At 59.5% G+C, this 227765-nt stretch carries 218 protein-coding genes, 1 tRNA gene and 1 riboswitch (1 of these 220 running past the window's edge); of the genes, 113 read left to right on the forward strand and 106 right to left on the reverse strand.

Features of this window, described 5'->3' with window-relative positions; genetic code table 11:
• Window positions 1–98 precede the first annotated feature (98 nt).
• From ACR0K9_RS00005 to ACR0K9_RS00020, 4 genes are all read left to right on the forward strand, one after another.
• On the forward strand, window positions 99–716 hold the full coding sequence (locus ACR0K9_RS00005; RefSeq protein ID WP_480819772.1) for a ParA family protein: 618 nt from the start codon (window positions 99–101) through the stop codon (window positions 714–716).
• A 13-nt stretch (window positions 717–729) separates the two neighbouring features.
• The gene (locus tag ACR0K9_RS00010) at window positions 730–1029 is read left to right on the forward strand and encodes a hypothetical protein (protein ID WP_480819774.1); all 300 of its coding nucleotides are present in this window, start codon (window positions 730–732) and stop codon (window positions 1027–1029) included.
• An 825-nt stretch (window positions 1030–1854) separates the two neighbouring features.
• A complete protein-coding gene (locus ACR0K9_RS00015) occupies window positions 1855–2298 on the forward strand; it encodes a hypothetical protein (protein WP_480773711.1) in 444 nt (147 codons plus the stop codon).
• A 17-nt stretch (window positions 2299–2315) separates the two neighbouring features.
• Window positions 2316–2654 (forward strand): hypothetical protein, encoded by a 339-nt coding sequence (locus tag ACR0K9_RS00020; protein WP_480773710.1) that lies wholly within the window; start codon window positions 2316–2318, stop codon window positions 2652–2654.
• Here the strand turns inward: ACR0K9_RS00020 and ACR0K9_RS00025 are convergent, their stop codons facing one another.
• From ACR0K9_RS00025 to ACR0K9_RS00075, 11 genes are all read right to left on the reverse strand, one after another.
• Entirely contained in the window at window positions 2655–3581 is a 927-nt protein-coding gene (locus tag ACR0K9_RS00025) for a TAXI family TRAP transporter solute-binding subunit (RefSeq protein ID WP_480773709.1), read from the reverse strand.
• A gap of 16 nt (window positions 3582–3597) precedes the next feature.
• On the reverse strand, window positions 3598–4446 hold the full coding sequence (locus ACR0K9_RS00030; RefSeq protein WP_480819776.1) for a hypothetical protein: 849 nt from the start codon (window positions 4444–4446) through the stop codon (window positions 3598–3600).
• 1 nt (window position 4447) lies between these two features.
• Entirely contained in the window at window positions 4448–5653 is a 1206-nt protein-coding gene (locus ACR0K9_RS00035; RefSeq protein WP_480773707.1) for a hypothetical protein, read from the reverse strand.
• A gap of 116 nt (window positions 5654–5769) precedes the next feature.
• The gene (locus ACR0K9_RS00040; protein WP_480819778.1) at window positions 5770–6873 is read right to left on the reverse strand and encodes a hypothetical protein; all 1104 of its coding nucleotides are present in this window, start codon (window positions 6871–6873) and stop codon (window positions 5770–5772) included.
• 719 nt (window positions 6874–7592) lie between these two features.
• Entirely contained in the window at window positions 7593–8387 is a 795-nt protein-coding gene (locus ACR0K9_RS00045) for a DUF2272 domain-containing protein (RefSeq protein ID WP_480819780.1), read from the reverse strand.
• An 870-nt stretch (window positions 8388–9257) separates the two neighbouring features.
• Entirely contained in the window at window positions 9258–9434 is a 177-nt protein-coding gene (locus ACR0K9_RS00050) for a hypothetical protein (protein ID WP_480773704.1), read from the reverse strand.
• Between the two features lie 286 nt (window positions 9435–9720).
• A complete protein-coding gene (locus tag ACR0K9_RS00055; protein WP_480773702.1) occupies window positions 9721–10155 on the reverse strand; it encodes a hypothetical protein in 435 nt (144 codons plus the stop codon).
• 246 nt (window positions 10156–10401) lie between these two features.
• Window positions 10402–11528, reverse strand: a protein-coding gene (locus tag ACR0K9_RS00060; RefSeq protein WP_480819781.1) for an IS3 family transposase whose coding sequence is annotated in 2 segments (ribosomal slippage) — window positions 10402–11264 and window positions 11264–11528 — 1128 coding nt in all. Because the reading frame shifts where the segments join, the coding sequence is not laid out codon by codon here.
• Window positions 11529–11567: 39 nt separating this feature from the next.
• The gene (locus ACR0K9_RS00065; RefSeq protein WP_480819783.1) at window positions 11568–12080 is read right to left on the reverse strand and encodes a sulfatase-like hydrolase/transferase; all 513 of its coding nucleotides are present in this window, start codon (window positions 12078–12080) and stop codon (window positions 11568–11570) included.
• 314 nt (window positions 12081–12394) lie between these two features.
• Window positions 12395–13516 (reverse strand): linear amide C-N hydrolase, encoded by a 1122-nt coding sequence (locus ACR0K9_RS00070; RefSeq protein WP_170382460.1) that lies wholly within the window; start codon window positions 13514–13516, stop codon window positions 12395–12397.
• 274 nt (window positions 13517–13790) lie between these two features.
• On the reverse strand, window positions 13791–14249 hold the full coding sequence (locus ACR0K9_RS00075; protein ID WP_170337121.1) for a hypothetical protein: 459 nt from the start codon (window positions 14247–14249) through the stop codon (window positions 13791–13793).
• A 179-nt stretch (window positions 14250–14428) separates the two neighbouring features.
• Between ACR0K9_RS00075 and ACR0K9_RS00080 the strand changes: the two genes are divergently transcribed.
• Together ACR0K9_RS00080 and thpR are read left to right on the forward strand one after the other, a co-directional pair.
• A complete protein-coding gene (locus ACR0K9_RS00080; RefSeq protein ID WP_480819785.1) occupies window positions 14429–15121 on the forward strand; it encodes an SOS response-associated peptidase in 693 nt (230 codons plus the stop codon).
• 403 nt (window positions 15122–15524) lie between these two features.
• Window positions 15525–16043: an RNA 2',3'-cyclic phosphodiesterase gene (gene thpR / locus ACR0K9_RS00085; protein WP_480819788.1), complete on the forward strand. Its 519-nt coding sequence runs from the start codon at window positions 15525–15527 to the stop codon at window positions 16041–16043.
• Window positions 16044–16258: 215 nt separating this feature from the next.
• On the opposite strand, the gene ACR0K9_RS00090 is transcribed toward thpR, so the two are convergent.
• The 7 genes from ACR0K9_RS00090 to ACR0K9_RS00120 all read right to left on the reverse strand — a co-directional run bounded on the left by ACR0K9_RS00090 (window position 16259) and on the right by ACR0K9_RS00120 (window position 23301).
• Window positions 16259–16335 (reverse strand) — tRNA-Met (locus ACR0K9_RS00090).
• Window positions 16336–16417: 82 nt separating this feature from the next.
• Window positions 16418–17389 carry an alpha/beta fold hydrolase gene (locus tag ACR0K9_RS00095; protein ID WP_480819790.1) on the reverse strand — a complete coding sequence of 324 codons (972 nt, stop codon included), beginning with the start codon at window positions 17387–17389 and terminating at the stop codon, window positions 16418–16420.
• A 71-nt stretch (window positions 17390–17460) separates the two neighbouring features.
• Window positions 17461–18264 carry a PaaX family transcriptional regulator C-terminal domain-containing protein gene (locus ACR0K9_RS00100; RefSeq protein WP_480819792.1) on the reverse strand — a complete coding sequence of 268 codons (804 nt, stop codon included), beginning with the start codon at window positions 18262–18264 and terminating at the stop codon, window positions 17461–17463.
• Window positions 18265–18317: 53 nt separating this feature from the next.
• Window positions 18318–20342 (reverse strand): phenylacetic acid degradation bifunctional protein PaaZ, encoded by a 2025-nt coding sequence (gene paaZ / locus ACR0K9_RS00105; RefSeq protein WP_480819794.1) that lies wholly within the window; start codon window positions 20340–20342, stop codon window positions 18318–18320.
• A gap of 28 nt (window positions 20343–20370) precedes the next feature.
• Window positions 20371–21723, reverse strand: a complete 1353-nt coding sequence (locus tag ACR0K9_RS00110) for a TRAP transporter large permease (RefSeq protein ID WP_480819796.1) — start codon at window positions 21721–21723, stop codon at window positions 20371–20373.
• Window positions 21720–22226: a TRAP transporter small permease gene (locus ACR0K9_RS00115; protein ID WP_480819798.1), complete on the reverse strand. Its 507-nt coding sequence runs from the start codon at window positions 22224–22226 to the stop codon at window positions 21720–21722. Before ACR0K9_RS00115 ends, ACR0K9_RS00110 begins: the two co-directional genes overlap by 4 nt.
• A gap of 55 nt (window positions 22227–22281) precedes the next feature.
• Window positions 22282–23301, reverse strand: a complete 1020-nt coding sequence (locus ACR0K9_RS00120) for a TRAP transporter substrate-binding protein (protein ID WP_480819800.1) — start codon at window positions 23299–23301, stop codon at window positions 22282–22284.
• A 179-nt stretch (window positions 23302–23480) separates the two neighbouring features.
• Here ACR0K9_RS00120 and paaG point away from each other — a divergent pair, with 179 nt between their 5' ends.
• The 5 genes from paaG (at window position 23481) to ACR0K9_RS00145 (ending at window position 26923) form a co-directional block, all read left to right on the forward strand.
• Window positions 23481–24266: a 2-(1,2-epoxy-1,2-dihydrophenyl)acetyl-CoA isomerase PaaG gene (gene paaG, locus ACR0K9_RS00125; protein WP_480819802.1), complete on the forward strand. Its 786-nt coding sequence runs from the start codon at window positions 23481–23483 to the stop codon at window positions 24264–24266.
• Window position 24267: 1 nt separating this feature from the next.
• Window positions 24268–24696, forward strand: coding sequence for a hydroxyphenylacetyl-CoA thioesterase PaaI (gene paaI / locus ACR0K9_RS00130; RefSeq protein ID WP_480534043.1), 429 nt, complete (start codon window positions 24268–24270; stop codon window positions 24694–24696).
• Window positions 24697–24711: 15 nt separating this feature from the next.
• Entirely contained in the window at window positions 24712–26019 is a 1308-nt protein-coding gene (gene paaK / locus ACR0K9_RS00135; protein ID WP_480534041.1) for a phenylacetate--CoA ligase PaaK, read from the forward strand.
• A 22-nt stretch (window positions 26020–26041) separates the two neighbouring features.
• A complete protein-coding gene (locus ACR0K9_RS00140; protein ID WP_480534039.1) occupies window positions 26042–26638 on the forward strand; it encodes a TetR/AcrR family transcriptional regulator in 597 nt (198 codons plus the stop codon).
• 69 nt (window positions 26639–26707) lie between these two features.
• Window positions 26708–26923 carry a hypothetical protein gene (locus ACR0K9_RS00145; protein ID WP_480819804.1) on the forward strand — a complete coding sequence of 72 codons (216 nt, stop codon included), beginning with the start codon at window positions 26708–26710 and terminating at the stop codon, window positions 26921–26923.
• Window positions 26924–26926: 3 nt separating this feature from the next.
• Here the strand turns inward: ACR0K9_RS00145 and ACR0K9_RS00150 are convergent, their stop codons facing one another.
• The 9 genes from ACR0K9_RS00150 to ACR0K9_RS00190 all read right to left on the reverse strand — a co-directional run bounded on the left by ACR0K9_RS00150 (window position 26927) and on the right by ACR0K9_RS00190 (window position 33960).
• Window positions 26927–27685, reverse strand: a complete 759-nt coding sequence (locus ACR0K9_RS00150) for a Phenylacetic acid catabolic protein (protein ID WP_480819806.1) — start codon at window positions 27683–27685, stop codon at window positions 26927–26929.
• Between the two features lie 12 nt (window positions 27686–27697).
• Window positions 27698–28771, reverse strand: coding sequence for a 1,2-phenylacetyl-CoA epoxidase subunit PaaE (paaE, locus tag ACR0K9_RS00155; protein ID WP_480819808.1), 1074 nt, complete (start codon window positions 28769–28771; stop codon window positions 27698–27700).
• Window positions 28772–28785: 14 nt separating this feature from the next.
• Entirely contained in the window at window positions 28786–29244 is a 459-nt protein-coding gene (gene paaD / locus ACR0K9_RS00160; protein ID WP_480534031.1) for a 1,2-phenylacetyl-CoA epoxidase subunit PaaD, read from the reverse strand.
• A gap of 6 nt (window positions 29245–29250) precedes the next feature.
• Complete coding sequence (gene paaC, locus ACR0K9_RS00165; protein ID WP_480819810.1) at window positions 29251–30018, reverse strand: 1,2-phenylacetyl-CoA epoxidase subunit PaaC; 768 nt, start codon at window positions 30016–30018, stop codon at window positions 29251–29253.
• The gene (paaB, locus tag ACR0K9_RS00170) at window positions 30018–30302 is read right to left on the reverse strand and encodes a 1,2-phenylacetyl-CoA epoxidase subunit PaaB (protein ID WP_170404692.1); all 285 of its coding nucleotides are present in this window, start codon (window positions 30300–30302) and stop codon (window positions 30018–30020) included. Before paaB ends, paaC begins: the two co-directional genes overlap by 1 nt.
• 23 nt (window positions 30303–30325) lie before the next feature.
• Window positions 30326–31318, reverse strand: coding sequence for a 1,2-phenylacetyl-CoA epoxidase subunit PaaA (paaA, locus tag ACR0K9_RS00175; RefSeq protein WP_480534027.1), 993 nt, complete (start codon window positions 31316–31318; stop codon window positions 30326–30328).
• Window positions 31319–31333: 15 nt separating this feature from the next.
• Window positions 31334–32536, reverse strand: coding sequence for a 3-oxoadipyl-CoA thiolase (gene pcaF, locus ACR0K9_RS00180; RefSeq protein ID WP_480819812.1), 1203 nt, complete (start codon window positions 32534–32536; stop codon window positions 31334–31336).
• 193 nt (window positions 32537–32729) lie between these two features.
• The gene (locus ACR0K9_RS00185) at window positions 32730–32948 is read right to left on the reverse strand and encodes a DUF1127 domain-containing protein (RefSeq protein ID WP_480819814.1); all 219 of its coding nucleotides are present in this window, start codon (window positions 32946–32948) and stop codon (window positions 32730–32732) included.
• A 193-nt stretch (window positions 32949–33141) separates the two neighbouring features.
• Window positions 33142–33960 carry a cyclase family protein gene (locus ACR0K9_RS00190; RefSeq protein WP_480819816.1) on the reverse strand — a complete coding sequence of 273 codons (819 nt, stop codon included), beginning with the start codon at window positions 33958–33960 and terminating at the stop codon, window positions 33142–33144.
• A gap of 236 nt (window positions 33961–34196) precedes the next feature.
• Between ACR0K9_RS00190 and ACR0K9_RS00195 the strand changes: the two genes are divergently transcribed.
• Window positions 34197–36290 carry a 3-hydroxyacyl-CoA dehydrogenase NAD-binding domain-containing protein gene (locus tag ACR0K9_RS00195; protein WP_480819818.1) on the forward strand — a complete coding sequence of 698 codons (2094 nt, stop codon included), beginning with the start codon at window positions 34197–34199 and terminating at the stop codon, window positions 36288–36290.
• A 154-nt stretch (window positions 36291–36444) separates the two neighbouring features.
• Here the strand turns inward: ACR0K9_RS00195 and rpe are convergent, their stop codons facing one another.
• From rpe to ACR0K9_RS00240, 9 genes are all read right to left on the reverse strand, one after another.
• On the reverse strand, window positions 36445–37134 hold the full coding sequence (rpe, locus tag ACR0K9_RS00200; RefSeq protein ID WP_480819820.1) for a ribulose-phosphate 3-epimerase: 690 nt from the start codon (window positions 37132–37134) through the stop codon (window positions 36445–36447).
• A 168-nt stretch (window positions 37135–37302) separates the two neighbouring features.
• Window positions 37303–37986: a DUF1045 domain-containing protein gene (locus ACR0K9_RS00205; protein ID WP_480819822.1), complete on the reverse strand. Its 684-nt coding sequence runs from the start codon at window positions 37984–37986 to the stop codon at window positions 37303–37305.
• Between the two features lie 30 nt (window positions 37987–38016).
• On the reverse strand, window positions 38017–38493 hold the full coding sequence (locus tag ACR0K9_RS00210) for a class I SAM-dependent methyltransferase (RefSeq protein WP_480534013.1): 477 nt from the start codon (window positions 38491–38493) through the stop codon (window positions 38017–38019).
• Window positions 38494–38498: 5 nt separating this feature from the next.
• Window positions 38499–39266 (reverse strand): polysaccharide deacetylase family protein, encoded by a 768-nt coding sequence (locus ACR0K9_RS00215; RefSeq protein ID WP_480819823.1) that lies wholly within the window; start codon window positions 39264–39266, stop codon window positions 38499–38501.
• The gene (locus ACR0K9_RS00220; RefSeq protein WP_480819825.1) at window positions 39263–40405 is read right to left on the reverse strand and encodes a glycosyltransferase family protein; all 1143 of its coding nucleotides are present in this window, start codon (window positions 40403–40405) and stop codon (window positions 39263–39265) included. The genes ACR0K9_RS00215 and ACR0K9_RS00220 overlap by 4 nt, the downstream gene beginning before the upstream one ends.
• Window positions 40402–40986, reverse strand: coding sequence for a histidine phosphatase family protein (locus tag ACR0K9_RS00225; protein ID WP_480819827.1), 585 nt, complete (start codon window positions 40984–40986; stop codon window positions 40402–40404). Before ACR0K9_RS00225 ends, ACR0K9_RS00220 begins: the two co-directional genes overlap by 4 nt.
• Complete coding sequence (locus tag ACR0K9_RS00230; protein ID WP_480819829.1) at window positions 40983–42059, reverse strand: glycosyltransferase family 4 protein; 1077 nt, start codon at window positions 42057–42059, stop codon at window positions 40983–40985. Before ACR0K9_RS00230 ends, ACR0K9_RS00225 begins: the two co-directional genes overlap by 4 nt.
• Window positions 42059–43306: a glycosyltransferase family 4 protein gene (locus tag ACR0K9_RS00235; RefSeq protein WP_480819831.1), complete on the reverse strand. Its 1248-nt coding sequence runs from the start codon at window positions 43304–43306 to the stop codon at window positions 42059–42061. Before ACR0K9_RS00235 ends, ACR0K9_RS00230 begins: the two co-directional genes overlap by 1 nt.
• Window positions 43303–44517: a glycosyltransferase family protein gene (locus tag ACR0K9_RS00240; RefSeq protein ID WP_480534001.1), complete on the reverse strand. Its 1215-nt coding sequence runs from the start codon at window positions 44515–44517 to the stop codon at window positions 43303–43305. Before ACR0K9_RS00240 ends, ACR0K9_RS00235 begins: the two co-directional genes overlap by 4 nt.
• Window positions 44518–44905: 388 nt before the next feature.
• Between ACR0K9_RS00240 and ACR0K9_RS00245 the strand changes: the two genes are divergently transcribed.
• Window positions 44906–47278, forward strand: coding sequence for a mechanosensitive ion channel domain-containing protein (locus ACR0K9_RS00245; RefSeq protein ID WP_480820601.1), 2373 nt, complete (start codon window positions 44906–44908; stop codon window positions 47276–47278).
• Window positions 47279–47366: 88 nt separating this feature from the next.
• Here ACR0K9_RS00245 and ACR0K9_RS00250 read toward each other — a convergent pair whose 3' ends face one another.
• Genes ACR0K9_RS00250 through ACR0K9_RS00270 form a run of 5 tightly spaced genes read right to left on the reverse strand, consistent with a single transcriptional unit; the run spans window position 47367 to window position 54591 of the window.
• Entirely contained in the window at window positions 47367–48722 is a 1356-nt protein-coding gene (locus ACR0K9_RS00250) for a CoA transferase (RefSeq protein WP_480819833.1), read from the reverse strand.
• Window positions 48719–49873, reverse strand: coding sequence for an ABC transporter permease (locus ACR0K9_RS00255; RefSeq protein ID WP_480819835.1), 1155 nt, complete (start codon window positions 49871–49873; stop codon window positions 48719–48721). The genes ACR0K9_RS00250 and ACR0K9_RS00255 overlap by 4 nt, the downstream gene beginning before the upstream one ends.
• Window positions 49870–50898 (reverse strand): ABC transporter permease, encoded by a 1029-nt coding sequence (locus ACR0K9_RS00260; RefSeq protein ID WP_480533995.1) that lies wholly within the window; start codon window positions 50896–50898, stop codon window positions 49870–49872. Before ACR0K9_RS00260 ends, ACR0K9_RS00255 begins: the two co-directional genes overlap by 4 nt.
• 14 nt (window positions 50899–50912) lie before the next feature.
• Window positions 50913–52826, reverse strand: a complete 1914-nt coding sequence (locus tag ACR0K9_RS00265) for an ABC transporter substrate-binding protein (RefSeq protein WP_480819837.1) — start codon at window positions 52824–52826, stop codon at window positions 50913–50915.
• Window positions 52819–54591, reverse strand: coding sequence for an ABC transporter ATP-binding protein (locus tag ACR0K9_RS00270; protein ID WP_480819839.1), 1773 nt, complete (start codon window positions 54589–54591; stop codon window positions 52819–52821). The genes ACR0K9_RS00265 and ACR0K9_RS00270 overlap by 8 nt, the downstream gene beginning before the upstream one ends.
• A gap of 229 nt (window positions 54592–54820) precedes the next feature.
• On the opposite strand from ACR0K9_RS00270, the gene ACR0K9_RS00275 reads away from it, so the two are divergent.
• The 5 genes from ACR0K9_RS00275 to ACR0K9_RS00295 all read left to right on the forward strand — a co-directional run bounded on the left by ACR0K9_RS00275 (window position 54821) and on the right by ACR0K9_RS00295 (window position 60770).
• Complete coding sequence (locus ACR0K9_RS00275) at window positions 54821–55318, forward strand: class I SAM-dependent methyltransferase (protein WP_480533989.1); 498 nt, start codon at window positions 54821–54823, stop codon at window positions 55316–55318.
• 80 nt (window positions 55319–55398) lie between these two features.
• Window positions 55399–56028 carry a glutathione S-transferase family protein gene (locus tag ACR0K9_RS00280; RefSeq protein ID WP_480819841.1) on the forward strand — a complete coding sequence of 210 codons (630 nt, stop codon included), beginning with the start codon at window positions 55399–55401 and terminating at the stop codon, window positions 56026–56028.
• Window positions 56029–56136: 108 nt separating this feature from the next.
• The gene (locus tag ACR0K9_RS00285) at window positions 56137–58539 is read left to right on the forward strand and encodes a GcvT family protein (protein WP_480819843.1); all 2403 of its coding nucleotides are present in this window, start codon (window positions 56137–56139) and stop codon (window positions 58537–58539) included.
• 2 nt (window positions 58540–58541) lie between these two features.
• Window positions 58542–60086 (forward strand): trimethylamine methyltransferase family protein, encoded by a 1545-nt coding sequence (locus tag ACR0K9_RS00290; protein ID WP_480820603.1) that lies wholly within the window; start codon window positions 58542–58544, stop codon window positions 60084–60086.
• The gene (locus ACR0K9_RS00295) at window positions 60087–60770 is read left to right on the forward strand and encodes a TetR/AcrR family transcriptional regulator (protein WP_480819845.1); all 684 of its coding nucleotides are present in this window, start codon (window positions 60087–60089) and stop codon (window positions 60768–60770) included.
• 191 nt (window positions 60771–60961) lie between these two features.
• Here ACR0K9_RS00295 and ACR0K9_RS00300 read toward each other — a convergent pair whose 3' ends face one another.
• Window positions 60962–64357 (reverse strand): indolepyruvate ferredoxin oxidoreductase family protein, encoded by a 3396-nt coding sequence (locus ACR0K9_RS00300; RefSeq protein WP_480819847.1) that lies wholly within the window; start codon window positions 64355–64357, stop codon window positions 60962–60964.
• Between the two features lie 142 nt (window positions 64358–64499).
• Between ACR0K9_RS00300 and ACR0K9_RS00305 the strand changes: the two genes are divergently transcribed.
• Complete coding sequence (locus tag ACR0K9_RS00305) at window positions 64500–64961, forward strand: Lrp/AsnC family transcriptional regulator (RefSeq protein ID WP_480819849.1); 462 nt, start codon at window positions 64500–64502, stop codon at window positions 64959–64961.
• A 3-nt stretch (window positions 64962–64964) separates the two neighbouring features.
• On the opposite strand, the gene ACR0K9_RS00310 is transcribed toward ACR0K9_RS00305, so the two are convergent.
• The gene (locus ACR0K9_RS00310; RefSeq protein WP_480533977.1) at window positions 64965–65354 is read right to left on the reverse strand and encodes a DUF3307 domain-containing protein; all 390 of its coding nucleotides are present in this window, start codon (window positions 65352–65354) and stop codon (window positions 64965–64967) included.
• A 214-nt stretch (window positions 65355–65568) separates the two neighbouring features.
• On the opposite strand from ACR0K9_RS00310, the gene ACR0K9_RS00315 reads away from it, so the two are divergent.
• Window positions 65569–68565, forward strand: a complete 2997-nt coding sequence (locus ACR0K9_RS00315) for an ABC transporter transmembrane domain-containing protein (RefSeq protein WP_480820605.1) — start codon at window positions 65569–65571, stop codon at window positions 68563–68565.
• A 5-nt stretch (window positions 68566–68570) separates the two neighbouring features.
• On the opposite strand, the gene ACR0K9_RS00320 is transcribed toward ACR0K9_RS00315, so the two are convergent.
• From ACR0K9_RS00320 to ACR0K9_RS00355, 8 genes are all read right to left on the reverse strand, one after another.
• On the reverse strand, window positions 68571–68858 hold the full coding sequence (locus ACR0K9_RS00320) for an ArsR/SmtB family transcription factor (RefSeq protein ID WP_480820607.1): 288 nt from the start codon (window positions 68856–68858) through the stop codon (window positions 68571–68573).
• 114 nt (window positions 68859–68972) lie between these two features.
• Window positions 68973–70205: a mandelate racemase/muconate lactonizing enzyme family protein gene (locus ACR0K9_RS00325; RefSeq protein ID WP_480819851.1), complete on the reverse strand. Its 1233-nt coding sequence runs from the start codon at window positions 70203–70205 to the stop codon at window positions 68973–68975.
• Between the two features lie 21 nt (window positions 70206–70226).
• Entirely contained in the window at window positions 70227–71321 is a 1095-nt protein-coding gene (locus ACR0K9_RS00330) for a Zn-dependent alcohol dehydrogenase (protein ID WP_480819853.1), read from the reverse strand.
• Window positions 71322–71439: 118 nt separating this feature from the next.
• A complete protein-coding gene (locus ACR0K9_RS00335; RefSeq protein ID WP_480819855.1) occupies window positions 71440–72153 on the reverse strand; it encodes an alpha/beta fold hydrolase in 714 nt (237 codons plus the stop codon).
• A gap of 12 nt (window positions 72154–72165) precedes the next feature.
• The gene (gene pcaD / locus ACR0K9_RS00340; RefSeq protein WP_480819857.1) at window positions 72166–72954 is read right to left on the reverse strand and encodes a 3-oxoadipate enol-lactonase; all 789 of its coding nucleotides are present in this window, start codon (window positions 72952–72954) and stop codon (window positions 72166–72168) included.
• 59 nt (window positions 72955–73013) lie between these two features.
• Complete coding sequence (locus tag ACR0K9_RS00345) at window positions 73014–73988, reverse strand: threonine ammonia-lyase (RefSeq protein ID WP_480819859.1); 975 nt, start codon at window positions 73986–73988, stop codon at window positions 73014–73016.
• The gene (locus ACR0K9_RS00350; protein ID WP_480819861.1) at window positions 73985–74812 is read right to left on the reverse strand and encodes an alpha/beta fold hydrolase; all 828 of its coding nucleotides are present in this window, start codon (window positions 74810–74812) and stop codon (window positions 73985–73987) included. The genes ACR0K9_RS00345 and ACR0K9_RS00350 overlap by 4 nt, the downstream gene beginning before the upstream one ends.
• Complete coding sequence (locus tag ACR0K9_RS00355; RefSeq protein WP_480819863.1) at window positions 74812–75498, reverse strand: haloacid dehalogenase type II; 687 nt, start codon at window positions 75496–75498, stop codon at window positions 74812–74814. The genes ACR0K9_RS00350 and ACR0K9_RS00355 overlap by 1 nt, the downstream gene beginning before the upstream one ends.
• Before the next feature lie 124 nt (window positions 75499–75622).
• Between ACR0K9_RS00355 and ACR0K9_RS00360 the strand changes: the two genes are divergently transcribed.
• On the forward strand, window positions 75623–76051 hold the full coding sequence (locus tag ACR0K9_RS00360; protein ID WP_480533961.1) for an FKBP-type peptidyl-prolyl cis-trans isomerase: 429 nt from the start codon (window positions 75623–75625) through the stop codon (window positions 76049–76051).
• Window positions 76052–76307: 256 nt separating this feature from the next.
• Here ACR0K9_RS00360 and ACR0K9_RS00365 read toward each other — a convergent pair whose 3' ends face one another.
• From ACR0K9_RS00365 to fabA, 3 genes are read right to left on the reverse strand one after another with little or no spacing between them, the layout of a single operon-like run.
• A complete protein-coding gene (locus ACR0K9_RS00365) occupies window positions 76308–77099 on the reverse strand; it encodes an enoyl-ACP reductase FabI (RefSeq protein ID WP_480533959.1) in 792 nt (263 codons plus the stop codon).
• A 5-nt stretch (window positions 77100–77104) separates the two neighbouring features.
• Window positions 77105–78334: a beta-ketoacyl-ACP synthase I gene (gene fabB / locus ACR0K9_RS00370; RefSeq protein WP_480819865.1), complete on the reverse strand. Its 1230-nt coding sequence runs from the start codon at window positions 78332–78334 to the stop codon at window positions 77105–77107.
• Window positions 78335–78365: 31 nt separating this feature from the next.
• Complete coding sequence (gene fabA, locus ACR0K9_RS00375; protein WP_058283235.1) at window positions 78366–78875, reverse strand: bifunctional 3-hydroxydecanoyl-ACP dehydratase/trans-2-decenoyl-ACP isomerase; 510 nt, start codon at window positions 78873–78875, stop codon at window positions 78366–78368.
• A gap of 188 nt (window positions 78876–79063) precedes the next feature.
• Between fabA and irrA the strand changes: the two genes are divergently transcribed.
• Window positions 79064–79483, forward strand: coding sequence for an iron response transcriptional regulator IrrA (gene irrA, locus ACR0K9_RS00380; RefSeq protein WP_480533953.1), 420 nt, complete (start codon window positions 79064–79066; stop codon window positions 79481–79483).
• Here the strand turns inward: irrA and ACR0K9_RS00385 are convergent, their stop codons facing one another.
• Window positions 79484–80503 (reverse strand): LysR family transcriptional regulator, encoded by a 1020-nt coding sequence (locus tag ACR0K9_RS00385; protein ID WP_480819867.1) that lies wholly within the window; start codon window positions 80501–80503, stop codon window positions 79484–79486.
• Here ACR0K9_RS00385 and ACR0K9_RS00390 point away from each other — a divergent pair.
• A complete protein-coding gene (locus ACR0K9_RS00390) occupies window positions 80466–81263 on the forward strand; it encodes a phytanoyl-CoA dioxygenase family protein (RefSeq protein WP_480819869.1) in 798 nt (265 codons plus the stop codon). The two genes, ACR0K9_RS00385 and ACR0K9_RS00390, sit on opposite strands and share 38 nt — an antisense overlap.
• A 72-nt stretch (window positions 81264–81335) precedes the next feature.
• On the opposite strand, the gene ACR0K9_RS00395 is transcribed toward ACR0K9_RS00390, so the two are convergent.
• Window positions 81336–82199, reverse strand: a complete 864-nt coding sequence (locus ACR0K9_RS00395) for a hypothetical protein (RefSeq protein WP_480819871.1) — start codon at window positions 82197–82199, stop codon at window positions 81336–81338.
• Window positions 82200–82320: 121 nt separating this feature from the next.
• On the opposite strand from ACR0K9_RS00395, the gene miaB reads away from it, so the two are divergent.
• From miaB to cmk, 10 genes are all read left to right on the forward strand, one after another.
• Window positions 82321–83640: a tRNA (N6-isopentenyl adenosine(37)-C2)-methylthiotransferase MiaB gene (gene miaB, locus ACR0K9_RS00400; RefSeq protein WP_480819873.1), complete on the forward strand. Its 1320-nt coding sequence runs from the start codon at window positions 82321–82323 to the stop codon at window positions 83638–83640.
• Between the two features lie 220 nt (window positions 83641–83860).
• A complete protein-coding gene (locus ACR0K9_RS00405) occupies window positions 83861–84595 on the forward strand; it encodes an outer membrane protein (protein WP_480819874.1) in 735 nt (244 codons plus the stop codon).
• A gap of 146 nt (window positions 84596–84741) precedes the next feature.
• Window positions 84742–85764, forward strand: coding sequence for a PhoH family protein (locus ACR0K9_RS00410; RefSeq protein ID WP_480533941.1), 1023 nt, complete (start codon window positions 84742–84744; stop codon window positions 85762–85764).
• 42 nt (window positions 85765–85806) lie between these two features.
• Window positions 85807–86301: an rRNA maturation RNase YbeY gene (gene ybeY, locus ACR0K9_RS00415; protein ID WP_480819876.1), complete on the forward strand. Its 495-nt coding sequence runs from the start codon at window positions 85807–85809 to the stop codon at window positions 86299–86301.
• Between the two features lie 36 nt (window positions 86302–86337).
• Window positions 86338–87222 carry a hemolysin family protein gene (locus ACR0K9_RS00420; protein ID WP_480533937.1) on the forward strand — a complete coding sequence of 295 codons (885 nt, stop codon included), beginning with the start codon at window positions 86338–86340 and terminating at the stop codon, window positions 87220–87222.
• Window positions 87219–88745, forward strand: coding sequence for an apolipoprotein N-acyltransferase (gene lnt / locus ACR0K9_RS00425; RefSeq protein WP_480819878.1), 1527 nt, complete (start codon window positions 87219–87221; stop codon window positions 88743–88745). Before ACR0K9_RS00420 ends, lnt begins: the two co-directional genes overlap by 4 nt.
• 21 nt (window positions 88746–88766) lie before the next feature.
• A riboswitch (SAM-SAH riboswitch) is annotated at window positions 88767–88815 on the forward strand.
• Window positions 88816–88820: 5 nt separating this feature from the next.
• Window positions 88821–90002 (forward strand): methionine adenosyltransferase, encoded by a 1182-nt coding sequence (gene metK, locus ACR0K9_RS00430; RefSeq protein WP_480819880.1) that lies wholly within the window; start codon window positions 88821–88823, stop codon window positions 90000–90002.
• Window positions 90003–90096: 94 nt separating this feature from the next.
• Complete coding sequence (gene trmB, locus ACR0K9_RS00435) at window positions 90097–90807, forward strand: tRNA (guanine(46)-N(7))-methyltransferase TrmB (RefSeq protein WP_480819882.1); 711 nt, start codon at window positions 90097–90099, stop codon at window positions 90805–90807.
• A gap of 68 nt (window positions 90808–90875) precedes the next feature.
• Window positions 90876–92222, forward strand: a complete 1347-nt coding sequence (gene aroA / locus ACR0K9_RS00440) for a 3-phosphoshikimate 1-carboxyvinyltransferase (protein ID WP_480819884.1) — start codon at window positions 90876–90878, stop codon at window positions 92220–92222.
• Complete coding sequence (gene cmk, locus ACR0K9_RS00445; protein ID WP_480819886.1) at window positions 92219–92833, forward strand: (d)CMP kinase; 615 nt, start codon at window positions 92219–92221, stop codon at window positions 92831–92833. The genes aroA and cmk overlap by 4 nt, the downstream gene beginning before the upstream one ends.
• Before the next feature lie 23 nt (window positions 92834–92856).
• On the opposite strand, the gene ACR0K9_RS00450 is transcribed toward cmk, so the two are convergent.
• On the reverse strand, window positions 92857–93333 hold the full coding sequence (locus ACR0K9_RS00450; RefSeq protein WP_480533925.1) for a YHS domain-containing (seleno)protein: 477 nt from the start codon (window positions 93331–93333) through the stop codon (window positions 92857–92859).
• Between the two features lie 219 nt (window positions 93334–93552).
• On the opposite strand from ACR0K9_RS00450, the gene ACR0K9_RS00455 reads away from it, so the two are divergent.
• The 8 genes from ACR0K9_RS00455 (at window position 93553) to ACR0K9_RS00490 (ending at window position 101542) form a co-directional block, all read left to right on the forward strand.
• Window positions 93553–94089: a hypothetical protein gene (locus ACR0K9_RS00455; RefSeq protein WP_480819888.1), complete on the forward strand. Its 537-nt coding sequence runs from the start codon at window positions 93553–93555 to the stop codon at window positions 94087–94089.
• Between the two features lie 172 nt (window positions 94090–94261).
• A complete protein-coding gene (locus ACR0K9_RS00460) occupies window positions 94262–95944 on the forward strand; it encodes a tryptophan halogenase family protein (RefSeq protein WP_480819890.1) in 1683 nt (560 codons plus the stop codon).
• A gap of 343 nt (window positions 95945–96287) precedes the next feature.
• A complete protein-coding gene (rpsA, locus tag ACR0K9_RS00465; RefSeq protein WP_480533919.1) occupies window positions 96288–97964 on the forward strand; it encodes a 30S ribosomal protein S1 in 1677 nt (558 codons plus the stop codon).
• Window positions 97965–98235: 271 nt separating this feature from the next.
• A complete protein-coding gene (gene ihfB / locus ACR0K9_RS00470; RefSeq protein WP_050603110.1) occupies window positions 98236–98520 on the forward strand; it encodes an integration host factor subunit beta in 285 nt (94 codons plus the stop codon).
• A gap of 6 nt (window positions 98521–98526) precedes the next feature.
• Entirely contained in the window at window positions 98527–98877 is a 351-nt protein-coding gene (locus tag ACR0K9_RS00475) for a LapA family protein (protein WP_480471878.1), read from the forward strand.
• Between the two features lie 9 nt (window positions 98878–98886).
• On the forward strand, window positions 98887–99531 hold the full coding sequence (locus ACR0K9_RS00480; protein WP_480819892.1) for a phosphoribosylanthranilate isomerase: 645 nt from the start codon (window positions 98887–98889) through the stop codon (window positions 99529–99531).
• A gap of 89 nt (window positions 99532–99620) precedes the next feature.
• Window positions 99621–100868 (forward strand): tryptophan synthase subunit beta, encoded by a 1248-nt coding sequence (gene trpB, locus ACR0K9_RS00485; RefSeq protein WP_480819894.1) that lies wholly within the window; start codon window positions 99621–99623, stop codon window positions 100866–100868.
• A 44-nt stretch (window positions 100869–100912) separates the two neighbouring features.
• A complete protein-coding gene (locus ACR0K9_RS00490; protein WP_480819896.1) occupies window positions 100913–101542 on the forward strand; it encodes a class I SAM-dependent methyltransferase in 630 nt (209 codons plus the stop codon).
• Here the strand turns inward: ACR0K9_RS00490 and ACR0K9_RS00495 are convergent.
• The 7 genes from ACR0K9_RS00495 to ACR0K9_RS00525 all read right to left on the reverse strand — a co-directional run bounded on the left by ACR0K9_RS00495 (window position 101539) and on the right by ACR0K9_RS00525 (window position 107573).
• Window positions 101539–101913: a DUF2237 family protein gene (locus ACR0K9_RS00495; RefSeq protein WP_480533911.1), complete on the reverse strand. Its 375-nt coding sequence runs from the start codon at window positions 101911–101913 to the stop codon at window positions 101539–101541. The two genes, ACR0K9_RS00490 and ACR0K9_RS00495, sit on opposite strands and share 4 nt — an antisense overlap.
• Window positions 101914–101922: 9 nt before the next feature.
• A complete protein-coding gene (locus ACR0K9_RS00500; protein WP_480819898.1) occupies window positions 101923–103086 on the reverse strand; it encodes a serine hydrolase domain-containing protein in 1164 nt (387 codons plus the stop codon).
• A gap of 73 nt (window positions 103087–103159) precedes the next feature.
• Entirely contained in the window at window positions 103160–103843 is a 684-nt protein-coding gene (gene pth, locus ACR0K9_RS00505) for an aminoacyl-tRNA hydrolase (protein WP_480819900.1), read from the reverse strand.
• Window positions 103844–103973: 130 nt separating this feature from the next.
• On the reverse strand, window positions 103974–104627 hold the full coding sequence (locus ACR0K9_RS00510) for a 50S ribosomal protein L25/general stress protein Ctc (protein ID WP_480819902.1): 654 nt from the start codon (window positions 104625–104627) through the stop codon (window positions 103974–103976).
• Between the two features lie 256 nt (window positions 104628–104883).
• On the reverse strand, window positions 104884–106050 hold the full coding sequence (locus ACR0K9_RS00515) for an alpha-hydroxy acid oxidase (protein WP_480533903.1): 1167 nt from the start codon (window positions 106048–106050) through the stop codon (window positions 104884–104886).
• Window positions 106051–106226: 176 nt separating this feature from the next.
• On the reverse strand, window positions 106227–107018 hold the full coding sequence (trpA, locus tag ACR0K9_RS00520) for a tryptophan synthase subunit alpha (RefSeq protein ID WP_480819904.1): 792 nt from the start codon (window positions 107016–107018) through the stop codon (window positions 106227–106229).
• 69 nt (window positions 107019–107087) lie between these two features.
• Window positions 107088–107573, reverse strand: a complete 486-nt coding sequence (locus ACR0K9_RS00525; protein ID WP_480819906.1) for an acyloxyacyl hydrolase — start codon at window positions 107571–107573, stop codon at window positions 107088–107090.
• Between the two features lie 202 nt (window positions 107574–107775).
• On the opposite strand from ACR0K9_RS00525, the gene ychF reads away from it, so the two are divergent.
• Window positions 107776–108873 (forward strand): redox-regulated ATPase YchF, encoded by a 1098-nt coding sequence (ychF, locus tag ACR0K9_RS00530; RefSeq protein WP_480819908.1) that lies wholly within the window; start codon window positions 107776–107778, stop codon window positions 108871–108873.
• Window positions 108874–108972: 99 nt separating this feature from the next.
• Here the strand turns inward: ychF and ACR0K9_RS00535 are convergent, their stop codons facing one another.
• Window positions 108973–109410, reverse strand: coding sequence for a DMT family transporter (locus ACR0K9_RS00535; RefSeq protein WP_480456786.1), 438 nt, complete (start codon window positions 109408–109410; stop codon window positions 108973–108975).
• A 156-nt stretch (window positions 109411–109566) separates the two neighbouring features.
• On the opposite strand from ACR0K9_RS00535, the gene ACR0K9_RS00540 reads away from it, so the two are divergent.
• The 4 genes from ACR0K9_RS00540 to ACR0K9_RS00555 all read left to right on the forward strand — a co-directional run bounded on the left by ACR0K9_RS00540 (window position 109567) and on the right by ACR0K9_RS00555 (window position 116229).
• Window positions 109567–110448, forward strand: a complete 882-nt coding sequence (locus tag ACR0K9_RS00540; RefSeq protein WP_480819910.1) for a LysR family transcriptional regulator — start codon at window positions 109567–109569, stop codon at window positions 110446–110448.
• Window positions 110449–110533: 85 nt separating this feature from the next.
• Complete coding sequence (locus tag ACR0K9_RS00545) at window positions 110534–112237, forward strand: NAD(P)H-dependent oxidoreductase subunit E (RefSeq protein ID WP_480819912.1); 1704 nt, start codon at window positions 110534–110536, stop codon at window positions 112235–112237.
• A gap of 13 nt (window positions 112238–112250) precedes the next feature.
• Complete coding sequence (fdhF, locus tag ACR0K9_RS00550; RefSeq protein WP_480819914.1) at window positions 112251–115037, forward strand: formate dehydrogenase subunit alpha; 2787 nt, start codon at window positions 112251–112253, stop codon at window positions 115035–115037.
• 313 nt (window positions 115038–115350) lie between these two features.
• Window positions 115351–116229 (forward strand): LytTR family DNA-binding domain-containing protein, encoded by an 879-nt coding sequence (locus ACR0K9_RS00555; protein ID WP_480819916.1) that lies wholly within the window; start codon window positions 115351–115353, stop codon window positions 116227–116229.
• A 479-nt stretch (window positions 116230–116708) separates the two neighbouring features.
• On the opposite strand, the gene ACR0K9_RS00560 is transcribed toward ACR0K9_RS00555, so the two are convergent.
• The 3 genes from ACR0K9_RS00560 to ACR0K9_RS00570 form a co-directional block, all read right to left on the reverse strand.
• The gene (locus tag ACR0K9_RS00560) at window positions 116709–120791 is read right to left on the reverse strand and encodes a translocation/assembly module TamB domain-containing protein (RefSeq protein WP_480819918.1); all 4083 of its coding nucleotides are present in this window, start codon (window positions 120789–120791) and stop codon (window positions 116709–116711) included.
• Entirely contained in the window at window positions 120791–122596 is a 1806-nt protein-coding gene (locus ACR0K9_RS00565; protein ID WP_480819920.1) for an autotransporter assembly complex protein TamA, read from the reverse strand. The genes ACR0K9_RS00560 and ACR0K9_RS00565 overlap by 1 nt, the downstream gene beginning before the upstream one ends.
• Window positions 122597–122730: 134 nt before the next feature.
• Window positions 122731–123954, reverse strand: a complete 1224-nt coding sequence (locus ACR0K9_RS00570) for a urate hydroxylase PuuD (RefSeq protein WP_480819922.1) — start codon at window positions 123952–123954, stop codon at window positions 122731–122733.
• Between the two features lie 95 nt (window positions 123955–124049).
• Between ACR0K9_RS00570 and ACR0K9_RS00575 the strand changes: the two genes are divergently transcribed.
• Window positions 124050–124970 carry a LysR family transcriptional regulator gene (locus tag ACR0K9_RS00575; protein ID WP_480819924.1) on the forward strand — a complete coding sequence of 307 codons (921 nt, stop codon included), beginning with the start codon at window positions 124050–124052 and terminating at the stop codon, window positions 124968–124970.
• A gap of 204 nt (window positions 124971–125174) precedes the next feature.
• Here the strand turns inward: ACR0K9_RS00575 and uraH are convergent, their stop codons facing one another.
• Window positions 125175–125531 (reverse strand): hydroxyisourate hydrolase, encoded by a 357-nt coding sequence (gene uraH / locus ACR0K9_RS00580; protein WP_480819926.1) that lies wholly within the window; start codon window positions 125529–125531, stop codon window positions 125175–125177.
• Window positions 125532–125697: 166 nt separating this feature from the next.
• On the opposite strand from uraH, the gene puuE reads away from it, so the two are divergent.
• From puuE to ACR0K9_RS00595, 3 genes are all read left to right on the forward strand, one after another.
• On the forward strand, window positions 125698–127116 hold the full coding sequence (puuE, locus tag ACR0K9_RS00585) for an allantoinase PuuE (RefSeq protein WP_480819927.1): 1419 nt from the start codon (window positions 125698–125700) through the stop codon (window positions 127114–127116).
• Entirely contained in the window at window positions 127113–127598 is a 486-nt protein-coding gene (locus ACR0K9_RS00590) for an ureidoglycolate lyase (protein ID WP_480819929.1), read from the forward strand. The genes puuE and ACR0K9_RS00590 overlap by 4 nt, the downstream gene beginning before the upstream one ends.
• Window positions 127599–127665: 67 nt before the next feature.
• A complete protein-coding gene (locus tag ACR0K9_RS00595; RefSeq protein WP_480533872.1) occupies window positions 127666–129093 on the forward strand; it encodes a nucleobase:cation symporter-2 family protein in 1428 nt (475 codons plus the stop codon).
• Window positions 129094–129127: 34 nt separating this feature from the next.
• On the opposite strand, the gene ACR0K9_RS00600 is transcribed toward ACR0K9_RS00595, so the two are convergent.
• The 3 genes from ACR0K9_RS00600 to ACR0K9_RS00610 form a co-directional block, all read right to left on the reverse strand.
• Complete coding sequence (locus tag ACR0K9_RS00600) at window positions 129128–130114, reverse strand: type I glyceraldehyde-3-phosphate dehydrogenase (RefSeq protein ID WP_480819931.1); 987 nt, start codon at window positions 130112–130114, stop codon at window positions 129128–129130.
• 55 nt (window positions 130115–130169) lie between these two features.
• Window positions 130170–130493, reverse strand: coding sequence for a hypothetical protein (locus ACR0K9_RS00605; protein WP_480533868.1), 324 nt, complete (start codon window positions 130491–130493; stop codon window positions 130170–130172).
• A 91-nt stretch (window positions 130494–130584) separates the two neighbouring features.
• Window positions 130585–131418 (reverse strand): bifunctional allantoicase/(S)-ureidoglycine aminohydrolase, encoded by an 834-nt coding sequence (locus ACR0K9_RS00610; protein ID WP_480819933.1) that lies wholly within the window; start codon window positions 131416–131418, stop codon window positions 130585–130587.
• A gap of 175 nt (window positions 131419–131593) precedes the next feature.
• Here ACR0K9_RS00610 and ACR0K9_RS00615 point away from each other — a divergent pair, with 175 nt between their 5' ends.
• A complete protein-coding gene (locus ACR0K9_RS00615; protein WP_480819935.1) occupies window positions 131594–131950 on the forward strand; it encodes a hypothetical protein in 357 nt (118 codons plus the stop codon).
• Window positions 131951–131953: 3 nt separating this feature from the next.
• On the opposite strand, the gene ACR0K9_RS00620 is transcribed toward ACR0K9_RS00615, so the two are convergent.
• Window positions 131954–132889, reverse strand: coding sequence for a 2-hydroxyacid dehydrogenase (locus ACR0K9_RS00620; RefSeq protein WP_480819937.1), 936 nt, complete (start codon window positions 132887–132889; stop codon window positions 131954–131956).
• A 125-nt stretch (window positions 132890–133014) separates the two neighbouring features.
• On the opposite strand from ACR0K9_RS00620, the gene ACR0K9_RS00625 reads away from it, so the two are divergent.
• The 4 genes from ACR0K9_RS00625 (at window position 133015) to ACR0K9_RS00640 (ending at window position 136691) form a co-directional block, all read left to right on the forward strand.
• Complete coding sequence (locus ACR0K9_RS00625) at window positions 133015–134250, forward strand: acyl-CoA dehydrogenase family protein (RefSeq protein WP_480819939.1); 1236 nt, start codon at window positions 133015–133017, stop codon at window positions 134248–134250.
• 15 nt (window positions 134251–134265) lie between these two features.
• A complete protein-coding gene (locus tag ACR0K9_RS00630; protein ID WP_480819941.1) occupies window positions 134266–135066 on the forward strand; it encodes a thioesterase family protein in 801 nt (266 codons plus the stop codon).
• A gap of 69 nt (window positions 135067–135135) precedes the next feature.
• Window positions 135136–135783 carry a DUF1007 family protein gene (locus ACR0K9_RS00635; protein ID WP_480533857.1) on the forward strand — a complete coding sequence of 216 codons (648 nt, stop codon included), beginning with the start codon at window positions 135136–135138 and terminating at the stop codon, window positions 135781–135783.
• Entirely contained in the window at window positions 135768–136691 is a 924-nt protein-coding gene (locus ACR0K9_RS00640; RefSeq protein ID WP_480819943.1) for a nickel/cobalt transporter, read from the forward strand. Before ACR0K9_RS00635 ends, ACR0K9_RS00640 begins: the two co-directional genes overlap by 16 nt.
• Before the next feature lie 2 nt (window positions 136692–136693).
• On the opposite strand, the gene truA is transcribed toward ACR0K9_RS00640, so the two are convergent.
• Window positions 136694–137461 carry a tRNA pseudouridine(38-40) synthase TruA gene (gene truA, locus ACR0K9_RS00645; RefSeq protein WP_480819945.1) on the reverse strand — a complete coding sequence of 256 codons (768 nt, stop codon included), beginning with the start codon at window positions 137459–137461 and terminating at the stop codon, window positions 136694–136696.
• Between the two features lie 109 nt (window positions 137462–137570).
• On the opposite strand from truA, the gene ACR0K9_RS00650 reads away from it, so the two are divergent.
• The 10 genes from ACR0K9_RS00650 (at window position 137571) to ACR0K9_RS00695 (ending at window position 150057) form a co-directional block, all read left to right on the forward strand.
• Window positions 137571–138986, forward strand: coding sequence for a YcjX family GTP-binding protein (locus ACR0K9_RS00650; protein WP_480819947.1), 1416 nt, complete (start codon window positions 137571–137573; stop codon window positions 138984–138986).
• A complete protein-coding gene (locus ACR0K9_RS00655; RefSeq protein ID WP_480819949.1) occupies window positions 138983–139438 on the forward strand; it encodes an N-acetyltransferase family protein in 456 nt (151 codons plus the stop codon). Before ACR0K9_RS00650 ends, ACR0K9_RS00655 begins: the two co-directional genes overlap by 4 nt.
• Window positions 139431–140420: a YcjF family protein gene (locus tag ACR0K9_RS00660; protein ID WP_480819951.1), complete on the forward strand. Its 990-nt coding sequence runs from the start codon at window positions 139431–139433 to the stop codon at window positions 140418–140420. Before ACR0K9_RS00655 ends, ACR0K9_RS00660 begins: the two co-directional genes overlap by 8 nt.
• Before the next feature lie 54 nt (window positions 140421–140474).
• A complete protein-coding gene (locus tag ACR0K9_RS00665; protein WP_480819953.1) occupies window positions 140475–141185 on the forward strand; it encodes a VIT1/CCC1 transporter family protein in 711 nt (236 codons plus the stop codon).
• Between the two features lie 65 nt (window positions 141186–141250).
• Entirely contained in the window at window positions 141251–142585 is a 1335-nt protein-coding gene (locus ACR0K9_RS00670) for an SDR family oxidoreductase (protein WP_480819955.1), read from the forward strand.
• Complete coding sequence (locus tag ACR0K9_RS00675) at window positions 142585–143073, forward strand: DUF2269 family protein (protein WP_480819957.1); 489 nt, start codon at window positions 142585–142587, stop codon at window positions 143071–143073. Before ACR0K9_RS00670 ends, ACR0K9_RS00675 begins: the two co-directional genes overlap by 1 nt.
• Window positions 143074–143161: 88 nt before the next feature.
• A complete protein-coding gene (locus ACR0K9_RS00680; RefSeq protein ID WP_480819959.1) occupies window positions 143162–145852 on the forward strand; it encodes a DUF2339 domain-containing protein in 2691 nt (896 codons plus the stop codon).
• A 165-nt stretch (window positions 145853–146017) separates the two neighbouring features.
• Window positions 146018–148927, forward strand: a complete 2910-nt coding sequence (ileS, locus tag ACR0K9_RS00685) for an isoleucine--tRNA ligase (RefSeq protein WP_480819961.1) — start codon at window positions 146018–146020, stop codon at window positions 148925–148927.
• A gap of 130 nt (window positions 148928–149057) precedes the next feature.
• Entirely contained in the window at window positions 149058–149513 is a 456-nt protein-coding gene (locus ACR0K9_RS00690; RefSeq protein WP_480819963.1) for a methylated-DNA--[protein]-cysteine S-methyltransferase, read from the forward strand.
• A gap of 76 nt (window positions 149514–149589) precedes the next feature.
• Window positions 149590–150057, forward strand: coding sequence for a hypothetical protein (locus ACR0K9_RS00695; RefSeq protein ID WP_480819965.1), 468 nt, complete (start codon window positions 149590–149592; stop codon window positions 150055–150057).
• Between the two features lie 2 nt (window positions 150058–150059).
• Here the strand turns inward: ACR0K9_RS00695 and ACR0K9_RS00700 are convergent, their stop codons facing one another.
• The 4 genes from ACR0K9_RS00700 to fsa all read right to left on the reverse strand — a co-directional run bounded on the left by ACR0K9_RS00700 (window position 150060) and on the right by fsa (window position 153296).
• Entirely contained in the window at window positions 150060–150755 is a 696-nt protein-coding gene (locus tag ACR0K9_RS00700) for a CDP-alcohol phosphatidyltransferase family protein (protein ID WP_480533831.1), read from the reverse strand.
• Between the two features lie 66 nt (window positions 150756–150821).
• A complete protein-coding gene (locus ACR0K9_RS00705; protein WP_480819967.1) occupies window positions 150822–151742 on the reverse strand; it encodes a tyrosine recombinase XerC in 921 nt (306 codons plus the stop codon).
• Window positions 151739–152446 (reverse strand): DUF484 family protein, encoded by a 708-nt coding sequence (locus tag ACR0K9_RS00710; RefSeq protein WP_480819969.1) that lies wholly within the window; start codon window positions 152444–152446, stop codon window positions 151739–151741. Before ACR0K9_RS00710 ends, ACR0K9_RS00705 begins: the two co-directional genes overlap by 4 nt.
• A gap of 196 nt (window positions 152447–152642) precedes the next feature.
• Complete coding sequence (fsa, locus tag ACR0K9_RS00715) at window positions 152643–153296, reverse strand: fructose-6-phosphate aldolase (protein ID WP_480819971.1); 654 nt, start codon at window positions 153294–153296, stop codon at window positions 152643–152645.
• A gap of 88 nt (window positions 153297–153384) precedes the next feature.
• Here fsa and ACR0K9_RS00720 point away from each other — a divergent pair, with 88 nt between their 5' ends.
• The 4 genes from ACR0K9_RS00720 (at window position 153385) to ACR0K9_RS00735 (ending at window position 158281) form a co-directional block, all read left to right on the forward strand.
• Window positions 153385–155580: a primosomal protein N' gene (locus ACR0K9_RS00720; RefSeq protein ID WP_480819973.1), complete on the forward strand. Its 2196-nt coding sequence runs from the start codon at window positions 153385–153387 to the stop codon at window positions 155578–155580.
• A gap of 79 nt (window positions 155581–155659) precedes the next feature.
• Window positions 155660–156892 (forward strand): MFS transporter, encoded by a 1233-nt coding sequence (locus ACR0K9_RS00725; protein WP_480819975.1) that lies wholly within the window; start codon window positions 155660–155662, stop codon window positions 156890–156892.
• A gap of 67 nt (window positions 156893–156959) precedes the next feature.
• The gene (locus ACR0K9_RS00730; RefSeq protein ID WP_480819977.1) at window positions 156960–157832 is read left to right on the forward strand and encodes a 50S ribosomal protein L11 methyltransferase; all 873 of its coding nucleotides are present in this window, start codon (window positions 156960–156962) and stop codon (window positions 157830–157832) included.
• Window positions 157833–157936: 104 nt separating this feature from the next.
• Window positions 157937–158281, forward strand: a complete 345-nt coding sequence (locus tag ACR0K9_RS00735) for a hypothetical protein (RefSeq protein WP_480819979.1) — start codon at window positions 157937–157939, stop codon at window positions 158279–158281.
• A gap of 107 nt (window positions 158282–158388) precedes the next feature.
• On the opposite strand, the gene ACR0K9_RS00740 is transcribed toward ACR0K9_RS00735, so the two are convergent.
• A complete protein-coding gene (locus ACR0K9_RS00740; RefSeq protein ID WP_480819980.1) occupies window positions 158389–158604 on the reverse strand; it encodes a DUF1127 domain-containing protein in 216 nt (71 codons plus the stop codon).
• A 333-nt stretch (window positions 158605–158937) separates the two neighbouring features.
• Between ACR0K9_RS00740 and ruvC the strand changes: the two genes are divergently transcribed.
• The 18 genes from ruvC to ACR0K9_RS00830 all read left to right on the forward strand — a co-directional run bounded on the left by ruvC (window position 158938) and on the right by ACR0K9_RS00830 (window position 175355).
• Window positions 158938–159435, forward strand: a complete 498-nt coding sequence (gene ruvC, locus ACR0K9_RS00745; RefSeq protein WP_480819982.1) for a crossover junction endodeoxyribonuclease RuvC — start codon at window positions 158938–158940, stop codon at window positions 159433–159435.
• Entirely contained in the window at window positions 159432–160109 is a 678-nt protein-coding gene (gene ruvA, locus ACR0K9_RS00750) for a Holliday junction branch migration protein RuvA (protein ID WP_480819984.1), read from the forward strand. Before ruvC ends, ruvA begins: the two co-directional genes overlap by 4 nt.
• A 4-nt stretch (window positions 160110–160113) precedes the next feature.
• Window positions 160114–161133 carry a Holliday junction branch migration DNA helicase RuvB gene (gene ruvB, locus ACR0K9_RS00755; RefSeq protein WP_480819986.1) on the forward strand — a complete coding sequence of 340 codons (1020 nt, stop codon included), beginning with the start codon at window positions 160114–160116 and terminating at the stop codon, window positions 161131–161133.
• A 62-nt stretch (window positions 161134–161195) separates the two neighbouring features.
• Window positions 161196–161819, forward strand: a complete 624-nt coding sequence (locus ACR0K9_RS00760; RefSeq protein ID WP_480819988.1) for a hypothetical protein — start codon at window positions 161196–161198, stop codon at window positions 161817–161819.
• The gene (ybgC, locus tag ACR0K9_RS00765; RefSeq protein WP_480533804.1) at window positions 161816–162199 is read left to right on the forward strand and encodes a tol-pal system-associated acyl-CoA thioesterase; all 384 of its coding nucleotides are present in this window, start codon (window positions 161816–161818) and stop codon (window positions 162197–162199) included. Before ACR0K9_RS00760 ends, ybgC begins: the two co-directional genes overlap by 4 nt.
• A gap of 105 nt (window positions 162200–162304) precedes the next feature.
• Window positions 162305–163000 carry a protein TolQ gene (gene tolQ, locus ACR0K9_RS00770; protein ID WP_480533802.1) on the forward strand — a complete coding sequence of 232 codons (696 nt, stop codon included), beginning with the start codon at window positions 162305–162307 and terminating at the stop codon, window positions 162998–163000.
• A 2-nt stretch (window positions 163001–163002) separates the two neighbouring features.
• Complete coding sequence (gene tolR, locus ACR0K9_RS00775; RefSeq protein ID WP_480819990.1) at window positions 163003–163473, forward strand: protein TolR; 471 nt, start codon at window positions 163003–163005, stop codon at window positions 163471–163473.
• A 14-nt stretch (window positions 163474–163487) separates the two neighbouring features.
• Window positions 163488–164591 carry an energy transducer TonB gene (locus tag ACR0K9_RS00780; protein ID WP_480820609.1) on the forward strand — a complete coding sequence of 368 codons (1104 nt, stop codon included), beginning with the start codon at window positions 163488–163490 and terminating at the stop codon, window positions 164589–164591.
• Complete coding sequence (gene tolB / locus ACR0K9_RS00785) at window positions 164588–165907, forward strand: Tol-Pal system beta propeller repeat protein TolB (protein ID WP_480819992.1); 1320 nt, start codon at window positions 164588–164590, stop codon at window positions 165905–165907. Before ACR0K9_RS00780 ends, tolB begins: the two co-directional genes overlap by 4 nt.
• Before the next feature lie 87 nt (window positions 165908–165994).
• Complete coding sequence (gene pal / locus ACR0K9_RS00790) at window positions 165995–166501, forward strand: peptidoglycan-associated lipoprotein Pal (RefSeq protein ID WP_480819994.1); 507 nt, start codon at window positions 165995–165997, stop codon at window positions 166499–166501.
• A gap of 4 nt (window positions 166502–166505) precedes the next feature.
• On the forward strand, window positions 166506–167330 hold the full coding sequence (gene ybgF, locus ACR0K9_RS00795; protein WP_480820611.1) for a tol-pal system protein YbgF: 825 nt from the start codon (window positions 166506–166508) through the stop codon (window positions 167328–167330).
• Window positions 167327–168580 (forward strand): tRNA lysidine(34) synthetase TilS, encoded by a 1254-nt coding sequence (tilS, locus tag ACR0K9_RS00800; RefSeq protein WP_480819996.1) that lies wholly within the window; start codon window positions 167327–167329, stop codon window positions 168578–168580. The genes ybgF and tilS overlap by 4 nt, the downstream gene beginning before the upstream one ends.
• 77 nt (window positions 168581–168657) lie before the next feature.
• Complete coding sequence (gene ftsH, locus ACR0K9_RS00805) at window positions 168658–170574, forward strand: ATP-dependent zinc metalloprotease FtsH (RefSeq protein ID WP_480533790.1); 1917 nt, start codon at window positions 168658–168660, stop codon at window positions 170572–170574.
• A 94-nt stretch (window positions 170575–170668) separates the two neighbouring features.
• Window positions 170669–171244 carry an MOSC domain-containing protein gene (locus ACR0K9_RS00810; RefSeq protein ID WP_480820613.1) on the forward strand — a complete coding sequence of 192 codons (576 nt, stop codon included), beginning with the start codon at window positions 170669–170671 and terminating at the stop codon, window positions 171242–171244.
• 164 nt (window positions 171245–171408) lie between these two features.
• Window positions 171409–173085 carry a formate--tetrahydrofolate ligase gene (locus ACR0K9_RS00815; RefSeq protein ID WP_480819998.1) on the forward strand — a complete coding sequence of 559 codons (1677 nt, stop codon included), beginning with the start codon at window positions 171409–171411 and terminating at the stop codon, window positions 173083–173085.
• A 59-nt stretch (window positions 173086–173144) separates the two neighbouring features.
• Window positions 173145–173450, forward strand: coding sequence for a chorismate mutase (locus ACR0K9_RS00820; protein ID WP_480536660.1), 306 nt, complete (start codon window positions 173145–173147; stop codon window positions 173448–173450).
• Window positions 173451–173497: 47 nt separating this feature from the next.
• Complete coding sequence (gene folD / locus ACR0K9_RS00825) at window positions 173498–174388, forward strand: bifunctional methylenetetrahydrofolate dehydrogenase/methenyltetrahydrofolate cyclohydrolase FolD (RefSeq protein ID WP_480820000.1); 891 nt, start codon at window positions 173498–173500, stop codon at window positions 174386–174388.
• 229 nt (window positions 174389–174617) lie between these two features.
• Window positions 174618–175355: a LytTR family DNA-binding domain-containing protein gene (locus ACR0K9_RS00830; protein WP_480820002.1), complete on the forward strand. Its 738-nt coding sequence runs from the start codon at window positions 174618–174620 to the stop codon at window positions 175353–175355.
• A gap of 3 nt (window positions 175356–175358) precedes the next feature.
• On the opposite strand, the gene pdeM is transcribed toward ACR0K9_RS00830, so the two are convergent.
• From pdeM to ACR0K9_RS00910, 16 genes are all read right to left on the reverse strand, one after another.
• Window positions 175359–176021 (reverse strand): ligase-associated DNA damage response endonuclease PdeM, encoded by a 663-nt coding sequence (pdeM, locus tag ACR0K9_RS00835; RefSeq protein ID WP_480820004.1) that lies wholly within the window; start codon window positions 176019–176021, stop codon window positions 175359–175361.
• A 41-nt stretch (window positions 176022–176062) separates the two neighbouring features.
• A complete protein-coding gene (locus tag ACR0K9_RS00840) occupies window positions 176063–178474 on the reverse strand; it encodes a ligase-associated DNA damage response DEXH box helicase (protein WP_480820006.1) in 2412 nt (803 codons plus the stop codon).
• 39 nt (window positions 178475–178513) lie between these two features.
• Entirely contained in the window at window positions 178514–179821 is a 1308-nt protein-coding gene (locus tag ACR0K9_RS00845) for an ATPase (RefSeq protein ID WP_480535178.1), read from the reverse strand.
• Between the two features lie 117 nt (window positions 179822–179938).
• Window positions 179939–180484, reverse strand: a complete 546-nt coding sequence (locus ACR0K9_RS00850; protein WP_480535179.1) for a prepilin peptidase — start codon at window positions 180482–180484, stop codon at window positions 179939–179941.
• Between the two features lie 3 nt (window positions 180485–180487).
• The gene (locus ACR0K9_RS00855) at window positions 180488–181339 is read right to left on the reverse strand and encodes a tetratricopeptide repeat protein (RefSeq protein WP_480820008.1); all 852 of its coding nucleotides are present in this window, start codon (window positions 181337–181339) and stop codon (window positions 180488–180490) included.
• Between the two features lie 25 nt (window positions 181340–181364).
• On the reverse strand, window positions 181365–181892 hold the full coding sequence (locus ACR0K9_RS00860) for a tetratricopeptide repeat protein (RefSeq protein ID WP_480820615.1): 528 nt from the start codon (window positions 181890–181892) through the stop codon (window positions 181365–181367).
• Window positions 181893–181962: 70 nt separating this feature from the next.
• The gene (locus ACR0K9_RS00865; RefSeq protein ID WP_480820010.1) at window positions 181963–182940 is read right to left on the reverse strand and encodes a type II secretion system F family protein; all 978 of its coding nucleotides are present in this window, start codon (window positions 182938–182940) and stop codon (window positions 181963–181965) included.
• 10 nt (window positions 182941–182950) lie between these two features.
• On the reverse strand, window positions 182951–183919 hold the full coding sequence (locus ACR0K9_RS00870; protein ID WP_480820012.1) for a type II secretion system F family protein: 969 nt from the start codon (window positions 183917–183919) through the stop codon (window positions 182951–182953).
• Between the two features lie 11 nt (window positions 183920–183930).
• A complete protein-coding gene (locus tag ACR0K9_RS00875; RefSeq protein WP_480820014.1) occupies window positions 183931–185370 on the reverse strand; it encodes a TadA family conjugal transfer-associated ATPase in 1440 nt (479 codons plus the stop codon).
• An 18-nt stretch (window positions 185371–185388) separates the two neighbouring features.
• Window positions 185389–186621 carry a CpaE/TadZ family protein gene (locus ACR0K9_RS00880; RefSeq protein ID WP_480820016.1) on the reverse strand — a complete coding sequence of 411 codons (1233 nt, stop codon included), beginning with the start codon at window positions 186619–186621 and terminating at the stop codon, window positions 185389–185391.
• Window positions 186622–186826: 205 nt separating this feature from the next.
• Window positions 186827–187444, reverse strand: a complete 618-nt coding sequence (locus ACR0K9_RS00885) for an OmpA family protein (protein WP_480820018.1) — start codon at window positions 187442–187444, stop codon at window positions 186827–186829.
• An 18-nt stretch (window positions 187445–187462) separates the two neighbouring features.
• The gene (locus ACR0K9_RS00890) at window positions 187463–188869 is read right to left on the reverse strand and encodes a type II and III secretion system protein family protein (protein ID WP_480820020.1); all 1407 of its coding nucleotides are present in this window, start codon (window positions 188867–188869) and stop codon (window positions 187463–187465) included.
• Window positions 188870–189064: 195 nt separating this feature from the next.
• Complete coding sequence (gene cpaB / locus ACR0K9_RS00895) at window positions 189065–189940, reverse strand: Flp pilus assembly protein CpaB (RefSeq protein ID WP_480820022.1); 876 nt, start codon at window positions 189938–189940, stop codon at window positions 189065–189067.
• Window positions 189941–190091: 151 nt separating this feature from the next.
• Window positions 190092–190304, reverse strand: a complete 213-nt coding sequence (locus ACR0K9_RS00900) for a hypothetical protein (protein WP_480820024.1) — start codon at window positions 190302–190304, stop codon at window positions 190092–190094.
• Window positions 190305–190391: 87 nt separating this feature from the next.
• Complete coding sequence (locus ACR0K9_RS00905; protein ID WP_480820026.1) at window positions 190392–190616, reverse strand: Flp family type IVb pilin; 225 nt, start codon at window positions 190614–190616, stop codon at window positions 190392–190394.
• 154 nt (window positions 190617–190770) lie between these two features.
• On the reverse strand, window positions 190771–191028 hold the full coding sequence (locus tag ACR0K9_RS00910) for a hypothetical protein (protein WP_480820633.1): 258 nt from the start codon (window positions 191026–191028) through the stop codon (window positions 190771–190773).
• Between ACR0K9_RS00910 and ACR0K9_RS00915 the strand changes: the two genes are divergently transcribed.
• Window positions 190968–191840, forward strand: coding sequence for a lytic transglycosylase domain-containing protein (locus ACR0K9_RS00915; RefSeq protein WP_480820028.1), 873 nt, complete (start codon window positions 190968–190970; stop codon window positions 191838–191840). The two genes, ACR0K9_RS00910 and ACR0K9_RS00915, sit on opposite strands and share 61 nt — an antisense overlap.
• Window positions 191841–191884: 44 nt before the next feature.
• Here the strand turns inward: ACR0K9_RS00915 and ACR0K9_RS00920 are convergent, their stop codons facing one another.
• The 5 genes from ACR0K9_RS00920 to tldD all read right to left on the reverse strand — a co-directional run bounded on the left by ACR0K9_RS00920 (window position 191885) and on the right by tldD (window position 198864).
• Window positions 191885–192511, reverse strand: coding sequence for a 3-oxoacid CoA-transferase subunit B (locus ACR0K9_RS00920; RefSeq protein ID WP_480820030.1), 627 nt, complete (start codon window positions 192509–192511; stop codon window positions 191885–191887).
• Window positions 192511–193215 (reverse strand): CoA transferase subunit A, encoded by a 705-nt coding sequence (locus tag ACR0K9_RS00925; RefSeq protein WP_480535192.1) that lies wholly within the window; start codon window positions 193213–193215, stop codon window positions 192511–192513. Before ACR0K9_RS00925 ends, ACR0K9_RS00920 begins: the two co-directional genes overlap by 1 nt.
• 91 nt (window positions 193216–193306) lie before the next feature.
• Window positions 193307–195925: a type I DNA topoisomerase gene (gene topA / locus ACR0K9_RS00930; RefSeq protein ID WP_480820032.1), complete on the reverse strand. Its 2619-nt coding sequence runs from the start codon at window positions 195923–195925 to the stop codon at window positions 193307–193309.
• Between the two features lie 179 nt (window positions 195926–196104).
• On the reverse strand, window positions 196105–197229 hold the full coding sequence (gene dprA, locus ACR0K9_RS00935) for a DNA-processing protein DprA (protein ID WP_480820034.1): 1125 nt from the start codon (window positions 197227–197229) through the stop codon (window positions 196105–196107).
• Between the two features lie 213 nt (window positions 197230–197442).
• A complete protein-coding gene (tldD, locus tag ACR0K9_RS00940; RefSeq protein WP_480820036.1) occupies window positions 197443–198864 on the reverse strand; it encodes a metalloprotease TldD in 1422 nt (473 codons plus the stop codon).
• A 176-nt stretch (window positions 198865–199040) separates the two neighbouring features.
• Here tldD and coxB point away from each other — a divergent pair, with 176 nt between their 5' ends.
• The 11 genes from coxB to ACR0K9_RS00995 all read left to right on the forward strand — a co-directional run bounded on the left by coxB (window position 199041) and on the right by ACR0K9_RS00995 (window position 208995).
• Window positions 199041–199952: a cytochrome c oxidase subunit II gene (gene coxB, locus ACR0K9_RS00945; RefSeq protein WP_480535196.1), complete on the forward strand. Its 912-nt coding sequence runs from the start codon at window positions 199041–199043 to the stop codon at window positions 199950–199952.
• Between the two features lie 84 nt (window positions 199953–200036).
• The gene (gene cyoE / locus ACR0K9_RS00950) at window positions 200037–200987 is read left to right on the forward strand and encodes a heme o synthase (protein ID WP_480535197.1); all 951 of its coding nucleotides are present in this window, start codon (window positions 200037–200039) and stop codon (window positions 200985–200987) included.
• The gene (locus tag ACR0K9_RS00955) at window positions 200984–201145 is read left to right on the forward strand and encodes a hypothetical protein (RefSeq protein WP_480820038.1); all 162 of its coding nucleotides are present in this window, start codon (window positions 200984–200986) and stop codon (window positions 201143–201145) included. The genes cyoE and ACR0K9_RS00955 overlap by 4 nt, the downstream gene beginning before the upstream one ends.
• Window positions 201145–201720, forward strand: coding sequence for a cytochrome c oxidase assembly protein (locus ACR0K9_RS00960; protein WP_480535199.1), 576 nt, complete (start codon window positions 201145–201147; stop codon window positions 201718–201720). The genes ACR0K9_RS00955 and ACR0K9_RS00960 overlap by 1 nt, the downstream gene beginning before the upstream one ends.
• A gap of 22 nt (window positions 201721–201742) precedes the next feature.
• Window positions 201743–202558: a cytochrome c oxidase subunit 3 gene (locus tag ACR0K9_RS00965; RefSeq protein WP_480820040.1), complete on the forward strand. Its 816-nt coding sequence runs from the start codon at window positions 201743–201745 to the stop codon at window positions 202556–202558.
• Window positions 202559–202714: 156 nt separating this feature from the next.
• Window positions 202715–203392 carry an SURF1 family protein gene (locus ACR0K9_RS00970; protein WP_480820042.1) on the forward strand — a complete coding sequence of 226 codons (678 nt, stop codon included), beginning with the start codon at window positions 202715–202717 and terminating at the stop codon, window positions 203390–203392.
• The gene (gene thrC / locus ACR0K9_RS00975; RefSeq protein WP_480820044.1) at window positions 203389–204777 is read left to right on the forward strand and encodes a threonine synthase; all 1389 of its coding nucleotides are present in this window, start codon (window positions 203389–203391) and stop codon (window positions 204775–204777) included. Before ACR0K9_RS00970 ends, thrC begins: the two co-directional genes overlap by 4 nt.
• Window positions 204774–206036, forward strand: coding sequence for a M16 family metallopeptidase (locus ACR0K9_RS00980; RefSeq protein ID WP_480820046.1), 1263 nt, complete (start codon window positions 204774–204776; stop codon window positions 206034–206036). The genes thrC and ACR0K9_RS00980 overlap by 4 nt, the downstream gene beginning before the upstream one ends.
• A complete protein-coding gene (locus ACR0K9_RS00985; protein WP_480535204.1) occupies window positions 206036–206620 on the forward strand; it encodes a GNAT family N-acetyltransferase in 585 nt (194 codons plus the stop codon). Before ACR0K9_RS00980 ends, ACR0K9_RS00985 begins: the two co-directional genes overlap by 1 nt.
• Before the next feature lie 129 nt (window positions 206621–206749).
• On the forward strand, window positions 206750–207541 hold the full coding sequence (locus ACR0K9_RS00990) for an MBL fold metallo-hydrolase (RefSeq protein WP_480820617.1): 792 nt from the start codon (window positions 206750–206752) through the stop codon (window positions 207539–207541).
• A 38-nt stretch (window positions 207542–207579) separates the two neighbouring features.
• Window positions 207580–208995 (forward strand): FAD-binding oxidoreductase, encoded by a 1416-nt coding sequence (locus tag ACR0K9_RS00995; protein WP_480820048.1) that lies wholly within the window; start codon window positions 207580–207582, stop codon window positions 208993–208995.
• Between the two features lie 34 nt (window positions 208996–209029).
• On the opposite strand, the gene ACR0K9_RS01000 is transcribed toward ACR0K9_RS00995, so the two are convergent.
• Window positions 209030–209569 carry an adenine phosphoribosyltransferase gene (locus ACR0K9_RS01000; protein WP_480820049.1) on the reverse strand — a complete coding sequence of 180 codons (540 nt, stop codon included), beginning with the start codon at window positions 209567–209569 and terminating at the stop codon, window positions 209030–209032.
• Window positions 209570–209891: 322 nt separating this feature from the next.
• Between ACR0K9_RS01000 and ACR0K9_RS01005 the strand changes: the two genes are divergently transcribed.
• Window positions 209892–210065 (forward strand): hypothetical protein, encoded by a 174-nt coding sequence (locus tag ACR0K9_RS01005; RefSeq protein WP_480535207.1) that lies wholly within the window; start codon window positions 209892–209894, stop codon window positions 210063–210065.
• Window positions 210066–210067: 2 nt separating this feature from the next.
• On the opposite strand, the gene ACR0K9_RS01010 is transcribed toward ACR0K9_RS01005, so the two are convergent.
• Together ACR0K9_RS01010 and ACR0K9_RS01015 are read right to left on the reverse strand one after the other, a co-directional pair.
• Window positions 210068–210697, reverse strand: a complete 630-nt coding sequence (locus ACR0K9_RS01010; protein ID WP_480535208.1) for a LysE family translocator — start codon at window positions 210695–210697, stop codon at window positions 210068–210070.
• Window positions 210698–210749: 52 nt separating this feature from the next.
• Window positions 210750–211766, reverse strand: a complete 1017-nt coding sequence (locus ACR0K9_RS01015; protein ID WP_480820051.1) for a DUF418 domain-containing protein — start codon at window positions 211764–211766, stop codon at window positions 210750–210752.
• Between the two features lie 221 nt (window positions 211767–211987).
• On the opposite strand from ACR0K9_RS01015, the gene ACR0K9_RS01020 reads away from it, so the two are divergent.
• A complete protein-coding gene (locus ACR0K9_RS01020; RefSeq protein ID WP_480820053.1) occupies window positions 211988–212845 on the forward strand; it encodes an alpha/beta hydrolase in 858 nt (285 codons plus the stop codon).
• Between the two features lie 2 nt (window positions 212846–212847).
• Here ACR0K9_RS01020 and ACR0K9_RS01025 read toward each other — a convergent pair whose 3' ends face one another.
• A complete protein-coding gene (locus ACR0K9_RS01025) occupies window positions 212848–213720 on the reverse strand; it encodes an S-methyl-5'-thioadenosine phosphorylase (protein WP_480820055.1) in 873 nt (290 codons plus the stop codon).
• Between the two features lie 205 nt (window positions 213721–213925).
• Between ACR0K9_RS01025 and ACR0K9_RS01030 the strand changes: the two genes are divergently transcribed.
• Window positions 213926–215560, forward strand: coding sequence for a SulP family inorganic anion transporter (locus ACR0K9_RS01030; protein ID WP_480820057.1), 1635 nt, complete (start codon window positions 213926–213928; stop codon window positions 215558–215560).
• 137 nt (window positions 215561–215697) lie between these two features.
• On the opposite strand, the gene ACR0K9_RS01035 is transcribed toward ACR0K9_RS01030, so the two are convergent.
• The gene (locus ACR0K9_RS01035; RefSeq protein WP_480820059.1) at window positions 215698–216303 is read right to left on the reverse strand and encodes a flavin reductase family protein; all 606 of its coding nucleotides are present in this window, start codon (window positions 216301–216303) and stop codon (window positions 215698–215700) included.
• A gap of 73 nt (window positions 216304–216376) precedes the next feature.
• On the opposite strand from ACR0K9_RS01035, the gene ACR0K9_RS01040 reads away from it, so the two are divergent.
• The 5 genes from ACR0K9_RS01040 to ACR0K9_RS01060 all read left to right on the forward strand — a co-directional run bounded on the left by ACR0K9_RS01040 (window position 216377) and on the right by ACR0K9_RS01060 (window position 219425).
• A complete protein-coding gene (locus ACR0K9_RS01040; protein WP_480820061.1) occupies window positions 216377–216871 on the forward strand; it encodes a GNAT family N-acetyltransferase in 495 nt (164 codons plus the stop codon).
• Window positions 216872–216924: 53 nt separating this feature from the next.
• Window positions 216925–217674 (forward strand): EcsC family protein, encoded by a 750-nt coding sequence (locus tag ACR0K9_RS01045; protein ID WP_480820063.1) that lies wholly within the window; start codon window positions 216925–216927, stop codon window positions 217672–217674.
• 97 nt (window positions 217675–217771) lie between these two features.
• The gene (locus tag ACR0K9_RS01050; RefSeq protein ID WP_480820065.1) at window positions 217772–218257 is read left to right on the forward strand and encodes an NUDIX hydrolase; all 486 of its coding nucleotides are present in this window, start codon (window positions 217772–217774) and stop codon (window positions 218255–218257) included.
• Window positions 218258–218327: 70 nt separating this feature from the next.
• Complete coding sequence (locus tag ACR0K9_RS01055; RefSeq protein ID WP_480820067.1) at window positions 218328–218783, forward strand: DUF1178 family protein; 456 nt, start codon at window positions 218328–218330, stop codon at window positions 218781–218783.
• Between the two features lie 3 nt (window positions 218784–218786).
• On the forward strand, window positions 218787–219425 hold the full coding sequence (locus ACR0K9_RS01060; RefSeq protein WP_480820069.1) for an SDR family NAD(P)-dependent oxidoreductase: 639 nt from the start codon (window positions 218787–218789) through the stop codon (window positions 219423–219425).
• Here the strand turns inward: ACR0K9_RS01060 and ACR0K9_RS01065 are convergent.
• Window positions 219419–219775: a hypothetical protein gene (locus ACR0K9_RS01065; RefSeq protein ID WP_480535219.1), complete on the reverse strand. Its 357-nt coding sequence runs from the start codon at window positions 219773–219775 to the stop codon at window positions 219419–219421. The genes ACR0K9_RS01060 and ACR0K9_RS01065 overlap by 7 nt on opposite strands.
• A 165-nt stretch (window positions 219776–219940) precedes the next feature.
• Between ACR0K9_RS01065 and ACR0K9_RS01070 the strand changes: the two genes are divergently transcribed.
• The 6 genes from ACR0K9_RS01070 to ACR0K9_RS01095 all read left to right on the forward strand — a co-directional run.
• Entirely contained in the window at window positions 219941–221179 is a 1239-nt protein-coding gene (locus ACR0K9_RS01070) for an aspartate kinase (protein WP_480820071.1), read from the forward strand.
• 46 nt (window positions 221180–221225) lie between these two features.
• Window positions 221226–223469 (forward strand): phosphoenolpyruvate--protein phosphotransferase, encoded by a 2244-nt coding sequence (ptsP, locus tag ACR0K9_RS01075; RefSeq protein WP_480820073.1) that lies wholly within the window; start codon window positions 221226–221228, stop codon window positions 223467–223469.
• 224 nt (window positions 223470–223693) lie between these two features.
• Window positions 223694–225139 carry a glucose-6-phosphate dehydrogenase gene (gene zwf, locus ACR0K9_RS01080; RefSeq protein ID WP_480820075.1) on the forward strand — a complete coding sequence of 482 codons (1446 nt, stop codon included), beginning with the start codon at window positions 223694–223696 and terminating at the stop codon, window positions 225137–225139.
• Window positions 225140–225141: 2 nt separating this feature from the next.
• Window positions 225142–226947 (forward strand): phosphogluconate dehydratase, encoded by a 1806-nt coding sequence (edd, locus tag ACR0K9_RS01085; RefSeq protein ID WP_480820077.1) that lies wholly within the window; start codon window positions 225142–225144, stop codon window positions 226945–226947.
• A gap of 4 nt (window positions 226948–226951) precedes the next feature.
• On the forward strand, window positions 226952–227584 hold the full coding sequence (locus ACR0K9_RS01090; protein WP_480820079.1) for a bifunctional 4-hydroxy-2-oxoglutarate aldolase/2-dehydro-3-deoxy-phosphogluconate aldolase: 633 nt from the start codon (window positions 226952–226954) through the stop codon (window positions 227582–227584).
• A gap of 51 nt (window positions 227585–227635) precedes the next feature.
• On the forward strand, window positions 227636–227765 hold the beginning of the coding sequence (locus ACR0K9_RS01095; RefSeq protein WP_480820081.1) for a pyridoxal-phosphate-dependent aminotransferase family protein. Its footprint extends 1061 nt past the window's final position; the window shows 130 of its 1191 coding nt (coding positions 1–130); the start codon lies at window positions 227636–227638; its stop codon lies off the right edge, out of view.

The following is a 227765-nucleotide window of genomic DNA, read 5'->3' on the forward strand; positions in this document are numbered from 1 at the left end:
CATCAAAACGCGGCGTAAATTGAAACTACAGCGAGCCTGAGCCTCCAAAGCCAATCAACCGCTCGTGTTCCAAATCATTTGATGACAGACACATTCTGATGGCTCTTGAGATCGCTCGATCCGGGCTCTCCGTCATGATATTGGACACGGACCCCAAGCTCTGGCTCTCAAGCTGGTCAGGCCTGAAGCCGCTTCCTGAAGGCATTCGGGTCCGGCAGGTCTCACAAAAGGGTCTGACCGATGAAGCCTTCAGCGCGGCTGAGCAAGCGGACTACGTTCTGGTCGATGTAGAAGGTTCGGATGATGCTTCTCTCATTGATGCCGTTCTGGTCAGTGATTTGGTTGTCGTTCCGACCAAGGCTTCCCGATTGGATGCTTTAGCAGCAGTGCAAGTTCTGAAACAAGTACGCCAGAAAAGCTTGGTTTCGCGGAGGAACATTCCAGGTCGAGTTTTGATGACGCAGACCGAGCCAGGTGCTGTTCAGTACCGCATTACTGGTGAAATCAAATCTATCCTGAACCAGGCCAACGCTCCATTAATGCGGACTCAACTGCCGGATCGCCCAATTTTCAAAGCCATGGTTAGTCTGGGAGGCGATTATTTGGAGTTGCCCAAAGAGTTCCAAGGTTCATCCCCTCATTCGGCAAGAGCCAATGTCTCGGCCCTGGCGCGGGAAATTTCGGAAATCCTAACGGCAGAATTGCAAGCAGCGTGAAAGGACAGATCCAATGAAAACACAAAATCCAACTCAAGCCGCCGGTATTGGAGATGTCGAAGAAAGAGCCGAAGGCGACATGCTGTTTCCAAGGACAGAGCGTCGTGCTCGAAACTCGTTGTCGGCAAGCGAACTTAGCCCAAGTAAACGGCGCGCCGCCGCGCGGACAAAAACATTCACAGCGAACGTTAACCCAGAACTATATGCTGTGTGGGACGGCATTCGCGAGGGCAATGAACAGTCTGTTGTCCGGGCTCTCGAACTTTCCCTGATTGCATTTCTGGAAAAACACGGGAAAGAATTTGAACTCTAATAGCTTGTATTCCAAGGTAAGCGTTGGCTTGCCTTGGGCTGCGCATCTACATCAATGATGACCTGATCGCAAAAGGAAACGTAGGCAGTTGAATTAAGCACTTTAAAGACTAGCGAACTCTGTTTAAGTGGGGTTTTCGTTTTGCCGGAGCTTGTTGATGCAGATTAACGTTTCTCAGTTCGTTCCCAGTTGAGTGCAGGTCCGGTGCAAGACGCGCGGCCTCAGCGATGACACGTTGCACTCTACCATCATCTGGATTTTTGACCGTAATAAGCACTGGTAGAGCTGATACAGGAATGCCAGCTGCAAACTCGACAATCTCGAAGAGCGGTTCGGTTTCATGGGAGCTACTGATCCGGCCCGGAATGACCACAATATCAGCATGAATGGCGTGTGTGCTGGGCGGGGCAAAGTCTTTGTCGAGCGACACTGGCGGATGATCAAGTAAGAAAAGTCTACCCGTTCGCCTATGACGGCGTCTCAGCAGCACGTGAACGCGCGAGCCGGTACCGGGTTCTCTACAACACGAGACCGTATTTAACGCTCGACGACCATACGACCGATCACGCATATCTCAACCCGCCGCAACCAATCCCGGTACCGGCATAACCGAGGGGGAAGCCCGTGTACGAAGCCGTTTGAAACTGTACAGGCAAACCGAACACTCTCTCGAATGATCGAAAGAAAACAGTATTAGCCGAGGGTTTTGCAGCAGTGTGACCAGCTGCGGATCCGATCCAGACAGATAACGCAGAAGAGGTGGCAATAGAGTTTTGAGCGTAACAAAGACTGTGCTAATCTATAGAAAAGTTTAAAGGAATTTTCATGCCAGTCATTCTTTTTAGAAAACTTGTCGCACTTTTCTCTCTAGTTGTTGTTCTGGCGGCATGCGAACCGATCATCAGCCCATTCACTGAAAAGGCCTATGAGAACGCGACGACACTGAAGGCGCAAAGTTTGGCGCTCATCGCCAAATCCGGACAGCCATACAGCACTCATCAAGCTGCTGTAGAGGAGCTCTTGGTCGAAGTTGATTCCGCGTATGAGTATGCGAACGGACTACCGAAGAATGATGTGGTTACAGAACAGTGGGATATCTTGCGCGATCCTGATGGGAATTTGTTGGGGGGATTTGCCAATAGATGGCGCAATTCTGGAACGCTAAGCCCGTTTCTAAGAGAGGAAATCGGCATACAAGTTGGAGATGCATTCGACGCCATTATTTGTGTCGAAATCAATAAGCGGGAAGCTTCCGTCTGCGAAAATTAATTTCTGAGGGATAAGCAATGTCATTGTCAGATAACTGGAATGAGTTTGTTAACGCGGTCCAAAAAGGTTTGAAAACACTCGCCAAGAACACGGTTCAAGAAGCGATAGAGCAAGCGGAGGCGGACGCAAGAGCTTTTGTGAATGACAGTGAACAGGCTCTTCGTCGCTGGGGTGATGCGCTGGCTCAAGGAACCATCACAAAAGATGAATTCGAGTACTTGGTTGGCGGGCAGAAAGATTTGGCCAAAATGCATGCTCTAAAAGCGGTCGGCGTAACTCAAGCAAGGCTTGAACGGTTTCGGACAGGACTACTTAGCCTCGTGGTTAGTTCCGCATTTGATGCAATAGGGCTGTGATCAATCAGAAATGGACGAATGCAACGGTATTCCAATAGCGAGTTGATTGTCAGATAACGCCGTACTAAACCCATCGATCTGAGAAAATGTTCTCTCAAAGCTACTCTCAACAACTTCGCTGACGAGTGATACTAGTTTTTCGGATGCATCCCGCCTCGTGACTAGATAAGCACTTAACCCGAATGACTTAACATCTGCTTCTTGCACACTATAAGTACCTCGGGGAATGACAGTCTCTTTAAATACTGGATGATCTCTAGAAATTTCTTCGTAGTCAGAGAGATCTACGCTAAGTAAGTAAGCACCGCATTCCTCTATTACTCGCCGTGCCATTGAATTTGGAAAGCCTGCAACCCAGAAACTTGCATCTATTTCATCGTCACAGATAGCTCGTTGTTGTTCGTCGGGGCTCAGCTCAATGAGTATACTATTCTGGTTCGAAATATCCCACTTCCTGAGAATGCTATTGGCTATAGAGTTTGAACCACTTCCTTGCAGCCCAGTATTTATCCTTTTACCCAACATGTCCGAAATAGCCTTTATTCCGGACTTCCTTGATGCAATGACATGTAAGGATTCACTGTACAATGGACTGATTACTGCCATCTTTGAAAGGAATGCTTCCGGAGCAGAAATAATGACGTCGGATTGCAACACAGCAATGTCGACGGACCCATCAATTAGGAGGTCGAGGTTCTCTTTTGAACCAGCAGTGACCCTAATTTCGCACCAGATACCCTGCAATCTACCAACTGAATTAAAAGCCTCACAAATCTCACTTCCTATACGAAAGTAGATGCCTCCAACGCCTCCGGTCGCTACCGAAACAATTTCGTGTTCGAGCTCCTTGGCGTCCGACGGGCTTATTGCGTTGTATCCGGCAACAAATAGCACTATCGAAAACTTAACGATTTGAAAGTACTGCAAAATCAGCCTCCACCAATTAGGGGTCAGTTCTTGGCGAACTGCCCGTGTCGGGCCTTTTAGGAATGAGAACAGTTGCGATCAAGTCAGACACTTTAGGCTCGGCAAATCCGCAGAGGAGACCTGCAATCAAACCAACCGCTGGTTTACTGTCTTCTAAAGACTCAAAATCAACCATCTCATTTAGTAATACATTTCCGACTCCAACTTGTATTAGACCAGCAAACAGCAGAACCAAAAGAACAATCATGATTACAGATATGATCAGAATCTTCTGGGTGGACGATATGTTCCTTCGTCTAGAAACTCCAATCGATTTCATGTTTTCGGTCTGAGATTCGAAAATTGTGGCAAGTAGTACGCCTAAAAAGAGTCCCACGCAGCAAAACCCAAGTGCTCCAACGAGTCGGATTGCAATCTCAATATCTTGCCGTGTGAGAGTGTTCGCCCAAGAGTCTGAGATCTCTTCTATGCGCCCTTTAAAGCCAAAATATCCCGCCAAAAATACAAAACCAGCGATTAGCACTATCAAGCCAGCAACAGCGATACTACTGACATACTTTCTCCTAACGACGGCACCCTCTTTTAGTATTTCTTCTTGGAGAAGATCGAAGTCCCTATCCACTTGCGTGCTGTCATATTTTCGACCGATCAAGCATGACTCACAAATTTCCTTCAACCGTTTGAACAGATTCACCCGAATTTTCGCCTCGTCACTAAATATATTGGTGATAGCCTGCTGTTCGTCATATATTCTATTCAGAATTTTTGACTGATCCTCGGTTAGGGACGGCCCGTCTTCTCCACTAGTAAAGATCAGCCTAGTGGGTTCGTTTCGATCATCGAGCAAGACTTTCTGATAAGACATCCTACCAATTCTCCTTCAGCTCTTGTTCAATGTACTGTAGTTGCTCCAATTTTTCCGTTGGGAAGCCTTTTGTGTAACTCTGAAAGGCAGCTTCGCCCTCGGCTAGTTTAATAGCAATGCCAAGGTATGCACCTGTTGTAAGGCTGTTGGGGGAGAGTTGGTTGGCTCTGCGTAAAACATCGAGAGCTGCGACAAAATCCCTATTGGTCAAAAGATAATATCCGTATGCACTCAACGCGCCAGGATCATTCGGTCTAATCCCGATCATCTTTTCACAAGGAATTTGTGAATCCTCTATGCCAAGGTGGTAAATCTGTAGTGAACACAATTGATAGTGAGAAGGGAAAAAGTCCTCATCCCTCAAAATGGCGTCATTAAAGCTCTCACTAGCTCTCTCATATTCCTTCAAGTAGCGAAGCATAATCCCTTGCAGATTAAAAATTTCTGGCAAGTTTGGGTAATTCTCTGCTGACGGGTCTGACTTTTGTTCTACAGCCAAGATAGTGTCAATGATATTTAGAGACTTCTGGAATTCAAAAAGCTCATAATATAAGAAGGCCAATAGTTCAAAATAATAGGTGGGTTTCTCATACGTGTATTCTCCACTCTCCACAATTACTTCCAGGTGATCGAAGCCACTCTGGAGGAGTTGTACGGCTGCGTTCTGGCGGCCACGAAGCCTGAGTAGATTAGCGTAGGAGTATTTAACGGACTCAAACAGATCAGCAAAAAACGCAACTTCTTCTGAAGATCTGGCAGCTAAACTTGGAAGAAAGTCATCAACAAGCTTGTTCGCAGTCTCGCAGTCGATTTGTGCTGCTGAATAGAGGGCAAGTTCTGTATAGGACCAGCAACGAACCCAAAGCGACCAAACATCGTTGGGGTTGGTTTGGATTGCTGAAGTTGCGAATCCAATCGCATGTGCATACTCGCTGTTCAAAAATGACAGGTGTGCCTTTCTTCTAAATGCCGTTGCGACAATCTCTGGCGTGAGCTTCGTCGCATGAAGCGCCTCGCTCAAAGCGGTCAAGCCCATGACGTAATCTTTTGAATACGCGTTTAGCTCTTTTGAGAAGCGGTTACGAAATTCTCTTTCAGCTTCCAAATCGATAAGATCGCTTGTGGAATCACTTAAACCTTCCACAGGAGCAAGAATAAAGAATAGACCGACAAAGAACGGGCGTAGAAAAGTCGCAATGCCGTACATTTAGCAATATATTTTTGTCGGCGGGCAAGGTGGTTTCCCTGGGCTAGCAACGGCTTTTCCGGAGTATATTGTGCCAGAGGCAACAACCATTATTAAAAAAAGATAGAAAGTTTTCGCTATCCTGTTATTTCGGTGCATCCCTGTTCTCCTCGAATAAGTTTTGCAAACGAGATTCTATCGTTATACAGGAACTTCGCAAATGCCTGATCTTGATCAAGGTCTTCAACGAATTCCTGTATTATAGGATATTTTTCGACGGTACATATTAACTCAACCCAAGCTGGCTTGATTGTGGAGTTTCCTTGGAGTTTTTCCAGTTCCACAGGGCTTATTTCTTCATTCTTTTTTCGTGTCGCCGTTTTATGAAAGCCGCTAAACTCGTTCAAATTCCAAATGGCCACTTTTAAGTATTCTTCCACATCCCTGTGGTCTGGCGATCCGTTGGTTTCAAACAGGATGCGAAGGTTTTCAACGCAATCCTTTAGCTTGCCGGATTCTGAACAGGTAATTTTCTTCCTTTCACCAAGGGCATCCAACAGGTTAGGCCAGGACTCATCATCAACACGTGCGCTCACGAAATCAAATATCTTATCGTATATGCTTATCGTTATGTCGTATTGGTCTTTATCTGCGACTATGATCGCACTTTGATCGTACTTGGACAATGCATATGCCACATCACGTAGTATTGTATATGTTTGGAGATCGGCCAACCCAGGTATACCTTCCGAAAGCTTAAGGTCATTTAGCATCTGTTCGAAGGTCGAATGCACGACTCCAGATTTCTTGGAGTACATTCCAATGGCCTTTGCAGCATCCCTATAAAAAACCTCTCTAGGGTTATCCGCAATTAGTATTAGCAAGACTTCAAATGCTTCAATAATCTTCGCTCTGCTTGGTTCGCCGATGAGTAAATTATAACTTTTAGTATGATTTATTATAGTCTTAGCTTTTCGTTCTTTGATGCAGACGTCGAAACCTCGATCTTCCCGATCTACTATTTCTTCTCGCAACCCGAAGTACTTTGTGTTGCTGAATTCAACCCTGAGTGCCCAACTTGACTTATCAGTTGGCCGCGCGATTCTAAACTTAATTCTATCGCTATCAATCTCTAGCGGCGGGTGTCCAGAGCTGGTATAGTTTGCTAAGCCCTCAACTATCGGACCTCTTTGATACTTCAGATGAGGCTTTGCCTCATCGGGCCTCAGTGGTTGAGGCATTATTTCCGGGTCTTGAATGCAGTCTTCGTAAGCAAAGTGTAGCCTACCTTCCACCTGCGCAATAGCTTGAGCAGATTGCAGAAAGCAAAATCCAACAGTTAGTAGTATTCTTAGCCTACAGCGCATAACTCTGTGCCGAGATGATAAACGATAAATCAAACAGGGCAATTATAAGGCGAATCCCTTAGGCCGTCAAACACCGCCGGTTGGTTGCGGTTCAAAGCCGGTATTGCAGAGTTTCACAAGACGAAGCCAGTCTTTGAATAATACGGATAGGTCATATTGGGACAGCCGGTATGGTCGCTGACCTTTTATCAAGCTCGGATCAGGATCCTCCTGCGATTGCAACCTCTCCAGTGTGATGGGCTATCCGAGGGTGATAGTTTCAAAAGGTGTAGGTACAACCCCAATGGCACACATATCCACCTCTCTAGTAGAGCATTCTGCTGGAGAGCCGCTCTGTGGGAATACTATTGTAATGTATCCGTCGTGTTCATCACAAAGATACACCGGACTCTGCTTTGGAAGAACCGTTTTTACGTCACCATTGGCTCGTGTGAAAACCGTTGTTACATCCATGGTCAAAACGGCATCACTTTTGCAGAAATTTCTCGCGAAGGCGTCTTGGATGTCAAATTCGTGGGGAGATGAGCTAATAGAGACAAAGTACGAAACGGCACCTAGTGCTGCAATCGTAACTGCAATCAGAGGCCAAACCTTCATTGATCTGTAATATTTCTAAGTATCGCATAAGTGTACTTGGTATCGGCAGCGAAGTCACCATGCGTTAGATCATATTCGGCGATGCTAACCGAATGACTCACATTGCCGCCTATGGCGATAATCTTATTATTCTCTGAGTCGATCTGCATGATTATATCCGTGTGGCTTCGATAACTATCAACATTTTTTGCAACATCAAAATCGACTTCGGGTGCATACTCAGGATTATCACGACAGATAATGTCTCCAACTTCTGGCTGCACTTCGTCGAGGCGATACCCCCAGAACGGAACCTTGTCGTTACCCTCGAAACGTTCTTTTATTGCATGATTGACAAACTTCGAATGTGCCGCTGAAAATTTGAACTTCTCGTAGGCTGAGCCAGCATTTTTTACCATGAAAGAGATAGCTGCCGCCGACCAAGGGGTGTCACGGTCTTTACCGTCTAGATTGATACCAATAGACTGCCACATCTCGCCTACATGTTTATAGTAGGGATCATGATGTTCTTTGCCGGTGCCGCGTGCAAATCTCATCCATTCACGGTGAACAGAGGCGATCAACCGTTCGCGATTCTTTGTTAGCGGCGCTCGTAAATACTTCAGGGAAACGTATCCCTCCTGCGCTTCACCATTAACATCAGCCTTACAGGACACCCAACCTTCAACGTCTGCTTTTTTGACGTCTTTTAGCTTTTGGCACAGATAGACAGTGCCAATTTTAGTTTCAGGATGAACCTTAGGCTCAGTTCTAAAATTCAAAGCGGCCACATCAACATAAAGATCTGTCATAGTAATAACTCCATCTGTATTACTTCAGCGTGCCATCGAACCCTTTTTGAAGCAACAGCCGCGGTTCGCAGATGCAGTAGGATCAATCCTGACATCGGTCCATAGTGAACAGGGTCGATTGTGTGACAAAGCAACTGACTGTCATTGCACCCGTGATCTGTGCACACGTGGGTCTCGGAAAGGCTTGCTAGGAGAACCACATGATCTCTTGAAGATCAAAGACCCATCGACCAACCATCGATTGTGTTTGAACTGGCTTTGTATGCGTCCAGTTAACCCGACCAAGGCTCATTTTTTAAACATTTCATTACGTCAATGGTATCGGCGTATAGGAACAGTTTTTGAAACCTGTCGTAGTGTTTCGCGACTCATCGCAATCGTTGAGGCGAAACAAGCTGTCTCAATCTTGTGGTGTTTGCGATAGTAGCGGACCTCGTCATGGGGCCGGGGTCTTGCGACCTTTTGACAAGGACATACAGGGCTTACCGCTCTTGGTATCTCCGTCTTGGAGGCCTCAGGATAAGCCTGTTGAGAAAGGTAAACTGCACACCCCCCCCCCCGGTTTGAGCAATTAACCCAGGCTTCAATGCAATTCGAATCTGAGTTTTTTCAAAAAGCGCGCTCCATTTAAGCCGGCGTCGGGGCCGGTGATTCTAAAAAATTAGGCATCTTTCTCCAATTTGTTGTCGTTTTCCTAGGGGGCATGATTGCAGACTCTAACGGGTAACACAGGGCAGAAGGTGGTTCAAAAAGCGCAACCTGGATTTAATCTCAGCCTCGCCTCACTAGGCAAGATGTCAAGCTAAGGCCACTTTTGCAAAGGCGATAACCTAGTAACGCGACCATCGCATCTTGGCGCCGCAGATCAAATTAGTCGGTCATTTTCGCGGCCGATGCGGCCAACCCCAATTTCACAAGCTCTCGGATCGCCTTGGTTCGCGCACGAATTTTATGGTCGAACCCCCAATCGTCAATCTCATTGATTTCATCCTGAGGCAAATAGATATGCAGTCTAACGTTTTTCTCTTTTTCAACATCGTCGGTCATTTGAGTCTCCTTGCCCTCAAAATGGGTATAGATGCGCTTTGTGTCAATTGTGCTATTGACACAAAGGTAAATTTTTGGCACAAAAGTCCCACTAGACACAATCATGATTGGAGACGCCATGATCCAGATTGCAAAGGAAATCTATCACCAACTGCACGTTGCAGCAGTCATCATTCATGTCTCGCTGGTACTCAGTGAGATGTATCACCTGATCCCGCACGCTTGATCGAGGTCGTGATTTTTTTGTTTAATTTCATTCTGATACACCGGCCAAATACGGCCTCGTTCATGGGATGCTTGATGCGGAAAACCTGGGTCTGATCAGCCGTTTCCGAATTACACTAGACGGTCGCGGCGACTGTTCCTGCTTTACGTTTTCTAGAAAACCCAACTTCAGAGACTTCGTCTTCAAATTTTCCGCAGACACCCAAAGATTACACAAGAAGTCGCGCTCAGCGATTCTAACAGCACCGACCATGTTTGGATCACCCGAACCATTCTGTTCCACCACTTCCAGTTTTCCCTTGTAGATACAGGCGCCTTGTTCTGTATGAGCATGGAATTGTAGGAAGACCTCCGCCTGGCGGCCTGGGAAAATTTCAATGTCGGCGACTGTGATCAAATGCTGATCATCAAGCTCCAAAACGCCAAGAAATACAGGTGCGCCCGGTCGTCCAAACAAGACCGATTTGTACAGTGTGACGCGAGCAATTTCTTCCATCCAAAATCTCCTAAGTGTTGGAAATCAGATTGTCGACTGCTCGCAAAGAACAAGCGCCTTGTGCCAGACCGGCGCCGTCTTTGTGCCTTGCAAGCGGCCTGACACATTCTTGTGCAACGGGTTTTAGCCAGTCGTGCTGCAAGCCGGATTTGAGCAGAGGAGTTTTACAAATTGAAGAGAACAGCAATAAGGAAGCAGACCGAGATGATAGGTGAGCAGCCTCATCTGACTGGTCCAAGTTGATTGTTAGTGCATCATCGGCCTGTGATCCATCGGGATGATGGTTTCAGGTGCCGGCGGGCGATAGCCCAGTGCACTGTGGGGGCGTTTTGTATTGTAGTGTCTCCTCCATTGTTCGATCAGGATTTGTGCTTCGCGCAGGCTGTAGAAGATTTCGCCGTTGAGTAGTTCGTCCCTGAACCGGCCATTGAAGCTTTCGCAGTATCCGTTCTCCCACGGGCTCCCAGGTTCAATGTAAGCCGTCTGGGCGCCAACTGCGGCGGTCCAGTCTCGGACAGCCTGGGCGACAAATTCTGGCCCATTGTCTGAACGTATGAAACAGGGTGCCCCCCGAAGTATGAACAGATCCGTCAGGGCGTCGATCACGTCGACCGAGTTCAGCTTGCGCTTCACTCTAATCGCCAGGCACTCCCGGCTGTGCTCATCAAGGATGTTCAGCGTCCGGAAGGCTTTGCCATCGTCGGTTCGACAATGGACGAAATCATAGCTCCATACATGATTGCGATACTCCGGCCTCAGCCGAACACACGAGCCATCGTTCAGCCAAAGCCGTCCTTTCTTCGGTTGTTTCACTGGCACTTTCAGCCCCTCTCGTCGCCAAAGCCGTTCAATTCGCCCATCGCTGACAGACCATCCAGCCTCTCTCAGCAATGCAGCGATCCTGCGATAGCCATATCGGCCGTATTGACGGGTCAGCTCGATCATGTCGGCCACCAATCGGTCTTCGTCTGCGCGACCTTGTGGGACACGCCGTTGCGTGGACCGGTGTTGTCCAAGCACGCGGCAGGCGCGTCTCTCGGAAACGTTCAGTTGGTTGCGAACATGGTCAATACAAGCACGACGACGAGCGGGGCTCAGTAGTTTCCCTTTGCGGCTTCCGTCAGGATCAGCTTGTCCAACGTCAGATCGGATACCGCACGTCGCAGTCGCTCATTCTCTTTCTGAAGCCGTTTCAGTTCTTTCAACTGATCTACGCCCATTCCGCCGTACTTCTTGCGCCAGCGGTAATAGGTTTGTTCAACAACGCCGATCTGCCTGATCGCATCAAGACGGGACATGCCTTGCCCCATCAGAACTTCAACCTGCCGTAACTTCGAGACAATCTCTTCGGGCTTCGGTCGCTTGTTTGCCATTCGTGGTCCTCCGTTTCCTAAACATAGCGGTGGACCAGTTCAGTGGGGGAGGCTCAGCCAATCCGGATCAGACGTATATTCCATAGCATTCAGGTGGTAGAGCCAACCCCAATACTCGTCGAAACCTTTTGTAGTCGGTAGGAACTCATTGAGGTCGCCTAGGTGGTTTTTTCCAAACTGTCCCGTCGTATACCCCAACTTTTTCAGGAACATCGGAAGCGTTGGGTCATCTGGGTTTAAACCTATCGGATCACCCGGCAGTCCAACCGTGTGCATACCAGTCCGTATTGGCAATTGTCCGGTCATGAAAGCTGATCGACCGGCAGTACAACTTGGCTCGGCATAATAATCTGTGAGACGAGCACCCTCTGACGAGAGACGATCCAAGTTCGGCGTCTCGATGCTTTTGACACCTCCGTGGTAAACGCCGACGCTCGCCCAACCTACGTCATCTGCCATGATGACAAGAATGTTGGGCGGGGTATGTTCGTCGGCCCAAGCTCCAGTGAAAGCAAAGCAGACGGCACCCGTTACTGAGATAAGCTTGTTCATTAAGACCTCCCGGCTTGGTACTACTTACCAACCATAGGAAAAACATCGGCTTAGAGGAACGGTCTGATTTGTTAACTTTTTGGGCTCAGCACCTTGGTGCAAGAAATTTCTTCGGCCGCAAAGTCCGCATCTCAGAGGGTGTAAAGCTCATAGTGAAGGTCCGCTTCGGGCTGCCTCCAGTCACTAGTGCGAACAGTGGTGAACGCGGCTTCGAGCCTAGCGCCGGTAATTCGCTGGAGCGGTAAACCCTCCATTCCGAAGTTTTATTGGGCCGCAGCCAGCGGTGATGCCGACACGGCCCACGTGGTAAAACGTCAGTTCGTTGGGGTCACATCGACTAACGTTGGTTCGCGATCACCGCTGGTTTCAAAGACGATCATCTCGTCTCCCATAGCTCCGAAGTCAATCTGCTTCATATCGACCATATGCACCGTTCTGTCGTACATCGTGTGATAGTAGTAGACGAGGTTGAGGGAGTCCGCAGCGGTCGTGATCTGAGTTGCGCTGTAAAGCAGGTCGTCCGACTGCACATCGTCTTGAGCGCCCTCCGCTGCATCGGCCGGAATGTTGAAATTATCCAGAATGCGAAACGCCTCGCGCACGGTGTCATAGCCACCTTGCGTCTCCCGCGCCGTCTGAGAAAAGGCGACTGCGCGGACGAACCGGGATGGGGGTGTGAAGTCGCCTGGCAGCCCTATCATTCCACTCCCAGCGCCAAGGGGCGCGAAAGTAACGCCACTTGCCTCAACTTCCGGAAGCCCAAGGGCCGACAGGTTTACGTAGTTGTTAAGGTTCGTCATGTGCCAATCGTAGTTTGGCGAATTGGTGATCACGCCAAGCGGAGCATCGAAAATCGTCAGTTCACCGTCAATGTACTCGACAACGATCCTTCCGCCGAACCGGTCAGCAACCAACATATGAAATGGGAAGGGAAATCCGAGAGTCTCATCTACGACCCCGACAACACGGACATTCGCCAACCCGGTGGCAGCCTCTTCAACTGTCTCAAATTGGGAAAGGACATAGCTGGCTAGCAAATCGCCGGGAATCGTGTTGCCGGAAAGGTCAGGGTCGTACTCCTGATACTCGGTGAAGCCGGGCAGATAAAACAACCCGGCGGTCAACCCAGCTTCGTTGATGCCATCTGCGGGAGCCCCATGATCCAACATGCTGATACCGACCATTCCAAATCGGCCGGTCCAGTTTGCTCCGTCTCGCTCATCTGGCATTTCGCCTGCGGTATAAGTGAAACCTCGCGGAATAATGTTGATCTTTGTCTCAAGATCGAACGGCCCCCATTCGGCGGTCCTTGCGCGAACGATGCTTCCATCCTGCCCTGTCAACATGATGCCAGTGCATCCCCAGGCCATCGATACTGAAGCCACAAAGGCTATGGTCGCTTTTGGTAATATCCGAAATAGCTCGATATGACGCATGGTCGTACTCCAATTGGACTGATCTGATCTCATGAACTCGCTCGACCAAGCTACCACACCGGTTCTCAAGTTGAATGAAGTTTGCATGATCTTCAAATAGGCAAGAAAGTCCGCCTATTCCTTCCGTCGGACTTTGCAAAGTCCGACTCTGAATGTCTGGTTTGGGCTGCCACCGGTCATTAATGTGAAAAGTAACGAAAGGCGACAACAAGCCCAATGCGGGCTTTGCCAACCTTTCAAATCAGCATCATCCCCGACCATTTCAGTTCGAGTTTCAATCCCTAGCGGGCAAGGCAACCTCGCCTTCCCAGTCAGAAATACGGTGCGGTAGCGCCAGGAATTTTGACGCCACACGTGTTTTGGTCGTTCCACTTCCAGTCATCCCCGAATATTTGCCGGTGGAGGAAACAATCCGCCAGTTGTTTACGCCGAAGGCAACAACCTCCCATCTCATGGTGAACGTGTCCTCTTCTTCACCATAAACACAGACGCCACCGCCGCTGACACCGCTGGGTCCGCCGAAACCCGAGCCCACGCACCGGACAAAACCAGGATCGATTGGTCCCTCGTCAACGGTATAAGTCCCATAGTTGTCCTCTTTCCAGAACACGTCCTCGCCCGCGGAAATTTGCTCTTGGTTGACGACATAGAAGTTCGTTGCCGACACTTTCTCTGCAGCAGTCAGACAATGAGGCGCAAAGAGAACTGCGGGGATAAGCATTGAACGCAACATGTTGTTTCCTTCGACAGTGGGGCAAAACCAGCATGATAGAGACTACGAAATTTATTGCTAGGAAAGGAACGCATAGCCGGACCTGAAAAGTCAGCTTCGTCCGCATAACTGCCGTTAGTCTCGTCGCCAACCATCAGAAAGTTCACCAAACGTTCCCCCTGTTTTGCTAAGCTCACCTAATGTGCGGACGACTCGGCAGACCGGAAATGACATGGGCAGAGCTCTATGCTCTGCAGAACTGGATTGTGAACGGCGCTCCTATCCCAGTTGAGCGCGATCCAAATGCCAAAGACCTATCTATGAGTTGGAACGTCAAACCAACCCAGATGTTGGATGTGGCGTATATCCACGATGACCGCCTTGTAAGCTCAACGGCCCGCTGGTGGCTTGTTCCGCACTGGTTCAAGGAAGATGTGAAGGAATGGAAGCCCACCACGTTCAATGCGAAGATAGAAACAGCGCACAAACTGGGTTCGTTCCGGGTCGCTTGGAAGTACAGCAGATGCATCATTCCGGCCAGCTTCTACTATGAATGGACAGGCCCCAAAGGAGCCAAGCAGCCGTGGCTTATCAAGACGGACAGCAACGACCCTTGTATGTACTTTGCGGGCCTCTACAGCCGTCTCTCATCCGGCCTCCACACGTGCACAATCCTAACACGGCCTGCCTTGCATCAAATCGAGCAAATCCACGCCAGGTCGCCGGTTATTCTTACCAATGAGCACCTTGTTCCGTGGATGACGGGCGAAATTGACCACGATGAAGCGCAGGACCTTGGCACCGAATGGGATGGGAGGATGCGTTACTACAAGGTTGCTCCGATTGGCCGTGATGATGATGGGCCGGAACTGATTGACGCAATCGAGGCGTGATGGCCACGCGCAGTAGATCCCCAAAGAAAGCGGCAGACGAAAAGTTTTTTCCCATCAGGGTACGTGTGCAAGTTCCTGAAGAAGGGTTCGGCTATCAATTAGATGAAGTCCACGCTTGGCTAAACACTCATGCTGGTCGTGGACGTTGGGGTTGGAATGCAGATAGTGTACTAACGCGGGGTGCTCGGGATGCGGTGTCGTTCTATCTTTTAGACCCCTCATTGGTTCCTGCATTGATAGAAGAGTTTAGCCTTGAGCTCGCTATTGCGGATAGCGACTTGTGTAGCCAGGGTTCATTTGATGCGAGCAAAGTGCCTGCAAGACAGCAATCTTAGTTGTTGGGGTCTTCTTGGCGGTCTTCGTTTACAACACACTAGGGCCAACGGGAAAGACTAGGGGCTCCATGAGGTCATTCGTTGCCATATCGCTCGACGAAGAAACTAAAGCAGCTTTTTTACAGCTACAGCGCGCGCTGCCTGTTGGCCGACCCGTATCGCCAGACAATATGCATCTCACAACAGTCTTTCTGGGTAATCAGCCCGAGGAGATGTTGGTGGAGTTGCATGAAGAGTTACTGACACTTTCAACCCCACCTTTCGACGTTGCCTTTTCTGGAGTCGAAAGTTTTGGGCATGTGCTGGCCGTCGGGGTGGCGGATTGTCCAGCGCTTATAGATTTCCATCGGAAAGTCCAAACCGCCACGCGGCGAGCAGGAATCATGCTCCCCCGCAGGCGCTTCCGCCCGCATGTAACCATCGCTCGATTGACGCCTAAGCGGCACGAGGCGGTTCAGCACGTCCAGCATCCCCGCACAAATAGAGAGTTGCCGGAAATGCTGGTCACAAACTTTACCCTCTACCAATCTACTTTACGTCCTGAAGGTGCCCGACACGATGCCCTAGCGCATTACACCCTCAGATGAGCACAAGCCCAACGTCCCAAGCATTTTCCAACATTCTGACGGTTGTCGGCGAGAGATAGGCATACACCTTAATCGTTGGCTAGGCCACTTGAAGAACGCGCGGAATTTGAGTGTTTTGTCCCCTATATGTCCCCCAGAATTGGGAATACGAATGACTGCAGGGACATGAATCTCCCAGGTCGCATCATAATCTTTTGATAAAAATAAGAGAATTATGGTAGCGGAGGAGGGACTTGAACCCCCGACACGCGGATTATGATTCCGCTGCTCTAACCAACTGAGCTACTCCGCCACGAGTGAGAGGCGATTTAAGCGAGGGGCCGGGGAGGGTCAAGAGGGAAATGCGCCTTCGACGGGATTCTTTATGTGCTCATTCAATGTGTGTTTTGTTTTGTCGTGGTGGCGCGTGTCGTGTCGGCGATTTGGCGGATGAAGCGTGCGCAGATGTCGGGCTCGGTGATCAGGATCATGTGGCCGCGGTTCTCCAGTTCCTCGCAGGTGAGGCCGAATTTCGTCATTGAAACACCGTGTATTTCAACCGACAGGATTGGGTCTTCGGCGCCGAACAGGATGCCTCCGGGCGTTTGCAGGTTATCATAGCGTCGGGTTAGTGCTCCTATGCTGGCCTCGACGCCGACGACGTCTTGTGATGCGGTGATAAAGGCCGAGGGGCGCAAGCCGAGGGCGCCTCCGGCGCGGTTTAGGAAATCGGCAGGTGCGGGTTCGGGGGCGAAGACGTCTTTCAGGACCAGCGGCGCAGTTTTGCGGGCCATTGGGACCGCGATGGTGTTGCCGATGAGGTTGCGTAGCCATTCGGTGCGAATTTCCAGCGGTTTGAAGACGGCGGGCGGTTCAGGCATCTGCTGAGTGAGTGGGGCCAGAAGCGCCAGCGCCGATGCGGTTTCGGGGTGGTCCAATGCCATCGCCAGCGAGACTGCGCCGCCCAGCGAATGGCCAACCAGTATGGCCTGGTCGACATTCTTGATTGTTAGAAATTCGTGGATCATGCGGGCCTGTTCAGGCAGTGCGGCCAATGCGGCGGTGTCACGAGTGGAATATCCGCATCCCGGCCGATCAACCGCCAGAACGTGATAATCTTGCGCAAGATCATCCACCAGCGCGTAGGTGAAATGCTGCAACTGGCCTGAGAGGCCGTGGATCATGACAATGCTTTGATTGCTGGGGTCGCCTTTTTCGACATAGTGGATGCTGCCGCCCTGAACGGGCACGATCTGTCCCAACTGCGGCACAATTTCGGTCCCTTGCCGGGTCAGGCGGCGGGTCCAGATGTGCATGCCCAGCAAGAACCCCGCCAGCAGCAGGACAATCGTCAGCAGGATCGACATCACGGGTCTCCGGTTGTTTCTGTCAACGGATGATATGGGGTTGCCGCGTGAATTGACAGGACACCTGTTTGTCAACCATTCCCGCTCAGCACGGCGGCTGACGGGCGTGGCAACCGGTCAAGCAGGCGAAACACGCTGTCGCGACAGGCGGGACCTGCCCAGTCAGGTGGATAGAAAGCCGGGGGCAGGTCGGGCTGGCGGAGCACGACGCGCCGCCATCGATGCACCAGCAATGTGCGCAAAGTCGCGCTCTGCAATGGCGCTGGTGTCCAGGTCTCGGGGCGAGACCTGGCGGCGCGCTCCACCGCGTCCAGAAGGGCCCGGCACGACGCGCGCTGCTCGGGTGGGCACAACCGGTTCTGAACCCATCCGGGGGCCGTGCCCGGAGTGATTTCCAGCGCCAGAAGATCATCCGTCTGGGCCGGGGCAGGACCAGTACCCAGCGCAACATTGCGCCCGATGGGGATATAGTCATGGCTGAGCATCACGTCCTCAAGCACCTGTGTGCCGGTTCCGTCCTCTGCGATCAGCAGATGCCAATGCTCGACCGGCGAAGGGCCGCGCGCATAGATGCGGGGTGTCACGGCTGCGGACTGGGTCCGGCCAAATTCCGTCAGCACATGGCGTGAGACGCGGCCGATCCGGTCACTCTCAATCCAGCCATCCTTGCGCAGGCGATGTACAGCGACCCGGATCGCTTCGGGCTTGATGCCCATCGGCTCAATGATCCGGGTCAGAGCCCCACCCGAAATCTGCGCGCCGGGCTCCTGCGCCATATCGCCGAACAGTGAGACAATAATCGACCAGACCCGCTGGTCTTGCGGGTCCGTCAGTTCGGCCACAGCCGTTTCGAACCACGAGTTCTGCTTGGTCATACGACCAGTTTAACCCATTATGCCGAATAAGAAAAACAGGTATGTGCAGCCGGTCAACGAGCGTTCATTGTCAGCAGCTCGTATTCCGCCACCAGCTCATCATCCTGATTGGTCAGGGAGACGTGCCAGCGGACCTCGCCATAATCGTCGTTACGCGGAGTTTTCTGCTTTACTGTCAGACGCACCTTGATGCTGTCTCCGGCACTGACGGGTTTCATGAACCGCAGCCCGTCCAGCCCGGTATTGGCCAGCACCGGCCCCTCGTTCGGTTCGACAAACAGACCCGCAGCGAAGCTGAGCAACAGATAGCCATGCGCCACACGGCCGGGGAAGAACGGATTTCGTGCCGCCGCGTCCTCGTCCATATGAGCGTAGAAGGTATCGCCGGTGAAATTGGCGAAATGCTCGATATCTTCCAGCGTGACGGTGCGCGGGGCGGTGTGCAGGGTCTCTCCGACCTGTAATTCGACAAACCTGCGGGTAAAGGGATGCGCCGGGCCTTTGATTTCGGGCGCTCCGGGGATCCAACGGGTGCCGATGCTGCTGAGCATTCGGGGCGAGCCCTGAATGGCGGTGCGCTGCATATAGTGTTTCACACCGCGCACGCCGCCCATTTCCTCTCCGCCACCCGCGCGGCCCGGCCCGCCATGCACCATATGCGGCAAAGGGGAGCCGTGGCCGGTCGATTCCGCCATCGAGTCGCGGTCGTTGATGTAGATACGTCCGTTATACGCCGCAGACCCCATCACCACGCCGCGTGCGACATCGGTGTCATGGGTGATCAGCGACGTGACCAGAGACCCCTGACCGCGATTGGCCAGCGCCACCGCATGATCCAGATCGCGATAACCCATCAGAGTCGAAACCGGGCCGAACGCCTCGGTGTCATGCACCCGTTGCGCAGTGTCAGGGTCGGCGCAGTGATACAGCATCGGGGGAACGAAGGCGCCAGTTTCGGGGCCGTGCAGGTCGAACGCGTCGGGGTTGCCGAACACCCGTTCAGCCTCTTGCCCGATCAGAGCGGCCTTTTCCAACACATCGGCCTTCTGCCCGTTTGATACCAGCGCGCCCATGCGCGTCGTCTCGGCCCGCGGGTCGCCAATGGTGATCTTGGCCAGCCGTTCCGACAGCGCTCCGATCACGGCATCAACCTGCGCCTGGGGTGCGATGATGCGGCGGATGGCGGTGCATTTCTGCCCCGCCTTGGTGGTCATCTCGCGAGTGACCTCTTTAATAAACAGGTCGAATTCGGGCGTGCCGGGTTCCGCATCCGGGCCGAGAATCGAGGCGTTCAGGCTGTCCTGCTCCGCCACGAACCGCACCGAGTTCTGCAGGATCGCAGGCGTCTGTCGCAACATAAGCGCGGTGCTGGCCGAGCCGGTGAAGCTGACCACATCCTGACAGCCCATGTGATCCAGCATGTCTCCCAACCCGCCCGAGACCAGTTGCAGCGCACCCGCAGGCAGGATGCCACTATCCAGCATGATCCGAACCGCCAGTTCGGTTACATAACAGCTGTTGGTGGCCGGTTTCACGATGGCGGGGACGCCCGCAAGCAGCGTCGGGGCCAGTTTCTCCAGCATCCCCCAGACCGGGAAGTTGAACGCGTTGATATGAACTGCCACGCCCTGCAGTGGCGTACAGATGTGTTGCCCAAGAAAGGTGCCGTTGCGCGACAATTGCTCGATATCACCGTCCAGATAAACCTGCGCGTCCAGCATCTCGCGTCTGCCCTTGGAGGCGAAGACGAACATGGTGCCAATGCCGCCATCGATATCGATCAGGTGGTCTTTCTGGGTCGCTCCGGTCTCGAAACTCAGATCGTAGAGCGCCTGTTTATGCGCCGAAAGTTCTTGCGCCAGTGCCTTGAGCATCCGGGCACGATCATGAAACGTGAGCTTGCGCAGGGCGGGGCCGCCGGTGTTGCGCGCGTAATCCAGCATGGCCTGCACGTCGAGTGCTGCGTTTCCGGCGCTGGCAAACGGAGCGCCGGTGATGGCAGAGGCAATGGTGCGCGCGCCTTCTCCCGGCGCGACCCAGGTGCCAGCGGCAAAGCTGGAAATCTGATGCAGGGACATGGTGTTCTCCTGTTTGATGAGGCGGGGCTTAGTGCCCCAATGCGCCCATTTGCTGCGGCAGGTACAGAACCACGATGGGCACCAGCACGATCAGCGCGAGGCGGAAGATATCGGCGACCCAGAACGGGGTGACGCCGCGAAAGATGGTGCCGGTCGAAACATCGCCCACCACGCCCTTCAGGATGAAGACGTTCAGGCCCACGGGCGGGGTGATCAGTGAGATTTCGGTGACCACCACAACCACGATGCCGAACCAGATCGGATCATAGCCCAGCGACGTGACCAGCGGGAAGAAGATCGGGACGGTCAGCAACAGCATCGAGAGCGACTCAAACACGCAGCCCAGAATGATGTAGATGCCGAGGATCATCAGGATCACAACGAAGGGCGCGACGTCATAGGCCGTGACCAGTGCGATCAGGGCCTCGGGCAAACCGGCCAGATTGATGAAGTTCGAGAATATCTGCGCACCGATGAGTACGGCGAACAGGGCCGAAGCGGTAAAGCAGGTTTCTTTCAACACCTCGAATGTGGACCCAACCGTCAGGCCGCCACGAAACAGGGCAATCAGGAAGGCCCCGGCGGCGCCCATGCCTGCGGCCTCGGTCGGTGAGAAAGTCAGGTTCAGCGGCTCGAAGTCGAAGGCGCCGTAGAGCCCGCCGATCACCAGAAAGAACAGCAGCAGCACGGCCCAGACCGAACCCAGCGCGCGGATACGCTCGGACCAGGTGGCGCGTTCCCCGGCTGGTCCGGCGTCGGGGTTGCGCCAGACGGTCCAGCGCACGGCAAAGAGGTAGAACAAGATGCCAAGGATGCCAGGGATGATCCCCGCCATGAACAGCTTGCCGATCGAGGTTTCGGTCAGCAGTCCGTAGATGACCAGAATGACCGATGGCGGGATCAGAATGCCCAGTGTGCCACCTGCGGCAATTGAAGCGGTCGAGAGTTCGTCGGAATAGCCATAGCGGCGCATTTGCGGCATCGCGACCTTGGACATGGTGGCCGCGGTGGCCAAGGACGAACCGCAGATGGCCGAAAACCCGCCGCAGGCCGCAACCGTCGCCATGGCGATACCGCCACGCATGTGGCCCAGAAAGGCGTTGGATACGGCATAAAGCTCGCGCGCCATGCCGCCCTTGTTTACGAACAGGCCCATCAGGATGAACAGGGGCACCACGGACAGGCCGTAATCCTGTGCGGTATCGGTGATCTGGCGGCCCACCATGGACATGGCCGCCTTCAGCCCGCGCTCGTCAAAGATCGAGCCGCCGCGTTCATAGGCAAAGCCCAAAGTGCCGACCAGGCCCATGGCAAAGACGATAGGCAGGCGCATCAGCACCAAAACCAGAACAATCGCAAATCCGATCAGCGCAGCGGTCATTGCAGGGGCTCCGACAGGGTATGGGGGGCGAAGGCTTTCAGCAATCCGGTGGCGATCATCACCAACGCGGTGATGGCGACGGACAGCGTGATGAACCAGCCGATCAGATAGGTGGGGATCGAGAGATACTCGGTCACATCCCCATAGTCCCGCGCACGTTCAGCCAGAACCCAGACGCGCTGGACCGGCCAGAACAGCATGACGCCACTGACCACGTAAATCACCACGTCGCGCGCCCGTGACAAATGCAGGCGATTGAAGAACCCGTCCGTCAGGTCGACCGCGATATGGCCGTTGGTTGTGGAGACGATGGGCAGGACCGAAAACACCAGAATCGCCATCAGAATACGGGTGAGCTCGGTGGCGGCTTCAATCGGAGCGTTGAAGACCGAGCGCAGGATCACGTCGCAGAAGGTCATCACCATCAGGATGAACAGGGCAGCGCTGGCCACAATCACGGGGAGGGCGCTGGCGCGGCGCACTAGCTGAATTATTGGGATCATCGGGAACTCGCGCAGGAAAGGGCAGGGCGGCGCATATGGCCGCCCCGCGTTCGGATCAGTTCGAGGACATTTCCGATTTGATCATGTCATAGGCGGCCTGCGCGTCGACGCCTGTTGCGTCAACTTCGGCGATGACTTTGCCACGGATGTCTTCGGCGATGGCCGAGAACTTCTCCATGTCAGCGTCGGTGGCGGCGTTGATGGCATTGCCTTCCGCAGCTTCTGTCGCTTCACGACCGGTGGCGTCAATCTCGTCCCAGATCTTGCCGATCTCGCGGCTCAGCGGTTCGCCAAACACGTTTTCCTCAAGCGCTGTCTGCAGGTCTGCGGGCAGATCGGCAAATGTGTCTTCGTTCATGATGAAGGCAAACGAACCACGATAAAGGCCACCCGGCATTTCATAGACGTTCTGCGCCACTTCGGTCAGCTTGAAGCCCTTGCGCGATTCCAGCGGCATGACGACACCATCAGCAGCCTTGGAGGCCAGCGTTTCATAGACCTTGGGGGCGGGCACCTGAATGCCGGTTGCGCCCAGCGCCGCACCGACATCACCGCCAACGCCGCCGGGGATGCGTACCTTCAGGCCGGAAACTTCCTCCAGCGAGGTGACCGGCGTGCTGGAATGCAACTGCGCGGGGCCGTGCGTGTGCAGGGCGATGACCTTGACGCCACGATGCTCATCCGCGGCCTTGAGGTGCTGGTCATAGGCGCGCCAATAAGCGACCGAGGCTTCTTCGGCCGAACCTTCATAACCTGGCAGTTCGATCAGCTTGGTGGTGACGAAACGGCCCGGCTGATAACCGTGGAAGATGATCGAGGCATCGGCGGCACCGTCCATGATCAGGTCCATCTGCGCCGGCGGCGGGGCAATGCCCAGTTTCAGCTCGGCGGTGACCTGCCCGTCGGTGGCCTCTTCCACCATCTCAACGAATTTGGGCCACATCTTTGCGTTGATGCCATGGGTGGGCGGGGCCCAGCTGGAAATCGTCAGCGTGTAATCGGCCGCAAAGGCGATGGTGCCTGACACCGCCAATGTTGCCGAAGCCAGCAGTGTGGTGAGCTTGGTGAATTTCATGACCGGGTCTCCTCCTCAAAAGCGTAAGTCGTGAATCTGGTATTGGTTCGTTTTGTAACTATCAACGGTTCTGAGCAGGTCTTGCGGAACCGCCGAGTCACAAAAGCTTGGAGAATTTATTGACCAACCGTTCGGTTTATGCAAGAAGTTTGTTGTAACTTATGAAAAGCGAACCGGGCATGTCCGACACGATTATTTCGCAGAATATGGGGCAATGGGTTGAAATAACACTCAATCGCCCTGATCGCCTGAACAGTTTCACCGATGAAATGCACCATGCCCTGCGCGCTGCGCTCGAAGGCGCGCGCGATGACGGAGCCCGAGCGGTGCTGCTGACCGGGGCCGGTCGTGGCTTCTGTGCGGGACAGGATTTGGGGGATCGAAACCCCGCAACGATGGAAGGTCCGCCCGATCTGGGTTATACGGTACGCACCTTTTATGCCCCTTTGGTGCGCCTGATCCGGTCGCTGAATCTTCCGGTAGTCTGCGCCGTCAACGGTGTTGCGGCCGGGGCGGGTGCGAATATCGCATTGGCTTGCGATGTGGTTCTGGCCGCGGATTCTGCCAAGTTCATCCAGTCGTTTTCCAAGGTCGGCTTGATCCCTGACACGGGCGGCAGTTGGCATTTGCCGCATCTGCTGGGCGAGGCGCGGGCCAAAGGTCTGGCCCTGACCGGGCAGCCGTTGCCAGCTCAGCAGGCGGCGGATTGGGGGCTGATCTGGAAGGCGATACCCGACGCTGATCTGATGCCCGAGGCGCGCGCGCTGACAGAACAATTCGCAAATGGGCCTACGTTGGGATTGGGTCTGACAAAACAGACGATACAGGCGGCTGCCGTGAACACGCTGACCGATCATCTGGAGATTGAGGCGGACGCGATGAAAACCTGCGGCGAAAGTGCGGATTATGCCGAAGGCGTCACCGCGTTTCTGGAGAAACGCGCGCCGGTGTTTCGGGGGGAATGAGATGACGCCGAAGGAACGCGCCCAAAAGGCTGGCGCCGCCATGTGGGGACGGGACAATGCCTCGCAATGGGCGGGGATGGAACTGGTCGAGATGGATGAGGGCACCGCAACGCTCGCGTTGCAGGTGGCCGACCATCACTGCAACGGGCATGGTATCTGCCATGGTGGCGTGACCTTCATGCTGGCCGACAGCGCCTTTGCCTTTGCCTGCAACAGCCGCAACCAGTCCACCGTCGCACAGCATAATGTGATCAGTTACGTCGCGCCCGCGCAATCCGGCGACCTGCTGACGGCCCGCGCGACGGAACTGAGCCTGACCGGGCGCAGCGGCATCTATGACGTAACCGTAACAAACCAGACCGGCCAGAAGATCGCAGAGTTTCGGGGCTTTTCCCGCGCGGTCAAAGGGCCGGTGTTTGACGAGACCTGAGATAAGGGGGATGGCATGAAGGATCTTACTCCGAACAAGGCGGATCTCGATCCGATCGAAATCGCCTCGATTGATGAAATTCGTGGGCTTCAGCTGGACCGGCTCAAGTGGTCTCTGCGCCATGCCTATGACAACGTGCCAATGTATCGGCAGCGGTTCGACGAGGCCGGGGTGCATCCGGACGACCTGCAATCGCTCAGCGATCTGGCGCGGTTTCCGTTCACTTACAAAAACGATTTGCGTGAGAACTATCCCTTTGGCCTGTTCGCCGTCCCGCGCGAACAGATCATCCGCGTTCATGCCTCGTCAGGGACCACCGGCAAGCCAACCGTGGTGGGCTATACGCAGGGTGATATCGACAATTGGGCGGATCTGGTGGCGCGGTCTTTGCGGGCCAGCGGCTTGCGCCGGGGCGATATGGTGCACAACGCCTATGGCTATGGCCTGTTCACCGGCGGTCTGGGTGCGCATTACGGGATCGAACGTCTGGGGGCCACGGTCGTCCCGATGAGCGGCGGACAGACCGGCAAGCAGGTCGATCTGATCACCGACTTCAAACCGGACGGGATCATGGTGACGCCCTCCTATATGCTGAATATTCTTGAGCAATATCATAAGGTTGGCCTCGACCCGCGCGAATGCTCGCTGGCTGTTGGTGTCTTCGGCGCCGAACCCTGGACGGATTCGATGCGTGCCGAGGTTGAGCAAGCTTTCGACATGCATGCCGTCGACATCTATGGTCTGTCCGAGATCATGGGGCCAGGCGTCGCCAATGAATGCGTCGAGACCAAAGACGGGCCCGTGATCTGGGAGGATCACTTCCTTCCCGAGATCATCGACCCCGTGACAGGCGAGGTTCTTCCCGATGGTGAGATTGGCGAGCTTGTCTTCACCACCCTGACCAAAGAGGGCCTGCCGATGATCCGCTATCGCACCCGTGATCTGACCCGACTGCTGCCCGGCACGGCGCGGTCGATGCGGCGGATGGAAAAGATCACAGGACGTTCGGACGACATGATCATCCTGCGCGGCGTGAACGTGTTCCCCAGCCAGATCGAGGAACAGGTGCTGGCAACGGGGGGTCTTGCGCCCTACTACCAGATCGAACTCTACAAGGCAGGGCGGATGGACGCGATGCGCGTGCATGTCGAGGCGACGCCGGATGCCGCGGATGAGCTGAGCAAAACCGCCGCCGCCCGGATGCTGTCACGCCGGATCAAAGAGGTGGTTGGCATTTCGACCGAGATCGATATAGGCGAGCCGGGCGAGGTCGAGCGTTCGCAGGGCAAGGCCCGGCGCGTTGTCGACAATCGCGACAACTGAGACAGAGACGGAGGGTCAGGATTTGGCGCGCACGATAGCAAAAGACCACGACCACAAGCGGGCTCGCATTCTGAAATCCGCCGCCCGCGTCTTTGCGCAGGAGGGGTTTGACCGCGCGTCGATGTCTCAATTGGCGCGTGAATGCGGGATATCCAAGGCCAATATCTATCACTACTACGATAGCAAGGACGCCATTCTGTTCGACATGCTCGACAGCTATCTGCGGCAGTTGCGTGACCAGATTTGTGGGCTGGACCTTGAGGGGCTGCAGCCGGCGGATCGCCTAAGGCGCGTGATGCGGGAAATCCTGCTGGCCTATCAGGGCGTAGATGACGAGCACCGCGTGCAGACAAGCGGCATGTCCGCCTTGCCCGAGGATCAGCAAAAACTGCTGCGCGGATATCAGCGGGATCTGGTGGTGTTTGTCAGCGACATCATCGCGAACATTGCACCAGCAACGTTCAGGGATGATGCGGCCAAGCTGCGGGCCACCACCATGTCCGTATTCGGGATGCTGAACTGGTTTTACATGTGGAATGCAGGCGCGGATGCCGAGGCGCGCAGCGACTACGCCGCGCTGGTCAGCGATCTGACTTTGTCAGGTGTTGACGGTCTTTGATGCGAGGCTGGCGCAGAGTTGATTTGGATCTGTCGCCCGGATGGGTTTGAATAAGGGCGGAGGCCCTTCATGAATAGCCCTGAGCGTTTCGACAAATTCTACTTTGCCAAAGTTGGTCTGGGCGAAGCCTGCGGCTGCGCCGAACGCGTGATTGATGTGTTCGAGTTCAACCGCAAAAGGGGCGTGCAGGACCAGCAGGTAGTGAAAAAAGACCGTCGCAAGCGTCGGTCCTTTCGCGGATTGGCTGTGAAATATGGGTTGCTTAGCCGAAAACGCCAGCCGTAAAGGTCACGGCGCAGTCAGCCCCAGTTTGCCGACCTGCTCGGTCGCTTTCGCCACCCACTGATCTTTCATCTCGGCCCCGGTCGCTTGCCGTAGCCCCAGCTTGCGCAGGGTCTCGGTTTTCTCTGCGGTTCCGGCTCCGAAACTGGCCGCCACGCGGGGCCACCAATAATCAACCGATTCCTGCATCTTGGCAGCCTTGCCCTGTTCGATCAGCTTCAGCGCGCCCTCAAGGGCCAATTCCCCATGGCGTGCCTCGACCGGAGTAATCTCGCGGAAGGCTTCGGCCAGAGGCTGATAGGAGATTTGCGAGAATTGAGCGAGTTGAACGGCAACGGCCTGACTCATCAGCAGGTTCATCACAACGGCGTCCTCCCACCCCTCAATGGGATAGTTGAACACCGCAAGGCGCATGTCGTGTTCGGATCGCGTGGCCCCGATATCCGCATCGCGATCCAGACGTGTGGTCCATGGATGGTGATTGGCATAGCGGTCGATATTGGCCCCGAACTCGCCCATGATATTCAGGACACGATCCGCGTTGTCGGTTTTTTCCAGCACAATCTTCGCCGCCGCGATACGTTCCTTGATACCGGGACCCTGATTGATGATGTCGGCAAAACCAGCCGCCCCCGCCAGTTCGCTGTCCACAAACGTCGCCATCAACTTCATCAACTCGGCGCGGTAACGAGGCGGCACATTGGTCGGGTTACTCAGTACGCCACCTGCTGCCAGATAGCTCTCGATTGTCATGTCTTCAGCCATCGTTCCCTCCGTCTACTGATCGTAGTCCACGACCACGGTGTCGGTCAGCGGATAGGCCTGACAACTCAGGACATAGCCTTTCTCGACCTCGTAGTCTTCCAGCGCGTGATTGGCGACCATCTCGACATCGCCCTCAAGCACCCGGCAGCGGCAAGTCGAACAGACCCCGGCCTTACAGGCATAAGGTGCGTCCATCGCATTCTCCAACGCGGCGTCAAGGATCGACTGATCCTTGGGCATGGTGATCGTCTGCGTCGCCCCATCCATCGTGATCGAGGCACTGGTCTGGTTCGCCTGAGAGGCCGTGTCCGCAGCACTTACCTTGCGTTTGGCCCGGCCGGGCTGGGCGCTGGCGAAGAGTTCGAACTTGATCTGCCCGTCATTCAGCCCGTGCGCCCGCAGGGCTGAGGCGATACCCAGCATCATTGGCTCGGGTCCGCAGATAAAGGCCGTGTCAACATTCTGGATATCGATCCAGTGTTCGAAAAGTTCCGCGCATTTGTCTTGCGTGACCAGACCGGTGAAAAGCTCGATTTCCTGCGCATCCGTTTCCAGAATGTGGATGACGTTCAGGCGGCCCATGTAGAGGTTCTTGAGATCCTCAAGCTCTTCCCGGAACATGATCGTGTTCACGCCCTTGTTGGCATAGACCAGCGTGAACCGCGAATGCGGTTCCCGTGCGAGCGTGGTTTTGAGGATCGAGAGAACCGGCGTGATGCCTGACCCGCCGGCAAAGCCCAGATACTGCTTTTCGGCGGACGGATCGATCGCGGTGTGAAAACTGCCCATCGGCGGCATCGCCTGCACCGTATCGCCCACCTTCAGATCGGTGTTGGCCCAGGTCGAGAATGCGCCGCCATCCACACGCTTGATCCCTACCTGCAGAATGCCCTCATCCTTGCCCGCGCAGATCGAATAGGACCGGCGCAGTTCTTCCCCGTCGAAATCGCGGCGGAAGGTCAGGTACTGGCCTTGGGTAAAGTCAAAATCCTCGGCCGATCCATTGGCCGGTTTCAACGTCACCACCACCGCATCGCGGATGGTTTTTTGAATGTCGGTGACTTCCAGGTCGTGAAAGCGTGCCATCCGGTGATCCTCCCTCAGATGCACTTGAAATAGTCAAAAGGTTCCAAACAGTCGCTGCAGCGCCAATGGGCTTTGCACGGGGTCGAGCCGAACTGGCTGACCTTCTCGACCGCCTTGCTGCCACAATGGGGGCAGCGTTCGGGTCCACCGGCGGGCTGGGGCGGGGCGATGCCGTATTCCTCAAGTCGGGCGCGACCCTTGTCGCTGAGCCAATCGGTGGTCCATGCGGGGGCGATGCTGGTCTCGATGCGTATCTCGTCGATCCCGTGATCGCGCAGTGCGGTTTCGATATCCATGCTGATGACCGATGTTGCCGGGCAGCCGGAATAGGTCGGTGTGACCGTCACCTTCAGCGTGTCATCATCCCACCGCACATCGCGCACGATGCCCAGATCGACGACCGAAATCACCGGGATTTCGGGGTCGGGAACCGCGTCCAGCCATTCCCACACCTGATCGGTCGAGGCCCGCATCAGCCCTTACCACGTCGCGCCGGGATAGGCGCGTTGCAGCCATTGCATCTGTGTCAGCAGATGGCCCAGATGCTCGGTATGCATCCGCCCGTCGCGCCCGCCTTTGTGGGCAAAGCGGCTTTCGGGAATGGTCAGGGTTGCCTCGGACAGCACGCGCCCGACCAGAGCGTCATATTCTGCGCGCAGATCAGCCGGGCTCGGGGCGATCCCCGCCGCGACCATCTCGGTATCGACATCATCGCTGGCAAACATCTCGCCCACATAGGGCCAGAGATAATCCAGCGCCTCCTGCATCCGGGCATGGCTTTCCTCGGTGCCGTCGCCCAGCCCGACCACCGTGTCGCCCGAGCGTTCGAGGTGATAGGTGACCTCTTTGTTGGCCTTGGCGGCAATCGCCGCGACCCGTTCGTCAGAGGATGTCATCAGACGCCCCAGCATGATCGAATGCCATGCATCAAACAGGAACTGGCGCATCAGGGTGCGGCCGAAATCGCCGTTCGGCATTTCGACCAGCAGCACATTGCGGAAATCCCACGCGTCGCGCAGAAAGGCCAGATCATCGGCGGATTTGCCGCCGTCGATCTCACCCGCGAGGCCCAGCCACATCTGGGTCTGGCCGATCAGGTCCAGGGCGGTATTGGCCAGCGCGATGTCTTCTTCCAGCACCGGCGCATGACCGCACCATTCGCTGACGCGGTGGCCGAGGATCAGGGTATTGTCCCCCATCCGCAGCAGGAACTGCACCAAAGCGTCATTGGAAACCGAGACACTCATTACATCGCCCCCACTTCTTCGGGAATGTCGAAGAAGGTCGGATGGCGGTACACTTTGCTTTCGCTGGGTTCGTATAGCGGACCTTTGTCGCTGGGCGACGAGGCCGAGATATTGTTGGCCTCAACCACCCAGATCGAAACGCCTTCGTTGCGACGGGTATAGACGTCGCGTGCGTTCTTGATCGCCATTTCCGCGTCCGGTGCGTGCAACGATCCGACATGGCGGTGGCTCATACCATGCTGTCCGCGGATGAAGATTTCCCACAGGGGCCATTCGTTGTTCATTTGGTATCCTCCTCAGGGCAGTCTTATTCTGCAGCCAGATTTGCGGCGCGTTTCTTGCGGGCATGGGCCAGCAGCCCGTCGCGCACCCATTTGCCGTCGTCCCAAGCCTTATTGCGCGCGGCCAGACGGTCGACATTGCAGGGGCCGTTGCCCTTGATGACATCGAAGAACTCGGACCAGTCGGGTTCCGAGAAATCGTAGTGCCCGCGTTCCTCGTTCCATTTCAGGTCCGGGTCGGGAATGGTCAGGCCCAGATATTCCGCCTGTGGAACGGTCTGGTCGACGAATTTCTGGCGCAGCTCGTCATTGGTGTTGATCTTGATCTTCCACGCCATCGACTGGGCCGAATGGACCGAGTCCTTGTCGGATGGCCCGAACATCATCAGCGACGGATACCAGAACCGGTTCATGGCATCCTGTGCCATTCGGCGCTGTTCCGGCGTGCCCTCGGCCATCTTGCGGATGGCGTCATAGCCCTGCCGCTGATGGAACGACTCTTCCTTGCAGATGCGGATCATCGCCCGCGAATAGGGCCCGAAAGACGTCCGCTGCAGCGGCACCTGGTTCATGATCGCGGCCCCATCGACAAGCCAGCCTACGGCGCCGATATCGGCCCAGTTCAGCGTCGGATAGTTGAAGATCGACGAGTATTTCATGCGCCCGTCCAGCAACATCTCGGTGATCTCGTCCCGGCTGACGCCCAGCGTCTCGGCGGCGCAATACAGATACAGCCCATGTCCGGCCTCATCCTGCACCTTGGCCAGCAGGATGGCCTTGCGCTCCAGCGTGGGCGCGCGGGTGATCCAGTTGCCTTCGGGCAGCTGGCCGACAATCTCGGAATGCGCGTGCTGGCCAATCTGACGGATCAGTGTGGCGCGGTAATCGTCCGGCATCCAGTCCTTGGGCTCGATCTTGATATCGGCGTCGATCTTGTCCTGAAAGGCGCGTTCCTGCTCGGACATCTCCTCGCGGGTTTTTACGCCTGTTCCGGCAGTCTTGATCATCTGAGCATACATGTCGGGTCTCCTCCCTTACACGCGTTCGAGAATAAGTGCCGCGCCCTGTCCGACGCCCACGCACATGGTGCAAAGCGCATAGCGTCCGCCCGTGCGGCGCAGTTGATAGGCCGCAGTCATCACCAGCCGCGCACCGCTCATCCCAAGAGGGTGGCCAATCGCAATTGCGCCTCCGTTCGGGTTCACATGCGGGGCGTCGTCCGCCACGCCCAACTCGCGCAGCGTCGCAAGACCTTGCGAGGCAAAAGCCTCGTTCAATTCTATCACATCCATCTGATCGATGCTGAGCCCGGCACGGGCCAGCACCTTCTGGCTGGCTGGAACCGGGCCAATGCCCATTACGCGTGGTTCGACCCCGGCCACGGACATTCCAACCACGCGGGCCATCGGGGTCAGATTGTTCTTTGCTGCCGCGGCTTCATTCGCCATCAGAATGGCCGCCGACCCGTCGTTCACCCCGGATGCGTTCCCGGCGGTTACGGTCTTGTCCGACCCGTTGATGCCTTTCAGGCCTGACAGTTTCTCGGCTGTGGTCCCCGGGCGCGGATGCTCGTCGGTGTCGACGACCACCGGATCACCTTTACGCTGCGGGATTGTGACCGGGGTGATCTCCTCCTGAAACACCCCGGTCTGGTGCGCCGCGGCCCAGCGGGCCTGGCTGCGTTCGGCAAAGGCGTCCTGATCGGCGCGGCTGATGCCATAAGCTTCCGCTACGTTATCTGCTGTTTCGGGCATAGAGTCGATGCCATAATTTTGCCGCATTTTCGGGTTCACGAAGCGCCAGCCGATCGTGGTGTCATAAACCGTATTGGCGCGCGAAAAGGCCGAGGTTGCCTTGGGCATCACAAAAGGCGCGCGCGACATGCTTTCGACGCCCCCGGCGATGGCCATGTCATAATCCCCGGCCCGGATCGCACGGGCCGCCATGCCCACCGCGTCCATACCCGAGGCACAGAGCCTGTTGATCGTCGTGCCGGGCACATCGATGGGCAGCCCCGCCAGCAATGCGGCCATCCGCGCCACATTGCGGTTGCTTTCACCCGCCTGATTGGCGTCGCCATAGATCACGTCGTCCACGCTCGCCCAGTCGACCTGCGGGTTGCGCGCCATCAGGGCAGCAATGGGGATCGCCGCCAGATCATCCGTCCGCACCTGGCTGAGGCTTCCGCCATACCGTCCGATTGGGGTGCGCTGAGCGTCGCAGATAAAGGCGTCCATTGGGCGAGGGCTCCGATTTTGATGCCGTGTCATTAAGTGACCGGTAGGTCGGTTAATAAGCTCGACACTGATTCGCGGCAAGTAAAATGTAACGTAATCTCTTCAAAATCTAGAAAACGGTAACGTATTGGTCCGACCCAAAGAAAAAGCCCGCAGGATTGCGGGCTGTTTTATGAAGAGTGATCTGAGTTGGTCAGATCACGTCGGCCATGACCAGTCGCACAATGTCTTCGCGGCGCAGACCGCGAGCGTCCAGCTCTGCGTCGGACAGGGGCCAGAGCGCCTGAATCTTGCGGACTTTTACACGCGCGCTGCCAATTTCTGTGATGGCCTGCAGAATGCCCCTGGCAATATCAGTGGTCGCTTCAAAGGCTGAGTGCAGGGAAAAATTTTGCGTTGCTGATGATCGCATATATCCGGGTCCCGCTGATCGCTGAATTTCGGCTATCTGCCTATCGCAAGCCCGGTAATGTGGCCACATCACACAGGTCATAGCGGCCGTGCAGCGAGTGCAATTCAGGGCATAAGAACCGCGACTTTCCCATAAAATTAAGGGCAGAGCCGACGCTCTGCCCAAATGCTGCGTCAATTTGCCTGCCGTTGCTTCAGACCATCGCAAAAATCCGCGCCGGTCCGCCCGAGCCACCGCGATGGGCAGGGACCCCAACGACCAGAGTGGCTCCGCTGGCGGGGACCTTTTCGAGATTGGCCAGATTCTCGATGCCATAGCGGTTGGTGGGCAGCCACGCGTAATGGGTTGCAAAATCTGCTGACGGCCCGTGATCCAGAGACAGAGAATCCACGGCCAGCGCAACAGCGCCGGTTTCATCCATCAGCATCTGCGCAGCTTCGACGTGGTAACCGGGGAAGTGCATCTTACCCTCATCATCGGCATTGCGGAAACCGGTTGTGGCCGTCTTTGCCCCCCATCCGGAATGCATCGCCACACAAGCGCCATCAGGTATCGGCCCGTTGGCATCAATCCATGCCTTCAGATCATCCGGGGTGACCTGAGCATCCGCATCCTCAGCCGCCCGTGCCGCGATATCGACCACACAAAGCGGGCAGACAAGGTTGGATACCGGGATCTCGTCAACAGACTGGCCGTCCGCTGAAAAGTGCAGTGGTGCATCGATATGCGTGCCGGTATGTTCGTTGACCGCAAGATTGAACAGGTTAAAGCCGTGATCCTTGAAGTTGAAGGCCTGTGTGGCCTCGATTCCGGGTTGTCCGAAATAGGTTGGGAAATCGGCGTCATAGATATGGGTCATGTCCACGACCTCACCAGCGCCTGCCGCCAAAGCAGGGGGGGTACTGGCCACCCCAAGCGCCGCGCCGGCCGCGACCGACGCCCCGGCCTTGAAGAAGGATCGCCGGGACATCATTCGGTCTTTCACGGCATTCATCACGCAAATATCGCACATGTTAGCTCTCCTTTTAATGGCGCTGATCTTTGGATAGTGCCCCGTGCATCGGGCAAAGTACAATTATAGCTGCACAGGCAGACGATAGCGCGCCCCGGTTCTGGTGGCGCTCACATATCAGTTAGAGCGGTGTTGTGTTTTAAAAACCGAACGGTTGGTCGAAAATATACTTGAATACCGGGCCGGACCGGGCCAGTCTTTGTCGCGAATGAAACTCGGGTGGAGAGGTCAGGCGCATGTCCCAAGCGATCGGCTATGTGAAAATCGATGATATCGTGGTGCTGGCCGCGCAAAACCCGCCGGTAAATGCGCTGGGGGTTGAGGTGCGCCGTGGCATTCTGGCCGGGATCGAACGTGCCGAGGCCGAGGGTGCGCGCGCTGTGTTGATCTATGGCGACGGACGAACCTATTTCGCGGGTGCCGACATCCGGGAATTTGGCAAACCCCCGCAGGACCCGTCTCTGCCTGCGTTGTGCAACCGTATCGAGACCTCGCCTTTGCTGGTGGTTTCCGCCCTGCACGGCACCGCGCTGGGTGGCGGGCTCGAGGTGGCGCTGTCCTGCCATTACCGGATCGCGGTACCCTCGGCGAAGGTCGGGCTGCCCGAGGTCAATCTGGGTATCCTGCCGGGTGCCGGTGGAACCCAGCGATTGCCGCGCTTGACCGGAGCAGAAGCCGCGTTGGACATGATCACAACCGGGCGGCACGTACAGGCCCGCGAAGCGTTGGAACTGGGAGTGCTGGATCGTGTGGAAGAGGGCGAGCCGCGCGAAATTGGGCTGACCTATGTGCGCGAACTGCTCGCCGGCAACGCGCCACGCCGTGCGGTCTGTGATATGCCCGCGCCCGTCCCGGTCGATTTTGACGCGATCTATGATGCGGTGCTGAAGAAGGGGCGGGGCCAGCTTTCACCTGCGGTGGCCGTGCGCGCGGTTCAGGCCGCCAGCGAGGCCGAAGATTTTGCGGCAGGTCTGGCGCGTGAACGTGAATTGTTCATGGAACTCATGGCCTCGGATCAGCGCAAAGGGTTGATCCACGCCTTCTTCGCCGAACGTGCAGTATCGAAGCTCCCCGCACTGGAAGGGATCGCACCGCGCGCGCTGCAGCAGGTCGGTGTCGTTGGCGGCGGCACAATGGGTGCAGGCATAGCGACTGCTGCATTGCTTTCAGGTCTGTCGGTGGTCCTGCTCGAAATGTCGTCAGACGCGGCCGATGCAGCCAGAGACAGGATTGCTGCAAATCTGAAAGGTGCTGTGAAACGCGGGAAACTGAGCCCCGAAGGTCATGACGACATCCTGCAAAACAGGCTGACGCTTTCATCAGACTACGCGGTGCTGGGCACTTCTGATCTAGTGATCGAAGCCGTTTTTGAGGACATGGATGTCAAGAAACAGGTCTTCACGCAGCTGGATGCGGTCTGTAAGGCGGGGACGGTTCTGGCGACCAATACCTCATATCTCGATATCAATGAGATCGCGGCATCCACCAGTCGGCCCGAAGATGTGATCGGGTTACACTTTTTCTCGCCCGCTCATGTCATGAAGCTGCTTGAAATCGTCGTGGCGGATCGGACAGCGCCGGATGTGGTGGCAACCGGGTTCGCATTGGGCAAACGTCTGGGCAAAGTCTCGGTCCGGGCTGGTGTGTGTGACGGGTTCATTGGCAACCGGATCCTCAGCGCTTATCGCTCTTGTGCGGATCACATGGTGCTGGACGGAGCGTCCCCGTATCAGATCGACAGGGCGATGACGGGGTTCGGATTCCCGATGGGGCCGTTTGCGGTGTCCGATCTGGCCGGGTTGGATATTGGATGGGCTTCACGCAAGCGCAAACGCGCTGCGGGAATGGACCCGCGCGCGCGCGACAGTTTCTATGCCGACAAGTTGTGCGAGGCAGGGCATTTTGGCCAGAAGACGGGCAAAGGTTTCTACGTCTATGAGCAGGGGCAGCGTGGCGGAGTTCCGAACCCCGAGGTGATGCCGCTGATCGAAGCGGACCGGGCAGCGCAGGGGCTGACGGCGCGCAGCTTTTCGGATGCTGAGATCGTGCGGCGCTATATGACCGCGATGGTGAATGAAGCGGCGCGCGTGGTTGGTGAAGGCATCGCGCTTCGGCCGCTGGATGTGGATGTCACCCTGCTCTATGGTTATGGTTTTCCGCGCTATTGGGGTGGCCCGCTGAAATGGGCAGACCTGCAGGGGCTGCCGACCGTATTGAGCGATATCCGCAAATGGTCCGAAGAGGATGCCTATTTCTGGCAACCCGCGCCGTTGCTTGAGCAACTGGTCGCCGAGGGCCTCAGCTTTGATGATCTGAACAAATCGGGTTGATCGCATCAACCGGAATGCTCCCGCGCCCGCGCAGCATTGGCTACGCCATTACCGCTTGCGGCCTTGGGCCCGGCATCGCGCTTTGCGCGATGCCGGGCCCAACAGGAGGAGGCGTTCCGTCAGGAACGTCGACGACTGGCGGGAGTACCAGTGATCAGCCAAGCGCGCTTTCGGCAGCTGCGCGCACGGCGCGAATGTTGTCGCCATAGACAGATGGGTTGCTCACTGATCCACCCTTGAACACTGCAGACCCGGCAACCAGGACATCGGCGCCAGCTGCCGCGACCAGAGGTGCGGTTGTCGGATCAACGCCGCCGTCAATCTCGATATGTACCGGACGATCGCCGATCATCTCGCGCAGGCGGCGCACTTTGGCTGTCATATCGATGAATTTCTGGCCGCCGAAGCCCGGGTTCACCGTCATGACGCAAACCAAGTCGGTCAGGTCCAGCAGATGTTCGATTGCTTCGGCTGGAGTGCCCGGGTTCAGCGCCACGCCCGCCTTCATGCCTGCACCTCGAATGGCCTGCAGGGTGCGGTGCGTGTGTGGGCCAGCCTCGACATGGGCGGTCAAGATATCGGCGCCTGCATCGGCATAGGCCTGAATATAAGGATCGACCGGCGCGATCATCAGGTGCACATCCATCACCGTCTTCACGTGCGGACGAAATGCCTTGACTGCAGGCGGGCCGAAAGTGAGGTTCGGCACGAAATGCCCGTCCATCACATCGACATGGACCCAATCTGCGCCTTGCGCTTCAATGGCCTGAATTTCCTGCCCGAAATTGGCGAAATCGGCAGAGAGGATGGAGGGCGCGATCTTGATGGAGCGGTCAAAGCGCATGGTGGGCCTCGTGTGGGATCTGGGTTGCGAGCGCGTATAACCGCCTTGGGCTTTGAAGGGTAGTCCTATTGGCCGCGATTTATGGGGCCCGAGGGAGCCGTACGATGGGGGGGTGATTTTGAGTACTTTTGAAAAGATGAAGTGCCGGGATTTGTTTTTGGCCCCGGTTTACTGACCCAAATGATAGCGGTGCAGCAGATGAAACCGGCCATCGGTGGCCTCACCGACCAGGGACAGATCACGGATTTCCAATGATGCTGGAAGCGTAGGTCCGAGCCGCGTCTTCAGCAGGCTGTTGACTGCGCGCAGAGAAGTTTTGTCAAGCTTACCGCTCAGGGTGATGTGAAAGCGGAAGCCGTCCATCACATGCGGATAACCCCATAGGGTGAGGTTGGCCTCTTGCTCGGGCGTCAGTCTGGCGGTGCGGCGGCGGGCCAGTTCAACCTCGGACAGCGGGGCACGGAACCTGTCCAGATCGCGCACGCAGGCAGCGGCCAGCGCGTTGACGGGGCCGGTGTCACCATCTGAAACCAGCGCCAGAAACCGGCCTAGCGGAGTGACCTGTAACCCTGGCAAAATCACCGGCTGCTGTTTTTGCGCAAGTTCTGCACAGGCGGCTTTCAAGGCTGCGAGAGTTTGCCCATCGCGCAGACGAAATGGCGGCTTCAGGGTGGCGTGCAGCCCGTATTTGCGAGGCGTGTCCGTAGCGGCTGCGACATTGATGCCAGGGAGCTCTGGATGCGGAACCGGCTGGCCCGTGCCCACGTCCCAACCCAGCCACGCAGTGCAGAACCGAACCCAATCAGCCTCGGGCGGGGGCAGGAAATAGATTGCGTAACGCGTGAACTCCATCCTGGTGTCTCCGTGCAACACAGCGCCCGATCAGGCCCGGTAGAACAGATACCGGTCCGGAGCGATGGTTTCTGGCCCCCCGATCTGATCGAATCCTACAAGGGGCTGACCCGAGATCAACAACCCTCCGGGGCGCATAACCTGCGCGATCAGAGGGCTGAGGCGCGCCGCCTCGGCCACGTCTTCGGTCTTGATGCCGCGCCCGAAATCGTAATGCGCCAGTGCGATCGTGCGACCTTGTGTGGCCAGTTCCGCCAGCATCGGTTCCGCCTCGCCTTGCAGGAAGTCTGCGGCTGGTGGTGTGCTGTCCGGATGGCATTGCAGAACCCGGTCCATCACCCAGATTCGGCGTTCGGGCAGGATTTCCCGCAGGTGATCATAGGTGCGCCCATTGCCCAGCCCCATGTCGAGCACGTCGCCTTCTGTGCCCTCGATTTGCGCGGCGGCCCAATTCAGCCCGTCACGTTGGGCTGTCAGGCGGCGCAGCATGGAATCAAGTCTGCTCATTCGGGCTATCCTTCTGTCATTGGTTCATGCGCAGCAGTCCAGGGTACGCCCGGCCCATCAAGCAATCGTTGCAGCAGTTCCTGCGTAAAGATCCAGACGTCTTGATCATGGACCAGATGGTGCGTCAACATCCCAAACGGTTCCGTGTTATCCGCACGCCCTTCGCGCCGATCCCGCAAAAGCGCTACCGTTTGCGCGATCAAACGCGCGGGATCGACCAGACCGCGCGTGCCGTGCCAATCTATCGGGTCCAGATGAGTGTTCACTTGTTCCAGATTAGGAGCCGCCAGCACGGTTTTGCGCGCCGTTGCGGTGGACAGGATACGATAGCCCAATGCGGGCAGATGCGTTGCGATTTCAGGGGCGATCCGGTTCCATGGCGGGACGAACATCGGGCATAGCTGTGTGCCGAATATATCGCGCAGCCGGCTCAGACCCGCCTCAGCATCAGCCACAACAGCGTCAATTGGGCGGTGAAGGCGGAACTCGGCTTTCTTTTTAGCCGTTGGCGCATGATTCCGATGCGCCCAGCCGTGCACGACCGGGATCAATTCGGGATGCACGCTGACATATTCCGCAAGTTCGATCTGCGCGCCCTTCGGGATCACTGCCAGATGGACAGGCAATCCAAGCCTCTCTGACAGGGTGCTCAGGGTTTCGAGCTGCGGCGTGATATCAACCGCGTCGTCGTCTCGCCACCAGAGCGGCAAGGACAGACCCGCTGCCAGCCAAAGCTCCAGTTCCGTTTGCAGAGGCTTCCAGTCGGGTGTCATCCTTTGGCTTTCCTCAAGCGGGTTGCGATCTCGACGGTCTGGTGGGCGCCATCGAAACCATCTGTCAGCGCGTTGCGCTTTGGTCCGGATAAGACGCGGGTCAACGCATCGGCAAGGGACTGGCCATTCAGATTGTCGCTTTTCAGGACCGCAATCCCGTCAAGCCGGGCAAGACTGTCTGCGCGCAAGCTCTGTTCCACCTCATTGCCGTCATCGAAGGGGACCAGAACCGAAGGGGTGCCGCTCTGTAACAGATCCATCGCCGTGTTATAGCCGCACATGCTGACCGATGCGGCCGCCAGCGGCAGCATTTGGCGAAAGTCGGGCCGGACGGGTTCGATGGTAATCGGGGCTTCTTTGGCCAATTCCGACAATTCGGCAATGCGCGACGGGGCATCTTGCCCCCCCACCAACAGGCGCCAGCGCCTGTTGGGCATCTTTCGGGCGGCCTCGATGGCCGCTCGAAAGATCGGCTGCCCGACCGAACCGCCACCCGTGCTCACCATAATCTCACCCCGCCCCACACCATCTGGATGAGGGAGCGGAGCTGGTGAGGCAACAAAGCCCGTATAGTGCAATCGTGAAGCCAACTGATCCGAGACCGGCCAGCTGACCTCAAGCTTTGCGATATCTGGATCGGAATGAACAAGCACGCCGTCGTAATACTGCGCGATGACTTCATCCGCACGCTCGGCCTTTGCAGGCTTGGATGGCGGTGCGAGTATGTCGCGGACCGAGCTTAGTATGACCGGTGGGATCGGCAAAGACTGTGCCACCTCCAGCGCCGCGAGGAACTCAGCCGCAAGCGAGCGGCGGCCAAAGGGATAGAGTTCGGTGATGAAGACCTCGGGCCGAAAACTGCGCAGCGCTTCGGTCAGCGCGGTGAGGCGTGCGGCCAGATAGTCCGGGCCTGCCTCCTCTCGGCCTTGGGTCAGCAATCTTGTGAAATTGGTGCCGTCCGACCGCAGCGGAGGCAGTCCCAGAACGGCCATCCCTTCGGTGCTCAGTTGCGGGGCAGGCATACCGCCCGAGACGACAAATACCTCGTGGCCCTGTTGCACGAAGGCGCGGCCCAGTGTCAGCGCGCGGCTGAGATGTCCGGTCCCCAGCAGATGGGTGACCGAGATCATCACCCTCATGGGCCGACCTCGCGCGGGATCAACCGGATTGGCTCGGCCTCGGCCTGCATGGTGTTGAGGTCGACAATATAAAACCTGTTCCGCTTGATCTTGAACGGGGCAGGCCCTGCGAAATCCCAACCCCAGGCTTTGGCAAGGATCACCCGCATGATGCCGATGTGACAGACGGCCAGCGTGTCACCGTTGAGTGTTGCCAGCCAGGGTTCGATCCGCGTCCAAATCTCGGCCGGGCTCTCTCCGCCGGGTGGGCGGAAGCCCCAGCCCCAGTCTTCGATATGCCGGTAGCCACTGTCCGGTATCTGGATCAGGTCCACACCGCGCTTTCCTTCCCAGTCTCCCCAGTTCATCTCGATCAGGGCATCAGAGGTTTGCGGCGCGCGCCCCGAAACCAGCTGCGCAGTTTCCGCTGCGCGCGCCAGGGGGCTGGACCAGACCGAGGCGGAATCCCACGGGGCAGGCAGGCTGTAACCCGACAGCTCGGCACGCGCCTCGTCATCCAGCGGGATGTCGCTGCGCCCTTGAATGCGGCCTGCGCGGTTCCAGTCGGTGTGTCCGTGACGCAATAAGGCCAAACGGGTCATGTGCGATCCTCCAACAGTGGTCTGGCGGCAGACCAGAATGTATCGGTTGCGGCGGGCAGCAGGTGGCGCGCGGCGACATAGTGGCGGGCGCGTTCGCCCTCGGTCCGGCGTAATTCCGGATCTTTCAGATATGTCTGAATGTGGGTCGCCAGACCAGCCGCTCCGACATCAACACTTGGATAGTCAGAGGGCAGCAGAACGTCGACCACGCCAGGGCGGTCCTGGGCCACGACCGGCACACCGCTGGCCTGCGCTTCGAGATAGACCATGCCATAGGCCTCGTTGAAACCGGGCCAGATCAACAGCGAAGCATGCTCATAGATTTGCTGCAACTCAGCGCGGTCAAGCTGTCCGAGAAATCGGACACGACCGGCAAATGGCGTCATGAGCGCCTCGACTTGCGATCTCGCGGGACCGTCACCGACGATATCCAGCGTCCAGTCCCCGGTCAGATGCGCCAGCGTTTCCGCCAGAATGGTGTACGAGGTCAGCTTGTCCCCTTCGCGCATCATTCCCACGGTCAGCATCGGACCATCCAGGGTCGACGCGTCCGGCAACGTACTGACCGGCAGGAAAGGGGGCAGTTCCACCAGCTGCTGCTCGGCGTATCGCTCCCGCTCCAGCGTGATCAGGTCGTTTGCCGTGTGGTAGAATATGACCTGCGCCGCGTCACAGGCCGCATGGGCGCTGCGAGCGAAGCGATCCCAAGGCCCGTTCAGCCGACTTGTCGCGCGGGTGCTTTCAAGCTGGACATAAGGAATACCCCGTGCACGGCTGACGACCGGCCCCAAAAGATCGGGGGCTTTGTAATAGTTGTGATAGGTCACCCACAGGTTCGTTTCAGCGGGCAGTTCACGAATCAAACGGTCAGCCTCAGCCTGTGCATCAGTCTCAAGCGCTTTCTGCACCTGCCGGTCACCGGTTTTGTCATAGACCCGAAGCCGCGAGGCGAGTTCGACCCGATCCCCCTGCGCCCCGATGGCCTTCATCAGGTTCCGCGCCATTTCACGATCGCCCGAAGGCGTGGGGCTGTCGGGGGATTTCATCGGCGCGTAGAAAGCAACCCGAGCCATCAGGCCCGATCCGTGCACAGGGCGTTCAGCCGGTCGGACAGGCGGCGGATGCCGGGGTCCATCTGGAACTCTGCAATCAACCGCTCATATGCGGCCCCTGCCATGCGGGATGCTGTATCGGGGTGTTCGGCCAGATCAGTAATAGCGCGGGCCAGAGCGGCGGGCTCATCGCTGGACAAGGTGCCATGGACGCCACTCTCGATGAACTCCGGTATGGCCGAGATCGGCGTGGATAGAATCGCCAAGTGCTGCGAAGCAGCTTCCATCAACACATTGGGCAACCCGTCCCGGTCGCCGTCTTCGGCGATACGGCTGGGCAGGACAAACAGATCGGCCTGCTGCATTTCGGATATCACCTCGGGCTGATTGCAGGCCCCTTTCCAACTGATCCGATGGGTCAGCCCTGCCGCATCGGCCTGCGCTTCCAACTTCTGGCCAAGCGTGCCGCCGCCGATATGGGTCCAGTGCCAGTCCAGTGTCTCAGGCAAAAGCGCAAACGCGTCGAGCAGCCGGTCAAAGCCCTTCTTTTCGACCAGGCGACCGACCGAGAGCATTCGGAACGGCGCCCCGGCTTTCCGCGGCTCGCGATCTGGCGGGGCGGGAAAGCGCGACAGGTCCAGCCCGTGATAGATCAGGTCGATCCGGGTCGGGTCATCGGCGAATGAACGCAGGTGATCGGCCCCGATGGCAGTGCAGGTCGCGCCGAAAGCCGCGCCATACGTGGCGGCCTGCAGCTTTTCGCGTTTTTCCCACTCCGGCGAGGTCCAGATGTCCTTGGCATGGGCCGAAAAGCTCCAGGGCAGGCCGCGTATGATCGCGGCGTAGCGCGCCACCGATGAAGGCGTATGCATGAAATGCGCATATAGCACCTGGGTCTGCTCAGGAAGCTCGGCAGCCAGAACGCAGGCCTGACCAAAGCGACGGATGCGATTATGCGTGGGGTCGCGGCGCAGGTCCTGCCGCCAGACCTTGTAGGCCCGTTCGTAGCCGGGCAGGTGCTGGGCACGCAGACGGGCGGCTTGCAGCCGTTGCGGCTCGTCATACAAGTATTCCGGCAGGTAATGCACCTGACCCTGAAACCTGTCATGCAACGGGTGGCGCTTGGTGTCGGTGGGGTGACGCAGCGACCAGATGTCGAACTGATGACCGGCCTCCTGCAGCGCCACCAGCTCTTGCGCGATGAACGTCTCGGACAGGCGCGGCCAGCCTTTGACCAGCACCGCAAGCTTGGGTGATTGGGTGGTCATCCGGTGGCGCGCTCTTGTTCCGTTCCCAGCAGGGCGTCCACACGGTGGGTGACGTAGTTCAAACCGTCCAGCAATCCGGCGCGCATGGCTTGCGAGGGCAGCGGTTGGCCCGGCAACTTGCGGATCGCACGGATCATCGCGTCAGCAGTCAGCCCGTCCCGGTTTTCGTCCAGCATCCGCACCAGCCCCAGATCCTCGGCACGCGAGGCACGTATCCATTGCTCAAGCCGGGGGGTCGTGCGGGGCACGATGACAGCGCGTTTGTCGAATGAAAGAACCTCGCAAAACGTATTGTAACCACCCATGCAAACGACACCGGCGGCACCGGCAAACAGGGTTTCGATTTGGGATTCGAAGCCGACAGCCTTAACGCGACCATTCAGTGCTGCGACGCGGGTTTCAAATTCTTCCCGCAGTTCACCGGACAGGAACGGACCATAAACCAAAACCGCGCGTGGCGACAATTCCGGGTCTTTTTCGTAGGCCGACAGGACAAGATTGACCATCGCCTTGCCATCACCACCGCCGCCGGGCGTGATCAGGATATAGGGTTGTTCAGGAGGCTCGCCCACCGGACCCAGATCGCGCCGCAGGTAGCCGGTCCAGTGAATGCGCTGCTGCGCAGAAGCGCTGAGCGGCAGACCCTGTGTCGGATCATAGATCGAGCGCAGGCCATAGACCCAGATCTCGTCATAGAACCGCTCGGTCGCGGCGATGGCATCCTTGCGGTGCCATTCGGCGGCCAGCACTTCGGGCTCGTCCAGAACGTCGCGCAAACCCAGAACCATTTTGGTAGTTCTGGTGCGTTCGAGGTGTTCCAGGGTCGGCAGCAACTCTCCGCGAAAGCCGGTGGGTTCCTTGTCGACGATCAGCACGTCGGGGTTGAATTGCTCAACTGCGGTCTGGATCAGGCTCGAGCGCAGATCGGTGACTTCCTCGATCCCCATTCCGATGGTCCGCGCTGCATAAGAACCATCGGCGCGCTTGGTGACCCCGGGCAGGCGCACATGGTCAACGCGGCGTGGAAAAGTGAAGCGTCCTGCCACGGGCGAGCCGGTCAAAATCAGGGCCGAAGCTGTAGGGTCAGCCTGCGTTATCGCGGCAGCCAGAGCGCGCGACCGGCGCAAATGGCCCAGACCGAACGTGTCGTGGCTGTAAAGCAAGATGCGCGGCGCGCGGCTGTGTGTTTCGTCTGCTGTTCCTAGGCTCATGCCTTCGCCTGTTTCGGGTTCCGGTGCAACTCCGCGCGTTTGCACCTGTTATCGTATATGTTCTGTGCCCGCTTGCCAAAGGGGCAGGCTGCGCCGTGCAAATGTTGCAAACATTGCGAATTGGCAACAGGTTTTTTGTCGGCCGATCCATCGCTGGGTTGCCTTGAGTAGAACCGTTTATGGCCGGGTGGGCAAAACGGGCATACTCCGGATTGTCATATTCAATTTTCATTGAATTGAAAACACCTTATGCCTTGGGTGAGTCTCACGGCAGATGCCGTTGGAACACGGGTACCAAACGAAGTGGCCGCGATATCCCGAGAGGATTTGAACCGGCGTCGTGGGTTCTGTAACCTGCTGTGCAATCGCGAACTGGATAAAGCACATGATGAAGAAGACAATTCTCGCCCGGCTGGCTCTTGTGGTCTGGGCCTTGTCGCTGGCTTTTGTAACCGCGGCGGCCGCGCAGTCGCTCATTCCGGGGTATCCGGGGATCACGGACGAGACAGAGACCGCTACCGCCGCGGATGGCGACGTGGCGGCGGCCATCAAGGCAGCCACCGAAGCCGGCGCCAGCGTCATTGTGATCGACAGCGCTGGACAGGTGGTGACAACGCCCGATTCAGAATCCGCGACGGCACAGGATGCGGCGGACCCGATGGCCGACGGATCGCAACTGATGAAGGCGCAGGAACGCTTTTCCGAGTTCCGGCAGTCCGTGCGGTCGCGGCTTGAGGCGCTGCCCTATTCGGTATTCGAAGTAAAATACGTGCTGCGGCAGACAAGCCCGGATGGCCGTATCCAGACCTATATTGAAGTGCTGGCCTGGAACATCCTGTTCCTGTTGTTGGGGCGGTGGTTGTCCACCGAGATTTATGGCAAACGCATCGCCAAACGCTTTGTGGTGGCCCGGATCAAGGAGCAACCGAGCGGCTATCGCGAGAAGATGCCGTTTCTGGTGTACCGCTTCGTTATGGGGATAGGCGGCACGATTTTTGCGATGATCATGGCGCTGATCGTGGGGTATCTGATCTTTGGCGAGGCCGAGGATATCTCGATCCAGTTTACGGTGACGGCCATTTTCACCGCGTTCTTCCTGTCGCGCACGGTGGCCGATCTGTGGCGTATGATCCTGTCCCCGTTTCTGAGCCAGTACCGATTGCCGCCGTTTTCGGACCGCGATGCCAAGCGCTTGTATCGCTGGGCCTCGGCGCTGGCGACCTATGATATCTCGGTGGTGCTGTTCGCAACCTGGGTTGCGGATTTTGGGCTGAACTACAACGTCTATGCGATGGTCTATGGCGGCCTGACTTTGGTCGGGGCCTTGGGCAATGTGCTGATGATCCTGTTCAATGCGCGGGCCATCTCGAACGCGATCCGGGGCGGGCGGGCACCGGATCAGGTATCGTGGATTTCGCGGTTCATCTCGTTTGCATGGGCGCCGGTTCTGATCCTTTACATGGTGTTCAGCTGGTTCAAACTCGCGGTCGATCTGGTGCTCGAGGTCGAGGACTCGATCCCGATTGTGGCCAGCAGCTATGCGATCTTCATGTCCGTTGTCGTGGCCTATGGCGCGATGAACTATCTGCTTGAGCGTTATTTTGATCGCAATCGCCAGATGGAAGAGCTGAACGCGGAAGCGGAAGACGCAGAGGTCGAGACTGAGACCGCCACGCCCGAGGCCGAAAAGCGCAAATATGCCATCCTCACCTACGAGGACCTTGCCCGCCGGGTGGCTGGAATTCTGGCCTTTGTCGTGGGCGCTTATGCACTGGTGGTGATCTGGAACCCGCAGGCCAGCTGGAGCGAGGATTTGCCGATCGGGCGGGCGCTGGACGTGATGGTGATCCTGTTCATGGGCTATATCCTGTTTCATTTCTTTCGGGTCTGGATCGACAGCAAGATCGCGGAAGAGGCTGTGGACGTTGGCGCAGAAGCGGAACTGGGCGATGAGGGCGGCGAAGGCGGCCAAAGCCGTCTGGCGACCCTGCTGCCCCTGTTCCGCGGGGCGATTCTGGCAGTGGTTGTGGTGACGATCGCCCTGATCGTGTTGATGGAGCTTGGTATCAATGTCAGCCCGCTGTTTGCGGGTGCCGGTGTGGTCGGTCTGGCCGTGGGTTTCGGCTCGCAGACACTGGTACGCGACATCTTCTCGGGCGCGTTTTTCCTGATGGACGATGCGTTCCGGAAGGGGGAGTATATCGATATTGGCGACGTGAAGGGGACGGTCGAAAAGATTTCGGTCCGGTCTTTCCAGTTGCGGCATCATCTTGGGGCGCTGAATACGATCCCGTTTGGTGAGATCAAGGTGCTGACCAACTATTCGCGCGACTGGGTGATCATGAAGCTGCCGCTGCGGGTCACCTATGACACCGATGTTGAAAAGGTGCGCAAGCTGATCAAGAAGCTGGGGCAGGAGCTGCTGAGCGATCCGGTGATCGGTGACAATTTCATTCAGCCGCTGAAGTCGCAGGGCGTGATCGAGATGCAGGATTCCGCGATGATCATCCGGGTCAAGTTCATGACAAAGCCGGGCGATCAGTGGCTGGTGCGCAAGAAGGTCTATCAGGATATCCGCGAGCTGTTTGCCCGTGAAGGCATCCGGTTCGCACATCGTGAGGTCACGGTGCGTTTGGCGGATGATAAGGAGGCCGAAGATCTGACGCCCAAGCAGCGCGAAGCGGTGACGGGTGCGGTTCAGGCGGCGATTGACGAGGATTATCTGGATGATATCGGCCCCGGCGGGGGTGACGACCGCTAGGGGGCTCTCCCGCCTCTTTGGTCTGCATCGCTGACGCGATGCCGCCCAAAGCGTTGGGCCGGGCCGCGCGTTCCGCGCGGCGGGTGTGTCAGACCGAATGCGGCGGCCAGGCGGCGTCCGATGTGCCCAGTTTGGCGGCGGGCAGTGGCCAGTTCATCGCTGCGGGGCCAACAGAAAGCGCCGGTTTCAATCGGTGGCCCGGGCCCCAGCCTGAGGCCTCGGTCACGTCCGCATAATCGGATGGGGACGCAGCTGTGATGTCCTCAGCGTCGCTGCTTTTCGCGAGGGTCGCCAAAAGCTCGGCGGTACGTGCGAGCGACAGGCGGGCATCCATCACGGTTTGGCCCGATGCGGCCTCGGTCAGAGCCGAGAGAACGGCTGCGGCCATCAGATAGCCTGTAGCGTGATCCAGGGCCTGAACGGGGAGCGGCGTAGGCTTGTCGACCGAAGCCCATGCCATCCCGGCATCGGCGATCCCGGCGCTCATCTGCACAAGGCTGTCGAACCCGCGTCTTGCGGCCCATGGGCCTTGCCAGCCGTAAGCGTCCAGGGTGACCTCGACCCGGTTCGGGGCAAGCTGATCGCGGGTGGATTTGTCCAGCCCGAGCGCATCCAGTGCGCCGGGACGATAGCCGTGAACCAGCACATCGGCCTGTGACAGCAATTCTTTCAGATGATTCATGCCCCCGGGCGATTTCAGGTCCAGATAGGCGCAGTGCTTCCCCAGCGAGATATCAGGGATCACTCCGGGCTCGTCCCAGCCGGGCGGGTCGAAGCGCAACACGTCCGCCCCAAATCCCGCAAGGGTTCGGGTTGAAACCGGACCAGCTAGTATCCGGGTCAGATCAAGCACACGAAGCCCGGCCAACAGGCGCTCTGCGGTGGCCTGAGGCCGGTCGCGCAGAGTGACATTGCGCGGCCCGTGCCAGCCGATCAGCGGCTCGCGGGCCACGACGCGCCCTTGCGGATGTTCTTGCCATTCGGAACGGGTGCGCATGGCGGCGGCGACGCCACCCTCGGCGACGATGGAGGTTTCCAGATCGAAGATCGACCAGTCTTTGATCGCGCGGGCCACGGTGTCCCGATCCGCCTTGACCTGCAGCACCTTGAGCGCTGCGGCGCGGTGGTGGGGCAGGTTGGTGTGCAGCCTGATCCACCCATCAGCTGCCTTGTAGTCGCCTGCAATCGCATCCCAAAGGCTGGGCATCTCCCACCCGTCGGGTTTGAAGGAAAAGCCGTACCATAGTGAGGCGAGCCGGTGATCCACGGTAATTTCGGGTGGTTTGGCCGCGAGGTTGGTCGCCACCATCAGGCGGGCCAGTTCCTGCCCCACGGCGGCGAAGCTGGCTGTGGCCAGTTCGGACACCGCGAAGGCGCTGGGGCGGGCTCCGGTCCCTTTGACCAGATAGCTGTCAGTCGCGGGAAGGGAAGACAGCAGGCTCATTGCTGATAGGGATCCAGACTGTCGCGCAACCCGTCGCCAAGGAAGTTGAAGGCCAGCACGATAACGATGATCGGCAGCATCGGAATGGCGGTCCAGGGGTAAATCTCGATCGAGGCAAGGTTCTGCGCGTCATTCAGCATCACGCCCCAACTGACCGCAGGCGCCCGCAGGCCAAGGCCGAGGAAAGATAGCGCGGTTTCCCCAAGGATCATCGCCGGGATCGACAGCGTAGCCGAGGCGATCAGGTGCGACATGAAATTCGGCAGCAGGTGTTTGCGGATCACCCGGCCCGAGCTTGCGCCCATCATTTCGGCGGCGCGGACATATTCTTCTTCCCGCAGCGACAGGAACTTGGCGCGCACGGATCGGGCAAGGCCGGGCCAGTCAAGGATGCCGAGGATGATCGAGATGATAAAGAAAACCGCAACAGGGCTCCAGTTCGATGGCACGGCTGCGGAGAGAGCCAGCCAAAGGGGCAGCTCTGGCAGGGAGCGTAATATCTCGATCACGCGGTTGATGACCCAGTCGATGCGCCCGCCGAAATATCCGGCCATTGATCCGAACAGGATGCCAAGAAAGAATGAAACCGAGATGCCGATCAGACCCACGGTCAGCGACAATTGCGCCCCATAAAGGATGCGGCTGAACACATCCCGGCCCAGACGGTCTGACCCCCAGAGAAACAGTGTCGCCCCTTCCGGTGCGCAGAACAGATGTGTGTCCGTTTTGATCAGACCCGCCAGTTTGTATTGGGAGCCTTCGCAGAAAAACCGGATCGGCCGCGGGTCTTCGGTATCGGGAACGAATTTCCACTGGAAGGTTTCAAGGTCTGCTTCCGCGACGATGGGATAGACATAGGGACCAATGAATTCGCCCTCATGGAACCAGTTGATGGACTGGGGCGGGGCATACAGGTGCTCTCCGTTCCGGTCATTCGGACCATAGGGCGCAATGAAGCCCGCAAAGGGCAGCATCAGGTAACACAGCAGCAGGAAGATGCCCGAGATCAGGCCCAGCTTGTGCGTCTTGAACTTGCGCCAGACCAGTATCCAGTTGGGGGCATCGAGATCGGCACGCTCCAGTTGCTGGATCGAGGCCTGCGGGTCGAATGGGGCGTCGTCGACATAGCGACCATCGGGACGTTGGGTCATGCTTCACGCCCCTCATATCTGATACGCGGGTCAAGCATGACCAGCAGGATATCCGAGATCATGGTGCCGATCAGGGTCAGCAGCGCCACGAACATCAGGATGAAGGCCGACAGGAACTGATCCTGCGTCTTCAACGCCGTCAGCAGGGTGGGGCCGATGGTTTGCAGGCCCAGAACGACCGAGACCAGAACCGAGCCGGACACCATTGACGGCAGCAGGTTGCCAATGTCGGCCACAAAAGGGTTGAAGGCTACGCGCAGCGGGTATTTCGTCAGCATCCGCGACGGCGCCATGCCCTTGGCGATGGCAGTTTCCACGTAAGGCTTGCCCAACTCGTCCAGCATGTTGGCCCGCAAGCGCTGCATCATCGCCGACGCGCCCGAGGTGCCAATCACAAAGGTCGGCACGATCAGGTGAAGCAGGATGGATTTGAGCTTGTCCCAGCTCATCGGTTCGCCTTCGAACCTGGGGTCCATCAGGCCGCCGATGGGCAGGTTGAAATACTGATGACCATAGTAGAACAGTATCAGCGCCAGCAGAAAGTTCGGCGTGGCCAGACCCAGATAACCCACAAAGGCCGAGGTATAGTCGATCCAGGTCCGCGACCGTGCGGCGGCGATGACGCCAAGGGGCAGGGCGACCGCATAAACGAACAGAATGGCGGCCAGATTGACCACCACGGTCAGCCAGAGCGTATCGCCGACAATCTCGGAAACCGGGCGGTCAAACTCGAAAGACCAGCCATAGTTGCCCTGCAACAACCCTTCGAACCCATGGGGACCGGGCCAGAAGCCCATCCAGATCAGGTATTGCTCGGGAAGGGTCCGGTCCAGCGAGTATTCCTTTCGTAGAAACTCGGCCTTGGCGACGCCTGCGGACTGGCCCGAGGCCTGCAACTCGGCGATCTGATTGCTCAGGTAATCGCCGGGCGGCAGGTTGATGATCACGAAGATCAGGACCGACACTACCAACAGTGTCAGCAGCATCGTAAAAAAGCGATACACCGCATAGCGCAGCATGACCATTTAGCTGCTCCTGATCAGTCGGCGAAGAAGAACTCGTCCGGGCGATGGATACCAAAATGCGCGCCGGGTTCCCACGCCCACATGGCTTGTTCGGGCACGTTGCGCAGACGGTTCGACACGACAATGGGCTGCGGTGCACCGTTCAGGATGCCGATCGCGTAAAGCTGCTGGGCGTGGATATCCAGCATTTCACGCCATACAGCCTCGCGTTGTTCATCAGTGGTCGCGACCTCCCAGTTATGGGCCAGTTCCATCAGGCGTTCAGCCTCGGGCATGTCGGGTGGCTCGCCTGAACCGCCGGCGGTTTGATGGTACTGTCCCCATTTCGGCCAGGCCAGAAAGACCTGATCGGTGGGCGCAAGATAGGCCGGAGACGTGTGGTTCTGCGGAATGCCGTCATCCCAACCAAACCAGACCGAAGCCATGGTATTGCCCGAGAAAACCCGGTTGCGCAGAATATCCCTGTCCAGCGGCCGCATCACCAACTTGACCCCAATCTCACGCCATGTATCGGTGACGATCTGCATCGCGTTTTCGACCTCTTGGCGTTCGCCGGCGGTCTCGATCACCAACTCCATCGGGCGCCCATCGGGCAGAAGGCGGATGCCATTTCCATCGCGTTCGGTCAGCCCGGCCTCGTCCAGCAGGGCATTGGCCATGTCGGTGTCATATTGCGCCCAGGCCTGTGCATTTTCTTCATTGTAATAGGGCGAGGCAGGCAAAACCGCCATGGCGCCGGGCTTGGCAAGTTTGAAATACAGCGCCTGATTGATGGTCTGGCGATCAATCGCCAGTGACAGAGCACGGCGCACACGGACATCGCGCAGCACCTCACGCCAGGTGTCATCTTCAAAGTTCAGGTTTGGATAGATCGCGATCTGCGACGCCACCCCGGTTTTCCACAGCAGGGTCTTGTATCCGCCTTGTGCCTCACCCTTTTTCAGGATCGAGGCGTCGCGGAACGCCAGCCCACGTCCCTGCAGATCGCTTTCACCGGCGTTGGTTTTGGCCGCGACCAGACCCGGGGCTACGATCTCCATCTCGACCACATCGATATAGGGCAGTTGCACCCCGTCGGAATCGATGCGGTGATAATAAGGATTGCGGATGAAGCTGTGCCGGATTTTCTTGCCCGAGCTGGCATTCTTCCACGGTTGCAGGGTCGGGAGTTCCTCGTTGTCGAATTTATACAGGTTATCCAGCTTGTTATGCAGCGCTGCCCAGCTTTTGACGCGGGCATCTTCAACCTGAAAGGCGAGCTCCTCCGCATCGGCAAATTTCTCGTGGTATTGCTTAAGGAATTCGGACGGACGGTAGATGAAGGGCGGGCGGGCCTGTGCCAGCGATTGCAGGAAGTTCGGGTTCGGGTTTTCCCATTCGAAAATCACTGTGGTCTCATCGGGGAAACTCACCACCGGCGGTTTGCCTTCGACCAGCAGAAAATCCGGCGGGCCAGAGGGGCTGAGCAACTCGTTGTTTGCCACATCCTCCCACCAATAGCGGAAGTCTTCCGAGGTGAAAGGCGTGCCATCCGACCACTTGTGGCCGGGGCGCAGTTTCAGGGTGAATTTGCGATTATCTTCGTTTTCGAAGGATGCGAGAATATCCGGGACGATGTTGTAATCATGGTCGAAACCAACCAGCCGGGCATAGCCATAGACCACCATCTGCCGAATGTCCTTGGACCGAGTGACCATCGTGCGCAGTGTTCCGCCTTGCGTTCCGGGTTCACGCCCTTTGGCGGCAAGATCAACGATGAGCGGGTCATCAGGGATGCGCTCGGAAACCGGGGGCAGGGTGCCGCCTTCAACTTCGGATTGCCAATAGGTGCTTTCTTGCAGGTGCGACGGATTATCTGCCGCAGCAGGAAGCATCCCAACAAGGACCAGCGAAGTGGCCAGCAGCAATCGATGAGTGGTTTTAAACATGGCAACGTACCTTATGGCCGGGCTCCATCTCTACCAGTGAAGGTATCACGGAGTCGGAAAATCGGAAGGCATCATCCCAACTGTCTGGCGAACCCGCGCCCAGAGCGACCAGTTTCAGGTCGATCGGGCGATTGATGTCAGGCTCTGGCTGGGCAGCGATTAACGCCTTGGTGTAGGGGTGACGAGGATTATAGAACAGGGTTTCAGGCGGGGCCTGTTCGACAACAAGGCCCTGACGCATCACGGCCACTTCATCGGCGATCCGCGCGACAACCGCCAGATCGTGCGAGATGAACAGATAGGACAGGTTCAGGCTGTCCTGCAGGTCCTCCAGCAGGGTCAGGATCTGTTCCTGCACGGATACATCCAGCGCCGAGGTCGGCTCGTCACAGACAATCAGCGCCGGGTCCAGCATCATTGCGCGTGCAATTGACAGGCGCTGGCGCTGACCGCCCGAGAACGCATGGGGATAGCGTTTGAGCATATCGGCATTCAAACCTACCCGCTGCAGCATCTCGGCCGCTTTGTCGCGTTGTTCAGCTGTGGTGCCAAGTTTGTGGATTTCCAGCGGCTCGGTCATGGCATCCTGAATGCGCATCCGCGGGCTGAGCGAGCTGTAAGGGTCCTGAAACACCATCTGAGCCTTGCGCTGGAACGCGGTTCGTTCGGTGCGCGTCATCTGGTGAACGGTGATCGGTTCGGAATCTGCCGAACTGCGAAACAACACCTCTCCTCCGGGATCGGGCAATTCCGCCCCCAGTGCAATTCGGGCCGCGGTGGTCTTGCCCGATCCGCTTTCGCCGACAATGGCCAACGTCTTTCCTCGTGCCAGTTTCATGTCGACGCCCCGGCAGGCGTGGATCAGCTTGTCCGCTTTCCACCCCTTGCTGGAACGCATGGTATAGGTTTTAGAAACCCCGCTCATACTCAGGATCAGGTCTTCGTCGGGCATCGGCAGGCCCACCGCATCCTGATCGGGAATCTCCGGTGCGGCATCGAACAGCTGCCGGGTATAAGGATGCGCGGGATCGGTCAGAATCGGCGCGGCTGGTCCGGATTCCATCACGCGGCCCTTGTGCATGACAACGACCTGCTCGGCCATATTAGCCACGACACCAAGATCGTGGGTGACAAGGATCAGCGCCATGCCGGTCTCGCGCTGCAATTCCTTGATCAGTCCCAGAACCTGCGCCTGTGTCGTCACATCCAGTGCGGTCGTGGGTTCGTCAGCGATCAGCAATTCCGGCTTTGAAACCATGGCCATGGCGATCATCGCCCGTTGCCGCATGCCGCCCGACAATTCGAACGGATAGCTGTCATAGGCACGGGCAGGATCGGGAAAACCCACGCGTTCGAACTGAGTCAGAACCTCTTTGCGCGCCTGCGCCTCGGACGCGCCGCGATGCAGCCACAAGACCTCGCTCACCTGATTGCCGATTTTATGCAGCGGAGACAGCGACCGCATCGGCTCTTGAAAGATCATCGAAATCCGATTGCCGCGAATGCCGCGCATCTGCTTTTCGCTGATGCTGGTCAGGTCGGCCGTGCCTTTGGAATCATTCAGCGTGATGGTACCGCTGCGAATCTGCGCGGTACGCGGCAGAATGCGCAACGCGGCCCTACACGAGATTGTTTTTCCAGACCCTGATTCTCCGACCAGAGCCAGTGTTTGACCCGGCGCGACATCAAAGTTCACATCACGAACAACGGCTTCGCCCGCGCCAAAACCAATGCTTAGATTCCGGACGGACAACAAGGCATTCATGCGGGCATTCCACCCGTCTGGCCGCTTGGTAACATCGGCGTTGCTATCTCCCTGACTTTTTTGTGCAGTTTCGCGCGGTCGGGGCGGGCTAGTCAAACACCTTCTTACGCAGAAACGTCGCGGAAACATGAAATGCGTTCCGGGGTGGCTACACAAAGTCTTGAGATTTTGTCATCAAAGGCGCAATCGACCCCGGTTAAGGTCGCCCGACAAAGAATGAGGTTTGCCCGTGTCCCAGCAACAAAGCCGACTGGATCTGTTTATTGACCGAATGGTTTCGCAACGCGCTTGTCTGGATTTTGCAATCGCCCAAACGGCAGGCCAGACCGGCCCGGTGTTCGAACTGGGTCTGGGCAATGGGCGCACCTATCACCACATGGTGCAGTACATTCAGGACCGCCCGGTCTATGTGTTCGAGCGTGCGGTGGCCTCGCACCCGGATTCGACCCCACCGGACGAGCTGGTGATTCTGGGAGACGTGCGCGAGACTTTGCCCGCCTCGGTCGACCGGTTCGGTGCCTCGGCCAGTCTGATCCACGCCGATCTTGGGGGGCATAACCGGGAAAAGAATGATGCCTTTGCCCGGTTCGTTTCGCCATTGATCGAACCCTTGCTGGCCCCCGGTGGGCTGATGGTGTCGAGCGACCGGATGTACTTCGACACGCTGAAGGAACTTCCGCTGCCGGAAGGTGCGGTTGAGGGACGCTGCTTCATCTACCAACGCTGAAACGCCATGGGGTCACGCTGGGCTTTGCAACGGGTGGGTCGCTAACCCTTGGGTACCATGCTTTTGAGGAGCCTGATTTCATGTTGTTCTACGATTGCTCGACCGCCCCCAACCCGCGCCGTGCCCGGATGTTCATCGCCGAGAAGGGCGTCGAGATCGAAACCCGCGACATATCCATCGCCAAAGGCGAACAACTGAGCGATGCGTTTCGCGCCGTGAACCCGCGCGCCACGCTGCCGGTTCTGGTGACCGATGAAGGAACGGTTCTGACCGAGAATCTCGGAATCGCGGCCTATCTCGAGGCGCGGTTCCCCGAACCTGCGCTGATGGGGCGGACGCCGGATGAAAAGGCGTTGGTTTTGATGTGGAACGCGATGGTCGAGCAGCAAGGAGGCCTGCCGATTGCCGAAACGCTGCGCAATACTCATCCAGCCTTCAAGGACCGGGCGATTCCCGGTCCCGTGAATTATGCCCAGATCCCCGAACTTGCGCAGCGCGGCGCTGCCCGGGTGGTCGCGTTTTTCGAACTGATGGAGGCCCGATTGCAGGACAGCGCGTTCCTTGCCGGTGATCGTTTCTCGCTGGCTGACATCACCGCCTTCGTGTTCATCGATTTTGCTCGCGTCATAAAAACGCGAATCCCTGCCGAAAACGCAGCCACCCAAGCCTGGTTCGCCGCGATTCAAATCCGCTCCAGCGCCACTCTTTAGGTGTATTTCGATATCGAACGCCCGCTTGCATCGAACTGTACAGAAATGTCTAGACAGAAGTGAACAGTGCTACTAGCGTCCACTGCAATCAGTGCAGGAGAGCGCAGGATGAAATCTCAGTATCGTGTTGTTGTGATCGGGGGCGGCGTTGTCGGGGCCTCGGTTCTGTATCATCTGGCCAAGTTTGGTTGGTCTGACGTGGTCATGCTGGAACGGCGGCGTCTGGCGTCGGGGTCTTCCTGGCACGCGGCGGGCGGGGTGCATGCGCTGAATGCCGATCCGAACATGGCGGCGTTGCAATCCTATACCATCGACCTGCTCAGCGAGATCGAAAAGGAATCGGGTCAGAATATCGGTCTGCACATGACCGGCGGACTGACACTGGCCGGGACCCCGGAACGATGGGAGTGGCTGCAGGCCAACTATCGTATTTTCCAGTCCATCGGCATCGATGATTGTGAACTGCTAAGCCCCGAGGAGGCGCAGAGACGCTGCCCGATCATGTCCACCGACGGCGTGCTGGGCGCGATGTGGGCGGATCGCGAGGGGTACATCGACACCACCGGCACAGTGCAGGCCTATGCGACCGCCGCGAAAAAGCGCGGCGCGGAATATTACGAGGAAACCAAGGTCGAGGAACTGATCCAGACCGATGAGGGCTGGCAGGTGGTGACCGACAAGGGCACGATCACCTGTGAACACGTGGTTAACGCCGCTGGTCTCTGGGCCAAGCAGGTGGGCCGCATGGCCGGGGTGGAACTGCCGGTTTCGCCGCTGAAACACCACTATCTGATCACCGACACGGTGCCCGAAGTCGCGCAGGCGGATTTCGAGATGCCGATGACCGTCGACCTCGAAGGCTTCACTTATATGCGGCAGGATCAGAAGGGCGTTCTGGTCGGCATTTACGAGGTCGACCACGAGCATTGGGCCATGGACGGCGCGCCGTGGAACTATGGTGAGGAGCTGTTTCAGGAACAGCTCGACCGCATCGAGAACGAACTGACATTGGGCTTTGAACGCTACCCGTCGATCCAGAACGTGGGCATCAAGACTTGGGTGAACGGCGCATTCACCTTCTCGCCCGATGGAAACCCGCTGGTCGGTCCGGTACCCGGCAAGCGCGGCTATTGGTCGGCCTGCGCGGTGATGGCGGGCTTCCTGCAGGGAGGCGGTGTCGGCAAGACGCTGGCCGAGTGGATGATCCATGGCGAGCCCGAGGCTGACGCATGGCCGATGGACGTGGCCCGCTATGGCGATTTCGCGCAGAACAAACGCTATATCCGCGAGACAACTGGCCAGTTCTACTCCCGCCGCTTCGTGATGACCTATCCGAACGAACAACTGCCCGCAGGCCGTCCGCTGAAGATGGCCCCGGCGCATGATGCGATGACACAAGCCGGATGCAAATGGGGCGTCAGCTGGGATCTGGAGGTGCCGCTGTATTTTGCACCGAAAGGGTTCGAGGAAACGCCGACGCTCAAACGCTCGAACGCGCATGATATCGTGGCTGAGGAATGCAAGACCATCCGCGAAGGCGTCGGCCTGCTGGATATATCAGGCTTCTCGAGGTTTGAGGTCACAGGGCCGAACGCGCAGGCGTGGCTGGACAAGGTCATGGCCTCGAAGCTGCCCGCACCGGGCCGCGCCAAACTGGCACCGATGCTGGGCGAGAACGGGCGGCTTAAGGGCGATCTGACTGTGCTGAACTGGGGCGACGGAACCTGGTGGATCATGGGCAGCTACTACCTGCGCGCCTGGCACATGCGCTGGTTCGATGATCACATGATGGACGGCGTGAATATCCGTGATCTGGGTGAAGAAATCTGCGGTTTCGCCGTGGTCGGCCCCAAATCGCAGGCGGTGGTCGAGAAGCTGGCGGAACAGGATATCTCGGGCCTGAAATTCATGGGCTGCGGTGAGTTCGATATCGGCCTTGTCCGCGCCCGCGTCGCGCGCATGTCGGTAACCGGCGAGAAAGGGTACGAGATCAACTGCCGCTATGGCGATCACATCAAACTGCGCCGGATGCTGCTGGACGCCGGGGCCGATGAGGGCATCCGCGAGTGCGGCTTCAACGCGATGCTGTCCACACGGTTGGAGAAAAGCTTTGGCATCTGGTCGGCGGAATTCACGCAGCTCTACACACCCGGTATGACGGGTATGGATCGCTGGATCGACTGGGACAAGGATTTCGTCGGCAAAGAGGCCGCGCTGGTCGAACGCGACGGCAACGGCCCGGCGCAGGTGCAGGTGACGCTGGAGGTCGACGCGCTGGACGCCGATGCCAGCGGTTATGAGCCGATCTGGGCCGATGGTGAGCGCGTGGGTTTTGTCACCTCGGGCGGCTATGGGCACTACACCGGCAAGTCGCTGGCTATGGCATTGGTCAACCGCGACAAGGCCGCGCCGGGCACCGAATTGTCGGTGCATGTGGTCGGGGTCGAACGGCCTGCGCGGGTGATTGCGCCATCTCCGCATGATCCAGAAGGCAAAGCGATGCGAGGCTGATGATGGTGGCGCAGAACCGGGAACGCAGACGCCGCGGGCGGGGGGCTGAGGCCGCCCCACCGCCCAGCCGCGATGTGAACTATCGCCAACTGAAAAACCCCTTCCCGCTGATGGAGGTGTTCCCGGCGGATCAGATCGCAGACATGCATGAAACCGCCCTGCGCATGTTGGAAGAGCTGGGCGTAAAGGTCCTGCTGCCCGAGGCACGCCGGATCTATGCCAAGGGCGGTGCCCGCGTGGATGAAGACAGCGAAATGGTCTTTATCGGGCGCGATATGGTCGAGGCCGCAGTCGCCTCGGCCCCGAAATCCATTGCCTGTCGCGCCGGGGCGCGGCGCAGGGATTTCACGCTCGAGCTGGGCTCGCTGGTGTTTCAACCCGGGGCAGGCGCCCCGAACGCCACTGATCTGGAACGGGGCCGTCGGCCTGCGACAGGGCAGGACTATCTGGAATTTCTGAAACTGACCCATCATTTCGACGTCTTCCAGATGATCTCGCCCCAGGTTGAACCGCAGGACGTGCCGACCCATCTGCGTCATTACTTCACCACCCAGGCGCAGATGGAGTTGACGGACAAGTTCCCCTTCTTCTTCTCACGCGGAACACCGCAGGTGATGGATTGTTTCGAGATGCTGTCCACCGCGCGTGGCTTGTCGGATGATGAGTTCCGCGCCAACCCGCATAGCTACACGATCATCAACACCAATAGCCCGCGCACGCTGGATATTCCAATGGCACAGGGCCTGATCGACTTTGCGCGGCATGGCCAGATGTCGATCATTACGCCGTTCACCCTGATGGGCGCAATGGCGCCGATCACCGTGGCGGGGGCGATCACGCTGTCCCATGCCGAGGCGCTGGCCGCATTGACCTTGACGCAACTGACCAATCCCGGCGCACCGGTCTGTTATGGCACCTTCACCAGCAATGTGGACATGAAATCAGGGGCACCGGCTTTCGGCACGCCCTCGCATTTTCAGGCATCGTTGGCGGCGGGTCAGTTGGCGCGGCATCTGGGCCTCCCGTGGCGGTCTGCGGCGGGATCGGCTGCGAATATCAACGACGTGCAGGCGGCCAATGAAAACCAGTTCGGGCTGTGGGGCTGTCTGATGGCCGGGGCGACGGTGATCATCCACTCGGCGGGCTGGCTCGAGGGCGGCTTGACCGTGTCCTTCGAAAAGATGATCTGTGACGCCGAAGTGCTGAACATGGTCGCTGAACTCTGCGCCGGGGCGCAGGCGGGCGCTGCCGAGATCGGCTATGACACCGCCCTGCGACAGGTCGACCCCAGCGGCCATTTCTTCGCCACCAGCCAGACCATGGAGCGTTACAACACCGCGTTTTACCAGCCGCATGTGCACGATTACGCGAATTTCGGCACCTGGACCGAGCGCGGCGCAGTGGACACCAACCATCGCGCAACCGGCGTGTGGAAGGACATTCTGGCCAATTTCGAAGCACCCGCTCAGGATAGTGACCGCATTGGCGCGTTGCAAGATTTCATAGCCCGCCGCACGGCCGAGGGCGGCGCTCCGCCGGAGAGTTGAATGAGCAGCAAACCCATCCTCCACCGCGACGACCCAAAGGCCGAACCGCTGGTCGGCAACATCAAGGTCACCCGTGATGACTGGCTGAACGTGGCGATGGATGTGCTGATCTCGGACGGGGTCGAGCAGGTCAAGGTGATGAACCTGGCGGAGCGCATGGCGGTCTCGCGGTCATCGTTCTACTGGTATTTCAAGTCCCGGCAACAGTTGCTGGACGCGCTTCTGGACAAGTGGCAAGCGACCAACACGGCGGCCTTGATTGCGCAGTCCGAGCTGCCCGCCAAGACAATCACCGCGGCAGTCTGCAATGTTCAGCGATGTGTTGTGAACGCTGCTTTGTTCGATACGGCGCTGGATTTTGCCGTACGCGACTGGGCGCGCCGGTCGGGTAAAGTACGCCGAATGCTGGACCAGTCCGATGCGCTGCGACTGTCGGCATTACGCGCGATGTTCGTGTGCCATGGCTATGACGAAACCGAGGCCGAAACACGCGCGCGGGTACTGTATTATATGCAGCTCGGTTATGATTTTGCTCAGTTGAACGAACCGATAGCAGTTCGTCTGTCTATGGTTCCGCACTATCTTTATGTTTTCACCGGGGTCGAGCCGTGCCCCGAGGAAATCGCGGAATTCAGCGCTTATGCGAAACACTTCTGGGAGGGGAAAGATCATGAACGGTCCTGACACGATCATCATCCGCGCCGGTCTGATCCGTCCCGCGTGTGTGTCAACGTGCCGAAGGCCGAATAAATAGCCCTGTCGCTGGATCGCAATCCGCTGAGGTCTGAGCTTCCCCATATTGGTCCGGGCGTTGATGCCGTGTGCTATTTCCGGAAGCGACCGATCAACGCCCAGAACAGTTTCTCGATTACGGGCTAGGCGACCCGTTTGCGTGCCGCCGCAAAGCTGTCTGCGCGCACCGGACCGAAACCCCGGATTTCATCTGCTTCGGCCAGACGTTCCAGCCATTCCGCCTCGGGCAGGGCAGCGGCGTTTGATGCGAGCTGGTCCAGAAGGGTTTCGTACCAAGTCAGTATGGCGCGGTGCAGTCGCGCTTCGGAGTGATATCCGAACGGATTCCAGATTTTGCCGCGCAATGCCCTCGCACGGGCCAATGTGCTCAGGACCGGGCGCAGCCAGGGTCCGAAAGTGTGTTTGATGGGCCTTCCCCTCTCATCCTTGCGCCAGCTCAGCATTGGCGGGGCGAAATGGTATCTGGTTTTGAAATCACCCTCGAACTGCTGCGCCAACTCATCTGCGAAGGCCGAGGAGGTCTGCAGCCGGGCGACTTCGAACTCGTCCTTGTAGGCCATGAAACGGAACAGGTTGCGAGCGATGGATGCCAGGATGCGATCAGAGAATTCCGGCTTTGACGCCCGGATGGTCTCGATCCGTTGCGCATAGCGGTCTGCATAGGCGGCGTTCTGATAATCTGTCAGATACGCGACCCGGCGGGCGATCATCTGGTCCAACGTTTCTTCCGCCTCAGCCGTTTGCACTGATCCCTGAATCCGATCAGGATCAACTGCCAGACAACGTCCAAGGGCGAAGGCCAGTCGGTTTTTTTCAACCGCGACGCCATTCAGCAGGATGGCCTGCGCCAATGCGGTCTGCGTTACGGGAACCAGCGCTTTTTGCCACGCGTAACCCAGAATGATGACATTGGCGAAGACCGCATCCCCCAACAGCGCCTCGGCCAGTGCGTTCGCATCCAGACTGGACAGGTTGTCCACGCCCACCACATCGGCAATCGCCTGTTCCCGCGCATCGACCCGCAATTGCGCATCACGCCGTAGCACGAGGTCTCCGGTCGGCATCTCAGCCCTGTTCAACACCACGCGCGTGCCCCGGGCATAATGGGCCGAGGCCTTGGGGGCAGAACTGACCACAACATCACAACCAATCACCGCGTCAGCGGCACCCTGATCAATACGCACCTGATTGAGCGCCCCGGGCGCGGTGCCAAGGCGGATATAGCTAAGCACGGTTCCGAACTTCTGGGCAAATCCGGTGAAATCCAGAACCGAGGCACCTTTGCCTTCCAGATGCGCCGCCATGGTGATCAGAGCCCCGACCGTGACCACCCCGGTGCCACCGACGCCGGTCACCAGCAGATCAAAGGGATTTTCCAAAGACGGAAGCCTGGGGCTTGGCAGGCCGGTCTCAAGCGCATCAAGGTCAAGCGCGACGGCCCGCTTTCGCCGGGTTGCGCCTTCGATGGTCACGAAACTCGGGCAGAACCCGTTCAGGCACGAGAAATCCTTATTGCACGAGCTCAGATTGATCTTGCGCTTGCGTCCCAACGGGGTTTCGCGCGGCTCGACGCTCAGGCAGTTTGACGCGACCGAGCAATCGCCGCAGCCTTCGCAGACCAGATCGTTGATCCAGACGAATGTCGAGGGGTCCTCCATCGTGCCGCGCTTGCGACGGCGGCGCTTTTCGGTGGCGCAGGTTTGTTCATAGATCAGGATGGTGACGCCGGGGATGTCGCGCAGTTCGCGTTGCAGCCCGTCCATCTCGGCCCGGTCGTGGAACGTTGTGCCCGCCGGGAAGTCTGTACGTTGAAATTTGGTGATGTCGTCCGAAACCAGCGCGATCCGCTCGACCCCCTCAGCGCGACAGGTCTGAGCGATACCCGCTACGCTGACGGGGCCGTCCACCGACTGCCCTCCGGTCATTGCGACGGCATCGTTGTAGAGGATCTTGTAGGTGATGTTCGTCCCCGCCGCGACCGCCTGACGGATCGCGAGAGAACCCGAATGGTACCACGTCCCCTCGCCAAGGTTCTGGAATATGTGCTTGCCGCCATTGAATTGCGAGGCGACAACATGGGGCACGCCTTCACCCCCCATCTGGGCATAGCCGACCGTCTCGCGATCCATCCACGACGCCATGACGTGACAGCCGATCCCGCTTGCCGCGGTAGAGCCTTCGGGAACTTTGGTCGACGTATTGTGCGGGCAGCCCGAGCAGAAATAGGGCGTGCGCACCGCGCCTGACACATTGATCACCGGCGCAGGCGTTTCGGTCAGAGCCCGCGCCTTGGCGGGCAAGCGTTCTTCCGGAAAGAACGTGTCCAGACGGGCGGCCACGATCGGGGCCAGCATCAGGGGGCTGAGTTCGCCGGTCCATGGGATCAGCGGCTCGCCATGGCTGTCATACTTACCAACCATCTTGTGGGGCTTGTCGCCCGGCCAGTCATAGAAATATTCCTTGAACTGGCTTTCGATGATGCCGCGCTTTTCCTCGACAACCAGAACCTCGGCCTTGCCTTTCACAAATCGCAGCGCGTTGCGCCGCGCCAGTGGCCAGACCATGCCGACCTTGTAGATGTCGATCCCCAGACGGCGGCAGGCGTCTTCGTCCAGACCCAGCAGACGCAAGGCCTCCATCAGGTCGAGATGCCCTTTGCCGGTGGTCACGAAACCGAACTTGGCCTTGTCGATGTCATAGATGCGCCGATCAATCGGGTTCTCTTCGGCAAAGGCCCGCACGGCGCGCAGCTTGTGCCGGATACGGGTCTCGATCTCGGGCGAGGGCAGGTCGGCGCTCCGCACATGCAGGCCGCGTTCTGGCATTTCGATCTGCGGCAGCGTGAAATTGCGATCCAGACGCAGATCGACGGAGCGCGCGCTTTCCACCGTTTCCGAGATGGCCTTGAACCCGACCCATGTGCCGGAAAAGCGGGACAGGGCGATGCCGTATTCGCCAAACTCCAGATATTCTTCGACCGAGGCCGGGTTCAATGTCGGCATGAACCACGCCATGAAGGCGACATCCGACTGGTGTGGCATGGATGAACTGACGCAGCCATGATCATCGCCCGCCACCACCAGCACGCCGCCCTTGGGGGCCGATCCATAGGCGTTGCCATGTTTCAGCGCGTCCCCTGACCGGTCGACGCCGGGGCCTTTGCCGTACCACATCGAGAAGATGCCCTCGACCTCGCATTGCGGGTCCAGCGTTGCCTGTTGCGCTCCCAGAACTGCCGTCGCGCCAAGGTCTTCGTTCACGGCGGGCATGAATGTAATGCGGTCGGCATCCAGCCGTTCCTTTGCACGCCAAAGCTCAAGATCCAGCCCGCCCAGCGGCGACCCGCGATAGCCCGAGACAAACCCCGCAGTGTTCAGTCTGGCCTGACGATCACGTCGGGCCTGATCCATCATGATCCGTGCAAGCGCCTGTGTGCCGGTCAGAAAGACCCGGCCCTGGGTCTGTTCATATCGGTCCTCAAGCTGATAGGTGCGGGGGGCAGGCTCGTGATGGCTCATTCCGGGTATCCATGGGTATTACCTTTGGGAGTTGGTATTCTAAGCCGAAATATCTGGATAATTCTGTCAGAGTTTGCATGTAATTAGCAAAAGTTGGATATTTTATTCGATAATCACGTAGTGGTAGGATAAATTTTGCATCATGACAAAACTCGATGACAGAGACCGCCGTATTCTGGCGCTGCTGCAAACGGACTGCCGTTTATCCAACGCCGATTTGGCTAATGCGGTCGGGATGTCGGCTTCGGCCTTGTGGCGCCGGGTGCGGACGCTGGAAGAGGTGGGCGTGATCGAGCGTTACGGGGCGCTGGTGAACCCCCCTGCCATGGGTTTAACGTTTGAGGCGATCGTGCATGTCCACCTGACGCGCCACGACCCCGAGAAAATCGTTGATTTCATTCGCGCGGTCGAGTCGAGCCGGGAAGTGCAGGAGTGTTATGCGACGACAGGCCAGGCCGATTACCACCTGCGCGTATTGTGCCGCGATCTGGCGGCCTACAATATCTTTCTCGAGGATTTTCTGTTCCGCCTGCCGGCGGTCGCCAGCGCGCAGACCAATGTTGTGTTACGCACAATCAAGCAAAACCGCCCGATTGTGCCCTGATTTTCAGGTCGCGAAGGCCACCCAGGCCCAGGCCATGCCGATATAGGTCAGGTTGTGCATAAGCTGATCCAGACCCGCCGCACGCCAGAAAGCGGCCTGATTGGGTTGCAGCTGCCTGCGGTCGGAATAATGCGCTTTGGCAAAGTCGATGTGGAAATGTACGATCCATTCCAGTGCTGCGATGATCAGAATGAATTCGACCGGTGCACGGAACAAAGCAAAGATGAGGACAGATCCGACAACATGCACAGCAGCATGTTGCGCGCGCCCGATATGTAAATACGAGCCTCGCCCGGACAGCATTTTGGGCGTCTGTAAATAATAGTCGGCAAACATGTGTTTGATCTGAAGCAGGCAGAGCAACAGAAACACAGCGCCAAAGCTGGCAGGCAAAATAATCCTCCCGATATCGTCCTGAATCAGAAGATTAGGGGGTAATTGGCCGCCGCGCAAATGAACTTGTTCACACAAGGGCATTTCGGCGCAATTTGTAAATTTAATTGCGTCCACGGACACGATTGCGGTAACTTCGGGCCGTTGTATTCACGCCAAAAACATCGGTTTTCGCGGCGGATCAAAAGCAGGGGCGGGTTCCATAGAACGAACGATTTTTCGGTTCATCTGGAAATACTCCAAACGCGACCAGTTGATCCTGCTGGCCGTAACGGCGACGCTGTTCCCGTTGCTGTATCTGACGCTGGAGCTGCCCAAACGCATCATCAACGACGCGATTGGTGCGACCAGCGATATTGTCAATGTCTGGGGCTATGACCTGCCGCAGACCACCTTCCTGATGATTTTGTGCTTTGCTTTTCTGGCTGCGGTTCTGGCCCACGGCCTGATGAAAATGCGCATCAACACCATGAAAGGCGTGTTGAGCGAGCGGATGCTGCGCCGGTTCCGCTACCAGCTGATCAGCCGCGCGCTGCGGTTTCCCCAACCTTATTTCGAGCGTGTAAGCCAGGGCGAAATGGTGTCGATGATCACCGCCGAAAGCGAGCCGATGGGTGGGTTGATGGGAGATGCGATCAGCCAGCCGGTGCTGCAGGCCGGTCAGATGATCACCATCCTGTCCTTCCTGTTTTTGCAAAGCGTCTGGTTCGGGTTGGCGGCGGTGGCGCTGATCCCGCTGCAGGCCTGGCTGATTCCGCGCCTGCAACGTCAGATCAATCTGCTGAACAAGAAACGCATTCAAGAGGTCCGCGTGCTGGCCGCCCAGATCGGTGAGAACGCCGCCGGGGCCTCGACACTGCGGGCCAATGGCGGCTGGCGCTATCGCCGGGCGATGATCTCGGACCAGTTGGGGCGGCTGTTCGGCATCCGCTTTGAGATCTACCAGAAGAAATTCTTCATGAAGTTCCTCAACAACTTCATCTCGCAGCTGACGCCGTTCATGTTCTATCTGGTGGGCGGCCTGCTGGTGCTGCAGGGCTCGGTCTCGCTGGGGGCGCTTGTGGCTGCGCTGGCGGCGTATAAGGACCTCAGCTCGCCGTGGAAGGAGTTGCTGACCTATTACAACCAGACGCAGGACATGTCACTGCGCTGGGAGGTGGTTGTCGAACGTTTCGCGCCCGACGGGATGATCGATGAAGCCCTCTTCGATGGAGAGCCCGCAGCGCGGCCGCATCTGAACGGCGACATCGTACTGGATCGCGTCTCGGTCCGCGATATTGACGGCAATCAGGTGCTGGATGATCTGGAACTGACCTTTCCGGCTGGCAAGACCATCGGTATCTCGGCCCCCAGCGAAGAGGACCGCCACGCGCTTACCGAATTGCTGACGCGTGAGATCCTGCCCACCTCGGGGCGGCTTGAAGTTGGGGGCGTCGACATGGCCGGGCTGCATCAAGGCGTCGTTGCGGCTCGGATCGGGCTGGCAACCTCACGCCCCGTGATGTTCCAGGGGTCGCTGGGCGATAACGTGATGATGCCGATCCGGTCTCGCCCCATATCCACCGCAACTGACGATCCCGACTTTGTCGAGACTTTGCGCGCAGGCAACAGTACCGACCCCTTCCGTACCGAATGGCTGGACCCCAGCCTGGTGGGGTTCGACGATACTACGCATCTGCGCGAATGGTGGCTTAAACTGATCGACGGAATGGGCTCGGGCGCGACGCTGTTCCAAAGGGGGGCCGAGCAGGTTTTCAACGCGGATGAGCGTCCGGCACTTGCGTCAAAACTGATCGAATTGCGTCCATTGGTGCAAAAGGCCGTGCGCGATGCCGGGCTGGAACAACAGGCGCTGGTATTTGGTCGGGATGCCTATAATCCGGCGCTGCCTGTGGCCGAAAACCTGCTGTTTGCAACGCCCTGCGTTCCGGTCACACAGCAATTGCTGGCGCAGCAGACGGTGTTTCTGGGTCAGCTGCGCGAGTTGCGTCTGGACGAGACCCTGGCCAATCTGACCCGCGATGTGATCGAGATGCTGCGCCAGATCTTCGGGCTGGACGGCACCGATCATCCGCTGTTCCGCAAGCTGGGCCTTGACGTCAAAACTTACGAAGCCGCGGTTGAGCTGGTCGAGCTCACCCGCAAGGAAGGCGTTGGCGGGCTGAACGACGAGCAGCTTGCCAATCTGCTGGCAGTGCCCTTCGTAATCTCGGCGGAACAGATCGGGCCTGCCTTTTCAGACGAGTTGAAGAACCGCATTCTGGAACTCCGGCACAGCCACTCGGAGAAACTTCTAGAACGGCTGCATGATGTCTTTGTGCCGCTGGATGAACATGCCTTCGCCCCCGGATTGACGGTGATGGAGAACGCGCTTTTCGGTAAGGTTAGCCAGATCGGCGGCGCGCGTACGGATGAGGCACGTAAACTGATCGTCGATGTGTTGGCCGAAAACGGCGCGCGCCCGATGGTGGTCGAATTGATCTATGACGTTCCGGTGGCGCTGGGCGGGCAAAATCTGCCTGCGGTATTTGCCGAGCCTCTGGCCTTTACCCGCGCGACCATCAAAAAGCCGGACATCCTGATCCTCGAAAACGCGCTGGCCAGTTATGACATGCAGACGCAGGTTGCGGTTTACAAGAACCTGCGCGAATTGCTGCCGGATGCGACCGTGATCTATTTGAACGATCAGTTCGAAAACCCGGATGTATTCGACATGCATGTTGAAATCCGGCAAGGTCGGGTGGTGACGGATGATGGACCCACCGATATCGAAGGCGATGGCGCGGCCTCGGCTGACCTTGGGCGCAAGCTGCGGGCGCTGGAACAAACGCCGCTGTTTTCTGGCCTCGACCGGCGTCAGCTGCGCCTGCTGGCCTTTGGTGCACGCTGGTTCGATGCCAAGCCGGGGCAGGTGATTTTCCTGAAGGATGATCAGCCGACTGACGGTGCCTATGTCATTCTGGAAGGCGAGGCGGGCTTGTATCTGCCGCAGCCGGGGCAGGCGGACCAGCTGATCACCAAAGTCGGGGCAGGGGCGCTGGTGGGTGAGCTGGGCCTGATCCGCAAGGAACCCCGCGCCCTAAGTATGGTGGCCGAGACCGAGCTGTCCTGTCTGCGTATCGGGGAAGAGGAATTCCTGGCCGTGGTCGAAAACGACGCCGCAACCGCGTTCAAGCTGCTGCAGGTGATCTCGGGCTATGTCTCGAACTAGTCAGATCAGCTTTCAGGTTTGCAAAACATATCATAGAGTAATGCGATGATGCGTTCGGTTTTGCCGTCGTTCAGCGCGTAATAGATCGTCTTTCCATCGCGCCGTGCCTTGACCATCCGTTCTTCGCGAAGACGGGCCAGCATCTGGCTGACGGCGGCTTGCCGCATCCCCAGCAAGTCTTCCAACTCACCAACAGATTTTTCGCCTGCGCCAAGATAGCACAGGATCATCAGGCGGCCCTCATGAGCCAGCGCTTTCAGAAACGCTGTCGCTTGTGTGGCACTTTCCTTCATGTCAGCCGAGGGGTCTGCGGGAAGTGTTCTGGTCTCTGAGGGCTGAGTCGTCACGAAAAAAACCGATATATCGTTAGGGGGTCTGAATAATATGCCCTATCCGGCTGCGGATTGTCACCCCTCGGTCGCCGGAGCACCACCCTGAAAGGCGTTTCCGTGCCTATAATCGCAGGGATCTTCCTGCATCTGCAGGTGCAACCCGTCGCCCGAATAGGGGTGGGCGCGGGCAAGATCCTCGTCCACGTCGATCCCGAGACCGGGCGCGGTGGGTGGGGTGACGAAGCCATCTTCGACCCGAATCGAGCCCTTGATCAGTTGATCGTGGAATGGCGTCTCAATGGATTCCAAAAGCAGCAGGTTTGGAATGGATGCGGCCAGATGGGTATTGGCGGCCCATTCGATGGGCCCGGCATAAAGATGCGGGGCCATCTGGGCGTTGAATACCTCGGCCATGCCCGCGACCTTCTTCATTTCCCAGATGCCGCCTGCGCGTCCAAGCGCGGGTTGCAGGATTTCGGCCGCGCCTGCGCGCAGAACCGCACCGAATTCGGCCTTGGTGGTCATCCGCTCACCCGTGGCGACGGGGATACGAACGGCGCGGGCCACACGGGCCATATCCTCGATCATGTCGGGTGGTGTGGGTTCTTCGAACCAGAGCGGCGAGAATGGCTCTAACGCCTGACCCAGACGAATGGCCCCGGCGGTATTGAATTGTCCGTGGGTTCCAAACAGAAGATCCGCCTTGTCCCCCACTGCCTCGCGAATGGCCTTGCAGAACGCGACCGAGAGCGAAATGTCGGTCATCGCGGGCATATGCCCCCCTCGGATGGTGTAGGGACCGGCAGGGTCGAACTTCACCGCGGTATAGCCGCGCCGCACCATTTCGGCGGCGCATTCACCGGCCTGCTCCGGCGAGGTCCAGAAATCCGTCAAATTATGCTGCGGCAGCGGATAGAGATAGGTGTAGGACCGTATCCGGTCATTCATCCGCCCGCCCAGCAGCGCATAAACCGGACGATCCCGATCTTTGCCAAGGATGTCCCAGCAGGCGATCTCGAGCCCTGAAAACGCGCCCATCACCGTCAGGTCGGGGCGCTGGGTAAAGCCGCTGGAATAAGCGCGGCGGAACATCAGTTCGATATTCTCGGGGTTTTCGCCCAACATATGCCGTTCGAACACATCGCGGATGACATGTTTCATGGCTTCAGGGCCAACGGACGAGGCATAACACTCCCCCCATCCGGTCACCCCCGTATCGGTCGTGACCTTGACCAATATCCAATACCGCCCGCCCCAACCGGGTGCCGGAGGCGCGGTGACAATGATATCGAGATCCTGCAGTTTCATGCGGCGCTCCTTCCCCGGATGTCAGCTCTTGCCGAACATGATCACATTGCGCTTGGCGGCGCCGGTCTTTGTGTCCTCGATGGCCTCGTTGATCTGCGACAGCGACCAGCGGCCCGAGATCAGTTCATCCAGTTTCAGCCGCCCCTGTTCATACAGGTCGATCATCCATGGGATATCCCGCTGGATCACCACATCGCCCATTTTCGATCCGACCATTCCCTGACCCAGCGCGGCCAGAACCACGGGTTCGTAGCTGGACATATCGCCGGAATGCGGCATCCCGATCATGATCGCCTTGCCGCCCCGGCCCAGATAGCGGGGGGCCTGATCATAGGCCGGGATCGCGCCGACGGTGATCAGGACCGCGTCTGCGCCCCGCCCGCCGAGCGCCTTGAAGGTAGCTTTCCAAGGCTCATTGAGGCTGCCCAGAACGCCGTGGGTTGCGCCAAACTCCTTGGCGATCTCAAGCTTTTCCTCGGTCATGTCCACGGCGACGATGCGGCGGGCCCCGGCGATGCGCGCGCCCTGAATGGCATTCAGGCCGACACCGCCTGCTCCGATCACGACGACATCCTGACCAGGACGCAGCCCTGCGGCATTGACAGCTGCACCAACCCCGGTGATCACGCCACAGGACAGCAGGCTGGCGAGGTCCTTGGGCAATGTCTCGGGGATTTTGACGATCTGACGATGGCTGACCACGACCTTCTCGGCAAAGGCCCCACAGGCCATCGCCTGTTCCAGCGCGCCACCATCGGCAGTGCGCAGCGGCCCATTGACGGTGTCATACGGCGTTTCGCAGATGGTTGGCTTGCCCCCCGCGCAGGAAGGACAAGACCCACAGGCGCGGATCAGTGTCACGACCACCGGGTCGCCGACCTTGAAGTCTCCGGCGCCATCTCCCACGGCCGAGATGACCCCGGCGGCTTCGTGCCCGTAGACGGCGGGCAGATGCCCCCCCCATGCGCCGCTGGCGAATGAGATGTCCGAGTGGCAGATCGCCACCGCTTCCAGTGTGACCTCAACTTCGCCCATGGCGGGCGGCGCGATCAGGATATCCTCGATCACCAATGGCGCGCCGAATTCACGGCACACGGCTGCTTTGATGGATTGCATGACTCTCCCCGTTCCTTTTGAGGTCACGGTGGCCCGTTGCGGGTCAACAGGCAAGGCAGAATCCGCCACTCGCGTGTCGCTGTTGTGCCCAATGCCATATACGGAGGTCCGAATGCCCCTATATCTGCTGCGAGATCTGGTGCAGCAGTCCAGCCAGATGTTCGGGATGCGAAAAGAACGGCGAATGAGAGCTGTCGATTGTCAGGCTCGGCCCCGGTTCCACCGACTGCGCCATCTCGGCCTGATATTCGGTCGGCACGGTCCGGTCGTCGGTCGTGCGGATATAGGCCTTTGGTACACGTGCGAAGTTTTCACCGATCTCAAGTGGTGTGTTTTGCGGCGCGATTGCCTGCGGGCAGAGCCGACCCAAGGCATAGGCAACCACCGCGCGCGGGCAGTCATGATAGAACAGCCCGTGCACCCGGTCTGGCAAGACGCTGTAAGACAGGCCATCGGCGGATTTTTCAATGGCATCTCCGATCAATTGCCGTGGCGCACGTTTGCGCATTTCGACCATCGAAAGACCGGATTGCGGGACATAGGCGCAGAGATAGACAAGCCCCCGCATCGCGTCGGGCGCATGTTCAGCGGCAGCGCTGACCGGATAGCCACCCCAGGAATGTCCGACCACAATCGTATCGGGTGTCGCGGCATTCAGAACTGCATCGCGGCAAGTGTCCAGCGTTACATCGGCAATCGGCGTCGGGTCCGAGCCGTGGCTGGGCATATCGATGGCGCGCGCGGTATGTCCGAACGTGGTCAGTTCGGGGATCAGGTCGCGCCAGCACCAGGCGCCGTGGCATGATCCGTGAACCAGCAGGAAATCAGCCAAATCTACGCTCCCTTACACATGCCCGGTTTCGGTCAGGAAATTCACGAGCAAATCGGCATATTCCGCCGGTCGCTCAACACAGGGCAAATGGCCCGCCCTGCGGATCAGTGCAAACCGGGACCCGGGAATCAGATCGACGGTTTCGCGCACCAGATCGGCTGGGGTCGAACCATCCTCGCTGCCTGCAATCCCAAGCGTTGGCAGCCGCAGGCCGCTGGTGGGCGTATAGAAATCCGTACCCGAAATCGCGGCACAGCAACCGAGATATCCTTCTTCGGGTTGTCGCACCATCATGTTGCGCCACAAGGCCAGATCGGCACTGGCGTGGAAGGGTCTTGAGAACCACCGCTCCATGGTGGCATCCGCCAACACCTCGATCCCGCCTTTGCGGACCGCATCCATACGCTCCTGCCAGATCTTGGGCGTGCCGATCTTGGCGGCGGTATTCGACAGGACCAGCGCGCGGATCTGATCCATGCGCTTGACCGCCAGACCCTGCGCAATCATCCCGCCAATGGACAGGCCGACGAACATGCAATCCTTGACCTCAAGATGGTCCAGCAGCCGTTCAGCGTCCCGTACCAGCGTCCCCATGGAATATGGCCCGTCAGGTTGCGAAGACAGGCCATGGCCGCGCTTGTCGAAACGAATGATGCGCAGACCCTTGGGCAACAGCGGCACAATCCCGTCCCACAGGCGCATATCGGTGCCTAACGAGTTGGCGAAGACCAGCGGCGCGCCGTCCGGGTCTCCGTCGACGCGGTAATGTATCCTGACGTCTCCAAGATCGGCGATGTGCATCAAATGAGTCCTGAGCAAATGGCTTTGAGGTGCGATTGTGCACCGGTTGGGGCCGATTGTCAGGTCAGGAATTCCAACGCCTGTTTAAAAACCTGCGGGTCCACATTGCCACCCGAAGCGACGACGATCACCGCATCGCCTTCGATCTGATCAGCCCGGAACAGCGCCGAGGCCAGCGAGACAGCACCGCCCGGTTCCAGCACGATCTTGAGGCGCAGGAACGCCAACCCCATCGCGCGCAACGCCTCTTGTTCGGTCACCGACAGCCCGGGACCGCAGAGCCGGTTCAGGATTGGAAAAGTGATCTGCCCCGGCTGCGGGGTTAGGATTGCGTCGCAGATATTGCCAGACGACGCGGGGTTGGTCTGGATCGTGCCCGATGCAAGCGAGCGTTTGATGTCATCGAACCCCTCCGGTTCGCAAGGCCGGGCGCGCAGGCCGGGGGCGTGATGCTCCAGCGCCAATGCGATGCCCGAGGTCAGTCCGCCTCCGCCGCAGCAGACCAGCACATCGGCTTTTGTCACGCCGTGAATCTTTGCCTGCCGCGCCAGTTCCAGCCCGACGGTGCCCTGTCCCGCGATAACCTGCGGTTCGTCATACGGCCGGATCAGGGTCAGCCCGCGTTGGGTGGCCAGTGCCTCGCCGATCTCTTCCCGGCTTTCATTGGCGCGGTCATACAGCACGACCTCGGCCCCCAAGGCGCGCGTGTTCTCGATCTTCAGCTGCGGCGCGTCCGATGGCATGATGATGACCGAGGATATCCCGTGATGGCTGGCCGCATAGGCTACCCCCTGCGCGTGATTGCCCGAGGAATAAGCGATGACACCTCGTTGTCGCACCGCCTCATCCAGCGCCGAAATTGCAGACCATGCGCCACGAAACTTGAAACTGCCGGTGTGTTGCAGACATTCAGGCTTTACCAGCACCCTGCGTCCGGCAATCTCGTCCAGAAACGGAGAAGACAGCAGAGGCGTTTCGCGTACATGCCCGTTCAGCCGCTCGGCGGCGGCTTCGATCAATTCAATGCTGCTCATATCGCGTCCAGTGTTTTGCGGATGACGTCGAGGGCGTCTGGCTCATCCAGAAACGGCACATGCCCCCGGTCTGCGATCACGGCTGAGATCAGGCCGGGATGGCGGCTTTGCATCTCGCTGAGCGTGGCGGCCCCGAACAGGTCAGAGTTCGCCCCCCGGATCACTCCGGTCGGGATATCGCGCAATGCGTCGAACAGCGGCCAAAGATCGGGCGTCGGGCCTGCTGCGGCCTGCTGGATCAGCGCCTCGCGCAAGGCGCTGTCATAGCGCAGGTCAAGGCCGGTCTCGGTTTGCTGATATTGATGTTCAACCTGCCGCCGCCAGATGGAGAGCGGCACACCGGGGAACTGAGGCTCCATGATTTTCTGCAGGGCTTCTGCAGCCTCCTCATAGGTCTTTGCAGCGGGCGGCTTGCCCACATAATCTATGATCTTGGCGATCCCCTCAGCTTCGATCACTGGCCCGACATCGTTCAGGACGACACCAGCCAGACGATCCGGATGGCTGGCGGCCAGCGCCATGGCGATCAACCCGCCGCGCGAGGTGCCGAGGATCGTGGCCCTCTGCAGGCCCAGATGGTCCAGCAACTCGATCGTATCCAGCCCTTCGCGCAGGATGTTGTAGTTCATGAAGTCCGGGTCATGGTCAGACTGCCCGCGTCCGCGATAGTCCATCGCGATCATCCGCAAGTCGTTGATATGCGGCGCAAGGAAGGAGAAATCCCGGTTGTTGCGGGTCAGCCCTGCAAGGCAGAGCAGGGGCTGACCCGACCCGGTATCCTCGAAATAAAGGTGTTTGCCATCGGACGTGGTGAAAAATGCCATCACAGCCCTGCAAGCTGCGGAATCGATGTCAGATCAGACAACACGTGCGCCGGTTTCCACGGCAGACGATCCATCGGCTCGCCCGAGCGGTTGACCCATGCGGTGACAAAGCCATAACCGCTGGCGCCGGCGGCGTCCCAGCCATTGGAACTGACGAACAGGACCTCGTCGCGGGCGCAGCCGAACCGGCCCTGTACCAGATCATAGACGCTGGCATGTGGTTTGAAGACGCCGACGCTTTCGACTGAAAGCACGTCGTCCAGTACCTCTGCGATCCCGGCGGATTGCACCGCGCCGTCCAGCATCGGAGGCGACCCGTTGGACAAGATGGCCGTCTGCAGACCACCCGCTTTCAACGTCTTCAGCATCTCGGGGACTTCGGGATAAGCCTGCAATTCCCAATAAAGATCCAGAAGGCGTTGGCGCAGGGTGTCGTCATCCTGCAAGCCGGTCGCCTCAAGCGCCCAATCCAGCCCGTCCTGCGTCACGTCCCAGAAATCGCCATGCGCATCGGCCACGGCGCGCAGCCAGGTGTATTGCAACTGTTTCAGACGCCAATGGTTGGCCAATTCGGGCCATTTGTCAGCCAGCGCCTCGAAACCCGGCTCGGCGGCGGCCTGTCTCGCGGCTGCTGCGACGTCGAAAAGCGTGCCGTAAGCGTCGAATACACAAGTGGTGATTGCCATCTGATCCTCCCCTGATCGGGCGCAGGTAAGCACAACCGCTTCACAGGTTAAAGAGGGCAGGGTTTACAATACCGTGTCAGCCTCTAGGCTGCGGCGTTTATCCCCTTACAGGCCGGAGGCCCTCATGACCGCAATCAAACAAGGCGACACCGTTCGCATCCATTACACCGGAACTCTGCTGGACGGCAAAGTCTTCGACAGTTCCGAGGGGCGCGATCCGCTGGAGTTTGCGGTTGGGTCGGGGCAGATCATTGTGGGTCTGGATGCGGCGCTGCCGGGGATGGAGATCGGTGAAAAGAAACGTGTCGAAATCGCCTGTACCGACGCCTACGGTCCGATCAATCCGGGTATGCGGCAGCAGATCCCGCGTGAAGGTATCCCCGATGACATCCCGCTGGAACCGGGCACGCAGCTGCAGATGCAAACCCCGGATGGGCAGGCCTTGCCAGTGACGGTGGTAGAGGCTGATGAAGCGACCGTGACGCTCGACGCCAATCACCCGTTGGCCGGGCAAGACCTGATTTTCGATATCGAGATCGTTTCGATCAACTGACCTTTGGGTCAGAGCCCTGGTATCTGGGCAAGTAAAGGCCCGACCGCATCACGAACCTGCGGTTGGGTCATGAACACCAATCCGAATAACAGCATGCTGAGCGTAACAAGTAAAACGCTCGCGTGTATGCCTCCGACCTTCCGCCGGAAGTAAAGTGACCGCCCATTGCTGGCCAGGATCTGTTCGAGTTTGCTCATATAGCAATCCCTGCCGGTCAAAGATGGTTAAATCTTGGCATCGGCAGGGAAAGAAAAGGTCACATCGCTTCGGGCTGCGGCATACCCAGAATGTGATAGCCGCCATCGACGCGAATAATCTCGCCCGAGGTATAGGTGCCCGCATCCGATGCCAGATAGACCGCGGTGCCGCCCACCGCCTCTAGCGTGGCGTTCGAGCGCATCGGCGCGTTCTGGTCGCAGAACTTGTAGGTCTTGCGCGCACCGCCGATGGCAGCGCCGGCCAGCGTCTTCATCGGACCGGGTGAGATTGCGTTCACGCGGATGCCCTCGGGACCCAGATCATTTGCCAGATAGCGGGTTGCCGATTCCAGCGCCGCCTTGGCCACACCCATCACGTTGTAATTGGGCACAACCTTGTTAGATCCCTGATAGGTCAGCGTCAGCAGCGTACCGCCATTGTCCTTCATCAGCGGATAGGCGCGGCGCGCGACTTCGATGAAGGAATAGGCCGAGACGTCCAGCGAATGCTTGAAATTCGCCCGTGTGGTGTTCAGGAACCGACCTGTCAGTTCGGATTTGTCCGAATAGGCGATGGCGTGAACGACAAAGTCGATGGTCGGCCAGCGTGCGCCCAGCTCGTCAAACGCACGGTCCAGCGATTCGTCATCCGTAACATCCGCATCGACCATGAAATCACTGCCCAGGCTTTGCGCCAGCGGCTCCAGCCGTTTGCCGAACGCCTCGCCCTGATAGGTGAATGCCAGTTCCGCGCCCGCCTCATGCATGGCCTTGGCAATGCCCCACGCGATCGAGCGGTCATTGGCCACGCCCATGATCAGGCCGCGTTTACCCTTGAGAAGATCCGACATCTTGTTCACCCGTTATACTTAGACAGAATCATGGACCCGTTGGTGCCGCCAAAGCCGAAGCTGTTGGTCATGACACTGTCCAGTCCTGCGTTTTCAACCACTTGAGTTGCAATTTCACCGGGCAGGATGCCTTCGGCAAGTGTGTCGACATTGATCGACGGCGTAATGAAATCGTTATCCAGCATCAGCAGGCAGAAGATCGCCTCAAGCGCGCCTGCCGCGCCTTGCGCATGGCCGGTCATCGATTTGGTCGACGAGATTGGCGGCACGTTGCCCTCGCCAAAGATGCGGCGCACGGCCTCGACCTCGCCCACATCGCCGACCGGGGTCGAGGTGCCATGAGCGTTGATATAGTCGACCTTGCGGCCTTCGGGCAGCGTGTCCAGTGCCAGGCGCATCGCCCGCTCGCCGCCTTCGCCGGACGGGGCCACCATGTCGTGGCCGTCCGAGGTGGCGGCATAGCCGGTCACTTCGGCATAAATCCTGGCGCCACGGGCCAGTGCATGTTCCAGTTCTTCCAGCACGACGATGCCGCCGCCGCCGGAAATCACGAACCCGTCGCGGTTCTCATCGAACGCGCGCGAGGCTTTCTCGGGCGTATCGTTGTATTTCGACGACATCGCACCCATGGCATCGAACAGGCAGGACAGAGTCCAGTCCAGTTCCTCGCCGCCGCCTGCGAACATCACGTCCTGCTTGCCCAGCATGATCTGTTCCGCTGCGTTGCCGATGCAATGCAGCGAGGTCGAGCAGGCCGAGGTGATCGAATAGTTGATGCCCTTGATCTTGAACGCGGTCGCGAGGTTCGCGGAAATGGTCGAGCACATGCATTTCGGCACCGCAAACGGCCCAATCCGCTTGGTCGCGCCGCTTTTCAGCACGGTCTGATGCGCGGTCAGCATGGCGCTGGTCGAGGGGCCGCCAGACCCGGCCACAAGACCGGTGCGCGGGTTCACCACCTGATCTTCGCTCAGGCCGGAATCCGCAATGGCCTGACTCATCGCGATATGGGCATAGGCGGCACCGGGGCCCATGAACCGTAGCGTGCGCTTGTCCACATGCTCGGCCACATCAATCTTGAGCGTTCCGGCGATCTGGCTGCGAAAGCCATGTTCAACCATCTGCTCATTGGCCTCAATTCCGGATTTTCCAGCTTTGAGTGAGGCCAGGACCTCTTCGGCATTGTTCCCGATGGAGGAGACAACCCCCAAACCGGTGACAACTACTCGACGCATGTGCGTGCTCCTTAGTTTGGGGCCGTCAGGCTCAGGCTTCGGACAGAACGACTTTCATGTCTTTGACATCGTAAATCATTTCGCCGTCCGCTTCGACGATACCATCCGCCACACCCATGGTCAGGCGGCGGGTCTGAATCGCCTTTTTGAAATCGATTTTGTAGGTCAGCATCTTGCGGTCCGGGCGCACCATGCCGGTCAGCTTGACCTCGCCCACACCAACGGCCATGCCGCGCCCCTGCCAGCCGCGCCAGCCCAGATTGAAACCGGTCAGCTGCCACAGACCGTCCAGCCCCAGACAGCCGGGCATGATCGGATTGCCGGGGAAATGGCAGTCAAAGAACCAAAGATCGGGCGTAATGTCGAACTCGGCCAGTACATGGCCTTTACCATGCGCGCCGCCATCTTCCGAGATATCGGTGATGCGGTCCATCATCAGCATCGGTGGAGCGGGCAACTGCGCATTGCCCGGGCCAAAAAGTTCGCCGCGGGCGCATTTCAGCAGATCGTCTTTGTCAAAGCTGCTCGGGAATTGGGCCATTCTTGCCGCCTCTCCTGCCAGGGTCCGTTCGTTATATCTGGCCTCACCTAGCACCCGTATGCAAGGTCCTGCAAGAGCAGGGCGCCATATCATGTTGTGCTTACGACATTCTTTGCGAATGAATTTCATTTGAAATTGCTGTGCCTGCGCCCTTATATAAAGGGTAGGAAAACACAGGTATCGGATTCATGACACCCCAGAGCCGTGAAATCGCGACGAATTGGTTGGTTGGCGCAGGATTGCGACCGACGCGTCAGAGGGTTGCCCTGGCCGAGTTGCTCGTCGGCGACGGGCTGCATCGTCATGTAACGGCGGAAAGTCTGTTCGAGTCCGCCAAAAAGAAAGGCGACGCGGTGTCGCTGGCTACCGTGTACAATACCCTGCGGGCGTTCTGCGAGGCAGGCGTGTTGCAGGAAATCACCGTGGATGGGTCGAAAAGCTATTTCGATACCAACACCCATGACCATCCGCATTTCTTCTGGGAAGATGAAAGCCGCCTGAGCGATGCGCCCTCGGATCAGCTGGTCATCCAGCAATTGCCGCAGGCCCCCGATGGGGTCGAGATTGCCTCGGTCGATGTGGTGATCCGCCTGCGCAGAAAGCAGTAATTACCCCGATTGCATAGTTTCGAGCAGCGCCTGTTCAGCCGTTGCAATGATTGCGTCCGTTGGCCCGGTGCCATGGCGGGCCAGAACCACAGCCTCTGTCGCGCTCGGATCGCTTATCGGCACGCTGATCAATGGCAGGCGATCATAGCTGTATGCGTTTTCTGGGCTTGCATAGCTTATTCCAACCCCTTCGCCATGTGCCGAGAAACTGCGCAGGATCTCCAGCGATTCAGCGCGATTTGAAACCGTGGGATTCAGTCCGAGCTGTTTGAATAACCCAAGAACATGTTGGGCGGACAAGCCTTCTTTGGACAGAATCAAGGGGTAAGATTCGAGTTCTGCCAGCGTTGTCTGACGACGCTTGGTAAGGGGGTGGTCCGGGCTGACCAGCGCGCAGGGACTGCTGTCGAACAGTTTTGAACGGGTAAATCCCGCGTCCATACCCAGGTCATATGTCATGGCCAGATCGAACGTGCCTTCGATCAAGCCAGTGATCAGATCCTCAAAACTCTCGACGCCATGGGTCACCTCTATATCAGGCAGCTTGCGTTTAAGCGTGTGAAGGGCCTGGGCTAACAGAAACGGGGCCAGATCTATGAAACAGCCCAGCCGCAGCCTCTTTGCGCCTGCTACAGGTTCTTTTGAATTTTCCAACAGCGCGGCGTGATTCAGCAGATCTTCGGCTTCTTCGATGAATTTTCGGCCCTGAGGTGTCAACGCCATCGCCGCACCGCGTCGGCGCGAGAACAGGGGATATCCCAGATGCGATTCGACACGGGTCAGGGCGTTGGACAGGGCGGGTTGCGAAACGTTGACCTGTTCTGCGGCCAGCGAGAGGCTGCCGCACCGGCCGATGGCGCAAACGTATTCGTACTGGCGCAGAGAAATATATAACATGAAGTTAATAGTAAGTTTAAAAGATATGATTTGAACAGTGACAACATTCATGTGCAGATCAAGTTGAGCTGTATTGGAGACTGAAATGCCGCACCGCCTTGTCACCCAAAAGATGATCGACACCTTTCAGGCCGATGGTGTCGTACTGATCAAAGGACTTTTTATTGACCACGTTGACGCCCTGCGCGACGGGGTGGCTGCCAATATGGCCGAACCGGGACCGTATGCTTCGGAAAACAAGAAAGAGGGTGAGACGGGGCGGTTCTTCGACGACTATTGCAACTGGACCCGCATTCCGCAGTTCCGGGACGTAATCGAGAATTCGCCCGCAGCCGAGGTTGCTGCAGATTTGATGCAGTCGAACCGGGTGCAGATGTTTCATGACCATGTGCTGGTGAAAGAGCCGGGCACCTCGATGGCAACGCCGTGGCATCAGGACGGGCCCTATTACTTTGTCGAAGGTCAGCAGACGATCAGTTTCTGGTCACCTCTGGACCCGGTGAAGCAGGCGACCCTGCGCTGTGTGGCGGGCTCGCACCGGTGGGAGAAAGAGGTGCTGCCGACCCGCTGGGTCAGCGAAGAGGGATTCTTCCCCGATGAAGGTCAGTACATCCCCATTCCGGATCCGGACGCCGAAGGCATGCGGGTGGTCGAGTTCGAAATGGAGCCCGGTGACGCGGTGGCCTTCAACTATCGCACATTGCATGGCGCGCGGGGCAATCAATCTGCCAGCCGTCGGCGTGCGTTTTCGCTGCGTCTGGTGGGCGACGATGCGCGCTATGTCGAGCGGCCAGGTCGCACGTCGCCTCCGTTTCCGGGGCATGAGATGGTGCCGGGACAGCATTTGCGTGAGGATTGGTTTCCGGTTCTTTTGCAGAGGTGAGGGGAGGGGCAATGCCCCCGTCGCTGCAGGCCGCGACTCCCCTGGAGTATTTTTGGTCAGATGAAATGCGGATCAGAACCACTGACCGGATTCGATCAGGCCCAGTTGCAGCAACTGGGCCGAGTTCCATTCGAACGGCACCGAGTGCGCCCAGCGGAAATCAGAGATGCCGAAGGCTGATCCCGCATTTGTTTTCAGCGCTTTGGCCGCGCGGAAAGAGCAGATGGCCGCTGTCAGATTGTTGTGCCAGGGACAGGCGTAGGTGTTGTATTCAGCCTCGTTGAAGGTGTGATCCGGCAGCAGCTTCAGGTCGGGCTTTGACCGGAACAACCCGATCCGGTCGATGCGGCGGCGCGCATAGGGGATGTGGTCCTCGAATCGCCAGCGCAGGCCGCCGGACATATCCAATTGCCGGTCCAGCGGCTTGCCCCCGGCATCGTGGCGGGTGTGGGCGTAATATCCGGTGCTGTCGAGCATCGCACGATCCGGCGCGACGCCGTTCGGGAAGGCCGTGAGGTCATCGGCATACAGGTCGATCACATGGGTCAGCATCGCCGCGCGCCGTTCCTCGGTGTGGAAGGCAAGCAACTCTCCGATGGTGCGGGTCTCGCAGAAGGGAAAGATCAGGTATTCGGCGTTGTAACAGTAGTACATCCAGATATCGGGCGCAGTCTGGATGATGCGGTTGATGGCGTCGAACACCACGGTGCGTGGTGCACAGGTCAGGGAGACGCGGTGGATTTGATCCGTCACTTCGTCGCCGAGGGTGAACTCTGCAGGCATGAACGCGATAACGGATTTGAAGCCAAGTCTCAGATGGTGCCGCAAGGTGCCATCCAGTTCGACATCATCCTCGGCAAAGATCAAAGCGACGGGGCCTTTATCGAGCGCTGTCCGACCGGATTTCAGGAAGTGATCGAGGGAATCGTAGTGCATCGCCTGTCCGGTCGCTGTCTTGCTGGAAATTCCGGACAAATTCGGGTAATTGCGCCGGCATTGCAAGCGGCGTTCGTTGCGTATAGACGACGCCGATCCAGCGAACCCAGAGGCCCGATCCATGTCCGAACCGAAGAAGCTGTTTATCAAGACCTATGGCTGTCAGATGAACGTCTATGACAGCGAGCGCATGGCCGAAGCGCTGGGCGGGCAGGGCTATGTCGAGACGAAATCTGCAGACGATGCGGATATGATCCTGCTGAACACCTGCCATATACGCGAGAAAGCTGCGGAAAAGGTCTATTCGGAACTGGGCCGCTTCAAGGGGCTGAAGGCTGAGAAGCCCGATCTGAAAATCGGCGTCGCGGGCTGTGTCGCGCAGGCCGAGGGCGAAGAAATCATGCGCCGCCAGCCGCTGGTCGATCTGGTGGTGGGTCCACAAAGCTATCACCGCCTGCCCGAAATGGAGGCGAAGACCCGCACAGGTGAAAAGGCGCTGGACACCGATTTCCCCGAAGAGGACAAATTCGAGAAGCTGAAAAACCGGCCCAAGGCCAAGCGCGGCCCTACGGCCTTTTTGACGGTTCAGGAAGGCTGCGACAAATTCTGTGCCTTCTGCGTGGTGCCCTACACCCGTGGCGCCGAGGTCAGCCGGCCAGCCGACCGCATCATCCGCGAAGCGCAGGATCTGGTTGAACGCGGCGTGCGCGAGATCACGTTGCTGGGTCAGAACGTCAACGCCTATCACGGTGCTGGTCCGAATGGGGACATGACTCTGGCCGGACTGATCTGGGAATTGAACAAGGTCGACGGGCTGGAGCGCATTCGCTTTACCACCTCGCACCCCAATGACATGGCCGATGATCTGATTGAGGCGCATGGCACCTGCGACAAGCTGATGCCCTATCTGCATCTGCCGGTGCAGTCGGGATCGGACAAGATCCTCAAGCGGATGAACCGCAGCCATACCGCTGAAAGCTATCTGCGGCTGATCGAACGAATCCGCGCTGCGCGCCCCGATATTCTGATGTCGGGCGACTTCATCGTCGGTTTCCCCGAAGAGACGGAAGAGGATTTTCAGGCGACGCTGGATCTGGTGGAAGAGGTTCGGTACGGCTATGCCTATTCCTTCAAATACTCGACCCGGCCCGGCACCCCTGCGGCAGAACGGCCACAGGTGGATGCCGTACAGGCGGATGATCGCCTGCAGCGCCTGCAAGCGATGATCACCCGTCATCAGCGCGAGATTCAGGACGCCATGGTCGGGCGCATTGTCAACGTTCTGTTTGAGAAACCTGGGCGCCAACCGGGCCAGATGGTTGGAAAATCCGAGTATCTGCACGCTGTTCACGTTGCAAATGCTGATGTTCAGAGCGGTGATTTGCGACAGGTCAGGATCACGGCCTCCGGGGCGAATTCGCTGGCCGGTGAGTTGCTGTAGGCCATCCAGCCCGTGAGATAGGGGTAAAATTCAGTGGAATTTAACCCTTGATTTATCAATCGCAGTCATGTTCCGAGAAGGACCAGATTTTGCTGGGGTAAAACTCTGGGTTTTCTTTCTGCGCAGGTCAGGCAAAGACCAGTCGCGGCAGAGGTTGTGAGTGGAGGTGTGAGTAGTGAGCCGTATGTGTTTCCCGCGACGGGGGTATTCTCGGATTTTGATGTCCGTTGCCGTGATGTTGAGCTGCGCCGCACCATCGCTTGCCGGTGATGCGATCGGTGAAGTAACCGAACCGGATGTAATTGCTCCGGAACCGACCGCTTCGGATCGTTTTGCGTGGGATGTCAGCGCATTTTATCTGGGTGTCAGCGGTGGGCACGCATCTGGTGGTTCGGATGAGTTTGGCCTGCGTGTAAGCGGCGAGACGGTGTTTGGTCTTGGCGACCTCAAGCCCAATGGCAACTATGGCGGGTTTCGCGGTGGTTGGCGCGGTGTGCTGCCTGCCAAAGGCGGGCGCGACTATGTTTACGGCATAGAGATCGGTTATGACTACGGCACGCTGGATGACAGCACTTCGTCCGTGATCGGTGAAACGACCGTGACCGGCAGGTCAGCGATTTCGGATGTGTTTTCCGTTCGCCTGAAGAACGGTCTGACCAACCAAAGCGGTAGCATTCTGTATTTCGTGACCGTGGGATATGTGCGGGGTGACATCACCACCACGACCTCGCTGACCGATATCAGCTCATCATCGCGTTTCGAAGAATCGGACCGCCGGCAAGGTTTCTCGGCCAGCCTGGGCGCCGAGCACAAGCTGAACGAACACTGGTCGATTACCGGTGAGATCGAATACCTGCAGTTCGAATCGAAAACCGTCGAACTGGGACCAAACTTCACCACCAAATCGACGCCAAAGTATCGTGGTTTACGATTTGGATTGAACTACACATTCTGATCCGCAGAAAAGATCGGTCGCGGCAGCGGGCTTAGGGGGCAAATCGACGGTTTTGCCATCCGTCGCGCAAATTTTGAATCTGCTGCTTGCGTCCACCTCGGAATGTTGTCTACGCTCAGGGTGAAACGCCAAGACAGGAGAACGGATTGGCCATCGGTGCCCTGACCCCACCGCAAGATGACATGCCCCAGCGTGAGGCGCTTGTTGAATTTCCAGACAACAGATTGCTGATTGATCTTTGCGGTGAATATGACCGCAACCTGACAGATATCGAACAAAAGCTCTCGGTACAGATTGTGCGGCGCGGCAATCAGTTGGTCGTTCTGGGCGATGAAGATTCGCAAAAGCAGGCGATCGAGGTTTTACAATCGCTCTACACCCGCCTCGAAGGCGGGCGCGACGTAGAAGCTGCAGATGTCGACCGTGAACTTCGCATGGGAAATTCTGAGGCCGATACCGGCACGCGGGATGGTGACCAGCTTGAGATGTTCAAGGGCGGCACGGTCGAGATCAAGACCCGCAAGAAACTGGTAGAACCGCGCACCGACGCCCAGAAAGCCTATGTTCAGTCGTTGTTCGGCAATGAACTGGCCTTTGGGATTGGCCCCGCAGGGACCGGTAAGACCTATCTGGCCGTCGCAGTTGGTGTCTCAATGTTTATCGGTGGTCATGTGGACCGGATCATTCTCAGCCGTCCGGCCGTCGAGGCGGGGGAAAAGCTGGGCTATCTGCCGGGTGACATGAAGGACAAGGTCGATCCCTATATGCAGCCGCTTTACGATGCGCTGAACGATTTCCTGCCCGGCAAGCAACTGGCCAAGCTGATCGAAGAAAAACGGATCGAGATTGCGCCGCTTGCCTTCATGCGCGGGCGCACGTTGGCGAACGCTTTTGTGGTGCTGGACGAGGCGCAGAACGCCACGACCATGCAGATGAAGATGTTCCTGACCCGTCTGGGCGAGGGCAGCCGGATGGTGATCACCGGCGACCGGTCTCAGGTCGATCTGCCGCGCGGGGTACAGTCGGGTCTGGCGGATGCCGAGCGGCTGTTGAAAACGATCCCGAATATCAGCTTCAACTATTTCACCTCAAAAGATGTCGTGCGCCACCCGCTTGTCGCCGCCATCATCGAAGCGTATGAGGCCGACGCAGGCCGCGAAACCGGGTAATCTCCCACGGGCCTGACGATGTTCGGGCCCGGGATCACTGGTATGAATCTGGAAGTCACTCTTGAAGACGACCGTTGGCACGGTCTTGAACCTCTGGCGGCGCGTGCAATCGCGGCTGTAATGGATCATTGCGATCTGGATGCCGAAATGTGCGAGGTCAGCGTGCTGGGATGTGATGACCAGCGAATCTCGGGACTGAACGCCGAGTTTCGGGAAAAGCCCACGCCAACCAATGTGCTGAGCTGGCCCGCCGAGGATCTTGCCGCCGATGAGGCGGGGGACAAGCCGTTGACGCCGCAACCGGATTTTACAGGTGAGATCGCGCTGGGCGATATCGCGATTTCTTATGAAACCTGCGCGCGCGAGGCCGTCGAGGCGGGCATAGCCATGGACGATCACGTGACCCATCTGATCGTTCACGGAACATTACATCTGCTGGGCTACGATCACATTCGTGACCCCGACGCCACTTTGATGGAGGGGGTCGAGGTCGAGATACTTGGCAAACTGGGTATAGATAACCCATATAATGCATGACAGGGGCAGCTTTGCCCGATCATTTGGAACAGGATAATGGGCGATACAGACGGCAGTTCTAGGGCGGCGCACGGCGCGCATTCCCGGAACAGCAGCAATGACAGCGACGAAAAAGGCGGGTTCTTCTCGCGTATCTTCGACGCGTTCTCTTCTCAGGAAGACGACACCGATCAGGTGAACGGGGCCGAGATCAGCACCCCGCAGCCACGTGGCATGATCAACCTGCGCCGGATGCGGGTCGAAGATGTCGCGATCCCGACGGCCGAAATTACCTCGGTTCCTTCGACAACCCAGAAGGATGAACTGGCGCAGATTTTCCGCGAAAGCGGATTGTCGCGAATCCCTGTATATGAGGGCACGCTCGACACGCCGCTGGGGTTTGTCCACCTTAAGGATTTTGCGCTGACCCACGGGTTCAATGGCAACTCGGCCGAGTTCGACCTGACGTCGATGCTGAGGACGTTGCTGTTTGTGCCCCCGTCCATGCCGATCGGAGTGCTTCTGACCAAGATGCAGACCGAACGCCGCCACATGGCGCTGGTGATCGACGAATATGGCGGTGTTGACGGGCTGCTGACCATTGAAGACCTGATCGAACAGGTCGTGGGTGAGATCGCCGATGAACATGACGCCGACGAAGATCAGCTCTGGGTTCAGGAAAAGCCCGGCTGTTATGTCGTGCAGGCGCGTGTCCCGCTTGAGGATTTCGAGGCCGAGATTGGACGCTCTCTGACCAGCCACGAGGATGTGGATGAGGAAGAGATCGAAACGCTGGGCGGTCTGGTCTTCATGCTCTCGGGCCGGGTGCCCGCGCGTGGCGAGGTCGTCTGCCATCCCGAAGGTGCCGAGTTCGAGGTGATCGACGCTGATCCGCGCCGCATAAAGCGGCTGCGGGTCATGTTGCCGGATATCGCTGCATGACCCCTGCACGCCTGTGGCCCATGTGGTTGCGATGTGCGCTGGTTGCCGGGCTGGGGGCTGTTGGGGCCTCGGGCCTTGCACCTCTGGGATATTGGTTTGCCACGCTCGCGGCTTTGCTGCTGATCGCGCCCCTTTATCTGACCTGCGAGACACCGAGGCGCGCTGCCGCGTTGGGATGGGCGTTCGCGACCGGGTATTTTGCCCACGCGCTCAGCTGGATTGTCGAACCGTTTCTGGTCGATGCCCAACGTCATGCCTGGATGGCGCCGTTCGCGCTGATCTTCATGTCTGGCGGGTTGGCGTTGTTCTGGGCCTTGGCCTTCGGCGTCGCCAAACGGATCGGAGGGTCACCTGTCGCGCAATCCGTGGTACTGGCCCTTGCGCTGTCCATCGCAGAATTCGGGCGCGGCTATCTTCTGACCGGGTTTCCATGGGCGGGATTTGCTCAGGTTTGGGTGGATACTCCGGTTGCCCAGTTGCTTTCGCTCGTGGGGCCTTATGGGGTTGGCGCGTTGACGCTGCTGACGACGCTTCCCTTGGGGGCCGGGCTGTTCAGCGATCGCGCGCTGCGCGCGATTGCGATGCCGCTGGCGATTTCGGTTGCGGCGGCACTGTTGGCCATCGGATATGCCGGCACGCGGCCTTCGGTCGAGCAATCCGGCCATATTGTGCGGTTGGTACAGCCAAACGCGCCGCAGCACCAGAAATGGGACCCGGCCTATACGCCGCTGTTCTTCGCGCGGCAGCTTGAGTTCACCGTGGCACAGCCCAGACCCGACCTGATCGTCTGGCCCGAAACCTCGGTCCCGGCCTGGCTGCAGAGCGCGGAACCCTATCTGTCGGCCATCGCGGAAGCCGCACAGGGCACTCCGGTTTTTCTGGGTATCCAGAGGGCCGAGGGTCTGCAAATCTACAATTCGATGATTTACCTGAACGATCAGGGTGAACAGAAGGGGCTCTATGACAAACACCATCTCGCGCCGTTTGGTGAATATGTCCCGTTCGGCAATCTGATGGCACGTTTCGGAATCAACGGAATGGCGTCGACTGCGGGCAGTGGTTTTAGTGCCGGGCCGGGGGCGGCAGTGATGGAGGCTGGTCCGCTTGGCAAGGCGCTGCCGCTGATCTGCTATGAAGCGGTGTTCACGCAGGACGTTCTGTCGGCTCCGGAGCGCGCGGATTTTCTACTTCAGATCACCAATGACGCATGGTTCGGCACCTGGTCCGGCCCGTATCAGCATCTGGCCCAAGCACAGATGCGCGCCATCGAGCAGGGCCTGCCCATGATGCGCGCCGCCAATACCGGCGTGTCGGCGATGATTGATCCGTTGGGGCGGATCACCGCGTCTTTGCCGTTGGGGCAAGCCGGGTATGTCGACGCTGAACTGCCCATGCCTCTGGGTGCGACGGTTTATTCCCGGATTGGCGATTTTCCGGTTTTTCTGGCGTTGCTGGTTCTGTTTGCGCTGCTCTGGCACCACACTCGAACTGGCCGCGACCAAATACACATTGACCCTGCCTGACAGCGGGCGTATTCGGTCGGTCGCCCGTCACAACGGCTTCCTGGCGTGACGGGGAAATCTTAATGGAGCGCATTCATGTCCCGACAGAACTACACATTCACTTCGGAATCCGTTTCCGAAGGGCACCCGGATAAGGTCTGTGACCGTATCTCGGACGCCGTACTTGACGCATTCCTGCGCGAAGAACCCGAAGCCCGCGTCGCGTGTGAGACCTTTGCCACGACCGACCGGGTTGTCATCGGTGGCGAGGTTGGCCTGTCGGATCAGGAAAAGCTCCATGATTACATGGCGCATATCGACGACATCGCGCGCGCCTGTATCAAGGATATCGGATACGAGCAGGACAAGTTTCACCACGAAACCGTCGAGGTGACCAACCTGCTGCACGAACAATCCGCTCATATCGCGCAGGGTGTGGACGCGTCGGACAACAAGGACGAAGGCGCAGGCGATCAGGGCATCATGTTCGGCTATGCCACGACCGAGACACCCGCACTCATGCCCGCGCCGATCCAGTATTCGCACGCGATCCTGCGCCGCCTGGCTGAAGTGCGCAAAAACGGTACCGAACCCGCGCTGGGTCCTGACGCCAAATCGCAGCTTTCGGTGATTTACCGTGATGGCAAGCCGGTCGGCGTCAGCTCGATCGTGCTGTCGACGCAGCATCTGGACGCGGTGCTTAGTTCTGACGACATCCGTGCGATTGTCGAGCCCTACATTACCGAGACTCTGCCCGACGGCTGGTTGACCGCCGATACCGAATGGCATGTGAACCCAACCGGGAAATTCGTCATCGGCGGCCCGGATGGCGATGCGGGCCTGACCGGACGCAAGATCATCGTTGATACCTATGGCGGCGCGGCCCCGCATGGCGGCGGTGCGTTCTCGGGCAAGGATCCGACCAAGGTTGACCGCTCGGCGGCTTATGCCGCGCGCTATCTGGCCAAGAACGTGGTGGCTGCTGGCATGGCAGAGCGCTGCACGATCCAGCTGAGCTATGCCATCGGCGTATCCAAGCCGCTATCGATCTATGCCGATACGCACGGCACCGGACAGATTGCGGATGCGGCCATCGAAAAGGCGGTGGGCGAGGTCATGGACCTGACCCCGCGTGGCATTCGCCAGCATCTGGAACTGAACAAGCCGATCTACCAGCGCACCGCCGCATATGGCCATTTCGGGCGAGAGCCTGATGCCGATGGCGGCTTCAGCTGGGAACGCACCGATCTGGCTGCCGCGCTGAAAGCGACTGTTTGAACCAAACCATGAGGCGCGCCCATTCGGGCGCGCTTTCTATTTGTAGGCAGGCGTACCCTTGCAACGTCCCGACCTGCACAGTATGGCGACGGCCATGAGCACCGAGACGCCCCAACGCCCGCGCAGAAACTTCTATGGCCGCTTCAAGGGAAAGACCCTGAAGCCCAGCCAAAAGACCTATCTGAACGAAGACCTCGCCGCGTTGTCGCCCGGTGCGGTGGACTGGGAGACCAACCCGGAACGCGCGCCGCTTGATCTTGACGCACTCTTCGGCGGCAAGCCGGTCTGGCTTGAGGTGGGCTTTGGTGGCGGTGAGCATCTGGTGCATCAGGCCGCGAACAATCCCGACATCGGGATCATCGGGGCCGAGCCCTATATCAACGGCGTTGCCATGTTATTGGGCAAGATCCGTCAGGCCGGGGTCGAAAACCTCGCCGTTCATCCCGGCGATGCACGTGATCTGTTCGATGTGCTGCCCGATGCGAGTATCTCGCGGGCCTTCCTGCTCTATCCCGATCCGTGGCCCAAGAAACGGCACCATCGGCGTCGTTTTGTGACGCCGGAACATCTGGGACCTTTGGCGCGGGTCCTGAAACCGGGCGCGATCTTCCGTGTTGCAACCGACATTCCGGATTATGTCCGCCAGACATTGGAAGAGGTTCCGGGTGCCGGGTTCGAATGGCTGGCCGAGCGTCCGGCCGACTGGCGCGCGCCGTGGGATGACTGGATTTCCACCCGCTACGAACAGAAAGCCCTGCGCGAAGGTCGCACACCTCATTATCTGACCTTCCGCCGCAAGGACTGATTGCCGCTGGACCATCGGCCCCCAATTCGCTAATCCGCCTTGAACTGATAGCGAAAACAGGAGCCCCCATGTCCGGACACGGCACGCCCATCCCGATGACCTCGCATCCCTGCGGCCCGCTGACCGGCACGGCCGAGGTTCCGGGCGACAAGTCGATCTCACACCGGTCGCTGATTCTGGGCGCGATGGCCGTGGGCGAGACACGGATCTCGGGCCTGCTGGAAGGCGAAGACGTTCTGGACACCGCCAAGGCCATGCGCGCCTTCGGGGCCGAGGTCACCGATCATGGCGGTGGTGAATGGACGGTGCATGGTGTGGGCGTCGGTGGGTTTGCCGAGCCTGATCAGGTCATCGATTGCGGCAACTCGGGCACGGGCGTGCGCCTGATCATGGGCGCAATGGCAACCTGTCCGATCACGGCGACGTTCACGGGCGATGCCAGTTTGAACAAGCGCCCGATGGCGCGTGTGACGGACCCGTTGGCGTTGTTTGGTACGCAATCTGTGGGCCGCGCGGGCGGGCGTCTGCCGATGACAATTGTCGGCGCTGCGGACCCCACCCCGGTGCGTTACGAAGTCCCGGTGCCATCGGCGCAGGTGAAATCTGCGGTTCTGATGGCGGGGCTGAACGCTCCCGGCAAGACCGTGGTGATCGAGAAAGAAGCGACCCGCGATCACTCGGAACGAATGCTGGCCGGGTTCGGTGCTGAGATCATGGTGGAAGACACGGATGAGGGACGGGTTATCACTCTGACCGGGCGGCCCGAGCTTAAGCCGCAGGTCATTGCCGTGCCACGTGATCCGTCCAGCGCGGCCTTTCCGGTCTGCGCTGCGCTGATCACACCCGGCTCGGATGTGCTTGTCCCCGGCATCGGCCTGAACCCGACGCGCGCGGGCCTGTTCACCACACTGCGCGAGATGGGTGCCGATCTGACCTATGAAAACGAGCGGGAAGAGGGTGGCGAACCCGTTGCCGACCTGCGGGCGAAATATTCTCCGGACATGAAGGGGATCGAGGTGCCGCCGGAACGTGCGGCCTCGATGATCGATGAATATCCGGTGCTGTCTGTCGTGGCAGCAAATGCCACCGGCACCACCATGATGGGCGGCGTGAAAGAGCTGCGCGTGAAGGAAAGCGACCGGATCGACGCCATGGCCAAAGGCCTGCGCGCCAATGGTGTGACCGTTGATGAGGGCGAAGACTGGTGGTCGGTCGAAGGGCTGGGCATCGGCAATGTTCCCGGCGGCGGCATCTGTGAGAGCTTTCTGGATCACCGCATTGCCATGTCCTTCATGGTTATGGGCATGGGGACCAAGGCTCCGGTTTCGGTGGATGACGGCGGCCCCATCTCGACCTCTTTCCCGATCTTCGAGCCTTTGATGGCGGCGTTGGGGGCAAAGGTCGAACGTACATGAGCTTCACCGTCGCAATCGACGGCCCGGCGGCGGCGGGGAAGGGGACCATCTCGAAAGGTGTGGCTGCGCATTTCGGTTTTGCGCATCTGGATACAGGGCTTTTGTATCGTGCAGTCGGACGGCGCACTCTGCAAGGCACGGATCCAATCGAAGCTGCTCGTGCCCTGACGGCGGAAGAACTGGATCAGGGCGATCTGCGAACGGCCGAGATTGCGCAGGCCGCATCCAAAGTGGCGGTGATCCCCGAGGTTCGCGCAGCGCTGATCGATTTTCAGCGCAGCTTTGCCCGCCGTGCCGGAGGGGCCGTGCTGGACGGGCGCGACATTGGTACCGTGATCTGCCCCGGTGCCGACGTGAAACTGTTCGTCACAGCCAGCGCCGAAGTGCGTGCCCAACGCCGGTATCGTGAACTCAACGCCAAGGGATCGGACGAAACCCCGGAACAGGTTCTGGCGGATGTGCGTGAGCGTGATGCACGAGATGCCGAGCGCAGCACGGCGCCGATGAAACCCGCCGAAGATGCCCTATTGCTGGATACATCCGAGCTGAGCATTGATGAGGCTCTGGCACAGGCCGTGGCGCTCATCGCGCAAAAAATGCCCGCGGCGTAGTTACGCCACGGGCACCTGCATGTTTACAGTTCGCCGACTGCGATGCTCTTGATGTTGGCCCACTGATCATCCGCGGTTTTCGCGGTGGCAGCGACGTCCTTCAGGAACGCGGTACGGGTCTCGGCGCTGAGGAACAGGTACAGCTTGCCGTCTGCGATCAGGTATTGATCCGGGTCACCGTCGAACTTCTTGCCGACAGATACACCAAATGAGCAGTAGCCGCCGTGCTGGGGCAGATAGGCTGCCGGATTGGCCTCGAACGCTTCGCGGTTTTCTGCGCTGGTGAAATAGTAAGACGCGCCGTCATAGGTGGCCGAGTGGTTCGAGAACCCTTCAACCGGGTTGCCGCTTGTGACAAGCGCGACCAGATCGACGCCATGTGCAGCCAGCGGCGCACCAGCGGCGGAAATGCCTTTGGAGACGTTGATTTCATCCGCAGCAAAGGCCGGAGCCGTCAGGGCAAGAGTTGCAGCAAGCGCGGTGAATACGAGCGATTTCATGGTGAGAGTCCTTTCCTTTTCAGATCAGGGCTCGGGTCGTTCCCAAGCCGATGCAACAAGGTTAGGGCAGGTTTGCCGGACGGGTAATCGCAGATAGGTCGCAAAACATTGCAGTTCGTTCGAACAACCGGGGCCTTCGCAAAAACCGTTCACATAGCTTTGTTTGGCCAGCCGTGGTTTTGCCCCCTAAGCTGCGACAGGCAACCATAGGAGTGGCTCATGATACGACTAGCTCTGTTTCTGTTCTTATTCGCAGGCAGCGTGGCTGCTCAGGACTCTGAAGCGCCGGTGCCCGAGGCAGAACCTCCGATGACATATGAGCGTCTGGGCAAGATCCTGTTTGCCCTTGATCCCGAGGCGCAGCCGCTTGGGCCGGGGTTCGAACTGAAGGTTGCCGATCTGCAGGTGCTGGTCGTCACCGATACCAATGCGGACCGGATGCGGGCGATGATCCCGATTGGCAGCGCTGCTGATTTGTCACAAGCGGACCTGCAACGCATGATGCAAGCGAATTTCGACAGCACACTCGATGCGCGTTACGCGATTGCAAATGGCAGGCTGTGGGCTGCGTTCATTCACCCGCTGTCCCCGTTGAAAAAGGACCAGTTGATCTCTGGCCTGGCTCAGACGGTAAACATCGCCAAGACCTATGGCACTCTTTACACCGGGGGCGCAGCGGAATTCGGAGGGGGTGACAGCCAGGATCTGCAGCGTGAATTGATCGAAGACCTTCTGAAGAAAGGCGAGGAGATCTGAGCCTCTTCTGAAATGCGCACTTGTTCCGATGTCGGATGGGGCGTCAATGCCTCTAGCTGAACACAGGAAAGCTGCTATGCTCGCCCTCAAGCCAAATGGGAAGGTCACATTACAACCCGAAAAACGGGGGAGGCGGCCACATAATCCCACAAGCTAACAGGGACGAAACAACATGAATAATCGTTTACGTAAGATCACCATCGTGGGTGGTGGTACGGCGGGGTGGATGACTGCGCTGATCCTTGAGATGGTGCTTTCCCGCACGTCGGCGCCCAAGGATCGACCGCGCATCTGTCTGATCGAAAGCCCCAATATTTCAACCGTCGGTGTGGGCGAGGCGACGGTGCCGCGTATGCCGGTCACGCTGCGTCAGGCCGGAATATCCGAGCGCGACTTTTTCCGCGAAACCAATGCGTCGTTCAAACTGGGGGTCAAGTTCTGCAATTGGAACAACGACGCCAAGGGTAATCGCATCGACTATGTGAACCCCTTCGCCCACGGTCAGTTGCTGGAAGGGCTGGAGTCGGCCGAATACTTCCTGCGCTTTGGCAACGGCGACCGCGATTTTACGCAATCGATCTCGCCCCACGATGATCTGGCACGGCTGTGCAAAGGCGCGCGGCCATTAGGAGCGCCAGAATTCGAGCAGAGGTTTGGCTATGCCTATCATCTGGATGCCGTGAAATTTGCGGGCATGCTGACCAAGGTCTGCACCAAACGCGGTGTGGAGCATATCCAGGACGAGGTGCAATCGGTTGAACTGGACGAGCAGGGCAATGTCAGCCATCTGATGCTGGAACGCAAAGGTCGTCATGACATCGAGATGGTCGTGGATTGTACCGGGTTCCGCGGGTTGATCATCAATCAGGCCCTGGGCGAGCCATTTCTGGATTATTCGGATTATCTGCCCAATGACCGCGCCATGGCGTTGCAGGTCGAACATCCTGACCCTGAAAAGATCGAAAGCGTCACGCGGTCTACCGCGCTGGGTGCGGGTTGGACGTGGCGGGTGCCGCTCTACAATCGTGTGGGAACGGGTTACGTCTATTCATCCGCGCATCGGACGGATGATCAGGCGGCGGACGAATATCTTGAATGGTTGGGCGACAGTGGCAAGGGCCTGACGCCGCGCGTGATCCCGATGCGCGTCGGGCGCGTGCGCAACGCCTGGGTCAAGAATTGTGTGGCGATCGGTCTGTCCGGCGGATTTATCGAGCCTCTTGAAAGTACCGCGATCCACATGATCGATCACGCCATACGCTGGTTCGCCGAGCATCTGCCGACGCGGGATATCGAGCCTGCTTTGCGGGACAGATATAACCGGCAAATGGACAATCTTTACAATGAAGTTCTGGACTTCATCTGTCTGCACTATCGTTTGGGCAACCGCACCGACGATCAGTACTGGATCGACGCGCGCACCGAGATGAAGATACCGGATCGTCTGGCCGAAAACCTGGAGCTTTGGCAGCATCGTCTGCCGATTGAGCACGATATAGAGTTTGCAACGCTGTTCAATTTCCGCGTTTATCAAACAGTTCTTTTGGGCAAACAGGTCTATGACACAGGCTTTGGAACCGGTATTCGCGACCGGCTGCGCCCGTTGAAGAAACCGATCTGGTTCCAGTGGTGGAAAGGCGCAAAGATGGACCTTGCGCAAATTCTGAAAACCATGCCGGACCACAAAACCCTGCTGCGCGATATCCGGGGAGAGTTAGAGCGCCCGGCCTTTGCCAAGGCGGCGGCGAAACCCACAGTGGCAATGCCGGGTGCAACACCAGCGCCTGTGGTGGTTCAGAACATGCCGAACTTTGCCGAAATCCAAAGCGGCAAGAAGGATCTGCAACTGTTCTAGCGTCTGTGTTTCCCGGTTTGTCCGGGAAACACAGCTGTAGGTCCCTGATCCTTCATGGTCCGGATCGGCGATAGGCAATCGCGTTCCATTGGCGATATCCGGCCAGGCCTTGGAAATATGGGCTTTGCCCTTGCACTGACGGCCAAATCCGCCTATACGCGCGCTGTCGATACAAGGGCGGTCAACGCCCGGATGACGTTTCTGAGCAGGGCCGGGTCACCTCGGCCCTTTGTGTTTGTTTGCTCAGGGGCGCACCGGGTCACGTCCGACGACATCATGAAACAAGACCGGCGGAGACAACCGCTCGGCCAGCAAAAACGTATGTAAAGGAAAACAACGCCACATGGCTAACGCATCCATGGAGGAATTCGAAGCCCTCCTGAATGAAAGCTTCGAAATGGACACACCCGAAGAGGGTTCTGTTGTCAAAGGCAAGATTCTGGCGATCGAAGCCGGTCAGGCCATCATCGACGTAGGCTACAAAATGGAAGGCCGCGTTGATCTGAAAGAATTCGCAAATCCCGGCGAAGCCCCTGAAATCGCTGTTGGTGACGAGGTCGAAGTTTACCTGCGCGCCGCAGAAAACGCCCGTGGCGAAGCCGTCATCTCGCGCGAGATGGCCCGCCGTGAAGAGGCATGGGACCGTCTGGAAAAAGCATATGCCGACGACCAGCGCGTCGAAGGTGCAATCTTTGGCCGCGTCAAAGGTGGCTTCACCGTCGATCTGGGTGGCGCAGTTGCGTTCCTGCCCGGTTCGCAGGTTGACGTTCGCCCCGTGCGCGACGCTGGCCCGCTGATGGGTCTGAAGCAGCCGTTCCAGATTCTGAAAATGGACCGCCGCCGTGGCAACATCGTTGTATCGCGTCGCGCAATCCTGGAAGAATCGCGTGCCGAACAGCGTGCCGAAGTCATCGGCAACCTGTCCGAAGGTCAGACCGTCGAGGGTGTTGTCAAGAACATCACCGAATACGGTGCATTCGTTGACCTGGGCGGCGTTGACGGCCTGCTGCACGTCACCGACATGGCATGGCGCCGTGTGAACCACCCGTCCGAGATCCTGACGATCGGCGAAACCATCAAGGTTCAGGTCATCAAGATCAACAAAGAGACCCACCGCATCAGCCTGGGCATGAAGCAGCTGCAGGAAGATCCGTGGGATCTGGTTGCTGCGAAATACCCGCTGGGCTCGGTCCATCAGGGTCGCGTCACCAACATCACCGATTACGGCGCGTTCGTCGAGCTGGAAGCCGGTGTCGAAGGTCTGGTGCACGTGTCCGAGATGTCCTGGACCAAGAAAAACGTCCACCCCGGCAAGATCGTTTCGACCAGCCAGGAAGTCGACGTCATGGTTCTGGAAATCGACGGCGCCAAGCGTCGCGTGTCTCTGGGCCTGAAGCAGACCATGCGCAACCCGTGGGAAGTGTTTGCAGAAACGCACCCAGAGGGCACCGAGGTCGAAGGCGAAGTCAAGAACATCACCGAATTCGGTCTGTTCATTGGTCTCGAAGGCGACATCGACGGCATGGTTCACCTGTCCGACCTGTCGTGGGACGAGCGTGGCGAAGATGCGATCCAGAACTACCGCAAAGGCGACGTCGTTCAGGCGGTTGTCTCGGAAGTTGACGTGGAAAAAGAGCGTATCTCGCTGTCGATCAAAGCCCTGGGCGGTGACAAGTTCGCCGAAGCCGTGGGCGGCGTGAAGCGTGGTTCGGTCATCACCGTCGAAGTGACCGCTATCGAAGATGGCGGCATCGAGGTGGAATACGAAGGCATGAAGTCGTTCATCCGTCGTTCCGACCTGTCGCGTGACCGTGCCGAGCAGCGCCCCGAGCGTTTCTCGACCGGTGACAAGGTCGACGTCCGCGTCACCAACGTCGACAGCAAGACCCGCCGCCTGGGGCTGTCGATCAAGGCACGCGAGATCGCCGAAGAGAAAGAGGCTGTGGAACAGTACGGTTCTTCCGACTCGGGCGCATCGCTGGGCGACATTCTGGGTGCCGCGCTGAAGTCGGGCGACTAAGTCCGGGGCGCATCCCAAACATGATTTTCGGCCTCGCACCACTGGTGCGGGGCCGTTTTTGTTGCGAATCAACATCTTCCAAATAGTTGGCTTAATTTGGCTATCGTTCGCGCATGAAGTGTGGAAATCCGGCTTACGGGTAAAAATTCGCGTGAGATTACGGCAAAATGCGGCCTTTGCCCGCAGAGTATCCGTTCCCCCGATCCGGGTTTTTTCCTATACTGTCAGAATAATAGGCCTGTCACATCGTCCGCCTGGGAGGGTATTGCGTATGATCCGTTCAGAACTGATCCAAAAAATTGCCGACGAGAACCCACATCTCTATCAACGCGACGTCGAGCGGATCGTGAATACCGTATTTGAGGAAGTGACAGATGCCATGGCCCGTGGTGACCGTGTGGAACTGCGCGGTTTCGGCGCATTTTCCGTGAAAAAACGCGATGCTCGCGTGGGCCGCAACCCCCGCACGGGCGAGACCGTGCAGGTCGAAGAAAAATGTGTTCCGTTTTTCAAGACGGGCAAGTTGCTAAGGGACCGTTTGAACGGTAAAGCCTAAGCCATGATGCGCTACATTCGTTATGCTTTTCTGGCCGCTCTGGGGATCATTCTGGTCTCGGTTTCGCTGGCCAACCGACAGATCGTTGAACTGAAACTGATGCCGGACGCCCTGTCCGAACTGCTGGGGTTCAACCTGACTACGTCGCTGCCGCTGTTTCTGGTGGTGCTGGGTGGTGTCGTCGCCGGTCTGGTTATCGGCTTCCTTTGGGAATGGCTGCGCGAACATAAGCACCGTAAGGACGCGACCGTTAAGACAGGCGAAGTGCGCAAGCTTGAGCGCGAGGTCAAGAAGCTCAAGAAGAAGCAGAACGAAGGTCAGGACGATGTCCTCGCTCTGCTGGATGAGGCAAGCTGAGGCCCCGTCATGCCCACTGATATTCGTGTCAAAATCTGCGGCCTGACCGCCCCTGAACAGGTGCGCGCCGCTGCCGAGGCGGGGGCGGGCTATGTCGGGTTCGTGTTTTTCCCCAAATCGCCTCGACATCTTGACCCGGACGCTGCTGCTGCTTTGGCAAGTCAGGTGCCTGCGGGCATTGCCAAAGTCGCGCTGACTGTGAATGCGACCGATGAAGAGCTTGATCAATTCCTGTCAACCGTGCCGCTGGATATGTTGCAACTGCACGGCAAGGAAAGCCCCGAGCGCGTGCAGCAGGTACGTGATAGATTCGGTCTGCCGGTGATGAAGGCGATCGGCGTGGCCGAGGCCGAAGATCTGGCTGCCATCGATCTCTATTCGGATGTGGCCGATCAGCTGTTGATCGACGCCAAACCGCCGCGCGACGCGGACTTGCCGGGCGGAAATGGTTTGTCATTCGATTGGCGTCTGCTGGCGGGTCGCAAATACTGGCGCAAGCCCTGGATGCTGGCTGGTGGGTTGAACCCCGAGAACGTGGGCGAAGCCATCCGTATGACCGGGGCACAGCAGGTCGATGTCTCATCCGGTGTCGAAAGCGCGCCGGGCGTCAAGGACGCGGGTCTGATCCGCGCTTTCATCAAGGCCGCCAGCTGATCTCATTGCCGCTGCGCGCGATTACGATTTGCGATGGCAAATCCCGCGCCTACCTCCTATGAACGTCAGGTACGACGAGGGAGACTTCCATGGCCAACGATCTTTTCAATTCCTTCATGTCCGGCCCGGACGAGCAGGGCCGTTTTGGCATCTTCGGCGGGCGCTTTGTCAGCGAAACGCTGATGCCGCTGATCCTGTCGCTGGAAGAAGAATATGACAAAGCCAAGGATGACCCCACCTTCTGGGCCGAGATGGACGATCTGTGGGCGAACTATGTGGGCCGTCCCTCGCCGCTGTATTTCGCTGAACGCCTGACCGAGCATCTGGGCGGGGCCAAGATTTACCTCAAGCGTGATGAGCTGAACCACACTGGCGCGCACAAGATCAACAACGTGCTGGGCCAGATCATTCTGGCGCGGCGCATGGGCAAGACCCGGATCATCGCGGAAACCGGGGCAGGGCAGCACGGTGTGGCCACCGCTACTGTATGCGCCAAGTTTGGCCTGAAGTGCATCGTTTACATGGGCGCGCATGACGTACAGCGCCAGGCGCCGAACGTGTTCCGCATGCGCCTGCTGGGGGCAGAAGTGATTCCGGTAACCTCGGGCCGTGGAACGCTGAAGGACGCGATGAACGACGCGCTGCGCGATTGGGTGACCAATGTACGCGACACGTTCTACTGCATCGGCACCGTCGCAGGTCCGCACCCGTACCCGGCGATGGTCCGCGATTTCCAGTCGATCATCGGCAAGGAAGCCAAGGAACAGATGATGAAGGCCGAAGGCCGTCTGCCCGACACCATCATCGCCGCCATTGGCGGTGGTTCGAACGCCATGGGCCTGTTCTATCCGTTCCTCGACGACAAATCCGTCAACATCATCGGCGTTGAGGCCGGGGGCAAAGGTGTGAACGAGAAGATGGAGCACTGCGCCTCGCTGACCGGGGGGCGTCCGGGCGTGCTGCATGGCAACCGCACCTATCTGCTTCAGGATGATGACGGGCAAATCCTCGAAGGCTATTCGATCTCGGCTGGTCTGGATTATCCGGGCATCGGGCCCGAGCATTCCTGGCTGCACGACATTGGCCGCGCCAACTATGTCTCGATCACCGACAAAGAGGCGCTTGAGGCGTTCCAGCTGTGTTGCTCCACCGAAGGCATCATCCCCGCACTCGAACCCTGCCACGCGCTGGCTCATGTGATGAAGATTGCGCCTGAACTGCCCAAGGATCACCTGATCTGCATGAATATGTGCGGACGCGGAGACAAAGACGTGCAGACCGTCGCGAAGTACCTGAACTTCGACATGTCGGATACCGAGGGCCGCTCGGCCGACTAACCCCGGGTCTATGCGGCCCGTTTGATTTGTGTCAGGTTGCGCCCATGCGTAACCCGACACATTCGGTCAAGCCCGATCGGCTCGACCAGAAGTACGACGCCGCTGCGCCCGGATGGGCTGATAAGATGCGGTTGCTTGGGTATTTCGACGCTTACCTTGGCTTCCTTTCGACTGAACCTGCGTGTTATGGGCATAATGCTCTGGACGTTGGCTGTGGGTCAGGTGCCTTTGCCGAGGCGCGGGCAGTGGTTCAGGCAGACGGTTCGGTCACGTTGCTGGAACCGTCAGAGAAAATGCTGCATCAAGCCAAAACTGCTTTGGCCGGACGTGGTATAGCTGCAGCGACAGAGAAATCTCGGCTGGAAGATTTCAACACAACGCACCCCTTTGATTGCATCCTGGCAGCACATGTATTGGAGCATTGCCCTTCTCCGGTCGAAGCCCTGCGCCGGATGCGTGATCTGGCCGCCAAAGGCGCGTCATTGTGGCTGGTCGTGAGCAAACCGCACTGGTGCAATGCAATCATCTGGTTTCAGTGGCGGCATCGAACTTATCGGCCAGAGGATGTCGCGGACATGCTGGCGTGTTCGGGCTGGGAATTGTTGGCCGAACACAGCTTTCCCACAGGGCCACCATCGCGCACGTCCCGAGGGTATCGCGCAAGAGCGATTTAGCCTTCGACCCGTTTGGCTTTCAAAACTTTCAGCGGGACGATGTCCAAAGCACTTTGGTGTGTTGCCTCAAGATGCACCATCGGGGCGCAGCCTTCGTCGTAAGCCTGAAGAAAACGGCCCGCACAAAGACACCAACTGTCTCCGGGTTTGAGGCCGGGGAAATCGAATTCGGGCCTCGGCGTGCTGAGGTCATTGCCGACATATTTGGAATAGGCCAGAAACTCGGCCGTCATCACTGCGCAGACCGTATGGCTGCCCTGATCCTCGGGGCATGTGTTACAGGCGCCGTCACGAAAGAACCCGGTCAACGGGTTGCGAGAGCAAGGGGCCAGAACGCCACCCAGAACGTTGATACTGTCTTGTTTCTGCATAAGGCCACCTTACAGGCTTTGCGCAATCTTGCGGAACATTTCGACATTCAGCGCGCTGACGCCATCATCCCGAAAGTTGCGGTCGGCACCGGTTGTAACGATCAACACGCCGCGCGGCTGGTCGAAATAGAGATACTGGCCATAAAAGCCACGCGCCATGAACTCGCCCTCATGCGCGCCAGCGGGTATCCACCACTGATAGCCGTACCCGATCTTGCCGGGCTTGGTCGGGGCGCTTGGCCAGGTAGAGTCCCGTATCCACTGCGCCGGCACCACCTGCTGCCCGTCACGTTCACCATTCTGTAAAATCAACTGCCCGAATCGGGCGAAATCCCGGGTGGTGAAATTCAACCCGCCCAACACAAACGCCACGCCCGCCCCGTCGGTGATGTAATAGCCATCCCGTTCCAACCCCAAAGGCTGGATGATTTTCTCACTCAGCAGGTCCGCCATACTGCGCCCGGTTGCGCCCCGGACAACCATGCCGATGACATGGGTATCAATCGAGACATATTTCCAGGTCTCGCCCGGTGGCGCGAAGCTGTCCTGCAATGAGGCGGCGAAGTCATCCAACTCACCCCCCAGCGCCACAACGCGGCCCATCCGGTTGATGTCTGAATTGTAATCCAGATAGTCTTCGTCGAAGGTGACGCCGCTGGTCATGTTCAACACGTTGCGGAGCGTCGCGGTTTCATAGGCACTGCCCTTCAGTTCGGGCGCATATTGCACAACCGGATCATCCAGCGAGTTGATCGCACCCTCGTCCATCAGGATACCAAACAGGGCCGACAAATAGCTTTTTGCAACCGACCACGCGATTCTGCGGTCCTCGGGACCGGTACCCAGGTAGTACTCCTCGAACCGGATCGCACCATCCTGCATCACCAGCAGAGAGGTCACGGCGCGGTCCTCAATCCACTGATCCGCGCCTTCGGGCAGGTCAAAGCCGGGACCGTAGGGCAGGTCCCAGGTCGGGCCGTTGCCACGCGGCAAATCGACGGTCAGGAAGGCCTCGTTCATGTTTGAGAAGTTGTGGACGATCCTGTTTTCCGAAAACAGCGTGTTGACCGCCATCAGGCGTTGAATTTCCTCACGTTTCCAGATCCCGACAACGACCGCAGCCAGGATCAGGGCGAGGACGATACGCAGCAGCCATTTCAGCACAGTTCTCATACGATGCCTCCTGTTGATCTCCGCATTGGACATTGGCCATTTGCGTCACGCAATCGCAACGTCGCGGCACGCCTTATCTGAACTTGTCCAGAAGCTTCTGCATCGGTGAACGTTCATCCGGGGCCGACTCGGTTTTGGCCTCAGGCTTTGGGGTCGGGTCTGCCTTGGCCGGGGTCTTCGACGACCGTGGTGGAGCCGTTCTCAGCGCCACCGCGTTCATGAATTTGCCGCCTTCGTCTGCCGCCAGATGGCTTGCACCGTCCGAGACACCTCGCAGAACGTCCTCAAGCCATTCTGCGTCAGCCTTGGCAAAATCGCTCAGCACATAGGGTGAGACCATTTCTTTCCGGCCCGGATGCCCGATCCCCAGGCGAACGCGGTCATAGGCAGGGCTGATATGTTCATGGATCGAGCGCAGCCCGTTGTGGCCTGCGTGGCCACCCCCGGCTTTTACGCGAACCTTGCCCGGGGCCAGGTCAAGCTCATCATGAAATACGGTCACATCCGTTGAGTCGAGCTTGTAAAAGCGCATCGCTTCGCCCACCGACTGGCCTGAGCGGTTCATGAAGGTCTGCGGCTTCAGCAACAGCACTTTCTCGGATCCGAGGCGACCTTCGGACAGTTCGGCCTGAAACTTGGACTTCCAGGGGCCAAATCCATGGTCCATGGCAATCTGATCGAGTGCCATAAAGCCGATATTGTGCCGGTTGCGGGCATATTTCTGTCCCGGATTGCCCAGGCCGACAAACAGTTTCATGGCTTTGTCCTCAACTGCCCTACCTGATGCGGTGATGACACGAATTGACGCCGGGTTTCCAGCCCAACCTGCACACAAAAAAACGGGGCTCTGACAGAGCCCCGTTTCAGCATCCGGATGTAACCCGGACTTATTCTTCGGCGTCGTCCTGACCAACGACTTCAACTTCATCGGCAGCCACTTCTTCGCCTTCCTCGTCGTCGCTGGACGACAGGCCGGTCGGTGCCGAGATGTTCGCGATCACGAAGTCACGATCGATGGTCGGCTTGGTGCCTGCGGGCAGATCAACCGACGAAATGGTGACCACGTCGTTGATGTTCAGACCGGTCAGATCAACGGTGATCTTCTCAGGAATGTCACCCGCGGTGCAGACCAGCTCGACTTCGGGGCGGACAACGGTCAGAACGCCGCCTTTCTTGATGCCGGGGGCTGCTTCTTCGTTCACGAACTCAACAGGAATGAACAGGTTGATTTTCGTGGTGCGGCGCAGGCGCATCAGGTCCAGGTGGGTCGGCAGGTCTTTGACGACGTCACGCTGAACGTCACGGCAGATGACGCGGACGTCTTCGTGGCCTTCGACTTGCAGGTTGAACAGAGTCGACTTGAAGCGACCCGCTTTCAGCATCTTGAACAGTTTGTTGAACGGGATGTTGATCGGCAGCGGCTCTTTGTCGCCACCAAATACAATGCCCGGAACCATGCCGTCGCGGCGTGCCTGACGAGCGGCGCCCTTGCCTGTCCCCGTCCGTTCCAGAGCTACGAGATCAGGAATCTCTCCAGCCATGATAAATTCTCCAAAGTTAGGGCGGGCATCCTCCAAGGCTGTATGCCCGCGTGAAGCCGCGTCCTTAGCTTGATTCACCCAGTTTGGAAAGGGCTTTTTGAGGGAACTGGATTTTTGCGAGGCTCTGCCCCGCGCTCCGGGATATATGTGGCCAGATGAAGGCCGGATCCCTTGCTTCATCTGGCTAAAAATATCTCGGGGAAGTCGCCCGAAGGGCGGCGGGGGCAGCGCCCTCAACCTGGCGTCTGGCTGATGTTCAGGTCTGCCAGCGGCCGCCAAAATCCTCGGGGATCAGCAGATTGTGACGCCCCAGATCAGACACGTTGCGTTCTCCGCAGAGTGCCATCGTTGTATCAAGCTCTTTCTGGATCACTTCCAGCGCCGCGGTCACGCCTTTCTGGCCCATCGCGCCCAGACCATAGACAAAGGCGCGGCCAATGAAGGTGCCCTTGGCCCCGAGCGCCAGCGCTTTCAACACGTCTTGTCCGGATCGAATGCCGCTGTCCAGATGGACCTCAACGTCACCACCAACCGCGTCCATGATCTCGGGCAGGACCCGGATCGAGCTCAGCGCGCCGTCCAACTGTCGCCCGCCGTGATTCGAGACCACGATTGCATCGGCGCCCAGTTTTGCTGCCATTTTTGCGTCTTCGGCATCCAGGATACCTTTGAGGATCACTTTGCCGCCCCATTGCTCCATCAGCTTTTCGACCTTGCCCCAGTCCAGGCTTGGATCGAATTGCTCGGCCGTCCAGGTGCCCAGTGATCTGGTGTCAGTGATACTGTCGACATGACCTACAATATTACCGAACTCCCGCCGCTTGGCGCCGAGCATTTCAATACCCCAGGCCCACTTGGTCATGAGGTTGGCGATTGTCTTGGGGGTCAGCTTTGGCGGGGCCGACAGGCCGTTCTTCAGGTCCTTGTGCCGCTGGCCCAGAATTTGCAGATCAAGCGTGATCACCAGAGCCGAGCATTTCGCATCTTTCGCCCGCTGGATGAGCCGACCGACATAGTCCTGATCCTTCATTGTATAAAGCTGGAACCAGAACGGTGCGGTGGTGTTTTCAGCGACATCCTCAATCGAATTGATCGACATGGTGGACAGTGTGAAGGGCACGCCAAATGCTTCGGCGGCTTTGGCTGCCTTGATCTCACCATCGGCGTGCTGCATTCCCGTCAGACCCACCGGAGCCAGCGCAACGGGCATCGAGACGTCCTGTCCGATCATCTGCGAAGCGGTCGAGCGCCCGGTCATATCCACCGCTACCCGTTGCCGCAGCCGAATGTCTTCGAAATCCGAGCTGTTTTCGCGGAAGGTCTGCTCGGTCCAACTGCCGCTTTCAGCATAGTCATAGAACATGCGGGGGACGCGACGTTCGTAGATACGTTTGAGATCTTCGATATTCGTAATCACGGGCATGAAATCTGGCCTTTGCAGGATTGGTTAAGTTTCTTTACCAATTTTTGCTGCCCCGTGCAACATGGCTTGGATGCGGTTGGTTGCCGCGCTGTTGGCCACGGTCAAAGACAAAAAAGCCCCAGCAGACATGATGTCCGCTGGGGCCTGAGAAACATTCTTTTATTTCAAAGAGATGATTAGACCGAATGCGCGCCGTCGGCCAGAGATTTGACGAATTCCAGTACCTCAGTCACCGATTTCCCGGCTGCGATCTGGCTGACAATGGCGGATCCGACCACCGCGCCATCGGCGACGCTGGCAATCGCGCGCGACTTTTCGGGCGTGTTGATGCCAAATCCCACGATAACCGGCAGATCGGTCCCGGCCTTGATCCGCGAAACCTCGGGCGCGACATCGGTCGCCTCGGCCTCGGCAGCGCCGGTGATACCGGTGATCGAGACGTAGTAGACGAAGCCCGACGTGTTCTGCAGAACGCGCGGCAGGCGGTTATCGTCGGTGGTTGGTGTCGCCAACCGAATGAAGTTCAGACCCGCGGCCTGCGCCGGCAGGCACAGTTCTTCATCTTCCTCGGGCGGCAGGTCGACCACAATCAGCCCGTCTATACCCGCTGCTTTGGCGTCTTCCAAAAAGGCATCGACGCCACGGCTGTAAATCGGGTTGTAGTAGCCCATCAGGACGATCGGGGTGGTGTCATCGGTTTCACGAAACGCCCGCGCCAGATCCAGCGTGCGTTGCAGCGTCATACCACCATCCAGCGCGCGTTGACCCGCCGCCTGAATGGTCGGGCCATCTGCCATCGGATCGGTGAAGGGCAGGCCTAGCTCGATCACGTCAACTCCGGCGCCGGGCAGGCCCTTGACCACCTCAAGTGAGGTTTCATAGTCGGGATCGCCCGCCATGATATAAGAGACAAAGGCCTTCTTCCCTTGGGCTTTCAAAGCGGCGAATTTGGCGTCGATACGGGTCATCAGATGTCCTTGCACACGAAATCTCGACCTGATGTGCAGAAACTTTACCCGAAAATCAATCCCGCTTGATCAGAACGCGTAGTGATATCGAAGAAAGACCGAGTTCACGCCCGGATTGTCGTCCTGTGTGCTGGCGTTCGAGATATGCGTGATCGCCACCGATACCTTGTTGCCGCTGTCCAGCGTGTATCCAAGCCCAAGAAGACTGCGGATCTGAAAGCTGCCGCCCAGATCGTTCTCGGTGTTGGACTCGTTGAAATATCCCGGCATGACGCTGCCTTCGACAAACCAGCGATCTCCAAGCGTATAAAGCCCGACCAGACCGGCGCCCAGATGGGTGTCGCCATCGGTGTCGACCGTCAGCGCGGCCCCCAGGGTTGCACTGAAACGGGTCGCTTCGTGAAACGGGCGGTGCTGGTATTCCAGAGAGAAGACCGCCTGATCATCGGCACCACCCGCCGAGTAATCCGCGTAACCTGCGCCAAAAATAACCGATTGTGCCTGTGCTGCACCTGTGGCGGCCAGCGTAAAGGCCAAAACAAGAAGGGGTTTCATTTTTACTACTATGTCCGTCGTTTATTCATGTATTAATTACTGATGATTGTAGGTGCCCGTTTTCAATGCGCGCAAGAACACAATCCATTCCCGTTTTTGTGATGTGGCAGAATGGACTCGGCCCGACAAACCAGTGCTGTGACTTGCGCATTGGCCCAGACCTGCCTAGAAGCGGCGCGCAACCGCTATGCAGGAGGCCGCAATGGGCTTTAAAATGGGAATCGTGGGTCTGCCGAATGTTGGCAAGTCGACCCTGTTCAATGCGCTGACCAAGACCGCCGCGGCGCAGGCGGCGAATTTCCCGTTTTGCACCATCGAGCCCAATGTGGGAGACGTGGCCGTTCCTGACGACCGGCTGGACAAGCTGGCGGCGATTGCGTCGTCGAAACAGGTCATCCCGACCCGGATGACCTTTGTCGATATTGCGGGTCTGGTGAAGGGCGCTTCCAAGGGTGAAGGGTTGGGTAACCAGTTTCTGGCCAATATCCGCGAAACCGACGCGATTGCCCATGTGCTGCGCTGTTTCGAAGATGGCGACGTGACCCATGTGGATGGGCGCGTCGATCCGGTGGCCGATGCCGAAACCATCGAGACCGAACTGATGCTTGCCGATCTGGAAAGCATCGAAAAGCGCCGCGCCAATCTGGTGCGCAAGCTGAAAGGCAATGACAAAGAGGCGCAGCAGCAGGAGCGCCTGCTGGCCGAAGCGCAGGCCATGCTGGAAAACGGCAAACCCGCTCGTCTGGTCGAAGTGTCCGACGAAGACGCCAAGGCATGGAAGATGCTGCAACTGCTGACCACCAAGCCGGTGCTTTACGTCTGCAACGTGTCCGAGGAAGAAGCCGCCGAGGGCAATGAATACTCGGCCCGCGTGGCTGATATGGCCGCCGCGCAGGGCAATTCACACGTCATCATCAGCGCCAAGATCGAGGAAGAGATCAGCCTGCTGGAAGACGAAGAAGCGAAGATGTTCCTTGAGGAGATGGGTCTGGAAGAACCCGGCCTCGACCGTCTGATCCGCGCCGGATACGACCTGTTGAAACTGGAAACCTATTTCACCGTCGGTCCGAAAGAGGCCCGCGCCTGGACCATCCGCACCGGCACCGCCGCACCACAGGCGGCTGGCGTGATCCACGGCGATTTCGAGAAAGGCTTCATCCGCGCCGAGACCATCGCCTATGATGACTATATCGCCGCCAATGGGGAACAGGGCGCGAAAGAAGCGGGCAAGATGCGAGCCGAAGGTAAAGGCTACATCGTTAAGGACGGCGATGTGATGCATTTCTTGTTCAACACTTAAGGGCGGTTTTGGAGTGGTATCACCAAGAGGAAGGAATCTTAGACAGATCTTTCGCCGATGCCCTTCAAACACTCATATCGTTGTCGCCAAAATTGCGAATTAGCGAAGCAATAGATAGGCCCCAACCATAAGCATGGCCACTGCGCCAATTCGCTGAAAATCAATCGACCGAACGTCGGCTTCAAATAGACCAAAATGATCGATGACCATGCCAACTGCAAGCTGGCCGACGACGACGAGAGTTATCGCTGATGTGGCGCCCAGCTTCGGTATGGTTTGACTGAGGGTCAGATAGAGTATTAGGCCCAATACGCCGCTTCCCAACATATACCAAGGCAGATGCCGCCATTCACTAATGTTTTCACCGCCGCGAAATATCAACAGTGCTAGCGAAGCGATTGCTCCTCCCAAGTGAACGATGAGGCTGCCTGCGGCACCACCGATACGGCCCCCCATTGAGCCGGCTATTTGTGCTTGAAGACCGACGGCAATGCCGCCGACGAGCCCGATGAAAATGACGAGTAAAGTTTCAAACATGAAGACCTCATTCAAATGCCTTTGGGCGATGCTATAGAGCTTTGCTGAGAGGGGCGAGCCCGATTAATAGTTCCTGTGCGAGCGCCGTAAATTCTGTTCTCTATTGAGGAAACCGCATATGTGTGGGGTTCAACATGCCGTCCAGGAAAGGGTTAAATGATCGAAATCCGCGACCTGCAACTGCTGAGCGCATTGGCGCGGCATCGTCATTTCGCCAAAGCGGCTGAGGAGTGCGGCATTTCCCAGCCTGCGTTCTCAATGCGCATCCGTAATCTCGAGGATCGATTGGGTGTCTCTATTGTCCGGCGCGCCAATCGGTTTCAGGGCCTGACCGAAGAGGGCGAGATGATCGTCCAGCGGGCGCGGCGTATTCTCGACGATACCAAGGCGCTGGAGCAGCAAGTGCTGGCGGCCAAGGGTGAGATCACTGGGACGCTGATCCTCGGCGTCATTCCAACCGCCATCGCTTTCACCGGACGGCTGACCAAACGATTACGGCAGGCGCATCCGCGCATTGTCACGCGGATCGAGACCATGTCGGCCACCGCCATCCAGCATCGGTTGGATGAGGGCAGTCTGGACGCCGGCGTGACCTATGGTGACAGCATCGGCACCGATTTCCGGCAGGTGCAGCCGCTGTACGAGGAAACCTATGTACTGCTGGTGCCGTCGCACATGACCGAGCAGTCCGGACCGATCCCATGGGCGCAGGTGGCCGAGTTCCCGCTCAGCCTGCTTGAGCCGCAGATGCAGAACCGGCGCATTCTGGATCGGGTGTTTGCCGAACAGGGGCTGCATCCCGATATCGTTGCTGAAACCAGCGGCTTTACCGCCTCGATGGTGATGGCGCGCGAGGGTCTTGCAGCCACAGTCGTGCCGCGCGTTCTGGTGCGGGCACTGGGCGAGTTGAAGGGGACAAAGGTGCTGCCGCTGGTCGATCCTGTTGTCAGTAAACCGATTTGCCTGGCGACCCTGACGCGCGACCCGGAATTGCCAACGGTTGAGGCGCTGCGGGCGGTGGTGACGTCTTTGCGGTGATAAGGTGTCGTTATCGTGCGATTGCCAAAAGCGATTTGACGATATGTTACTCTGATGAGACACGGAGCCTGAATCGGAGGGCATCATGGCACCATTAGATACCAAGCCATCGGGCGCACCCAAGGGCGTCTGGAAGTCAGGTAAAGGCAAGGGGCGGCACACGCCCAAGGGCCGTCAGTTCACGGATGAGGCGCAGGCCGAGATTCATCGCCTGCTGGGCGACCTTCCACGCCGCCGCGATCTGCTGATCGAATTCCTGCATTTGATTCAGGACGCACACGGCCATATCAGCGCCGACCATATCGCCGCGCTGGCGGTTGAGATGCGGATCGGGCAGGCTGAGATTTACGAAACCGCGACCTTCTACGCCCATTTCGATGTGGTGAAAGAGGGCGAGACGCCTCCTCCGGCGTTGACGATCCGCGTGTGTGATTCCCTGTCCTGCGAGATGGCCGGTGCCCAGCAGTTGCAAAAAGCGCTTGAGGACGGGCTGGACGCCTCGCAGGTCCGCGTTCTGCGCGCGCCCTGCATGGGCCGTTGCGATACGGCTCCGGTGCTTGAGATCGGTCACAATCACATCGACCACGCCACCCCTGAAAAGGTAGAGGCCGCGATTGCCGCCGATGACACCCATGCGCATCTGCCTGACTACGAAGCCTTTGCCGCCTATGAGGCGAACGGTGGTTACGCCAAGCTGAAAGAGCTGCGAGACAACGGCGATTGGGAGCAGGTGCAGGAAGACATTTTGTCCTCGGGCCTGCGCGGTCTGGGCGGCGCTGGCTTCCCGTCCGGCAAGAAATGGGGCTTTGTTCGTATGAACGAAGGTCCGCGCTATCTGGCCGTGAACGGGGATGAAGGCGAGCCCGGCACGTTCAAGGACCGTTACTATCTGGAGCGCACGCCGCATGTCTTCCTTGAGGGTATGCTGATCGCCGCCTGGGCGGTCGAGGCGGAAACCTGCTTTATCTACATGCGCGACGAATATCCGGCCGTGCTGGAAATCCTGCGCCGTGAGATTGCAGCGTTGGAGCAGGCAGGGATCGTCGAAGAAGGCTACATCGACCTGCGCCGGGGTGCCGGTGCCTATATCTGCGGCGAAGAATCCGCGATGATTGAGTCGATCGAGGGCAAAAAGGGCCTGCCGCGTCACCGTCCTCCGTTCGTGGCGCAGGTTGGGGTCTTTAACCGCCCGACCTTGGTGCACAATGTCGAGACGCTTTATTGGGTCACCAAAGTTTGTCGCGAAGGGCCCGAGTGCCTCAACAGCACTGAAAAGAATGGTCGCAAGGGTCTGCGCAGCTATTCGGTCTCGGGCCGGGTTGCAAAGCCGGGTGTCTACCTGCTGCCTGCGGGTTCAACCATTCTGGATGTGATTGAGGCCGCCGGTGGCATGGCCGAGGGCCAGAGCTTCAAGGCGTATCAACCCGGTGGTCCTTCGTCGGGTCTGTTGCCCGCGTCGATGGACGATATCCCGCTGGACTTTGACACTTTGCAACCGCATGGCACCTTCATCGGCTCCGCTGCTGTGGTGGTTCTGTCCGATCAGGACACCGCCCGTGATGCCGCGCTGAACATGCTGCGGTTTTTCGAAGACGAAAGCTGCGGCCAGTGTACGCCCTGCCGTGCAGGCTGCGAAAAGGCGGTGAAGCTGATGCAGGCCGACAAATGGGATCAGGACCTGCTGGAGGATTTGTGCCAGGTCATGGGCGATGCGTCCATCTGCGGTCTGGGGCAGGCGGCCCCGAACCCGATCCGTCTGGTCATGAAACATTTCGCTGACGAAATCTGAGGGAGACAGAGCCATGCTTGATGCAAGCCCAAACAAGACCGTCACCTTCAACCTGAACGGCGAAGACGTCACCGTGCCCGAAGGCTGGACCATCTGGGAAGCCGCCAAGGGGCAGGGGTTCACCATTCCGCACCTGTGCCACAAGCCGCAGCCGGGTTATCGCCCTGACGGCAACTGCCGCGCCTGTATGGTCGAGGTGGAAGGCGAGCGCACGCTGGTCGCTTCGTGTATCCGCCCTGCGGCGGACGGGATGGTCGTCAAGACCGACAGCGACAGGGCCGAGAAATCGCGCGCCATGGTGATGGAGCTGCTGGTCGCGGATCAGCCCGAGGAAGCACACGACACCTCCAGCCACTTCTGGGACATGGCCAAGCTGAACGATGTCAGTGACAGCCGGTTCCCGGCGAAAGAGGCCGAGAAAATCCCGCTGCTGGATGACAGCCACGTTGCGATGCGTGTCAATCTGGACGCCTGCATCAACTGCAACCTCTGCGTCCGCGCCTGCCGCGAAGTGCAGGTGAATGACGTAATCGGCATGGCTGGTCGCGGGCATACTGCGCAGGTGGTGTTCGACCAGAACGATCCGATGGGTGCATCGACCTGCGTGGCCTGTGGTGAATGCGTGCAGGCTTGCCCGACCGGCGCCCTGATGCCTGCCACGGTGCTTGATGACCAGCAAAAGGGCGACAGCAAGGACTATGACAGCGAAACCGAAAGCGTCTGCCCGTTCTGCGGTGTGGGCTGCAAGGTCTCGCTGAAGGTCAAGGACGGCAAGGTCAAATATATCGAGGGCATCAACGGCCCAGCCAACGAAGGCCGCCTGTGCGTCAAAGGCCGGTTCGGGTTCGACTACATTCACCACCCGCACCGCTTGACCAAGCCGCTGATCCGGCGTGAGGACGCGCCTGAAAAGGGGCTGAACGTCGATCCGGGCAATCTGGATACCCATTTCCGCGAAGCGACCTGGGAAGAGGCGATGGATCTGGCCGCCGCCAAGCTGAAGACCCTGCGCGACGAAGACCCGCGTTCGGTTGCCGGCTTTGGCTCGGCCAAATGCACCAACGAAGAAGCGTACCTGTTCCAGAAGTTCATCCGACAGGGCTTCCGCCACAACAACGTCGACCATTGCACCCGTTTGTGCCACGCGTCATCTGTTGCGGCTCTGATCGAAAACGTTGGCTCCGGCGCGGTGACCGCGACCTTCAACGAGATCGAAAACGCCGATGTTGCGATCATCATCGGCTCGAACCCGATCGAGAACCATCCGGTTGCGGCAACATACTTCAAGCAGTTCACCAAACGTGGCGGCAAGCTGATCGTGATGGATCCACGCGGCGTCGGCATGCGCAAGTTCGCGGATGAAATGCTGCAATTCCGCCCGGGTGCCGATGTCTCGATGCTGAACGCGATCATGAACGTGATCGTCGAGGAAGAGCTGTATGACAGTCAGTACATTCACCGCTGGACCGAGAACTGGGAGGCCGAGAAAGAGCATCTGCGCCAGTTCACGCCCGAGGCGATGTCGCCGATCTGTGGCATCGAACCGGATCAGCTGCGCCGCGTCGCACGCACATTTGCGCAGGCCAAGGCCGGTCTGATCTTCTGGGGGATGGGCGTCAGCCAGCATATCCACGGCACCGATAATTCGCGCTGCCTGATCTCGCTGGCGCTGATGACCGGCAATGTCGGCAAACCCGGCGCGGGTCTGCACCCGCTGCGGGGGCAGAACAACGTGCAGGGTGCGTCGGACGCGGGCCTGATCCCGATGTTCCTGCCGGACTACCAGTCCGTCATGGACGATGGCATTCGCGCCAAGTTCAACAGCGTCTGGAACGACGAACAGGACTTCTCGAACGAGAAGGGCCTGACTGTGACCGAGATCATCGACCAAGCGTATCAGGGCAACATCAAGGGCATGTATATCATGGGTGAAAACCCGGCCATGTCTGACCCCGATGTGAACCACGCCCGCGACGCACTAGCCAAGCTGGACCTGATGATCGTGCAGGATATTTTCCTGACCGAGACGGCGAACTATGCCGACATCATCCTGCCTGCCTCGGCGCTATATGAAAAGAACGGCACCGTGTCGAACACCAACCGTCAGGTGCAGCGGGTGCGTCCCGCCGTGACCCCTCCGGGTGAGGCGCGCGAGGATTGGACGATCACAGTCGAACTGGCGCAGCGGATAGGGCTGAACTGGGATTACACGGATGTGTCTCAGGTCTTTGCCGAGATGAAGTTGACGATGAACTCGCTCAACAACATCACGTGGGAGCGTCTGGAGACCGAGACCATCACCTATCCGTCGCTGTCCGAGACAGACCCGGGTCAGGCGATCGTGTTCGGCGATGGTTTCCCGCGTGCGGACGGCAAGGCCCGGTTCACCCCGGCCAGTGTCATCCCGCCGGATGAGGCCCCGGATGACGAATACCCGATGATCGCCACAACGGGCCGTCAGCTGGAGCATTGGCATACCGGGTCGATGACCCGCCGGTCCAACGTTCTGGATGCGGTTGAACCCGAGGCGAACTGCTCGATGAACCCGCGCACCTTGAAGTTGATGGGCATTGAGCCGGGTGAGATGATCCGTCTCACCACGCGTCGTGGCTCGATTGAGATCATGGTTCGCGCCGACCGTGCGATTGCCGAGGATATGGTGTTCATTCCATTTGCCTATGTTGAGGCCGCGGCCAACATCCTGACCAACTCGGCCATCGACCCCTATGGCAAGATCCCCGAGTTCAAATTCTCGGCGATCCGCGTCGAAAAAATTCAGGACGCTGTCGCGGCGGAATAAGGCCACTCACGAGTTGAAAGAGCGATCCTTACCGGGGTCGCTCTTTTGTATTTCCGTGACGTCATCCTGACATCTTTGGCATCCCACTGGTTCTTGCAAAAAATAAACCACATTATGTTGCATAATGTAGCAGCATAACTGGTGCAGACGGCATGTAATCAACCGTATATTGTGGATTCCCGAACAGGTGAATCGCTGATCTGCACCAGTGGCTGAACCGCCACGCGCGGGGCAGGCGGCCATTGGCACGATAGGATGATCAGGCGGTGGCCCTGCGGGGCCTCCTGAGAGCAGTGGAAGACAAAGGGGTTGTATGGCACTCAAAGACACGTATCAGCACTTGATGCGCACGGAATATACGCTGTTCGTATTACCGCAGGTCTCGGTTGCCGTGACTCCGCTGGAATTGATGAGCTTTTTCCTGTCCAGAAACTTCTTCCTGTTTCTGGCGCCGTTGATGCTGATGCTTACTGGCGCGACGCCGTCCTTGTTTGCCATGCCGTCAGATGGGCTGGGGCGCGCCGTCTACTGGCTGTTCTGCATCATCGGCTACCTCGGTGCGGCGTCGTTGATGGTGCTGTGCCAGGCCTCCATGTGCCGTTCTTTCGGGATCAAACGGTTTTTCGCACCGATCACCTGTTTGCCCATCGCTTATGCGGCCACGGCTTTTGCTGACACTGCGGCGACGGCATTCTTCAACGTCTTCACCTCGTTGCATTTCCTCTACATGCCCTTTTTTCTGCCGCAATACCTGCTGATTGTCGGGGTGGAGGTGATTGTCTTCGCCTGGGTTCTGCCGCCCTTTCTGGCCCGTTCCAGAGACAAGCCCGTCGTTCAGGATGAGGCTGAGGAGATACCCGCCGCCTCTGGCCTCGTTACAGCCAATGGGCAGACGTTTCTGGTGAAGGACATCTTGTACATTCAAGCCAGCCAGCATTATGTCACGCTCCGTGTGGGCGAGAAGGAGGTTCTGGTCCGCTCGACCTTCAAGGGCATCCTGTCGCAACTGCCCGAAGGCAGTGGCCTTCAGGTGCACCGGTCTTTCTGGGTGTCCGGCAATGGCGTGGACGTTGCCAGCAGCCTGAACGCGCCCGGCTATGTGGTCCTTGAATGCGGCACCAAAATCGCCGTTGCCCGCAGCCGACAATACGAAGTGCGCGCCTGGTTGACGGATCTGGCGGCTGCCGCCTAGGTCTGCTCACGGTCAACAAACTTCTCGCTTTCGCATAGACAACCGGCGACCCAGACCGCGCGATTGTCGCCAAAGTATTTACCCCTCCGCGAAGCCAAGCACGGAAAACTCGGATCGCAGAGGGGTAACCAAGCAAATGTCTTCGTACTTAAAAAAGACGTATCGTCAGGCCTTCAGTTTCCCCCGTTTGGAACATCACCCACTCGACACAAGGTTGCACTCTTAACTCAGTCACTCTTTAACTCACCGCAAACAACCGCGGCACTGACCTTGTTCTGCCCCACACAATCCGGACCAGCAACAGCGATGGAACGAACCGTCGAAAATACACCATGAACGGTGCGTGCAATTCGTGAGTCACGAATGGTTGTCCATTCTATTTCACGAATTTCAGGTGCAACATATTGTTTTATATAATGTATTTTTGGGGTCAACAGGCAATTGACCCAACCGTGCCGCACAAATGATCGTTGATGAAATCAGTAGTCGCGCTCGAAAAACACGCCCAGACCGGTCTCGCCCCGCCCGTCAACCGTGCCCCTGACGGTGAAACTGTCGGTGACATCCAGGTTCAGATTGACCTCGGTGTCGCCCTCGGTGTTGACGGTGAAGTCGGTATAGAGGTTGTCGCTGAGATAGGCACCCGCGCCAAGGCGACCGGCACCGCCTTCGCTGGCGCCGATATCGATCGTATCCACGCCGGTGGCCTCGCGAACGCCTTTCGTGGCATCTCCGCCTGCGCCGCTGAGTTGCGCCAGAGACGCCGCCATCTGCGCGATCACGAACGGCGAAAGTTCAGAGAACCGGTTTCCGAACAGCAGCATCGCCAGCGCCTCTTCGGTGGGGCGTTCCGGGTCCGAAAACACATCGATCTCAGGTGAATCCAGCGGACCTGCGATCTCGATGGTCGCTGTGCCGTCCGAGGTGCTGGTCGAGGATTCGAACTCGATATAGGGCGTCAGGTCGCCCTGCAGCGTGACTATTCCTTTGGTCAGCGCCAGACGGCGGCCCAGAATATCGAAATTGCCGCGGATCAGTTCGATCTGGCCCGAGGGGACCAGCGCGGTTGTGGTGCCGCCGATCTGGATGCGACCGCCCAGTTCCGCATTGACACCACGGCCCCGCACAAAGACCGCCTTGGGGGCCAGCAGACCTATATCCAGCGCGATCCGAGAATTGCTTTTTGCGCCTTCATCGCTTTTCACCAGATTGGCCCGCTCGCGGGTGAGGAAGCCGGCAGAGCTTTCGTTCACATGCTCGATCGCCGGGATCGGCGCCGCTCCGACCGCGCCCGAGGCAGCGGCAAGGTTGATATTGGTTTCACCGAAATTGATCTGCCCTGCAATTGAGCTGTTGCCCGCCAGAGCGCCTTTCATCGCGATCTGGCCGTTCAAAATGGTCTCGTAAAGCAGTCTGTCAGTGAGAACCAGATTGTTGAGTGCGGTGGTGATCTGCGCATTGAACGGTGGCGTCAGGTCGACAGGGCCTTTGACCGTAAAGCCCCCCCCTGCACGCACGCCGCCCTGCAGGTCAATTGTCGCACGACTTTGCGCAAGCGTGACCGAGCCGCCGATACCGGTGATTGTCTGACCCACGTCCGGCAGCGCCATCGACGTGCCCGAGGTTGTGATCGTCCCGCTGAGCGCGCCGAGCGTTGGCGCGCCTTTCAGGGCCAGGTCGAACCGGGCCGTGCCCTGCATGCTGTTGGGCGAGATAAAGGCATTGGCGATGCCGATATTGACGCCGCCGTTCATTTTCAGATCGGCGGTGCCGCTGGTCTCATCAAACGTGCCTGCGACGGTGCTGTTGATTTGCGCCGGACCCTCGGCCTTGGCATTGATCGTCCATTTACCCGCATCACGCTGTGCCGTGCCCGTGGCGGAGACGGTGCCGGGGAAATCGGGGGCGAAACGTTCGATCCGGTTAAGGCGGGCGTCGAAATCCAGATCGGCCGCGCCATTGGTATCAACGGTACCCGACAGGCTGGCGTAAGAGCTTTCGGGACCCAGCAGCCGCGCTGTTCCTTCCAGCCCCGAGGTGGTCGGGGCCACATTCCCCTCAAGGCGCAGCGGGCCGGATAGAGTAGGCGAGAGCCGGTTCATATCGTCCAGCGCCGCAGCAAAACTCAGTCCGCCAGCATCGCGATCCAACTGACCCGAAGCCTTGGCGGTCAGCGCCGTTCCGTTCAGGTGGAAGGTGCGGATGTTCAGCCCCTGATCGTCATTCACCGCATCCACGTTCAGCGTGGTGCGTCCCTGAACAAGGCCGTCAACCAGATCTATTCCGGTGGCGATATCGTCGGCTGTGACAGTGCCCTTCACATCAAAGGTTCTGGAGCCTTCCGCACCCTTTCCGGTGACGTCGGCATTGACTGAACCCGCCAATTCTCGACCAACGAGACCTGAAAACAGCGACAGATCAGGCACCTTCACCTTGGCTGACCCGTCTACGGCGAGGGTTCCCGTCGGGTCGTCAATCGTAGCAGCAACCTGCGCAGTCATGGCCTTGCCGTTCACCCTGGCGTCGCGGATGACGATCTGTTCGCCCGTACGTGCGCCATCAAAGCTGATCGTGGTGCGACCGGTCAGCAGCGGATCGATATCGCTCATCCCCGTCTGGATGTTGGTGCCGATCACACTGGCCTGACCATCGAATTCCAGCGTCTGTACAGTGCCTTTGCCATCCAGCCGTGCCTGAACCGCACCGGCCAGCTCGCGCTTGGCGAGGCCTGAGAAGACCGAAAGATCGGTGGCGTTCAGGCTGGCCTGACCGTCGATGGATATATTGCCATCCGGAGTGGTGATCGTTCCGCCGGCCTGCGCGGTCACGGCCTCGCTGGTGATCGAGAAGTCACGGATGGTAACGCCTTCAGACCCGCGTTTGGCATCCAGCGTGATCTCGGTTTCGCCCTTGATCACCGGATCGATATCGTCACGCCCGGTCGACAGGTCGCGCCCACTGACAACCACCTTGCCGTCAAAGCTGCGCTCAAGAGGTGAACCATTGCCCTGCACCCGGATCGAAGCCTCGCCGCCCAGCTGCAGTTGCGCCAGATCGGAAAAGCGTGACAAATCGCTGGCCTGCAAAGTTGCCTCGCCGTCTACCTGCAACCCGGTCGCCAGTCCGCTGATCACCGCATCCGCGCCGAGGGTATAGTCGCTGCCGACCAGTTCGAACCCCGAAAGCTGCAGCGACTGATCGCTGCCATAATCAAACTGACCGTCCAGCGTGATCTGATCGCCCACGGCATTGTTCAGCGCCGGGTCGGTCAGGTCGATCCCGTCCAGAACGGCCTGCAGATCGCCCTGAACCGCCAGCCCATCGGTCTGATCCAGCGTGCCCTGGCCAGTGATCCAGGCATCTTTCAGTTTCAGATTGGGCGTCGATACGGCGTCCGCTGTCAGGCTCAGGTCCCAAAGATTGCCATTCTCTGCGTTGAACAAGGCCGAGATTTGCGCGGCCCCGATCGACGTATCTCCGCCGCTGATCGGCAATACGACACTGTCGCCTTCGGGGGGCGTGATCCGGCCTTGCAGCGCGGCCAGTTTCAGCGTGCCGCCCGGACCAAGGTTCAACTGGCTTTCCAGCGCCAAAGCCTCGGAGGTGATTTCGATATTCGGAATATCCAGCGCGCCGTCCGGATGGGTGCGCCCGTCCACGAACAGCTTGGTGTCGGTGCCAAAGAACGTGTCCATCTCGTCGGCCAGAAACGGAGTCAGATCGCCACCCAGATCGGCGGTAAAAGCGATGCCATCTGCCGCCGTACCGCCTTCTTCTGCGCTGCGTAGCCGAACTTGCCCGGTAACACGCACCTGCTGATCACTGCTGAGGCCGATATCCGCAGTGAAGTCACTGACGGGACCTGTCCCTTTGGCAGTCAGTTCAATGGGTGGTGTATCAGGTACGCCCAAGGCGGTTGCGATCAACCCGCCCGAGGCCTCGGCAACGGTCAGGTCCAGATCGATCTGGCGGCTTGAGTTGTCGAACCCCGCCGTCAGGTCGATGGTGTCACCCGCGCGGTCAAGCCGGTCGATATCCAGCGTCGTATCCAGCGTGCCATCGGCCAGCGAGAGGTTGCCGTTCACTTGCAAATCAGCGGCGACGCCGATCAGCGGTTCGCCCAGCGACAGGTCATCAACACGCAGCTCTCCGATCTCGATTGCAACTGGCAATTCGGGCAGCTGGAACGGTTGTGTTTCGGCAGAGGGTGGCGGCGCGTCTTTGGTTGTGGTTCCGGGCGCCCGCGCGACCTCGATTTCCTGCGCCGTCAGCGCGTTGACCGAGAATCGGCCGCGCAGCAATGCCAGCCTGTTCCAATCGAGCTCGGCACCTTTGATGGTCAGCCAAACGCCTTCGTCATCGGCGACAGTTATCTCCTGAATCGTGGCGCGAGAACTCAGCGCGCCTTCCAGCCCGATCACACGGACATTCTGATCGTCGCCCGACAGGGTATCCTGCAGGAAACGCTCGATCATGCTGCCGCCCTCGTCCTGAGCGGCCACAGGAAAAGGCGCGGTGATTGCCACCGAGCTCAGCAGCAGAGGATATGTCACACGACGCATCAAAAGGCCTGTCCGATCCCAAGATAGAACTGCAAACCTGCACCGGTATCGCCCTGAACCGGCACCGCAAGGTCAAGACGCAGGGGGCCAAAGCCACCCAGATCATAGCGGACGCCGATCCCGGCGCCAGAGTGCTCTTGCGACCCGTTACCAACGAAGGATGAGGTGTCGACAACGCCATAGTCATAAAACCCGACCAGTGAGATCGCGTCCGTGACCCTCCCGCGAACTTCGGCCGACAGCCCGAGGAAAGATTTGCCACCCGCAACCTCGTTTCCGATGGGAATGCCAAGGCTTTCAAACGGCTGCCCGCGCACCGTGCCTGCACCGCCCGAGAAGAACAGGAAATCCGGGGTCACGCTGTCCGCTGACGGTCCAAGAACCGAACCCAACTGCACGCGCCCGGCCAGAACCAGACGCCCGTTTGTTCCAAGATCATTATAGGCGCGCCCGTCGAAGAACAGGCGCAGTCCGGATTCGGTCTCGGAGAAACCGGCGAACGGCATCACCTGCGAATCCAGATAATAGCCGCGTGTGGCGCTGACTTTGCTGTCGCGCTCATCCCATTCCGACCGGAAGGGGAGGATGAAATACCGGAACTTGCGGCCATCGCCATAGGCGTCATCCGCATCCGACCATTGAAAACCGGCCGAAGCCTCGGCATAGAGCCGGTCCGAGAATGTGCGCCGCGCACCATAGGCCACAGAGGCGACCGAGACATTGTAGTTCTCGGTATTGCGCCGTTCGAGCAAAGCGCTCCAGAAGGTGTTGTCATCAGGTCCCAGACGGTCGGGCTGATCCAGGCGCAGGCCAATTCGTCCGTCGATATCCTCGGCCCCGCCGATATTGCGGATTGCGGCCTCGAACCGCAAACGCTCGGCCCGGCGAAAGACGTTGCGGTGGGTCCAGGTCGCGGTCACATCGACCCCATCGCGCGAGGCGATCTCGGCCCCGAAGGTCAGGCGACGCGGCGGCAGGTCCTCGAACGTGGCGTCAAAGTCCAGGGTGCCATCAGGGTTTGGCGTATCATGTTCCTTCAGCGAGACCACGCTGAACGTGCCCGTCCGCCGCAAACGGGTTCCCACCTTCTGCACCTGCTGGGGCGAATAAACCTCACCCGACGGGAAGCCGGCGATCTTTTCGATCGACCTGTGCCGGACATTGGTGTCGCCCTGGATGATCATCTTGCCGAAGGTCAACCGCGGCCCGGGTGCCAGATCAATCGTTGCATCCAGCCGGGCCTGCGCGTGCCGGGCAATCACCTTCTGATCCGCAACTTCGGCCTTGGCATGGCCCGCATCGCGCCAGCCTTGCACGCCCGCTGACGTCGCCTGCTGAATTGCGCCGGTGGTGGCCAGTTTGCCGGTTGCAAACTCTTCGGGCAGCACGGTGTCAGGAGCCACGGGCTGCACGACCGCGGTGCCAAACCTGAACTTCGGCCCGGTCTGCACCGACACCACCGCGCGGCCAAATTGTGCGGGAACGTTCAGCGAGTTGATATTGGCCGCTTCCTGCCCGTCCAGCTTGATGCTGACCACGGGGCTGAAATACCCTTCATCATACATGATCTGCACGATGGTGCGGTAATCCGATAAAGCCGCCGAGAGGATTTCGAGCGAGGTATCCAGACCTCGCGTATCCGCGTTGAAGACCGAGGAGGTCTCTTCCAGCCGGTCAACGATGTCTTTTGAGGCCCCCGGTGCGGTCAGGGTGGTTTCAAGCGCAACGGCAAGAGTGGGGGTCAGGGCCGCAAGTGTGCCAAAAAGCCAGCTTCTCAGAACGCCGCGCGGTCCGCTCCCTGTCATTCTTTGGCTCCAACTGCCCCAAGTCGAAATCGCTATGGCCGCAAAATACGTTACTGCGGCTTGTTAATTACCTGTTAGAGCATCTGAAGGCGCTGAGGGGAAGGACTAAACGCCGGATCTGCGGGAATAGTGGGTTACAGATTAGCGTTGCGGAACCAGCGGATGATCGCAGCGCGGTCTTCCGGTTCCATAAAGGTCACGTTTGCCGGGGGCATCGCATGGGTCACGCCCGATTGCAGATAAATCTGCTGCGCGTTGCGGGCGATGTCGGCTTCGGTCTCCAGCAACACACCTTTGGGGGCCCAAAGGATACCCTCCCAAACCGGCTCGCGCGCGTGGCACATGGAACAGCGGCCCAGCACGATGTCATGAGCATCCTCGAACCCGTCCGCGGCCGCGAATTTCTGCTCGTAAGGGGTCAGCTCTGCGGCCTCAGCCTCTTCCAGCGGTTGGTTCATCGCAGCGGTCGACAGCCACATGATGGCAAGGAACAGCAGCGCGGTGACGGCCCAAGTCCATGTCGGGTTGCCCGCGCGGGCGTGCCGAGTGTTGAAGTAATGCCGGATGGTGACGCCCATCAGGAAGACCAGCGCGGCGATGATCCAATTGTATTCGGTCGCGAAAGCCAGCGGATAGTGGTTCGACAGCATCAGGAACACGACCGGCAGTGTCAGATAGTTATTGTGGGTCGACCGCAGCTTGGCGATCTTGCCGTATTTCGGATCGGGTGTGCGCCCGTTCTTAAGGTCGTCCACCACAATACGCTGGTTCGGCATGATGATGAAGAATACGTTCGCGGTCATGATCGTGGCCGTGAACGCGCCCAGATGCAGCATCATCGCGCGGCCCGTGAAGATCTGATTGTACCCCCAGCCCATGACCACCAGCAGCACGAACAGCAATACCATCAGCAATGTGGGGCGTTCGCCGAGGCCAGATTTGCACAGAAAATCATAGATCAGCCAGCCAACAGTCAGCGAGGCAGCAGAGATCAATATCCCCTGCCATAATGCCAGATCGGCTTTTTGCGCATCGATCAGATACAGCTCTCCGCCTACCCAATAGACGATCATCAACAGCGCGGCACCGCTGAGCCAGGTGGCATAGCTTTCCCATTTGAACCAGGTCAGATGCTCGGGCATCCGTTCGGGTGCCACCAGATATTTCTGGATGTGATAGAAGCCGCCGCCATGCACCTGCCATTCCTCGCCATCCGCCGGACCGGGGATATTACGGTTCAGGCCAAGGTCCAGCGCGATGAAATAAAACGAGGATCCGATCCAGGCGATGGCGGTGATTACGTGCAGCCAGCGCACGGCAAAGGCCATCCAGTCCCAGAACACGGCGAAGTCGTACATGAAGCTCTCTCCGATAGATTGCCGCCACACTAGGCAAACGGGCTTTTCTTCGGTATTCCCGTATATTGTCAAACTGTATCAAAAAAAACGATAAGATGTCCTATCTCGACAATATCCGCACCTTCGTCAGGGTTTACGATCTGGGCAGCATGTCTGCTGCCGGGCGCGATTTGCGAATTTCTCCGGCGGTGACCTCGGCGCGGATTTCGCAGCTTGAGGATCATTTGGGTGTGCGTTTGTTCCAGCGCACCACACGCAACCTGTCCCCGACCGAACAGGGCAAGGCGTTTTATCCCGGTGCGGTCGCTGTGCTGGATGCGGTGGATGAGGCCGAGGCACAGGTCACGCATCTGACCGAGGCACCGCGCGGATCGCTGTTCGTCGCCGCTCCTTTAGGAGTAGGGCGACGATTGTTGGCCCCCTACGTGCCTGATTTTCTGTCGGAATACCCCGAGATCGATGTGCGGTTGCGATTGACGGACCGATCCGTCGATCTGACCACCGAGGGGCTGGATCTGGCGTTCTTCATTGGGCAGCCCGAAGACAGCACCCTGCGCATCCGCAAGATCGCCGATTGCGACCGGGTGCTCTGCGCTGCGCCCGACTACATCTCGCGCAGGGGTATGCCCGCGGCTGGCGCGGACTTGATTGCAGACAAACACGAGTGCCTGAATCTGCGATTTCCGGGCGCGACCGAGTTTCAATGGATGCTGGAAACGCCCGACGGTCCAAAAAGATTCGCAGTCTCCGGTCGCTTTGAATGCGATGACGGAGACGTTCTGACCGATTGGGCATTGTCCGGACAGGGCATCGCGATGAAGCCGGTGTTCGAGGTGGCGGATCATCTGAAGGCGGGCCGTCTGGTTCCGGTTGCAACAGACACACCACCTGTGTCTGTCCAGATGGCCTGTCTTTACACGCATCGGCGTCATCAAGACCCCAAGGCGCGCCTGTTCATGGATTTCATGATCCAACGGATCGGAAAAATGGTCCGAGGCGCGGATATCTCAACCTAGAAAGGCTCCCGCCCCCGTTTGTGCCGTACGGGCACCGCACGGCGTTGGGCCGGGCGCCGCGGTAAAGCCGCGGCGCGGTTGCGCCATTGGTCAATGCACCGCCGGAGAGTTCATGTCAGACCGCGCCGGGCCCGCAGGGCACGGCGCCCGGCCCAACGGGAGGTGGCCCTTGCAAGGGCCTCCGACGGGCGGGAGCATTCCGGTCTAACTGCCGCGATAGGTGGAATAGCCGTAGGGCGACAGCAAAAGTGGCACGTGATAATGCGCTTGCGGATCGGACATGCCGAAACGGATCGGCACCTGATCCAGAAACAGGGGATCATCGCCATCCTGACCGCTGGCACGCAGGTAGTCCCCGGCGAAGAAAACCAGTTCGTAAGTGCCGGTTTCGAACGCATCTTGCGGCAGGATCGGGCTGTTGGTGCGCCCGTCCGCGTTGGTCTCGGTCTCGGCGAGTTTATGGCGCTCCTCACCGGAAATACGGTAGAGCGATATGCGCAGCCCCTCGGCCGGGCAGCCGCGCGCCGTGTCCAGAACGTGGGTTGTTAGATAACCAGCCACTCGCCTTCTCCTTCGATTTGCCTTTTGGTTTGGCACAGTCTGACGCAAAGTTCAAAACAGTGGAAATGCCGAAAGAACCGGAAACAGCGTTCGGATTGATTTGATAATCCTGCGCGACTTTCTGGGTTATGGCTGAAAGAGACACAAACCAGCACTGGAAGAAAACATGCAGCCGCCTCGTTACCCTCGTGACATGATCGGATACGGAGCCACCCCACCAGATGCCAAATGGCCGGGCGGGGCGAAGCTGGCGGTGCAGATCGTGCTGAACTACGAAGAAGGCGGCGAGAACTGCGTTTTACACGGCGATGCAGCGTCCGAGGCCTTTCTGTCCGAGATTGTCGGCGCTGCGCAATGGCCGGGGCAGCGGCATTGGAACATGGAATCGATCTATGAATACGGCTCGCGCGCCGGGTTCTGGCGCTTGCATCGTTTGATGCAGAACCTGCCAATCACCGTTTACGGGGTGGCGACCGCGCTGGCGCGTTCACCGGATCAGGTCGCCGCGATGAAATCCGCCGGGTGGGAGATTGCCAGCCACGGGCTGAAATGGGTCGAACACAAGGATATGCCCGAAGACGACGAGCGGGCGCAGATCGCCGAGGCCATCCGCCTGCACACCGAAGTGGTCGGCGAGCGCCCGCGTGGCTGGTACACCGGGCGCTGTTCCGACAATACGGTCCGACTGGTGGCCGAAGAGGGCGGGTTCGCCTATGTCGCCGATACCTATGCCGACGATCTACCCTATTGGATGCAAACCGGCGGACGGGATCAGTTGATCGTACCCTATACGCTGGATTGCAATGACATGCGTTTTGCCACCCCGCAGGGGTTCAACGCCGGCGATCAGTTTTATTCCTATCTGAAAGACAGCTTTGACGCGCTTTATGAGGAAGGCGAGGCTGGGGCGCCTAAGATGCTCTCGATCGGTTTGCATTGCCGCCTGATCGGTCGCCCCGGACGGGTGATGGCGTTGAAACGCTTTCTGGACTATGCGCGCAGTTTCTCGGATGTCTGGTTCGCCACACGCCTGCAAATTGCCGAGCACTGGGCGCAAGCACATCCCCCTGCAGAACATCCCAAACCTTCGCAGATGGAACGCGCGACGTTTGTCGAAACCTATAGTGGCATATTCGAGCATTCGGCATGGATTGCAGAACGCGCCTATGATCTGGAGTTGGGTCCGGCGCATGACACGGCGGGCGGGTTGCATAGTGCGTTGGCGCGCATGTTCCGCTCTGCTTCGGAAGAGGAACGATTGGGCGTCCTGACCGCTCACCCGGATCTTGCCGGCAAACTGGCGCAAGCCAAGCGGCTGACACAGGAGAGCACGTCCGAGCAAGCCTCGGCAGGGTTGGATGCGCTGACGGATGAGGAACGCGCGACGTTTACGGGTCTGAATCAGCGCTATACCGACAAATTCGGCTTTCCGTTCATCATCGCCGTGCGGGACCATGACAAGGCCTCGATCCTGCACGCTTTTGAGCGGCGGATCGATCAGGATCGCGATGTTGAGTTCGCCGAGGCCTGCCGTCAGGTCGAACGCATCGCCGAGTTCCGGTTGCGGGACCTGCTGCCGTCATGACGCGCATCGTGGTTGAGCCGATCTCGGCTGCGGAATTTGCGCCCTTCGGTGATCTAATTGACGTCTCGGGATCACCGGACAAGATCATCAATCAGGGGCAATGCGGGCGGTATCATGACCGCGCTTCGCTGGATTTCTCGGCAGGCCGTGCCGGCCTCAGCCTGTTTGACGCCAATCCGCGGGCGTTGCCCTATCGGCTGGAGATGGTCGAACGGCATCCCGAAGGCAGCCAGGCTTTTATTCCAATGACCCACCAGCCGTTTCTGGTGATCGTCGCCCCGGATGAAGGCGGGCAGCCGGGCCAGCCACGTGCCTTTTTCACGCAACCCGGGCAGGCGGTGAATTATCACCGGGGCACCTGGCACGGTGTTCTGACACCGCTGCATGGCCCCGGCCTGTTTGCCGTCGTTGACCGGATCGGAGACGGTCCAAACCTGGAAGAATACTGGTTCAGCACGCCCTACGAGGTGGTCGATCGCTGATACCGGAACCGAAGCCGCCGGAGAAGCGGTAAGAACCCCATTGGATCTTAGGGAGGACAATGAGATCATGGCCGAAACTTCGATAGGGACCCCCGAACAGCTTCGGGACCCGAATTATACACCCGCCTTACACAAAGCGATACCTCTGGGCATTCAGCATGTGCTGGCGATGTTTGTCTCGAACGTGACCCCCGCCATCATCGTGGCCGGTGCCGCCGGGTTCGGGTTTGGATCGAATTCCCCGGATTTTCCCGAACTGCTGTATCTGATCCAGATGTCGATGCTGTTTGCGGGGCTGGCGACTCTGCTGCAGACCGTCACGCTGGGACCTGTCGGTGCGGCACTGCCGATTGTTCAGGGAACAAGCTTTGCATTCCTGCCCATCATGATCCCGCTTGTCGCCGGGAAAGGTGTGGATGCGCTGGCAGCGCTGTTCGGCGGCGTCCTGATCGGTGGCCTGTTTCACGCGTTTCTTGGTCTGTTCATCGGAAAAATACGGTTTGCGTTGCCGCCGCTTGTGACCGGGCTGGTCGTGACAATGATCGGTTTGGCGCTGGTCAAGGTGGGCATTCAATACGCGGCCGGTGGCGTGCCAGCGATTGGCACGCCGGAATATGGATCGCTGCTCAACTGGTCGGCGGCTCTGGTCGTGGTTGTCGTGACACTGGGCCTCAAGTTCTTTGCGCGCGGCATGCTGTCGGTCTCCGCCGTCTTGATTGGTCTGGCCGTCGGCTACGTCTACGCGCTGATGGTCGGTATGGTCACATTCGAGGCAATCGGAACAAGCTGGTCGCGCGCGTCGGCCTTTGCGCTGCCGGTGCCGTTCAAATACGGGTTTGAATTCTCGCTGGCCGCAGTGATCGGGTTCTGTCTGATGTCCTTCGTCTCGGCCATCGAAACCGTTGGTGACGTATCCGGTATCACCAAGGGGGGCGCAGGTCGTGAAGCAACCGATCACGAGATCGCAGGCGCGACCTATGCCGATGGTTTCGGAACCGCGCTGGCCGGTCTGTTCGGCGGCTTTCCCAACACCTCGTTCAGCCAGAATGTCGGGTTGATCGCAATGACCGGCGTCATGAGCCGCCACGTCGTGACCTGCGGGGCCGTATTCCTGATCCTATGTGGTCTTGTGCCGAAGGTCGGGGCGATTATCCGCACTGTGCCTATCGAAGTACTGGGCGGCGGCGTGATTGTCATGTTCGGCATGGTGGTGGCGGCGGGTATCTCGATGCTGTCGGACGTGGATTGGAACCGTCGCAACATGGTGATCTTTGCGATTTCACTGTCGATTGGTCTTGGTTTGCAACTGGAACCCGGCGCGGTTCAGCATTTGCCGGATACCTTGCGAATCCTGATGACCAGCGGCCTGTTACCAGCGGCCTTGATCGCCATCGTGTTGAACCTTGTGCTGCCGGAAGAACTGGCCGAAGAATCGACCGAAGAGGTTTCGGGCGGTATGGCCGGTCACGGTTCCGGCAGTCTGCCCCACGACTAAGCGCTATCGGACAGCCCTGCATTTTGCGGGGCTGTCACGTCCCGGCCATCAGCCGTGCAACATCCAGCATGCGGGCCGAAAACCCCCATTCATTGTCATACCAGCCGAATACGCGGATCTGATGCGCGCCGATCATGCGTGTCTCAGGCCCGGCCAGTACCAGCGATTCCGGGCGCGACCGCAAATCCGAAGAGACCAGCGGCAGGTCGGTCCATCCCAACACATCCGACCGGGTGACCGCTTCGCGCAGTGCCTGATCGAACTGTTCGGCTGTCATGCCGCGTTCCAGCGTTGCGACAAGGTCGATGGCAGAGACGCTGGCGGTGGGAACCCGAACCGCCGCACCCGAGATGCGACCGGCAAGGTGGGGCAGAACCACGTCGATCAGATGCGTCGCGCTGGAGGTTGTCGGCACCATCGACAGCGCTCCGGCGCGGGAACGGGCAAGGTCGCCGCGCGGGGCATCGATCATCGGCTGGCTGTTGGTATAGCAATGGATCGTGGTCATGTGGGCCGAGACCAGCCCTCCGACCGTATCGATCAGTTTGACCAGTGGCGCCAGACCGTTGGTGGTGCAGGACGCGTTCGACACGATGCGGGCATTGCCCAGTTGGTCTTCGTTTGCGCCCAATACCACCGTTACTTCAGCGGCAGGTGACGGCCCCGAGATCAACACTTTGCCTGCGCCCGCGCTCAGCCCGCGGCTGGCGACATCCGACGTGCGGGCGATGCCGGTGCAATCCAGCATGACATCGACACCGGACAGATCAACACGCGCCAGATCGGTGCTGTGTGACATCGCAATGGCGCGCCCGTCGACGATGAGCGTGGCGTCTTCGTATGTGACCGAACCGGGGTAGGGGCCGAAGGTGCTGTCGTATTGGAACAGATAGGCGCAGGTCTCGATCGGAGCGATGTCGTTGATCAACACCAGCTCAATATCCGAATGCTGCGGCAGGCTCAGGACCTGACGCAGAATCGAGCGGCCGATGCGGCCGAATCCATTGATCGCTATTCTCATGGTCCAGCTATGGCAGGCCGGTTATGCGACCTCAATGATTGGATTGTACCAATTTTCAGCCGCAGTTGACCTGTGAGAAGAACTGGCCCGATATGTTCTGATACATGCTGGACACGATGACTTTGCAGCCGGTCGCCTGCTGGATCGCGGCAATCGCCTGAATGGTGCGCAGGCGCGGCGGCGGGCCGAACGGGTTCAGGTTGTTATTGTCGCGGGTGGCCCGATAGACCACCGGCGCGTCAGCGACTTGCGTGACCGCCCAAGTGCGGCTCATGACGAAGACGGACTTGGTTTCTTCCTTGGCAGCGACCGGTGCCGCGTTGAATGCCGTAAGACCAAGGGTCGTTGCCAGTGCAATCATCGTTCCGCGCAGTAACATCGAACTATCTCCAGTGCTGAAAACTCATGTGATTTCATCAGATTCCAGCGATTCTGGGAACCCCCGCACGGTAATTTAGCCCAACTCTGAATCAGCGGGCGGACACCGAAAGAGGCATGTGGCGGTTCACATCTTTATAGAGCAAATAGCGAAACCGCCCCGGTCCACCGGCATAACAGGCTTGCGGGCAGAACGCGCGCAGCCACATATAATCGCCCGCCTCGACCTCGACCCAGTCCTGATTGAGGCGGTAAACTGCCTTGCCTTCAAGCACATAAAGCCCGTGTTCCATTACATGGGTCTCGGCAAAGGGGATCACGCCGCCGGGTTCGAAATTGACGATATTGACGTGCATGTCGTGCCGCAGATCTGCCGGATCGGTGAACCGCGTGGTGGACCAACGCCCCTGTGTGCCGGGCATTTCGACAGGGGTCACATCGCGCTCATTGGTGATGATCGGATCAGGGACGGGCAGGCCGGACACTGTCTGATAAGCCTTGCGCACCCAGTGGAAGCGGGCGACCGCGTCAGATCGGTTATGTAATGTCCAATCGCTGCCGGGCGGGATATAGGCATAGCCGCCGGTATCCAGCTCATGCGTCGCCCCGCCCAATGTCAGGGTCACGCGCCCCTCGACCACAAAGAGAACCCCTTGTGCGTTCGGATCGGTTTCAGGCTTGTTGCTGCCACCGCCGGGCTGCACCTCCATGATGTATTGTGAAAAGGTCTCGGCAAACCCGCTCAGCGGTCGGGACAGGACCCAGAGACGCGTGCCTTCCCAAAACGGCAGAAAGCTGGTGACGATGTCGCGCATGGTACCTTTGGGGATCACCGCATAGGCATCGGTGAACATGGCGCGGTCGGTCAAAAGTTGCTCTTGCCCGGGATGCCCGCCGGTGGGCGCGTAGTAGTTTGAATGTGTCATCGCATGCCTCTGCTGAATTTGACGCCACTATCTGCCGAATGCGCAGGTCATCCTAGCACCCGCCTTGCGAAAGGTTTGTTCGGGATAATTTGAAGGTGGCCAAGCTAAGGCTTGGCCGCAGTCGCGCTGGGGTATATCCTTGAGGGCAAATGTATTTCAGTTCAGAGAGGCGCTCATGAAAGCCCGAGTTTCTGTTGTTTTGGCCACCGTCCTGGCGCTTGCCCTAGGCGGGGCCGCGCAGGCCAAACCGATCTCACGTATTATTGCCGAGATGGGCCTGACCCCTGCCGATTTCGAAGTGGTGAATGCCACGTCGAATGCGCTGCTGAACGCGGGGGCGCCCTCGGTCGGGAAAGAGAGGGGCTGGGTCAATGACGACACCGGATCGAAAGGGACGGTGCGCATTCAAAATGTGCAGGGAAACTGCGTGATTTTGCAGCATGTCATTCAGCCTGAAGGCGCCGCGGATGCCCGTGACATCAGAACCCGGCGGTGCAAGACGGCGGACGGCAACTGGCTGCTGGCGCCCTGAGCGTCAGTAGCCAAGCTGCCGGTCGACCTCATGCAGCAGGGCCGTGCCGGATTGCAGCCTGCGGAAGTTTTCGGCCACATCCGACAGCGCGTCGCCCAGATGCCAGCCCGAGACATGCGGTGTGATCGTCACCCCCGGGTGCCGCCACAGGGGGCTTTCGGCGGGTAGAGGCTCCTGCCGGGTGACATCCAGAACCGCATGGGCGGGCATGCCTCGATCCAGAGCGGCCATCAGCGCCGCCTCGTCGATCAAATCCCCGCGCCCTGCGTTGAGCAGGTGACTTCCCGGTTTCATCGATGCAAGCATCCCGGCGTCGAACAGGTCCACCGTTGCGGGGGTCGATGGCAGAATGGCGCAGACATAATCGCTTTGTCCCAGCAGCGCTGGCAGAGCGTCATTGCCATGCATACATGTGATCCCGTCGATCTGTTTCGGCGACCGGCTCCACCCCAACACCTGAAAACCCACCGCGCGCAGCATTTTGGCGGTGCGCCCGCCAATATGACCCAGCCCCAGAACGCCGACGACGGTATCCGGTGTGAACAGGGGCGCCTGCGGTGCCCATTCGGCGCGATTCTGAGCGGCGTCGTACTGCGTCATGTGGCGCTGTGTGCGCAGGATATAGGCCAGAAACCACTCGGCGATGCCCTGCGCCGGCGCGTCCGGTTTCAGCCGGGCAACCCGCACATGATCGGGCAGGTCCGGATGGCTGACGATGGTTTCGACCCCGGCGCCCAGTTTCTGAACCAGTTTCAGGTTCGGCGCCCGCAAGGGCAGGTCGTGCTGCAAATCCACCACGGCGGCCATGGTGATCTCATCCGCGTTTCCGATCGTGTCGGGGGTGCGCACATCCGCGCCCGGTTCAAGCTGCCGTAACTCGTGCGCGACCTCCGCGTCGCTCAGCCAGCCCGTGATACCGGTTTCAATCAACAGCGCCATTTGCGTGGCTCCTCCCGTCATTTTGCCCAAGTGACGTTCCGTCACCAATCTGGACAGCGTCAGGGCAGCTAAGCCATCTTCGGGACGAAGGTAAAGGCTGGCCTGCCGCCGCGAGGAGAGTTTCCATGACCATGACATTCGGACTGCGCGAGGAAAACCGCGCCCTGCTGCAACGTGTAGCGGACATGATCCGCGATGAGGTCATACCGCTTGAGCAGGAATACCAGGCCGAGGTCAACTCAGGCGACCGCTGGCAGTATACCGAACGTCAGACCGAGATTCTGGAGGGCCTCAAGGCCAAAGCCAAGGCGGCGGGGCTGTGGAATTTCTGGCTGACCGACAGCGACAAGGGTTTTGGCCTGAGCACGGTTGAATACGCCTATTTTGCCGAGGAAATGGGCAAGACCCCCTTGGGCGCCGAAGTGTTCAACTGCTCGGCCCCCGATACCGGCAACATGGAGGTCTTCGAACGCTACGGCTCTGACGCGATGAAAGAGCAGTGGTTGAAGCCGTTGCTTGAGGGACAGATCCGGTCGGCCTATCTGATGACCGAACCTGACGTGGCCTCATCAGATGCCACCAATATCGCGATGTCCTGTGTGCGGGATGGGAACGACTATGTTCTGAACGGCGAGAAATGGTGGTCTTCGGGCGCAGGTGATCCGCGCTGCAAGGTCTATATCGTAATGGTCAAAACCGGCAGCGACGATCTGCCCAAGCATCAACGCCAGTCGATGATCGTGGTGCCAGCCGACACACCCGGGATCGAGGTGCTGCGCCCGATGGAGGTGTACGGCCATGACGACGCCCCGCATGGCCATATGCATATCCGGTTTACAGATGTCCGGGTTCCGGCTGAGAACATCCTGCTGGGTGAGGGGCGCGGGTTTGAGATTGCGCAAGGCAGATTGGGGCCGGGTCGCATTCACCATTGCATGCGCGCCATTGGTCAGGCCGAAGCGGCGCTGGAGCAGATGTGCAAACGCGCGCTACAGCGCGAGGCGTTCGGTAAGAAGCTGGCCCAGTTGGGCGCAAACTACGACATCATTGCCGAATGCCGGATGGAGATCGAAATGGCTCGTCTGCTGTGTCTGAAGGCGGCGTGGTACATGGATCAGGGCGACGCGCGGGCGGCGGCTCCGTGGATCAGTCAGATCAAGGTTGTGGCCCCCAAGGTCGCGTTGAAAGTGATCGATGAGGCCGTGCAGATGTTTGGCGCGCAGGGGATCAGTCAGGACACGCCTCTGGCCAATGCTTGGACGCACGTACGCACGCTGCGTCTGGCGGACGGGCCGGACGCGGTGCACCGTCGTCAGGTCGCACGTGCCGAATTGAAGAAATACACGCAGGAAAAAGTCTGAGGCAACGGAACCACGATGACATTGGATGTGCTGGGGCAGGCGTATTTCCACCAGAATGCGCAGGGTGTGTTTGTCGGCAATGATCCCGCGCGCGGGCCGTGGTCTGCCGATCACTGTCACGCCGGCCCTGTCAGCGGGCTGATCGTGCGGGCGGCGGAAACCGAGGTTGGCCCTGAGAAGATGCTGACTCGGCTGACCGTCGATCTGCTGCGTCCACTGCCTCTGGCCGGGTTGTGGGTCGCGGCGGAAACCACGCGTCATACCAAGACGCTGGCGACCACGCGGGTCACTGTGCATGATCTGGACGATACGCTATGCGCCACAGCGACCACGATGCACATGGCCCGCAGAAACCTCGGGGCGGTGCCCAATGTCGACCTGCCCGCACCGCGTACCGAGGATATGGTGGATGGCCCGTTTCCCATCGGTGAGATGCGCCACGATCTGCCAGGCTTCGCCCATCACTCTCAGATCGGTTATCCCGAAGGCGGCAAGCAGGGGGCGGGGCCCAAAACGGTCTGGATGCGTACGCCCCCTTTGTTGGAGGGTGAGGAGCCGTCGCCGATCCAGTCTCTGTGCCCTTTGGCCGATTGCGGTAACGGCATATCGTGGAACGCACCCACGACCGAGATGGGCTTCATGAACACCGACCTGACGGTGCAAATCCACCGCGAGCCGGTTTCGGACTGGCTCGCCTCCGATTCGATTTCGCATTGGCAGCCCTCAGGCATCGGCATGTCGCAGTCGGTCCTGTTCGACACTCAAGGGCCAATCGGGACGGCATTGCAGACACTGGTACTGTTCCCGCCGGGCTGAACGGCAGTTTTCTGCAGGATCGCGCCAAATCGGATTGCCGCCCTACGCTGCGCATCCTATCTTCTCCATATGCGCTGGCTTGTCCTCTCTTTGACCTGCTGCCTGCCGATCCCGGCTTTTGCCCATCCGCATGTCTTTATCGACACGGGGCTCGAGTTTGTGGTCGATGATGCGGGCAACCTGACCCATGTGCGCGTGACCTGGGCCTATGACGAATTCTACTCGCTGCTGGTTCTGGAAGACATGCGATTGGATCAGGATGGCGATGGCGTGCTGACAGAAGCGGAAGAGCAGGTGCTGAGTGGCTTCGATGCGCAATGGGTCGAAGGCTACAACGGAGATCTGGTCATCCGCATGGGTGACAGCGTGATCCCTCTGTCCGGTCCGCTGGAGCCGAGCGCAACCACCGAGGATGCCCGCATCGTGACCACCCATCTGCGTGCGGTCGAAGGCGCGCCGGTTCCGGCCAGCGCCCTGACGATCAAGGCCTTCGACGAAAGCTTTTATACCGCCTACGAGTTGACCCGGCCCGTGACAGTCTCGGGCGGCACGGGCTGTGACATCGAACGCACCGATCCCGATATCGATGGGGAACTGGCGCAGATGCAGGCCTTCCTGCTGACGCTGGACGCTGACTACGACCTTGAGGAGAATGATATCCCTCTGGTTGGTGAGAAATTTGCAACCGAGATCAGGCTTTCATGTCCCGGTACCTGATTGTCCCCGTTGCCATCGCTTGCGGGGTTTTGTTGTGGTTCTGGGGCAGCGGAGGCTTTGACCACCTCGCCGCCTGGGCCGCCGGAGAGCAGCGCGAATTCCAAAACCAGATCGCCCGTGCCCTGCGCGCGGCGCGCGCCGAACAGCCCGAGGCCGTCGCGACGCTGCTGACCGTCTGTTTCGCCTATGGATTTTTCCATGCCATTGGTCCGGGCCATGGCAAGGTTCTGATCGGAGGCTATGGGCTGGGTCGTCGGGTGGCGTTCTGGCGGTTATCCGCGATCAGTGTTCTGTCCAGTCTCGGGCAGGCAGTGACCGCCGTCGTGCTGGTCTACGCAGGCGTGCTGGTGTTCCAGATGTCGCGCGAGTCGCTGGTCGGTACCACCGAACAGGTCATGGCACCGATCAGCTATGGTGCCATTGCCGCGATTGGCTTGTGGCTGATCTTTCGCGCCATCCGCAGCTTTGCGCGGCGTCACAAAAGCCAGACACCGCATACACACGACCACCATCACCATACGCATGATCATGATCACGGCGTTTGTTCCGACTGTGGCCACCGTCACGGACCCAGCGCGGAAGAGGTCGCACAGGTCGGCAACCTGCGTGAAGCGCTGATCCTGATCGCGGGCATCGCCGCGCGCCCCTGTACCGGAGCATTGTTCGTACTGATCCTGACGTGGCAGATGGGCATCGCGATGGTCGGCATCGCCGGAGCGTTCGCCATGGCACTGGGCACCGCAACCGTGACAACGCTGGTTGGGTGGACGTCCTTCGGTCTGCGCGGAGGATTGCTGGCCTCCGCCTCGGCCACGCGCTTTGCGTCGGTATTGGCCCCGACGATCGAGCTGGTTGCGGGCCTGATCATCGCGGTGATCGCAAGCGGGCTGTTGCTGCGGGCGTTATGAATTTAGTCAAACACCGGCTCAGGATATCCAACCCGCGCCAGATACAGCCCTTGCGGCGGGCAGACCGGCCCACAGGCCGCGCGATCAACCGCCTCAAGCGCGTTTCGCACATCCTCGGGTGCCCATGCCCCCGCACCCACGCGTTCTAACGTGCCAACGAAGCTGCGCACCTGATTGTGCAGGAACGACCGGGCGCGGACATGGAAGTGGATTTCAGGGCCCGAAAAGCCCTGAACCTGTTCCACCCGCAATTCATCCAGCGTTTTGACCGGGCTGGCCGCCTGACAGATGGACGAGCGGAAGGTGGTAAAGTCATGCCGCCCGATCAGCATATCGGCCCCGACCTGCATCGCCGCGGCATCCAGCGTGTGATTGATCTGCCAGACCTGCCCCCGATCATGGGTCGCGGGCGCACGGCGCATCAGGATGCGGAACAGATACTGCCGCTCGAGCGCTGAAAAGCGCGCGTGCCAGTCGTCATCGACCCGCGCAGCTTTGACAATGGCGACAGGCTGCGGCTTGAGGTGATAGTTCAACGCCTCGGACAGCCGGAACGGGTCCCAGTTTTTGACCAGATCGCAATGGGCCACTTGCCCCAGCGCGTGCACACCTGCATCGGTGCGACCGGCGGCAGCGATGGTATGCGCGCCGGGTTCGATCCGCGACAAAGCCTGTTCGATTGCCCCCTGGACCGAGGGCAGCTCTTTCTGCCGCTGCCAACCGGCAAACGGTTCCCCTTGGTACTCGACTTTCAATGCGTATCTGGGCATGGGGCGCTGGTATCGCGCCTTGGACGGGCGGGCAAGGGGGCGAAAGCTCTGGCAACTCCAGCGACCGCTACCTATCTTGGGCCAAACGATAATTGCGGGGCGTGACAGCTTGGTCATCTCATCATTGGCAGACAGTCTGGTGCGCGGCGTCGAATCCGTGGGTGACCGAGTGTCCGAGACCCTCTTCGAGCCGGTCATAAGGTTGGGTGTCACCGGACTGGCCCGATCGGGCAAGACCGTGTTCATCACATCGCTGGTGGCCAATCTGCTGGACCGGGGCCGCATGACGGGGTTGGTGGCGCAGCAAGAAGGGCGGATCACCGCCAGCTACCTGCAGCCGCAGCCCGACGATACCGTGCCCCGGTTTGATTTCGAATCCCACCTTTCCGCGCTGACCGGGCCCGCGCCGCACTGGCCCGACAGCACCCGCGCCGTGTCGGAACTGCGCCTGTCGTTCAAGGTTCAGCCCGCAGGTCTGCTGTCGGGGTTGCAGGGGCCACGCACGCTGCATCTGGATATCGTGGATTATCCCGGTGAATGGCTGCTGGATCTGGCCTTGCTGGACAAGTCATATGAACAGTGGTCGCAGGATACGCTGGAGCATATCGCGAACCGCCCGCAAGCCGAGGCGTTTTTGGCGCGGGCCAAAGGGGCAGACCCAAATGCATCCCACGATGAACCACAGGCACAGGACCTCGCCCGCAGCTTCACCGATTATCTGAACGCCGCGCGAGAAGCCGGGTTCTACGACTGCACCCCCGGTCGGTTTCTTCTGCCGGGGGACCTCGCCGGGTCTCCTGTGTTGACCTTCGCGCCGCTGCCGGTGACCGGGGCGTCGAACCGCCGGACGTTGCACCGCGAGATGGAGCGCCGGTATGAGGCCTATAAAGCGCAGGTGGTCAAACCATTCTTTCGCGATCATTTTGCCCGGATCGACCGGCAGATCGTTATGGTCGATGCGCTGGGCGCGATTCACAAAGGCCCGCAAGCGGTCGAGGATATGCGCCGCGCGATGGCCGATATCCTGTCGGCCTTCCGCCCCGGTCGCAATGCGTGGCTGAACAGGCTGCTGCTGGGCAAACGGGTCGAGCGTATCCTGTTTGCCGCCACCAAGGCCGATCACCTGCATCACCTTCAGCACCCGCGCCTGACCGCTATCATCGAGGCCCTGACCCGCGAGGCCCGCGACCGCGCCAGCTTTGCCGGCGCCGAGACAGCGGCCCTGTCGCTGGCATCGCTTCGGACCACCACGGAAGAGATGCGCAGCCACAATGGCGTTGAACTTCCCTGCGTGCGCGGCACCCTGTTGAACAGTGGCAAACAGGCGGCGTTCTATCCCGGGGACCTGCCAGAGGACCCGGCCCATGTGCTTGGCCCTGCGCGCAACGGGGCCGAGGGATGGCTGGGTGAGGAATATGGCAATATGGCCTTTGCGCCCGCGCACCTGACCCTGAACCCCGGCGACGGTCCTCCGCATATCCGGCTGGACCGAGCCGCGCAGTTTCTGATCGGAGATCGGCTGTGACAGTGATCCTCCGCTCAGCGCGCAGTACCGATGCCGGAACCACCGGTGCAATCCTGCACGGTTTCGCACGGGAAAACGACTGGATGCCCGAGCTGCATTCCGAGGCCGAAACCATCGCCTTTTGCGGCAGGATGATTGATCTGGGGTGGGTCACAGTGGCCGAAATGCAGGGGCAGGTGGCTGGATTTCTGGCGCTGAACGGGGACGAGGTGCAGTCGCTTTATCTGGCGGACCACGCCCGCGGGAAAGGGATCGGGCAGCAATTGCTGGACCATGCCAAGGCGCAGCGCCCAACGCTCAACCTATATGCATTTCAGGCCAATCGCCGCGCGTGCTGCTTCTATGAATGCAATGGCTTTGTCGAAGTTGCGCGCGGCGATGGGTCAGAGAATGACGAAAACCTGCCGGACATCAAATATGTCTGGACTCGTGAGGAGATCGCCAATGGCTAAGGGTCCGGTTCTGATCGATCTGGAAGACGACACCCCGGCGGGCGATGTCTCAACCGCTCCGCCGGTGCCGGATATCGCGGCTCCGCAGGGGCAGGCGATGCAGGCGGCGGTTCGCTTTGCGGCGCGGAAACCTTCGGTTCTGGCGCGTTGGTTCTGGGGGCTGGCGGTTGCGGTCGTGGGGGCGGTGGTCTCGGTCGCTGCGTGGGATTTTGCCATCTCGCTATTGGAACGTGCTCCGGTTCTGGGATTGATTGTCACGGGTCTGATCGCGGCCTTGCTGTTGGTCGTGCTGGTCATCGCGCTGCGCGAACTGGCCGCAATCAGCCGCCTGTCTCGCGTCGACGGGTTGCGCCGCGCCGCTGATACTGCGCTGGCGGACGAGGACCTGTCACAGGCCCGCGCCGTTACCACTCGCCTGATCACGTTCTACAAAGGGCGGGGCGATACCCGCTGGGGTCGCGACCGTCTGACCGAGCGGATGGGAGAGCAATTCGATGCCGCAACCCTGCTGACATTGGCCGAGGACGAATTGCTGGCCCCGCTGGACGCCGCCGCCAGCCGCGAGGTTGAGGCCGCCGCCCGACAGGTTGCGACCGTGACCGCCCTGGTGCCGCTGGCGCTGGCTGATGTCGCGACGGCTCTGGCAAGCTCGCTGCGCATGATCCGACGGATTGCGGAAATCTACGGCGGGCGGGCGGGTTTTCTGGGTAGCTGGCGCCTGACCCGTGCTGTGTTTGTCCATCTGGTCGCAACCGGAGCCGTCGCGGTGGGCGATGATCTGCTGGAACCGATCCTGGGCGGCTCGGTCCTCAGCAAATTATCTCGTCGGTTCGGCGAGGGGCTGGTCAACGGCGCGCTGACGGCCCGTGTGGGTGTAGCCGCGATGGAGGTCTGCCGGCCTCTGCCCTTCTCAACGCGCCACAAACCCTCGACCCGAGGCATGATCAAACGCGCGCTGAGCGGGCTGTTTTCCAAGAGTTGATCTGGCGCAAAGTATCGATTGGCCCTGTCCTGCATAAACAGGACGGAGCCAGCCATGACCGACCACGGCCACAGCCAGCAAGAGATTTCTGAGCGGATCAACGCCCCACCCGGGCGTGGGGTACTGCGCGATGTGGTCTATGGCGGCATCGACGGCTCGGTCACGACCTTTGCCATTGTTGCGGGTGTCGCCGGGGCAGGGCTGTCGCCATTTGTCATCGTGGCGCTGGGATTGGCCAATGTGCTGGCGGATGGGTTTTCGATGGCCGCGGGCAACTATTCCGGCACCAAAGCCGAGCTTGACAACATCCACCGCATCCGCGCCATCGAAGAGCGGCATATCCGGTTGTATCCGGACGGAGAGCGCAAGGAGGTGCGCGAAATCCTGACACAAAAGGGGCTGTCGGGCAGTGTGCTGGATGAGGCGACCGAGGCGATCACCGCCAATCACGACAACTGGATCAACCTGATGATCGAGGGCGAATACGGATTGGGCAGCGTCGACCCGCACCCCGTGAAGGCTGCGATGGCGACGTTTTTTGCCTTTCTGGTTGCCGGTATGATTCCGTTATTGCCCTTCCTGCTGTCGATCGCGAATGCGCTTACCGTGTCGGCCTGGATGACGGCGGGTGTGTTCTTTGCCATCGGCGCGATGAAAAGCCGCTGGTCGCTTGCGCCTTGGTGGCGGTCGGGCGGAGAGACTCTGCTGATTGGTGGCGCGGCGGCGACCATCGCCTATCTGGTGGGCTCGCTGTTTCACCCTTGATGGGCAAAGATGTCGCAGACCGGCCGATGGAACTGGTGCGCGGCGCGTGACCCGCTAGGGTGGCGATGTCTGTTCTGCCGGGGCCTGCGAAGATGATGCGCGACGCGAAAACCGTATTGGTCTTGGGCGCTAATGGGTTCATTGGCGCATCCCTCGTGCGATCTCTGCGCGCGGACGGTTACGCGGTCAGGGGCCTTGTACGTAATCTCGATACAGCCAAACGGGTCTTGCCCTCTATCGACCTGATTCAGGGTGATCTGCGCGCGCTGACAACCGGTCGCGGCTGGCGGCCCATATTGGCTGATGTCGACATTGTGGTGAATTGTGCCGGAGCCTTGCAGGATGGCGGGCAGGATGATCTGCGCGCGGTGCATCATCTGGCAATAGCAGCGCTTGGGCTGACCTGTGCCGAGCGCGGTATCGCGGTCATTCAGATATCGGCGATTGGCGCGCGCGCGGATGCTGCTACACCTTTCATGCGCAGCAAGGCAGCGGGTGATGCGGCCCTGCGCGCCAATTTGTCAAACCTATGGGTGCTTCGGCCCGGGCTGGTCATCGGGCAGAGCGATTATGGCGGCACGGCCTTGCTGCGGATGCTGGCGGCGATCCCATGGGTGCAGCCGGTCGCCTATCCGCAGACACCGGTTCAGTGCATCGCCATGGAGGATCTGTGTGCCGTGATCCTGTCGGCAATCAAGGGCGATCTGCCCGCCGGGGATTATGATCTGGTCGAAGATACCCCACATTCCTTGACGCAGGTTCTGGCGGCCACGCGGCGTTGGCTTGGATTTCCTGCCGCGCGCTGGGTGCTTCCGGTGCCCCCTGCGATAACCCGATCTATCGCAGCCGTCGCAGACAAGCTTGCGTCATTGGGTTGGAGGTCGCCTTTGCGCAGCACTGCGATGACGGTCATGGCAGATGGCGTGACCGGTGACCCCGAACCCTTTCGCAAGACAACAGGTCAATCCCTGCGTAGGCTTGACGAGATTTACGGCAGCCTGACCTGCTCTCGCGAATACCGACTGAGCGCCCGAATGGCCCTGCTGATGCCGATTGTGATCACGGTGCTGTGCCTGTTTTGGGTCCTGTCCGGCGTGTTCGGCCTGATTGGCCTGTCAAAGGCATCCGACGTTCTGACCCACGCGGGATGGCCGGTTGGGCTGTCGATGGCAAGCGTGGTTCTGTGGTCGCTGATCGATATCGGGCTGGGCCTTGCGCTGCTGTGGCGTCGGTGGGTGGTAGGGGCCTGTTTAGCGCAGGTGGTTGTGGCCGTATTCTATTTGGTCGCAGCGACACTGACAGCGCCGGAACTGTGGCTCAATCCGTTGGGTCCACTGGTCAAGATTTTCCCCGCGCTCCTGCTGCCCTTGGTCGTGATTCCCATGTTGGAGAACCGCTGATGGATCCCGATCTGATCCTGCGCTGGCTGCACATGATCGGGGCCTGTGTCCTGTTGGGCACCGGTGCGGGGATAGCATTCTTCATGGTCATGGCGCACAGAACGGGTGAGGCGCGGCTTATCGCCCATACCACAAGCATCGTCGTGCTGGCCGATCTGGTGTTTACGACAACGGCGGTGCTGGTGCAGCCCGTCACCGGCGCGCTTCTGGCGTGGCGGCTGGGCTGGTCGCTTGGCGAAGGTTGGATTGTGCTGTCGCTGTTGCTGTACGGGCTGACCGGCCTGTTCTGGCTGCCTGTGGTCTGGATACAGATCCGGCTACGAGATTACGCGCAAGGGGCCGCAACGTCACAGACAGACCTGCCGGCTGAGTACCAGCGCCTGTTCCGGATCTGGTTCGCTTGTGGAATTCCTGCCTTCGCCGCCGTTCTGGTAATCGTTTGGTTGATGCTGGCCCGCCCTGATCTGCCACTCTTTCAACTGGTCTGAACAACAAGAGGTATCCATCCGGATTTCCAGACTGTTAACCGCCCCATGTGGCGCGTAAGTTAAAGTCATTTCCGCCCGGAGGTTCAGCTTGGAATCCTTGCTTGTCCTTGTTGGCCTGATCGTACTGGCCATTCCCGTTTCAATTATCGTGCTGCTGGTCGGCCAGTCCCGGCTGCGCAAGCGGGTCGAGCAATTGGAGCGTCAGTTGGCAGGGCGAGCGCCCGAGGCCCCCACGAAAATAGAGGTTCTGGCTGAACCGGTCGCCTCAGAGCCCAATCCGGGGCCATGGGCGGCACGACCGAAAGAAGTGGTTTCGGCTGCAGACACTCAGGCCGCGCCGACCGAGAATCCCCCTGTGGCAATCGTGCTGCGCAAGGATCGCTTTGCCGCGCTGGGCGCGTGGCTGCGCGAGAACTGGTTTTATGCGGTGTCCGCATTGTCGCTGGCGCTGGCTGGAATCTTTCTGGTTCAATACGGGGTCGAGAACGGGCTGCTGCCTCCAACCGCGCGCGTTCTGGCTGCGCTGGGGTTCGGCGTGGCGCTGATCGTGGCCGGGGAGGTGGTGCGCCGCCGATATGGCGATGACGAAAGCGTCGCGACCGCATATCTGCCGTCGGTCTTCTCGGGCGCGGGTCTGGTGACACTGTTCGGGGCCATTCTGGCCGCTCGCCAGCTTTATGATCTGATCAGCCCCGAGGCGGCGCTGGCCGGCATGGTTGCCGTTGCCCTGATCGGGCTCGTTCTGGGCTGGTTTCATGGTCCTCTTCTGGCAGCGGTCGGTCTGATCGGGGCTTTCGCGGCCCCCTTCGTCGTTGGTGGATCGTCTGACGACCCGACATGGCTCTATGGCTATTTCTTCGTGATCACGGTTCTGGGTTTGGGCATCGACACTGTCCGGCGCTGGGCATGGATATCTGTTCTGACGCTTGTCGGTGCATATGGCGCGGCGTTTCTTCTGGTCCTGTCCGCACCGCTCACCGAGCCGGGATATCTGACCTGCGTCACGGCTTTCGCAGTGATTGCCATCGCGATCCCGGTTCGACGCCTCTGGCCTGACCATTCCGGTCCTATGACTGCTGAAATCGCCCTGCGCCAGAAAGGCGACCCATGGCCCGAATTTCCGACCCGGCTGGCCTTTGCTGCAGTTGCAGTCAGCTCGGTGATCCTGTCGGTGCATTGGGCGGACTCGACCAGCGAGTTCTGGCTTGGGGTCACGCTGCTGGTGGGGTTGACGCTGGCGCTGATCCTCTGGGCGAAAGATGCACGCGCGTTACAGGATCTGACGGTGTTACCCACGCTGGGGTTGATCTGGTTCGTATTGGTGCATGGATTGGACCATGGTGCCGCAGTGCGCGCCTTTGCGGACACCTATGCGGAGACCGCCGAGGCCGATTTCCCCCTGCTTGCTACGCCGCTGGTGGCGCTGGGCGCCATAATCTCTCTGCTGGCGGCGTGGCGTTCGTTCCGGGCGGGCGCAACTGCCACCGCCTGGGCCGCAGCCGCAGCCCTGTTCGCCCCGCTGATGGCCATCGCGCTGGAGGTCGGATGGCACCCGGCTGATGTGATCGGCGCCTACCCCTGGGCGCTGCATGCTGTTGTTCTGGGCGCGCTGATGGTCGTGCTGGCCGAGCGGTTCGCACGGGTGGATGGGGATAACCGGATGCGGGTCTCTCTGGTCACACTCTCGGCGCTGTCCTGTCTCAGCTTCGCCTGCATCATCGTGCTCAGCTCGGCGGCGCTGACCGTGGCGCTGACTGTCATGATCGTGGTGGCCGCCGCGCTGGACCGGCGCTTTGACTTGCCGCTGATGAGCTGGTTTATCTGGGTCGGCGTATTCACGGTGACGGTCCGGCTGGTGCTGGACCCGGGCCTCGACTGGGCCGACACAGCGCCGCTGGCCGAGATGGTGCTGGTTTATGCAGCCGCGGTGATCGGGTTTTTGGCGGGTTGGGTCTTGCTCAGGCCGCTTGACCGCCCCATCGCAACCCTGCTGCTGGAAAGCGCGGCCTGGGCGACAGCAGGGATATTGCTGTCGCTGCTGCTGTTGCGCTGGCTCGAGGGGTTCGGCGACGGCGGGGCCAGGGACAGCCACTGGGGGCTGGGCCTGTTGGCGGTGATCTGGCTGTTGCTGGCCTATGCGCAGGTGCAGCGGTTCGAACTGGGCGGCAAGCTGAACTATGCGCGCTATCTGCTGGCCGGGTTCTTTGCGGCGCATGGCATCGCCCGTCTTGCGCAAGCATTGTCCGATGCGAACCCGCTGCTCGACCCAATGGCCGCCCCCGTGCTTGGCCCGCCGGTTCTGAACACCCTCGCCGTGGCTTATCTTGTTCCAGCGCTCGCCATCGGTTTTTCGGCCTGGCGCATCACCACGATGCCAGTGTTACTGCGGCAGGTCAGTTATGGGGCCGCCTGCGTGCTGGCCGCAGTTTGGCTGGGGCTGGCGATCCGGCATATCTGGCAGGGCGCGGGCGGCATGTTCGAGGGCAATGGCGTCACGCAGCCCGAGCTTTACACCTATACCATGACTTTGCTGGTGGTTGGTGCGGTGTTGTTCTACCAGTCATTGGCGCGCCGCTCGGATTTGATGCGCAAGGCCGGGCTGGCGGTGATCGGGCTGGCGGTCGCCAAGGTATTTCTGATCGATATCGCCGGTCTCGGAGGTCTGATCCGGGTATTCTCGCTGCTGGCGCTGGGTCTGGCGCTGGCGGGTCTTGCGTGGCTCAACCGCTGGGCCAAGCTGCGCCATTCGTCGCAAGACCCGGAACCTCTGGACCATTGAGGGCGGGCGTCCTATAAGCGCGGCCATGTATGACCGGCTGGCCATCATTATTCGAATTATATCCCCGGCGCTCTGACCCAACTGAGACGCCGGGCAAAGGTGCTTGAGACTTCGCACTGACCGCTTCGATCCGAACACGACAAGACCATTCTGAGGACGCCCCCAATGTGCGCCGAAACACCTGACTACAAAGACACGCTGAACCTGCCCAAAACCGATTTCCCCATGCGCGCAGGCCTGCCCAAGCGCGAACCCGCATGGCTGGACCGGTGGGAAAAGATCGGCGTCTATGACCGCCTGCGCGAGAAAGAGGGGCGGCAGCCCTTTACTCTGCACGATGGCCCCCCCTACGCGAACGGCCACCTGCATATCGGTCACGCGCTGAACAAGACCATCAAGGACATGATCGTGCGGTCCCATCAGATGATGGGTTTCGACTCGCGCTATGTGCCCGGCTGGGACTGCCACGGCCTGCCCATCGAGTGGAAGATCGAGGAGCAGTACCGCAAGAAAGGCAAGAACAAGGACGAGGTGAACATCGTCGACTTCCGTCAGGAATGCCGCAAGTTCGCCGAGGGCTGGATCGACATCCAGCGCGAAGAGTTCAAGCGTCTGGGCATCACCGGCAACTGGCCCGATCCCTACATCACCATGGACTATCACGCAGAGGCGGTGATTGCCGACGAGTTCATGAAGTTCCTGATGAACGGTACGCTGTATCAGGGGTCCAAGCCCGTGATGTGGTCGCCGATCGAAAAAACCGCACTGGCCGAGGCCGAGGTTGAATATCACGACAAGGAAAGCTTCACCATCTGGGTGAAATTCAAAGTCGTGAACACGGGCGACGTGACGCTGGACAATGCCTATGTGGTGATCTGGACGACGACCCCATGGACTATGCCATCGAACAAGGCCGTGGTGTACGGTGAGGACATCTCCTACGGTCTCTACGAGGTTACAGGTCGCCCCGAGGAATGCTGGGCGCGGATTGGCGAACGTTATCTGCTGGCCGATGATCGCGCGGCTGATGTCTTTGCGCGCGCACGTCTGGACGACTCGATGTATCGCCGTCTGTGTGATGTCACGCAGGAAGATCTGGCCAAAATCCAACTGACCCACCCGCTGGCCGGGGCTGAGGGCGGCAATGGCGAATGGGATGACATCCGCGATTTCCGCGCGGCTGAGTTTGTGACCGATACCGAAGGTACCGGTTTCGTCCACTGCGCGCCGTCGCACGGGATGGAAGAATTCGAGCTTTATCGCGATCTGGGTATGCTGGAGCAGGTCATCACCTATAACGTGATGGATGACGGCTCATTCCGCGCCGATTTGCCGTTCTTTGGCGGCAAATACATCCTGTCCCGCAAGGGCGGCGAGGGTGACGCGAACAAGGCGGTCATCGACAAGCTGGCCGAGGTCGGCGGGCTGCTGGCGCGTGGCAAGATCAAGCACAGCTATCCGCATTCCTGGCGCTCGAAGGCTCCGATCATCTATCGCAACACGCCGCAGTGGTTTGCCTCGGTCGATCGCAAGCTGGACGACGGCATGGGTGAGATGGGCGACACCATCCGCGAACGTGCCCTGCGCTCGATTGATGAGTTGGTAAAGTGGACCCCGCAGACAGGCCGCAATCGCCTGTATTCGATGATCGAAGCGCGCCCGGACTGGGTTCTGTCGCGCCAGCGCGCCTGGGGCGTGCCGCTGACCTGCTTCACCAAGAAAGGGGCTTTGCCCACCGACGCGGATTACCTGCTGCGCAACGAAGACCTGAACGCTCGCATCAAGGCGGCGTTCGAGAAGGACGGCGCGGATGTCTGGTACACCGAAGGTTTCAAGGAAAAGATCCTCGACGGCATCGCCAACCCTGACGATTACGATCAGGTGTTCGACGTGCTGGATGTGTGGTTCGATAGCGGCTCGACCCACGCCTTCGTTCTGCGCGACCGCGAGGACGGCACCGATGACGGCATCGCTGACGTCTACATGGAGGGCACCGACCAGCACCGCGGATGGTTCCATTCGTCCATGCTGCAGGCTTGTGGCACCAAGGGCCGTGCGCCGTATCGGAACGTAGTCACGCATGGCTTCACGCTGGACGCCAAGGGCAACAAGATGTCCAAGTCGCTGGGCAACACCATCGTGCCGGAGGAAGTCGTCAAGCAATACGGTGCTGATATCCTGCGCCTGTGGGTGGCCCAGACCGATTACACCGCCGATCAGCGGATCGGGCCGGAAATCCTGAAAGGCACCGCCGACAGTTATCGCCGTCTGCGCAATACGATGCGATTCATGCTGGGCTCGCTGGCTGACTTCACCGAAGCCGACCGGGTGGAACCACAGGATATGCCGCGTCTGGAACGCTGGGTGCTGAGCCGTCTGGCCGAGCTGGATGAGCAGGTGCGCAAGGGCTATGCCGCGTTTGATTTCCAGGGCGTGTTCAGCGCCGTGTTCACCTTTGCGACGGTCGATCTGTCTTCGTTCTATTTCGATGTCCGCAAGGATGTGCTCTATTGCGATGGAGATAGTGACCGCCGCCGTGCTGCGCGAACCGTGCTCGATATCCTGTTCCACCGCCTGACCACATGGCTGGCACCGGTGCTGGTCTTCACCATGGAAGAGGTCTGGCTGGAACGCTTCCCGGGCGATGACAGCTCGGTCCATCTGGTGGATTTTCCCTACACGCCCGCCGACTGGCGCGATGCAGAGCTTGAGGCCAACATGGCCAAGGTGCGCCGCGTGCGCCGCGCCGTGACTGCAGCGCTCGAGGTGCAGCGTCAGGAGAAAGTCATCGGTTCAAGCCTTGAGGCCGCGCCCATCGTCCATGTTGCAGATGCGGAAACCCGCGATCTGCTGGCTACGTTCGATGTGGACGATCTGTGCATCACATCGGGTCTGACCGTCACGGGTGATCCGAAACCCGCCGAGGCATTCCGGGTGCCTGAAATCGAAGGCGTCGGCGTGGTGTTCGAGAAGGCCGAAGGGGCGAAATGTCAGCGCTGCTGGAAAATCCTGCCCGATGTCGGGCTACATGCGCATCAGGGTGTCTGCGGGCGCTGCAATGAGGCGTTGAGCTGAACCATAGCAGAGTGCGGGTGGCGAGGTTTTATAAGCCTCTGCCACCCGCTCCGATGTATTTTTGATAAGAAGAGTGGGTTTAGCGTGATCCGGGTTGCGCTTGACCTGCAAACACTGTCAGCATCTGGCCATGTCGATGATTGCAGTGGATACCCGGTTTGGGCGGCTCGGGATTGAAGAAGAGGATGGGGCGGTAACGCGTCTTGTCTGGAATGGGTGCGATACGGGGGATGAAACGCCCCTGTTGCGCGAAGCGGCGGCGCAGCTGAGGGCCTATGATGCCGGGCAGCTGACGCGCTTCGATCTGCCTTTCCGTGTCGAAGGGTCCGAGTTTCAGCGGCAGGTTTGTGAGATCATGTTCGCCATCCCGTTCGGCGAAACCATGACCTATGGCGATATCGCAAAGCAATTGGGGCAGCCGGCGCAGCCTGTGGGGCAAGCCTGCGGGGCGAATCCGATCCCCGTCATCATTCCTTGCCATCGGGTGTTGTCCGCCACCGGATTGGGCGGGTTTTCCGGTGCAGGCGGAGTTGAGACGAAGGTCGCCTTGCTGCGCCATGAAGGGGCGGCGGGCCTGTTGATCTGATCTGCAAATAGCTGTTGCAATTGGCTAGGTGCCGCCTCAACTTATAGGAAATATCGAATTTGAAGGATCAGATCACATGACCGGCCAGACAGATCCCGCCGAACGCAAGAAAGCCATTGTCGATCGCCTGATGTCGCTTGAGGCGGAAGAGCTTGCCACTGCACAGGCCCATTATGATGCGTTCCTGAAGGACTCGCAGCTGGATGATCGCGAAGGGCATGACAAAGACGATATCGCAGCATCGCGTGAAAATGCGGATCTGGCCGCGGCTTTTGACGCGCCGGTACATGCACATCATGCCAAGATCGACGTGATCGAAAACACCGATTTCAGCCTGACCGATACAGTACAGCCCGGTGCGGTGGTCAAGTTCAACAACCGACGTTTCGTGGTCTGCGTGTCGACGACCCGGTTCGATGTGGACGGAAAAACCTATATGGGCATCTCAACCCAAAGCCCGATCTATCTGGCCATGACCGGGCTGCAGGAAGGGGATGTGTTCACCCATAACGGGACCGATTTTGAGGTGCAGGAGGTTCTGTAACCTCAGCTCTTGCGCGATGGAATGATCTGCTGCGCAATCCCGGCGGACACCAGATAGAGGCTGGTGACGACCAATCCCCAATGGGCCCAGCTTTCGGGGTGGAAATCCACCCAGGCTGCCCAGCCCGCGAAGAAGGTCCATGCAAAAGCCATCGGCAGTGTCAGGCTGCGCCAGCGTTCGGTTCGGACGGGGTGAACGAATTTCAGCGGTACGAACATCGCGAGCGACAGCAGCGTCACCAGCATCAGGATGACCCAGAAATTCGGTTCGAGTGCGAAGATCACGATAACGAACATGTTCCAGCAGCCGGGGAAGCCTGAAAAAGAGTTGTCTTTGGTTTTCATGCGCGTATCGGCGAAATACATGGCGCTGGCGAAGGTGATGACGATGATCGCAAACCAGCCGGTCCAGCCGTCCATCAGACCCGATTTGAACAGGGCAAAGGCCGGTATGAACACATAGGTCAGATAGTCGATGATTAGATCCAGCAATACACCGTCAAACTCGGGCGCGTTCTTTTTGACGTGATAGTGCCGCGCCAGCGGGCCGTCGATGCCGTCCACGATGAACGAAACCACCAGCCACAGATACATCAGGCTCCATTTCTCCTCGACGGCGGCCAGCATGGCCAGCATCGCGAAAACGGCTCCGGTGGCGGTAAACAGATGAACGGAAAGAGCTTTGAATCTGAGTGTCATGGGCGTGTCATGTACGATGCGTGCGGCAGATGCAAAGCAAAAAGGCCTGCCGTCAGGGGATTTGCCTCAGGCTTTGGGATGGGTGCGATTGTAAACTTCCATCAGACGGGCGGTGTCGACAGCCGTATAGGTCTGAGTGGTCGAGAGAGAGGCGTGGCCCAGCAATTCCTGAATGGCGCGCAGATCACCACCAGCCGAGAGAAGATGGGTGGCAAAGCTGTGACGCATGGCATGAGGCGTCGCTGTGGCAGGCAGGCCCAGCTGCATGCGCGCCTTGGCCATCACGCCCTGGATTGCGCGCGGGTTCAGCGCGCCGCCGCGCACGCCTCGGAACAAGGGGGTCTCGGGCATCTGCGGATGGGGGCAGAGCTGCAGATAGCGGTCCACAGCGCTGCGCGCGGCGGGGATCACCGGCACGATCCGTTCTTTGTCGCCCTTGCCCAGAATGCGAAGCGTTTCGGGTAAGGGGGCGTCTTTGCCGGTCAGCGACAGAGCCTCGGAAATACGCAGCCCGCAGCCATAAAGCAGGGTCACGACCGCCACATCCCGCGCCGCGACCCAATCCGAGGTCGACTGCAGTTCGACCGTTTCGATCATCGCGCGCGCAGCGTCTTCGGCCAGAGGGCGGGGCAGTTTTTTGGTGTATTTGGGCGCCCGGGTGGACAGGACGGCGGTGGGCTCGAACCCTTCCCGTTCAGCCAGCCAGCGGTAAAAGCTTTTGACCGCTGAGAGCTTGCGGGCAAGCGACCGCGCACCAACGCCCGAACTGCGCTGATCGGCCATCCAGGCCCGCATGTCCGAGACTGTTATGCGTTCGAGCGCGGCCAGTCCCTGTCTTTCGCTATGATGCAATGTCATGAATGACAGGAATTCGGTCACGTCGCCGCGATAGGCGTTTTGGGTGTTCTCGGACCGGCCGGCAAGCGCGCCGAGACTGTCCAGCCAGTGCTGCAGAGCGTCGCGACAGGCTGGAGAAATCAGGCTCACGACAGCCAGTGGCGCATGGAGCGTTCGAAGACACCTGCGAAGAAAGACAGAAGATCGGTGCCCAGTTGCGGCGTGAAATGCCGTGGATCGCGCGCGCCCATGACGATCATGCCGGGCAGGCGGCCGGCCCCGAGATCCAGTTTGAGGCAGGCTTCGGACCGCAGGTCTTCGACTTGGGTGCCGTAGACCTGTGGGTTGGGGCGGTTGATCTCGCGCAGCGTAACTTCTCGGGTGGCGCCACTGCGGGCGGTGCTGAGGTAGCTGTCGATAAAACCGGGTTCGACCACCGTCAGAACGCCGCCCAGCTGGCTGACAGCCGGATCATCCTGTACCACAGTGGTTTCCAGCACCAGAGTGATGTGATCCACGCGCAGAATCTCGGCCACGTCATTGCCCAATGCGCGCAAGAAGTCTTCGAACACTGTGGGTTCGAGAAGGCGCAGGATGGCGCGGTGCACCTGATTTGTGCCTGCCAGATTTTCATACGCTGCGGCGATGACCGAGCGGTGGGTGTCTTCCAGCCGATCCAGCCGTTGTTCCAGCCGCTGCATGGCGATACCGCGGAGATCGATGACGTTGTCGCCGCGCGCCTGTTCATTGGCGGCAACAAGCGCCTGCATCAGGTCCTTGTCATCCAGCACCGCATCAGGTTCGGCCAGAATCGCCGCGCGGAGGTTGTCCTTTAATTTGGGGTCGCTGCTCATGTCCCGTCCGGTCGTTTTTTTGTTTTGCGGGCTTATACCACGAGTTGCCGGATTTGCCTTGGGAAAAATGCACGCAAAGGGCGAAATTCGTTTGCGCTGTAGCGGGGGCTCCCGCCTGCCATGCGCTGATCAGAGATCAGCTTTGGCCGTTGGGCCGGGCGCCGTGCCTTGCGGCACCGCGCGGCGGCACCAGGGATCAGAGGATTTTCTGACCTGTCTTGGCCCAGTCGGCCAGGAAGGTTTCCAGACCCTTGTCGGTCAGCGGGTGATCGGCCAGCTTCTTGATCACGGCAGGGGGGGCGGTGATCACGTCGGCACCGATGCGGGCGCTGTCGGTCACGTGGTTCACTGTGCGGATCGAGGCGGCGAGGATTTCGGTTTCGAACCCGTAATTGTCATAGACTTGACGGATATCGGCAATCAGGTCCATGCCGTCGAGGTTGATATCGTCCAGACGACCGATGAAGGGCGAGATGAAGGTCGCGCCAGCTTTCGCCGCCAGAATTGCCTGATTGGTCGAAAAACACAGGGTGACGTTGACCATCTGGCCTTCGCCGGTCAGCGTTTTGCAGGTTTTCAGACCGGCCCATGTCAGCGGCACTTTGACCGCGATATTCGGCGCGATCTTGGCCAGCTTGCGGCCTTCGGCGATCATGTCGTCGGCCTCGGTGGCAACAACTTCGGCGGACACGGGGCCGTCGACCAGATCACAGATCTCTTTGGTCACTTCCAGAATGTCGCGGCCCGATTTCAGGATCAGCGAGGGGTTGGTGGTCACACCGTCCACCATGCCCAGATCGTTCAGTTCGGCGATGGCGTCGATCTCGGCGGTGTCTACGAAGAATTTCATGAGGGCAGTCCTTTGATGGGTTGGCCTTGGTCGCGGATGGCTTTACCTCAAAGAAACCCATGCTGGAACCCCCTACGAAGGATATACCGTGAGCGCTAACGGATTTTTCGACGAAGGAGAGCTGGTTGCGGTGCTGACAACGCAACCGCTGGACCGGACGCTGGACTACAAGGCGCCCGAAGGCGGATGTTTTCTGGGCGCGTTTGTCGAGGTGCCGCTTGGCCCGCGCAAAGTGCTGGGTGTGGTCTGGGGGCCGGGTCAGGGCGGCTTTGATCTGGCCAAGGCGCGGTCGGTGATCCGGGTGCTTGAGGTCGCGCCCATGCGGGAAGAGATGCGTGTGTTCCTGGGCAAAGTGGCCGATTACACCCTGACGCCAATGCCCGCGATGTTGCGTCTGGCGACGCGCGCGCCGGGGCTGGGCGATCCGCCGTCGATGCGCAAGATTTACCGGCTGGGCGATGCGCAGCCGGATCGGATGACGGACGCACGGACCCGTGTGCTGGACGTGCTGCGCGCCTATGGCGGGCTGGCCTTTACGCTGAAGGAGCTGGCCGAGCAGGCCGGGGTCACTTCGTCTGTTATCAAGGGCTTGGTGAAACAAGGCGCTGTGCGGGAAGAGGACAGCCCGCGCGATCTGCCCTATCCGCATCTGGACCCGGACCTGCCCGGAAAGACGCTGACCGGGGATCAGGCGGCGGCGGTGGCGCGGCTGCAGGCCGGGCAGCGGACCGGCGATTACGGCACCACGCTGCTGAAAGGGGTGACCGGATCGGGCAAGACCGAGGTCTATCTGGAAGCTGTCGCCGAAGCCCTGCGCATGGGGCGGCAGGCTTTGGTGCTGTTGCCCGAGATTGCCCTGACCGCCGAATTCCTGACCCGGGTCGAGGCGCGGTTTGGCGCGCGACCGGCGGAATGGCATTCGGGTGCGACGATGACCGAACGCCGCCGGGTCTGGCGCATGGTCGGGCAGGGCGCAGCGCAACTGGTCGTGGGGGCTCGGTCGGCGCTGTTCCTGCCGTTTCGTGATCTGGGGTTGGTGGTCGTCGATGAGGAACACGACACCTCGTACAAGCAGGAAGACGGCGTGCATTACAGTGCGCGGGATATGGCGGTTCTGCGCTCGGCGATCTGTGGCGCGCGGGTGATTCTGGCCAGTGCCACGCCGTCGCTGGAAAGCTGGGCCAACGCCGAGGCGGGCAAATATGAGCGGCTCGACCTGACCGCGCGCTTTGGTGCGGCGGTGCTGCCCGAGATGAAGCCCATCGACATGCGCGCCGAGCAGATGCAGCCGGGGACGTGGATTTCGCCGTCTTTGCGGCAGGCGGTGCGGCAGCGGATCGAACGCGGGGAACAGTCGTTGCTGTTCATCAACCGCCGGGGCTATGCTCCGGTCACCCTGTGCCAGGCCTGCGGCGAACAGATCGCTTGCGACCATTGCGATGCGCGGATGGTGGAGCATCGGTTTCTGAAACGCCTGATGTGCCATCAATGCGGCGAGACGAAGCCGATGCCCGAAGAATGCCCCTCTTGCGGGGTTGAGGGCAAGCTGGCCCCAGTCGGACCGGGGATCGAGCGGCTGGCGGAAGAGGCCGAGGCGACCTTTCCCGAGGCGAAGATCGCGATGCTCAGCTCTGACCTGTTCGGCTCGGCGCGGGCGCTGAAGGCCAAGATTGAGGAGATCGCCGAAGGGGATGCGGATATCGTCATCGGCACGCAGCTGGTGGCCAAGGGGCATAATTTCCCCAAGATGACGCTGGTGGGCGTGATCGACGCCGATCTCAGCCTGCATGGCGCGGACCTGCGCGCGGCAGAACGGACGTTCCAACTGATGCGGCAAGTCGCTGGGCGTGCAGGTCGGGCAGACAAACCGGGGCAGGCGCTTTTGCAGACCTTTCAGCCAGAACACCCGGTGATCCGCGGCATCCTTTCCGGGGATGAAGAGGGGTTCTGGAAGGCTGAAGCCGCCGGGCGGCAGGCCGCAGGGGTGCCGCCTTACGGCCGCATGGCCGGGATCGTGCTGTCAGGCCCCGAGGTCGGGCCGGTATTCGACATCGGCAACGCGATGGCCCGCAACGATACCCCTCTGCGCCAGATCGGTGCGCAGGTGTTTGGCCCGGCCCCGGCCCCCATCGCGCGTATTCGCGGGCGGCACCGGGTACGGCTGCTGGTCAAGGCGCCCAAGGGCGCGCCCATTCAGGACGCCATCGCCCGCTGGATCGCGCCTTTGCGTCTGAAAGGCGACATCCGCCTGACCGTCGATATCGACCCGCAGAGTTTTTACTGACATCTGCATCCGTGCAGAGCGCCTGTGCGCCTGCTGCTTCCCCCTCGTCAAACCACACAAATGGGCGTATGGGGGTCTCATGCTGAAACCCATGCCCCTTGCCGAGGCGCAGAGCCTGCCATTCTGGCGTCGCCCCATGACGCTGTTGTTCATGATGGCGCTGATGATGCCCATCGCCTTCAACGCGTGGAGCGCGTTGTTGAACAATTTCGTCATCGAGGTGGCAAGCTTTGATGGGGCGGATATCGGCCTGCTGCATACGGTGCGCGAAATCCCCGGGTTTCTGGCCGTTGGCGTGATCGCTGTGATCATCTTCATCCGCGAGCAGGTGTTGGCGATGATCTCGCTGATCATGCTGGGTGTGGCGACGGCGGTGACGGCGTGGTTTCCCAGCCTCGGTGGATTGCTGTTTGTGACCCTCTTCAGTTCGATCGGCTTTCACTATTACGAGACGGTGAACCAGTCGCTGCAGCTGCAATGGCTGCCCAAGGACCGCGCGCCGCAGGTGCTGGGCTGGTTAGTTGCGATGGGCTCGGCCGCGACGATGGTGGTATACGGGTTGATCGTGCTGACCTGGGACCGGTTCGACTTGTCCTATAACTTCGTCTTCATGGCCGCAGGCGGGGTGACCGCGCTGCTGGCGTTGTTTTGCCTGTTTGCCTATCCGCAATTCGACGCACCCACGCCGCAGACCAAAAAGCTGATCCTGCGCAAGCGATATTGGCTGTATTACGCGCTGCAATTCATGGCGGGGGCGCGGCGGCAGATATTCGTGGTCTTCGCGGGCTTCATGATGGTCGAGAAATTCGGCTTTGACGTGCATGAACTGACCGGCCTTTACCTGATCAACCTGATGATCAACATGATGGCGGCCCCGATGTTGGGGAAAGCGGTGGCACGGTTCGGAGAACGCCGCACGCTGATCTTCGAATACACCGGGCTGGCCATCGTGTTTGCGGCCTATGGCGGTATCTACTGGTTTGGCTGGGGGGTGCTGTTGGCCGCGATCCTCTATGTGATCGACCATGTGCTGTTTGCGCTGGCGCTGGCGCTGAAGACTTATTTCCAGAAAATCGCCGATCCGGCGGATATCGCGCCCACCGCCGCCGTGGCCTTTACGATCAACCATATCGCCGCCGTGTTCCTGCCTGCGTTGCTGGGGTTGCTCTGGGTCGTCTCGCCCGGTGCGGTGTTTGGTCTGGCTGCTGCAATGGCCATGATCTCACTGCTGCTATCGCTGCTGATCCCGCGCCATCCCGAGCCGGGGAATGAAACCATCCTGTCGAAATACGCGCCCGCACCCGCCGAATAGGCGCGGGCGCTTGACCTTGGCGGCCCGCCGCCCTAGGCGCTGTGGCAACACCAGACAGGAGGCCGCCATGCCCACATTCACCGCGCTGACCACGCTGACAGGTAAGAAAGCCGCCGAGGGCCTGGGCGAGGCGATGGAGCGGCTGGAGCCTGAACCCACCGGCGTTGGCGTGTTCGAGGTTGAGGATGGCTCGGGCCTGTGGGAGGTCGGCGGTTATTTCACCGAAACGCCGGACGAAACCGCTCTGGCCGTTCTGGCCGCCGCGTTCGAAGCGAAACCTTTTGTGGTTTCGGAACTGCCCGAAACCGACTGGGTCGCTCATGTGCGCCGTGAATTGGCCCCGGTCGAGGCCGGGCGGTTCTTTGTCTATGGCAGCCATGATGCCGATAAGCTGCCCGAGGGGCGTATCCCGCTGCTGATCGAGGCCGCGATGGCCTTCGGCACCGGTCACCATGGCACCACGCTGGGATGCCTGAAGGCGCTGGACCACCTTTTGGATCAAGGATTCTCGGCCTCAAAAGTTGCGGATATCGGCTGCGGCACCGCCGTTCTGGCCATGGCGGCGGCCCGGGTCTGGGACGGGGATATCATCGCCAGCGACATTGACGAGGTTGCCGTCGACGTGGCCGAGGCCAACCTGAAAGCCAATGGAATGGCCGGAGAGGTCCGCTGCGTTGAAGCTGCCGGTTTCGATCACCCGGATCTGAAAGCGCACGCACCCTATGACCTGATCTTCGCCAATATCCTCAAAGGTCCGCTGGTGGCTTTGTCGCCCGAAATCGCCGCGAATCTGCGCGCCGAAGGCTACGCAATCCTGTCGGGAATCCTCAATGAGCAGGCTGATGACGTGATTTCGGTTTATTTACAGAACGGGTTCAATCTGGCCCAAAGGGATGAAATTGGTGAGTGGACGACGCTAATTTTAAGCAAACAGGGCTAATTCTAGGCTATTTACGGGAGTTTTGTGGGTTTTTGCCACTTTTTTGTCGCATTCTCTAACTATCGTCACTGAATGTAATCGGGGGGCGGTTTTCGGAGGCTGCCATGACAGGAAAACAACTCGAATTCGATCAGCGCGTCACGCGTCTGAACAAAAAACACCAGAAACTCAGCCGGGGCTATCGGGCCACGATGCGCTCGGACGGGCTGGTTGTGATGAAACCGCAGCGGATGCGATCGGCCATTCCGGCGAAGGTTCTGGTTCTGTGCCTGCTCGGGTTCTTTGGCTTCAAAGCGTTCTTGTTGTCGAGTATCGGCCCATCCGCGTATGACGACCGCGTCGCAAGCCTCAAACAGGGTACACCTGTGGAAACAGCCGGTGCCTGGATCATGCAGGCCGATCCGGTCACCCAATTCCTCGCAACCCAGCTGAACAAGGTTATGTTCTAAGGGCCTGACGTCTTTCCTAACAAAAACACCGCGGGCCGTCTGGCGCGCGGTGTTTCTGTTTGCCCCACAGGGAGGAGGAAGGGGCGTATTCGTGATCGTCCGTCGTCTTAGTAACGGCGGCCTTCGGCAACAACGTCGATGTCGCCGCGGCACAGGCCGATATCGTCCAGTTCGCGGTCGGTCAGACCGTTCAGCGCATTGCGGGTGGCGCGGGCGTCGTTCCATTCAACAACGGCGTTCACGACCGATGCAAAAGTTACGCCGATACGGCCGACGAGGCCGAACGAGCCAGTGGTGGTGCGGGTGGTGTCCAGTGCAGCCATATCCTGTTTCCTTCTGGTTTGTGTTAATCTCTGATCTTGCGATCTGACGGGCATCTAGGGATGTATACTGTCCCATGCAAGCGCAGAAATTGCATGTGTCCTATGCGTTTTTTGCAAGTCTCGAAATTCATAAAAGCCCCTTAATTCATTGATTAATTCTGGTTTAGAAAAGCGTCGAAAACTGGCAAGTTGTTGTCGCAATTCGATCGAAATGCTGCGGGTGCGACATGAATGTCGTTTTCAGGTCGTGCGTTGAATTGCTTGGAAAATGTTCACGCTTCGTGCTAGTCGATGAAAAGAGATCACACAAACCCGAGCAGGCCAAAGCAAAACATGCGTATTCTGGGTATTGATCCGGGTCTCAGGACCCTGGGGTGGGGCGTCATCGAATCAACGGGCAGCCGCCTGAGCCATGTTGCCAACGGTTTGTGCAAATCCGACGGTGACGATTTGGGGGAGCGGCTCTTGTCCCTGCACAACCAGATTGTCGAGGTTATCGTCGAGTATCGGCCCGATCAGGCCGCCATTGAACAGACTTTCGTCAACAAGGACGGGGCAGGCACGCTTAAGCTGGGTCAGGCGCGTGGTGTTGCGCTGTTGACGTTGGCGCAGGCGGGTCTGCCGGTGGGTGAATATGCCCCGAACCGGGTCAAGAAAACCGTGGTCGGCGTTGGCCACGCCGAGAAAGAGCAGGTGCTGCATATGGTCAAACTGCAACTGCCCGGGTGCTCTCCCAAAGGTGCGGATGCTGCGGATGCCTTGGCGATCGCAATCTGCCATTCCTATTATGGCTCCGCCCCGCAGGCGCGGATGAAAGAGGTGCGCGCATGATCGGCAAACTCACCGGAAGACTGGATTATCGTGCGGCGGATCACATTCTGATCGACGTGCGTGGGGTCGGATACATCGTCTATTGCTCGGACCGGACCATGGCGGCGCTGCCCGGTGTGGGTGAGGCGGTCTCGATCTACACCGACATGGTTGTGCGCGAAGATCTGATGCAGCTTTATGGCTTTCTCTCCCTGATCGAGAAGGAATGGCACCGCCTGCTATGCTCGGTTCAGGGTGTGGGGGCCAAGGTCTCGCTGGCCATTCTCAGCGCGCTGGGACCTGATGGCGTCAGCCGTGCGATTGCGTTAGGGGATTGGGGGGCAGTCAAGGCAGCCAAAGGGGTCGGACCCAAGACAGCGCAGCGGATTGTGCTGGACCTCAAGGACAAGGCGCCCGGCGTGATGGCCATGGGTGGCACGGTGACCGAGGCGATGGATGGACCTTCGCTTGAAGTGGTCGAGCTGGCCGAGCCCACACCTGCGCCCAAGCGTATGGCAAAACCGGCCTATGGTGCGGCGGCGGCTTCGGCCGGGGCGTTGTCGGCGCTGGCTAATCTGGGGTATGGACCTTCGGATGCAGCCTCGGCGGTGGCCGAGGCGGCGGCCAGCTTGCCGGATGCGGGCGAGGCTGATCTGATCCGTGCCGCACTGAAACTACTGGCTCCGAAGGGGTGACTGAATGGTAGACGCCGATCCCACCCTGCGCCCCGAACCGATGCCCGAGGACAATGATCGCGCCCTGCGCCCGCAGGGGCTTGATGAGTTCATCGGCCAGGCCGAAGCGCGCGCCAATCTGCGCATCTTTATCCAGTCGGCCCGCAAACGGGGCGAAGCGATGGATCATACGTTGTTCCATGGCCCTCCGGGGTTGGGGAAGACCACCCTTGCGCAGATCATGGCGCGCGAGTTGGGGGTGAATTTCCGCATGACCTCGGGGCCGGTGCTGGCCAAGGCGGGCGATCTGGCGGCGATCCTGACCAATCTGGAATCGCGCGATGTGCTGTTCATCGACGAAATTCACCGACTGAACCCGGCGGTGGAAGAGGTGCTGTACCCGGCGATGGAGGATTTCGAGCTGGATCTGGTGATCGGCGAAGGCCCCGCCGCACGGACGGTGCGGATCGAGTTGCAGCCGTTTACACTGGTCGGTGCCACCACGCGAATGGGATTGTTGACCACGCCTCTGCGGGACCGGTTTGGTATCCCCACGCGGCTGCAGTTCTACACGGTCGATGAATTGCACGAGATCGTCACCCGCAACGCCCGCAAACTGGGTGCGCCTGCCGATGATGCGGGCGCGCGCGAGATTGCGCGCCGCTCGCGCGGAACGCCCCGGATTGCAGGACGGTTGCTGCGGCGGGTGGTGGATTTTGCCATTGTCGAAGGTGATGGGCGGATCACGCGGGATCTGGCCGACGGGGCGCTGACCCGGCTGGGCGTGGACAATCTGGGTCTGGACGGGGCTGACCGTCGCTATCTGAAGCTGATTGCCGAGAATTACGCGGGCGGTCCAGTGGGGATCGAGACTCTGTCGGCGGCATTGTCGGAAAGCCGGGATTCGCTGGAAGAGGTGATCGAACCCTATCTGTTGCAGCAGGGCCTGATCCAGCGTACGCCACGTGGGCGGATGCTGGCGCAGAAGGCGTGGACTCATTTGGGAATGGCGCCACCCAAAGGACAGAGCGATCTGTTTGGTTGAAGCCGCGCTTCATAGATTTTAAGCCTCCGGCGGGAGTATTTTGAAAAGATGAAGGGCAAAGTGTGACTCCGGATCAGATCGAAGCGCTGTTCACCCGCGAAAGCGGCGAGTTTCTGTTTGCGCGTTGGGGGCGGCCCATCGTGCCAATTGTTTTTGGCGTCGAGGATGAGACTCTGGCCACCGTCAAAGGCGCGTTCGAGGCGGTTGTCACGCTGGCCGGTCACAAGATGGCCGAAACCGATCCCGAACTCGGCGCCAATTGCATGGTCTTCTTCTTCCGCGATTGGCAGGAGTTGCTGGAGGTGCCCGATCTGGAACGTCTGATTCCCGATCTGACCCCACTGGTAGAGCGGCTGGTCGCCGCCGAAGCCAACCAATATCGGATTTTCCGGTTTGAGGAAGACGGCGCCATTCGCGCGGCTTTCGTGTTTTTGCGCATGGATAAGGAATTGTCGAAGGTTCCGGCGGAAACACTGGCGCTCAGCCAGGTGGTGCAGACGATTCTGCTGTGGTCTGACGCTGCGTTTCGCAACGTCTCGCCTTTGGCCATTGCCGGCGAAGCGACGATCCTGCGACCCGATATTGCCGCCTTGATCCGCGCCGCCTACGATCCGGTTCTGCCCGGTGCCGCGCAAGACCCTCCCCATGCGTTGCGCCTGTTCGCCAGATTGGAGCCGCCGCAATGAAACACTTCTACCCGGTTCGTGTGTATTACGAAGACACCGACATGGGTGGTGTGGTTTATCATGCAAATTACCTGAAATTCATCGAACGCGCCCGATCCGACTGGGTGCGCAAGCTGGGCAATGATCAGAATGCGATGCGGGATGCGGGTATTGTCTGGGTCGTGCGGCGGATTGAGGCGGATTATATTACGGCGGCACGGTTCGAAGATGAACTGATGGTGGAAACCGAAATCGTATCGCTTTCGGGCGCGCGGCTGACCATGTCACAGCTGATCAAACGGGATGAAACCGAGATCTTTCGTGCCGCGGTCACCGCAGTTTGCATGAATGCAGAGGGAAAACCGGTGCGCCTTCCGGCAGAGATTCGCGCATTGATGTAACAATTTCACCCTCGGGGGTGGTTCTGTTGGCTTTTCACGGCCATCTGCGTTAGCGTTTGGCAAAACAAGGCCAAATGGCCATCAGGCAAAACAAAGAGCAGGTTCATGGAAGCTGAAACGCTGGCGCTGGCGCAGGAGATCGATTTCTCCATGTGGGGGCTGTATGCCCGCGCGACCTTTATCGTCAAACTGGTGATGCTGATGCTGATTGGGGCATCGGTCTGGTCCTGGGGCATCATCATTCAGAAACTGATCAACTACCGGGCCGCGCGGCGCGAAGCGCAGGTCTTTGATGAAAGCTTCTGGTCCGGCAACCCGCTGGACGAGCTGTTCGAACAGACCGGAACACAGCCCGATGGCAGTTCCGAGAAGATTTTTGCGGCAGGCATGATCGAGTGGCGGCGCTCGCACCGCACCGATGGCGGGTTGATCGCAGGGGCGACCGCGCGGATTGACCGGTCGATGGATGTGGCGATCGCGAAGGAATCCGAGAGTTTGCAGAAGGGTTTGCCCATTCTGGCCACGGTTGGTTCGACCGCACCGTTCATTGGTCTGTTCGGTACGGTCTGGGGCATCATGAATGCCTTTATCGAGATTGCCGAGCAGCAGAACACCAACCTTGCCGTTGTGGCGCCCGGTATTGCCGAGGCTTTGCTGGCCACCGGTCTGGGTCTGCTGGCGGCGATCCCGGCGGTGATATTCTACAACAAGCTCAGCGCCGATAGTGATCGGATCGTTGGTGGCTATGAGGCGTTTGCCGACGAATTCGCCACCATCCTGTCGCGCCAGTTGGATAGCTGACGATGGGTGCGGCGGTTCAGCAAAACTCGGGTGGCAACGGGCGGCGCAGAGGGCGTCGCCGCGGGCGTGCGCAGCCGATGGCCGAGATCAACGTGACGCCGTTTGTGGATGTCATGTTGGTGCTGTTGATCATCTTCATGGTCGCCGCGCCGCTGCTGACGGTTGGCGTTCCTGTCGATCTGCCCAAGACTGCGGCCAGTGCTTTGCCCGGCGACAGTGAAGAACCGCTGACCGTGACACTGACCGCCGATGGCGGGGTGCAGATACAGACCACAGACATTCGACGCGAAGAGTTGATTGGCAGGCTGCGCGCCATCGCGGCAGAACGCAGCAGTGACCGCGTATTCCTGCGCGCCGATGGGGCCATCCCCTATGCGCAGGTGATGCAGGTCATGGGCGCGTTAAATGCGGGTGGTTTTTCCAATGTGGGCCTTGTGACCGATACCGGCGGGCCAACGCTGGACGATGGGTAAAGGTGGGTCGCACGGTGGATACCGGCACCAAGATTTCGGCAATTGCGCATGTCAGCCTGATCAGTTGGGCGCTGTTCGGCGGTACGTTCCGCTCTGAACCGCTGCCGATGGCGGTACAGGATGTTTCGGTGATCTCATCCGAGCAGTTCGCGGCCCTGAGCGCGCAGCGCAACGCGCCCGAGGTGCCGACCGAGCCGGAAGAGCTGCAGCAGCCCGAAACCTCCGATCAGATCACCGCGCCTGACCCTGTGCCGGACACACCGCCCGAGCCTGAGGCGGTGCCGCAACCCGAGCCCGAGCCCGAGCCGGAAACCCAGCCAGAAGCCGTGGAAATCGCGCCCGAGCCCGAGCTGATCGAAGAGCTTCCGACGCTGGACCAGCCCGAGCCGGAAGTGGCCGCGCTGCCAGCCCCGCCAGGGCCAGAGGCCGAGCCGCAGGCAGCAGACAAGGTTGCACCCGAAGCCATTGCCCCACCACCGCCCGAGGCGAAACCCGATGATATCGAAACCCCTCCGGTCTCGTTGGATGAAGGCGCCGAGACGCAGCAGGAGCAGCAGGATCAGACCGCGCCGGAAGAGGCCACGCCCGAGATCGTGACCGAGGCGGAAGAGGTCGACGACCCGGCCCCGCGCACCTCGCCGCGTCCGCGCGTGCGTCCGAATCGCCCAGCACCTCAGCCCGAGCCTGAGGTCGCGGATATACCCAAGCCACCATCGCCCGAACCTGCTCAGGACGAGCAGGCGATCAATGATGCACTGGCCGAGGCGCTGGGAACCGGCACCGAACCTTCGGGCCCGCCGCTGACCAGCGGAGAAAAGGATGCCATGCGCGTGGCGGTGTCGCGCTGCTGGAACGTCGGTTCGCTGTCGACCGATGCGTTGCAGACAGTTGTCATTGTTGCCTTTTCGCTGACACCGGATGGTAAAGTTGTCGGTGGTAGCCTGAGGATGCTGGACAGCTCTGGCGGCTCAGCAGCCTCTGCCAAACAGGCTTACGAGGCCGCACGGCGCGCGATTTTGCGCTGTGGAGCCAAAGGATACGACCTGCCTGCTGACAAATACAGTCAATGGCAGGATATTGAGATTACATTCAATCCCGAGAGGATGCGGATCAAATGATGAAACTTCTGACCAGCCTCTTCATTGGCCTGACCCTGCTGACGGCTCCGGTTTATGCTCAAAGCGGGCCGCTTCGTCTGGAAATCGACGAAGGCATCATTGAACCGATGCCATTTGCGGTTCCCAGTTTCGTGCCGGACAACGCAGCGGCGGCGCAATATGCGCAGGATATCTCGCGAGTGGTGGTGTCCGACCTGACGGGGACGGGGCTGTTTCGTGAGATTTCATCAGATGCATACATCAGCCGGGTCAGCAGTTTTGACGCGCCGGTGCAATTTGCCGATTGGAAGGCGATCAATGCGCAGGCGCTGGTGACGGGGGCGGTGAATGTCTCGGGCAAGCGACTCACTGTTCGGTTCCGGGTGTGGGATGTGTTTTCGGGCGCCGAGCTGGGCAACGGATTGCAGTTCGCAGGCACCACAGAAGGCTGGCGACGCATGGCGCACAAGGTGGCCGATCAGGTCTATAGCCGGATCACGGGTGAAGGCGGCTATTTCGACAGTCGCGTGGCTTTTGTCTCGGAAAGTGGCCCCAAGGATCAGCGGCTCAAGCGACTGGCGATCATGGATTACGACGGCGCGAATGTGCAGTATCTGACAGACAGTTCCGCCATCGTGCTGGCCCCCCGGTTCTCGCCCACTGGCGATCGGTTGCTATATACCAGCTATGAGACCGGCCAGCCGCGTATCTACCTGTTGGATGTAGGGCGTGTTCAGCGGCAGGAGTTGCCGACACAGGAAGGCACGATGAGCTTCTCTCCGCGCTTTTCGCCGGATGGGCGCTCGATTGTCTATTCGCTGACCCAGGGCGGTAACACCGATCTTTGGAAGATGGATCTGGCTTCGGGCCAGAGCGCGCGCCTGACCAATACGCCCGCTATTGAAACCGCGCCCAGCTATTCGCCGGACGGTAGCCAGATCGTGTTCGAAAGTGACCGCTCGGGGACACCGCAGCTCTATGTCATGCACGCAAATGGTGGCGAGGCGACGCGGATCAGTTTCGGGCAAGGCCGTTACGGCACACCCGTCTGGTCCCCGCGCGGAGATCTGATTGCCTTCACCAAGCAAAACAAGGGCCGGTTCCATATCGGCGTAATGCGCACCAATGGTGACGAGGAACGCCTGCTGACCGCCTCGTTCCTGGATGAAGGTCCGACATGGTCACCCAATGGACGGGTCATCATGTTCACGCGGGAAACGCAGGGGGCGAGTGGCCGCTCGACGTTGTATTCGGTGGATATATCAGGCCGCAATCTGCGTCCGGTGCGTACACCGGACGGGGGCAGTGATCCGTCCTGGGGGCCGTTGCAGAATTGATCTGACCATGCTGTGGATAACGTTCACAACGAAGATGCGATGTGATAGAAACGCGCCAATAAACAAACAATACACGAGGCACTTGAGATGAACCTTTTGAGCAAAATCGCGGCTGCCGGGGCGCTGACCCTGATCGCCGCCTGTTCCAACAATGATCCTTCGGCATTGGGTGGTGGCGCCGGTGGTGCCAACGGCGCGCTGGTGCCGGGTTCGCCCAGCGATCCGCGCTCGCCTGCCTATTTCCAGCAGGCGGTGGGTGACCGGGTGTTGTTCGCGGTCGATCAGTCCACGCTCAGCCCGCAAGCCCAGACCGTTCTGCAGGGGCAGGCCGACTGGCTGCTGGCCAACCCGGATTTCGTGGCGAACATCGAAGGCCACGCGGATGAGCAGGGTACGCGGGAATACAACCTCGCACTGGGTGCGCGCCGGGCGAATGCGGCGCGGGAATTCCTGATCTCGCGCGGGGTGGCGGGCAACCGGCTGACCACGGTCAGCTTTGGCAAGGAACGCCCGATTGAAATTTGCAGCACCGAGGAATGCTATTCCAAGAACCGCCGCGCGGTGACGGTGCTGACCGGTTCAAGCTTGGGGTAAGATGATGCGAATTGCAGGTTTGGTTCTGGCGGCAGTGGTCGCCGTCGCGGGCGTGGCGCAGGCGCAGGATCAGCAGACACTGGCGGATATCCGGCAGGAGCTGACGGTGCTGCATGTGGAGGTCCAGCGTCTCAAGCGCGAGTTTTCGACCACCGGCTCACCCGCGCCAAACCTGTCCGGCAGTTCTGTGCTGGAACGTGTGGATGCGATCGAAGCCGAATTGCAGCGCCTGACACGCCAGACCGAGCAGTTGAATCAGCGGGTGCAGAATATTGTCACCGATGGCACCAACCGGATTGGCGATCTGGAGTTCCGGCTGGTCGAACTGGAAGGCGGCGATCTGAGCACATTGGGCGAGACATCGACTCTGGGAGGCGAAACGTCGACCGAGATCGCCGTTGCGCCCACTTCGCCCCAGCCTGCTGCGGTTGAGCAAGGCGAGCTGGCGGTTGGCGAACAGGCCGATTTCGATGCCGCCTCGCAAGCACTTGTGGACGGAGATTTCCAGACAGCGGCCAACCTGTTCTCGCAATTCGATCTGTCCTATCCGGGCAGTCCGCTGGCGGCGCAGGCCAACCTGCGGCGCGGACAGGCGCTGGAAGGATTGGGTGACACGCGCGAGGCCGCGCGGGCGTTCCTGGCCAGCTTCACTGGCGATTCCGAAGGTCCGCTGGCCCCTGAGGCCCTGTTTGAACTGGGCGCGGCGCTTGGGCGTCTGGGACAGACCGATCAGGCTTGCATCACTCTGGGCGAAGTCGGTGTGCGATTCCCAAGCTCGGCCCCGGCAAGCTCGGCCACTCATGAAATGGCGGCGCTGGGCTGTTCTTGACCTCTGACGCCGATACGCTTCGGTCCGAAATCCGGGCAAATCTGCCCGACTCGCTGCCGCGACGTCTGGGCGTGGCGGTGTCCGGTGGCAGCGACTCGACGGCTCTGTTGCATCTGTTATCGAGCATTGCACAAGAGGCTCGGATCGAACTGTTCGCCGCAACCGTCGACCATGGCATGCGTCCCGAATCCGCTGCCGAGGCTCGGTCCGTTGCGGCGCTGGCGCAGAAATGGGGCACCCCGCACCAAACGTTGAAATGGAAAGGTTGGGACGGTGCAGGCAACCTGCAGGATCAGGCGCGGCGGGCACGGTATCGGTTGTTGGCGGACTGGGCGGATGAACTGGGGCTCGAGGCGATCGCTCTGGGCCACACCGCAGACGATCAGGCCGAAACCGTTCTGATGCGTCTTGCCCGGTCTGCGGGGGTTTCGGGTCTGTCCGGCATGGCATCGCGGCGCGTCGAGGGCAGTCTTGTTCTGCTGCGCCCGATGCTGTCGATCACACGCGCGCGCTTGCGTGACTACCTGGCAGGGAAGGGGATCGGCTGGATCGATGATCCGTCGAATCAGGACCGGCGGTTTGACCGGATCAAAACCCGGGACGCTCTGACCCGGCTGGATCGGATCGGCATCACGGCGGAAGGCCTTTCGCGAGTTGCTGACAATCTTGCACAAGCCCGCGAGGCTTTGGCGCGCTACGCGCAGGAATCCGCCCGCCATCATGTGCAGGAAATCGACGGCGATTTGTGTTTCGACCGGGACGGTATCGCCGCGCTGCCAGAAGAGATTCGCCGCCGACTTGTCGTGGCTGCGGTCATGTGGCTGGCGGGCCGGGATTATCCGCCCCGTCAAGGTGCCGTCGATCAGGCTGTGCAGGCGCTGTTGAGCGGTCAGGCGACCACGCTGGGCGGTTGCCAACTGATCCCGGAAAGCAAAAAAACTTGGATTTGCAGAGAGCTAAACGCCCTTACCCCGCTAAGCTCGAATCCTGGCGGGGTGTGGGACGGGCGCTGGGTTCTGACCGGACCCCAGACGCCGGGTGCTGAAGTTCGGCCCCTGGGTGAGGCTGGAATTCTGCAATTGAAGGACTGGCGCGCGGTTGCAAAGCCCCGCGCGGTGGTGATGTCGACGCCTGCGGTATGGGTGAATGAGAATGTTCTGGCTGCGCCTTTGGCCGGTTTCGCCAATGGATGGGCGGCAAATGCGTCCTCGGACAGGCCAGACTTCCATGCCGTGATTTTATCGCATTGAACCTGCCACAATCCTCTCTATTTTAAGGAACAACCCCGGCGGAACCCCATCCGCCGAAACCTTCTAGGAGAATTTCCTTGGGCAACGCTCGTAACATCGCCTTCTGGGTCGTTCTGTTTCTGCTGATCCTTGCACTGTTCAACCTGTTCAGTGGACCCAGCGGTTCGCTTCAGAACAACGAACGGACCTATTCCGAATTCGTCAGCGCCGTGGATGCCGGAGATGTCACCAGCGTGACGCTGGATGGCGAACAGATTCGCTATCGCACGAATGACAATCAGGATTACGTCACCATCAAACCCGGCGATGCCGAAGTGACCAAGCTGCTGATCGACAAGAGCATCCCTGTGCGGGCCGAGAAACAGCAGCAATCCGGGTTCCAGTCGTTCCTGATTACGCTGCTGCCCTTCCTGCTGCTGATCGGTGTCTGGGTCTATTTCATGAACCGGATGCAGGGCGGCGGCAAAGGCGGTGCGATGGGCTTTGGCAAATCCAAGGCCAAGATGTTGACCGAGAAACATGGCCGCGTGACCTTTGACGATGTCGCAGGCATCGACGAGGCCAAGGAAGAGCTGGAAGAGATCGTCGAATTCCTGCGTAACCCGCAGAAGTTCAGCCGTCTGGGCGGCAAGATCCCCAAAGGCGCGTTGCTGGTTGGCCCTCCGGGCACCGGTAAAACGCTGCTGGCCCGTGCGATTGCGGGTGAGGCGGGGGTGCCGTTCTTTACCATTTCGGGTTCGGATTTCGTTGAGATGTTCGTCGGTGTCGGTGCCTCGCGTGTCCGCGACATGTTCGAACAGGCCAAGAAGAACGCGCCTTGTATCGTTTTCATCGACGAGATTGACGCCGTGGGCCGCCATCGTGGTGCCGGTTATGGCGGCGGCAACGATGAACGCGAGCAGACCCTCAACCAGCTGCTGGTTGAAATGGACGGATTCGAGGCCAATGAAGGCGTGATCATTCTGGCGGCCACAAACCGCAAGGACGTGCTGGACCCTGCGCTGCTGCGTCCGGGCCGTTTCGACCGCAACGTGACTGTCGGCAACCCCGACATCAAAGGGCGTGAGAAAATTCTGGGCGTTCACGCGCGCAAGACGCCTTTGGGTCCCGATGTCGATCTGCGCATCATCGCGCGCGGGACGCCGGGCTTCTCGGGCGCTGATCTGGCCAACCTCGTGAACGAGGCCGCGCTGATGGCCGCGCGTGTGGGCCGTCGCTTTGTCACCATGGAAGATTTCGAGAACGCCAAGGACAAGGTGATGATGGGGGCCGAGCGCCGCTCGATGGTGCTGACGCAGGATCAGAAGGAAAAGACCGCCTATCACGAGGCCGGGCATGCGGTTGTCGGCCTGGAGTTGCCGCTGTGTGATCCGGTCTACAAGGCAACGATCATTCCGCGCGGTGGCGCGCTGGGTATGGTTGTGTCGCTGCCCGAAATGGATCGCCTGAACTATCATCGCGATGAGTGCGAACAGAAGCTGGCGATGACCATGGCGGGCAAGGCTGCCGAGGTGATCAAATACGGTGAGGATCATGTCTCGAACGGCCCTGCGGGCGACATCATGCAGGCCAGCCAGTTGGCGCGTGCCATGGTGATGCGCTGGGGCATGTCGGACAAGGTCGGCAATATCGACTATGCCGAGGCGCACGAGGGCTATCAGGGCAATACTGCTGGCTTCTCGGTCTCAGCCCATACCAAGGAACTGATCGAAGAAGAGGTGAAGCGTCTGATCCAGCAGGGGTATGAGCGCGCGCACAAAATTCTGTCGGACAAGAACGAGGAATGGGAGCGTCTGGCGCAGGGCTTGCTGGAATACGAAACCCTGACCGGTGATGAGATCAAGCGCGTCATGAACGGCGAGCCACCCACCGAAGGCGACGATGAAGGCGACAAACCGGACGAGGGCAATGCGCCCAGCGTGACCGCCATTCCCAAGACCAAGGCCAAGAAATCCCCGCCAGATGGTGGGATGGAGCCAGAACCAACGACATAACAGTAAAACCCGGAGCCAGACTCCGGGTTTTCTCTTTTCAACAGGCTGTTGCCGGTCATTATGCCTGCGATTGATGAATGAAAGGGGAAGTCACGTGCCGTTCTTACGTGCAACTGAATATTCGGCAGAGGTGATTTGGCTTGGCTATGTACCTGCAGGCCAATCCTTGCGCGCCGAGCCTGTTGACGCATTGAACCTGGGCTTCGACGGAGTTCGCGGTGAACGGCACGAGGGGCTCAACAGGACGTCCTGCGTTCGAGTCGAGAATCTCTACCCGAAGGGCACTGAGATTCGAAATGTGCGGCAGTTATCAGTGCTGTCGTCCGAGGAGCTGGCCAGTATCGCTGCCGAGATGAAAATGGAAGATCTTGATCCGTCATATCTTGGCGCTTCTATCGTTTTGAAAGGCATCCCCGATTTTACGCATGTCCCGCCATCTTCGCGGCTGCAGTCGGAGAATGGTGCGACGATTACTGTGGACATGGAGAACGCCCCTTGCGTTCTGCCAGGCCGCGAGATTGAGGCGGATCACACCGGCCACGGGGCGGCCTTCAAACCCGCCGCAAAAGGGCGACGCGGGATAACGGCCTGGGTTGAACGCCCCGGAGTTTTGAGACTCGGGACCAAGATGCGATTGTTTGTTCCTGATCAGCCAATCTGGCAGCCATAGGGCGCAACAGTTTCCGATATGAACTTCACGAATCCGGTGACGCCGTTTCGCGGCATGAATATGTCGGAATCCTTAGCCATCGGTGATGTGCACGACAGTATATGTTGCTCAGCGCCGACGTATCGCGTCGGTTTTGCACGGCATTCAATCAAGGACCTCGGCCAATGAGCTATAAATCCGACATCGAAATCGCCCGCGAGGCGAACAAGAAGCCGATTCAGGAAATCGGTGCCAAGATCGGCATCGAATCTGCGGATCTGCTGCCCTATGGCCACGACAAGGCGAAAGTCAGCCAGGACTTCATCAACTCGGTCCAGGACCGCGAAGACGGCAAGCTGATTCTGGTCACCGCGATCAACCCGACCCCTGCGGGCGAAGGCAAGACCACCACCACCGTGGGTCTGGGCGACGGTCTGAACCGCATCGGCAAAAACGCGATGATCTGTATCCGCGAAGCCTCGCTTGGCCCGAACTTCGGTATGAAGGGCGGCGCTGCAGGTGGCGGTTACGCGCAGGTTGTTCCGATGGAGGAAATGAATCTGCACTTCACCGGTGACTTCCACGCGATCACTTCGGCGCACTCGCTTTTGTCGGCGATGATCGACAACCACATCTACTGGGGCAACGAAGCCGAGATTGACGTGCGCCGCGTTGCATGGCGTCGTGTGGTCGACATGAACGACCGTGCGCTGCGTCAGATCACCGCCTCGCTGGGCGGCGTGTCGAATGGCTTCCCGCGTGAAGCAGGTTTTGACATCACCGTGGCCTCTGAGGTTATGGCGATCCTGTGTCTGGCCAACGACCTGAAAGACCTGGAAAAGCGTCTGGGCGACATCATCGTGGCCTACCGCCGCGACAAGACCCCGGTTTACTGCCGTGACATTAAAGCCGAAGGCGCAATGACCGTTCTGCTGAAAGACGCGATGCAGCCGAACCTGGTGCAGACGCTGGAAAACAACCCGGCATTTGTCCATGGTGGCCCGTTCGCGAACATCGCACACGGCTGTAACTCGGTCATTGCGACCAAAACCGCTCTGAAAGTGGCTGACTATGTTGTCACCGAAGCCGGTTTCGGTGCTGACCTGGGTGCCGAGAAGTTCATGAACATCAAATGCCGTAAGGCAGGCATCGCGCCTTCGGCTGTGGTGCTGGTTGCTACTGTGCGCGCAATGAAGATGAACGGCGGCGTGGCCAAAGCCGATCTGGGTGCCGAAAACGTCGACGCGGTCAAGTCGGGCTGCGCCAACCTGGGCCGCCACATCGAGAACGTGAAATCCTTTGGTGTGCCGGTTGTTGTTGCAATCAACCACTTCGTCACCGACACCGATGCTGAAGTGCAGGCCGTAAAAGACTACTGTGGTGAGCACGGTGTTGAGGCAGTTCTGTCGCGCCACTGGGAGCTGGGCTCGGAAGGCTCCGCACCTCTGGCCGAGAAGGTTGTGGAAATCGTCGAAGGCGGCAGCGCCAACTTCGCGCCGATTTACCCTGACGACATGCCACTGTTCGAGAAGATCGAAACCATCGCCAAGCGTATCTATCGCGCGGATGAGGTGCTGGCCGACAACAAGATCCGCAACCAGCTGCGCGAATGGGAAGAAGCGGGCTATGGCAACCTGCCGGTCTGCATGGCGAAAACCCAGTACTCGTTCTCGACCGATCCGACCCTGCGCGGCGCGCCCACCGGCCACTCGGTTCCGGTGCGTGAGGTCCGCCTGTCCGCAGGTGCCGGTTTCATCGTGGTTGTCTGCGGCGAGATCATGACCATGCCCGGTCTGCCCCGCAAACCCGCGGCTGAGACAATCCGCCTCAATGCTGAAGGCCAGATCGAGGGCTTGTTCTAAGCCGCCGAATAAGACATCTCGTGGTCCGGGGGATACGCCCGGGCCACGAGGAGATCGACATGCCCACTCTGACACCGCCGCAAGATTGCCACTCGATGCCGGACCTACGGATTCAGATCGACGCGCTGGACCGTCAGCTGATCGAGATGCTGGTGACCCGTGCGGGATATATCGACCGGGCCTCGCAGCTGAAGCAGGGCGTGGGGCTGCCGGCCCGCATCCCCGAACGTGTCGAGGAAGTGGTGCAGAAGGTGCGTGACAACGCGGAGCGGACGGGCATGGACCCCGATCTTGCCGAACAGTTGTGGCGCGTATTGATTGACTGGTCGATTGCGCGCGAAGAACGCGTGCTCGGCCCTGATTGACCGGGCGCAACAGGCGCCCGATCCGTTTTGAAAGAAGGGATCGAAGAATGGTAGCCCAGGTTATCGACGGTAAGGCTTTTGCGGCCAAAGTGCGCGCGCAGGTGGCCGATCAGGTCGCGAAACTGAAAGAGGAAAACGGCATTACCCCCGGTCTGGCCGTGGTTCTGGTGGGCGAAGACCCGGCCAGCCAGGTCTATGTCCGCTCGAAGGGCAAGATGACCGTCGAGGTCGGCATGAACTCGTATGAGCACAAGCTGGATGCCGACACGTCCGAGGAAGACCTGCTGGCACTGATCGACAAGCTGAACACCGACCCGGCGGTGCATGGCATTCTGGTGCAACTGCCGCTGCCCGGGCATCTGAACGAGGATCTGGTGATCAACTCGATCGACCCGGCCAAGGATGTGGATGGCTTCCACATCTCGAATGTCGGCCTGCTGGGCACCGGTCAGAAATCGATGGTACCCTGCACGCCGCTGGGCTGTCTGATGATGTTGCGCGACCACCATGGCTCGCTGTCGGGCATGGATGCGGTTGTGATCGGCCGGTCGAACATCGTGGGCAAGCCGATGGCGCAGTTGCTGCTGGGCGACAGCTGCACCGTGACCATCGCGCACAGCCGCACCAAGGACCTGCCCGATGTGGTGCGCCGCGCCGATATCGTCGTGGCCGCCGTTGGCCGCCCCGAGATGGTGCCGGGCGACTGGATCAAGGAAGGCGCTACCGTGATTGACGTGGGTATCAACCGCATCGAGCGTGACGGCAAGAACAAGCTGGTCGGCGATGTCGACTTTGCCAGCGCCGCCGAACGCGCGGGCGCCATAACCCCAGTTCCGGGTGGGGTGGGGCCGATGACCATCGCCTGCCTGCTGGCCAACACTCTGACTGCCTGCTGCCGTGCCAATGGTTTGCCAGAGCCCGAAGGCCTCACAGCTTAAGACTGTCCTTTTTAGGGGTGCTTCGCAGCGCCAATACCTATATCGGGCCGGAAAGCAGGTTTGCTTTTCGGCCCGATTTGCTTTGTCCGAATGTGAAATCCAGCCGATCATTCGAGCAATTGACCCTACGTCAATAAGTGATAAGCCTTCTGTTCCAGACGGTTAGGGGGGTATTATATCCTTCACCCAAACGAATACGTTAATGCGTGAGGAGCGCGCGCGAGTTTGTATGAAAGTTAAACTGGAACTCATACGGCAACAATTCAGCGTACAGCGCCTTCTGGCGGGCATAGTATTCGTACCGCTGCTGGCCTATTCCTTTGCGCCATTCCGGGATATGACCTTCTCGTTTCCCGAACGTCTGGTCTTCTGGACCGGCGTCATGATGTTGGCACTGGCAGCGACTTGGACAGCCGGTAAACTGGTCCGCGAATGGTTGCTGCATTCGGACCTTTTGATCCGGGACCTGGCTTTCGCCTTGCTGATCCTGATGCTGTTTGCTCCGTCATTATGGCTTCTGACCTGGGTCCTGTTCACTCTGAATGGGCTGATGGCGCCCGGGATATTGATGGTCGCGCCCTATGGTATCCTTTTTGCGACCGGTTTGCTGCTGGTTCGCGAACGTGAGCAGCCCGAGGGTCCGGAGGATGAGATCAAACCGCGTTTGTGCAACCGGCTTCCATCCGGGTTTCAGGGGCAGATTTATCGGCTGACGGTCCGCGATCACTCGGTCGATGTCGTGACCTCCGAGGGGACATTCACCATCCGCTCGCGCTTTACGGATGCGATTGCGGAAATGGAGCCCATTGTTGGCCATTGCACCCATCGGTCGCATTGGATTGTCGACGCAGCAATTGCCGGGGTCGAAAGGCAGGATGGCAAGATATTCCTGCGTCTGTGCAATGATGATCTTGTTCCGGTCAGTCGGAAATACAGACCGATGCTGGAAGAGGACGGGTTGATTTGACGCTCATCTTGGCATTGGAACCATCCGGGGTTGCGCCCCCGTCAGAATAGCGCGCGCATCCACTCCCATAAGCCGGGACAGCGTTTCGTCCGAGCTGCGCAAACCCCCGGTATAGGTCCCGTAGGCCGGCAGGATAAGGCGGGCATCGTCCAGCAGGAAGGCCGGACGTGAGACGTGGCGACCACCGGCGGACAGGCTTACTTTGGGATGGTAATGCCCTGAGACTTCGCCGTTCCCGTCTGTCTCGGCGATATGGCGAAAGGTCAGGCCCTCGCAACACCATTCGGCCAGATGTGTGCCCCCCAGTTCGACTGGACCGGGATCATGGTTGCCCTCGATCCAGACCCAACGCCGCCCGGCCTGTAGCGTAGCGATGTGCAACCGGTCCTCTTCGGGCAGCGCTTGTGAGGCGTGCAGGTCGTCAAAACTGTCCCCCAGACAGATGACCGAATTGGCACCGGTTTGCGCCAGATCAGCCGCCAGCCGGGTCAGAGTTTCTCGGTTTTCGTAGGGCGGCAAAGCGGGGCCACCCCGACGTGCTGCCCGTTCCGACTTGCCCAGATGCAAGTCCGAGACGCAAAGCAGGTTCTGATCTGGCCACCACAAAGCGCCAGAGCCTAGGGCGGACAACCGGTGTCCGATGAACGTGAACGCAAGTTTGTTCATGATCCGTTCTTTGCTGGTTTATGTCCGGTATGCAAGCAGAATCAATCGGGTGCCAGTCCTGCGGCCTGCATCAGACGGATGCTTTCATCGGCCAGAAGGCGTTCTTCGGCTTCGCCTTTGACCGGCACTTTGCCGACCTCAAGGAACAACGGGGCCGCCAGCGGTGAGACCCGGTTCAGTCGCAAAAGGTCAACACGGTCCCCGATCCGGGCGATCATCGCTTCGATTCGTCCGAAATCGACCAGCCCGCGCATGGCTTCTTCGCGGGTGATCTGCATCAACAGGTGATCGGGATCGTATTTCAGCAGCGTGTCATACAGGATATCTGACGAGAATGTCGCCTGCCGCCCGCTTTTGCGTTGTCCGCCGGTGTTGCGCTCGATCAGGCCCGCGATGGTGGCCGAAGCGCGAAATGTCCGCTTCATCACTGCATTGCCCGCGAGCCATGTCTCCAGCCCATCACGCAGCGCATCCAGCCGGAACAAGGGGCGCGGGTCGGTCACCGCATCCAGCCCCCAGATCAGTGTTGCATAATCGGTGGCCACGAACCCGAGTGGGGCAAGCCCGGTTTCCTCCATCCGTTTGGTCAACAGCAGCCCCAGCGTCTGCTGCGCATTCCGCCCGGCAAAGCCGTAGACGCACAGATGTTCGCGGCCCTGATCGGGAAAGCTCTCGATCAGCAATCGATCACGCTGAGGCAGGCCCGACACCTCGCGCTGCAAAGCCAGCCAATCGGCGGTGTGGGTGGGCAGCTGAGGCCAATCGGGTTGGGCAAACATGCGCAGAATGCGGTCGCTCAGCTGTGTTGAGGTGGCGAATTTCGTGCCCATGAAGGTGGCGATCTTGGGTTTCTTGTCAGCGCGGCGGCTGACCTCAACCACCATTTCACGCAGGCCTTCATAGCGCACGATCTGGCCGCCGATCAGAAATGTATCACCCGGGGTCAGCGACGCGGCAAAACCTTCCTCGACCTCGCCCAGCGGCTTGCCGCCGCGATTACGCCGCAGCCGTACTTTCAGCGTGTCGGTATCCTGAATCGTACCAAGATTCATCCGGATACGCTGCGACGCCCGCGGGTCACGCAATTGCCAGCGGCCATCGGAACGCTGTTGCAGCCGTTGCCATCGGTCATAAGCACGCAGGGCGTATCCGCCGGTTGCACAGAACTCCACACAGGCATCGAAGGCGGGTCGGGTGAGTGTGGCATAAGGCCCTGCCGAAGTCATCTCGGCGTAAAGCGCATCGGCGTCAAACGGGCCTGACGCCGCAGCGATCAGGATATGCTGGCACAGCACGTCCCGAGGCCCCGGCCCCCGGGGGTCCCCATCCAGATCATGCTCTTGCACCGCCTGCAGCGCGGCCACGCATTCGACCACCTCGAACCGGTTGGCAGGCACCAGAAGCGCCTTTGACGGAGCGTTGTAGCGATGGTTCGCCCGCCCGATGCGCTGCACCAGCCGTTTGACATTCTTTGGCGCGCCAATCTGGATCACCAGATCGACATCGCCCCAATCGATCCCGAGATCGAGGCTGCCGGTGCAGACAATCGCGCGCAGATCGCCCCGCACCATCGCGGCTTCGACCCGTTCGCGCTGTTGCCGGTCCAGACTGCCGTGATGGATGCCTATGGGCAGGCCTTCGTCATTGGCCAGCCAGAGGTTGTGGAAGAAAATCTCGGCCTGCGCGCGCGTGTTGTGAAAGATCAGGGTGGTTTTGTGCTGCCGGATCTGCTCCAGCACCGCCGGGATGGCATAGGCCGCGCCGCCGCCGGACCAGGGCGGCATTTCTTCGGTTTGCAGCATGGCGATATCGGGGTCGGGGCCGGGATCGGCCTGAATGATCCTGCAAGGATCTGGGTGACGGGCCAGAAAACGCGCAATGCCTTCGGGGTCTTCCACGGTGGCGGACAGTCCCACGCGGCGCAAGTCGGGGCAGAGCGTCTGCAGCCGTGCCAGCGCCAGCATCAACTGATCGCCCCGCTTGCTCTCGGCCAGCGCGTGAATTTCATCGACGATGATCCGCTGAACCCCGGCAAACATGCGCGAGGCATCTTCGTACGAGGTCAGCAGGGCAAGACTTTCAGGCGTCGTCAGCAGGATATGCGGAGGGTCGACGCGCTGGCGCTTCTTTTGCGTGGCAGACGTGTCGCCAGTGCGATCCTCGATCCGGATGGGCAGACCAATTTCGTCTACCGGAGTGCGCAGGTTACGGCGAATGTCGGCCGCCAGCGCCTTGAGCGGCGAGACATAGATCGTGTGCAGCCCATGATGCGCACCGCCGGACAGCTCGGACAGGGATGGCAGAAACCCGGCCATCGTCTTGCCGCCACCCGTCGGGGCAATCAGCAGCGTCGCCGGGTCCTGAGCCCGATCAAACATCTGTTGCTGATGTGGGTGGATCGACCAGCCTTTGGCGCTAAACCAATCGTCAATCCGGGCGGGAATCTGCTTCATCGCTGCAGATTACCCGCCCGGGATCAGAAGGACAGGGGGTCAGTGAATGATCTTTTCTTCCTTGACGAACATGTTCGCCCAGGCGCGGTCGATCAGGTCGGGGCTCATCTGATAGGGGATACCCTCGAATTCACAGATCGCGATCATCTGGTCGATCAGGAAGATCGGCTGATAGTTCGCATAGATGTTCTGGATCGTCGGGTATTTGACCTTCAGCAGATGCACCAGCGCAGCCTCGTCCAGCGGCATGCCGCGTTTGCGGGCGACCATCGCAAAGATTTTCAGGAAGTTTTCTTGATTCGGCCCGTCGATCTTGATCTTGAAGAAGATCCGGCGCAGGGCCGCCTGGTCGAAGATCTCGTTCGGGTGGAAGTTGGTCGAGAAGATGACCAGCGTGTCGAACGGCACCTCGAATTTCTCACCCGATTGCAGGCCAAGGATGTCCTTGCTTTCTTCCAGCGGGACGATCCAGCGGTTGATCAGGGCCTGAGGGGGTTCGGCCTGACGCCCAAGGTCGTCCACGATGAAGATGCCACCGGTCGATTTCAGCTGCAGCGGCGCCTGATAGGTCCGCGCGGTGGGGTTATAAACAAGGTCCAGCATGCTCAGCGACAGTTCACCGCCGGTCACAACGGTGGGGCGTTCACATTGCACATAGCGTGTATCAAACCGTTTGCGGCGGCGCAGGCTGTTGGGATCGTCCGCCTCCTGCTCGATCGCGGTATGCACGATCGGGTCGTAGACAGTGATCACCTGACCGGAATACTCGATGGCCCACGGAACATAGACATTGTCCCCCAGCGCGTCGCGTATCCCGTTCGAGATAGAGGATTTACCGTTGCCCGGCGGGCCATACATCAGGATCGACCGGCCGGCGCTGACCGCCGGGCCCAGATGGTCCAGCAGGCTGTCGGGCAGAACCAGATGACCCATGGCCCCGGTCAGCTGGTCGCGGGTGACCTGAATGTTGCGGATCGACTGGCGCTTGACCTGCTCGCGGTAAACATCCAGCGGCACAGGCATCGCGCCGAAATATTCCGATTGGCTAAGCGCATCCAGCGCTCGCGCCTTGCCCGCATCGGTTAGCTGATAGCCCATCTCGTTGCCCGAGTTGGCGTTCAGAGTGCCGGTCGCCTCAAGCAGTTTCTGTTCGCGCGCAATATCGACCAGTTCCTGTGTGACTGAACCGGGCAGGCAGACCGCTGCGGCAATCTCGGTCACGGTATCCACATTCTTGCGAAAGATCGTCTTCAGCAGAATGTCCCGCATCATCACCAGCGGAAGCTTCATTTCAGCCAACCCTTTGGGGGCAGGGGGGGCCATAACGGAGGTTGTCTGCATGTTCATGAGCGGGGCTCGTCTGTCAATTGTCACACTACCAGCCCCGCAGAGGGGCTGTTTGAGGAAAATTTGACGCGGATTTGTGGCAGGACCAAGGCACGGGCGAGGCGCGCTGATGATTGTTTACGATCCGTGAATTGTCCCAAGGATCAGATAGATGGCCAGACTGCCTGCCAAAGGTAGCCCCATCGGAAATTGCTTGTCCCGGTCCCAGCTTTCCCAATGCGGTGCAAGCTGGCGAAGCCGCGAATGTTTGGCCAGACGATGCACGGCGAAGGCCCCCAGAACTGACGCCGTCAGGATCACCATCAGCAGCATCAAGTCACCCATCCAGATAAATGGGGCCGCGGCGGCGCAGAACTTGGCATCACCTGCTCCGATGACCCCGGCGGTGTTCAGAACGATGCCGAATAACAGAATGACAATGACATGTAGCAGTTGCCAGGCATAGACCGGCAGTGAAACCGAAAGCGGACCGAGGTTGCCTTGAACCCAGCCGCCGGACCATGGCGGCAGGACAAAAAGACCAATAACCAAATACACCAGCGCCAATACCATCACCGCATGGTTCTTGATCTTCATTTCACGCATGTCGGTGAAGGCCACGTAGAAACAGATCGGCAGGACGAAGGGCAGAAACCATGCTGCCGCTGCCGCTGGGATTGTCATAGATCAGGCTTCCTCGAGCGCGCGAAGCGAGCGGACCGCCTCGTCAAAGTGCTGCGGATGGGTCGAGATCGCTTCGCGATAGAGGTTCTTGGCTAGATTGATATCGCCCTGTTTGACGGCCGAGATCGCCATCGTATTCAGCAACCGGGCGCGTTCGGTCTGTGTCATGGGAATGACCGGAACGCTGTAGTTGCCCTGTGCGCTGCGGGCCAGAACCAGATTGTTTTTGGCGGTGAACAGGGTCTGGTCATGGCGGATGGCTTCGCCAAAAAGCCGCTCGGCCTCGGCATATTGCCCGCGTGCCAGTTTGGAATAGCCCCAGTTATTCATCACGCCTGCCGGGCGGGTCGTCAGGCCGATTGCAATTTCATAGAAGTGATCTGCGCTATTCCAGTCTTTTCTGGAATCAGCCACCAATGCTTCCAGCCTGTAGCGTTTGAAGGTCTCATAGGTCGGCGGGATGCTGTCCAGCGTTTCCTTCGCCCCCTTCCAGTCGCCACTGCGGACCTGCGCGTTCGCGTATTCCACTCGGTCAGCGTTGTTCGAGCCTTTCATACCGAGAACGCGTTTCCACGCCGCCGAGGCTTCGGTATTGCGTTTGGCGCGGGACAGGGTGAACGCCAGACCACGCTGCAGATCTATCCGGTCGGGGTTTTTGGCGGCTGCGCCCTGAAAATAGGTGACCGCCTCATTCGGGTCGGCCGCGTTTAGCATCACGTCATTCAGGTTGGTCTCGTCGATGACGTTGACCTCTTGAAATGTCCGCTCGACCTTTTCTTCTTCGGTTTCTTTTGCGCAGGCGGTCACTACCAGCCCGCACGCAAGCATCGTCGGAATCAAGAAGGGGTGGCGCATTTTTGCGTCCTCTACTGCTCTGCCTCTATTGCCGGATTTTACGCAGAACGAATTCTCCGTTGCCGCGCTGCTCCAGCTCAAATTCTTGTTCTTGTGGTGTATTATTAACAGGATTTTCCATTTTTGCGAGTGCTAACCGCAAATTGTCACGGATTGCGTCACTTTCGCCATTGTCCAGCGCAAATGCCTTTCGGAACACTTGCGAGGCCTCGGCATATTGGCCGGTTTCCATCAGGAAAACACCCAGATTGTTCCAGGCGACGGGCCATTCAGGGTCTTCCTCGACCGCGCGGCGCAGCAATGGTTCGGCCTGCCCAACCCGGCGCAAACCCAGATTGGCGGTGCCCAAAGACGTCAGGACCTGCGGCGTCATGCCCTGATGCAATGCAGCCCGGGTGAATGATTCAAGCGCCAGCTCATATTCTCCTGCGGCCATCAAGCGGTTGCCAACGGTGATCTCATCCACTGCCGAGCCGTCCGGATCAACGCCTGGCGCGAATGGGTCATCCAATGCCCGCGTTTCAGTGCAAGAGGCCACCATGGTCAGAACCATGGTGGCCAGAATCGCCTCGCGCAGGCTTGGACTGATACGCCTGAGCGCTATTTTGATTGGAAAGATCGATCTATTGATTTCCAAGTTCCGAGATGCCTTTTGCAGACGGGCCAACCAAAACAACCAATAGCGGAGGAACGGTCAGCGTCATAGTTGCCAGCGTCATTTTCGTAGGCAGTTTGTTGGCAGCTTCTTCAGCGCGCATCACGCGCTTGTCCCGCATCTCGTCCGCATAGACCCGGAGCGCATCGGCGATCGGCGTACCAAATGAGGCCGACTGGATCATAACGGTAACAAATGCGCTGACATCCTGCACGCCGCAGCGTGTTGCGAAATCACGCAGAACCACGTCTTTTTCTTTACCGGCCTTCATCTCATAGGCCACGACCTCGAATTCTTCGGCAATTTCGGGGTACGAGGCCTTCATCTCTGCCGCGACCCTGACAATCGCCTGATCCAGCGACTGCCCCGCTTCAACGCAAACCAGCATCAGATCGAGGGTGTCCGGAAAGCCCGCCGTGATTGCTTCCTGACGTTCTGCGACACGCCGTGTAATCCAGTATTTGGGTATGAAATAGCCAATCCCGCCGGGTGCAAGCACGCGAATGGCCATGTCTTGTGACGTCAATTCTTGGCCTTCAGTGAAGAACAGAACATAGAGCACGCCCAGAAGAATCCCGGTAATGCCAAGGGCAAACTGGGCAAAGTTGTAGAACCGGACTGCGTCTTTGGACTGATAACCCGCCTGGCGAAGTTTGAGTTCAACTGCCGAGTATTCTTCCTTGCTTTGCGGTTCGAGGAAGTTGGCGAATTTTTCCAGTTGCTCGTTTCGGCCTGCAGTCCTCAGGCGGTCTTTTTTGTCTTTTTTTGCCTTCTTGGGCGTTGCATTCGAACGCTGCAGCTTTTTCAGCGGATCTTCGGGTTGGCTCAGGATTAGGGGAATTGTCACCAGGATCATGAACAATCCAAGCACACCTGCAATGATCAGAGGACCGAGTTCACCGAAATTCGCGGTGAGCATATCGTTGATTTGGGTCAGAAATTCCATGGATATGCCCTCAGACCTTGATGTTGGTTAGAACGCGCATGACGATCAGATTTACCGTCAACATGATGCCGACAAAGAAACACGCGGGGATGAAATAGGGCTCATCTATCACGTTGTCATAGTACCCCGGGTCTTTGACCAGGATGAATCCCAGACAGAACAGAGGGAACCCGGACAGGAATTTACCTGACCATTGTGCCTCGGCGGTGATCGCTTTGACGCGGCGGAACAGGCGAAACCGGGCGCGGATCACTTTGGCGAGACCGGCCAGAATATCCGCAAGGTTACCACCGGATTGCTGCTGGATCGAAACGGCAACGGCAAGGAAGCGCAAATCCTGCATATCCAGCCGGACGGCCAGATCCTTTAGGGCTTCCCCTATATCTCGGCCATAAGCAACTTCGTCCGAGATTACCCCGAACTCGGTTGCAATTGGATCTTCCACTTCGTTGGCTACGATCTGGACCGACGATACAAACGGGTTGCCGACGCGGAGGGATCGCACCATCAATTCGACGGCGTCCGGCAACTGCTCTTCAATCAGCGCCATACGTTTTTTCGCTTTTTTGGAGAGCCATGCGTAGACCGCACCAACACCGATCGCGATCGAAATCGCCGCGCGCAGGTATGTTTCGGTCGCTGTACCGATGCTCAGCCCCAGAAATGCGAGAGCCGAGACCAGTATCATGATCAGGATCAACTGCTTGGGCGAGAATGCAATCGCTGCTTTCTGTGCTTTGTCAGCAAGCAGCGAATACAGCGGAATGGACTGGGTCTTCATGTGCTGCCGCATTTCCTTGCGCAGCTGTTCCAGAACCTGTTCGCGGCCAACGCCTTTGTCGATCATGTCCAAACGCCGATTGACACGGCTGTTCAGGCTGATCGATTTCCCAAAGGCGACAAGGTAGATTCCTTCGACGAGGGCAAGCACCCCAACGAATATCGCGATGTAGATAAGAGCCTCTGTCGGCAGTTGCATATCCGGTTCTCCTACATCGTGGTTGGATCGTAGATTGAAGAGGGCAGATCAAAGCCCCAGAGGCGGAAGCGCTCGGAATAATGGCTGCGCACGCCGGTGGCGGTGAAATGACCGATGATCTTGTTGTCAGGCGTCAGGCCAACGCGTTGAAAGCGAAAGATTTCCTGCATCGAGATCACATCACCTTCCATCCCGGTGATCTCGGTGATCGAGGTCATCCGGCGCGAACCATCCTGCAAGCGGCTTGCCTGCACGATCAGGTTTACAGCCGATGCAATCTGGCTTCGGACTGCCTTGATCGGCATTTCGATCCCGGCCATCGCGATCATGTTCTCCAAACGTGAAATACCGTCACGGGCCGAGTTGGCGTGGATTGTGGTCATCGAGCCGTCGTGGCCGGTGTTCATGGCCTGCAGCATATCGATCACCTCGGCGCCACGCGTCTCGCCCACGATGATGCGGTCGGGGCGCATACGCAGGGCGTTTTTCAGACAGTCGCGCGGGCTGACTTCGCCTTTGCCTTCGACGTTGGGGGGGCGGCTTTCCATTCGGCCGACGTGAGTCTGCTGCAGCTGAAGTTCCGCGGTATCCTCGATGGTCAGGATGCGTTCGGCATCGTCGATAAAGCTGGACAGGGCGTTCAGCGTGGTCGTCTTACCAGAACCCGTACCACCAGAAACGATGATGTTCAGTCGGGTCGAAACGGCGGCCTGCAAATAGGCGGCCATTTCTTCGGTGAAAGCACCGAAATTGACCAGATCATCGATACCCAGCTTATCCTTCTTAAACTTACGAATCGACACCAACGAGCCATCCACCGCAATCGGCGGCACCATGGCGTTGAAACGCGATCCATCTGCCAGACGCGCGTCAACGTAAGGGTTGGATTCATCGACACGACGACCCACAGCGGAAACGATCTTGTCGATGATCCGCATCAGGTGCTTTTCGTCCTTGAAGGTAATATCGCTGATTTCCAGCTTACCGTGACGTTCGACAAATATCTGCTGCGGGCCGTTGACCAGAATATCGTTGACCGTGTCGTCCTGAAGCAGCGTCTCAAGCGGGCCGAGACCGGTGACCTCATCATACAGCTCTTTGTTCAGCTGAGTGCGGTCTTCGCGGTTCAGAACAATGTTTCGATCTTCAAGCACCTCACTTGCGATGGCGCTGATCTCGGTGCGTAGCTCGGCCTCACTGGCTTTTTCCAGCGCGGCAAGATTGAGATTCTCAAGCAGTTCCCGATGCAGTTCCAGCTTGATTTCACCTAGCCGTTCTTTGCGCTTGCGCTCTTTGTCGCTGGCGGTAACTTCACCGGCCTTCCTTTGTACAGGTTTGCGGGCAACTGCCGTCGTCGCAGGTGCAGCGGCCGGCGCGGCGGCAGGAGCGGCTGCGGGTGCTTTGGCTTCAACCGGTTGGGCCGATGGCTGTTTCTTGTATCTTGAGAACACGGCAGCTCCCCTTTTGTGTTATGCGGCTTCGGCGTCGTTGCTGCCCAGGCTATGAAGCGATTGCGCCAGCTTGGCGATTTCGCGGCGCAGCGGGTTTTTGGCTGCGGAACTGGCAAGCGGAAGGCCGTGATCGCCGGACTGCATGACCGGTTTGCCACCATCGGGCAAAAGCAGATCGATCGAAATACCCAGGCTCTCGCCCATGCGCTTGACCCGGCTCTTGCCGTTCAGATCGGTGAATTTCGGCGCCCGGTTCAGCGCAAAACGCAGCTTGTTGAAGGGCAGCTCTTCCGATTGCAGCGCACGTTTCAGGCGCAGCGCGTTCTGGGCCGAGCGCATGTCCAACTCGATCAGGGCGAAATAAACATGTGCTGCCTGCAGAACGGTTTCGGACCAATGCACAAGCGTTTTTGGCATATCGATTACGACATAGTCGAAATGCGCGCGCGCTGTGTCGATGACACGCTGAATATCTTCGGGGGTGATGAGATCCAGCGGGATCATGTCCGAGGGTGAGGTCAGCACCTGCAACTTGTCTTCGAAGGTCTGCAGTGCCTGGCCGAAGGATTCTTCATCCATCGAGGCGGTATCTGATAGCATCTCAAACACCGCTTCGTGGCGCGGCAGGTCGAGATAGGTCGAAACGGTGCCATATTGAAGGTCCAGATCGATCAGGCAGACCTTGGGGTTTTCCTTGGCAGATACCGTTGCCAATTCCCACGCCAGGTTGACCGCCATAGTGGTCGAGCCAACACCGCCCGCAAGGCCCTGAACCACAAACAGCGCACCTTCTTTCGACGCGCCGTTGGCAAGCGGAACAGCGGCCTGGGGTGCGGCAACCGGGTCTGGTTGATTCATCCGGTTGATTGCTTCCTGCAATTCGTTTTCCGGAAGAGGGTAGGGGACAAACTCATCCGCACCCTTGCGCAGCAACTGATGCAGAGAAGCGGGGGTGACATCTTCGGCAATGAGGACAACCTTGACGCCTTTTTCCTTGGCCTGGGTGATAATCTCACCCATCAGGCTCAGGTTGTCTTCGTCGTCACCATCAAGCGCCAGCGCCACGAATTGCAGCGATTCCGCTTCGGGCTGGCTGAAAAAGGCCAGGGCCTCGGCAAATCCAAGATCACCCCAACGCTCACCCAGGGCGGCTTCCATGTCTTCGATCAAAAGATCAAAGTTCTGAACATCGCGGCTGATCGTACAGGCCAGGATGGCGGTGTTTTCATCTTGCGGCGTCGCGCTCGTCATTAACACAATCCTCGTCGAGAGGGCTGAGCAAACCGAGTTGAACGCGAGAAAGATCAGTTCTGGTATGCTGTCGCCCGATGCGGTCAATTCTGGCCGCAGGTCACCCAATTGTTGACAACATCACTTGGAAGTTGGGCGAGAATTGGGCGCAAAAGAACCAATTGTAGGGAAATGGGCGACAATGCCGCCCATTGCTTAGGTATTATCAGCCGCCAGAGTCGTCGCCGCGCTGAAAGATGCTGACGGGTTCAGCACTTTTGATGTACTCGCGATAGATCACTTCGGCGTACTTGCCATCCAAGAGGCTGGGGTGGCGATCAACGAAGCCAGAGACTTCTGTCACCGTGCGCCGGTTGCGGCGATCGCGATTCGGCGTAGCGACGAGAGGTCGGGATTTCCCAAAAGAAACAACAGCTTCAAGCCGTGATCGCGAGATCCCCTGCTGTGTCAGGAAGGCCACCGCCGCATTTGCGCGACGTTGTCCCAGGCGCCTGTTGTAGCTTTCGGAACCGACAGCATCCGTATGCCCGTACACGCGGAACCGCGCTTCGGGGAACTGTTTGATCCAAGCTGCCTGCTGCAGAAGGATGCGCTGCGCCGAGGCATCAAGCTTTGCGCTGTCAAACGCAAAGTTGATCTGTGTGGGTACTTCGGCTGCGAAACGCTGTGCGAGAATCTGACCATAGGTGAGCTCGCCATTCATGACCTGAATGTTGTTCAGGGTCGCATTGCCGAAGGTGCCTGCGTCGATCTCGTAACCTGCTTCGCGTGTACAACCAGCGACAGCAACCGAAAGAGCGAGTGTAATGATCCACTTATCCATTGGTTCTATCCTCTCATATCACTCCAGGACATAGCCGTAAGACTGGCCAAAATCCTGTTTCGCAACTTCGGATGCCGCACCGTTTCCTGCACGTTCAGTCCGGGCGACTCTGCCGTTCACAAAAAGATCAAACTCGCTGGGAGGCTTCACTCGATCAGTCGGCAGGGCCAGAGCCTCTCCACGCGTCGGTGTTACCAGATGCGCGGTGACGATGATGACCAGTTCGCTTTGTTCACGCTGATACTCGGCGCTGCGGAACAGCGCGCCCAGAACCGGTACATCACCGAGCCAGGGAACCTGATTGCTCAGATCCGTAAAGTCATCCTGAATCAAGCCCGCGATCGCAAAGCTCTCTCCGTCCTGAAGTTCAACCGTGGTTTTGGTCTGACGAACGATGAAGCTGGGAACGGCGTCACCATTGATCGAGAAGTTTGAATTCGGGTCAATGCTTGAAACAGACGCGGCCATTTCAAGGTTGATCGTGTTTCCGTCGGCAACGCGAGGAATGAACGACACCTGAACACCGAACGGGCGGTATTCGATAGCGACCACGCCATCATCCTGCGGGACAGGGATTGGGACTTCGCCACCCGCCAAAAACTCCGCCTCTTGCCCAGACAAGGCCGACAGATTCGGCTCTGCCAGGCTACGGGCCAGACCCTTGGATTCAAGCGCTTCCAGAAGCAGACGGACCTGTGTCGACCCGGCTCCGAAACCAAACAGGATCGCGCCGGTGTTGGTTTGAACAGTGGGAATATTATTTGCCAGTGCGTTGTTCAGCCCCAACTGGTTGTTGAGAGTGTTGAAACCAGCTGTCACGTCGCCCCCGCCGAAGCCGAGAGAAGCCGTCAGGCTTTTGGCGACCGAGCGGTTCATTTCGGCAAAGCGCACTTTCAGCATGACTTGCTGCACGCCGCCGACATTCATCAGATTCGAAACACGTTCGGGCGCGTAACGTTCCGCCAGTTCAAGCGCGCGTGCAAGACGGGCGCTGCTGGAAACGGTGCCGGAAAGAACGATACCATCATTGGCGGTCCGCACTTCGATCTGCTCATTTGGCAGGATCTGGCGCAGGCGCTCTTTGAATTCGGTGACGTCCGGGGCAACCCGCACCCGCACATTGGTCAGCAGATTACCTCCACCGTCGAACAGGGTCAGGGTGGTCATACCCGGCGCCCGGCCAAGCACATAGATCGTGCGATCCGACAGCGTCGAAACATCGGCGATACCGGCGTTTGCGATACTGATCTCGGCGAAGGGTTCTTCGCTTTCCACCACGATTGCGCGGTTAACAGGAACGTCCAGCGATTCTGCTGTCCCTTTCTTAACCACACGAAGATTCTCTGCCCAGGCGGCATCGCCGACCGGGCTCATTACAAGCGTCAACCCCAGCAGGGTTGCGCTGATCCAGGAACGTATTGTCATGTGACCTGCCTCTCCGATCACCACTCGATTTTAATGGGTCTTATGCCCTCTATCGGTAAACCCTGCGCGAAAACCGGTTTTATTGCAATAATCAATGGTTTCTGGAATTTTCTTTATGTGGAGAATGCGCAACATCGCAACGTAAAAGGCCGCGCATCCGGCGCGGCCTTTGGGTTGTAACAGACTGAATTGGCGTCAGTTTGTGCAGGGAATCGGCGTCTCGACGGTTTCGCTGCCGCGACGGGTTCGAATGGTGCAGACCTTTTTCTTCTGCGCCACTGGTTCAGGCGCGACTTCTTTGATTCCAAGCAATTTTTGCTGGTCGATTTCGATTGCGCTTGCGACCGCTTCATCCTGAGCGCCGACCAGGGCCAGCGAAAGGCGACCGGTGTTTTGGGCCTGAGCCAGAGCAGCGATTTGTTCCGGGGTTGCGGATACTGTGACCGTACGCGCAATTGTTGCACCGGTGATGTCCGATCCGGCAATCTGATCGACTGCAATCAGCTGAATTTTACTTTGAATAAGACGCGTAATCTCGCCGCGTGCACTATCGGTCGTTCCGCGAAGTGATCCGGTCCAATAGACGTCGACGTTGTCCCCGGGACGCAGGAAGCCCGAAACGCCCGATGCGACATCGACACTAATCGCAAATGCCCGCATTCCCTTTTCAAGCTGCGAGGTGAGGCCGGCGGACACGCCGGGTTTGGTCACCTTGACCTCCATCACAGCTTCATCCTTTTCCATGGCGCGCAATACAAAGCGGTCCTTTTCGCCGTCATCCGGGAATAGGACAGCTATATCTGTAAAACTGCCTTCCGGGATCGCATCTTCTGGCCAGTGAACGATTCGAATATCTTCATCGGCCAAGCGCTCTCCATACTTTAGGGCTCTGGTTGTAACGAGCACGCCTACGGTCTTAACGGTATTCACTTTTGCCAGCGCATCCCGTGCGGCTTGCCGTTCGCGGGCCAGTTGGTCCTGATGCTGCGTGATGTAGTCTCGCGCCAAATATACAGCACCACCGGCCAATACCACTCCGACAATCAGGACAAGTCCAAATACTGCGCGCATCTACGTCCCCTCGCATTACTTTAGATAGTACTTCTCACCGTGAACTTTGTAGTGAGACCAGACTTGCTTAAACGTGAATTGTGTCGAAAAGGGGGACAATGTTTGATTTTGTCCTTGTCCGTAACGTTTTCGCAAATAAATGCGGTTCCGGTCACTCGCCAGAAGCGCTGAAGTTGACGGTAACGTCTTGAATTTCAAGGTTTGTCAGGGCTTCACCCGCCCGTTCATCGATGTCGTTGACGGGCTGAGCAATATGTAAGCCGGTAAAAACGCCAAGACCAACAATTGCAGCCGTCAACACGACCCAATCAACCGTTACAGCCCCATCTTCGCGTGATGTAAATCTTTTGATCATTTTCCACATCTGAATACCCGAACATAGAGTAAAAAAAATGGGGCCAGGCCTTAAAAAGCCAGACCCCATCATAGCGAAGCTATAATAGCGTCGCTATTATTCGGTGCCGCCCGAGAAGTCGGTGGTCAGACCCTGAGCCGCAGTGTCGTCAGACACGTTGCCCAGTTCGGTGCCGATCGAAGTCGAGATTTGCTGGGTGCCGGTGCCGATTGCGTTGTATGCAACAGCTGCCAGGCCTACGACGGCTGCGGTCAGAACGACCCAGTCTACAGTTACGGCGCCGTCTTCGTCTTTGCAGAAGTTCTTGATGAACTTGATCATGTTACGTCCCTCCTAAAGGATCAAAAAGTAATTAACCTCGGCGTCTTCCAGAGCTTTCTCTCTCAGTCCGCTCCCGATCGTCTCGGCATGGATATATGTTTGACCCTTGTGCGTGGCAGGAATTGGGCCAATCCTAATTTTTTTCACTCAAAGCTTAACTTTTTGATGATAAATTTGATAACGTACTGAAAGTAAAAGGTAAAAAATCATCCCTTTTTGCGATTGCCCGCTTCATGCGATGCAAAATAGCGGCAAATGAGGCGAAATTGCCCCAATTCGCTTTGTTTTTCTGGTGTTGTGAGCCGTTCTGGGGTTCAAACTGTTTCAAAAGATAAAAATCGAGGCAGGCAAATGTATTTCCGGGACGCATTCCTATGCGCCGGCGCAGCGGCGTTGCTGATGACAGGCGCAACACTGGTCTCCGCGACCGAGCAGGAACCACGCGGCGTGTATAAGCGTCTCTCGGCTCCAAAGCCGGGTGAGCGTGTGCGCGTCACCATTCAGATCACACCTGAACAGCATGCGAACGCGCCATCGGCCCCCAGCACCGGGGTCGAGTTGGAGGTGCCCGAAAATGTGACACCCGCCAAGGTTCCAGCCTCGACATCGCCCAGAATTGCCGGGGCCGCTGTTGATAAACCTGTCGGATCGTACAAGGCATTCTGGAATCGGGTGTCGCCGGAGTTGGCGCAGGCCAATGCCGGGCGGTTGCACGAAGCCGTTCAGGCACTGACCGCGACGGGTATCGCTGCGCCGCGCTTGCAGGCCATGCAGGAAATCGTGAAACAGCGCGGGACCGATATCCTGCGTTCGACGGTGGGCACCAACGTATCTCCGGCGTTGGTGCTGGCCGTGATCTCAGTGGAATCGGCCGGAAAGACCGAAGCCGTAAGTTCGGCGGGCGCGCAGGGCCTTATGCAGCTGATGCCAGCCACCGCGGAACGTTTTGGAGTGAATGACAGCTTCAAGCCAGAACAGAATATCGAAGGCGGGGTGCGGTATCTGCACTGGCTGATGGAAGAGTTCGGGCAGGACCCGATTCTGGTCCTCGCAGGCTATAACGCAGGCGAGGGGGCCGTGCACAAACACAGCGGAGTGCCGCCCTATGCCGAGACTCGGGATTATGTGCCCAAAGTCCTCGCCGCGTTTCAGGTGGCGAGCGCGCTGTGCACGACGACGCCTCAGTTCGTCTCGGACCCCTGCGTATTTCAGACCCTGAATTAAAAAGGCCCGCCTGAATGCGGGCCCTTTTGCTTGTTTCAGTCAGATCAGCCGACGATTGTTGCTTCGGTCGCCGCGCGCATATCGTCTTCGCTGACACCATCGGCCAGTTCGACGATCTTCAACCCGCCTTCAACCACGTCCAGTACGCCCAGATTGGTGATGATGCGGTCGACGACGCCCTGACCGGTCAGGGGCAGGGTGCAGGTTTTCAGCACTTTGGAATCGCCATGCTTGTTGGTGTGGTCCATTACGACGATGACACGACCGACACCGGCCACCAGATCCATGGCGCCGCCCATGCCTTTGACCAGCTTGCCGGGAATCATCCAGTTGGCCAGATCGCCTTTCTCGTCCACTTCCATCGCGCCCAGAATCGCGGCGGCGATCTTGCCGCCCCGGATCATGGCAAAGGATGTAGCGCTGTCGAAATACGAGGTGCGCGACAGTTCGGTGATCGTCTGCTTGCCCGCGTTGATCAGGTCGGGGTCTTCCTCACCCTCGAACGGGAACGGGCCCATGCCCAGCATGCCGTTCTCGGATTGCAGGGTGATGTCCTTGTCACCCACATAATTCGCCACCAGCGTCGGAATACCGATGCCGAGGTTCACATACATGCCGTCTTCCAGCTCTTGTGCCGCGCGCGCGGCCATCTGATTGCGGTCCCAGGGCATTATGCGTCCTCCTTCTTGCGGGTGGTGCGCTGTTCGATGCGCTTTTCGTGGCTGCCCTGAATGATGCGGTGCACATAGATGCCGGGCAGGTGGATGCCGTCGGGGTCCAGCGAGCCGCGCGGGACGATCTCTTCCACCTCGGCCACGCAGATCTTGCCGCAGGTCGCAGCGGGGACGTTGAAGTTGCGCGCGGTTTTGCGGAACACGAGGTTTCCGGTGTCATCCGCTTTCCACGCCTTCACGATGGCGAGGTCAGCGAAGATGCCTTCCTCCATGATATAGGTCTCGCCGTTGAAGTCCTTGTGCTCTTTGCCGTCGGCGATCACCGTGCCCACACCTGTCTTGGTGTAGAAACCGGGGATGCCAGCACCACCGGCACGCATCCGTTCGGCAAGCGTGCCTTGCGGGTTGAATTCCAGCTCCAGCTCTCCGCTCAGATACTGGCGCATGAATTCAGCGTTTTCGCCGACATAAGAGCTGATCATCTTCTTGACCTGCTTGGTCTGCAGCAGGATGCCGATGCCGAAATCATCGACGCCCGCATTGTTCGACGCAAAGCTCAGATCCTTGACGCCCGAGTCCCTGATGGCCTCAAGCAGCAGCTCCGGGATACCGCACAGGCCGAACCCGCCCGCTGCGATCAGCATGCCGTCCGACAGCACCCCATCGAGCGCCTCGGTGGCATTGGCATAGACTTTCTTCATGGAAAACTCCCCCAATGACATGGTGATGGGCAGGTTGTGCCGCCACGTCATTGGGAAGTCAATGAATCCAAGAGGGTGGTGGTATTTCTACCTAACCCGCCGCCTTCTTGGTGGTTTTCTTGGCCGCCGCCTTCTTTTTCGGCGCCGCCTTTTTCTTGGTACCCTTCTTGGCCGCGCGTTCGTTGACCAGTTCGATAGCCATTTCCTGCGTCACGTCCTCGGGCTTGATGTCCTTGGGAATGGTCGCGTTGACCTTTTCCCATTTCACATACGGCCCGTAACGCCCGTCCAGCACCTGCATCGCGCCGCCATCGGGATGCTCGCCCAGCTCTTTCAGCGGTTTGGCCGCGGCCCGCCGTCCGCGACCTGGATTGGCGCGTTTTTCGGCCAGCAATTCGACGGCGCGGTTCATGCCGATCTCGAACACATCGTTGGGGTCTTTGAGGTTGGCATAGACCGGCTTGGCCTCATCCGCCAATTGATGCATCAGATAGGGACCGAACCGCCCGAAATTCGAGGTGATCATGCCGCCCTCGGGGTGTTCACCAATCTGGCGGGGCAAGGACAAAAGCGTCAGCGCCTTGTCCAGATCCATGTCGTCCTTGCTCCACCCGCGCGGCAGCGAGGCGCGCGGCGGTTTCTTGTTCTCGGGCGTCGGTTCACCACGCTGAACATAAGGCCCGAACCGGCCGGATTTCAGCCAGATCTCGTCACCCGCATCTTCGCCCAGCAAACGTTCATCGCCTTCGGCACCCTCACCAGCGATGGGCCGGGTATAGGTGCATTCGGGGTAATTGCCACAGCCCACGAACCCGCCGGTGCGTGAGGTTTTCAGATGCAACTGCCCGACACCGCATTTCGGGCAGACGCGCGGGTCTGACCCGTCCTCGCGCGGGGGATAAAGCTGCGGTGCGAGCGCTTCGTCCAGCCTGTCCAGCACTTCGGAAATCCGCAGTTCTGACGTCTCGCCAATCGCGGCCGAGAAATCGCGCCAGAACTTGCCCAGCAAGTCCTTGTAGTCGCGGTCCCCGGCGCTGACGTCATCCAACTCCTCTTCAAGATTGGCGGTGAACTCATAGCCCACATATTGCCTGAAGAAATTCAGCAGGAAGATGGTAACGATCCGGCCCTTTTCCTCGGGGATCAGCCGGTTCTTGTCCTTGCGCACATATTCGCGGTCCTGAATCGTCGTCACGATCGAGGCATAGGTCGAGGGGCGCCCGATCCCCAGCTCCTCCATCCGCTTGACGAGGGTCGCCTCGGTATAGCGCGGGGGCGGCTGGGTGTGGTGCTGCAGGGCCAGAACGGCTTCGTTGTCGGACAGGATCGCGGCCTTGTCATCGGCTTTGGCGAATTGATCCTTCAGCGAGGTTTTGGCAAAACGCGCCGGATCGCCCTGCATGATCTGCGGCAGGCGTTTTTCGTCGTCATCGGCCACATCATCGCGACCTTCCTCGTAGACGCGCATGAATCCGTCGAACAGCACCACCTGACCCGTGGCGCGCAGGCCGACCTGCCCATCTTCGCTGCCAATCTCGACCGTGGTGCGCTCCAGCCGGGCGGCGGCCATCTGACAGGCAATGGTGCGTTTCCAGATCAGATCATACAGCTTACGCTGGTCCTCATCGGTCACTTTCAGCGCTTTGGCGTCGCGCGACATATCCGTCGGGCGGATACATTCATGCGCTTCCTGCGCGTTTTTCGCCTTGTTCTTGTACATGCGCGGGCTGTCGGGCACGTATTCGCTGCCATAACGATCGGCAATCGCGTCCCGCGTGGCGGCCACGGCCTCGGGCGCCATGTCGATGCCGTCGGTCCGCATATAGGTAATGTACCCTGCCTCATACAGCCGCTGCGCCACCTGCATTGCATGGCGGGCGCCCATGCCGAACTTACGGCTGGCCTCTTGCTGCAGGGTCGAGGTCATGAAGGGCGCGCTGGGGTTGCGGGCGGCAGGCTTGGCCTCGACCGAGGTGACGCTGAGTGCACGGCTGAGGATGGCCTGCACTGCCAACTCCGCCTGCGTGGCATTGGCCAGATCGTGCTTGTCCAGCTTCTTGCCAGCCAGCGTGACCAGCCGTGCCTCGTATGTCTGGCCGCGCGGCGTTTCGAACAGCGCGCGAACAGACCAGTATTCAACCGGTTTGAACGCCTCGATCTCCATCTCGCGTTCAACGATCAGGCGCAGACAGACCGATTGCACCCGACCGGCGGATTTCGCGCCGGGCAGCTTGCGCCACAAAACGGGCGACAGGTTGAACCCGACCAGATAGTCCAGCGCGCGGCGGGCCAGATAAGCCTCGACCAGCGGCATGTCGACCTGACGCGGGTTCTGCATCGCTTCGGTCACCGCGTCCTTGGTGATGGCGTTGAAGGTCACCCGGCTGACCGGCGTGTCCTTCTTGATCGAGCGGCGCTTGGTCAGCGCCTCCTGCAAATGCCAGCTGATCGCCTCACCCTCGCGATCGGGGTCGGTGGCGAGGATCAGGGCGTTGTCTTCTTTCAGCGCGTCGGCGATGGCCTTGACATGCTTGCGGCTGTCATTGCCGACCTCCCATTTCATCGAGAATTCTTCGTCGGGATCGACCGATCCGTCCTTGGGCGGCAGATCCCGCACATGGCCGTAAGAGGCCAGAACCGTGTAGTCGGGGCCGAGATATTTATTGATTGTTTTTGCTTTGGCCGGAGATTCTACAACAACTACGGGCATTTACGGGGAACCTCGCTCGACGATTTGGGCGCCTTCTATGGTGGTGCAAAATGTGTGGGGCAGGAAGGAATTGTCAATGCGTTCCTTTCGCCGCGTGAAAAGCGGCGTGATTTCAGCGCATTATGGACCGTTTTCGTACCATCTGCCCGTCAGTGCATCTGCAGTTCTCTGTTGTTCGATCAACTCGCCAGAGACAAAAGCCCGCCCGGTTGACGCTGGATTCGTCCCTCAAGCTCAAGATCGACCAGCGCGGGGCCCAATTCACCTGCCGTTGCCGCGATATCGCGCAGCAATTGATCTTCTGCGATAGGTGAGGGGCCGAGCCGATCCAGTATCTGCGTATGAATGGCCTGCACAGGAGTGGGTTTGGGCGCAGCAATCGCAGTATCGGGTTCGGTAAACAGGTCGGCCTGTATCGGCAGCGCTTCAAGAATATCGTCGGCAGAACGTACAAGCGTCGCCCCGTCGCGAATCAACAGATTGCACCCCGCAGCCCGTGCATCGAAGGGATGGCCGGGTACGGCCAGCACCTCGCGCCCCTGATCGAGGGCATCGCGGGCTGTAATCAGACTGCCAGACTTGGCTGCGGCCTCGACCACCACCACCGCGCGCGCCAGCCCCGAGATGATGCGGTTGCGGCGCGGAAAATGTCTGGCCTGCGGGGTGACGCCCATAGGTTGCTCGGACAATCGCAGGCCCTTGCGGGCGATGTCCTGAGCCAGATCGGTGTTCTCCGCCGGGTAGATCACATCGACGCCGCCCGCCATGACCGCGATTGTGCCGGTTTCCAATGATGCCAGATGCGCGGCGGTATCAATGCCGCGCGCCAGGCCCGAGACAATGACATGACCCTTGCCGCCCAGTTCCGTGGCCAATCCCCGCGCCATGCGCGCGCCCAGTGACGAACAGTTGCGGGCGCCAACCATAGCGATTGCGGGTTTTTGCAGCAGGGACACGTCGCCGACGGCCCACAGCAGCGGCGGCGCATCGCTCAGATCGTTCAAGGCGTCGGGAAAGTCAGCGGCCCCAAGGCACAAAAGCCGCGCTTTGGCGGCTTTTGCGGCCTTGAGTTCCGCCTCAATCACGCCGGGGGGGCAGGTTTCATACCCTTCTATTCCGGCAGCGCGTGCCATTTCCGGCAGCGCGGCCAGCGCGTTCTGCGCCGAGCCATGTTCGCGCAGCAGCCGACGAAACGTCGCCGGGCCAACCTTGCGGGAACGCAACAGACGGAGCCAGGAAAACCTGTCCTCTTCCGTGGTGGGTGGGAGTGGGGGGTGATTGGAAGAAAGCTGCTCTTCGGTCATCCGATGCTCCGCCTGATTGCAGAACCGGTTTACCGGATTCGGGGTTAACAGCCTGTAAATCGCGGAAATTTAGATGTGATTTGTCATCATTTTGCTCCGACGCATTCAATTATATTATTGATATAAAACAGAAAAATAATTCTCGATCTGCCGCTTTTCAAATGCGTGAGGGGCACGGTGTTAACCTCGCGCCCGTTTATATTTGCGCTCGACTCAGGTAGCCGAGCCGCCCACGGTCAACCCGTCCATCAGGACGGTCGGCTGGCCGACCCCGACCGGCACCCACTGCCCGTCCTTGCCGCAAGTGCCCATTCCCGGGTCCAGTGCCATGTCATTGCCCAGGCCCCGAATGCGTTTCAACGCCGACGGCCCGTCTCCAATCAGTGTCGCGCCCTTGACCGGCGCGCCGATCTTGCCGTTTTCGACCCGGTAGGCCTCGGTGCAGGAGAAGACGAACTTGCCGTTGGTGATGTCCACCTGACCGCCACCAAAGCCAACGGCCCAGATACCGTCCTTGATATCCGCGACCAAAGACGCAGGGTCGGCATCACCACCCAGCATGATCGTGTTGGTCATGCGTGGCATCGGTTTATGCGCATAACTCTGCCGCCGCCCGTTGCCGGTGGGCGCGACACCCATCAACCGCGCGTTCTGGCGGTCTTGCATGTAACCGGTCAGAGTGCCGTCCTCGATCAGCACGGTCCGCGAACTCGGCGTGCCCTCGTCATCCACGGTGATCGAGCCGCGCCGATCCGCAATGGTGCCGTCATCCACAACCGTCACGCCCTTTGAGGCGATCTGCTGGCCCATCAATCCGGCAAAGGCCGAACTGCCCTTGCGGTTGAAATCTCCCTCCAGCCCGTGGCCGATGGCTTCGTGCAGCAGGATGCCGGGCCAGCCAGGGCCAAGCGCCACCTCCATCACTCCGGCAGGGGCGGGGATGGCCTCGAGGTTGACCAGCGCGATGCGCAGCGCCTCACGCGCTTTGTCCTGCCAGCCGGTGGGGTCGATCAGCCCGCTCAGTCCGACGCGCCCTCCGCCACCGGCCGAGCCGCTTTCGCGACGGCCATTCTGTTCCACGATCACCGAGACGTTCACGCGGGTCATCGGGCGCACGTCACGCACCAGCACGCCATCGGGGCGCAGAATCTCGACCTCCTGCACGGCGGCAGCGATGGTGGCGCTGACCTGAACGACGCGCGAATCGAGATCCCGGGCGAAGGCATCAATCTCGCGCAGGGTTTCAACCTTGACCGGGAAGCTGGCGGTCTCGATCGGGTCTTCATCCGTATAAAGCCGCGTGTTGGTGGGTTTCGGAGCTTCGGCCAGCGTGCCGCCGCCATCGCCAATGGCCAACCGGGCCGTCTCAGAAGCGCGCTTCAGTGCGGGGATCGAGACATCGGTGGAATGCGCATAGCCTGCGACTTCACCCTGCACCGCACGCAGCCCGAACCCCTCGGACGCGTCATATGACGCAGTCTTCAAACGCCCGTCATCAAACACCAGAGACTCGGATTTCCGGCGCTCGACAAACAGCTCTCCGTCCTCTGCCCCGGCGGTGGCAGACCGCAAAATGGCCAGTGCTTCGTCATGCGGCAAGGCGCTCTCAAAAGGGCGAAACGGAGCTTGAGACATGGGTTGCGGCCTTTCGCATTTGATCCAGATCAAAAATAGCGTCTGTTTGACGCAAGCATTTTGCTTTATCTACCCGCAGGAATATGGTTTTTAACGCGGCCAAAGACAACGGGTGAGGTGTGACCGATTCACATCTTTTCGCCAGGGACGTAAAGATCAAACGATCAGGACAGAACATGAAGAATGCTTTGATGCTTTCGGGGCTTATGACAGCCCTCTCCAGCCTTCCCGCCATGGCTCAGGAGCTTGAAATTATTGGCAAGCCGGTCGATGGCGGCCTGGGCTTTCAGCCTGCGGCGACCAGCCTCGCCGAAGGAATCCAGCGACTGGACGGCATGATTCTGGTGATCATCACCGCAATCTGTATCTTCGTTGCGGCCCTGCTGGTGTATTGCATCGTGCGCTATAACCAGCGCGCCAACCCGACACCGGCGAGATTTTCGCACTACACCCCGGTCGAGATTGCATGGACCTTGGGTCCGATCCTGATTCTGGTCTTCATCGGTGCGTTTTCGCTACCGGTTCTGTTCAAGCAGCAGGAAATTCCCGAAGGCGACGTGGTCATCAAGGTGGTCGGCAACCAGTGGTACTGGACCTACGAATATGTCGATCACGATTTTGCCTTCGACAGCTATCTGTTGGGTCACCCGGCAACCCTGGACGAGGGCGCGCGCGCGGCGGATGCTGATGTCACGCCGTTTGTTCTGGATGACGCAATGCGCGCCAAGCTGGCGGATGCCGGTTACAGCGATGACGAATGGCTGCTGGCGACCGACACTGCCGTGGTTGTGCCGGTGGGCAAAATCGTCGTTATGCAGGTCACCGCGTCGGACGTGATTCACTCGTGGGCGATCCCGTCCTTTGGCGTGAAACAGGACGGAGTGCCCGGACGTCTGGCCGAGCTGTGGTTCGAGGCCGAGAAAGAGGGCATCTATTTCGGTCAGTGTTCGGAACTGTGCGGCAAGGACCACGCCTATATGCCGATCACTGTGAAAGTGGTCAGCGAAGAAGCCTATGAAGAATGGCTGCAGGGTGCGATCGAAGAATATGCGGGCCTGCCGCAAAGCTATCAGGTCGCGTCCAAGTAAGCGCGATCAGGGCGGCGCGACTGCCCAGGATGACAGGTAAGCTGCGCGGGCAATCGCGCGGCTTTCGCCCCAGAAGGACCGGAAATGACTGACGCAAGCATCAATGCCAGCACAGCGACCGCTCAGGCGGACGAGGCCAGCTTTGGCGATTTTTTCGCCCTGCTGAAGCCTCGGGTGATGTCGCTTGTGGTGTTCACGGCGCTGGTTGGTCTGCTGGCGGCTCCGGTTTCCGTGCATCCGGTCGTGGGCTTCTGCGCTATCCTGTTCATTGCCATCGGTGGCGGCGCATCCGGTGCACTGAACATGTGGTGGGATGCGGATATCGACCGGGTGATGAAGCGCACCAAAGGCCGCCCGATCCCGTCCGGTAAGGTCGAAGAGGGTGAGGCGCTGGCCATCGGGCTGGCTCTGTCCGGTCTTTCGGTGATCATGCTGGGCCTTGCGACCAACTGGTTCGCAGGCGCGTTCCTGGCCTTCACCATCTTCTTCTACGTCGTCGTCTATACGATGTGGCTGAAGCGTTCGACGCCTCAAAACATCGTGATTGGTGGCGCAGCTGGTGCTTTCCCACCGGTGATCGGATGGGTTGCGGCCACCGGATCAATGACGCTTGAGCCGTGGCTGATGTTTGCCCTGACCTTCATGTGGACGCCGCCGCATTTCTGGGCGTTGGCGCTGTTCATGCGCTCGGATTACGACGATGCGGGCGTGCCGATGCTGACGGTAACCCACGGGCGCCGCGCGACGCGCTGGCATATCCTTGTCTACACGGCGCTGCTGGCGCTTCTGGCTGTGGGCACTTCGTTCTCGGGTATCGGCGGGCCAATTTATCTGACCGTGGCGATGGTGATGAATGCCTTGTTCCTGCGCGGTGCCTGGCAGATTTCCCGCCGCAGCGAGGACGATTCGGAAGCGGACAACTTCAGGGCGGAGCGCAGCTTTTTCAAATTGTCGCTGCTGTATCTCTTCCTGCATTTCGGCGCGATTCTGGCAGAGGCACTGTTGAAACCCTATGGTTTGGGAGGCTGGTCATGAGCCTGCGTAAAACCCACGAGCTGCATCAGCGCCGGTTCAGCCGCAATCTGGGCGTTGGCCTGACGCTGGCCGCGTTTATCGTGATCATCTTCGGACTGACGATCGTCAAAGTTTCGAACACGGATTTCAACATGGCGACGCAAGAGGTGCAGAACTGATGGCGTTGACGGGGCCTCAGAAGACGGTTGCACAGACCGTGGGCGTGGTTGTCCTGATGGGCAGCCTGGCCTGGGCGGCGGTGCCGTTTTACGACTGGTTCTGCCGCGTCACTGGCTTTGGCGGCACCACCGGCGTAGCCGAAACCGCGCCCGAGGATATTCTGGACCGCACCATCACAGTGCGCTTTGACGCGTCAAAAGCCAAGGACATGGCGTGGGAATTCAAGCCGGTCGAACGCGAGATGGAAGTGCGCATCGGCGAAACGGGTCTGGCCTTCTACGAAGCCTACAACCCGACGGATCGCCCGATTGCCGGACAGGCCTCGTACAATGTGGCGCCATATTCGGCGGGCGGATATTTCCAGAAAATTGCCTGTTTCTGCTTTGAAGAACAGGTTCTGCAACCCGGTGAGCGGGTTGAGATGCCGGTGACCTTCTTCGTCGACCCTGAAATCGTCGACGATCTGGAAGCCAAATATGTGCATACGATCACTCTGTCGTATACATTCTATGAAATTGACCTGCCCGAAGGCTATGCCGCCCTCGACGTGCAGGCAGAGACCAACAAGAACTAACGCCTGTAGGTGAGGGACGCTGATGGCACACGCTAAAGACCATGACTACCACATTCTGAACCCCTCGATCTGGCCGCTGATCGGCGCCGTCAGCGGTTTTGTGATGCTTTTCGGGGCCGTGCTGTGGATGCACGGGACCACTCCATGGATCTTCTGGATGGGGGTTGTGGGTGTCCTTTACACCATGTTCGCATGGTGGTCCGAAGTGGTGGCCGAAAGCCGCGCCGGCGATCATACGCCGGTCGTACGTATCGGCCTGCGTTACGGGTTCATCCTGTTCGTGATGTCCGAGGTGATGTTCTTCTTTGCCTGGTTCTGGTCGTTCTTCAAACATCGCATGTATCCGATGTACGACTATGCCGGCACCGAGTACATCCAGCCGGATATTCACGCGGTCGATCCGTTTCATCTGCCGCTGATCAACACTCTGGTTCTGCTGCTGTCGGGTTGTGCGATCACCTGGGCACACCATGCGCTGGTGCACAACAATGACCGCAAGGCGCTGGTACAGGGTCTGGCCATCGGTATCGCACTGGGTGTTGCGTTTACCTTCCTGCAGGGCTTTGAATATTATGAACTGCTGGTCCATGGGGGCTGGGAATTCGGCGGTGATCAGTTCTATTCGAACTTCTTCATGGCAACCGGTTTCCACGGTGCGCATGTAATCATCGGTACCATCTTTCTGACGGTCTGTCTGATCCGCGCCCTGAAAGGGGACTTTACGCCCGAGAAACATGTCGGTTTCGAAGCCGCAGCCTGGTACTGGCACTTCGTTGACGTTGTCTGGCTGTTCCTGTTCTTCGCCGTTTACATCTGGGGTCAAGCTCCGCTGATGTAACGCCGGTCAGGTGATCCAATTGCAAAAGCCGCCCTATGGGGCGGCTTTTTCTCTATTCGGGGCGCAAGATTGCGCCCGATACAATTGCGTGGTTGCAATTCGGCCCACGCCCCCCTTAACAAGACGCCGGTTCCTGCTACGAGGTCTGATCCCGCCATGCGCCGCATTCTGTTCCTGCTGATTTTCGGTGTCGCCGGTTTGGGCGTGCTGCTGTCACTGGGTTTTTGGCAAGTGCAGCGGCTGGCGTGGAAACAGGAGGTTCTGGCCGAGATCGAAAGCCGCATTTCTGCCGATCCGGTCGCCTTGCCGCCGCAGGTGTCCGAGGCCGGAGATAAATACCTGCCTGTGACGATTTCCGGTGAACTGGAACCCAACGAAATTCACGTTCTAGTCTCGGTAAAGCAGGTGGGTGCGGGATATCGCATCATCCAGCCGATCCACACTGCCGACCGGACCATTCTGGTGGATCGCGGCTTTGTGCCGACCACCGCCAAACAGGCGGATCGTTTGGCTGGCCCTATGGAGATCACCGGCAATCTGCATTGGCCCGATGAGGTCGATGGCTACACGCCAGAACCCGATATCGGCAGCAACATCTGGTTTGCCCGTGACGTGCCCGCGCTGGCGGCGGCCCTGGGGGCTGAGCCGGTGCTGCTGATTGCGCGGTCCGAAACCGACCCGAACGTGACGCCGCTGCCGGTCAATACAGCGGGCATCCCCAACGATCATCTGCAATATGCAATCACCTGGTTTGGTCTGGCTCTGGTCTGGGCCGCGATGACCGGGTACTTCCTGTGGCGCAGCCGTGCCAATTCTGAGAGTGACGCGACATGAAATACATCTCGACCCGCGGGCAGGCGCCCGAACTGAGTTTTGAAGAGGCGATGCTGACCGGGCTAGCCCGCGATGGCGGCCTGTATCTGCCCGCCGAGATTCCGGTGATGAGCCAGGATGACATCGCCGCGCTGGCCGGTCTGCCCTATGAGGAAATCGCGTTCCGCGTCATGTGGCCCTATGTTAGCGGTTCCTTTGCCGAGGACGAGTTCAAGGCGATCATCGCCCGCGCCTACGAGGGCTCCGGCCACGACGCCCGCGCGCCGTTGAAGCAACTGAACGAGAACCACTTCCTGCTGGAACTGTTCCACGGCCCCACGCTGGCCTTCAAGGACTTCGCCATGCAGTTGATTGGTCAGCTATTCCAAGTGGCCCTGAAACGGCGCGGCGACCGGGTGACCATCGTGGGGGCAACCAGCGGCGATACCGGCTCGGCGGCGATCGAGGCGTTCCGGGGGCTGGATGCGGTCGACGTATTCATCCTGTTCCCGCATGGCCGTGTCTCGGAAGTGCAGCGCCGTCAGATGACAACGCCTGCCGACAGTAACGTTCATGCGCTGGCCGTTGATGGCGATTTTGACGATTGCCAGGCGGCCGTGAAAGATATGTTCAACGATTTCGACTTCCGCGACGGGGTGAAACTGGCCGGCGTGAACTCGATCAACTTTGCCCGCGTGCTGGCGCAGGTGGTCTATTACTTCTCCGCCGCCACCAGCCTTGGCGCACCGCACCGCAAGGTTAGCTTTACCGTGCCTACCGGCAATTTCGGTGACATCTTTGCTGGCTATATCGCCAAGCGCATGGGCCTGCCCATCGACCGTCTGGTGGTGGCGACCAATCAGAACGACATCCTGCACCGGTGTCTCTCGGGGCAGGGGTACTTCAAGGGCGACACCATCCCCTCGATCAGCCCGTCTATGGATATTCAGGTCAGCTCGAACTTTGAACGGGCGCTGTATTATGCCTATGGCGAGGATGGCAGCGCCGTGGCGCAGTTGATGGACGCGCTGAAGACCGGCGGCTTCAACGTTAGCCAGGGTGCGATGGAGGCGCTGCGCGAGCAGTTCGATTCGGGCCGTGTGTCCGAAGACGAAACGCTGGCCACCATCAAATCGACGCTGGCGCATAGCGCGGAACTGGTCTGCCCGCACACCGCCGTGGGCATCAAGGTGGCCGAAGATCACCGCGCCGCCGACACGCCGATGATCACTCTGGCCACCGCACACCCGGCGAAATTCCCGGCGGCGGTCGAGAAGGCGAGCGGCGAACATCCGCCTCTTCCATCCCGCATGTCTGATCTGTATGAACGTCCGGAACGGGTGACCCGCATCGACAACGATCTGGGCGCCATCGAGGATCATATCAGAAGGCATATCGCCGAGTGACTGTCAGACAAGATCAACTGAAGAACGGCTTTCGGATCGTCAGTGAACATATGCCGGGGCTGCAATCGGCGGCCATCGGCATCTGGGTGACCGCCGGCGGGCGGCACGAGCGGATCGAACAGAACGGCATCGCGCATTTCCTTGAGCACATGGCCTTCAAGGGAACCGAGCGGCGATCCGCGCTGCAAATCGCCGAGGCCATCGAGGATGTGGGCGGATACATCAACGCCTATACATCGCGCGAGGTGACGGCCTATTACGCGCGCGTCCTGAAAGACGACGTGGCGCTGGCGATGGATGTGATCGGCGATATCGTTCTGAACCCGGTTTTCGACCCGCGCGAGATCGAAGTTGAGCGCGGCGTGATCCTGCAGGAAATCGGTCAGGCCTATGACACGCCCGACGATGTGATTTTCGACTGGTTGCAGGAGCAGAGCTATCACGACCAGCCTCTGGGCCGCACCATTCTGGGGCCGACCGAGCGGGTGAGCGCGTTTTCCCGCGAAGACCTGTCTGGCTTTGTCGCGGAACACTATGGCCCAGAACAGATGATCCTGTCTGCGGCGGGCGCTGTGGATCACGACGCGCTGTTGAAAATGGCCGAAGAGATGTTCGGGCATCTGCAATCACGCAAGGGGCTGATCCCTGAAACGGCGCGCTTCACCGGCGGTGAAGCCCGGCAAGAGAAAGAGCTGGAACAGGCGCATTTCGCGCTGGCGCTGGAAAGCCCCGGCTATCGCGATGATGCGATCTATACGGCGCAGATTTACTCGACCGCCTTGGGCGGCGGCATGTCCTCTCGTCTGTTTCAGGAAGTGCGCGAGACGCGCGGGCTGTGCTATACGATCTTTGCGCAGACCGGGGCCTACGCCGACACCGGGACAACCACGATCTATGCCGGAACCTCGGCGGATCAGGTCGCGGAACTGGCCACCATCACCATCGATGAGATGAAGCGCGCTGCCGAGGACATGAGCGCCGAAGAGGTCGCGCGGGCGCGGGCGCAGATGAAGGCCGGGATGTTGATGGGGCTGGAAAGCCCCTCGAACCGGGCCGAACGTTTGGCGCGGCTGGTGCAGATCTGGGGCCGGGTGCCCTCGCTTGAGGATACCGTCGCCAAGATCGATGCGGTCAGCACCGAGGATGTGCGCGCCTTCGCTGAACAGATGGCGGTGCAGGCCCCGGCGGCGCTGGCGCTCTATGGCCCGGTTTCGGGCGCGCCAACATTGGCGGAGTTGCAGGAGAGGCGTGCGGCGTGATGCTGTTGGGCAGACGCAAGCTGAAACTCGAAACCGAGCGCCTGACGCTGCGGCCGCCCATACATTCCGACTTCAACGACTGGACGGCATTGCGGCGCGCCTCAAAGGACTATCTGGTTCCGTGGGAGCCGGTCTGGGCCCGGGATCATCTGAGCCGCAAGTCCTTTACCAATCGGGTCTATTGGGCGCAGCGCTCGGTGGCGGGCGGCACGGCGATTCCGCTGTTTCTGTTCCGCCGCAGCGATGATGTGCTGCTGGGGGCGATCACGCTGGATAACGTGCGACGTGGTCCGGCGCAGGCGGGGACGCTGGGCTATTGGACCGGCGAGGCCTATGCGCGGCAGGGTTTCATGCGCGAGGCCATCGGGGCGGTTGTGCATCATGCCTTCACCCGGTTGGACCTGAGCCGGATCGAGGCCGCGTGTCTTCCTGAAAACAAGGCCTCGCGCGGGTTGCTGGAAAGCTCGGGGTTCAAGTATGAGGGCGTGGCGCAGTCCTATCTGCAGATCAACGGGCGGTGGCGGACGCATGTGCTATATGCCTGTTTGCGATCCGATCGGCGGGGCAGGACCGACGCGGGGTAGGAGGCTCTGCCCCCGCCGCGGCAAGCCGCGACACCCCCGGGATATTTTGGGCCAGATGAACAAGGGGCATGACTTGGCGGCGTTCTGCGCTACACTTCGGTCATGCGGTGGGTTGTTGCGGGATTGATGATGCTTGCAGGCGGGGCGGTGGCGCAGGAGCGTCGGCCCAGCCATTGCATCGCCATCGCGGATGCGGCACCCGGGGTCGAATTTCTGCACAAAGCTGCCTGGCAGGATCCGGTGCCCGAATTTTCGGTGCGCATCAGCTATGTCGCGCATGCGTCGTTTCTGATTCAGACGCAGGGCGGGTTGAATGCGGTCACGGATTTTACCGGTTTCATTGGTGGTGCCGATCTGATCCCGGACGTGGTGACCATGAACCATGCGCACAGCACCCATTGGACGGCATATCCTGATCCGGCCATTCCGTATGTGTTGCCGGGCTGGGGAGAGTTCGGGCAGGGGATCGAACATTACCTTGATCTGGGTGATATGCTGGTGCGCAATGTCTCGACAGATATCCGGTCAGCCTATGGCGGGGTCGAGGAACGCGGGAATTCGATATTCGTGTTCGAGGTCGAGGGGTTGTGTATCGGGCATCTGGGACATCTGCACCATATACCCTCGGACGCGCAATTTGCGGCATTGGGGCGGCTGGATGTTGTCATGGCGGCGGTAGATGGCGGCACGACGATGCCCTTGCCCGAAATGATCGAAGTGCTGAAGCGGCTGAAAAGCTCGGTGATCATACCGATGCACTGGTTTTCGGGCTTTTCGCTGGAGCGGTTTCTGGTGGATATTCGTGATACGTTTCCGGTGCAGCGCGATGGCGGGTCCGAGATTGTTGTCTCGCTGCGGACCTTGCCGGACCGACCCACGGTGGTGGTGTTGGAGCCGCAATATCTGATCGAGCTGGAATAAGACTTGCCGCGAGTCAGCGCCTTTGGCAGGGATAAGGCATGGAATTGAACCCTGCTGATGAAACCTTTGCCCGTGTGATCCGTGAGACGCTTGGCGGCGAAGTGCTGCGACCGCTGGAACAGCGCTATCTCGAAGAGCCGCGCCGCCGGTTTGTCGGCAAGGGGGGCTTGCTGGCGCTGCCGCGCTCGGTCGAGGAGGTCGCGGCGCTGGTGCGCTGTGCGTCCGAGGCTAGGGTGCCGGTCGTGCCTTATGGCGGAGGGACGGGATTGGTGGGTGGTCAGGTTCTGGCCGACGGTCCGATGCCGCTGATCATCTCGCTGGAGCGCATGACCGCGATCCGCGCCATCTATCCAACCGAGAACATTCTGATTGCCGAGGGTGGCGCGATTTTGGCCGACATACAGGCCGCGGCGGAACAGGCTGACCGGTTGTTCCCCCTGTCTCTGGCCGCGCAGGGCTCCTGTCGGATCGGTGGCAATCTGGCCACCAATGCGGGCGGGGTGAATGTGCTGCGCTATGGCAATGCGCGCGATCTGTGTCTGGGACTTGAGGCGGTTCTGCCCAGTGGCGAAATCTGGCATGGGCTGAGCCGGTTGCGCAAGGACAACACCGGCTATGATCTGCGCAACCTGCTGATCGGGTCCGAGGGCACGCTGGGTATCATAACCGCGGCGGCATTGAAGCTGTACCCGCAGCCCAAGGCGGTTGGAACGGCGATGTTTCGGGTGGCGTCCCCCGAGGCGGCGATTGATCTGCTGTCCCTGTCGCGCGATCAGGTGGGCGAGGCAGTCAGTACATTCGAGCTGATCCACCGGCAGGGTCTGCAATTCCTGACCGAGGTTCTGCCGAATGTCCGGCAACCCTTCGCGGATCAGCCCGAATGGTCTGTCCTGATCGAGCTGGGCTTGTCAGAGGGGCAGGACCCGTCAGACGTTCTTGAAACGATTTATGAGGCTGCCGAGGCGCGCGGGCTGGTCAGCGACGCGGTGATTGCCCAGAGCGAGGCGCAACGAGCCGAACTATGGGCCGTGCGCGAAAACATCCCCGAGGCCAACCGGCTGATCGGGTCCGTGTCCAGCCACGATATCTCGGTCCCGATCTCGGATATCCCCGAGTTCATTCGACAGGGTGACAAAGTCGTGGCGGCGCTGGGACCGTTCCGGGTGAATTGTTTTGGGCATCTGGGCGACGGTAACCTGCACTACAACGCCTTCCCGCCGCCGGGGCATGATCGGGCCGAGTTCGTTGGGCAGCGGGCCGCAGTCAAACGCGCGGTGCATGATCTGGTGCACGCGTTTGGCGGCTCGGTCAGTGCCGAACATGGTGTCGGGCGTCTGAAGACGGAAGACGTGAGGCGTTATGGCGATCCGGTCAGGCTGAGCGCGATGCGGGCTATCAAATCGGCGCTTGATCCGTTGGGGATCATGAATCCGGGGGCCGTTCTGCCGGATTGAATACGGCCCGGCCTGGGGTGGTCGGTTCGAGAGGTCAGGGCCCCTCGAACTCGCACAGGATATGCACGTCCATGCCCATCTCTTCCAATGCTTTGCGACCGCCCAGCTCGGGCAGATCGATGATGAAGGAGCATGAGATGATCTCGCCCCCAAGCCGTTCGATCAGCTTGATGCCGGCCGCAGCGGTGCCACCGGTGGCCAGCAGGTCATCGACGACCAGTATCTTCTCACCCGGTTGGATGGCGTCATCGTGGATTTCCACGATGGCCTCGCCATATTCCAGCTTGTAGTCCTGAGAGATCGTGGTGCCGGGCAGTTTGCCCTTCTTGCGGATCGGCACGAATCCTACGCTCAGCTGGTGGGCGATGGCGCCACCCAGAATGAATCCGCGGGCCTCAAGTCCCACGACCTTGTCGATACGCTCGCCCGCATAGGGGTGCAGCATCTGGTCGATTGCCATGCGGAACCCGCGCGGGTCGGCAAACAGGGTGGTGACATCGCGGAACATGATCCCTTCATGGGGGAAATCGACGATGGTCCGAATGTAATCCTTGACCGTTTTGTTTCTGGACATGGGCCACCCCTTTGGCATCAAACACGCGGCGGTGTTTGGCCCATCGGGTCCGGTCATGCAAGAAAACTTTGGCCCCTGCGGCTACTTGTGGCGGCTGCGCATGGGATTGGGCAGCGCATAATAGCGATAGAGCGTTCTCGGCAGCCATGACAGGTGCGGTTTGCGCCAGTTGCGTTGATCCCGAAGAAGAAAAGCGTGCGCGACATGAAGGTTCATTGCGTTAATCCCCGTTTATTGTTATGTGCGAAATATCTACAGTTGCAATGCAATGTATATACAAATATTTGCAGTGAAAGTCAAGGTTTGAACGGAGTCAAGGCGCGTGACCAAGAGTGATGGGAAGAAATCCACAAAGAAAAACAGCCAGTTGGTCCTGCGTCTGGATAAAGATGAACGCGACGCTTTTGTCGAGCTGTGTCGGGAACTGGATACCTCCGCCGCGCGCGAAATCCGCCGGTTTATCCGGGGCTTCATGAAGGAAAACGCCGAAAGCTGACGTCAGGCCGGGCGACGCAGGACCGCTGTGGCGATGCCCATGCCGATCAGGGTCAGCCCGCCAAACCGGGTCATCGCGGTGATCACGCTTGCGCGTCCGATCATCTGGCGCAGCCTGTCCGCCAGCAGCGCATAGGCCAGCGCATTCAGCCAGGCAAGGCCAACGAAGGTGGCAATCACAATGGCGAATTGCGGGCCCAGCGGGTCAGCCGGGCGTAGGAATTGCGGCACGAAGGCGATGAAAAAGGCGATGGATTTCGGGTTCAGCGCGGTCACGGCGGCGGCATGGCCAAAGACGCTGCGGGCGGTGACATCACGCGCGGTTTCGACCGCCTGCAATCCGCCTGCAGGCGCGCTGCGCAACAACTTTATGCCCAGCCACACCAGATAGGCCGCGCCCACCCATTTCAGCACTGAAAACAGTGTGGCCGAGGCCAGCACCAGCGCCCCCAGCCCCAATAGCGAAGCACTCATCGCAACAAGGTCCCCCAGCGCAACCCCGGTGGCCGAGGCAACGGCAACGCTGCGTCCTTTCGACAGCGCATAGCTGAGCACCAGCAACACGGTGGGGCCGGGGATCAGCAGCAAGGCGGTTGATGCGGCGACAAAGGCCAGCCAGAGTTCAGGCGACATGGGGCATCCTATCGGAACGTTTCCCACACCAAGCCCCGCTGCGGCGGCAAGGTCAAGCCTTTGCGCGTTCGGTCACACGACGCATCAGTGCCTCCAACGGTCCACTACTGAATTTGCGGAACCAGATCTGTGCAAAGACCGATGACAGAGCACAGAACAGCAGCGCATATGCGACGATCTGCGGCGCGCTCAGCGATCCATCCAGCAACCCGGCTTCTTCAAGCAGGCCCATCCCGATCAGGATATGCGCCATATACAGCGTCAGGCTCTGCCGTCCCGGTGCGGTCAGATTGGGTGCGATCCGGCTGCGTTCTATCACCGGCCAGAGTTTCAGAAGCAGCCCGATCACCACGCAGGCCGTGCCGGTTCCGCCGAGGATATAGAATGGCCCCGGCGGAATGGATTCGGTCCCCAGATAGGCCACCAGTTCCGGGTCCGCGGTCATCATCTGCGGAAACAGCGCCAGCACCGCCGCGCCAAAGCCCCACATGATCAACCGGTGCTGAATGCACAGCGTATGAAGTTCAGACCGCCCGATGGCCATTCCGATCAGCAGGAAGGCGGCCCAGGGCAGCACCGGATGCCAGCCGTTGAACAGCGTGTTGCGCAGGAAGCCGGGCAGGGTCCAGAGGTCGGTATAGGCCAGCGCCTGCCAATCCCAGCCCTGTTCATAGTCAAAGACCAGATTGGCGATCATCGAAAGGCCCACAATACCCAGCGCCCCCAGCCACAGGCCACGGGGTGAGGCGGTCAGAAATGCCGCCCCGACCACGAAATAAAGCGCATAGAAATGCAGGATATCGGCGTCGAACACCGTCATGTTGATCAGGCCGATCACAAACAGAAACGCCGCCCGCCGCAGCAACAGACCGGGCGTGATGCGAGACAACCCGATGCCGATTCCGGCCAGCACCACGAACAACGCCGCCGCCCGCCCCTCGAGCGCGTCGATCAGAGCCGAGGCCCAGTCGGTACCCGGCGCAGCCTGCGCCGCGATACGGAAATTCACCAGAACCATGCCGCAGAAGGCCAGAAACCGCGCGGCGTCCAATGCGTCGAGTCGTTTCATTGGGCTCCTAATTCTGGCTGGGGCAGCGGCTAAGGGGTTGTCCTAGCGTTGATAATCAGCGTCAACATGGCGCGGCGAGGCTGTTATTCAACTGCCCGACCTGCAAAAGCTGCAGGCTTTGGCATTGCGGCAACAGGTTTAAGATTGGATGAAGCTTTGCCTTTGCACCTTGAAACCAGCCCGGTTCCCCCCAGACTCGGGGTCAAAGAAAGGAGAGGCCGATGGCCCAGACACAACACGCAGAGCCGCCCACAGGCGCGGTGCGCGCCGGTTTCGAACGCGCCAAGGGGGCGCTGCTCAGCCTCTTGCTGGTCGGGGCAATGATCTATGCGGGCATCCTTGGTTATATGTACTTCAACCAGCAATCCCTGCTCTACAAACCAGACGGCGAACTGCCCGAACCCGGCGCGATCGGGTTGGCGGATGTCGATGTGCTGTCGGTGCCGATGGCTGACGGCACGGTTCTGACCGCGTGGTCCGCACCCGCCGCCGTTGACGGTGCGCCGACGGTTCTGTTCTTTCACGGCCAGAGCGGCAATCTGGGCGACCGCGCCGCCCGGCTGCGCGAAATTCTCAACTCGGGCTATGGGCTGCTTGCGCCCAGCTATCGGGGTTTTCCGGGCAGCGAAGGCGAGCCTTCGGAACTGGCGCTGATCTCGGACGGGGTCCAACTGTTTGACAAGCTGGACGGCGAAGGCAAAGCCGTTATTATGCACGGCCAGAGCCTCGGCACCGGTATTGCCGCCGCCGTCGCGGCCGAGCGTCCGGCTGCCGAATTGCTGGTGCTTGAGGCTCCGTTCACGGCCACGGTCGACGTCGCGGTCGAGCGTTATCCGTTGCTTCCGGTGTCAGCTCTGATGAAGGATCAGTTCGCGACACGCGACCTGATCGAACAGATCACCGTGCCAACGCTGATTTTCCACGGGACCGAAGACGAAACCATCCCCGTGCACCATGGCGAAGCGTTGGCAAGGATGTCCGACGCGGCGCAGCTCTATGTGATCCCCGACGGCACTCACAACGACCTCTGGTCGCATGGTCTGTGGGATGAGGTGCAAAAGAACCTGTCGCAGAACTGAGCTTACAGCACCCGGCCCGCCACCGCATCCAGCTTGGTCAGCAGAGCAGGGTCACGCTTTTCGGGCGCGGTCAGGATGGCAAATTCCAGCGCCCGGTCGCAGCCATGCGGGCAGGGCGCGCGCTCGGTTCCCAACAGGGCGGGCAGGCCCTTGACCAGCGCCCGGCCTTTTTCAGCATTGCCGGTCAGGGTGGCGATGATGGCGGTAACGTCAACCTCGCCATGATCCGGGTGCCAGCTGTCATAGTCGGTGACCATGGCGATTGAGGCATAACAAAGCTCGGCCTCGCGGGCGAGTTTGGCCTCGGGCATGTTGGTCATGCCGATCACGTCACAGCCCCATTGCTCGCGATACATTTTGGATTCTGCCAATGACGAGAACTGAGGTCCCTCCATCGCCAGATAGGTGCCGCCGCGATGCACGGTGATGCCCGCCGCCTTGCCCGCGGTCTCACAGGCATCCGACAGGCGCGGGCAGGTGGGATGTGCCACGCTGACATGGGCCACGCAGCCGGTGCCAAAAAAGCTCTTCTCCCGCGCAAAGGTGCGGTCGATGAACTGATCGACAATCACGAAATCCCCCGGCGCCATCTGCTCGCGAAACGACCCGCAGGCCGAGACCGAGATCACATCCGTTGCCCCCAGCCGTTTCAGCGCGTCGATATTGGCGCGATAGGGCACCTCGGTCGGCGAATGCACATGCCCGCGTCCGTGACGCGGCAGAAACGCCATATCGACCCCGCCCAGCGATCCGGTCAGAATCTGGTCCGACGGCGCGCCCCAAGGCGTTTCCACCGTGACCCACTCAGCATTTTCCAGACCGTCGATGTCATAAATGCCCGATCCTCCGATGACGGCGATTTTTGTTTGGGTCACGATTGCTCTCCGCTGAAAATTCCTGCTGAAAGAGTTCTGCGGGCCACAACCCGTTTTGACAAGTGGCTTCAACGGTTTGTGTGCGCTTGCGTCAAGCCATGCGCCAGGTGCATATCAGGGTCCCACCTGACGCGGTATCTCAGCGGCGCTTTGGCCGCTAGAAGGCCCCTTTCGCGCGAACATAACCGACCGACAGGACCGATCCATGCCCCGAGCCTTGCTGGCAAGCTTTGCCAATCGCCTAGCCATACCCGATTTGCGCTGGGTGCCCGACGAAGGGCTGACCTTTGCACGTCTGCGGATCGAGCTGCTGTCGGGCCTCACCGTTGCGCTGGCGCTGGTACCCGAGGCGGTGGCCTTTGCCTTTGTTGCCGGGGTGCACCCGCTGGTCGGGCTGTATGCGGCGTTTCTGGTCGGTTTGATTACCGCGCTGATCGGTGGCCGGCCGGGCATGATTTCGGGCGCAACCGGGGCCTTGGCGGTGGTCATGGTGGCGCTGGTGGCGCAGCACGGCGTCGAATACCTGTTCGCGACCGTTGTTTTGATGGGCATCCTGCAGATCATCGCGGGGGCGATGCACTGGGGCCGCTTCATCCGGTTGGTGCCGCATCCGGTGATGCTGGGCTTTGTCAACGGTCTGGCCATCGTGATCTTTCTGGCACAGCTGGGGCAGTTCAAGGTCCCCGGCACCATGGAAAACACCGGCCACGGCATGGGTGGCGGCGAATGGCTCTCGGGCGCGCAGCTTTATACCATGCTGGGTCTGGTCGCGCTGACCATGGCAGTGATCTGGGTCATGCCCCGCATCACCCGCGTTATTCCTGCGCCTCTGGCCGGGATCATGGTTGTCGCCGCGCTGGTGATCGGTGTCGGGCTGGATGTTCCGCGCGTCGGCGATCTGGCTTCTATCGAGGGTGGATTGCCCAGCTTCCACATCCCTATGGTGCCGCTGAACTGGGAAACCTTTGAGATCATCCTGCCCTATGCCCTGATCCTTGCGGCCATCGGCCTGATCGAATCCCTGCTGACCCTGAATTTGGTGGGCGAGATCACCAACAAACGCGGCGGCGCTTCGCAGGAGTGCATCGCGCAGGGCACGGCGAACGTGGTTACCGGTTTTTTCGGTGGCATGGGTGGCTGCGCCATGATCGGCCAGTCGATGATCAACGTGAAATCGGGTGGACGGACACGTATCGCAGGCATTGCGGCAGCGCTGTTCCTGCTGCTCTTCATCCTCGTCGGCTCATCCCTGATCGAGCAGATCCCGCTGGCCGCGCTGGTCGGCGTGATGTTCATGGTGGTGATCGGAACCTTCGCCTGGAACTCGCTGAATATCCTGCGCAAGGTGCCCCTGACGGATGCGTTTGTGATCGTGCTGGTGACAGTGGTGACCGTGATGGAAGACCTCGCCGTCGCGGTGGTTGTGGGCGTGATCGTCTCGGCGCTGGCCTATGCCTGGAACAACGCCAAACGCATCCATGCCGTCACCCGCGAGTCGGCAACGGAAGAGGGCGCAAAGGTCTATGAGATCCAAGGACCGCTGTTCTTTGGCTCATCCGAAGGCTTCGTGGAACTGTTCGACGTGCCAAACGATCCGCAGACCGTCATCGTCGATTTTGCCGAAAGCCGTGTGGTCGACCAATCCGCGCTGCAGGCGATCGAGAACATTGCGGCGAAATACGAATCCGCCGGCAAGCGCGTGATGCTGCGCCACCTGAGCCGGGATTGCCACAAACTGCTGACTAAAGCCGGCCACCTGATGGTCGACAGCGATGACGACCCCGACTACGAGCTGGCCGTGGATTACTCGGTCCGTACCGGCATTCTGGGCGGCCACTGAATCTTTTGCGAGGCCCTGCCTCGCGCTCCGGGATATCTATAGCCAGATGAAGAACGGATCCCCTGCTTCATCTGGCCGAAAATATCCCGGGGGAGTCGCCCGCAGGGCGGCGGGGGCTGGCCCCCTGTTACCGGATTTCAATCATCCGGACGGTCGAGCGAAAACAACTCGCTGACAACCGAATAATCCCGATAGCCGAGCCGCGCGAGCGGTTTGAATGAAGTCACGTCAAACTTGCCGTCCCTGATGTGATCGTCGTGCAAATGCACGCCGGTGACCTCTCCGAACACCACCCTGTTGGCCGCGCCCGGAAGGGTCACGATTTGGGTCAGCTTGCATTCCAAAGCCGCAGGGGCGCCTTCGACGCGAGAGCAATTGATCGTTTCGCATTCGACCGGCGTCAGCCCGGCATGGGCGAACTCATCCACATGTTTCGACAGGCCCGCCGAGCTGGCGTTCATCGCGTCCTGATGCGCATGCGCCACGACGTTGACGCAAAACACGCCGGTGGCCTCGATATTGGCGATGCTGTCCTTGCCGCCGTCCTGATCGTGCTTGGTGCCGGTTGTGGCGAACATCACCTGTGGCGGCGTGTAGGCGACTCCGTTGAAAAAGGAATAGGGCGCCAGATTGTTGATCCCATCCGCATCGCGCGTCGAAATCCAGCCGATCGGGCGCGGGGTGATGATGGCGTTAAAGGGGTTATGCGGCAGGCCGTGGCCGTCTTCGGGGCGATAGAACATCAAGGTCTCCAAGCGTTTGCCCAAGGCGTATCGAAGTGCTAGGGCGAATTCCAGCAAGGAAAAGAGGGCGCGCGTGCAGCAATTCAGGATCAGGCCGGAACAGCCAGAGGACTGGTGGGAGGTCGAGGCGCTCTATGATCTGTGCTTTGCGCCGGGGCGCGAGGCGCTGTCGTCCTACCGTCTGCGCGATGACGTGCCTCCCGTCGCCGGCCTGTCGCAGGTTGCGCGTGACGGACAGGGTGTCGTGGCGGGGGCGATCCGGTTCTGGCCGGTGCATGTGGGCGATCACGATGCGCTGTTGTTGGGGCCGGTGGCGGTACATCCGACCCATCAGGGCGAAGGGCTGGGGGGGTATCTGATCCATCAGGGCGTTGAAGCCGGGCGCGCCAAGGGTTGGAGGCGGGTCATGCTGGTGGGTGACGCGCCGTATTACGCCCGGTTTGGGTTTACCCCGCTGACCGGGGTCGAAATGCCGCCACCGACCAATCCGGACAGGATACTGGGGCTGGAGCTGACCCCCGGAGTTTGGTCGGGAATTCAAGGGCTTGTCACGCGCTGGACCCGCTGACCCATTGAAATCCCGCTGCAAAGTGCCGATGTTTTCAAAACAGGAGGGCACAGATGCAGGACGTTGTTCTTGTCGCAAAACTCGATCCCGAGGCCGAGCTTGACCGTTTGGCGAAACTCTATTCCTCGGCCGGGGGCGCGGGGGTTTCGCTGCTCAACAAGCTGGGCGGATCGGCGGAATCTCTGCTGGATCAACTGCCCGAGCCGGTGCGCCATGGCCTGACCGAGGCGACCGAGCAGGCGCTGTGGATTGCGATGCATGCTGCCGAAGGATCGCGGCGCGCGGTGCCGGATCAAAAGCCGTGGGTCAACACCGCCGTGACCACCGCTATGGGGGCCGCCGGGGGGCTGGGCGGGATGTCTACGGCATTGGTCGAGCTGCCCGCCACGACGGCGATGATTTTGCGCGCGATTCAGGGCGCTGCCGCGCGAGAAGGGTTCGATCCCGGGGCCGAGAACGTGAAATTCGATTCGATCCGGGTGCTGTCCGCTGCCGGGCCGCTGTCTCAGGATGACGGGGCGGATCTGGGCTTCTTTTCGATGCGCCTGACGCTGACCGGACCCGCCTTGCAGCGCCTGATTGCGATGGTGGCGCCGCGCCTGTCCGTCGTGCTGGGGCAGAAGCTTGCGGCGCAGTCGGTACCTCTGTTGGGGGCTCTGGCCGGAGGGGGCACGAATTTCATCTACACGCGCTTTTATCAGCAGATTGCCCATGTCCATTTCGGGCTGCGGCGTCTGGCCATTGATGCCGATATCCCGCATGAGGATCTGGTGCGGCGCCTGTCCGGGCGTATGGCCACATAGATCGCAGCCGCGCTAAATGCTTGGCTTGGGTCTCAGTATATGGTATTTTCTATTGTATAAACCGCAACATAAGCGGAGAGAGCAGTGGTAAGAAGCCGTGTTTGACAGGCGTGACAGTGCAACGAAGGGCGGGCTTTCATCCGAAAGCCATTCGCTTGCCGGGGCGTTGCCGGTTTATGCCCAGTCAGCGGCATTGTGTTACCGCATTGAGGCGGGCCAGCTGCAGATATTGCTGATCACGACGCGCAAATCGCGGCGTTGGATCATCCCCAAGGGCTGGCTGATCAACGGGATCGGCCCATCGCAGACCGCGGCTCGTGAAGCCTGGGAAGAGGCGGGCGTGTTGGGTCAGTGCGGAGCGGAAAGTCTGGGGCGCTTTGCCTATGTCAAGAACCGGCCCAGCAAGGCGTCGGCTTTGTGCGTGGTGGACGTGTTCCCGCTGCATGTTCAGCATCTGGCAGGCCAATACCCCGAGGCCGGTGAGCGCAGGCGCAAGTGGCTGACACCCAAAAAGGCAGCGCAGCGGGTGGCGTCGCCCGATCTTGCTTCACTCTTGCGTGGATTCGGGCATCTGACGCAGTAGGTATGGAGATCAAGACTTGATCTTGCCATGTTGGTCGGTATCAATTCGGCAAGCGAATTTTGGACGTGTAATGATTCAATACTCACTGAAATGCAGCAATGGTCACAGCTTTGACAGCTGGTTCCAGTCCGGAAAGGCCTATGACAGGCTGTCTGCGGCAGGAATGGTGACCTGTGCCGATTGCGGCTGCAACAAGGTGGAAAAAGCGATCATGACACCGCGGGTTCGGCCTGCGCGCTCGGCCGTGGTCGAGAAGGCGCCGGTCAATGACGCGCCAGATCAGATCAGCATGGCCAAGCCTACGCCCGAAATCGAGAAAGTCCTGACGGAACTGCGTCGTCAGTTCGAACAGAACTCGGATTATGTGGGTCAGGATTTCGCCAGTGAAGCCCGCAAGATTCACCTGGGCGATGCGCCCGAGCGTGCCATCTATGGCGAAGCCAAGCCCGAGGAAGCGCGGGCGCTGGTGGAAGATGGCGTGCCGGTGGCACCGCTGCCTTTTGTCCCCACGCGCAAGACCAACTGACCCATGCATGTGGTGATCACCGGCGCGGGCCGAGGGATCGGAAAAACCCTTTCAGATCAGTATCGTGCGGCGGGTCACGCAGTCACCGGTACAGCCCGCGACGGCAGCGCCGAGGTCGTTCTGGATGTCTCGGACCCGGTACAGCAGCGGGCGATGTCCGCGCAGTTGCAGGGCCGTCCGGTCGATCTGCTGGTCTGTAACGCGGGCGTTTATCTGGACAAGGGACATGACATCGGCGGCTATCCTGCCGAGATGTGGGCGCAGACCTTTGCGGCCAATGTGACCGGCGTGTTTCTGACCGTTCAGTCCTTGCTGCCCAATCTGCGCGCGGCACGGGGTCGGGTTGCGATCCTGTCGTCTCAGATGGCCTCGCACACCCGCGCGCCGGGGGGGAGCTACATCTATCGTGCCTCAAAGGCCGCTGCGCTGAATTTGGGGCGTAATTTGGCAACCGATCTGCGCGGTGATGGCGTCGCTGTTGGCGTTTATCACCCCGGCTGGGTGCAAACCGATATGGGTGGTGCCGCGGCAGATATAACCGTGGATCAGGCCGTTGCGGGCCTGATGGACCGGTTCGAGGCGCTGTCGCTTGCCACAACGGGGTGTTTCGAAACCTGGGACGGTCGCGCGCACCCTTACTGATTGTTGAGCGCCGCCTTGGGGATTTCATAAACCTCGCCGGGTTCGATGAAGATCACCATAAGGTCTCCGGGCGTTTCATAGGTCAGTTTTGAGGTCGAGCTGCTGGAATCAGGTATGCCGTTGGTGAAATAAATCCGCCGCACCTCTCCGGTTTTCAACTGGACCGCCAATGTTGCGGTGCCGTCCTCGCGTCTGCGCAATTCGGCCGGGCAGCTGCCCATCGGCTCGCCCGCCAGTGCCGCGCAGGGTACGGTGCCCAGCGCATTCTGGCCATCGGTTCCCGACAGGGTGGCGACCTGCGCATGGGCCGCAGTTGAAATCAGGGACAGGGCGATGGCAAAGCGGTACATGGAATTCCTCTTGGGCGAATGATCGGCGTCAGGCTGACATCGGGGCGCATCAATGTAAAGCGGCCCTGCGTCGCAGTTTGACGGGTTCGCGCCCCTTGCTCTTGCCGCCCCCCTCGCATATGAGGCTCGCAACTTCAAATCCAAGGCGCGGAGACATTTGCCCCCATGCCCGTACTCGTGATGAAATTCGGTGGCACTTCGGTTGCCAATCTTGACCGCATCCGCCGCGCAGCGAAACGCGTCGGTGTCGAGGTGGCCAAGGGCTATGACGTGATCGTTATCGTCTCGGCCATGTCCGGCAAAACCAACGAGCTTGTGGGCTGGGTCGATGAGACCTCGCCGCTGTATGATGCGCGCGAATATGATGCGGTCGTATCCTCGGGCGAAAACGTGACCGCCGGTCTGATGGCGCTGACGCTGCAGGAAATGGATATCCCGGCGCGCAGTTGGCAGGGCTGGCAGGTGCCGCTCAGGACCACCAGCGCCCACAGCCAGGCCCGGATCGCGGAAATCCCGACCGATAACCTGACCCAGAAATTCGACGAAGGCATGAAGGTCGCCGTTGTCGCAGGCTTTCAGGGCATCAGCCCCGAGGGTCGCATCACCACGCTGGGCCGGGGCGGTTCGGACACCACGGCCGTTGCCTTTGCGGCGGCTTTCGACGCCGAACGTTGCGATATCTACACGGATGTGGACGGTGTCTATACCACGGACCCGCGCATCTGCGACAAGGCGCGCAAGCTGGACCGCATCTCGTTCGAGGAGATGCTCGAACTGGCCTCGCTGGGGGCCAAGGTGCTGCAGACCCGCTCGGTCGAGCTGGCGATGCGCTACAAGGTGAAACTGCGCGTTCTCTCAAGTTTTGAAGAACAATCCGACGAGGCCGGTACGCTGGTCTGCGACGAGGAGGATATCATGGAATCCAATGTTGTGGCCGGTGTGGCCTATTCCCGCGACGAAGCCAAGATGACCGTCGTGTCGGTGGCCGACCGCCCCGGCATCGCCTCGATCATCTTCACCGCGCTCAGCGATGAGGGCGTGAATGTGGACATGATTGTCCAGAACATCTCGGACGAAGGGCGCACGGACATGACCTTCTCGTGCCCGACCGATCAGGTGGCGCGCGCCGAAAAGGCGCTGCTGGCGATCAAGGAGCAGGGCGAGCTGAACTATGCCGAGCTGGTCGCGGACGAAGATGTCTGCAAAGTTTCGGTTGTCGGTATCGGCATGCGCTCGCAATCCGGTGTTGCGGCCAAGATGTTCAAAATCCTCTCGGACGAGGGGATCAACATCAAGGTCATCACCACCTCGGAAATCAAAATTTCCGTGCTGATCGACAGGAAATACATGGAACTTGCCGTTCAGGCGCTGCATGATGCGTTTGAACTGGACAAGGCGGCCTGAGCTGATCAGCCAAGGGTCACGCCTGACACCATAAGACGGTTGGGCCATGGCGGACGGTACGGAAACAGAATCCCGCAAGCTGCTCGGGCGGTTGCGCGAAGAGATGGCCAGCGAGGCCGCCGGTCAGGAACGCCTTGACCGGATCACGCAACTGATTGCCGACAGCATCCGGGCCGAGGTTTGTTCGGTCTATCTGTTCCGTGACGAGGACACGCTCGAGCTTTGCGCCACCGAAGGTCTGTCGCCTGAGGCGGTGCACAAGACCCGGATGCGCATGGGCGAAGGGCTGGTGGGCCGCGTCGCCAAATCCGGCAAGGTGGTGAACACGGCAGACGCGCCCTCGGCCAAGGGCTTCCGATATATGCCCGAAACCGGGGAGGAGCGGTTTTCTTCCTTTCTCGGCGTGCCTGTACAACGGCTGGGTCAAAAGCTGGGTGTTCTGGTGGTCCAGTCCCGCGAGGCGCGCGAGTTCTCCGCTGATGAGGTTTATGCGCTGGAAGTGGTCGCTATGGTTCTGGCCGAAATGGCCGAGCTGGGCGCCTTTGTCGGCGAAGGTGCTGCCCTGTCGCCGTTGCACCAGCAATCTGTGCAACTTGAAGGTGGCCCGGCGCAGGAAGGGTCAGCCGAAGGCCATGTCTGGCTGCACGAACCCCGCGTGGTCATCACCAACCCCATCGCCGACGATCCGCATCGCGAAAGCGAACGTCTGAACGAGGCGGTGGAAGAGCTGCGCGTCGGCGTCGACAAGATGCTTGAGATTTCGCAGGGCGGCGATACCGAGCAGCTTCAGGTGCTGGAAGCTTACCGGATGTTCGCAAACTCCAAGGGCTGGATGCGCCGGATGGAAGAGGACATCGCCCTGGGCCTCAGCGCCGAGGCAGCTGTCGAGAAAGAACAATCCCAGGCCCGCGCCCGCATGGGGCAGGTGACCGATCCATACCTGCGCGAACGGCTGGCCGATCTGGATGACCTCAGCAACCGGCTGCTGCGCATTCTGACGGGACAGGGGAATACCAACGGGGCCGACCTGCCGCCCGATCCGATCCTGATTGCCCGTAACATCGGCCCGGGAGACCTGCTGGAATACGGTCGGTCTTTGAAAGGTATCGTGCTCGAGGAAGGGTCGGTCGGCAGCCATGCCACCATCGTTGCGCGCGCGCTGGCGATTCCGCTGGTGGTGCATGTGGGCCGGATCACGACCGAGGCGCTGAACGGCGATCATATCCTTGTCGATGGCGACAACGGTATTGTCCACCTGCGCCCCGAAGATACGGTGGTCAGCGCTTTCCGCGACAAGATCGCCATGCAGGCCAAGGCGCAGGAACGCTATGCCTCAATCCGTGAAACGCCGACGGTGACCCAGGATGGCGCGCGTATCAACATGGTGATGAATGCGGGTCTGATGGCCGATCTGCCCTCGCTGGGCACGTCGGGGGCCGAAGGCGTCGGCCTGTTCCGGACCGAGCTGCAATTCCTGATCCGCAACCAGATGCCGAAACGGCAGGAACTTGTGACGCAATATCAACGGGTTCTGGATGCGGCGGGCGACAAGAAGGTGATTTTTCGCACGCTCGATATCGGATCGGACAAGGTTCTGCCCTATATGAAGCATGTGGCCGAACCGAACCCGGCGCTGGGCTGGCGTGCGATCCGCGTGGGTCTGGACAAACGCGGCGTGATGCGGATGCAGTTGCAGGCGCTGATCCGGGCTGCCAATGGGCGCCCCCTGACCATCATGTTCCCGTTTGTGGCGCAGGCCGACGAATTCCGCGAGGCCCGCTGGGAGGTCAAGAAAACCATCGAACGCGAACGGCGTCTGGGTCATGTCTTGCCCGAAACGCTGGAAGTGGGCGCGATGCTGGAAACCCCCTCACTGGCCTTTGCGCCGCAGAAATTCTTTGACGAGGTTGGGTTCATCTCGATCGGCGGCAACGATCTGAAACAGTTCTTCTTCGCCGCCGACCGCGAGAACGAGCTGGTGCGCCGCCGCTATGACACGCTGAATGTCAGCTTCCTCAGCTTCATCGAACGCATTGTCGAGCGTTGCAACATCTCGGACACGCCGCTCAGCTTCTGTGGCGAAGACGCCGGCCGCCCGGTTGAGGCGCTGTGTCTGGCCGCGATGGGCATCCGCACCCTGTCGATGCGTCCGGCCTCGATCGGGCCGGTCAAAAGCCTTTTGTTGCGCTCGAACCTGCAGGATGTGCGCAAGATCATCGCCGACGCGCGGCACCGCGGTGAACAATCCGTGCGCCCATCGGTGATGGATTGGTTGCGGACGCAATCGTGATCCGGAGGAACCTGAAACTTTCAAAGTTTCAGGCTCGGTTTCTTTTCAAGAAACCGTCATCGCCAGGCTCCGAAGGATTGCTAAAACACAAATCCAAGCTTGATCTTTGCGCATGGAGCCCCTATTGAACCATCAAATGTTAGCGATAACATTAGCGGCACATTGTTACACATCCGGGCTGTCCTCTGATAGACAGGCGACGCACCCCGAGAAGGAGCCTCATCATGGTCTCACGCGTAATTCCGGTAGAACCGTTCGACCTCGTGCTGTTCGGTGCGACGGGCGATCTGGCACAGCGTAAGATCCTGCCGGGGCTCTATCATCGGTTCGAAGTGGGCCAGATGCCGGAAGATGCGCGCATCATCGGCACCGCGCGATCTGATGTGGACAGTGAAGAGTTCCGCAAGCAGCTGCGTGCGTCGATGGATGAATTCGCCCCGAAATACGACAAAGACACGCTGGACCGTTTCCTTGCCCGCGTCGAGTATGTGCCGGTGGACGCGCTGGGCGATGCGGGCTGGCCCGATCTGGCCAAAGCGCTGCGTCCGGATGTGGTGCGCGCCTTTTACCTGTCCGTGGGTCCAAGCCTGTTCTCGGGCATCGCGCAACGGCTGCATGATCACGGTCTGGCCACGCCCGACAGCCGTATCGTGGTGGAAAAACCCTTTGGCCACGATCTGGCCTCAGCCAAGGCCCTGAACGAAGGGTTGCGCGCCTGTTTCGAGGAACATCAAATCTATCGGATCGACCATTATCTGGGCAAGGAAACCGTGCAGAACCTGATGGCCCTGCGCTTTGCCAATTCCCTGTTCGAACCGCTGTGGAACGCCACCCATGTCGATCACGTACAGATCACAGTGGCCGAAACCGTGGGTGTCGAAGGACGCGGCTCCTATTACGATCAGTCCGGCGCGATGCGGGATATGATCCAGAACCATCTGGTTCAATTGCTGTGTCTGACCGCGATGGAGCCGCCCTCGAAATTCGCGCCCAACGCGGTGCGCGATGAAAAGGTCAAGGTGATCGAAGCGCTGGAACCGGTCGAGACCAAAGACATCGCCCGTGGCCAGTATCGCACCGACAAGGGCGGCGACGGTTATCTGGATCACGTCGGAAACCCGGCCAGCCGGACCGAAAGCTTCATCGCCCTCAAGACTCATATCGGCAACTGGCGCTGGGCCGGGGTGCCGTTCTACCTGCGCACCGGCAAACGCCTGCGTGCGCGGGAATCCGAGATCGCGGTGTTCTTCCGCGACCCGCCGCATACGATTTTTCCCAACGTTGGCCCACTGCACGGCAATGTGCTGGTGATCCGCCTGCAACCGGACGAAGGCATCACCCTGCGCACCACCATCAAGGAACCGGGACAGGGCGGTTTCCGCCTGTCCGACGTGGCGCTCGATATGAGCTTTGCCGACGCGCTGGGCGATGGCGCGCAATCTCCCGATGCCTATGAACGCCTGATCATGGACGTGATCCGCGGCGACCAGACACTGTTCATGCGAGGCGACGAGGCCGAGGCCGCCTGGGCCTGGGTCGATCCCATCATTCATGGCTGGGAAGAGCGTGGCGACAAGCCTGCAAAATACGATCAGGGCAGCTCGGGGCCAGAAGAAGCATTGATGCTCATGCATCGCGATGGGCGCCGCTGGCGTCAGATCGGAGAGTAATCATGGTCAACACAGTCATATCCGATGTCACCAAACGCATCATTGACCGCAGCGCCAGCCTGCGCGGCCCACATCTGGAACGGATGGAACAGGCCAAATCCAAAGGCCCGGCGCGTGCGCATCTGTCCTGCAGCGGTCAGGCCCATGCCTATGCGGGCGCGGGTGAAGATCAGCAGTCGATGGCCACTGGCACGGCGGGCAATCTGGGCATTGTCACCGCCTATAATGACATGCTCTCGGCCCACCAGCCGTTTGAACGCTACCCTGCGCTGATCCGCGATGCGATCCGCGCAGCGGGTGGCACAGCACAGGTCGCAGGCGGAGTTCCGGCGATGTGCGATGGCGTCACTCAGGGCGAGGCCGGGATGGAACTGTCGCTGTTTTCGCGTGATGTGATCGCGCTGGCGACAGGTGTAGCGCTTAGCCATAACACCTATGACGCGGCGGTGTTTCTGGGTGTCTGCGACAAGATCGTGCCCGGCCTGATCATCGGCGCGCAGGCCTTCGGCCATCTGCCCGCCGTCTTCCTGCCCGCCGGTCCGATGACCAGCGGTCTCCCGAACGACGAAAAGGCCAAGGTCCGCCAGCAATTCGCAGCCGGAGATGTCGGTCGTGACGCACTGATGAAGGCCGAAATGGCCGCCTATCACGGCCCCGGCACCTGCACCTTCTATGGCACCGCCAACACCAACCAGATGCTGATGGAGTTCATGGGTCTGCACTTGCCGGGCTCCAGCTTCGTCAACCCGGGCACACCCCTGCGCGATGCCCTGACAGAAGAAGGCGCCCGCCGCGCCCTGTCGCTCAGCGCGCTGGGCAATCACTATACGCCGGTCTGCCAGATTCTCGACGAACGCGCCTTCGTCAATGGTATCGTCGGCCTGATGGCGACCGGCGGGTCAACCAACCTGCTGATCCACCTGATCGCCATGGCGCGCGCCGGTGGTATCGTACTGGATTGGGAGGATTTTTCGGACATCTCCGCCGTGGTCCCCTTGGTCGCACGGGTCTATCCGAACGGTCTGGCCGATGTGAACCACTTCCACGCCGCAGGCGGCTTGGGCTTTACCATCGGTACGCTGCTCGAGGACGGCTTGCTGCATCCCGACACCCTGACCGTTGCAGGGCAGGGACTGCACAATTACACCAAGGAACCCAAGCTGAAGAACGGCGAACTGGTCTGGGAAGACGGCGCAGGCCACAGCCTGAACGAAAAGATTGTCCGCCCCGCCAACGACCCGTTTCAGCCCACCGGCGGCCTGTCGCGCCTGACCGGAAATCTGGGCACCGGCGTCATGAAAGTCTCGGCCGTCGCGCCCGAACATCAGGTGGTCGAAGCGCCCGTGCGCGTGTTCCACGACCAGAATGCTGTCAAAGACGCCTTCAAAGCCGGAGAGTTCACCGATGACGTCATCGTTGTCGTCCGCTTCCAGGGGCCCAAAGCCAACGGGATGCCCGAACTGCACTCGCTGACGCCGATGCTCTCGATCTTGCAGGGCAGGGGTCAGAAGGTGGCGCTGGTCACCGATGGCCGTATGTCCGGTGCCTCCGGCAAAGTGCCCGCCGCCATCCATGTCTGCCCCGAGGCGTTAGACGGAGGCGCCATCGCGTGCCTGCAGGATGGCGATATTTTGTGCGTGGACGCGGTGAAAGGCGCGCTGGAAATCCTCACCCCCGGCGTTCTCGACCGCACCCCGGCCACCGCAGATCTTTCGGCAAACCAGCACGGCGTCGGCCGCGACCTCTTTGGCGCCTTCCGCCAGAATGTCGGCTCGGCTGACACCGGCGCCAGCATATTCGGAGTGTAACCCCATGTCCAAAACCCAACGCACCCGCGAGATTTGCGCGCTGGCCCCGATCGTTCCGGTTCTGGTGGTCGACGACGCGGCCCACGCCCGCCCGCTGGCCGAAGCACTGGTCGTCGGTGGCCTCCCCGCGCTCGAGGTTACTCTGCGCACCCCTGCGGCGCTGGACGCTATCCGTGCCATGGCCGACGTCCCCGGCGGCGTTGTCGGCGCAGGCACCTTGGTCACGCCCGAAGACGTCCGCGCCGCCAAAGCGGCCGGCGCGCAATTCGGCGTCTCTCCCGGCGCGACCGACGCGCTGATTGCCGCCTGTGAGGCCGAAGGCCTGCCCCTTCTACCCGGCGCGGCCACCGCGAGTGAGGCGATGGCCCTGCTGGAAAAGGGTTATGACATGCTGAAATTCTTCCCGGCTGAGGCCTCAGGCGGCGCGCCCGCCCTGAAAGCCATTGGCGCACCGCTGCCACAGATCACCTTCTGCCCGACCGGCGGTGTATCCCCCACCAATGCCCACGATTACCTGTCGCTCTCCAACGTGATCTGCGCCGGAGGCAGCTGGGTCGCGCCCAAGCAGATGGTTCAGAACGGCGACTGGTCCGGGATCGAAACCCTCGCCAGCGAAGCCGCCCGTCTGACGGATTGACGCCACAGGGCAAGACGCTAGGGTATGCCTCAATTCAATCAGGTTGCCCTCATGACAAACCAACACTCCCTCGCGCACGGACGCGAGTATCTGGCCATTCCCGGCCCCTCGGTCATGCCCGACGCGGTGCTGCAGGCGATGCATCGCCCGTCGCCCAACATCTATGACGGCGAGCTGATCG

The sequence above is a fragment of the Ruegeria sp. L12 genome (genome assembly GCF_056531745.1).

Excerpts from the sequence above, each read along its gene's own strand:
- ACR0K9_RS00840 (WP_480820006.1), bottom strand. The coding sequence starts at position 178,474 with ATGAAGCAGATTCCCGCCCGGATTGACGATTGGTTTAGCGCCAAAGGC.
- ACR0K9_RS00080 (WP_480819785.1), top strand. The coding sequence starts at position 14,429 with ATGTGCGGACGACTCGGCAGACCGGAAATGACATGGGCAGAGCTCTAT.
- ACR0K9_RS00185 (WP_480819814.1), bottom strand. The coding sequence starts at position 32,948 with ATGCGATCATCAGCAACGCAAAATTTTTCCCTGCACTCAGCCTTTGAA.
- ACR0K9_RS01065 (WP_480535219.1), bottom strand. The coding sequence starts at position 219,775 with ATGTACCGCTTTGCCATCGCCCTGTCCCTGATTTCAACTGCGGCCCAT.
- ACR0K9_RS01055 (WP_480820067.1), top strand. The coding sequence starts at position 218,328 with ATGATTCAATACTCACTGAAATGCAGCAATGGTCACAGCTTTGACAGC.
- tolB (WP_480819992.1), top strand. The coding sequence starts at position 164,588 with ATGATGAAACTTCTGACCAGCCTCTTCATTGGCCTGACCCTGCTGACG.
- ACR0K9_RS00615 (WP_480819935.1), top strand. The coding sequence starts at position 131,594 with ATGAAAGCCCGAGTTTCTGTTGTTTTGGCCACCGTCCTGGCGCTTGCC.
- paaG (WP_480819802.1), top strand. The coding sequence starts at position 23,481 with ATGTCCGACACGATTATTTCGCAGAATATGGGGCAATGGGTTGAAATA.
- ACR0K9_RS00710 (WP_480819969.1), bottom strand. The coding sequence starts at position 152,446 with ATGAGCAGCGACCCCAAATTAAAGGACAACCTCCGCGCGGCGATTCTG.
- ybgF (WP_480820611.1), top strand. The coding sequence starts at position 166,506 with ATGCGAATTGCAGGTTTGGTTCTGGCGGCAGTGGTCGCCGTCGCGGGC.
- dprA (WP_480820034.1), bottom strand. The coding sequence starts at position 197,229 with ATGACCGAAGAGCAGCTTTCTTCCAATCACCCCCCACTCCCACCCACC.
- ACR0K9_RS00350 (WP_480819861.1), bottom strand. The coding sequence starts at position 74,812 with ATGGCATTTTTCACCACGTCCGATGGCAAACACCTTTATTTCGAGGAT.
- ACR0K9_RS00860 (WP_480820615.1), bottom strand. The coding sequence starts at position 181,892 with ATGGTTCTGACCATGGTGGCCTCTTGCACTGAAACGCGGGCATTGGAT.
- ACR0K9_RS00205 (WP_480819822.1), bottom strand. The coding sequence starts at position 37,986 with ATGGAGTTCACGCGTTACGCAATCTATTTCCTGCCCCCGCCCGAGGCT.
- cpaB (WP_480820022.1), bottom strand. The coding sequence starts at position 189,940 with ATGCGCGCAGTATTTGGACTTGTCCTGATTGTCGGAGTGGTATTGGCC.
- ACR0K9_RS00230 (WP_480819829.1), bottom strand. The coding sequence starts at position 42,059 with ATGGCTCGGGTTGCTTTCTACGCGCCGATGAAATCCCCCGACAGCCCC.
- ACR0K9_RS00515 (WP_480533903.1), bottom strand. The coding sequence starts at position 106,050 with ATGCCCGTGATTACGAATATCGAAGATCTCAAACGTATCTACGAACGT.
- ACR0K9_RS00110 (WP_480819796.1), bottom strand. The coding sequence starts at position 21,723 with ATGACCGCTGCGCTGATCGGATTTGCGATTGTTCTGGTTTTGGTGCTG.
- ACR0K9_RS00005 (WP_480819772.1), top strand. The coding sequence starts at position 99 with ATGGCTCTTGAGATCGCTCGATCCGGGCTCTCCGTCATGATATTGGAC.
- metK (WP_480819880.1), top strand. The coding sequence starts at position 88,821 with ATGTCCCGACAGAACTACACATTCACTTCGGAATCCGTTTCCGAAGGG.
- fdhF (WP_480819914.1), top strand. The coding sequence starts at position 112,251 with ATGCTTGATGCAAGCCCAAACAAGACCGTCACCTTCAACCTGAACGGC.
- ihfB (WP_050603110.1), top strand. The coding sequence starts at position 98,236 with ATGATCCGTTCAGAACTGATCCAAAAAATTGCCGACGAGAACCCACAT.
- ybeY (WP_480819876.1), top strand. The coding sequence starts at position 85,807 with ATGAATCTGGAAGTCACTCTTGAAGACGACCGTTGGCACGGTCTTGAA.
- trpA (WP_480819904.1), bottom strand. The coding sequence starts at position 107,018 with ATGACCCGTATCGACGCCAAATTCGCCGCTTTGAAAGCCCAAGGGAAG.
- irrA (WP_480533953.1), top strand. The coding sequence starts at position 79,064 with ATGACACCCCAGAGCCGTGAAATCGCGACGAATTGGTTGGTTGGCGCA.
- ACR0K9_RS00730 (WP_480819977.1), top strand. The coding sequence starts at position 156,960 with ATGCCCACATTCACCGCGCTGACCACGCTGACAGGTAAGAAAGCCGCC.
- ACR0K9_RS00395 (WP_480819871.1), bottom strand. The coding sequence starts at position 82,199 with ATGCACTACGATTCCCTCGATCACTTCCTGAAATCCGGTCGGACAGCG.
- ACR0K9_RS00420 (WP_480533937.1), top strand. The coding sequence starts at position 86,338 with ATGGGCGATACAGACGGCAGTTCTAGGGCGGCGCACGGCGCGCATTCC.
- ACR0K9_RS00955 (WP_480820038.1), top strand. The coding sequence starts at position 200,984 with ATGAGCCTGCGTAAAACCCACGAGCTGCATCAGCGCCGGTTCAGCCGC.
- pcaD (WP_480819857.1), bottom strand. The coding sequence starts at position 72,954 with ATGCACATCGCCGATCTTGGAGACGTCAGGATACATTACCGCGTCGAC.
- tolR (WP_480819990.1), top strand. The coding sequence starts at position 163,003 with ATGGGTGCGGCGGTTCAGCAAAACTCGGGTGGCAACGGGCGGCGCAGA.
- ACR0K9_RS00830 (WP_480820002.1), top strand. The coding sequence starts at position 174,618 with ATGAAAGTTAAACTGGAACTCATACGGCAACAATTCAGCGTACAGCGC.
- ACR0K9_RS00010 (WP_480819774.1), top strand. The coding sequence starts at position 730 with ATGAAAACACAAAATCCAACTCAAGCCGCCGGTATTGGAGATGTCGAA.
- ACR0K9_RS00260 (WP_480533995.1), bottom strand. The coding sequence starts at position 50,898 with ATGGTCATGCTGCGCTATGCGGTGTATCGCTTTTTTACGATGCTGCTG.
- ACR0K9_RS00120 (WP_480819800.1), bottom strand. The coding sequence starts at position 23,301 with ATGAAATTCACCAAGCTCACCACACTGCTGGCTTCGGCAACATTGGCG.
- miaB (WP_480819873.1), top strand. The coding sequence starts at position 82,321 with ATGTCCGAACCGAAGAAGCTGTTTATCAAGACCTATGGCTGTCAGATG.
- ACR0K9_RS00555 (WP_480819916.1), top strand. The coding sequence starts at position 115,351 with ATGGCACTCAAAGACACGTATCAGCACTTGATGCGCACGGAATATACG.
- paaD (WP_480534031.1), bottom strand. The coding sequence starts at position 29,244 with ATGCGGGCCTCGACCGATCAGGTGTGGGAATGGCTGGACGCGGTTCCC.
- ACR0K9_RS00900 (WP_480820024.1), bottom strand. The coding sequence starts at position 190,304 with ATGTGGAAAATGATCAAAAGATTTACATCACGCGAAGATGGGGCTGTA.
- ACR0K9_RS01070 (WP_480820071.1), top strand. The coding sequence starts at position 219,941 with ATGCCCGTACTCGTGATGAAATTCGGTGGCACTTCGGTTGCCAATCTT.
- ACR0K9_RS00570 (WP_480819922.1), bottom strand. The coding sequence starts at position 123,954 with ATGTACGACTTCGCCGTGTTCTGGGACTGGATGGCCTTTGCCGTGCGC.
- ACR0K9_RS00495 (WP_480533911.1), bottom strand. The coding sequence starts at position 101,913 with ATGCAGAAACAAGACAGTATCAACGTTCTGGGTGGCGTTCTGGCCCCT.
- fabB (WP_480819865.1), bottom strand. The coding sequence starts at position 78,334 with ATGCGTCGAGTAGTTGTCACCGGTTTGGGGGTTGTCTCCTCCATCGGG.
- ACR0K9_RS00815 (WP_480819998.1), top strand. The coding sequence starts at position 171,409 with ATGAGCTATAAATCCGACATCGAAATCGCCCGCGAGGCGAACAAGAAG.
- ACR0K9_RS00915 (WP_480820028.1), top strand. The coding sequence starts at position 190,968 with ATGTATTTCCGGGACGCATTCCTATGCGCCGGCGCAGCGGCGTTGCTG.
- thpR (WP_480819788.1), top strand. The coding sequence starts at position 15,525 with ATGAGGTCATTCGTTGCCATATCGCTCGACGAAGAAACTAAAGCAGCT.
- ACR0K9_RS00100 (WP_480819792.1), bottom strand. The coding sequence starts at position 18,264 with ATGACCAAGCAGAACTCGTGGTTCGAAACGGCTGTGGCCGAACTGACG.
- ACR0K9_RS00360 (WP_480533961.1), top strand. The coding sequence starts at position 75,623 with ATGACCGCAATCAAACAAGGCGACACCGTTCGCATCCATTACACCGGA.
- ACR0K9_RS00065 (WP_480819783.1), bottom strand. The coding sequence starts at position 12,080 with ATGAACAAGCTTATCTCAGTAACGGGTGCCGTCTGCTTTGCTTTCACT.
- ACR0K9_RS00075 (WP_170337121.1), bottom strand. The coding sequence starts at position 14,249 with ATGTTGCGTTCAATGCTTATCCCCGCAGTTCTCTTTGCGCCTCATTGT.
- ACR0K9_RS00050 (WP_480773704.1), bottom strand. The coding sequence starts at position 9,434 with ATGACCGACGATGTTGAAAAAGAGAAAAACGTTAGACTGCATATCTAT.
- ACR0K9_RS00670 (WP_480819955.1), top strand. The coding sequence starts at position 141,251 with ATGTCTGTTCTGCCGGGGCCTGCGAAGATGATGCGCGACGCGAAAACC.
- ACR0K9_RS00920 (WP_480820030.1), bottom strand. The coding sequence starts at position 192,511 with ATGCCCTGGGACCGCAATCAGATGGCCGCGCGCGCGGCACAAGAGCTG.
- ACR0K9_RS00925 (WP_480535192.1), bottom strand. The coding sequence starts at position 193,215 with ATGAAGAAAGTCTATGCCAATGCCACCGAGGCGCTCGATGGGGTGCTG.
- tldD (WP_480820036.1), bottom strand. The coding sequence starts at position 198,864 with ATGTCTCAAGCTCCGTTTCGCCCTTTTGAGAGCGCCTTGCCGCATGAC.
- paaZ (WP_480819794.1), bottom strand. The coding sequence starts at position 20,342 with ATGTCCCTGCATCAGATTTCCAGCTTTGCCGCTGGCACCTGGGTCGCG.
- ACR0K9_RS00995 (WP_480820048.1), top strand. The coding sequence starts at position 207,580 with ATGGAATTGAACCCTGCTGATGAAACCTTTGCCCGTGTGATCCGTGAG.
- ileS (WP_480819961.1), top strand. The coding sequence starts at position 146,018 with ATGTGCGCCGAAACACCTGACTACAAAGACACGCTGAACCTGCCCAAA.
- ACR0K9_RS00070 (WP_170382460.1), bottom strand. The coding sequence starts at position 13,516 with ATGCGTCATATCGAGCTATTTCGGATATTACCAAAAGCGACCATAGCC.
- ACR0K9_RS00145 (WP_480819804.1), top strand. The coding sequence starts at position 26,708 with ATGAATAGCCCTGAGCGTTTCGACAAATTCTACTTTGCCAAAGTTGGT.
- ACR0K9_RS00740 (WP_480819980.1), bottom strand. The coding sequence starts at position 158,604 with ATGGCTGCACTGGACACCACCCGCACCACCACTGGCTCGTTCGGCCTC.
- ACR0K9_RS00590 (WP_480819929.1), top strand. The coding sequence starts at position 127,113 with ATGACGCGCATCGTGGTTGAGCCGATCTCGGCTGCGGAATTTGCGCCC.
- ACR0K9_RS00695 (WP_480819965.1), top strand. The coding sequence starts at position 149,590 with ATGACCGGCCAGACAGATCCCGCCGAACGCAAGAAAGCCATTGTCGAT.
- cmk (WP_480819886.1), top strand. The coding sequence starts at position 92,219 with ATGAGCTTCACCGTCGCAATCGACGGCCCGGCGGCGGCGGGGAAGGGG.
- ACR0K9_RS00095 (WP_480819790.1), bottom strand. The coding sequence starts at position 17,389 with ATGTCGATCCTGCTGACGATTGTCCTGCTGCTGGCGGGGTTCTTGCTG.
- ACR0K9_RS01060 (WP_480820069.1), top strand. The coding sequence starts at position 218,787 with ATGCATGTGGTGATCACCGGCGCGGGCCGAGGGATCGGAAAAACCCTT.
- ACR0K9_RS00150 (WP_480819806.1), bottom strand. The coding sequence starts at position 27,685 with ATGGCTGAAGACATGACAATCGAGAGCTATCTGGCAGCAGGTGGCGTA.
- ACR0K9_RS00355 (WP_480819863.1), bottom strand. The coding sequence starts at position 75,498 with ATGGCAATCACCACTTGTGTATTCGACGCTTACGGCACGCTTTTCGAC.
- ybgC (WP_480533804.1), top strand. The coding sequence starts at position 161,816 with ATGAAACACTTCTACCCGGTTCGTGTGTATTACGAAGACACCGACATG.
- paaA (WP_480534027.1), bottom strand. The coding sequence starts at position 31,318 with ATGTATGCTCAGATGATCAAGACTGCCGGAACAGGCGTAAAAACCCGC.
- paaC (WP_480819810.1), bottom strand. The coding sequence starts at position 30,018 with ATGAGTGTCTCGGTTTCCAATGACGCTTTGGTGCAGTTCCTGCTGCGG.
- ACR0K9_RS00045 (WP_480819780.1), bottom strand. The coding sequence starts at position 8,387 with ATGACAGATCTTTATGTTGATGTGGCCGCTTTGAATTTTAGAACTGAG.
- ACR0K9_RS00665 (WP_480819953.1), top strand. The coding sequence starts at position 140,475 with ATGACCGACCACGGCCACAGCCAGCAAGAGATTTCTGAGCGGATCAAC.
- ACR0K9_RS00850 (WP_480535179.1), bottom strand. The coding sequence starts at position 180,484 with ATGACAATCCCAGCGGCAGCGGCAGCATGGTTTCTGCCCTTCGTCCTG.
- paaB (WP_170404692.1), bottom strand. The coding sequence starts at position 30,302 with ATGAACAACGAATGGCCCCTGTGGGAAATCTTCATCCGCGGACAGCAT.
- ACR0K9_RS00725 (WP_480819975.1), top strand. The coding sequence starts at position 155,660 with ATGCTGAAACCCATGCCCCTTGCCGAGGCGCAGAGCCTGCCATTCTGG.
- ACR0K9_RS00255 (WP_480819835.1), bottom strand. The coding sequence starts at position 49,873 with ATGACCCAACGTCCCGATGGTCGCTATGTCGACGACGCCCCATTCGAC.
- ACR0K9_RS00195 (WP_480819818.1), top strand. The coding sequence starts at position 34,197 with ATGTCCCAAGCGATCGGCTATGTGAAAATCGATGATATCGTGGTGCTG.
- ACR0K9_RS00630 (WP_480819941.1), top strand. The coding sequence starts at position 134,266 with ATGACATTGGATGTGCTGGGGCAGGCGTATTTCCACCAGAATGCGCAG.
- truA (WP_480819945.1), bottom strand. The coding sequence starts at position 137,461 with ATGCCCAGATACGCATTGAAAGTCGAGTACCAAGGGGAACCGTTTGCC.
- zwf (WP_480820075.1), top strand. The coding sequence starts at position 223,694 with ATGGTCTCACGCGTAATTCCGGTAGAACCGTTCGACCTCGTGCTGTTC.
- pdeM (WP_480820004.1), bottom strand. The coding sequence starts at position 176,021 with ATGAACAAACTTGCGTTCACGTTCATCGGACACCGGTTGTCCGCCCTA.
- ACR0K9_RS00220 (WP_480819825.1), bottom strand. The coding sequence starts at position 40,405 with ATGAGGGTGATGATCTCGGTCACCCATCTGCTGGGGACCGGACATCTC.
- ACR0K9_RS00970 (WP_480820042.1), top strand. The coding sequence starts at position 202,715 with ATGCGCCGCATTCTGTTCCTGCTGATTTTCGGTGTCGCCGGTTTGGGC.
- ACR0K9_RS00055 (WP_480773702.1), bottom strand. The coding sequence starts at position 10,155 with ATGGAAGAAATTGCTCGCGTCACACTGTACAAATCGGTCTTGTTTGGA.
- aroA (WP_480819884.1), top strand. The coding sequence starts at position 90,876 with ATGTCCGGACACGGCACGCCCATCCCGATGACCTCGCATCCCTGCGGC.
- lnt (WP_480819878.1), top strand. The coding sequence starts at position 87,219 with ATGACCCCTGCACGCCTGTGGCCCATGTGGTTGCGATGTGCGCTGGTT.
- ACR0K9_RS00870 (WP_480820012.1), bottom strand. The coding sequence starts at position 183,919 with ATGCAACTGCCGACAGAGGCTCTTATCTACATCGCGATATTCGTTGGG.
- ACR0K9_RS00605 (WP_480533868.1), bottom strand. The coding sequence starts at position 130,493 with ATGTTACTGCGCGGAACGATGATTGCACTGGCAACGACCCTTGGTCTT.
- ACR0K9_RS00865 (WP_480820010.1), bottom strand. The coding sequence starts at position 182,940 with ATGGAATTTCTGACCCAAATCAACGATATGCTCACCGCGAATTTCGGT.
- pal (WP_480819994.1), top strand. The coding sequence starts at position 165,995 with ATGAACCTTTTGAGCAAAATCGCGGCTGCCGGGGCGCTGACCCTGATC.
- ACR0K9_RS00040 (WP_480819778.1), bottom strand. The coding sequence starts at position 6,873 with ATGCCTCAACCACTGAGGCCCGATGAGGCAAAGCCTCATCTGAAGTAT.
- ACR0K9_RS01010 (WP_480535208.1), bottom strand. The coding sequence starts at position 210,697 with ATGTCGCCTGAACTCTGGCTGGCCTTTGTCGCCGCATCAACCGCCTTG.
- ACR0K9_RS00280 (WP_480819841.1), top strand. The coding sequence starts at position 55,399 with ATGTTGTTCTACGATTGCTCGACCGCCCCCAACCCGCGCCGTGCCCGG.
- ACR0K9_RS00905 (WP_480820026.1), bottom strand. The coding sequence starts at position 190,616 with ATGATCAAGTTCATCAAGAACTTCTGCAAAGACGAAGACGGCGCCGTA.
- ACR0K9_RS00325 (WP_480819851.1), bottom strand. The coding sequence starts at position 70,205 with ATGAAACTGCAGGATCTCGATATCATTGTCACCGCGCCTCCGGCACCC.
- ACR0K9_RS00635 (WP_480533857.1), top strand. The coding sequence starts at position 135,136 with ATGCGCTGGCTTGTCCTCTCTTTGACCTGCTGCCTGCCGATCCCGGCT.
- ACR0K9_RS00330 (WP_480819853.1), bottom strand. The coding sequence starts at position 71,321 with ATGCAATCCATCAAAGCAGCCGTGTGCCGTGAATTCGGCGCGCCATTG.
- ACR0K9_RS00890 (WP_480820020.1), bottom strand. The coding sequence starts at position 188,869 with ATGACAATACGTTCCTGGATCAGCGCAACCCTGCTGGGGTTGACGCTT.
- ACR0K9_RS00450 (WP_480533925.1), bottom strand. The coding sequence starts at position 93,333 with ATGAAATCGCTCGTATTCACCGCGCTTGCTGCAACTCTTGCCCTGACG.
- ACR0K9_RS00270 (WP_480819839.1), bottom strand. The coding sequence starts at position 54,591 with ATGAATGCCTTGTTGTCCGTCCGGAATCTAAGCATTGGTTTTGGCGCG.
- ACR0K9_RS00885 (WP_480820018.1), bottom strand. The coding sequence starts at position 187,444 with ATGGATAAGTGGATCATTACACTCGCTCTTTCGGTTGCTGTCGCTGGT.
- ACR0K9_RS00500 (WP_480819898.1), bottom strand. The coding sequence starts at position 103,086 with ATGAGAACTGTGCTGAAATGGCTGCTGCGTATCGTCCTCGCCCTGATC.
- tolQ (WP_480533802.1), top strand. The coding sequence starts at position 162,305 with ATGGAAGCTGAAACGCTGGCGCTGGCGCAGGAGATCGATTTCTCCATG.
- ACR0K9_RS00535 (WP_480456786.1), bottom strand. The coding sequence starts at position 109,410 with ATGTTTGAAACTTTACTCGTCATTTTCATCGGGCTCGTCGGCGGCATT.
- ACR0K9_RS00525 (WP_480819906.1), bottom strand. The coding sequence starts at position 107,573 with ATGAAACCCCTTCTTGTTTTGGCCTTTACGCTGGCCGCCACAGGTGCA.
- ruvC (WP_480819982.1), top strand. The coding sequence starts at position 158,938 with ATGCGTATTCTGGGTATTGATCCGGGTCTCAGGACCCTGGGGTGGGGC.
- ACR0K9_RS00620 (WP_480819937.1), bottom strand. The coding sequence starts at position 132,889 with ATGGCGCTGTTGATTGAAACCGGTATCACGGGCTGGCTGAGCGACGCG.
- ACR0K9_RS00560 (WP_480819918.1), bottom strand. The coding sequence starts at position 120,791 with ATGCGTCGTGTGACATATCCTCTGCTGCTGAGCTCGGTGGCAATCACC.
- ACR0K9_RS00625 (WP_480819939.1), top strand. The coding sequence starts at position 133,015 with ATGACCATGACATTCGGACTGCGCGAGGAAAACCGCGCCCTGCTGCAA.
- ACR0K9_RS00990 (WP_480820617.1), top strand. The coding sequence starts at position 206,750 with ATGCTTGCAGGCGGGGCGGTGGCGCAGGAGCGTCGGCCCAGCCATTGC.
- ACR0K9_RS00020 (WP_480773710.1), top strand. The coding sequence starts at position 2,316 with ATGTCATTGTCAGATAACTGGAATGAGTTTGTTAACGCGGTCCAAAAA.
- ptsP (WP_480820073.1), top strand. The coding sequence starts at position 221,226 with ATGGCGGACGGTACGGAAACAGAATCCCGCAAGCTGCTCGGGCGGTTG.
- trpB (WP_480819894.1), top strand. The coding sequence starts at position 99,621 with ATGGCCAACGATCTTTTCAATTCCTTCATGTCCGGCCCGGACGAGCAG.
- ACR0K9_RS01090 (WP_480820079.1), top strand. The coding sequence starts at position 226,952 with ATGTCCAAAACCCAACGCACCCGCGAGATTTGCGCGCTGGCCCCGATC.
- ACR0K9_RS00190 (WP_480819816.1), bottom strand. The coding sequence starts at position 33,960 with ATGTGCGATATTTGCGTGATGAATGCCGTGAAAGACCGAATGATGTCC.
- ACR0K9_RS01020 (WP_480820053.1), top strand. The coding sequence starts at position 211,988 with ATGGCCCAGACACAACACGCAGAGCCGCCCACAGGCGCGGTGCGCGCC.
- ACR0K9_RS00265 (WP_480819837.1), bottom strand. The coding sequence starts at position 52,826 with ATGTTTAAAACCACTCATCGATTGCTGCTGGCCACTTCGCTGGTCCTT.
- edd (WP_480820077.1), top strand. The coding sequence starts at position 225,142 with ATGGTCAACACAGTCATATCCGATGTCACCAAACGCATCATTGACCGC.
- ACR0K9_RS00735 (WP_480819979.1), top strand. The coding sequence starts at position 157,937 with ATGACAGGAAAACAACTCGAATTCGATCAGCGCGTCACGCGTCTGAAC.
- ACR0K9_RS00245 (WP_480820601.1), top strand. The coding sequence starts at position 44,906 with ATGAAGAAGACAATTCTCGCCCGGCTGGCTCTTGTGGTCTGGGCCTTG.
- ACR0K9_RS00595 (WP_480533872.1), top strand. The coding sequence starts at position 127,666 with ATGGCCGAAACTTCGATAGGGACCCCCGAACAGCTTCGGGACCCGAAT.
- ACR0K9_RS00675 (WP_480819957.1), top strand. The coding sequence starts at position 142,585 with ATGGATCCCGATCTGATCCTGCGCTGGCTGCACATGATCGGGGCCTGT.
- cyoE (WP_480535197.1), top strand. The coding sequence starts at position 200,037 with ATGACTGACGCAAGCATCAATGCCAGCACAGCGACCGCTCAGGCGGAC.
- puuE (WP_480819927.1), top strand. The coding sequence starts at position 125,698 with ATGCAGCCGCCTCGTTACCCTCGTGACATGATCGGATACGGAGCCACC.
- paaI (WP_480534043.1), top strand. The coding sequence starts at position 24,268 with ATGACGCCGAAGGAACGCGCCCAAAAGGCTGGCGCCGCCATGTGGGGA.
- paaE (WP_480819808.1), bottom strand. The coding sequence starts at position 28,771 with ATGGCACGCTTTCACGACCTGGAAGTCACCGACATTCAAAAAACCATC.
- pth (WP_480819900.1), bottom strand. The coding sequence starts at position 103,843 with ATGAAACTGTTTGTCGGCCTGGGCAATCCGGGACAGAAATATGCCCGC.
- ACR0K9_RS01045 (WP_480820063.1), top strand. The coding sequence starts at position 216,925 with ATGCAGGACGTTGTTCTTGTCGCAAAACTCGATCCCGAGGCCGAGCTT.
- trmB (WP_480819882.1), top strand. The coding sequence starts at position 90,097 with ATGAGCACCGAGACGCCCCAACGCCCGCGCAGAAACTTCTATGGCCGC.
- thrC (WP_480820044.1), top strand. The coding sequence starts at position 203,389 with ATGAAATACATCTCGACCCGCGGGCAGGCGCCCGAACTGAGTTTTGAA.
- ACR0K9_RS00965 (WP_480820040.1), top strand. The coding sequence starts at position 201,743 with ATGGCACACGCTAAAGACCATGACTACCACATTCTGAACCCCTCGATC.
- ACR0K9_RS00700 (WP_480533831.1), bottom strand. The coding sequence starts at position 150,755 with ATGACACTCAGATTCAAAGCTCTTTCCGTTCATCTGTTTACCGCCACC.
- coxB (WP_480535196.1), top strand. The coding sequence starts at position 199,041 with ATGAAGAATGCTTTGATGCTTTCGGGGCTTATGACAGCCCTCTCCAGC.
- ACR0K9_RS00030 (WP_480819776.1), bottom strand. The coding sequence starts at position 4,446 with ATGTCTTATCAGAAAGTCTTGCTCGATGATCGAAACGAACCCACTAGG.
- ACR0K9_RS00565 (WP_480819920.1), bottom strand. The coding sequence starts at position 122,596 with ATGACAGGGAGCGGACCGCGCGGCGTTCTGAGAAGCTGGCTTTTTGGC.
- ACR0K9_RS00690 (WP_480819963.1), top strand. The coding sequence starts at position 149,058 with ATGTCGATGATTGCAGTGGATACCCGGTTTGGGCGGCTCGGGATTGAA.
- ACR0K9_RS00300 (WP_480819847.1), bottom strand. The coding sequence starts at position 64,357 with ATGAGCCATCACGAGCCTGCCCCCCGCACCTATCAGCTTGAGGACCGA.
- fabA (WP_058283235.1), bottom strand. The coding sequence starts at position 78,875 with ATGGCCCAATTCCCGAGCAGCTTTGACAAAGACGATCTGCTGAAATGC.
- ACR0K9_RS00475 (WP_480471878.1), top strand. The coding sequence starts at position 98,527 with ATGCGCTACATTCGTTATGCTTTTCTGGCCGCTCTGGGGATCATTCTG.
- ACR0K9_RS00390 (WP_480819869.1), top strand. The coding sequence starts at position 80,466 with ATGCCGCACCGCCTTGTCACCCAAAAGATGATCGACACCTTTCAGGCC.
- ACR0K9_RS00855 (WP_480820008.1), bottom strand. The coding sequence starts at position 181,339 with ATGCGCCACCCCTTCTTGATTCCGACGATGCTTGCGTGCGGGCTGGTA.
- ACR0K9_RS00640 (WP_480819943.1), top strand. The coding sequence starts at position 135,768 with ATGTCCCGGTACCTGATTGTCCCCGTTGCCATCGCTTGCGGGGTTTTG.
- rpsA (WP_480533919.1), top strand. The coding sequence starts at position 96,288 with ATGGCTAACGCATCCATGGAGGAATTCGAAGCCCTCCTGAATGAAAGC.
- ACR0K9_RS00610 (WP_480819933.1), bottom strand. The coding sequence starts at position 131,418 with ATGACACATTCAAACTACTACGCGCCCACCGGCGGGCATCCCGGGCAA.
- ACR0K9_RS00845 (WP_480535178.1), bottom strand. The coding sequence starts at position 179,821 with ATGAACATGCAGACAACCTCCGTTATGGCCCCCCCTGCCCCCAAAGGG.
- ACR0K9_RS00320 (WP_480820607.1), bottom strand. The coding sequence starts at position 68,858 with ATGAAGGAAAGTGCCACACAAGCGACAGCGTTTCTGAAAGCGCTGGCT.
- ACR0K9_RS00480 (WP_480819892.1), top strand. The coding sequence starts at position 98,887 with ATGCCCACTGATATTCGTGTCAAAATCTGCGGCCTGACCGCCCCTGAA.
- ACR0K9_RS00295 (WP_480819845.1), top strand. The coding sequence starts at position 60,087 with ATGAGCAGCAAACCCATCCTCCACCGCGACGACCCAAAGGCCGAACCG.
- topA (WP_480820032.1), bottom strand. The coding sequence starts at position 195,925 with ATGCCCGTAGTTGTTGTAGAATCTCCGGCCAAAGCAAAAACAATCAAT.
- ACR0K9_RS00290 (WP_480820603.1), top strand. The coding sequence starts at position 58,542 with ATGGTGGCGCAGAACCGGGAACGCAGACGCCGCGGGCGGGGGGCTGAG.
- ACR0K9_RS00235 (WP_480819831.1), bottom strand. The coding sequence starts at position 43,306 with ATGACCACCCAATCACCCAAGCTTGCGGTGCTGGTCAAAGGCTGGCCG.
- ACR0K9_RS00985 (WP_480535204.1), top strand. The coding sequence starts at position 206,036 with ATGCTGTTGGGCAGACGCAAGCTGAAACTCGAAACCGAGCGCCTGACG.
- ACR0K9_RS00575 (WP_480819924.1), top strand. The coding sequence starts at position 124,050 with ATGTCCTATCTCGACAATATCCGCACCTTCGTCAGGGTTTACGATCTG.
- pcaF (WP_480819812.1), bottom strand. The coding sequence starts at position 32,536 with ATGGACGCCTTTATCTGCGACGCTCAGCGCACCCCAATCGGACGGTAT.
- ACR0K9_RS00345 (WP_480819859.1), bottom strand. The coding sequence starts at position 73,988 with ATGAGCAGCATTGAATTGATCGAAGCCGCCGCCGAGCGGCTGAACGGG.
- ACR0K9_RS00490 (WP_480819896.1), top strand. The coding sequence starts at position 100,913 with ATGCGTAACCCGACACATTCGGTCAAGCCCGATCGGCTCGACCAGAAG.
- ACR0K9_RS00960 (WP_480535199.1), top strand. The coding sequence starts at position 201,145 with ATGGCGTTGACGGGGCCTCAGAAGACGGTTGCACAGACCGTGGGCGTG.
- ACR0K9_RS00820 (WP_480536660.1), top strand. The coding sequence starts at position 173,145 with ATGCCCACTCTGACACCGCCGCAAGATTGCCACTCGATGCCGGACCTA.
- ACR0K9_RS00540 (WP_480819910.1), top strand. The coding sequence starts at position 109,567 with ATGATCGAAATCCGCGACCTGCAACTGCTGAGCGCATTGGCGCGGCAT.
- ACR0K9_RS00510 (WP_480819902.1), bottom strand. The coding sequence starts at position 104,627 with ATGGCTGGAGAGATTCCTGATCTCGTAGCTCTGGAACGGACGGGGACA.
- ACR0K9_RS00250 (WP_480819833.1), bottom strand. The coding sequence starts at position 48,722 with ATGAGCCTGCTGTCTTCCCTTCCCGCGACTGACAGCTATCTGGTCAAA.
- rpe (WP_480819820.1), bottom strand. The coding sequence starts at position 37,134 with ATGCGCTTTGACCGCTCCATCAAGATCGCGCCCTCCATCCTCTCTGCC.
- ACR0K9_RS00015 (WP_480773711.1), top strand. The coding sequence starts at position 1,855 with ATGCCAGTCATTCTTTTTAGAAAACTTGTCGCACTTTTCTCTCTAGTT.
- ACR0K9_RS01030 (WP_480820057.1), top strand. The coding sequence starts at position 213,926 with ATGCCCCGAGCCTTGCTGGCAAGCTTTGCCAATCGCCTAGCCATACCC.
- ACR0K9_RS00660 (WP_480819951.1), top strand. The coding sequence starts at position 139,431 with ATGGCTAAGGGTCCGGTTCTGATCGATCTGGAAGACGACACCCCGGCG.
- ACR0K9_RS00240 (WP_480534001.1), bottom strand. The coding sequence starts at position 44,517 with ATGAGCCTAGGAACAGCAGACGAAACACACAGCCGCGCGCCGCGCATC.
- fsa (WP_480819971.1), bottom strand. The coding sequence starts at position 153,296 with ATGAAATTCTTCGTAGACACCGCCGAGATCGACGCCATCGCCGAACTG.
- ACR0K9_RS01035 (WP_480820059.1), bottom strand. The coding sequence starts at position 216,303 with ATGTTCTATCGCCCCGAAGACGGCCACGGCCTGCCGCATAACCCCTTT.
- ACR0K9_RS00225 (WP_480819827.1), bottom strand. The coding sequence starts at position 40,986 with ATGACCCGTTTGGCCTTATTGCGTCACGGACACACCGACTGGAACCGC.
- ACR0K9_RS01015 (WP_480820051.1), bottom strand. The coding sequence starts at position 211,766 with ATGAAACGACTCGACGCATTGGACGCCGCGCGGTTTCTGGCCTTCTGC.
- ACR0K9_RS00215 (WP_480819823.1), bottom strand. The coding sequence starts at position 39,266 with ATGACACCCGACTGGAAGCCTCTGCAAACGGAACTGGAGCTTTGGCTG.
- ychF (WP_480819908.1), top strand. The coding sequence starts at position 107,776 with ATGGGCTTTAAAATGGGAATCGTGGGTCTGCCGAATGTTGGCAAGTCG.
- ruvB (WP_480819986.1), top strand. The coding sequence starts at position 160,114 with ATGGTAGACGCCGATCCCACCCTGCGCCCCGAACCGATGCCCGAGGAC.
- ACR0K9_RS00455 (WP_480819888.1), top strand. The coding sequence starts at position 93,553 with ATGATACGACTAGCTCTGTTTCTGTTCTTATTCGCAGGCAGCGTGGCT.
- ACR0K9_RS00460 (WP_480819890.1), top strand. The coding sequence starts at position 94,262 with ATGAATAATCGTTTACGTAAGATCACCATCGTGGGTGGTGGTACGGCG.
- paaK (WP_480534041.1), top strand. The coding sequence starts at position 24,712 with ATGAAGGATCTTACTCCGAACAAGGCGGATCTCGATCCGATCGAAATC.
- ACR0K9_RS00545 (WP_480819912.1), top strand. The coding sequence starts at position 110,534 with ATGGCACCATTAGATACCAAGCCATCGGGCGCACCCAAGGGCGTCTGG.
- ACR0K9_RS00115 (WP_480819798.1), bottom strand. The coding sequence starts at position 22,226 with ATGATCCCAATAATTCAGCTAGTGCGCCGCGCCAGCGCCCTCCCCGTG.
- ACR0K9_RS00035 (WP_480773707.1), bottom strand. The coding sequence starts at position 5,653 with ATGTACGGCATTGCGACTTTTCTACGCCCGTTCTTTGTCGGTCTATTC.
- ACR0K9_RS00210 (WP_480534013.1), bottom strand. The coding sequence starts at position 38,493 with ATGAGCAGACTTGATTCCATGCTGCGCCGCCTGACAGCCCAACGTGAC.
- ACR0K9_RS01000 (WP_480820049.1), bottom strand. The coding sequence starts at position 209,569 with ATGTCCAGAAACAAAACGGTCAAGGATTACATTCGGACCATCGTCGAT.
- ruvA (WP_480819984.1), top strand. The coding sequence starts at position 159,432 with ATGATCGGCAAACTCACCGGAAGACTGGATTATCGTGCGGCGGATCAC.
- folD (WP_480820000.1), top strand. The coding sequence starts at position 173,498 with ATGGTAGCCCAGGTTATCGACGGTAAGGCTTTTGCGGCCAAAGTGCGC.
- ACR0K9_RS00880 (WP_480820016.1), bottom strand. The coding sequence starts at position 186,621 with ATGACGAGCGCGACGCCGCAAGATGAAAACACCGCCATCCTGGCCTGT.
- ACR0K9_RS00285 (WP_480819843.1), top strand. The coding sequence starts at position 56,137 with ATGAAATCTCAGTATCGTGTTGTTGTGATCGGGGGCGGCGTTGTCGGG.
- ACR0K9_RS00405 (WP_480819874.1), top strand. The coding sequence starts at position 83,861 with ATGTCCGTTGCCGTGATGTTGAGCTGCGCCGCACCATCGCTTGCCGGT.
- ACR0K9_RS00600 (WP_480819931.1), bottom strand. The coding sequence starts at position 130,114 with ATGAGAATAGCGATCAATGGATTCGGCCGCATCGGCCGCTCGATTCTG.
- ACR0K9_RS00305 (WP_480819849.1), top strand. The coding sequence starts at position 64,500 with ATGACAAAACTCGATGACAGAGACCGCCGTATTCTGGCGCTGCTGCAA.
- ACR0K9_RS00365 (WP_480533959.1), bottom strand. The coding sequence starts at position 77,099 with ATGTCGGATCTTCTCAAGGGTAAACGCGGCCTGATCATGGGCGTGGCC.